A 225,653-nucleotide genomic window follows, 5' to 3' on the forward strand; every position below is an offset into this window, starting at 1 on the left:
CGCGCGCAGACCGGCCGGCGAAGACTGAAGCCGCGCGGGCAAGGACTGAAGCCGCACCGGCGAAGACTGACCCCCACGGGGCATTCACAGATCGGCAAGCGACCGCTTAGTATGCGGCCGAACCCGGTTTGACGAAGCAGTCCCGTGGAGGCTCCGCATGCAGGCATGGCAAGTGCACGAGAACGGCGAGCCGAGCGAGGTGATGCGCCTCGAAGAGGTCGAGCGTCCCGTGCCCGGCGAGGGGCAGGTTCTGCTCAAGGTGCGCGCCGCCAACATCAACTTCCCGGACGCCCTGCTCTGCAAGGGGCAGTACCAGGTCACGCCGCCGCTGCCGTTCACGCCGGGCGTGGAGATCTGCGGTGAGACCGAGGACGGGCGCCGCGTCATCGCCAACCCCGTGCTGCCGCGCGGCGGCCTCGCCGAGTACACGGTCGCCGACGCGAAGTCCCTGCTGCCCGCGCCCGATTCGCTCGACGACGCCGAGGTCGCCGCCCTGCACATCGGCTACCAGACGGGCTGGTTCGGCCTGCACCAGCGCGCCCGCCTCCAGGCGGGCGAGACGCTGCTCGTGCACGCCGCCGCGGGCGGGGTCGGCAGCGCCGCCGTACAGCTCGGCAAGGCCGCGGGCGCCCGGGTCATCGGCGTCGTCGGCGGCCCCGAGAAGGCGAAGGTCGCGGCGGAACTGGGCTGTGACGTCGTGGTCGACCGGCGCTCCGAGGACGTCATCGCCGCCGTGAAGGAGGCCACCGGAGGCCGCGGCGCCGACGTGATCTACGACCCGGTCGGCGGCGACGCCTACAAGCAGTCCACGAAGGTCGTCGCCTTCGAGGGCCGCATCCTGGTCATCGGCTTCGCGTCCGGCGTCATCCCGACCGCCGCGCTCAACCACGCGCTGGTGAAGAACTACTCCATCGTCGGGCTGCACTGGGGCCTGTACGCCACCAAGAACCCGGGGCTCATCCCGCACTGCCACCAGAAGCTCACCGAGCTGGCCGCGAGCGGCGCTATCAAGCCCCTCGTCAGCGAGCGCGTCGACCTGAGCGACGCCGCGTCCGCCGTGCAGCGCGTCGCCGACGGCATCACGACGGGCCGCGTCGTGGTGGTGCCGGGCCTGAACTCCCGTCAGCAGGAAGGAACCGTCGCATGAGTGTCGACGCCGCCCAACTGCGCACCCGTACGCAGGAGTTCCTGGCCGCGCACCCGCCCGCGACCACGCCGCGCGAGGACTTCCTCAGCGCCCGCTTCGACGCCGGGCTCGCCTGGGTGCACTACCCCGAGGGCCTCGGGGGGCTCGACGCGCCGCGCGCCCTGCAGGCCGTCGTCGAGGCCGAACTGACCGCGGCGGACGCCCCGGACAACCACCCGCGGCGCAACGGCATCGGGCTCGGCATGGCCGCCCCCACCATCCTGCGCTACGGCACCGACGAACAGAAGCGGCGCTTCCTCAAGCCGCTCTGGGTCGGCGAGGAGATCTGGTGCCAGCTGTTCAGCGAGCCCGGCGCAGGCTCCGACCTCGCCGCGCTCGGCACCCGCGCCGTCCGTGACGGCGACACCTGGGTCGTCAACGGCCAGAAGGTGTGGACGTCGGGCGCGCACAACGCCCGCTTCGCGATCCTCGTCACCCGCACCGACCCGGACGTGCCCAAGCACAAGGGCATGACGTACTTCGTCTGCGACATGACCGACCCCGGCGTCGAGGTCAGGCCGCTGCGCCAGATCACCGGCGAGGCCGAGTTCAACGAGGTGTTCCTCTCCGACGTCCGGATCCCCGACGCCCACCGGCTCGGCGAGGTCGGCGACGGCTGGCGGGTCGCCCAGACCACCCTCAACAACGAGCGCGTCTCCATCGGCGGCATGCGCGTCCCACGCGAGGGCGGCCTTGTGGGCCTCGTCGCCAAGACCTGGCGCGAGCGCCCCGAACTGCGCACCCACGACCTGCACCAGCGCCTCGTGAAGCTGTGGGTCGAGTCCGAGGTCGCCCGCCTCACGTCCGAACGCCTGCGCCAGCAGCTCGTCGCCGGGCACCCCGGTCCCGAGGGCGCGGGCATGAAGCTCGGCTTCGCCCGCCTCAACCAGGAGATCAGCGGCCTGGAGGTCGAACTCCTCGGCGAGGAGGGGCTGTTGTACGACGACTGGACGCTGCGGCGTCCCGAGATCGTCGACTTCGCGGGCCGCGAGGCCGGTTACCGGTATCTGCGCGCCAAGGGGAACAGCATCGAGGGCGGGACGAGCGAGATCCTGCTGAACATCGTCGCCGAGCGCGTCCTGGGCCTGCCGTCCGAGCCGCGCACCGACAAGGACGTCGCCTGGAAGGACCTCGCCAAGTGAGCACCCACAGCACCGAACCGGATCTCCTCTACTCCGAGGAGGAGGAAGCGCTCCGCTCGGCGGTCCGCGACCTGCTCACTGACCACTGCGACGCCACCGAGGTCCTCGCCCGCGTCGACACGGACGCGCCGCACGACCGCGCGCTGTGGAAGAACCTCGCCGAGACGATGGGCCTGGCCGGCCTCCTCGTCCCGGAGGACAAGGGCGGCCAGGGCGCCTCGCACCGCGAAGCGGCCGTCGTCCTGGAGGAGTTGGGGCGCGCCGTCGCCCCGGTGCCGTACCTGACCAGCGCCGTCATCGCCACGGAGGCGCTGCTCGCCTGCGAGGGCGACGAGGCGGCCACCGTCCTCGCCGCCCTCGCCTCCGGCCGCTCCATCGGCGTGCTCACCGTGCCGCTGTCGGCCACGGCCGGGCAGGACTTCAGGGACGTACGGGACGAGGGTGGGGCGCTGACCGGGCGTGTCACCGGCGTCGCGGACGCGGCCGCCGCCGATGTGTTCCTGGTGCCCACCGTGAGCGGCCTGTTCGCCGTCGACGCGGTCGCCGAGGGGGTCACCGTCGAGCCGCAGACCTCGCTGGACCGTACGCGCCCGCTGGCCGCCGTGACGTTCGCGGGGGCCGCCGGGCGGAAGCTGACCGGCAGTGCGGCGACGGCGGTGCGGCGCGCTCTGCGGTCCGGCGCCGGGCTGCTCGTGTCCGAGCAACTGGGGCTCGCCGACTGGCTGTTGACGGAGACCGTGCGCTACACGAAGGAGCGCAACCAGTTCAACCGGCCCGTCGGCTCCTTCCAGGCGCTCAAGCACCGGCTCGCGCAACTGTGGCTGGAGACGGTCAACACGCGGGCCGCCGCCCGTAATGCGGCCGACGCGCTGGCCGCAGGCAGTGAGGATGCAGACATCGCGGTCGCCGTCGCCCAGGCATACGCCGCGCCCGTCGCGGTGCACGCCGCCGAGGAGGCGTTGCAGCTGCACGGCGGCATCGGCATGACGTGGGAGCACCCGATCCACCTGTACCTCAAGCGCGCCAAGGCGGACTCGATCGCGCTCGGCACGGCGGGGCGGCACCGGGAGGAGCTCGCCGAACTGGTCGATCTGCGGGCTCCCTGAGCCGGACCGCGACGCCGGGGGCGCGCAACTTCACAGGCTGGGCACAGGCGAGTTTTACCTCTCCTTGACGAGATGACATTATTGCGACTCGTTCGCAATAGCATCAGATCTTGAATAGGGGTGGGTGACGTGGCCAGGCCGGCACGGAGCGCGACAGCAGGGGCAGCGGTCGCCGCATTGGCGGTGACCGCTGCGGCGTGCGCGGCGCCGAACGACGACGCCAAGGGCGGCGGCGCCGACAGCGCGGTCGTCGGCATCGCCTACGAGCCCGACAGCCTCAGCCCGCTCCTCGGCTACGGCAAGGACGGCAACTCGAAGATCTTCGACGGGCTGCTCACGCACGACGCCGACATGAAGCTCAAGCCCGCCCTCGCGGCCGAGCTGCCGAAGGTCACCGACGGCGGCCGCACCTACACGTACGAGTTGCGCGACGGCGTGAAGTTCAGCGACGGCAAGCCGTTCACCTCCAAGGACGTCGTCTTCACGTACGAGTCCATCCTCGACAAGCGGACCAACAACGCCTCCAAGACCGAACTGGACGCCGTCAAGGACGTCGAGGCGAAGGGCGACGACACGGTCGTCTTCCACCTCAAGTACCCCTACGCGCCGTTCGCCGAGCGCACCGTCCTGCCCATCGCGCCCGAGCACGTCGCGGGCCACCAGGACGTGAACAACGGCAGGTTCACCACCAAGCCCGTCGGTACAGGACCGTACAAGCTGGTGAAGTGGTCCAAGGGCGAGAAGCTCGTCTTCAAGGCCAACCCCGACTACTGGGGCGGCGCGCCGAAGATCAAGAACTTCACCATGGCGATCATCAAGGACGACGACGTGCGCGCCACCCGGCTGCGCTCCGGCGACCTCGACGGCGCCATCCTGCCGCCCAACCTCGCCAAGACGTACGCGTCGGACCCGGACATGAAGACGTACGCGGCGAAGACCTTCGACTACCGCGTCGTCACCCTGCCCACCGGCAACAAGGTCGCGGGCGACAGCGCCGTCCGCCGGGCCCTCGACATCGGCGTGGACCGCAAGGCCATGGTCGACCAGATCCTGGAGGGCGCGGGCAAGGAGGCCTACGGTCCTGTGCCCACCGACAGCCCGTGGTTCACCAAGGGCACCGAGCGGGCGCACGACCTCACCAAGGCCAAGAAGCTCCTCGACCAGGCGGGTTGGAAGACCGGCACCGACGGCATCCGTAAGAAGGACGGCGTCCGCGCCGCCTTCCCGCTCTGGTACCTGACCGGCGACAAGCTCCGCCAGGACCACGCCCTCGCCTACGCCTCCGACGCCAAGAAGCTCGGCATCGACGTCAAGGTCGAGAGCGGCACCTGGGAAGTCATCATGCCCCGCATGCCCAAGGACGCCGTCCTCGCCGGCGGCGGCGCACCCGCCGACCCCGACTTCGACCAGTACTCGCTGCTCCAGTCCTCCCTCGCGGGCGACGGCTTCAACAACATGGCGCACTACGACAACAAGAAGGTCGACGCCGCCCTGGAGGACGCCCGCCGCACGGACGACAAGGCGAAGCGGCAGGCCGCGTACGACACCGTCCAGCGCGAGCTCGTGAAGGACCCCGGCTACACCTTCCTCACTCACATCGACCACCTCTACGTGGTCGACAAGAGGTTCGGCGACCTCTCTACCCAGGTCGAGCCGCACGACCACGGGCTTGCCTCCGGGCCGTGGTGGAACGTGGAGGACTGGAAGGCATGAGCAGACGGCTCCCCTGGGGGCCGATGGCGCGCCTGACGGGCCGGCGGATCGTGTTCGCCGTGCCCGTCCTGGCCGCCGTCACCTTCGGCGTCTTCGCGATCGCCGCGGCCTCCCCCTTCGACCCGGTCAAGGCGTACGCGGGCACGGCCGGGCTCACCGCGTCACAGGAGAACCTCGACCAGCTGCGGGTCAACCTCGGCGTCGACCAGCCCCTGTTCGCCCGCTGGTGGGACTGGCTGACGTCCGCGTTCGCCGGTGACCTCGGCGACTCGGCCGTCATGCGGCAGCCCGTCGCGCAGGTGATCGGTGAACGCCTCGGCTGGTCCGTCCTGCTGGCCGCCACCGCGTTCCTCGTCGCGATCGTGCTCGGCACCCTCCTCGGCGTGCTGGCCGCGCGCAGGCAGGGTGGCTGGCTCGACCGTGCCGTCACCTCCCTCGCGTACACGCTGGAGGCCGCGCCCCCGTTCTGGCTCGGTCTGCTCGCCGTATGGCTGTTCGCGCTGAAGCTCGGTGTGCTGCCCGCGGGCGGCCTCACCGACACCGGCTCCTCGACGGTCACCGCCGGACAGGTGCTCTCACATCTCGCGCTGCCCGCAGGCGTGTTGGCGATCTCGCAGCTGCCGTGGTTCGTCCTGTACGTCCGTCAGGGCGTCGGCGACGCGCTCGATGAGGACCCCGTGCGCGGGGCCAGGGCCCGCGGACTCGCGCCGCGCAGCGTCCTGTTCGGGCACGCGCTGCGTTCCGGGACGCTGCCCGTGCTCACGCTGATCGGCTCACGGGTGCCCGAACTCATCACCGGTGCGCTGCTCGTGGAGACCGTGTTCAGCTGGCCGGGCATCGCCGCCGCGACCGTGCAGGCGGCCACGTCCGTCGACTTCCCGCTGCTCGCCGCCATCACGGTTCTGGCGACGCTCGCCGTGCTCGCCGGGAACTGGGCCGCCGATCTCCTGTACGGCATCGCCGATCCGAGGGTGGGCTTCGATGGCTGACCAAGCCGCGGGGGCCGACCGGGCCATGGCTGCCCCGGCCCCGCAATGGCGCACGCACGGGACGCGGCGCCGCTCCACGCGCGCGTGGCGGGTCCGTTCGTCCGCGGTGATCGTGGCCGTGGTGGTCCTCGCCGTGCTGCTGGTGCCGCCCCTGACACAGCTCGACCAGCAGGCCGTCGACCTCGCCGCGAAGCTCCAGCCGCCGTCCTGGGCGCACCCGTTCGGCACCGACGACGTCGGCCGCGACCTGCTGCTGCGCAGCGTGTACGGGCTGCGGGTCTCGCTGCTCGTCGGGGTGGTGGCCGCCGTCGTCGCGACCGTCATCGGCACCGCCGTCGGGGCGCTCGCGGGCGCGCTCGGCGGTTGGGTGGACCGGGGTGTGATGCGTGTCGTGGACACCTTCTCGTCGGTGCCGCACCTGCTGCTCGGCATCTTCATCGTGGCGATGTTCCGGCCGGGCGTGTGGCCCGTCGTGATCTCGGTGGGCCTGACGCACTGGCTGTCGACGGCCCGCATCGTGCGCGCCGAAGTCCTCTCGCTGCGCTCGCGCCCCTATGTGGACGCGGCGATCTCCGGCGGCGCCTCCCGGTGGCGGGTGACGGCCAGACACCTCCTGCCCGGGGTGCTGCCGCAGGCGGCGCTCGCCGCGGTGCTGATGGTGCCGCACGCCATCTGGCACGAATCCGCCCTGTCCTTCCTGGGCCTCGGCCTGCCCACCCACCAGGCCAGCCTCGGCACGCTGGTACAGACGGCGCGCGGCTCGCTGCTCGCGGGCGACTGGTGGCCGACCCTCTTCCCCGGCCTGTTCATCATCGTGCCGACGCTGGCCATCGCCGGCCTCGCGGGCGCCTGGCGCGAACGCCTGAACCCCCGCCGCCGATCGGAGCTGACCCTGTGACCACGGTGCTTTCGGTGGACGGGCTGTCCGTACGGTTCCGGATGCGCGACGGCGCGTACGTACGAGCCGTCAGCGACGCCTCCTTCGACCTCCGGGCGGGGGAGTGCCTGGCCCTCGTGGGCGAGAGCGGCTGCGGCAAATCGGTACTGGCTTCTGCACTCCTCGGCCTGCTGCCCGCGAACGCGGAGACGGCGGGCTCGGCGCGCCTCGGCGACCTGGACCTGATGGCGGCCGACGAAACGACGCTCGCGCGCACGGTACGGGGCCGCCGGATCGGACTGGTGCCGCAGAGCCCGGCCGCCCACCTCACCCCGGTCCGCACGGTGCGCTCACAACTGGTCGAGACGCTGCGGCAGTTGACGGGAGCGCCGCGCCGCGGCCAGCGGCTGGAGGAAGCCGTCCGGCAGGCCGCCGAACGCGCCGCCTTCCCGCTCGACCACCTCGACCGCTACCCTCACGAACTCTCCGGCGGCCTCGCGCAACGCGCAGCGACAGCGCTCGCGTTGGTCGGCGACGCGCCCCTCCTGCTGGCCGACGAGCCGACCACCGGCCTCGACCGCGACCTCGTCGAGCGCACCGTCGACGAACTGCGCCGCCACATCGGCACCGACCGGGCGCTGCTGCTGATCACGCACGACCTCGCGGCGGCGGAGCGGATCGCGGACCGGGTGGCGGTGATGTACGCGAGCCGCATCGTCGAACTGTCGGAGGCGGACGCCTTCTTCGGGTCGCCCGGCCCCCGCCACCCGTACGCCCGAGGCCTCCTGAACGCGCTGCCCGACCGCGAGTTCACCCCGATCCCCGGGATGCCGCCGGAACTGAGCGCACTGGGGGAGGGCTGCGCGTTCGCTCCGCGCTGCACACGCGCCGACGACCGGTGCACGACGCTGCCGCTGCTGGCGGACGGCGTGGCCTGCCACCACCCGGTACCGGCCCACCAGGAGGCCACCCGTGCTTGAACTGCTGTCCATCACGGCGGGCTACGACCGCCGCGCCCCGGTCATCCGTGACGTGACCCTGACCGTCCGCCCCGGCGAGAGCGTCGGCCTCCTCGGCCCCAGCGGCTGCGGAAAGTCGACCCTCGCCCGCGTCGCGGCGCTGCTGCACGCCCCGGACGCCGGCCGCGTGGTCATCGACGGCGAACCGGCCCACGGCTGGCGCCACCGCGCCCCACGCGCCCAGCGCACCGCGTTCGGCGTCGTCTTCCAACAACCGCGCCTGTCCGCCGACCCGCGCCTGCGCCTGGCCGACCTGATCGCCGAGCCCCTGCGCGCGAACGGCGCCGACCACGCGTCCCGCGTACGGGAATTGGCCGACACGGTGGGCCTGTCCACCGACCTCCTGACCCGCCGCCCCCACGAGGTCAGCGACGGCCAACTCCAACGCGCCTGCCTCGCCCGCGCCCTCACCCTGCGCCCCCGCTGGCTGATCTGCGACGAGATGACCGCAATGCTCGACGCGTCGACCACGGCCGCACTGGTGGCCGCGGTGGAGGCCTACCGCCGGGAGACCGGGGCGGGACTTCTGGCCGTGGGACACGACCGTGTACTGCTGGAGCGGTGGTGCGGGCGGACGGTGGAGTGGGGGGAGTTGGCGGAGGCGTAGGCGGGCCTTCCCGTCGGGTCCCCGCACACGTCGACGCTCCCGTAGGGTGCGCGGGTTGTCGTGGCGGAGTGGCGGACGCGGGAGGAACCTCTCGCGGTATTTCGTGCGAGGCGGTGGTCCTCGACCGTGCGCTGCGGGACCTCACCGAGGCGGCCTCCCGCGATCCACGGGTCGCGGGCGCCCGCGACCGGCTGGAGGAGCGGCTGCGCGGCCTGGCGGCTGCGGTGCGGCCACGTGCGGAGTACGCGGTCGTGCACGGCGAACTGGGCCCCGACCACGTCCTGGTGGACGCGGACGGGGACTTTCCCGACCGGGCGTTCATGGCCGGCATCGCCGAGCACAACCTGAACCAGGCGCTGGAACTGATCCGCGCCTGACGGGTGGCAGGATCAGGCGGCGCTGCCCGCAGGTTCGACACGGGCCAGCGCGCCGATCTCCAACGCCGTCCACACCGCCCCGTCCGGGCCCACCGCGATGCCGTGCGGTTCGGAGTTCGGGGTCGGGAGGGCGTGGACGGTGATGGTGCCGTCGGGGGTGATCGTGCCGACGCGGTTGGCGCCCCATTCGGTGAACCACGCGGTGCCTTCGGCGTCGACGGTGACGGCGTGCGGGCGGGCCGTCCGGTCGGGCAGGGGGAACTCGGTGATGTGACCGTCCGCAGTGATGCGCCCGATCTGGCCGGCGGCGATCTCGACGAACCACAGCGCCCCGTCGTGCCCTGCCGCGATCCCCACCGGGGCCGCCGCCTCCGTCGGCAGGGGATGGATCGTGACCGCGCCGTCCATGCCGATCCGGCCGATGGCGTTCGCCTGGTTGAGGGTGAACCACATCGCGTCGTCGGCGCCCGCGGTGATCGCCGAGGGGAACGCGCCGGTGAGCGGGAGCGGGAACTCGGTGATGTCGCCGTCCACCGTGATGCGGCCGATGCGGTCGGCGGCGGTCTCGGTGAACCACAGCGCCCCGTCGGGACCCGCCGCGATGCCGAACGGTCCGCAGCCGGGCGTGGGCACGTCGAATTCGTCGACGACGCCGTCGATGGTGATCCGCCCGATCCGGTCCGCCTTGTACTCGGTGAACCACAGGGCGCCGTCCGGACCCGGAGCGATGACGGTCGGCCCGCAGTCGGGGGCGTCGAGGCGGTGGCGTGCTGGATCGGAGCCGGGGACGAGCCGGCCGATCTCGCCACTGTGGACGAGGGTGAACCACAGCGCGCCGTCCGGGCCCGTGGTGAGGGCGTAGGGGCCGGAATCGCTGCCGGACACCGGGTGCTCGTGGACGGATACCTGAGGGGACAGCTGAGTCACAGGGGCTTCTCCAGGTCGTGTTCGGCGGTGATGCGGGCGACGTCGCCCGTGGGCGTACGCGTAGAGGCGGCTGAGGCCTCTCAAGACGGTTCCTCGCTGCGGGGCCTCGCCGCAAACTTACGACGGACGTGAAAGGGAAGCGATGCTCAGGTCAGACGTTCGATCTCGGCCACCAGCGCCTCCGCGTCATGCCGCAGCCGCGGCCCCAGCCGCTCCCACGAATCCTCCGCCTCACCCAGATACACCGAGCGCGCATGCACAAGCACCGCGCGATTTTCCTCCGGCAGCCGGGGGAGGGCCCAGTCCGCCGCCGCGTCCTTCGACAGGATCTCCCCGGTCACGAGGGTGGCCCAGACGCGGGCCAGCGTCAGGATCACATTGCGGGTGTCCGTCTCCAACTCCTCAAGGAGCGCCGGGACCCCGGCCACGGTCGCGCGGCGCACATCGGACTTGGGGACCGGGTGGAGCAGTTCGGTGGCCGGCGGCCCGAACAGGACGACACCGCGCTGCCGCACCATCGTGACCAGCAGCGCCAGGTCCTCGTCCACCTCCGGCTCCGGCGTCTCCCCGCGCTCGTACGCCTCCCGAAGCCACTCGCCGTACTGGAACTCCCGCACCGGCGGAAACCGCCACGGCCGCACATCGGCGAGCTGTACGAGCGTCAACTCCACCGGACGGTCCCGGCCGTGTGCCGCACCCGCCCCGGACAGGCCCAGCAGCCTGCCGACAGGCGCGCGCGTTGGTCGTGTGTCGTGGGCGCGCCGGTCACGGCGAACACGTCCACATCGCTGTGCGGACGCAGGCCGCCGGAGACCGCCGAGCCGTACAGATACACGGCCACCAGATCCGGCCCGAGCACCTCGCGCAGCGCCTCCACCACGCACTCCACCTGGCGCACGTCCGACTCCCTTCGCTTTCCGCCGATCCTCGCCCCTCCCTGCCATCATGCACGCCCGTGACCAGTGCCTTGCGATGGCCCCGCGGTGAACCGGGGGTGCCGGTCTCGCCAACTCCCGTCCCACCTCTGCCGGTTGATGACCAGCGCCCCGCATACTCACCGTGTCCCACCGGCCCACCACGGGAGGCACACATGGCCCCGACCACCCGCCGCAGAGCCATCGGCACCCTCGCCGCAGCGCTCGCCGTCGGTGTCACCACACCCAACCTGGCGCAGGCCGCCGAGCCCAAGCGCGGCCCCGTGCCCCTGCGGCGCGCGCACGCCCACAACGACTACGAGCACCCGCGTCCCCTGTTCGATGCGCTCGACCAGCGGTTCAACAGCGTCGAGGCCGACATCTACCTCGTGAACGGCGACCTCCTCGTCGCCCACGACCCCGTCGACCTCGACCCCACACGCACCCTGACCTCCCTCTACCTCGCCCCGCTCGCCGCCCGTGTGAAGGCCAACCGCGGATCGGTGTACCGGGGTTGGCGCACCCCGCTGCAACTCCTCGTCGACATCAAGACCGACGGCGCGGCGACGTACCAGGAACTCGACCGCCAACTGCGCCGCTACGGCCGTCTCTTCACCACGTACGACCGTGGGCGTGTGCACAAGGGCGCCGTCACCGTCGTCGTCTCCGGCGACCGGGCCGCCCGCCCGCCGATGGAGGCGCAGGCGCGGCGCAGCGCGTTCTACGACGGCCGCCTCACCGACCTCGGCAGCGCCGCGCCCGCCTCGTTCGTCCCGCTCATCAGCGACAACTGGGCAAACAACTTCACGTGGCTGGGGAGCGGTCCCATGCCCGCCGCCGAGCGCGACAAGCTGCGCGGCATCGTCGATGCCGCCCACGCGCGCGGCCAACGTGTCCGCTTCTGGGCGACCCCCGATGTCGCCGGTCCCGAACGCGATGCCGTCTGGGCCGAATTGATCGCCGCGGATGTCGACCACCTCAACACGGATGACCTCGCGGGCCTGCGGTCCTTCCTGGAGGCCCATGACGAGGCCCACGACAAGCGTTCTGGTCGGTGACCCCGGGTTAACACCCGTTCGGGGGACAGGTCATGCCCCGGTCGGCGCCCTCCGCTGCGTCACACTTGCGGCCGATAGCCACGGCGTTGACGTGGCGGAGGAGGTTCGGCGATGTCCCTGTCCATTTCCGTCGTGGTGTTGCTGCTCGTCGTCGCGGTGATCTTCCTGCGCAACGGGGCCATGAAGTTCTCGCACGCGCTCGTCTGCCTGCTGCTCGGTTTCCTGCTCGCGGGCACGGACGCGGCGCCGACCATCCACGACGGCATCAACTCCACTGCCACCCTGGTCAGTAACCTGAACCCGTGAGGCTTCTGTCGCGCTATTTCGTGGCTGAGAACACCCCTATCCCGTTCGCGACCGCGCGCTCCGGCGGGTCGCTGGGGTGGTTGCGGACCGAGACCGAAGGGGCGCCCGGGGCGCGTGCGACGAGGGTCGACGAACCGCCGCCGTCCAGGCTGAACGCGTCGTCCGAGCCCAAGGACCGCATCGTGGCGGCCACTTCGGTCATCGACATGCCGGTGCGGTAGGCGGGGGCGCCGTCCAGGGCCAGCAGGATCAGCTCGTGGCCGCCGTCCCCGATGCCCGCCGCCGTGCGCACCGCCGACGTCGTCGCGTCCAGGCCGGGCAGCGGCGCTCCGTCGCGCAGCACCGGATAGCCGCCGATCGCGAAGCGGTACGGGATGTGCGAGCGGGCGGCGACGAGCCGGTGGTGGACCGCGACCGGGTCACCCGTCGACAGCTTGCGCAGCCACTGCGCGCCGGCCTCCCTGCCCACCAGGACCGTGGACCCGGCCGCTATCGGCCCGCTGCCGGGGGTGTCGGCCGACGACACGACCCGACCGCGGCGCACCGTCACCTCGTACGTGTCCGTGCTGCACGGCGCCGCCCGCTGGGTGTCCGTGCCGCAGGTGGACCGCACCCGCGACACGCTGCCCCAGTCGGACGTGAACGCCCCCACCGAGCCGACCGGCAGCGCGTACTGGTTCAGCCCGCCCAGCGGCACGCGGTCGTCCGGGGTGCGTACCGAGCCGTCGAGCTCCAGGCTGTCGAGGCGGGCCCGCCGGTCGACCCCGACGCCGAGGACGTCCCGGGTGGAGGTCCCCGGCGGCAGGGCCGGGCCGAAGCGCTGACCGTTCGGCACGGCCGCCTTGAGCGTGTGCCCGCTCGCTATCGCCGGGCCGACGGAGGCGCCGGTGACCTCGACGCCCGGGTGCTGGCTCTCCGTGATGTTGAAGAAGTCCCCGTTGACCCCGCCGACGGCGCCGGCCGCGTCGGACATCGAGGAGACGGTGGCGCGTGCCCCGACCGCGCCGGGGTGCAGGAGGTCGACCCGCACGCGCGGGTCGGTCAGATCGACGGTGAGGACATGGGCATGTGCGGTGCCCTTCGCGGCGGGGACGTCGAACTCCGTGTACGTGACGCCCGGAGCGACCCGCTCGCCCGACGTGGCGCCGGCCGGCGCCGCACCCGTCAGGGCGGCACCGGCCAGCATCGAAGCGACCCCGAGGGCCGCAAGGACTCTTCTCCCTCGCTTGCCAACTCTCGTCTGCATGCGGGGAGTTCAGCAGACGCGGGGTCGCGCGTCGATGGCTAAGTGCCGACGAGTCGGGAACGGATCAGGAAACGTACGCCCTCGGGTGCCTCCAGCGAGAAGCCGCTGCCGCGCCCCTCGACGACGTCGACGATGAGCCGCGTATGGCTCCACACCTCGTACTGGCTCTTGGACATCCAGAACGAGACCGGCTCCGCCACCCCCTGCACCGCGAGATCGGCGAGGAGCACGTCGGAGGCTCCGGTGCGGAACTCGCCCGCCAGGTAGCACATCGGCGCGCTGCCGTCGCAGCAGCCGCCGGACTGGTGGAACATCAGCGGACCGTGGGCCTCGCGCAGCCGCCGCACCAGCTCGGCGGCCGCGTCCGTCAGCTCCACGCGGGGTACGTCGGTCATGACACCCAGTCAAAGGGGTGGGACGTTGCGACCACGTTGCACGCGCGACGCGGGCCCCGGCATAAGCTCCGCACATGGAACAGAGGGAGATCATTCTGCGGGCCATCGGCGTGCTCACCGAGACGCACGAGATGGTGCGCAGGCTCAGCGACGGCGAGGCACTCGACACCGACGTGACGCAACTGGGGCGGCTCGTGTCGGAAGTGTTCCCGACCATCGAGATCCCGTCGGGGGCGAGCGCGGAGGAGGCGGCCGAACTGGCCATCGCCGCGCTGATGCCGGCGAGCGTGTCGCTCGTGGAGGCGTTCGCGTTCCTCTTCACGCAGCTCGCCAAGGTCCACGACGAGGGCCGTATGGACGTCCAATCCAGCGAACTGCTTCAGGAGATCGCGCTGCGGATGTCCGACCCGGGCGCCGAGGAGGAGGCGGAGGAAGAGTGAGAGCGGCGGATCGGCGCCCGCTCGTGCGCGGGCGCCGTGACTCACAGGTCCTGAACTCCGGTAAGGCCCGCGCTTACTTGTTCGGCCCCCGGAAGCGTCCGAACGCCTTGCCGAGCGTGCCGAAGGGGGAGGCGTCCTTGCTGTCCGGATCCGCCGGCGCGTGCGCCTGGGCGTCGCCGCGCGGCGCCTCGGCGAGCGCGGCCCGCGCCGCTTCGGCCGCCTCGCGGTAGCTGTCCCGGGACCTGGTCATGGCGTCGAGCGCCTCGGCGTACTTCGTGACCATGTCCTGCGCGTGCGTCAGCTCCTCGTCGGACGTCAGCAGATGCCAGCCGTCGCGCAGCCGCGTGAGGGCCTGCGCCGCCTCGTCGATCAGCGGCCGCGGGAACGCGGTGAACTCCCGGATCCGGTCCAGCAGTTCGGTCGGCTCGCTGCCGTCGAGGAAGACGCTGCGCACGGTGAAACGGTCCGCCGCATAGTCCGGGTGCGCCGGCGTGGTCGGCAGTACGACGCCGCCGCCGCGCGGCATTCCGGCCTTGAAGTCCTTGCGCAGCCCGAAGTCCACGACCTGGGCCTGGTCGGGCGTCGCCCGGTGCTCGATCACGCGGTGCTGCAGGCTCGGCGGCAGAAACCGCGTGATGGACCGCTGCCCCTGGGCATCCGGTGTCATCGCCTCGTGGATGACCACGTGCACGTACCAGCTGGAGCGCGAGCAGTCCTTGAGGAGACGGCGCAGGGCGTCGTCGTCCTTCGGGAGGTGGTTCGGCGCCCGCAGGCGCAGCCCCGCCACCGTGTCGTGGTCCCATGGCACCCGCTCGCTGTCCGGCCAGAACATCGGCGCGGGCGACGGCCAGGCCAGTTCCCAGGCCCGCTCCGCCTCCGCGGCGAGGACCCAGGTGACGCCTTCGGATTCCTTGGCGCGGGTGTCGGGGTCGTACGTCGTCAGCTGGCCGCGCACGGTGACGTTGTCGGCCACGCGCCAGCGCGCCTCGAACACCCGGCGGGCGCCGGGTCCTGGCCCGGCCTCCTCCTCGCGCGGGTGCAGCACCGTGGAGCGCGCCGCGTCCTCGGGGTCGAGGTCGAGGAAGTCGTCGAGTACGCCCGCCGCCTTGAGGGCGATCAGGTTGCGCCGGACGTCGCGCTCGGGCTCGGGCCCGAGGTGGCGTCCGCGTCCGAGCCACACGGTGTCGGGGACGGGGGTCGGGGTTGAGTTCTTCTTCGCCATGGAGTCGTTCTGTGAGTGATCGGGGCGCGACCAGTATGGGTCCGTGGACGCGCGGGGGCCAGGGCAGGGTGGTCCGGTGTCGGGATTGTCGCGCGTACGCGCCCGATTCGCCCCTCGTGTACCCCGGCGTGGCGCGTCCGATCCCGTACGCTCGCCGAATGGCCAGGTACTACGACGTGCACCCAGCAAACCCGCAAGCGCGCCTCATCTCCGCGATCGCCGACAGCATCCGCGACAGCGCGCTCGTCGCCTACCCCACGGACTCCTGTTACGCGCTCGGCTGCCGGCTCGGCAACCGGGCGGGCGTCGACCGGATCCGCACCATCCGGCAGCTCGACGACCGGCACCACTTCACACTGGTATGCCAGGACTTCTCCCAGTTGGGGAGGTTCGTCCAGATCGACAACGACGTGTTCCGCGCCATCAAGGCGGCCACGCCCGGCAGTTACACCTTCATCCTGCCCGCGACGCGTGAGGTGCCGCGGCAGCTGCAGCACCCGAAGAAGAAGACCGTGGGCGTGCGCATCCCCGACCACGTGGTGACGCAGGCCCTGCTCGCCGAGCTCGGCGAGCCGCTGCTGTCCAGCACGCTGCTGCTGCCCGGCGAGGAGGAGCCGCTCACCCAGGGCTGGGAGATCAAGGAACTCCTCGACCACCAGGTCGACGCCGTCGTGGACTCCGGCGACTGCGGCACCGTGCCGACCACGGTCATCGACTTCTCCGACGGGGAGGCCGAGATCGTACGGGCCGGGGCGGGGGACACGGAGCGCTTCGAGTGACTCAGGGCCCTTGTGAAGGACTCAGCGCGTCGCAGTCGTACCCAGGTAGCGGATGTGCGGCCGTTCACCGGGGCGGGTGACCTCGGCGCGCACCCCGTACACGTCGGCGATCAGTTCCTCGGTGAGTACGTCGCCGGGCTCCCCGGCCGCCACGACCCGGCCCTCGCGCAGCACGACGACGCGCGCGCAGTAGCCGGCGGCGAGGTTCAGGTCGTGCAGGGCGACGACGGACGTGATGCCCAGCGTGCCGATCAGGTCGAGGAGTTCGAGCTGGTGCTGGATGTCGAGGTGGTTCGTCGGCTCGTCGAGCAGCAGCTCGCGCGGCTCCTGCGCCAGGGCGCGGGCGATCTGCACCCGCTGGCGCTCGCCGCCGGACAGTGTGTGCCACAGGCGGTGCGCCCGGTCGGCGAGACCACTGCGGTCCAGGGCGTCGCGGACCGCGGCCTCGTCCGCCGCCGACGCGGGCTGCCAGGCGCGGCGGTGCGGGACCCGGCCGAGCCGCACGACGTCGGCGACCGTCAACTCGACCTGGGCGTCGGATTGTTGCTGCACCATGGCGATGCGCCGCGCGGCCTGCCTGCGGCCCACCGAGGCGAGCGGGTCACCGTCGAGCGTGACGACGCCCGCGGACGGGGCCAGCACGCCGGACAGCAGGCGCAGCAGGGTCGACTTGCCCGAGCCGTTGGGGCCGAGCACTCCGGTGACGGTGCCGGGCTCCGGTGCCACGGACACCCCGTCGAGCACCAGCGCGCCGCCCGGCGACCACGACACGCGGTCGGCGCGCAGTCCCTGCTGGGAAAGGCTCACCGCACACCCCGCCCGCGGTACAGCACCAGCACGAACGCCGGCACACCGATCAGCGATGTCACCACACCCACCGGAACCTCCTGAGGTTCGAGCACCGTCCGCGCCGCTGTGTCCACCCACACCAGGAACACCGCCCCGGCGAGCGCCGTCACCGGCAGCAGCCGGGTGTGCCCCGGACCCACCAGGGCGCGCGCCGCGTGCGGCAGCACAAGACCGACGAAGCCGATCGCTCCCGCCGCGCTGACCAGGGCCGCCGTCAGTAGCGCCGTCACGCACAGCAGCACGATCCGGGTGCGGGCCACCCGGACGCCGAGGGTCGCCGCTGCTTCGGCGCCGAAGGCGAACGCGTCGAGGGTGCGCCCGTACGCGAGGCACACCACGAGCGTGACGGCGAGCACGGCCAGACACAGCCACACCTCGGTCCAGCCGACCCCGCTGAGCGAGCCGAGCAGCCAGAACAGCACGCCGCGCGTCGTCTCCGCGTCCGCCGAGGTCAGCACGACGAACGAGGTCAACGCCGAGAACAGCTGCATCGCCGCGACGCCGCACAGCACCACCCGGTCCGTGCTGCCGCCCAGCGTGTGACTGAGTACGAGCACCAGCGCGAACGAGCAGACGGCTCCGACGAACGCGCCGCCCGATACGGACACGGCGCCACCGCCGAGGCCGAGCACGACGACGAGCACGGCCCCGGTCGACGCGCCCGAGGAGACACCGAGCACGAACGGATCGGCGAGCGGATTGCGCAGCAGCGCCTGCAGCACCGTGCCGCACACCGCGAGCCCGGCCCCGCACACCGCCGCGAGCAGCGTCCGCGGCAGCCGCAGATTCCATACGATGCCGTCCCGGATCGGCGAGAGGTCCGAGGTCGCCAGGCCGATCCGGTCGCCCACCGCCGCCCACACGTCACCGACCCGGATCTGCGCGGGACCGAGGGTGATGGCGAAGGCCACGGAGGCGCACAGTGCGGCGATGCCGGCCGCCCAGGCGAGTGTGGCCCGAAGGGTGATCCGGGGCGCGGCCTGTGGATACGCCGCCGGGGCCGCGCGAGCGGCGACCGTACGAGCCGTCACCGCGCGAGCCCGAACTCGCGCAGCCCCGCGGCCACCCGCTCCACGCCGTCGACCGTCCGGATGGTCGGGTTCATGGCTTGCCCGCTCAGGCGCACGTACCGCTTCTTCTTCACTGCGGTCATGTGCTTGGTGACGGGATTGGACTCAAGGAACTTGATCTTCTGTGCGGCCGACTCGGCCGACTGCGAGCGGCGCGTCAGGTCGCCGATGACCAGCACGTCCGGATCGCGGTCCGCGACCGTCTCCCAGTTGACCTGCGGCCACTCCGCGCGCGTGTCGTCGAAGACGTTGCGCGCCCCGAGCTCCTTGGTGACGATGCCGGGGGCGCCGCAACAGCCCGCCATGTAGGGCGAGTCGGAGTTGGCGAACCAGTACAGGACGTCCACACCGTGCGCGTCGCCCCCGGAAGTGGCCTTGCGGACCCGGGTCTTGAGCGAGTCGATCAGCTTGTCGCCGCGCTTCTCCACGTCGAAGACACGTGCCAGATCGTGGATCTCGCCGTACACGACGTCGAGCCCCAGGGTCTTGGTCCGCACCCCGTCTCCGTCGCCGTTGTCCTTGCCCACGCAGTCGCTGGGGGAGAGGTACGTGGGCACGCCCAGCTTCTCGAACTCCGCGCGCGGCGCCACACCGCCCTTGCCGAGGGTGTACGTGAACGAGGCAGCGGCGAAGTCCGGTTCGGTGCCGAGGACCTTCTCGAACGACGGGTAGCGGTCGGCCAGCCGCGGCACCTTCGCGTTGGCCTTCGCCAGGTCCTTCGGGACCGGGTCGGTCCAGGTGCCGGTGCCGACCATCCGGTCCTCGAGGCCGAGCGAGAGCATGATCTCGGCGGAGCCCTGGTCGAGGGCGACGGCCCGGCGCGGGGTGTGCTCGACCCGCACCTTTTCTCCGCAGTTGTCGAGCGTGACACCGCCGCCACCGGCGGCACCGTCCTCGGTGGTGGCGGTCGTGCCGCACCCGGTGAGCAGCAAGGCGCCCACCAACAGCGGGGCGCATCGGCGGAGTTGACGTGCGAACAGCACGGGGGTTCCTTCACGTCCAGGGCTCATACGCGGAGCCGGCCTATGGTGAGGGCCTGCCGTTTGGATCAGGCCCCAGCCCCCACGCCACGCGGCACTGGAGACCGCCAGCAGGTCTTCGGACTCGGGGTCGTCCGCGCGAAGCGCCTTCCCAGGCCGATGTGCCGGCCCAGTGGCAGTGGCTCCGCCCGTCACCCTCACCGCTGCGCGTCAGTTCCGGTTTCCCACCGGATTCCCTGACCCGTGTGCGTAGAAAAACACACAAAGGTACGACTGGCTCGGCGAAACTATCACGCCGGGCATCCGCTAGGCGGAGGGCGGGGTGAAGACCGCCTCCAGCTGGGGACGGGTTCCGTCCCGGTGGTGGTCCATGAGCGATACGAGGCGTTCGTGGTCGCGGACGCGGAGCGCCTCGACCATCTCCGCGTGCTCGTCGACGATCCGCTTCTGTGACATCGGGTCGTGCAGGAGGTAGGCCCGATAGCCGTCGCTCAGCTGCCAGACGCGGCGCAGTTCGGCGACGACGAGGTCCAGGCCCGACGCGGTGAACATACGGAAGTGGAAATCCGAGTTGAGGCGGGCCATGGCGGTGAGGTCGCCGCGGGCCGACGCCTCCGCGATCCGCTCGTTCACGCCGGAGAGTCCTTCGAGCGCGGAGGCCGGGAGAGGCGGCAGTCGACGCAGCACCTCCGCCTCCAGGACCCGCCGCATCAGATACGTCTGCTCGAACTCGGCCGCGGTCAGCACCTTCACCCGGTACCCGACATTGCGGACGTGGTCGAGGACGCCTTCGCTCGCCAGCACCCGCAGCGCCTCACGTACCGGGGCCCGGCTCACCCCGAGACGCGTGGCCAGTGCCTCCTGCCGCACCGGGCTGCCCGGCGTCAGATCGCGCGCGAACAGCATCGCCCGCAGCTCCTCCACGACCTGGGCCACCGCTCCGGACACCGCGTCAAGACGCTCCGCTCCCGTCTGAGCCGTCACTGGTGCCTGCCTTCCCGTCGAGGGTTGTCGACTCTAACTCCCCTGAAAGTGCAGGGGCATTGACATGGTGCCGCACGGTGAGTCAGATTGCATCCAATCTTGCTCAGGTCTTGCTCAGGTCTCGCTCGGATGTATGTCCCGTTCAGTGGCGAACGCCCGGAAATTTGACCCAGCGGTGGCGTCAACAGGCGCTATCGGTGGCCGATTTCAGAGGAGGACTCGGCGATGACGCCGAAGGAACCGGCAGAATCGGTAGACAATTCTGAAGCCGCGGCGGCGGCAGCGGGTGGCGGTGGATCCCCTGCGGGCCGACCGCTGGACGGCGTCCGCGTCGTCGACATCACCTCGACGCTCATGGGCCCGTACTGCACCCTGCTGCTCGCCCAGTGGGGCGCGGACGTCATCAAGGTCGAGCCGCCGGCCGGCGACGTCGTCCGCTACATAGCCGACACTCGAGGCAACGGCATGGGCCCCGCCTTCCTCAACACCAACCGCGGAAAGCGCAGCGTCGCCCTCGACCTCAAGGCGCCCGGCGCGGCGCCCGTCCTCGCCGCCCTCGTGGACTCGGCCGACGTCCTCGTGCACAACCTCCGCCCCGCCGCCGCCCGTCGGCTCGCCCTCACGGCCGAGTCCGCGCTGGAGCGCAACCCGCGCCTCGTCCACTGCGCGTTCCGCGGCTTCGCCGCCGGTGGCCCCGACTCCGACCGGCCCGCCTACGACGACGTCATCCAGGCCGCCGGAGGCGTCGCCGCACTCCAGGGCGGCGACGGCGGAGCGGAGTACGTGCGGCAGGCCGCGGCCGACAAGACGGTCGGCATCTACGGGGCCGCGGCCGTGCTCGCCGCGCTGCACGGCCGCCAGGCCTCCGGCCGGGGGCGCGCCGTCGAGGTCCCGATGCTGGAGACGATGGCCTCGTTCACCCTGCTCGAACAGCAGGGCGGCCGCGTCTTCGACCCGCCCACGGGCCCCACCGGCTACGCCCGCACCAGTTCCCCGCACCGCCGTCCGTGCCGCACCAAGGACGGCCACCTCGCCGTCATGATCTACACCGACGCCCAGTGGCGGTCCTTCTTCGCCGCGATCGGCCGCCCCGCGCTCGCCGACGATCCGCGCTTTCGCACCATCACGGAGCGCACCGAGCACATCGACACCCTCTACTCGATGGTCAACGCCGAACTGTTGCTGCGCACCACGGCCGAGTGGCAGGCCGAGTTCGACGCCCGCGACATACCCGCCACCCGCGTCAACACCCTCGACGACCTCTTCACCGACCCGCACCTGAGCGCCACCGGTTTCTTCGAGCGCACCGAACACCCCACCGAGGGGCCGCTGTTGCTCGGCCGACCGCCGGTCCGGATGACCGAACCCGCTGTCGGCGCTTCCCCGCGCGAGGACGAGGGACCGCTCCGCCCCGCCCCGCACCTCGGCGAGCACACCCGCGAGGTCCTCGCCGAACTCGGCCTGCCCGGCGCGGAGGCCGCCGCCCTCTTCGACAACGGAACAGCGCGCGAACCGATCGACGCGACCGCCGCCGCCTGAGAACAGCCGCCCGACGGCCTTGAGAAGCGCCCCCTGAACGGAAGGATCCGCCATGCCCGCGGCCGAAGACCTCCTCTACTCCACCCGCGACCACATCGCCACCATCACCCTCAGCCGCCCGCACCGGAAGAACGCGTTCACCCTCCCGATGGCCGACGCCTGGGCCGAGGCGCTGCGCCGCGCCGACGCCGACCCGGACGTCCGCGTCATCGTCGTCACCGGCGCCGGCGACGCCTTCTGCTCCGGCGTGGACCTCGCCGACTTCAAGGGCGAACAGCGCACCCCGATCCAGGAGAAGAGGCTGCTCACCGAGCGCGTGCACCAGGTCGCCCGGGCCCTGGACGACCTGGACAAGCCGGTCCTCGCGGCCGTCGCGGGACCCGCCGTCGGCGCGGGCATGGACATGGCCCTGCTCTGCGACCTGCGCTTCGCCGGCCGCTCGGCCCGCTTCTGCGAGGGCTACATCAAGGTCGGCCTGGTCCCCGGTGACGGCGGCTGCTGGCTGCTGCCCCGCGTCGTCGGACAGGCGGCGGCGCTGCGTCTGCTGTGGACCGGCGATTTCGTCGACGCCGCCGAGGCCAAGCGGCTCGGCATCGTCGAGGACGTCTTCGAGGACGCCGACCTTCTCGACGAGGTGTACGCGTTCGCCGCCCGACTCGTCGCGAGGCCGCCCGCCGCCCTCGCCCTGATCAAGCGCGCCGTCCGCCAGGGCGCGAACCACGATCTGCGCACCGCGCTCGACCTGATCTCCTCCCACATGGCCGTGGTGACGTCGATGGACGACTCCCGCGAGGCCTACGCCGCGTTCCGCGAGAAGCGCACTGGCACGTATACGGGTTCCTGACCAGATCAAGCCCCGCCGGCGATTGAGGCGATCCAGCCCCTCCGGCGTTTGAGGAGCGGGGTCCGGGGCGGAGCCCCGAGACCGATCGCCGGGTGACCGAAACTTTCTGGAGGCAGCCCCCTTGATGTCCCCGACCGACACACACACCGACCCCCGGTCCGCCGCCCGCACCCTGACCGACGAGTGGCGGAAGGCCTCCCGCTACACCCCTCGCAGCGACGCCTGGCTCCGCTCCTTCGACCGCGACTTCAGCCGCGAACTGGCCGCCCGCGGCATGACCGCCATGACCTGGCCGGTCGAGTACGGCGGCCACGCCCTGCGCAACGTCGACCGGCTCGCCGTCACCGAGGAGCTGCTGCGGGCGGGCGCACCCGTCGCCGCGCACTGGATCGGGGACCGGCAGATCGGACCCGCCATCCTGCGGCACGGCAGCCCCGCGCTCAAGGAGGAGATCCTGCCGCGGATCGCCGCCACCGACGCCGTCTTCTGCCTCGGCATGAGCGAACCCGAGGCCGGCTCCGACCTGGCGTCGGTCCGCACCGCCGCGCGCCGCGTCGCGGGCGGCTGGCGGCTCAGCGGCCACAAGATCTGGACCAGCCACGCACACCACGCCACGCACGCCTACGTGTTGGCCCGCACCACACCGCGCGAGGACGTCGACCGCAAGCACCAGGGGCTGAGTGAGTTCGTCGTCGACATGGACGCCGACGGCGTGAGCACGGGCGCCATTCCCGACCTGGCGGGCGAACACCACTTCAACGAGGTGCGGTTCGAGGACGTGTTCGTCCCCGAAGGCCGCCTCATCGGTACCGAGGGGGAGGGGTGGCGCCAGGTCGTCGGGCAGCTCTCCTTCGAACGCGGTGGCGCCGAACGCGTCCTGTCCAGCTACCCCGTCCTCGTGGCGCTGCTCACCGAGGCGGCCCGGACCGGGCACGGCACCCGGGACACCGACGCCGCGTCCATCGGCTCCCTCACCGCCCGGCTCACCGTCCTGCGCCGCCTCTGCTGGGACGTCGCCTCCGCCATGGACCGCGGGGAGACCCCGGTCCGTGCGGCCGCCGCCCTGAAGTACCTGGGCAACGCCTTCGAGAACGACGTCGTCGAGGCGTTCCGCGAGGCCTCCGGGGGCCTGCCACCCACTGCCGACAGCGACTTCGGCCAGGCGCTGCTCGCCGCCCCGGCGTTCGGCCTGCGCGGCGGCGCCTCCGACGTCCTGCTGTCCCTGATCGCCCGCGAGGAGACCCGCGTATGACCACCCCCGCCAAGCCCCGGCGCCGCGCATCCACCATCACCAGCGAGTACGCCGACGAACTCCGCGAGGTCGTGCGCGGACTCGCGGCGGACGCGGCCGAAGAGGACCCGGCGGGGGAGGCACCTGGCCCCGCGCTGTGGGACCGCCTCGCCGAACTCGGCATGACCCGCCTGGACATCTCCGAGTCGGCAGGCGGCTCGGGCGGCACCTTCGACGACCTCCTCGCCCTGACCCACGCGCTCGCCTCGCACGCCGTGACCACCCCGGTCGCGGAGTCCGCCACCGCCGACTGGTGTCTCGCTTCGTGCGCCACCCTCTCCACGGGGGCGACCACACTCGCCCTCCTCCCCGCAGGCATCGCAGGGCCGGACCAGGACGGCACGCTCACCGCTCAACTGCCTGCCGTCCCCTGGGCGTCCGGAGCACACACCCTGCTCCTGGTTCCGGTGGCCGAATCCGAAGGAGCCACCGAAGCGGGCCCGTGGACCGTCGACCTCACGGGTCCCGGCGTCACCCGCCACCTGGCCGCCCCCGCCCTGTGCGGCACTCCGTACGAGGCGATCGAGCTGACCGCGGCGCCGGTGAACACGCTTGCGCCCGCCGCTCCGTCCCCCGCACGCATCCGCGCCCGCCTCGCCCTGCTCCGCTCGGCCGCTCTGCTCGGCGCGGCCGAGGGTGCCTACGAGCTGACCGCCGCGCACGTGACCCAGCGCGAGCAGTTCGGCGCACCGCTCCTGAAGATCCCGGCGGTCGCCGCCCACCTGGCCACGATGCGCGTCCATCTCCTGCAGGCCGAGGCCGCGTTGAACCACGCGCGCGACACCTACCGCGCGGACACCGGCGTCCCGAATGATCGGCTGACCGCCGCGGCCGCCACCGTGCGGATCACCGCAGCGACCACCGCCACCGAAGTGGCCCGCAGGGCCCACCAGTTGCACGGTGCGCTCGGCGTCACCGCCGAGTACCCGCTGCACCGGTACACCCGCCGCCTCTGGTCCTGGCGCGACACCCCCACCCCGCAGCAGACCGAGACCGCCGCACTGGGCCGCCTGGCCATCGCGGCCGGCGAGGCAACCCTCTGGGACGTCCTCACCGCGCCCGCGCCGCACTGACCTCCCGCCGCACCCTTCCCCAGAGAGGCTCGACGATGAGTCGTCCGGTCAACCCAAGAGCGGTAGCCAGCACGGCCGCACAGAAACGGAGTTGCATCCGGAACATCCTGGTCGGCTCGATCGGCAACATGATCGAGTGGTTCGACTGGTTCGTCTACGCCACCTTCGCCGTCTACTTCTCCGGCCAGTTCTTCCCGGCGGACGACCCCACCGCCTCCCTCCTGAACTCCGCGGCGGTCTTCGCCGTCGGCTTCCTCGCCCGGCCGGTCGGCGGCTGGCTGCTCGGCAGGCTCGCGGACCGCAAGGGCCGTAAGAGGGGCCTCACCGTCACCGTCGGACTGATGTCGGCGAGCGCCCTGATGATCGCCGTCGCCCCCGACCACGCGACGGCCGGCTACACGGGCGCCGTGGTCCTCGTCGTGGCCCGCCTGCTGCAAGGTCTCAGCGTCGGCGGCGAGTACGCGGCCAGCGCCTCCTACCTGACCGAGGTCTCGGCCGGCCACCGGCGGGGCCTCGGCGGCAGCTTCCAGTACGTCTCCGTGACGCTGGGGCAACTGGCCGGTCTGGTGATCCTGATCGTGCTCCAAACCCTGCTCAGTGAGGACCAGTTGACCCAGTGGGGCTGGCGCATCCCCTTCGTGATCGGCGCGCTCGGCGCCGTCGCCGTCTTCTATCTGCGCCGCGGTATGCACGAGACCGAGGCGTACGTGAAGGCGGAGGCCGGCGACGTACAGAAGCGGCGCGGCACGCTGCGCGAGGTGTGGCGGCAGCGGCGCGCGGCCGTGCTGGTGTTCGCCCTCACGCTCGGCGGCTCCGTCGCCTACTACACGTACACGACGTACCTCAACAGCTATCTGGTCAACAGCGTCGGCCTGCCCAAGGAGCAGGCGTCCTGGGTGAGTCTCGCGGCGCTCTGCGTCTTCCTCGTGCTGCTGCCGCTGGGCGGATACATATCGGACCGGGTCGGCCGCCGTCCGGTGCTGATCTTCTTCGGCATCGGCACGACGCTGGGCACCTATCCGATCCTCAGCGGCATGAAGGCGTGGCCGACCTGGGGCGCCGCCCTCGCGTTCTCGGTCCTGGCGCTGACGATCGTCGCCGGGTACTCGTCCGTGAACGCGGTGGTGAAGGCGGAGCTGTTCACCACCGAGGTGCGCACCGTGGGCGTCGCCGTCCCCTACAACCTCGCCCAGGCCCTCTTCGGCGGCACCGCCTCCTACGTCGCCCTGGCCTTCGCCGACGCGGGCCACGAGAACTGGTTCTTCCTCTACGTCTCCGGCTGCGCCCTGATCTCGCTGATCACCTACGCGCTGATGCCCGAGACGTCGAAGACGTCGCTGGTCGAGGAGCCGGAGTCGGCGAAGGAGCCGGTCAGCGGCCCTCGTTGAGCGCGTCCACGGCGCCCTGCGCGTCCCCGATCGTCGCGTAGTCCACCGCGATGAAGTTGACCGGCTTGCCGCGCTCGCGTTCGCAGCGGTGTGCCCGGTCGAGGACGTAGCGGCGGGCGTTGACCTCGCCCGCGTCGATGCGGCTGCCGCCGTTGTTGGTGATGAAGTGGTTGAGGAGGAACAGCCGTTTGTCGTCGCCGCCGCGGTGCGGGACACAGCTCATCTGGTCCGGGGAGCGGAAGGTGAACGGCGTCTCCATGCCGTAGCGGTAGAAGTTGCGGTACCAGGGGGCCGGGCCGTCCGCCTTCTCGGCGAAGACGACCAGACGCCGGCCGCTGTGGACCATCTCGCCGAGCGTCGGCCACGGCTTCGCCGGATCGGCGTCCGGCCGTCGGACCAGCTTGTCCAAACCGGCCTGCCGGAACGCCTCTTGGGTGTCCTCGGCGGAGATCGCGTCCTGGATGATCAGGGTGACCACTTCATGGGGGTGGTCCTTCATCCAGTCGCTGACCTCCCGCAACACCGGCACCAGGGGGATCGCCCCGGCCCGGCACACCGAATGACACAGCCACAGCCCCTTGCGCGGCGGATTGACCCGGTTGACCGCGGACCTCACCAGCGCCCGCTGCTCGGCCGTGAAGTCGGAGCCGTTCAGACGCCCGGCGATCTCCTCGGGCCGCTCCCAGCGGTAGGTGTCCAGTTGCAGGGCGCGCGCCCCGTGGTCCAACTGCGTGCTGATGTGCGGGTCCTGGAGCGGCCCGATGAAGTGGTCGGCGGTCGTCGACATCGCGTTGTGCATGGTCAGGTACGCGACCTCATCGTAGGGGCGGTCGCACAGCTCGGTGCTGCCCTGGCACTCGCGGGCCGCCGCCGGTGAGGCGGCCAGCGGCATCAGGATCATCCCCGCGACGGCCACGCACGCCGCCCCAAACCCAAGGCCGACCGTCCGTCGCGGCGATCCGAGCCGCTCCCGCGCGGCTTGGGGGACCCGGCCGGCGAGCCCCGTCCTCATGAGCAGGCCGACACCGGCGAGCAGCGACCCCGCAAGCACGGGGACGAGCGCGGCCCACAACGCCGTGCCGGTGAGGTGGCCGACCGCAGCGCGCTGCACGTCGTCCACGAGGCGGGTCAGGCTCGGCGGCCACGAGTCGGGAGGCGCGACGAGCCGCCCGTCGGTGACCATCCGCGTCACCCAGGCGGCGAGCGCGGCGAGCGTTCCGCCCGCCAAGAGCGGAATCCCGAGCAGGACCAGCCGGCGCCCCGGCTGCTGCGGAGCGAGCAGCCACAACACCGTGAGGGACAGCAACAGCAGCCCCGCCGCCACGATTTCGAGCACTCCGAGGCCGACCGCCGTGTACGGGCGCGCCTCGTGCAGCCCCGAGAGGTCGTTGCCCGACGCAACGAGGGTGTCGGTCAGGTCCCAGGTGCCGCCGTCGACGAGCGTGCGGAGCTGGGCCGCCGCGCCCTGGACGCGGTCCGTGACGGTGGCCGGGGCGACGGCGGCGAGCGCGGTGCCGACGTCCCCCTCCGCGAGCGCCGTCTCGACCTCCGGGCGCAGGTCCTCGCGCTCCCCGGCCGGTACGAGGGCGAGCAGGGCATCGGTGACGCGGCTCGCCTGGTCCGGTGTCAGTGGCAGTCGCGGCAGGTCTTCGGGCGCACGCCCGGCGGCGAGTTCGCGCACATCGTCGGCGAGCGTCGCCCGGAACCGGTCGAAATCGGGCTCGGAGCGGTTCTGGACGCCCGCGACGAGATCACCGAAGTAGGTGTGCGCCAGGTCGCCGAGGTTGGCGAGGACCGGGCGCAGGTCGACGACGAGCCGCAGGTCCGCACGGTCGCCGTTCAGGTAGCCGACCACCGCGTCGATCTGCTGCCGGGTCAGGTCGCGCAGCGTGTCGGGCGGCACCACCAGCTTGAGGTTGGAGGTGATCTGGGCCTCCGGCACCGCGAGCCCGGCCAGCAGATCACGGGTGACCGGGGAGGCCTTCGGGTCGACCAGGACCTCGTTGTAGAGCCGGTCGTACGCGTGCTGCTCGTCGAGGACGGCGGCGTGGAAGCCGGGGTCGAGCAGCGTGCCGCGGACGGTGGCCGTGACGCACACGGTCAGTGTGGCGACGGCGGCCACGACGAGGGCCACCGCTCGGAGCAGCGGATGGAGCGTGACCTTCTCCATGCCCTCGACGGTACCGGTCCAGGGGCCGCCTCAATAGTCGAGCGGGTCCCTGCTGATGGGGCAGGTCATGCAGTGGCCGCCACCGCGCCCGCGGCCGAGTTCGGCGCCGACGATGGTGATGACCTCGACGCCCGCCTTGCGCAGCAGCGTGTTCGTCTGGGTGTTGCGGTCGTAGGTGAAGACCACGCCGGGCTCCAGGGCGACCGCGTTGTTGCCGCTGTCCCACTGCTGGCGTTCGGACGCGTACACGTCGCCGCCTGTCTCGATCACCTGGAGGTCGCCGAGGCCGAGGGCCTTCGCGACGACGTCGGTGAACGCGGCCGAGCCCTCGTCGGTGATCTCCAGGCCCGGCGCCTTGTCGCTGGGGCGCAGCGAGAACGTGTGCACCGCGTCCATGATCTTCGGGTAGAGCGTCACGATGTCGCGGTCGGCGAAGGTGAAGACGGTGTCCAGGTGCATCGCGGAGCGCAGCTTCGGCATCCCGGCGACGATGACGCGCTCGGCGGCGCCGCGCTCGAAGAGGGAGGCCGCGACCTGGGTGATGGCCTGCCGCGAGGTGCGCTCGCTCATGCCCATGAGGACGACGCCCTTGCCGACCGGCATGATGTCGCCGCCCTCGAAGCTCGCCTGCCCCCAGTCCTTTTCGGGATCGCCCCACCACACGGTCGAGCCCGCGAAGTCCGGGTGGAACCGGTAGACCGCCTTCATCAGCAGCGTCTCGTCGTGCCGCGCGGGCCAGTACAGCGGGTTGAGGGTGAGGCCGCCGTAGAGCCAGCACGTGGTGTCGCGGGTGTAGAGGGTGTTGGGCAGCGGGGGCATCAAGTACTCGCGCACGCCCGTGGATTCGCGCGCCAGGTTCACGTACGGGGAGCGGTAGTCGTCGGGCAGGTCGGTGGTGGCGAGCCCGCCGATGAGGTACTCGGCGAGCTGCCGGTGATCGAGGCCCTCCAGGAACGCACGGGTGTCGTCGATCAGGCCGAGCCCGACCTGATTGGCGACGATCTTCCGGTCCAGGAGCCAGGACTTCGCCTCCGGGATCGCCATCGTCTCGCCGAGCAGCTCATGCAGCTCGACGACGTCCACGCCGCGCCCGCGCAGCTTGTTGACGAAGTCGGCGTGGTCGCGCTGGGCGTTCTCCACCCACATCACGTCGTCGAAGAGCAGGTCGTCCGCGTTGGTCGGGGTCAGCCTGCGGTGCGCGAGCCCCGGCGCGCAGACGAGGACCTTGCGCAGCCGGCCCACCTCGGAGTGGACGCCGTAGGGGGCGGGAGCGGAGCTGTCGGGGTCGGTCACGGGGTGCCTCCCGGGAAGAGGATGGGACGGTGCGGTCACAGGCTGATCCAGCCGGCGGCCAGGGCGACGATGCCGGTCACGGCGCCGATGACGGAGACGGCGAGGATGACGAGTTCACGCGGCGAGAACAGGCGGCGGCCCTGCTCACGGCGGGCCATCACGAAGAGGATGGTGGCCGGGGCGTAGAAGATCAGCGAGACGAGGACGAACTTCAGCCCCGCCGCGTACAGCAGGAACGCCGTGTAGATGACGGCCACCCACGCGATGGTCAGTTCACGGTTCGAGGCACGGCCGCCCGCGGTGAGCGGATCGGCGCGCATGCCGATCTTCGCGGCGAACCCGGCCGCGAGCAGATACGGGATCAGTGAGAGGGCGCTGGTCAGGTCGAGCGCGAAGTTGAAGGCGTCGTCGGAGAACGCGGTGACCACGAGCACGACCTGGGTCAGGATCGTGGTCATCAGCAGGGCCGGCACCGGCACGTCCGCGGGGTTGGCGCGGCGAAGGAAGCGCGGCATGTCGTCGTCCTTCGCGGCGACGAACAGCACCTCGGCGGCCATCAGCGTCCACGCCAGATAGGCGCCGAGCACGGACACGATGAGGCCGACGCTGATGAAGACCTTGCCCCAGGTGCCGACGGACTCCTCAAGGACCCCCGCCATGGACGGCTGGCGCAGCTCGGCGATCTCGCCCATCGGCATGATCCCGTACGAGACGATCACGACGGAGGCGAAGATGGCGAAGACGCTGAGGAAACCGAGGATCGTGGCCCTGCCGACGTCCTCGCGGCGCTTGGCGTGCCGCGAGTAGACGCTGGCGCCCTCCACACCGAGGAAGACGAAGACGGTGACCAGCATCGTGCCCTTGACCTGGCTGAACAGGGAGCCCGCGTAGTCGGCGCCGCCCCAGTTCTCGGCGAACACGCTCGGATCGAAGAAGACGAGCGCCAGGATCACGAAGATGACGATCGGCACGACCTTCGCCACCGTGACGATCCTGTTGATGGCCGCGGCCTCCTTCACGCCGCGGCGGATCATCAGGAAGAACGCCCACAGGCCCACGGAGGAGAGGATCACGGCGAGCGCGGTGTCGCCCTCGCCGAGGCTGGACCAGATCGTGCCGACCGTCGACATGATCAGCACCCAGTACGTCACGTTGCCGACGCACGAGCTGGCCCAGTAGCCGAAGGCGGAGAAGAAGCCCACGTACTCGCCGAAGCCCGCCTTGGCGTAGGCGTAGACGCCCGCGTCCAGGTCGGGCCTGCGCACGGCGAGGGACTGGAAGACGAAGGCGAGCATGAGCATGCCCGTACCGGCGATCGCCCAGGAGATGAGCGCTCCCGCCACCCCCGTCTGCTCCGCGAAGCGTGCCGGGAGGGAGAACACGCCGGCGCCGACCATGGAGCCGATGACCATGGTGGTGAGGGTGAACAGGGCGAGTTTCGCGGGCGGTGGGGAGGTCGTGGACTCCGTAGAGGCCTGCTGCTCCATCACGTCCCCTTCGGTTTGCGGTGCGGGAGAGCCGGGACACTCGGAGAACAGTTTTCTACCATTACGTTGAGAACTGCACCTTTTCTCCCGTTCCAGGTGTCACAACCTGTCCATCCCAAATGGCCGATTGTGGGAGTTGTGGGCAGCATTGGTGCGAGCCGTCTCAGGAGAAGGACAAGCAGCCATGCATTCCTCATTGACCCCGGTGATCCTTCGGGAGCTGCGCGAGCCGCGCTCCTATCCCGCCGTGTCCCTGGCGATGCCCACCCATCGGCGACGACCGGAGAACAGCCAGGACCCGGTCCGGCTCGGCAACCTCGTCAGCGAGGCGGAGCGCCAGCTGTCGGCGGATCCCGCGGTGACGAAGGAACGCCAGGACGATGTCGTCGCGCAGCTGCGGGAGGCGGTCCAGGAGGTCGACCCCGCCCAGGCGCGCGACGGCCTCATCGTCTTCGCGGCGCCCGGTGAGCACCAGGCATGGGCCGTCGACCGCGGCGTCCCCGAGCGGGTCGTGGTCGCCGACACCTTCCTGACCCGGAACCTGGTCGCCGCCGACGCCGCGCGGCGCCCCTACTGGGTGCTGGCCCTGTCCGCCGACCGGATCACGCTGTGGGACGGTCGCGGCGACCGCGTCACCGAGAACACCGAGCACGGCTTTCCGCTGACGCGCAGCCTCGAGGACCCGGACGCCGAACGCAAGGAGCGCATCGGCGACGTGCCCAGCACGTTCCGCGACGAGCAGACCCGGCAGTTCTTCCGGGACGCCGACACCGAGCTGAGCGATGTGCTCGGCGAGGAGCCGAGGCCGCTCTACGTCACCGGGGAGCCGGCCGCACTGACTCTTCTGACGGAGGTCGGCAGTGCCGCGAAGGGCGCGATCGAGGTGGCGGTCGGCGGGCTCGCACAGGGCACCCCGGAGGAGGTCGCGCAGGCGGTGGCCCCGGCCCGGGACGAAGCGGCGCGGCTGGCCGTCGCCGAGGCGCTGGACCAACTGGAGCAGGCGCGCGGCGAGAAGAAGTACGCGGCGGGCGTGGACGAGGTGTGGCAGGAGGCCCAGGACGGGCGGATCCGCCGCCTCGTCGTCGAGGAGAACTACCGGATCACCGTGCGGGCCGGAGACGGCCATCTGGAACCGGCCGCCGACGACGATCTCGACGCCGTGCACGACATCGTCGACGAGGTCGTCGAGTCCGCCCTGGAGACCGGCGCGGAGGTGGTGTTCGTCCCCGACGACACCCTCGCGGACGCCGGGCGCGTCGCCGCGGTGTTGAGGTTCTGATGCGCGGGCGGACGACGGTCGCGCCGATCGCCTGCGCGCTGGCCGGTGTGCTGGCGCTCGCGGCGTGCGGCTCAGGGAACGAGAACGACACGGGCGCGAGTGCCAGCGCTTCAGCCAGCTCACCGGACGCGTCGAGGTTCTCCGGTACGCCGCCATCGGCGCTGGCGTCGAAGAAGGCGTCGATCAAGGCATCCACGTCCGCGGCCGCCAAGTCGGCCTCGGCGCGGGCCAGTTCGTTCGAGGCGTCCGTCTCGGCCGACGTGGAGCGCAAGCGGCAGGAGTTCACCAAGCAGCTGGACAAGGTCGACGGGCAGGGCAACGCGGTGCGTGACGTCGAGCTGACCGGCAAGCGCCTCGCGGACACGAAGGGCGTGCGCGCCGTCGTCGTCCACATCACCAACACCACCGACAAGACCGCCTCGTACGCGGTGCAGGTCGACTTCAGCGACTCCGACGGCAAGGTGGTCGAGACCAAGGTCGTCGGAGCGAAGGACCTGAAGGCGGGGGACAGGGCGCAGCCGCTGGCGATCAGCACCAAGCCCCCCGAGCCGCACCTCAAGGCGAGTGTGGCGAAGGCACAGCGTTACTAGGGCCTGACCCAAACGGCAGGCCCTAGGCCGGCACCGTCTCCTTGGTCGCGGCCGTGGACTCGGCCGCGACCCGGCGCTCGAAGTGCACCCGCAGCCGTAGCGTGCTCCAGATGCCGATCACGGAGATCACCATCAGCGCGGCGGCCGGCGGCCAGTACGCGCCGCCGGCCAGGGACGACAGCCAGACCGCGGCGACCGGGGCGAAGCCCGCGAAGATCATGTTGCAGACCTGGTAGGAGAGCGAGATGCCGGTGTAGCGGACGTGCGGAGCGAAGCCGTCGGCCAGGATCGCGGCCATCGGCCCGTACAGCGCCGACATCACCAAGCGCATCGCCAGCATCATCAGGTAGATCAGCACGACGCTGCCGCCGCCGAGCACCAGGAACTGCGGGATCGAGAGCAGCACGACACCGGCGAGGCCCGCGACGACGACCTTGTGCGCGCCCACCTTGTCGCCGAGCAGCGCGAGCAGCGGTGTGACCACGAGCTCCAGGAACGCGGCCAGCGAGAGGCCGTTGAGCAGCATCGACTCCGACAGGTGCAGCGATTCGGTGCCGTACGAGAGCAGGTAGCTGGTCACCACGTAGTAGCCGCCGGTCGCGGTGGCCAGTGCGAAGACGCCGGTCAGGACCGTCTTCCAGTCCTTGTGCAGCACCTCGGCGACGGGCAGCCGGCTCGGCGCCTCCTTCTCGGCCTCGGCGGCGTGGATGTCGTCCATCACCGGCGAGTCCTCCAGCTTGGTGCGCACCACCAGGCCGATGCCGACGAGGACCGCGGAGGCGAGGAACGGCACGCGCCAGCCCCAGCTGTTGAAGGCGTCGTCGCCGAAGAGGTTCATGAGGCTGAACATGCCGGTCGACAGCAACGCGCCGACGGATGAGCCGAGTTGGGCGAACGAGCCGAAGAAGGTGGCCTTGCCCTTGGGCGCGTTCTCGACGGCGATGAGCACCGCGCCGCCCCACTCGCCGCCGATCGCGATGCCCTGGATCAGGCGCAGCGTGATCAGCAGGATCGGGGACAGGACGCCGACCTGGTCGTACGTCGGCAGCAGACCGATCGCGAACGAGGCGATGCCCATCATCAGGAGCGTGATGACGAGCGTCTTCTTGCGGCCGACGCGGTCGCCGATGTGCCCGAAGACGATGCCGCCGAGCGGCCGCAGCAGGAAGCCGACGGCGAAGGTCGCGAAGGACGAGATCGTCTTCAGGGCCGTCGGCATGTCGGCGGGGAAGAAGACGTCGTTGAACACGATCGCCGCGGCGGTGGCGAAGGCGTAGAAGTCGTACCACTCGATGGAGGTACCGGACAGGGCGGCGAGCGCCGACCGGTAGGGACTCTGTGGCTTGGGCGGGGTGATGCGGTCCGTCACGGGTGACCTCCGGCGGAAGAGTGCGTTCGGGGACGGTGCGGCTCTAAGGGGCGCGGGGAACTGCGCAACCGCAGCTACGGTGCGGCGTGTCATGGGGACGAGCGGGGCGACGGTGCGGCATTCAGGGGCGCGGGGAACTGCGCAAGCCCAGCCACGGCGGGGCGCGCCATCGGGTTCAGGCCGCACCACGGCGCAGCCTGAACCGCACACCGCCTACCCGCGGAGCGACCACGCGCGGGCGCCGCCCACCCAGGTCTCGCGTACGCGAATGCTCGGCAGCTCGTCCGCGGACACCGTGAGCGGATCGCGGTCCAGCACGACGAAATCCGCCAGCATGCCGGAGGCCAGCGCGCCGACCGCGTCCTCGCGATGCAGCGCGCTCGCCGCCGCCGCGGTGTGCGCGTGCAGACCCGCCTCGACCGGCAAGCGCAGCGATTCGTCGCCGAGGACCGTGCCGAGGACCGTACGCCGGGTGGCCGCCGCGGACACCGCCTCCAGCGGCGCGGGCGGCGCGACCGGCGCGTCCGAGGAGAACACGACCGGCACACCGGCCTCCGGGCAGTGGCCCGCCGGGTTGTAGCGGTGCCCCATCTCGCCGATCGCGGTCAACGTGCCGTCACCGGTACGCAGATGGTGCTGCGGCTGCATGACGGGGACGACGCCGAGCGCGCCCATCCGCTCGATCTGCTCATCCGTCGGCAGACCCGAGTGCTCGACGCGGTGGCGCATGTCGGGCCGCTCCCTGTCGGTCTGCGCCTTCTCGATCGCGTCGAGCACCATGCCGATGGCGTACGGCGACTGCGCGTGCGTCGCGGTCTGCAGCCCGGCCGCGTGGGCGCGGCGCACGATCTCCGCGTACTCCTCGACCGAGTGGTACAGCTGCCCGTGGTGGCAGCAGTCGGCGGCGTACCCCTCGGGGAAGTACGCGGTCCAGCCGCCGAGCGTGCCGTCGGCGTAGAACTTCACGCCCTGGATGCGGAACAGGTCGTCGCCGAAGCCCCGCACCGCACCGAGTTCGAGCGCGGTGTCGAGCAGCGCCGAGGTCAGGTAGGCGGATACACGCATGCGCAGCGAACCGTCCGCCCGCGCCCGCAGGTACGTCTCCATCTCGCGGCGCGACACCTGCGCGTCGCCGATCGTGGTGACACCCGCGGCGAGGAACACCTCCTGGGCGCGCAGCAGATGGTCGGCCATGATCTCGTCGGGCTCGGAGAGGTGGAAGTTCGGGCCGTGGTTGCCGATCTTCACGCCGGCCGGGCCGGTCAGCAGGTCGCAGGCGCCGTCCCACAGCTGCCCGTCGGGCTCGCCGTCGGCGAAGTGGCCGATGGTGCCGCCCTCGGGCGAGGGGGTGGTCGCGTCGATGCCGCAGGTGCGCAGCGTGTGGGAGTTGACGACGCCGCCGTGCCCGGAGGCGTTCATGACGTAGACCTCGCGGTCGTCGGCGACGCGGTCCAGGTCGTGGCAGCTGGGGTGGCGGCCCTCGGCGAGGCGCCGGTGCTCGTAGCCGAAGCCGCGCACCGGGACGCCCGCGGGCAGCTCGCGGGCGGCCTCGCGCAGCACCTCCACCATCGTGTCGATGTCCGGCACGCGCTCGGGCCGCAGGTCGACCCAGGCGAGCGCCTGCCCGTACATCACCGGGTGGCAGTGGGCATCGACGAAGCCGGGGTGGACGAGGCCGCCGTCGAGGCGCAGCTCCTCGTCGACCCGGCCGCCGAGCGCGGCGCGGGCCTCCTCGACGGTGCCGACGTGCACGATGCGCTCGCCGCGCACGGCGAGGGCCTCGGCGCGGACGGTGGTGCCGGCGGCCGCGACGGCGGCACCGGTGACGAGGAGCGTGTGCTCGGGGGAGCGGGGCATGGCAGGACTGCTTTCGACCGGGAACGTACAGGGGTGCGCCGACAGACGATTCGGCTCGCTGAACCATAGATAGCGAACGACTGATTGACCAGAGGGTCGGTCTAAGAATGTTTGTAAAGATGAATCGCCGGTCTGATTCCGTATCGACTGTGCACCCCGGTGTTGCCCGAGCGGTCAGTCCGTACGCGGCCCCAGGTCGTAGCGCTCCTTGATCAGTTCGAGGTGGAGCCAGCTCTCCACCTCACGTACGGCGGGCAGCGCGCGCATCTCCTCGAGTGTGGTGCGCACCGCCGCGAACGACTCGGCGGTGATCGTGCCGACCAGTTCGGCGCCGCCCAGGCACGTCGACAGGAACGTCACGCGATCGAACGCGGCGACCCGTTCGGCGACGTCCGTCGCCGCGCCGTCGACCCGCAGGCTGAACCCGCACAGGTAGCCCATCCCGAGCACGTCGGGGCGGACCAGGGCCACCACCTTGGCGACCCCGCCCTCCAGCAGGCGCAGGGTGCGCGCGCGGGTCGCGCCCGCCGACAGGCCGACGCGCGCGGCGAGTTCCGCGAAGGCCAGGCGGCCGTCGTCCTCGAGTTCGGCGAGGATCCGCTCGTCCACCGCGTCGAGCGTGCTCACGGTCGGCTCCCGCGTGAGGAGGTAGGGGTCCTTCACGTGGCGGGTCGCGACGAGCGCGTCCACCGCGCGTACCCCCGGCAGCGCCCGGATCTGCTCGATGGTGCGGTCGAGCGCGCCGAAACCCGCGGTGCGCAGCTCCGTCATGATGGCGCGCCGCCCGCTGGTCAGCGTCACGAACGGCGCCTCGGGCAGCGCGGCGATCGCGCGGGCCGCGGGGCCCGCGGGGCCGTCGGTGTCGATCGCCAGGTGTGCGGAGGCCGACAGCTCGCGGACCGCCGGATGCACGATCGCCACGACGCGTACGGCGCCCGACTCCTGGAGCCGCTGCGCGCGCATCCGTGCCGCGGGCCGGGACAGGCCCACGCGCTGCGCGAGCGTCTCGTACGTGAGGCGGCCGTCGCTCTGCAGCTCGCGCACGATGCCCAGGTCGGTCTCGTCGAGATCCACGTGCTGTTCCCCTCGGCGGTTCGGTTTCGGCCCGGCCGTGGACCGGTCGGCGCCCGATCATTGTCGGTCACCGTTCAGGCGACCGTCTCGTTCGGTCTGGACAATAGTGGCAGTCGAAACGTAAGTTCGTTTCCCGTTAGTCGACCGAATCATTTCTGAGGATCCTGGAGGATGGTGTGCAGCGACCCGTCGTCGTGATCACCGACACCGAGGAGCTGGACCCCGAGCCCGGTGTCCGTCTGCTCGCCGACGCCGGCTGGGAGGTGCGGGTCGTCGGCAGCCGGGACCCGGAGGTGATCGGCGCCGCGGCGCACGACGCCGACGCGCTGATCGTCGGGTACGCGCGCGTGGACGCCGATCTCCTCGACCGTCTGCCCGCCGTGCGGATGGTCGCCACCATGTCCGCCGGCTACGACATGGTCGACACCGCCGAGGCGGAGCGGCGCGGCCTGTGGGTGGCGAACCTGCCGCACTCGGCCACCGAGGACGTCGCCGTGCACGCGCTCGCCCAGGCACTCAGCCTGACCCGGCGCCTGCCGCAGGCCGACGCCGTGGTCCGGGGCGGCGGCTGGAACACCGACTTCGCCGAAGTGCCGCGCCGTGCAAGCGAGTTGACGCTCGGCCTGGTCGGCATGGGTCGCATCGCCCGCACCCTCGTCCGGCTCGCCGCGCCTCTCTTCGGCCGGATCGCCGCCCACGACCCGCGCGCCATGGACTGGCCCGAGGGCGTCGAACGGCTTGACCTTGACACGCTCGTGGAGCGCGCCGACGTCCTGTCGCTGCACATCCCCTCCACCCCGCAGACCAGGGGCATGGTCGACGCCGACCTCCTGGCCCGTATGCGCCCCGGCAGCGTCCTCGTCAACGTCTCCCGAGGCGACCTCGTCGACCCGGACGCGCTGCTCGCCGCCCTCGACAGCGGTCACCTCGCGGGCGCCGCCCTCGACGTCTTCCCCGTCGAACCGCCCGCGGCGGACGACCGGTTGCGCAGCCACCCGCGCCTGCTGCTCTCCCCGCACAGCGCCTTCCTCTCCGACGCCTCGCTGCGCGCCTACGTCACCGAGCCCGCGCGCAACGTCATCGCCTGGTGGACCACCGGGCGCCCGCACACCCCCGTGGTCGACCCCACCTCTTCCGACGCCTCTCGTACGCAAGGAGCCCTCGCGTGACCGACACCCTCAGCGCCCCCGTCACGGCCGAAGACGCCGCCCAGGAAGAGCTGCGCCTGCGCCGCGAACTGGCCGCCGTCTACCGCCTGGTCGCCCACTTCCGCATGACCGACCTGATCTTCACGCACATCTCGCAGCGCCTCCCGGGTCCGGACAACCACTTCCTGATCAACCCCTACGGCCTGCTCTTCGAGGAGATCACCGCCTCGAACCTGGTCAAGATCGACCTGGACGGCAACGCGGTCGAGCCCAGCCCGCACCCCGTCAACCCGGCCGGCTTCATGATCCACAGCGCGATCCACAAGGCCCGCACCGACGCCCACTGCGTGCTGCACACCCACACCAAGGCCGGCTGCGCCGTCGCCGCGCAGCAGGGCGGGCTGCTCCCCGTCAACCAGATGTCGATGGAGTTCCACAACCGCGTCGGCTACCACGACTACGAAGGCGTCGCCCTCAACTTCGACGAGCAGGAGCGTCTCGTCGAAGACCTCGGCACGCACCCGGCGCTGATCCTGCGCAACCACGGGCTGCTGACCGTGGGTGAGAGCGCCAAGCAGGCGTTCCTGCGCATGTACTACCTGGAGAAGGCCTGCGAGATCCAGGTCACCGCGCAGGCGGGCGGACAGCTGATCATCCCCTCCGAGAAGGTCTGCGAGTACACCGCCCAGCAGCTCACCGGCGAGGGCGAGGCGTCCTCGGACGTCGAGGACGACATCGCGTACGACCTGGCCTGGGGCGCCCTGCTCCGGCTCGTGGAGCGGATCGCGCCGGACTACAAGGACTGAGTGCGGTCGTGCGGTGAGCGGGCGCGGGAGCCGTCCCCTTGATCCACTGAGGGGGACGCCTCCGTCGAAGGGCCCCCTCCGTGACCCGCGCAACCGACCCCGTCCTCAAGGGACTTGAGGCGATCCGCCCCTGGGCGGAGGACCTCTAGAAGGACCTCCACGCCCATCCCGAACCGGGTCTTCAGGAGCACCGCACCGCCGCCAAGGCCGCCGAGGCCCTGCGCGCCGAGGGATACGAGGTGACCGAAGGCATCGGCGGCACCGGCCTGATCGGCGTGCTGCGCGTCGGCGAGGGCCCCACCGTGATGCTCCGCGCCGACACGGGCGTACGGGCACTCACGGCGGCGGCCCTCGCCTGGCTCGCACCGGCCGGCGAATAACCACTGGACACGCGAGCACGCAGGACGCGAGCGTGGGCCGCATGAAGCAGGAGGAGATCTGGGACGACGACGTCGCCCGGCGCTACGACACGGACAGCGCCGACCACTTCGCGACGGAGGTCCTGGCGCCGACCGTGGACCGGCTCGCCGAGCTCGCGGACGGCGGCGCGGCGCTCGAATTCGCCATCGGGACCGGCCGCGTGGCCGTCCCGCTCGCCGAACGGGGCGTGCCCGTCACAGGGATCGAGCTGTCGCCGCCCATGCTGGAACAACTGCGCGCCAAGGCGGACGAGGCATCCATCCCGGTGGTCGTCGGTGACATGGCGAGCGCCACCGCTCCCGGCGAATACACCCTCGTCTACCTCGTCTACAACACCATTTCCAACCTGCTCACCCAGGCCGAGCAGGTCGAGTGCTTCCGCAACGCGGCCCGTCATCTCGCGCCCGGCGGACGCTTCGTCATCGAGCTGTGGGTGCCCGAGCTGCGCAAGCTCACGCCGGGCCAGAAGGCCACTGTCGGAGAGGCCGATCCCGGCTACATCCTGCTGGACACCTACGACGTCCTGCGCCAGCACGTCGTGTCACACCACTTCTGGTTCGAGGACGGGGCCAAGCAGGCCCGTCTGCAGCGCAGCCCGCACCGCTACATCTGGCCCGCCGAGCTCGACCTCATGGCCCAACTGGCCGGATTCGAGCTGGAGTCCCGGCACGCGGACTGGGACGGCGCCGCGTTCACGGCCGATTCCCCCTCGCACGTGTCGGTCTATCGCATCGCGCCGGCACGGAGCGCGTGAGGCACGTAAGCCGCCCAGGAAGTCCATGAGCTCGGCCAGGAGAGCGGTCCACAGGCACCCAGGTGTCGTCCTCGCCGGCCGGCTCGGGCCCGAGCCGACTCCAGAGCACAGTGCCGGGCCTGCTGCGGGAAGTGCGGTCCAACTGCCAGTCGTTCATGTGAGGGCCCGGGTCCGCGCGTCGGTTCGATGCGCGGACCCGGTACCCGGTCACGGGTGGGGCACACCCGCTCCACTCACCTGCTGGAGTACGGCAGCAGTGCCATCTCCCGGGCGTTCTTGACGGCGGCCGTCACCTGGCGTTGCTGACGGACCGTCAGGCGGGTCACGCGGCGGCTGCGGATCTTGCCGCGGTCGGAGATGAACTGGCGCAGCAAGTCGGTGTCCTTGTAGTCGACGTAGGTGATGCCGGCCGCGTCGAGCGGGTTCGGGCGCGGCTTGGCGGGCTTGCGCGGGGTGCGGGGACGGGGCATGTCGGTGTCGGGTCCTTTCGGCGGGTCAGCGTGCGGGGTCGAGGAGCGGGTCGAAGGCGGCGGGGAGCCGGCTCCAGCCGGCCGGGCCCGCGCGGTACTCGGCGTCGGTGAGCAGGCAGGAGTCGAGGAGCGCGGTCAGGCCGTCGCGGTCGAGGGCGGGGGAGGTGAACACGAGATGCTGGCAGCGGTCGCCGTGCTCCGGGTGCCAGTCCATGGCCGCCGCCGCGCGCCGCTCGGGCGGCATCAACTCCCAGGCGGCGTCGGGCAGTGAGTGCAGCCAGGGCCCGCAGTCGTCGACGCCCAGGGCGCCGCCCGCCGCGTCCCAGGACAGCAGGGTGTCGGGCCGGTCGGCGAGCCAGAAGCGCCCCCGGCTGCGGGCCGCGGCGCAGCACAGATCCTCCAGGGCGTCGAACAGCCGCTGCGGATGGAACGGCCGGTGCCGGTGCCACACGAGGGTGCCGACCCCGGCCTCCTCCGCCTCCTGCGGCAGCCGGGCGCTGGCCGGGTGCTGGGCGCTGCGCGCCGCCTCGACGTCGAACCCGGCCAGGGCGAGCCGGGCCAGTTCGGCCGACCGGGCCGGCACCTGCCGTCCCGTCGGGTGCAGCTGGGCGAGCAGGGCCCGGTCCTCCTCGTCCGCCTCAGGGCTCTCGGTGACGGCGACGACGGAGGCGTATTCCAGCTGCCGTGCCCAGGTGTCCGCGACCGTACGCTGATCACTGGCGGCCGCCGCGAGTCCGGCCTCGGCGAGGTCGTCCCCGTTGCCCAGGTAGGGGAGGACGAGCGCGGGGTCGACGGCCGTGACGACACCGGTCAGTTGCAGCGCGGGCGCACCGTGCGCGGCGACGACGTCCGCCATGGCCTGTGGTTCGACGGAGTCCCACAGCTCCACGACGGCGAGGCGGGTCAGCCCGTCGTCCGCGAGGCGTTCGAGCTCCGGCACAAGGTCCTCGCGCAGGGCGCAGCAGGCGCAGTCGTTGACCAAGGGCGCCTCGCCACGGGCGAGTTCACCGGTCGCGTCCCGGATGGTGCGGGTCACGGTCCCCGACGGGGCGGTGCCGAGGTCGTGGTGCAGGGCCACGCTGGACGGCACCGTGTCGAGCAGCCCCCGCACCACCTCCCGGCGCGCTTCGCTGTGCAGGCCGCCGACGATCACGACGGGCAGCCGGTCGCGGCCCCCCATTACCGGGCCCCTCGGCGGCCGAAGCGACGTTCGAAGCGCTCGACGCGTCCCGCCGTGTCCATGACGCGGGCGGTGCCGGTGTAGAAGGGGTGGCTCGCCGAGGAGACCTCGACGTCGTACACGGGGTAGGTGTGGCCGTCCTCCCACTCGACGGTGCGGTCGGTGGAGAGCGTGGAACGGGTCAGGAAGGCGAATCCGGCGGCCTTGTCGCGGAAGACAACGGGCCGGTAGGCCGGGTGGATGCCGGGCTTCATGGCGGACTCCAGGTGGTTCGGGCGGGTCGGGTGGTGGTGCGGGGCGTAGAGGGTGTTCAGCGTTCTTCGCGGAAGTCGACGTGGCGGCCGGCCACGGGGTCGTACTTGCGCAGCACCAGGCGGTCCGGGTTGTTCGTGCGGTTCTTGCGGGTGACGTAGGTGTGGCCCGTGCCGGCCGTGGAGCGGAGTTTGACGATCGGGCGCAGTTCGTTGCGTGCCATGCCGCTAGTATATGGCAATGGTTTCCATGTTCAATAACGGGGCCATGGTCGCGTACGACACAGGACGACACACAGGACGACGGAGAGGGACCGCATGTCCGCCCACTGCCAACTGACAGGCGCCGCACCGCGCTTCGGCAACCGCATCTCCCACTCGCACCGGCGCACCTCGCGCCGTTTCGACCCGAACATCCAGCGCAAGCGTTACTGGCTGCCCAGCGAGGGCCGCACCGTGCGCCTGACCCTGAGCGCCCGGGGGGTCAAGACGGTCGACGTCATCGGAGTCGAGGCCGCGGTCGCGCGGATCCGCGCGCGAGGGGAGAAGGTCTGATGGCGAAGAAGAGCAAGATCGCGAAGAACGAGAAGCGGAAGGCGGTCGTTGAGCGGTACGCCGCCCGGCGCGCGGCGCTGAAGGGGGTCGTCCGCCGCCCCGACACCCCGGAGGCCGAGCGCGCTGCGGCCCTGGCGGAACTGCGCCGCCAGCCGCGCGACGCCAGTGCGACGCGGGTCCGCAACCGCGACAGCGTGGACGGCAGGCCGCGCGGGCATCTGCGCAAGTTCGGCCTCTCCCGCGTGCGGCTGCGGGAGGAGGCCCACGCGGGACACCTGCCGGGGGTCACCAAGTCCTCCTGGTGAAACCGCAGCGTCCGGGCGTCCGGCCGGGCTCCGCCCTGGCCGGGCGCCCGGTGTGGTCGCCCGCATGGCGTGCGAGAGCAGGCGCGGCACGGCTGAGCGTCGGACGATGGAGGGGAACCGGAGTGCGTCGAGCCGAGGGGAGTGCCGCAGGTGGGTGGCGGGCGCGAGCACGAGATCCCCGAAGAGGAGCCCGAGGGGCCCGAGGACCGCGAGGGCCATGAGGACCCCGAGAGCCGCGAGGGTCACGAGAACCGCGGAGGCCACGAGAGCCCCGAGGTGTACGACGCCGAGGTTCGCCAGGTCGACGTGCTCAACCGGCTGGCGGGACCGGCCTCCGGGGGGCCGGGCGCGGGCTCGGACCGGCCTGCGCGGCGTGCGGGCCATCGCGACGCCGACCTGCTCGTCACCGGACACGCGCTGGCCCGTGTCACATCGCTGGGGGAGGCGCTCACCCTGATCTCCCAGCTGGCCGACGCCGCGCTGCCGCTGCGCGGACAGGCGGTCTTCCGGGCGGACCGGGAAGTGCTGCACTGCGTCGGCCAGTTCGGCCTGAGCGACGGCGAGGCCGACGCGTTCCGGCTGCCGCTGCGCACCGCCCACCCCGCCGCGCAGGTGGCGAGAACCGGGCGGCCCGTGGTGCTGACCTCGCCGCAGGACTACCGGGAGCGGTTCCCCTCCGCCAGTGGGTACGCGGAGGCGGCGCGGTACGAGACATGGGCGTTCCTGCCGCTCACCACGTACGGCCAGCTCACCGGCGTGTGGATGGCGGCCTTCGGCGCCCCGGTGGACATGGCGGACGGCATCGGCGCCTTCCTGGTCACCCTCGCCCGCCTCCTCGGTCAGTGCATCGAGCAGACCTACGACGGCCAGGCGGACCGCGCCCTCTCGCAGAGCCTGCGCAGCAGCATGGGCCGTATCGGCCCCGGCCCCGAGGGGCTCACCGTCACCGCCCGTTACGTACCCACCGGCGGTGGGCTGATGGTCGGCGGCGACTGGTTCGACAGCATCACCCTGCCGAACGGGCGTCTCGGCGTCGTGATCGGCGACGTCCAGGGCCACGACGTGCACGCCGCCGGGCTGATGTCGCAACTGCGCACCGCCATCCACGCCTACGCGGCCGAGGGGCACGGACCCGACGCCGTTCTCGTGCGCGCCTCCCGCTTCCTGGCGTCGCTCCAGGAGGACCGCTTCGCCACCTGCATCTACCTGGAGGCCGACCCCGGTACCGGCACGCTGCGCATCGCCCGCGCCGGGCACCCGCACCCGGTCCTGCGGCTGCCGGACGGCACCTGCCTGCTCAAGCACGTGCGCGGCGGGCTGCCCCTGGGGCTCGACCTCGGCGAGGACGACTACCCGGTCAGCGTCGTCACGCTGCGTGAGAACGAGATCCTCATGCTGTGCACGGACGGCCTGATCGAGTCCGGCGGCCACGACATGTACTCCGGCTGGCTCCGGGTGCGGGGAGCGCTGACGCCCGGCGGCCCCGACGACATCGAGGGCATGGCCGACCGGCTCCTGAACGCGGTCGTGGCCCCGCAGACCACGCAGCCGGGCGACCGCCCCGTCACGTCCTTCACCGAGGACGACATCGCCCTGCTGCTCCTGCGCCGCGACCCGCTCGCCGACCACGCGGACCGCCCCGGTCGCCACCTGCGGTTCACCCTCGAACAGGACCAGGCCCAGGGACTCGCCGACGCCCGCATCGAATTCCAGGGCCTGCTCCACGACTGGGCCAGGCCCGAACAGGTCGACACCGTTCTCCTGCTCGTCTCGGAACTCCTCGGCAACGTACTCATCCACACCGAGCAGGCCGCCGTCCTGCGCGCCGACATCAGCGGCTCCGAGGGCCACCGCCGGCTGCGCGTGGAGGTCTCGGACCGCAGCGACGAGGTGCCCGCCCGCCGCGCCCCCGGCGAGCTCTCCTCCTCGGGCCGCGGGCTCGTCCTCCTCGACCTCCTGGCCCACCGCTGGAACCTCCGCCCGGAGCCGGAGGGGAAAACGGTGTGGTTCGAAGTGGACGAGGACGGGCCGGAGGAGCCCTGACGGTCAACTCCTTCTCGGTCGCGGGATCTTGACACCGCCTTGGATGGGTGGTGGTTTAGACCACGCTCCCTCGTCTGAAGATGAGGGTCCGCTTCCGTGGAGGTGCAGTGTCCCGTATGCCTGAGCATCACTCGCCCCGTCTTCCCCGTGTTTCCCGCCCCGTGCTCGCCGGTGCCGCGCTCCTGCTGACCCTGGGCACGGTCGCCGTGCCCGCCCAGGCGCTCGACGGTGCGCCGGCCGCGGTCGGTGCCGGTCCGGCGGCGAAGTCGCCCGTCGTCACGCCCACCCCGCAGGACATGAGATCGGCGGGCGCCGATCTGCGGGTGCCCGGCCGGGTGCGCCTCGTCCTCGGTGACGGCGTCGACGCGTCTAGCGTCGAGGTCATCAAGCGGGCCCTTGGCGCGGCCGGGGCCCGATCCGTCGACACCATCAAGGCCGGTGACGCGGCCAAGAAGGCACCGGGGCCCGGTGTGTTGACCGTTGTGGCCGGGTCCATCAAGGACACGGCGGTGGCCGTCGCTCTCAAGGCCGCCGGCGGTACCGTTCCCGACACCCTGAAGCCGGAGGGCTACTCCCTCGCATCCCGAGGCGGCGGCGCTTCTGACATCGTTGTCCTCGCGGGCAACGACGGTGACGGTGTCTACTACGCCGCCCAGACGCTGCGTCAGCTGGTGACCGGGGCGCACGGCATCGCGGCCGTCTCGATCACCGACTACCCGAGCATGCCGCTGCGCGGCAGCATCGAGGGCTTCTACGGCGCGCCCTGGTCGCACAGCGACCGCGTCGACCAACTCGCGTTCTACGGCGACGTCAAGGCGAACACGTACATCTACACGCCGAAGGACGACACGTACCTGCGGGAGAAGTGGCGGACCCCCTACCCCGCCGACAAGCTCGCGGACCTGCGCGAGCTGATCGAGAAGGCCGCCAGTCACCATGTGGACTTCACGTACGCGCTCTCCCCGGGTCTGTCCGTCTGTTACAGCGACCCCGACGACGTGAAGGCCCTGAAGGAGAAGCTGGGTTCGCTGTACGACCAGGGCGCCCGCAGCTTCTACGTGGCCCTCGACGACATCAGCTACACCAAGTGGAACTGCGACGCCGACCAGGCGAAGTACGGGGCGCCGGGCCGGGCCGCCGCAGGGCAGGCGCAGACCGATCTGCTCAACGCGGTGCAGCAGGACTTCATCGACACCCACGAGGGCGCCAAGCCGCTCCAGTTCGTGCCCACCGAGTACTCCGACACGGCGGACTCCGCGTACAAGTCGGTGCTGCGCGAGAAGTTGGACCCGAAGGTCGTCGTGCAGTGGACCGGCACCGACGTCGTGCCGCCCGCCGTCAGCCTCGCGGACGCCAAGGCCGCGTCCACGGTGTGGGGACGCAAGGTGTTCCTCTGGGACAACTATCCGGTCAACGACTACGGGCAGACCGCGGGACGGCTCCTGATGGCCCCCTACGACAAGCGGGAAGCCGGTCTGCACAAGGAGTTGAGCGGCATCGTGCTCAACCCGATGAACCAGGCGGCACCGAGCAAGGTCGCGCTCTTCGGCGGCGCGTCGTTCGCCTGGAACGACGAGGACTACGATCCCGACCGCACCTGGCGCGCGTCCGCCGACTACCTGGCGGGCGGCGACCGGGTGACCGCGCGGGCCCTGCTGGCCTTCTTCGACACCCAGCACCTCGCTCCGACCTTCGGCGACACGAACTGGCAGCCGCAGGCGCCCGAACTCGCCTCGCGGATCGCGGAGTTCCGTACGGCATGGGACGGCGGATCGAGGGCCGAGCGGCAGGCCGCCCTGCGCAAGCTTTCGGCCTACGCCGACGTGCTCGCCGGGGCGCCGGAGCGGATTCGCGCCGGAATGCGGGACCAGGCCTTCCTGGCGCAGACGAAGCCGTGGCTCGACGCCCTCGACCTGTGGGGCGGATCCCTGAACGCCACCCTGGACGGGCTGCGTGCCCAGCTCAACTCCGGTGACGGGGAAGCCGACTTCGCGAAGGCGGCGGACCTGGCGAAGCAGGCCTCAGCCATCACCACCATCCCCGGCACCACCCGCCCGCAGGGCCCGATCAAGGTGGCCGACGGGGTGCTGGACACCTTCATTGAGCAGGCGCCCCAGATGTAACGACCCCGCTGACGCCCGCCCCGGTACCTGACCGGGGCGGGCGTTGTCGTGTCCGGGTGCCGTTCCAGGGCGGAGGGGCGGCATCCGGCCGAAATTGGCTGATCGTGTAGGCAACTTCAAACCTTGACCACAAATTCCACACATGACTCTCTATGGGAGGCCTCAATGGTCTAGATTGACCGTGCTTCACATGCCGGGACACTGGGCGAAAAATGACGATCTATGGGGGCCGGTGTGGCACGCGACCGACCGCGGCCGCACCAAAATCGAACGGGGGGTGATCGTTTCGTGGTGTCCGACAGGGGGCCTGGGGTGCGGGGAGCGCCCGAGGAGTCGAGGGAAACCGGGGCGCATCGGCCTTCGGACCCCGGCCTGCGCGTTCAAGTCCGCCACCGACTGAGCGGATTGCCCGCGCGGCGCTGAATCAACCGGCACGTCATGCACGGGAGGCGGGGGCCTCCCGAGGGGGAGGAGCAGTGCGGTACGGGGGGCGGGGGGCCTCCCGGGGAGGGGAAACAGCACGGGGGGCGGCGGCCTCCCGAGGGGGGAGTAACCGTGTTGGGCGAGCACGTCGAACCCGCTGGCGACTCGGACGGGGTTGTACAACAGGGGGAATGGGACAGCCCGTTCCCGCCGGTCCGCGGACAACCGGTGAACGGGGCGCTTCGTAGGCCCGCGAGCGACTGGGAGCAGCGCTACCGCCGCATCGTGATCATCAGCGATACGGTGGCCACCGCCGTCGTCGTGGCCGCTTTCGGCGGCTTCTTCGGAGTCAGGGACGCGGCGAACTGGCACGAGAAGTGGAAGATCCTCGCCTTCGGCACCGAGTTACTGGTGCTGGGAGCGCTGGCGGTGAGCCGCTCGTGGTCTCCGGCCGTGCTCGGTCAGGGCGCCGAGGAATTCCGCCGGCTGGGACGATCGCTGTTCGCGGCGACCGTCGTCCTGGCGCTCGGCGGGATCGCCCTCACCTCGCGCAACATCAAGCTCTGGATATTCGTCGCGATCCCCGCGATCGCGCTCGTCACCATGACCGCGCGCTATCTGCTGCGCCTGTGGCTGCACAGACAGCGCAAGGAGGGACGTTGTCTGCGTCCGGTGCTGGCCGCGGGGAGCCCGGCCACCGTGCGCGACCTGATCAGCAGAACCCGCAAATTTCCGCACATCGGCTGGCAGGTCGAGGCGGTCTGCACGGCGGACGGGCACGGTCTCGAAGGCGACCAGATGGACGGGGTGCCGGTCGTCGGGCCCCTGACGGACGTCGCGAGCCACGTCACGCGCGACGGCTACCGGGTCGTCGCGGTCACCCCGGATCCGCACTGGACACCGGACCGGTTGCAGCGCCTCGCCTGGAACCTCGAGGGCAGCGACGCCGAAATGGTCGTGGCTCCCGTGCTGATGGAGGTCGCGGGACCGCGACTGCACGTGGACGCGGTGCTGGGGATACCGCTGCTGCGGGTCAGCATGCCGGCGTTCACCGGGGGGCGCCGGGCGATAAAGGAGATCGTCGACCGGCTGGGCGCGCTGTTCCTGATCCTGCTGTTCGCGCCGCTGATGGTGCTCGTCGGCCTGTTCGTCCTGGCGGACACGCGTGGCGGGGTGTTCTACCGGCAGCGCAGGGTGGGCAAGGACGGCCGCGAGTTCACCATCGTCAAGTTCCGCACGATGGTCTCGGGAGCCCATGGGAAGCGGGCCGGTCTCGCCGACCGGAACGAGGGCGCGGGGCTGCTGTTCAAGCTCCGGCGGGATCCGCGGGTGACCCGGGTGGGGCACGTGTTGCGCCGCTACTCGCTCGACGAACTCCCGCAGCTTTTCAACGTGTTGACCGGATCGATGTCGCTCGTCGGCCCGCGGCCTCCGCTGCCGGAGGAGTCCGCGGCGTACGGCCCGGACATCCGGCGGCGGCTGCTGGTCAAGCCCGGCCTGACCGGGCTGTGGCAGATCAGCGGGCGCAGCGACCTGCCGTGGGAGGAGGCGGTCCGCCTCGACCTGCGCTACGTCGAGGACTGGTCGCTCGCCCTGGACACGGTGATCTTGTGGAAGACGCTGCGGGCCGTGCTCCACGGACAAGGGGCGTACTGAAGCGGGGGCGCCGATCCGTCGGCGTAGGAACGGCAGGCCACAAGGGTCTGCTCTGGGGGGAGGAACGGTCATGAGGATCAGCGTCTTAGGGCTCGGCTACGTCGGCTGCGTGTCGGCGGCCTGCCTGGCAGGACAGGGCCACGAGGTCATCGGCGTGGACGTGAACCAGGCGAAGGTGGACCTGGTCAACAGCGGCAGGGCTCCCGTGGTCGAGGAGCGGATCGGCGAGCTCACAGCCGAGGTCGTGCGGACCGGGGCCCTGCGCGCCACCCGCGACGTCCGTGAGGCGAACATGGACAGCGAGGTGTCGCTGATCTGCGTCGGTACGCCGTCGGAGCCCAACGGCGGCCTGTGCACGACGTACTTGGAGCGGGTCACCGAGCAGATCGGCGCCGCGCTTGCCGAACGCGGGGACAAGGGCGGCCGGCACACGGTCGTCTTCCGCAGCACCATGCTCCCGGGCACCTGCCTGAACCTGCTGGTGCCGATCCTGGAGAAGAGCCTCGGCGGCACGGCGGGCGTCGACTTCGGCGTCGCGGTCAACCCGGAGTTCCTGCGCGAGGGCACGAGCGTGCGGGACTTCTTCGACCCGCCCAAGACCGTCATCGGCCAGCTCGACCAGGCCAGCGGCGACATCGTGGCCCAGCTGTACGAGGGGCTGCCCGGTGAGGTGTTCCGGGTGCCGGTGCCGGTCGCCGAGGCGATCAAGTACGCGGACAACTCGTTCCACGGTCTCAAGATCGGCTTCGCGAACGAACTGGGCGCCGTCTGCCAGGCGTTGGGCGTGGACTCGCACCAGGTGATGGACGTCTTCCTGGCCGACCGCAAGCTCAACATCAGCCCCGCCTACCTGCGGCCCGGCTTCGCCTTCGGCGGCTCCTGCCTGCCCAAGGACCTGCGCAGCCTCGTGCACGCGGCGCGGCGGGCCGACGTCTCCGTGCCGATCCTGTCCCACATACTGGCGTCCAACGCCGACCATCTGCAGCGCGCGGTGGAGCTCGTCGAGCGCACCGGCAAGCGCAAGGTCGGCCTGTTCGGCCTGTCCTTCAAGCCCGGCACCGACGACCTGCGTGAGAGCCCGCTCGTCGAACTGGCCGAGCGGCTGTACGGCAAGGGATACGACCTCAAGATCTACGACGCCAACGTGAGCCTGTCCCGGCTGATGGGCGCGAACCGCGAGTACATCGAGGGCCGGCTCCCGCACCTCGCGCAGCTGCTCGCGGACTCCGTCGACGAGGTGCTCGACCACGCGGACGTGTGCGTCGTCGGCACCAGAGACCAGACCGTCCTGTCGGCGCTGCCGCTCAGAGGTGGCCCGGCGATCGTCGATCTCGTCCGCCTTCCCGACGCCGAAGCGCGCCGGGCCGAACCGGGGTACATGGGCCTTGCTTGGTGACGCGATGAACGAAGAGACAACCCGCGGTGGCGGGCCGGACCGGCGCGCGCTGGTTCTGGTGGAGAACCTGTCGGTGCCCTTCGACCGGCGGGTGTGGCAGGAGTGCACGACCCTGCGCGACGCGGGCTGGACGGTGCACGTCATCTGCCCGCAGGGCACGAAGCGGGACACCGAACCCGAGACGGTGATCGACGGGGTGCGGATCCACCGCTACCCGCTGCGCGCCGCCACCGGGGGACCGGCCGGCTACCTGCGGGAGTACGGGTCGGCGCTGTGGCACACGGCCCGGCTCGCCCGCAAGGTGGGACCGGTCCACGTCGTCCACGCCTGCAACCCGCCGGACCTGCTGTTCCTGGCGGCCCGTTGGCTGCGGCGGCGCGGCGCGCAGTTCGTCTTCGACCAGCACGACCTGGTGCCCGAGCTGTACCTCTCGCGGTTCGACCGCGGCGAGGACCTGCTCCACCGTGCCGTGTGCGCGCTCGAACGCAGCACCTACCGGGCCGCGGACGTCGTACTCGCCACGAACGAGAGCTACCGGGACGTCGCACTCGGCCGCGGCGGCAAGCGGCCGGAGGACGTCTTCGTGGTGCGCAGCGCGCCCCAGGTCGACCGCTTCCAACCCGTGCCGCCCGAGCCGGAGTTGAAGCGCGGCAAGCCCCATCTGCTGTGCTACCTCGGCGTGATGGGACCCCAGGACGGCGTCGACTACGCGCTGCGGTCCCTCGCCAAGCTGCGCGACGGGCTGGGGCGGAGCGACTGGCACGCGGTGTTCGTCGGCTCCGGCGACGCCTTCGACGCGATGGTTGAGCTGTCCCAGGAGCTCGGGCTCGGCGACCAGGTGGAGTTCACCGGGCGCATTCCGGACGCCGATCTGGTGCGCTACCTGTCCACCGCGGACGTCTGCCTCTCGCCCGACCCGCGCAACCCGCTCAACGACGTGTCGACCATGAACAAGGTCCTGGAGTACATGGCCATGGGCCGGCCCATCGTCTCGTTCGACCTGAGAGAGGCTCGCGTCTCCGCAGGTGAAGCGGCTGTCTACGCGCGTGCCAACGACGAGGCCGAATTCGCCGGTCTCATCGCTCGGCTGCTTGACGACCCGGAGCAGCGGGCCCGGATGGGCAAGCTCGGCCAGGAGCGGATCGGCGGCCCGCTGTCCTGGCGGAACTCGCAGGAGTCGCTGCTCGCCGCCTACGCCGCCGCGGTGGCCAAGCGCGCACCCGCCCAGGCGAGGAGGAGGCGGCGTCGTTGAGCGAGGACACGATCCGCCTGGTCACGATCGGCCGGATTCTCCGTAGAAGGTGGCGGCTGCTCGCCGCCCTCACCGTGGTGGGCGCACTCGTCGGCTACGGCATCTCCGTGGTGTTCCCACCGAAGTACACGGCGTCGGCATCGGTGCTGCTGCCGGGCCAGTGGGAGGAGCGCGAGCTGCTCACCCAGGTGGACATCGCCACGAGTTCGTCGGTGGTCGACCGCGCGGCCGCCAAGCTCGACTGGGCGGGCGTCAACGGCAGCGACCTGCGCGGCCGGGTGGCCGCCAAGGCCGCCGACGGCAACATCATCACGATCTCGGGCACGGCCGAGAGCCCGGAGCGTGCGCAGCGGCTCACCGACCGGGTGGCCCAGCAGTTCGTCGCGTTCTCCACGCGGATCGCGGGCGGCGCCACCGACGCCGGCGCGGCCGCGGGACCCGAGGCGCTGCGCAAGAAGGTGCAGGAGACCAACCGCCGGATCACCGAGCTGGCGAAGGGGGCCGACCGGGGCCGGACGGTCGAAGGCGTACAGGCCCGCACCGCGCTGGAGAACCTGCGCAACTCGCTGGAGGCGGCCATGAAGAAGCTGGAGGAGGCCGACCCGGCGACCGACAAGGCGAGCATGGTCGTCATGGGCCCGGCCGCCCGGCCGGTCGGCCAGTCGCCGCCGACGAGGACGCAACTCATCGTCGCCGGGGCGCTGCTGTTCTTCCTGCTCTCGGTCATCGGCCATCTCACCGCCGCCCGGATCAACCGCCGGCTGCGCACCGAGCAGGAGATCGCTTCCGCGCTCGGCTCGACGCTCCTCGGGGCCGTCGACGTGCCCGGGGAGCAGCGGGCGCAGGGGGCCCGAGGAAGCGGCGGCCCGCGGGCCGGACTGCACCGGCTCCTCGGCACCGACACCCGCTGGGACGTGCCGGCCCCGCAGCGGTCCGGCGACGAGGCCGCGCGGCGCACCCGCTACCGGCGGGTGTGCGCTCGCATCCGCACCCAACTCCCGGCGCCCCGGCGCCTGTTGGTCGTCGTCCCGGACGGTGACGAACTCGCCCTGCGGGCCGCGGGGCAGCTCGTCGCCGAGGCCAAGGGCGACCCGGTGCTGCGCGTGGTCGTGGTCCCGGTGGACCGGCCGATCGTGCCGGACCGCGGCACCGAGGCGGGCGCCGTGGTCGTCCTCAGTGCCGGGAGCTGGACCGCCGAAGAGCTCGCCGGCATCGCCGAGGCGTGCGCGGACGGCAGGCACGAGATCGTCGGCATCGTCGTGGCGGGACCGGTCAGGGCCCGCCCGGCCGGCTCCGCCGACCCGCCGCCGGACCATGCCACTCCCGCGCTCGCGGTGCGCGGCCACGCGACGGGAGGCTCGGCGTGACGACGAACAGGAACTCGGATTCGGCGGCGGGCACCCCGCTGCTCGACCTGCACTCGCTGGTCGTCGCGGTGCGCAGGCGCCGCCGCCTGTGGGGCGCCCTGGCGCTGCTCGGGCTGATCGTCGGCGCGGCGGTGGCGGTCCTGATGCCGCCGCCGCCGGGCGCGGTCACCAAGGTGTTGGTGGCGCACGCGGAGGACCAGCCGAACGACACAGGAACACTGATGCGCACCGACATCGAGGTGCTGGGGACCACACGCATCGCCAAGGACGCCCTGCAGACCCTCAAGTCACAGGAGCATCCCGAGGACTTCATGCGGGACTACCGGGGCACCGGCCTGACCAACAACGTGCTGCAGATCGATGTGACGGCCGCCAGCGAGGCGCTGGCGGTGGACCGCGCCAAGGCGCTCGCCGACGCGTTCATCGCCGACCATGTACGCCGGATGCGGGCGGCGGCGAAGGCCGAGTCCCAGGCCCTGCTCGACCAGCGCGACCGGATGCGCGAGGAGCTCGCCCGGGTCAACAAGGAGATCGGCGACCAGTCGCCCGGCAGCAACCCGCAGTCGTCGGCCACCACCGAGTCGCTCTTCTCCCGAAGGGCCGAACTCAACTCACGGATCGCCGACTTCGACCAGCGCGCCGCGGAGGCACGCACCGGCACACCCAAGGTCGTCGCCGGTACGCAGATCGTCGACGCCCCGCGCGCGGTGCGGCACTCGCTGCCCAAGGCGGCCGCGACCAACGCCGGGATCGGCCTCGCCCTCGGCCTGGTCCTCGGACTCGCCCTGTCCGCGGTCGGCGCGGTGGTCGCCGACCGCCCCGTACTGCGCCGCGACATCTCGGCGAACCTGGGCGCCTCCGTCATCGCGGAGCTGCCCCGGCGCTCCGGCAGGCCCTGGCGGCGCAGGGCGACACGGGCGACCCGCGAACGCCTCACCGCGACCCTGGCCCGCACGCTGCACGGCTCCCCGGAACCGCTGTCGCTGCTCGAACTGGGCTGCGCGCAGAGCACGAGCGGGATCGCCCTGGACCTCGCGGGGGCCCTGACGGCGGAGGGCCCGGTGGCCGTCATCGACGGACTGCCGGGACCGCAGCTCGCCGACCACCGACCGCAGCCGGGCGGGCCCAAGGTCGTCGGCGCCGAGCACGCCGCGGCCCTGTCGCCCCAGGACCGCCGGATCGGCGTCGGCTCCGTGGCGCCCGGTACGGCGTGGACCGACCTCCAGCACCTCGGCACCCAGACCGTGCTCGTCGTACGGGCCGGGTACGGGAGCGCCGCATGGCTGCACACCGTGGCGCGCCAACTCGCCGAGCAGCGCATCCCGGTGATCGGTGTGGTGCTGATCGACCCCGACCCGCGCGACCGCACCGACGGCACGCTCTGGGACGGCCTGCACACCGCGCTGCGCGGCCGCGGCGAACGCTCGGCCCGGCAGAACGGGTCGGCGCCGCGGCGCACGGAGCGCAAGCCCGCGTGGGCCGCACGGGGCGCGGACAACGACCAGGAGGCTCGGTAAGCACATGTGTGGCATCGCAGGCACCTATCGGTGGCCGGACGGGAAGGTCGTGACCGACCGGCTCACCGACACCCTGGCCCACCGCGGACCCGACGGGGCCGGCCGTTACGGCCACCCCGTCGGTGACGGCGAAGTGCAGCTCGGGCACCGCCGTCTTTCCATCATCGACCTGTCCGAGACCGGCGCCCAGCCGATGGTCTCGGACGGCCTCGCCCTGACCTACAACGGCGAGCTGTACAACGCACCCGAACTGCGCGCCGAACTGGAGGCCGGCGGGGCGCGCTTCCGCGGCACCTCCGACACCGAGGTGCTCCTTGAGGCCTGGCGGCGCTGGGGCACGGACTGCCTGCCCCGGCTTCGCGGCATGTTCGCGTTCGGGATCTTCGACGAGCGCACCGGCGAACTGGTGCTCGCCCGGGACCAGTTGGGCATCAAACCGCTGTTCCTGCTGCGGCGCGGCGGGGGCCTGGTGTTCGCCTCGGAGCTCAAGGCGCTCGCCACCGCCACCGGCGGAAAGCTGGAAGTGGACAACGCGGCGCTGGTGGCCTCGCTGCTCTACTACTGGGTGCCGGACTCGCGCTGCGCATACCGGGAGGCGGAGAAGCTCCCGCCGGGCAGCTGGATCAGATTCCGGCCCGACGGAGGGGTGGAGCGGGGCCGGTACTGGAACCTGAAGGACGTCGCCGCCGAGGGCCGCGAGCGGGCCCGCAGCGGCGAACAGCCGGACCTGGCCGCCATTGTCGAGGAGTCGACCAAGCGACACCTCATGTCCGACGTGCCCGTGGCGACCTTCCTCTCCGGCGGCCTCGACTCCAGCTACCTGACCGCCATCGCGGCCCGCCAACAGCCGGGGATCTCCGCCTACACCATCGGATTCCGCGCCGAGGACGCCAAGTTCGAGGCGATGCCGGACGATCTGCGCTACGCCCGGCAGGTCGCCCAGCGCTACGGCGTCGACCTGCACGAGATCGAGATCGCGCCGAACGTCCTTGACCTGCTGCCGCAGATGACGTACTCCCTGGACGAGCCGATCGGTGACCCCGCCGCGATCAACACGTACCTGATCTGCCAGGCCGCCCGCGAGGCCGGCGTCAAGGTGATGCTCTCGGGGATGGGCGCCGACGAACTGTTCGCCGGATACCGCAAGCACCTGGCCAACCTGATCGCACTGCGCTACCAGCGCGTGCCCCGGCCGCTGCGCCGCGGCGTGTCCGCGGCCGTGGACCGGCTCCCGGTCGCCACGTCCCGGCGCGGGTTGCGCTCGGTGCGCTTCGCCAAACGGTTCCTGTCCTTCGCCGAGCTGCCGGAGGAGACCGCGTTCCGGCGCAGCTACACCATGTACGACCAGGAGGAGCTGCTCGCGCTGCTCAACCCGGACCTGGCCCCGGCGGTCGACGACGTGCTGACCGAGCACGCGGACATCTACGAGGACAACGACCTCGACGACTTCGTCAACCGTATGTGCCTGGCCGACGCCCGGATGTTCCTGCCGGGTCTCAACCTCGCGTACACCGACCGGTCGAGCATGGCCGCGTCGACCGAGGTGCGTGTCCCCTACGTCGACGTCGAGGTGGTCAAGGCGGCGTTCGCCTTCCCCGGCGACCGCAAGATCGTCGGACGGCAGAGCAAGGCCGTGCTCAAGGAGGCGGCCACCTCGATCCTGCCGAAGGAGATCGTCCACCGGCCCAAGGGCCTGTTCAGCGCCCCACTGCGGGCCTGGATGAGCCGGGACCTGGCACCGCTCGTGCGCGAGGTGATCAACGACGGGGAGCTGGTCAGGTCCGGGTTCCTGCGCCGGGACGCGTTGCGGCGGCTTGCCGCCGAGGACGCCGCCGGGCACAGCGACCACTCCAAGCATCTGTGGCACGTACTGACTCTCGAGTACTGGTATCGAGACGCGACCTCTGGGTCCGACAAGAGCACTTCGGTCAACGGATGAGGAATTCAGAGGAGTTCGCGTGAAGCAAGTTGTTCAGAACTACAAGAGCGGCGAGTTGGCGGTGCTCGACGTGCCGGTGCCCGGGTGCAAGCCCGGCGGCGTGCTCGTGCGCACCGGCTACTCGCTGATCTCCACCGGGACCGAGCTGATGAAGGTGTCAGAGGCCGGCATGTCGATGCTGGGCAAGGCCCGCTCACGGCCCGACCAGGTCGGCAAGGTCATGCAGAGCGTGGCCACCAATGGCCTGCCCGCCACCTACCGCAAGGTGATGGGCAAGCTCGACTCCTACACGCCGCTCGGCTACTCGCTGTGCGGGACCGTTGAGCAGGTCGGCGCGGGCGTCGACGATGTGAAGGTCGGCGACCTCGTGGCGTGCGCCGGCAACGAGCACGCGCTGCACGCCGAGCTGAACTGGGTGCCGAAGAACCTCTACGCGCGTGTGCCGGACGGCCTCGCACCCCGGCACGCCGCCTTCGGTACCGTCGGCTCGATCGCCCTGCAGGGCGTCCGCCAGGGCGAGCCGCAGCTGGGCGAGTCGGCCCTCGTCATCGGCCTCGGCCTGATCGGCCAGCTGGTCGTGCAGCTCCTCGCCGCCGCGGGCGTCCGCGTCGTCGGCGTCGACCCCGACCCGGCGCGCTGCGAACTCGCCGAGGGGAGCGGCGCCGAGACCTGCGGCCACCCGGAGTCCGCGGCCGTGGTGGCGGCCGTCGCGGAACTGACCGACGGCCACGGCGTGGACCAGGTGTATCTGGCGGCAGGCGGCTCCAGCAACGGGCCCGTCGAGCTGGCCGCCAAGCTGTGCCGGGACCGCGGCCGCGTCGTCGACATCGGCAAGTGCCGCCTCGATCTGCCCTGGAACGCGTATTACGAGAAGGAACTCGACGTCCGCTTCTCCCGCTCCTACGGCCCCGGACGCTACGACCCCTCGTACGAGCTGGAGGGGCGCGACTACCCGATCGGCTACGTGCGCTGGACCGAGCGCCGCAACCTGGCGTGCTTCCTCGATCTGCTCGCGCGCGGCAGCGTCGACGTGGAGCCGCTGATCACCCACGTCGCCGACTTCGACGACGCCGTCGAGACGTACCAGCGCCTGAAGGACGGCGAACTCAAGGCCATCACCGCACTGTTCCGCTACCCGGAGCCGACGGTGGAGACCGAGGCGCCCGCGGTGACCGTGCCCGCTGTGAGCGCCAGGACGGGTCCTGTGCGGGCCGCCAGGACGCCGGTGCGCCTCGCGTTCGTCGGCGCGGGCAACTACGCGACGTCGATGCTCCTGCCGCACCTGACGGGACGCGAGGGCGTCGAGCTGGCGACCGTCGTCACCACGACGGCCCTGTCCGCGGCCAACGCGCAGCGCAAGTTCGGCTTCGCCGATGCGACCACCGACCTCGACGCCGTGCTCGGCGACAAGTCCATCGACGCGGTCTTCGTGGTCACCCGGCACAGCTCGCACGCCGACCTGACCCGGCAGGCCCTGCTCGCGGGCAAGTCCGTGTTCGTGGAGAAGCCGCTCGCGCTCAGCGAGGACGAGCTGGCGGGCGTCCTCGCGACGGTGGAGGAATCCGGCAACGACCGCCTCCAGGTGGGCTTCAACCGCCGCTTCTCACCACTGCTGCGCGAGGCCAAGCAGCGCTTCGGAGCCCGCTCAGGACCGGCGCACCTGCGCTACCTGGTCAACGCGGGCCGGCTCGACCACGGCAGCTGGTACCTCCGGCAGGGCACCGAGGGCTCCCGGTTCGCCGGCGAGGGCGGCCACTTCATCGACACGGCCAGCTGGCTGCTCGACGCCGACCCGGTCTCGGTGTACGCGACCGCCACGTCAGGCAACGAGGACCTCCAGGTGGTGCTGCGCTACCCGGACGGCTCCACCGCCACCATCGCCTACGTCACCACAGGGCCCGCTGCCTTCCCGAAGGAGACGCTCGACCTGGTCGCGGACGGCAGGGCCCTGCGGCTCGACGACTTCGTGCGCGCGTCGGTGTTCGGGAGCAAGCGATGGGTCAGCTCGCGGCTCCCCAAAGCCCGCGACAAGGGGCAGAACGCCGAACTGGCCTCGTTCATCCGGGCCGTGCGGACCGGCGGCCCGATGCCCGTACCGCTGGAGTCGCTCGTCGCCACGACGGCGGCCACCCTCGCCGTGCAGGCGGGCCTGGCCGGCGGCGCGCCCGTCACCCTGGCGGGGCCGCGATGACGATGAGCGCGGGCTGGTACCTGCGGCGCCTGTCCCGGATGGGGCCGCAGGAGGTCGCGGGCCGGGCGGTCGACGCGGCGCGCAGGCGGCGCTGGCGCTCCGCGCGGCCCACCTCCCCGCGCGTGACCGGCGCCCGGTTCACCTCGGTGCTGCCCTCAGGGGCGCTCGCCGCCGTGCCGCCGGACGCCGCGAAGCGCCTCGTCGCGGAGGCGGACCGGCTGATGTACGGGCACGCCGAGTTCTTCGGCGTGGTCCGCGACGACATGGTCGACCCGGACTGGTGGTACGACCCGAAGACCGGCCGCCGGGCCCCCTTCGGCTACGCCTTCGGCGTGCCGTACCGCGACGAGGACGTGGTCGGCGACATCAAGCAGATCTGGGAGCCGTCCCGCCACCAGTACCTCACGCGGCTCGCCGCCGCCTACGCGCTCACCGGCGACGACCGGTACGCCGAGCGCGTGGCCGAGCACCTGCGCTCGTGGTGGGCGGCCAACCCGCCGCTGCGCGGCGTGCACTGGATCAGCGGCATCGAGCTGGGCATCCGGCTGCTCTCCTGGGTGTGGATCCGCCGGCTGCTCGACGGCTGGCCGGGCGTCCTCGACCTGTTCGAGGACAACCCGGTGGCGGTGCACCAGATCTGGCACCACCAGCGCTGGCTCGCCGCCTTCCCCAGCCGGGGTTCCTCGGCGAACAACCACGTCATCGCCGAGGCCGCCGGGCAGTTCGCGGCGTCCTGCGCGTTCAACTGGTTCCCGTCGTCGGAGCGTTGGCGGTCGGGCGCACTCAAGTCGCTGGAGCGGCACCTGCGCAGCAACACCTTCCACTCCGGTCTCAACCGCGAACTGGCCACCGAATACCACGGCCTCGTACTGGAGTTGGGCCTGGCGGCGCTCGCCGAGGCGGACGCGGCCGGAGTGCCGCTGCCCCCGACCGTACGGATCGTGCTGCTGCGGATGACCGACGCGCTCGCGGCCGTCGTCGACAAGCGGCTGCGACCGCCCCGGCAGGGGGACGCGGACGACGGACACGGCCTGATGGTGGACGGCGCGGGCACCGACCGCTGGGGCTCCCTCCTCGCCACCGGGGACGCCGTGTTCGGCCGCCTCGACTGGTGGCCGCAGGTACCCTCCACCGATGTACGGACTCCGCTGCTCGCCGCGCTGATCAAGCCCGCCGCACCCGCGGTACGGCGCCCGGCGGGCCGGCCGACGCACTTCGCGGACGCGGGGCTCACCATCCTGCGCGGTCAAGGAGAGACGGGCGAGATCTGGTGCCGCTGCGACGGCGGACCGCACGGCTTCCTGTCCATCGCCGCGCACGCCCACGCGGACGCGCTGTCCGTCGAGGTCCGGCACGACGGGGTCGACGTGCTGGCCGACCCGGGGACGTACTGCTACCACGGCCAGCCCGAGTGGCGGCGCTACTTCCGGTCGACCATCGGCCACAACACCCTGGAACTGGACGGCGCCGACCAGTCCGAATCCGGCGGCCCGTTCCTGTGGGTCCGCCGCGCGCGCACCCAGGTCCTGGAGGCGGGCCCGGACCGCTGGCGCGCCGAACACGACGGCTACCGGCCCTCCGCGCACCGCCGCCGGGTCGAACTGGACACAGTGAGCGAGGCGTTGACGGTCGTCGACGAGGTGACCGGTCCGCGCCGCGACCTGCGCCTGGCGTTCCACCTCGGACCGGAGGTCACCGCCGAACTGTCGGGCAACCGGGCCCTGCTGACCTGGACGCGCGACGGCGAGGACCGCTCGGCCGAACTCGCCCTGCCCGAGCGGCTGTCCTGGCAGGCACACCGCGGCGAGACCGCGCCGCCACTGGGTTGGTACTCCGCCGGATTCGGCCGCAAGGAACCCACCACCACGCTGATCGGCAGCGGATCCGCCGATGGCGCGGGGGAGTTCACCAGCGTGCTCAGGTTCCTGGGCTGAGGGGGGAGGGGAGACGTGGGTATCAAGTGGCGGCACTGGGCATGGCCGGCGGCACCGCTGGCGCTCGTCCTGTTGGCGGCGACGGGCTGTACGAGTTCGACGGACGCCGGGGCCAAGGCGACCGCATCGCCATCGAAGTCGGGGTCCAAGGCCGCCGTGGCCCGCGTCTGCGACAAACCGTCGGGCGGCCCGAAGAAGGCACCGAAGGGCGCGGTCACCGTCGACCCCAAGAAGGTCAACGACCTGACCGAGCAGACCAAGAGCCATCCGGCGGGCACCACGTTCTGGCTGCGCCCCGGCAAACACCGGCTCGAGTCGGCGCGCTACGCCCAGGTCATCCCCAAGAAGGGGAACCGCTACATCGGCGCGCCCGGTGCGGTGCTGGACGGCCGGAAGGTCAACCAGTACGCGTTCGGCGGCCATGCCGGCGGCGTCGTCATCCGCTCTCTGACGGTGGAGCGCTTCGTCCCGCAGCAGAACGAGGGCGTCGTCAACCCCGGCTCGGCCGACGGCTGGGTGATCGAGCACGCGACGATCCAGCGCAACGCGGGCGCCGGGATGATGACCGGCGACCGCCAGAAGATCCGCTCCAACTGCCTGCGCGACAACGGGCAGTACGGGGTGAACGGCTACAAGGACGGTGACACGGCCCGCGGCCTCGTGATCGAGGACAACGAGGTCGTCGGCAACAACACCGACGACTGGGAGAAGAAGCAGCCTGGCTGCGGCTGCACCGCGGGCATGAAGTTCTGGGCCGTCAAGGGCGCCGACATCCGCGGCAACTGGGTGCACGACAACCGCGGAGTCGGCGTGTGGGCCGACAACAACAACAACGACTTCCTCATCGAGAACAACCTGATCGAGGAGAACGACGGCGCCGCGGTGATGTACGAGACCAGCTACAACGCGGTCATCCGGAACAACACGATCCGGCGCAACAACTGGATCAGCGGCGGCAAGCCGGCCGAGCGCGGCGACAGCTTCCCGTACGGGACCATCTACGTCTCCGAGGCGGGCGGCGAACCACGGGTCAAGGCCCGCACCGACAAGCTCGAGATCTACGGGAACCTGATGGAGAACAACTGGAACGGCATCACCCTGTGGGAGAACGCCAACCGGTTCTGCAACAGCCCGGCCAACACCTCGACCGGTGAGTGCACGCTGCTGGTGAAGGACGTCAAGCGCTGCGCCCGGCCGGCGATCGCGAAGGCACCGCTCTATGACGACTGCCGGTGGAAGACCCAGCGGGTCGACATCCACGACAACCGTTTCGTCCTCGACACCTCCGTCGTCAAGTGCACGGAGGACAGGTGCGGCCGCATGGGGATCCTGTCCCTCTACGGCACGTATCCGAAGTGGTCGCCCTACAAGGGCACGCGGGTCGCGAAGGCGATCGCCCAAAAGCAGGACAACCGCTGGCACGACAACGTCTACCGCGGACCGTGGAGCTTCGTCGTCGAGGACATGAGCCGTGTCGTCGACCGCGGGGACTGGCAGGAGGCGCCGTACAAGCAGGACGCGGGCAGCACCTTCGGCCGGAAGGCGGGCGGTTGAGATGGCGGAACGGGACAGGCTCACCACACGGGACAGGCTCGCCACACCGAAGGCCGTCGGTATCGTCTGGCTGCTGCTCGGCATCAACACGATGGGCTCCGCCGGAGCGAAGACCATCATCCCGCTGCCGCGCTCCGTCATCCAGCTGGTCACCATGGGCTCGCTGGTAGCCGCCTTCGCACTGGCGCTCGCGCTCAACACGCGACTGCGGATCCGGCCCAGCGCCTTCGTGCTCCTGCTGACCCTGCTGCTCGTGCCCAGCGTGATCTCCAGCCTGGGGATCGGCCCCGGCGGCCTGTTCCGCTGCTGCCGCCTCGCGCTGTTCATCGGCACTCTGTGGCTGCTGAGCTGCTGGTGGGACGGCAGCCTGACCTTCGTCCGCTACCACATCCGGATGTACTTCGGGATCCTGGTGACGGTGGTCGCGGGCCTGGCCATCTCCCCGGGCGCCGCCATGCCCGAGCTGTACGGCGGACGGCTCGTCGGCGCGCTGTGGCCGCTGACCCCGCCGCAGATCGGCCAGTACACGGCGGTGATCATCGGGCTCACCGTGCTGCTGCTCGTCGGCCGCCGGATCGACAGGACGAGCGCGGCGGTGGTCATCGTCCCGTGCCTCGTGCTGCTCGCGCTCACCCACACCCGGACGGCCACGGTCGGACTGCTCGCCGGGCTCGCGGTCGCGATCTGCTCGCTGCTGCTGACCAGCGCCGCCGCCCGCCGCTTCTTCGGCTGGTCGGTGCTGGTGGTGACGGTGGCCGGGGTGGGCTTCGCCGGCGCGGTCCAGGCGTGGTTCCTGCGCGGCCAGAACAAGGAGTACTTCACCAGCCTCACCGGCCGGGCCAAGGTCTGGGATGCGCTCCTGGCGGCGCCCCGGACGGGCGCCGAGCAGCTCTTCGGCACGGGCCTCGGTGACAAGTCGTTCGGCGGGCTGCCGATCGACAACAGCTGGCTGGCCGTCTACAACGAACAGGGCCTGATCGGTGTCACCCTCGTCGCGTCCGTCCTCCTCGTCCTCCTGGCCGTCGCACTGCTGCGGCCACCGTCGCTGCAGCGGGCCTGCGCGATCTTCCTGATCAGCTACGTCGTGCTCTCGTCGTACACCGAGGCGGGCCTGGGCGACGCCTCGCCGTATCTGCTGCATCTCGCCCTGGCAGCCACGCTGTTGGCCGCGCCCGCCGATTCCGCACCGCTCCCGACGCCCACGGAGCCCCGACGACGTATCCCGCGCTGGGCCCGGGAACGGGAGGTGAGCTGACCATGCACATTTTGGTGGTGCACAACTACTACTCCTCGGGTCAGCCGAGTGGCGAGAACCGGGTCGTCGACGAGGAGGTGGGTCTGCTGCGCGCGGCAGGCCACCGCGTCGAGGTGTTCGAGCGGCGCAGCGACGACATCGCCGGCCGGTCGCTGCTCGGCAAGGTCGCGGTGCCGCTGCTCGTGCCGTGGAACCCGGCGGCACGCAAGGAGTTGGCCGCCAGGCTACGCGCGGAGCGCCCCGACGTGGTGCACGTCCACAACGTCTTCCCGCTGTTGTCGCCCGCGGTCCTCGCCGCCTGCGCCGACGCCGGGGTGCCCGTCGTCGCCACGCTGCACAACTACTACCAGGTGTGCCCGCCGGGCACGCTGCAGCGGGACGGCCGGCTGTGCACCGACTGCGTCGGCTCGAAGCTGCCGCTGCCCGCGGTTCGGCACGGCTGCTACCGGAACTCCCGCCTCGCGACGGTGCCGCTCGCGGTCAACCTGTCCGTCAACCGGCAGCGGTGGTGGTCGGGCGTCGACCGGTTCTTCTGCATCTCCGCGGCGCAGCGCGACGTCCTGGTGCGCTCCGGCATGCCGGCCGGGCTGCTGACCGTGAAGCACAACTTCGTACCCGATCCGGGTGTCGGCAGGGACGGGGACGGTGAGCAGCTGCTCTACCTCGGCCGCCTCGCGGAGGCCAAGGGCGTGCGGGTGCTCATGGCCGCCTGGGACATCATCGCCGCGGAGGGCGGGGTCGGCGTGCCGCTCGTGCTGGCCGGCGCGGGACCGCTGGAGCGGGAGGTGTCCGCCTGGGCGCAGGGCCGGGACGACGTGCGCTACGTCGGCCTGCTCGACCCGGACGAGGTCCGCAAGGCCATCGCCCGGTCGGTCGCCGTGGTGGCGCCCTCGCTGGCCCCGGAGACGTTCGGCCTGGTGGTCGCGGAGGCGATGGCGGCGGGGGTCCCGGCCGTCGCCGCCGGTCACGGGGCCTTCGTTGAACTCGTCGAGGACGGGGAGACGGGGCTGCTGCACCGGCCGGGCGAGCGCACCTCGCTCGCGTCCTGTCTGCGCAGGATCACGGCCGAACCGGCCGCCAACCGGGAGATGGGCCGCGCGGCCCGGCGCCGCTACGAGCAGGGCTTCAGCCCGGCCGTCGGGCTCGCGCGCCTGGAAGAGGAGTACCGCTCCGCGATCGCGGGCCGGTCTGAACAAGGCAACACATGGGGGACGGAATCAATGGGGGGCAGCAAATGACACAGTGCCGACTCTGTGGCTCGGCGACGCTGGCGAGCGTCGTCGATCTGGGGGCGACACCGCCGTGCGAGAGCTTTCTCGCCGCGGACCAACTGGACGCGCCCGAGCCGGCGTTCCCGCTGCACCTGCGGGTCTGCACGGACTGCTGGCTGGCACAGATACCGCCGCTGATCACGCCGGAGGAGACGTTCAAGGAGTACGCGTACTTCTCGTCGTTCTCGACGTCCTGGGTGGAGCACGCGCGCACGTACGTCGCCGACGCGGTGAAGCGTGCGGGCCTCGGCCCCGACGCCTTCGTGGTCGAGGTCGCGAGCAACGACGGCTACCTGCTCAAGCACGTGGTGGACCGGGGGATCCGCTGCCTGGGCATCGAGCCGTCGTTGAACGTCGGCGCGGTGGCGCGGGACGGGGGCGTGCCCACGCTCACGGAGTTCCTCTCGCCCGAGACCGGCGCGGCGGTCCGCGCCGAGCACGGCCCGGCGAACCTGGTCGCGGCGAACAACGTGTACGCGCACATCCCCGACGTCGTCGGCTTCACCCAGGGGCTGCGCGCCCTGGTCGCCGACGACGGCTGGGTCTCCATCGAGGTGCAGCACCTGCTGACCCTGATCGAGGAGAACCAGTACGACACGATCTACCACGAGCACTTCCAGTACTACACGGTCGCCTCCGCGATCCGCGCGCTCGCCAGTGGCGGACTCGCCCTCGTGGACGTCGAGTTGCTGCCCACCCACGGCGGCTCGATCCGGCTGTGGGCGCGCCCCGCCGAGGTGGCGGGCGAGCCCTCGCAGCGCGTCGCCGACGTGCTGGCCCGCGAGAAGGCGGCCGGGCTCCAGGAGCTGTCCGGGTACACGGAGTTCTCCGCCCGGGTCGCCAAGGTCCGCCGCGACCTCTTGAAGTTCCTCATCACGGCGGCCGAGCAGGGTAAGTCGGTCGTCGGCTACGGCGCTCCGGGCAAGGGCAACACGCTGCTCAACCACTGCGGCATCCGCCCCGACCTGCTCGCCTACACGGTCGACCGCAACCCGTACAAGCACGGCCGGTTCACCCCGGGCACCCGCATCCCGATCCTGCCGCCCGAGCGGATCGCCGAGGACAAGCCGGACTACGTCCTGGTCCTCCCGTGGAACCTGCGGGCCGAGCTGACCGAGCAGCTGTCGTTCGTGGGGGACTGGGGCGGCCGTCTCGTCTTTCCCATTCCGGAACTGAGCATTGTCGAGGTGCGGTCATGAAGGTCGTTCTGTTCTGCGGCGGCTACGGGATGCGGATGCGCAGCGGCGCCACCGACGACGTGCCCAAGCCCATGGCGATGGTCGGCCCCAGGCCCCTGATCTGGCACGTCATGCGCTACTACGCGCACTACGGGCACAAGGAGTTCATCCTGTGCCTCGGCTACGGGGCGCACCACATCAAGGACTTCTTCCTCAACTACGAGGAGACGACGTCCAACGACTTCGTGCTGCGCAAGGGGCGGACGGAGCTGCTGTCGAACGACATCTCCGACTGGACGATCACGTTCGCGCAGACCGGCATCGAGTCACCGATCGGCGAGCGGCTCCGCCGGGTGCGTCACCACCTGGACGGCGACGAGATGTTCCTCGCCAACTATGCCGACGTGCTCACCGACGCCCCGCTCGACGAGATGGTCGACCGGTTCGCGGTGCGCGACGCCGGTGCTTCGATGATGGTGGTCCCGCCGCAGTCCTCGTTCCACTGCGTGGACCTCGGCGAGGACGGCCTGGTCGGCGGCATCACCGCGGTCAGCGACATGCCGCTGTGGGAGAACGGCGGGTACTTCGTGCTCCGCCAGGAGGTCTTCGACCACATACCGGAGGGCGGGGACCTGGTCGCCGACGGCTGCGCCCAACTCGCCAAGCAGGGACGCCTCGTGGCACACCAGCACCGCGGCTTCTGGAAGCCCACCGACACCGTCAAGGAACGGGCCGCGCTCGACGCCGGCTACGCGCGCGGTGACCGCCCGTGGGCCGTATGGGAGCGCGACGAGGCCGGGGTGGGCGCGTGATCCGGCTCGGAGCCGGCCGCCCGGAGCGGATCGTCGCGGTGGGCGCCCACTGCGACGACATCGCCATCGGAGCCGGCGGCACCCTCCTCGCGCTGTGCCGGGCCCGGCCGGGCCTGCGCGTCGACGCGCTGGTCCTGACCGGCGGCGGCACCGACCGCGAGCAGGAGGAGCGGGCCGCGCTCGCCGCCTTCTGCCCGGACGCCGACCTGCGCCTGACCGTGCACAAGCTGCCCGACGGGCGGCTGCCCGCGCACTGGGAGGAGGCCAAGTCCGCCGTCGAGGAACTGCGCCTGCAGTCCGACCCGGACCTCGTCCTCGCCCCGCGCGCGGACGACGCGCACCAGGACCACCGCGGCCTCGCCCAGCTGATCCCCACCGCCTTCCGCGACCACCTCGTGCTCGGCTACGAGATCGTCAAGTGGGACGGCGACCTCGGCCGGATGTCCGCCTACCAGCCGCTGGCACCGGAGATCGCCGAGGAGAAGGTACGGCTGCTGCAGGAGCACTACGCCTCGCAGCGGCACCGTCCCTGGTACGACCGCGAGGCCTTCCTCGGCCTCGCCCGGATCCGCGGCATCGAATGCCACGAGCGCTACGCCGAAGCGTTCGCCGTCACCAAACTCACGCTCGACCTGGGCGCTCCCGCACCGGGCGCTCTCACTCTGGGGGATTGAACCTTGCGCGTACTACTGACCGGACACCAGGGCTACCTGGGCACCGTGATGGCCCCGGTCCTGCGGGCCGCCGGACACGACGTCGTCGGCCTCGACTCCGGCCTGTTCGCCGACTGCGTCCTCGGCCCGGCACCCGACGACCCGCAGGGGCACCGCGTCGACCTGCGCGACGTCACCGCCGAGCACGTGGCAGGGGTGGACGCCGTGATCCACCTCGCGGCGCTCTCCAACGACCCGCTCGGCTCCCTCGCACCGGAACTCACCTACGACATCAACCACCACGCCTCCGTCAAACTGGCCCGTCTCGCCCGCGAGGCCGGGGTCAAGCGCTTCCTGTACGCCTCCACGTGCTCGGTGTACGGCGCGGCCGGCGGCGGCGAACTCGTCGGCGAGGACGCCCCGTTGCGGCCCGTCACGCCCTACGCCGAGTCCAAGGTGCGCGTCGAGGACGACCTGCACGCGCTCGCCGACGACGACTTCACCCCGGTGTACATGCGCAACGCCACCGCCTTCGGCTACTCGCCCCGGCTGCGCGCCGACATCGTGCTGAACAACCTCGTGGGCCACGCGTTGCTCTCCGGCGAGGTACTCGTCCTCTCCGACGGCACGCCGTGGCGCCCGCTGGTGCACGCCGTCGACATCACCCGCGCCTTCACGGCGGCGCTGACCGCGCCCCGCGAGGCGGTGCACGACCGGGCGTTCAACATCGGCAGCGAGACCAACAACGTCACCGTCGCCGAGATCGCCGAACAGGTCGCCGAGGCGGTGACCGGCGCCAAGGTGCGCATCACCGGGGAGAACGGCGCCGACCCGCGCTCCTACCGGGTGGACTTCGCCCGCTTCCGCGGTGCGATACCCGGCTTCGACTGCGAGTGGACGGTTCTGCGCGGCGCACTCGAACTCGCAGAGGCCTACCGGAAGTTCGGCCTCACCAAGGACGAGTTCGACAACCGCTTCACCCGCCTCGCTGTACTGCGCGCGGCGTCCGAGGCCGGCGCCGTCGACGACACCCTGCGGTGGCGTCCGTGACCACGCAGTCGAAAAGAGGAGTGGGCGAGGAGATGCACGAGCTGGTGGAGCGGATGTACCCGCTCTGCCGGAGCATCACCGGCGACGGTGTGCGCGCCACCCTGGACATCGTCGGCGAGTACATTCCCCTCGACGTGCACGAGGTGCCCACCGGAACCCAGGTCCTCGACTGGACGGTGCCGCAGGAGTGGAACATCCGCGACGCGTATATCGCCGACGCGTCCGGACGGCGCGTCGTCGACTTCGCCGAGTCCAGCCTGCACGTACTCGGCTACAGCGTCCCGGTGTCGGCGACGCTGCCGCTGTCCGAGCTGCGCGCCCACCTGCACACGCTGCCGGACCAGCCGAACCTGGTGCCCTACCGCACCAGTTACTACAAGCCGGACTGGGGGTTCTGCCTCGCCCAGGAGACCCTGGACGCCCTGCCGGACGGCGAGTACGAGGTGTGCGTCGACTCCACGCTGGAGGACGGCCACCTCACCTACGCCGAGCACGTCGTACCGGGCCGGGTTCCCGACGAGGTGATCGTCTCCTGTCACGTGTGCCACCCATCGCTCGCCAATGACAACCTGGCGGGCATCGCCGTGGCCACATACCTGGCCCGCGCGCTGGCGGAACACCAGCCGTACTACACCTACCGGTTCATCTTCGCGCCCGGCACCATCGGCGCGATCACCTGGCTCGCCCGCAACAAGGAGCGGATCGGCCGGGTCAAGCACGGGCTCGTGCTGGCCTGTGCGGGAGACCGGGGGGCATTGACGTACAAGCGGAGCAGGCGCGGCGACGCCGAGATCGACCGCGTGCTGACGCACACGCTGTCGACATCCCAACGCCCGCACGAGACAAAGGAGTTCACGCCCTACGGGTACGACGAGCGGCAGTACTGCTCGCCCGGATTCGACCTCGGCGTGGGCTCGCTGACCCGTACCCCGTACGCCGGCTATCCCGAGTACCACACCTCCGCGGACGACCTGGACTTCGTCTCCCCGGAGGCGATGGCGGACACCCTCGCCGTGTGCCGCGAGGCGTTCGCCGTCCTGGACCGCAACCGGCGCTATCTCAACCAAAGCCCTTACGGGGAGCCCCAGTTGGGGCGGCGTGGGTTGTACGACGCGCTCGGCGGGCGCAGTGACACCAAGCAGGCCCAGATGGCGATGCTCTGGGTGCTGAACCTCTCCGACGGCGAGCACAGTCTGCTCGACATCGCCGAGCGGTCCGGGCTGGCGTTCAGCGCAGTCGCCGACGCGGCCGACGCCCTGGGCGCCGCGGGGCTGATCAAGGCGTGACGTCGATGACCACGGAGGAGGAGCAGACGAAGACTTCCGCCAGGCGCGCCCTCGCCGGCCGGCTGTCCTGGGGCCTCGCCGACCAGGCGGCCTCCAGCGTGTCCAACTTCGCGGTGGGCATCTACGTGGCGCGCTCGCTGGGCGTGACCGCGTTCGGCGTGTTCAGCCTGGCCTGGGTGACGTACGGCGTGGTGCTCAACGTCTCCCGCGGCCTGGGCACCGACCCGCTCATGGTGCGCTTCAGCGCGGTGCCGGAGGCGGCCTGGCGCGGGGCGGTGGCCCGGTGCTCGGGCACCGCGCTCGGCGTCGGGATCGCCCTCGGAGGGGCGTCCGTGGTGTTCGGCCTCGCCCTCGGCGGCCGGTTGGGTTCCGCCTTCGCCTGCCTCGGCGTCGTCCTGCCCGGACTGCTGCTCCAGGACTCCTGGCGGTTCGCCTTCTTCGCGGCGGGCGCCGGGCGCAAGGCATTCGTCAACGACATCGTGTGGTGCGTCGCGCTGATCCCCGCCCTGGTGGTGGCGGCCCGCGTGGGCGGCGTGCCCGGCTTCGTGCTCGCCTGGGGCGGATCCGCCGCGGTCGCCGCCGCGTACGGCTGCTTCCAGTCCGGCATCCTGCCCCGGCTCACCGGAGCGCGCGCGTGGCTGCGCGAGCACCGCGACCTCGGCACCCGCTACCTCGTCGAGAACGTCAGCAACAGCGGCGGCAGTCAACTGCGGGCCTACGGGCTCGGCGTGATCGTCGGCGTCGGCGCGGTCGGCGTCGTCCGCGGCGCCGAACTGCTGCTCGGCCCGTTCATGGCCGTCCTGATGGGGCTCTCGCTGGTCACTGTCGCGGAAGCGGCGAGGGTATTGCGGCGGGCACCGCACCGCCTCGGCACGTTCTGCCTGCTGCTCGGCGGCGGGCAGGCCGTCGCGGCGCTGCTGTGGGGCGGCGCACTGCTCCTGGTGCCCGACCGGGCCGGCGAGTTGCTGCTCGGCGACGTATGGAGCGCCGCCTCGCAGCTCATCGTGCCGGTCACCCTCGGCGTCGCGGGCGCGGGCCTCGGCACCGGCGCCGCCGCCGGGCTGCGCGCGCTCGGCGCGGCCCGGCTCAGCCTGCGCTCCCAACTGTTCGCCTCCGCCTGCTACGTCGGCGGCGGACTCGGCGGCGCGGCCGCGGGCGGCACGGTCGGCTCCGCCTGGGGTGTCGCCGCGGCGACCGTCACCGGCTCCGCCGTGTGGTGGCTGCACCTGCGGTACGCCCTGCGCGAGCACCACCACAACCCCACCCCCGAAGCGAGGACCACATGAGCGCCCACCCCCGACTGAGTATCGGCCTGCCCGTCTACAACGGCGAGGAGTACCTGGCCGAGTCCCTCGACGCGCTGCTCGGCCAGACCTACGAGGACTTCGAGCTGGTCATCACCGACAACGCCTCGACCGACGGGACCGAGGACATCTGCCGCCGGTACGCGGAGCAGGACGCGCGCATCCGCTACATCCGGCTGCCCCGCAACATCGGCGCCGCCCCGAACCACAACTACGTGTTCACCCAGTGCCACGGCGAGCTCTTCAAGTGGGCATCGCACGACGACCTCTACGCCCGTGACCTGCTGCGCCGCTGCGTACTGGCCCTCGACGAGCACCCCGACGTCATCCTCGCCCATGCCGATCAGGCCGTCATCGACGAGGGCGGCAAGGTCAAGGTCCCCTACGCGTACACGCTCAACACGGACTCGCCGCGTGCGCCCGAACGCTTCCGCAGCATGCTGTTCGAGCCCGGCGGCGACGACTTCTACGGCGTGATCCGGGCCGACGTACTGCGCAAGGTGAAGCCGCACGACAGCTACCACCACGCCGACCGCACCTTCGTCGCCGAGATCGGTCTGCACGGGCCCTTCCACCAAGTCCCCGAACTGCTGTACTTCCGCCGCGACCACCCCACCCGCGCCGAGCGGGCCAACCCGTCCAAGCGCTCCCGCTGCGTCAACCTCGACCCGCGCAGGGCCGGACCGCTGCACCCGACACCCCGGCTGCTCGCCGAGTACGTCCTGGGCTTCGTCTCTGCGATCCGGCGGGCCCCGCTGTCCTCGGCCGAACGGGCGGAGTGCTACCGGCACTTGGCCGCCTGGGCCACCAGCCGCGCCCGGCCCGGCGCCGGTGAGCGGGTCGAGGACCGGGCGCCGGTCGACCCCGCCCAGCTCGACTTCTCCCTGGACGAGCTCGTCGCGGGCCGCGCGGAGCGGCGCCCATGAAGACCGGACCACGCGTCGGAGTGTTCGGCCTGCTCGGCTCCGGCAACCTCGGCAACGACGGCTCGCTCGAAGCCGTCCTCGGCTACCTGCGCGCCGAGCACCCGGACGCGCCCGTGGACGCGCTGTGCGGCGGACCCGACGTGGTCACCGCCCGGTACGGGATCCCCGCGACGCGGCTGCACTGGAACCGCGGCGAGTACCGGACCGCGTCGCGCGCAGGCGCGGCGGCGACCAAGGGGCTCGGCAAACTCGTCGACATCGTCCGCACCGCCGCCTGGGTGCGCCGGCACGACGTGGTGATCGTGCCGGGCATGGGCGTCCTGGAGGCCACGCTGCCGCTGCGGCCGTGGGGCTTCCCGTACTCGCTGTTCCTGCTCTGCGCGAGCGGCCGGCTGTTCGGTACGAAGGTCGCGCTGGTCAGCGTCGGCGCCGCCGAGATCCGGGTGCGGCCGACCCGGGTCCTGGTCCGCTGGTCGGCCCGGCTCGCCGCCTACCGCTCGTACCGCGACACCCAGTCCCGCGACGCGATGCGGGCGATGGGAGTCGACACCGGGCGCGACGCGGTCTACCCGGACCTGGCGTTCGCCCTCCCGGTACCCGCGGCCACGGCGGCCGAGGGCACCGTCTGCGTCGGCGTCATGGACTTCCACGGCGGCAACGACGACCGGGCGCGGGCCGAGGAGATCCACCGGCGCTACCTCGAAGGGACGACCCGGGTCGTCCGGGCGCTCGTCGAGGACGGCAGGCGGGTCCGGCTGCTCACCGGTGACGACTGCGACGCGTCGGTGGTCGAAGCGATCCTCGACGCGGTCGACTCGCCACTGGTCACCGCCGCCGAGACGGCCTCCCTCGCCGACCTGATGAAGGAGACGGCGGCCGCCGACACCGTCATCGCCACCCGTTACCACAACCTGATCTGCGCCCTGAAGTCCGGCACACCCACCCTCGCCCTCACCTACGCGGCGAAGAGCGACGCGCTCATGGAGCGGATGGGCCTCGGGGCCTACTGCCACCCGGCGCGCGAGGTCGACGCCGACCGACTCATGGAACGGTTCCGGGAGTTGGAGAAGCACTCGGCGGAACTGCGCCAGACTCTCGCGGAGCGGAACGAGGCCGCCGCACAACAACTCACTCACCAGTTCAACGCGTTGACCGACACCCTGTTCCCGGCCACCGGCCGGGATCGCGCACCTCGGGGGAAACGATGAAACTGACCGAAGTCCCGGAAATCGCCGGGGCGTTCCTGCTCGAACCCACGCCGCACGCCGACGAACGCGGTTTCTTCTGCCGCACCTTCGACGCCGACGTGCTGCGCTCGGTCGGCCTCGACCCGGGCGCCTTCATCCAGGACAGCGTCTCCCGCTCGGTCCGCGGCGTGCTGCGCGGCATGCACCTGCGCGCCGGTGACGGCGAGGCCAAGCTGGTGCGGTGCTCGTACGGGAAGATCTTCGACGTCGTCGTGGACCTGCGGCCGGACTCGTCGACGTACCGCAACCGCGCCACGTTCGAGCTGTCCGGTGACACGCAGGTCACCCTCTACATCCCGGCGGGGTGCGCGCACGGTTTCCAGGCGCTGACCGAGACCGCCGACACCTCGTACCGCATCGACCGCGAGCACGACCCGTCCGAGGACGTGACGATCGCCTTCGACGACCCGGAGCTCGCCATTCCGTGGCCGCTGCCGGTCACCTCGATGTCCAAGCGGGACCGGGAGGCGCCGAGCCTTGCCGAAGTCCTGAAGCAGAAGGGAAGTTGAGGCCGGCGTGCCCATCGAGAACAACGCAACCATGTCCAACACGTCAGACACCGAAGAGTTCCAGCTGCCCCGGTCGCGGTCGGCCAACGAGCGGCTGCACGCCATGATCCCCGGCGGCGCGCACACCTACGCCAAGGGCGACGACCAGTACCCCGAACACCTCGCCCCGGTCATCAGCCACGGGCGCGGCGCCCATGTGTGGGACATCGACGGCAACCGCTACATCGAATACGGTTCCGGACTTCGCTCGGTGAGTCTCGGTCACGCCCACCCGCGCGTGACCGAGGCGGTGCGGCGGGAGATCGACCGCGGCGCCAACTTCGTCCGGCCGTCCATCGTGGAGGTCCAGGCCGCCGAACGTTTTCTGGCCACCGTGCCGACTGCCGACATGGTGAAGTTCGCGAAGAACGGCTCGGACGTCACCACCGCCGCGGTGCGCCTGGCGCGTGCCGTCACGGGGCGCCGCAGGGTCGCGATCTGCGCCGACCATCCGTTCTTCTCCACGGACGACTGGTTCATCGGCACCACGCCCATGGCGGCGGGCATCCCGACGGCGACCACTGACCTCACCGTGTCCTTCCCGTACGGGGATCTCGCCGCCACGGAGGCGCTCCTCACCCGCTACGCGGACGACGTCGCCTGCCTGATCCTCGAACCCGCCGCCCACAGCGAACCCCCGCCCGGCTACCTCGAAGGGCTGCGGGCCCTCGCCGACCGGCATGGCTGCGTACTGATCTTCGACGAGATGATCACCGGTATGCGCTGGTCGGAGGCGGGCGCCCAGGGCCTGTACGGCGTCGTGCCCGACCTCTCCACGTTCGGCAAGGCGCTGGGCAACGGGTTCGCCGTCTCCGCGCTGGCCGGGCGCCGGGAGCTGATGGAGTACGGCGGGCTGCGGCACTCCGGAGAACGGGTCTTCCTGCTCTCCACGACACACGGCGCGGAGACCCACTGCCTGGCGGCGGCGATGGCCGTCCAGAGCACCTACGTGGAAGAGGGCATCACCGCGCGCCTGCACACCCTGGGCGAGCGCCTGGCCGCAGGGGTGCGCGAGGCGGCGTCGAGCATGGGCGTCGGCGAACACGTCCTCGTCCGCGGCCGGGCCAGCAACCTGGTGTTCGCCACGCTCGACGAGAACGGGCAGCCCTCGCAGGAGTACCGGACCCTGTTCCTGCGCCGACTGCTGATGGGCGGCGTCCTCGCTCCGTCGTTCGTGGTGAGCAGCGCGCTCGGCGACGGCGACATCGACCGCACCGTCGACGTGGTGGCCGAGGCGTGCGCCGTGTACCGGAAGGCGGTCGACGCCGGTGACCCCACGCCGTGGCTGGCCGGACGGCCGGTGAAGCCGGTGTTCCGCCCCTTGGCGTGACGTCGGTGTTCCGCCGCTCGGTGTGATGTCAGCGGCGAGCTGGTCGACCGGCGTCCGCCACCCGGTCGACCAGCCACGCGGTCGCGGGCACCACCGCGAGCGCGGTGCACCAGCCGCCGACCGCGTCCGTCGGATAGTGCGCGCTCAGGGCGACCTCCGCCCACCCCATGACGGCGCCCGCGGCCAGCGCCGCGCCGAACACGAGCGCCGCACCGGCCGCTCTGCCGAGCCCGAGCCGCCCGACCGCGACCAGCGCCACCACCAGGGCGAGCGCGGTGAGGAAGGCCGTGTGCCCGCTCGGATAGGACAGGTTCCCCGGACCGTGGATGGTGCGCCCCACCACCGACTTGACGACCGTCCCCGTCCCCACGGTCAGCGCGACCGCGGCCACCACCAGCACCGCCGCGCGCGGACGGCGCAGCAGCAGACACCACGCCACGGCGGCGGCGACCAGCACCGCCGCGCCCATGGGTTCCCCCAGGAAGTCGACGGCCAGGGCGACGCCGCGCCACGGCGGCCGCACACTGTCGTCCGTCGGCAGGACGAACCACCGGTCCACCCGGGCGGACTCGCTGTGCCCGGCGTACATGACCCCGATCGCGACGACCACGAGCGCCGAGAGCGCCGCGACCAGCCCGAGCCAGACGCGCAGCGGGCCGGGCAGCACCACAGGAGGCTCGGGAGCGGTCTCGCCGCCATGGCCACGCCCCGGCCCCGCTTCAGTCAGGTGATCCAACGCGATCCCCCCGTCGTGTCCCACCCACCTTTCGGCGACCCTATCCGCCCGGTGCACGAGGCACCTCTTCAACTCGGCAAGTAGGTACCGGAGTTGAATCGGGGGAGTGCGGGGGCGTCGGTGTGCGGGATGAAGCGTGACCGGCGGTCCGTGCTAGCGTTGAGCGTTTGCAGCGCAGCTGTGCCGGTGTCCCGATGGGGTGTCCGCTCGGCCGTCGCGTCCCCGCCGCGCCTTCCTCGGTACGGTCCCCCCTTCGCCAGGAAGGCTCTCTGTGAGCGAATCAGCACGTGCCGACGACGCCCGGCAGCAGGACGCAGCGTCGGGCACCGCCCCCGTGACGTCCTTCGCGGACCTCGATCTGCCGGCCGCGGTGCTGCGCACGCTCGACGAGCACGGTGTGACGAAGCCCTTCCCCATCCAGGCGGCGGCGCTGCCGAACGCGCTCGCGGGACGGGACGTCCTCGGCCGGGGCCGCACCGGCTCCGGCAAGACCCTCGCCTTCGGCCTCGGGCTGCTCGCACGCACGGCCGGGCGGCGCGCGCAGCCCAAGGAACCCCTCGCCCTCGTGCTGGTGCCCACCCGGGAGCTGGCGCAGCAGGTCAGCGAGGCGCTCACGCCGTACGCCGAGGCGCTGCGACTGCGGCTCACGACCGTGGTGGGCGGCGTGTCCATCAGCCGGCAGTCCGCCGCGCTGCGGGACGGCGCCGAGGTCGTCGTGGCCACGCCCGGCCGACTGCACGACCTGATCGAGCGCAAGGGCTGCCGCCTCGGCCGGGTCGGCATCACGGTCCTGGACGAGGCCGACCAGATGTGCGACATGGGCTTCCTGCCGCAGGTCACCGAGATCCTGGACCAGGTGCGGACCGGCGGGCAGCGGATGCTGTTCTCCGCCACCCTCGACGGTGACGTCGACCAGCTGGTGCAGCGCTACCTGCGCGACCCGGCCGAGCACTCCGTGGACCCCTCGTCGAGCGCGGTCACCACGATCGAGCACCACGTCCTCGTCGTGCACGGCCCGGACCGGTGGTCCGTCGCCACCGAGATCGCCGCCCGCGACGGCCGCGTCCTGCTCTTCCTCGACACCAAGCACGGCGTCGACCAGCTCACCAAGCACCTGCGGGCCAGCGGCGTGGCCGCCGCCGCGCTGCACAGCGGCAAGGCCCAGCCGCAGCGCACCCGGACCCTGGCCCAGTTCAAGAAGGGCGAGATCACCGCGCTGGTGGCGACGAACGTCGCCGCACGCGGCCTGGACATCGACGACCTCGACCTCGTGGTCAACGTCGACCCGGCGACCGACCCCAAGGACTACCTCCACCGCGCGGGACGCACCGCCCGCGCCGGCCGCTCCGGCACCGTCGTGTCGCTCGTCCTGTCGGGCCAGCGCCGCGAGACGAGCCAGGTCATGGCGGACGCCGACGTCCGCGCGAAGGTCACCAAGGTGCGGTCCGGCGAGGCGGAACTGAGCCGTATCACCGGCGCCAGGGCCCCCTCAGGCAAGCCGCTGGACGGTGGTCCCGCACAGCGCCCCAAGAACCAGAACGCCCCGTTCCGCGGCCTGGGCAGCACCAAGGATCCGAAGAGCGGCGCCACCACCGGCGCGGGCTCGGGCTCCGGCTCGGGCGGCCGGGGCTCCCGCAAGACCAACGAGGCCCGCAAGCTCGCGGAGGCACGGAAGGCGGCGCGGGTCCGGCGCGGAGGCTGAACCCCGGCGCCGCGCCCACGGCCACTCACCCTCGCGCGGGCAGCGTGATGCCGTAGGCCCGCATCTTCCGGTAGATCGTCGTACGGGAGATGCCGAGCCGCTGCGCCGCCAGCAACTTGTTGCCGTCCGCCGCCAGCAGGGCCTGGACCAGGGTGTCGCGCTCGGAGGCCTCCCAGGCGCTGAGCGAGCGGCCGCCCGCGCTGTGCAGGGACGGCGGAAGGTCGCGGAGTTCGATCCGGTAGGTGCGGCGGCCCGCGGCGGCCTCGCGCAGGGCGGCGTCCAGTTGGCGGATGTTGCCGGGCCAGTCGTGCCGGCGCAGCAGAGGCAGCACTTCCGGTGCGCACTCGACATCCGCGCCCACGCGCCGCAGCAGACAGTCGACCAGGGCGGGGAGATCCGCGAGGCGGTGCCGCAGGGCGGGAACGGCCGCCGCTTCGAGGAAACAGCGCCTCAGCGGCTCGGGTACGCCATGTGCCTGGCGTAGCGTGCCCACGATCCAGGTGCCCTGGGCCACCGCGGCCTCCAAGGCCTGGGCGACGGCGGCGCCTTGCTCGGGCGCCACGGCGTCGACGTTCCGCAGGACCAGGGCGCGGCCCGCCCCCGCGGGTGCCTCGCGCAGTGCGGTCGCCAGGTCGCCCCCGGCTGCCTCGGCGTCCACCACGACGGGGGCCGAGGCCGCCCCGGTCAGCGCGTGCGCGGCACCGACCAGCGCCGACTTGCCCGTTCCGGCCGCGCCGTGGAGCAGGAGCGGCGTCCGCTCGCGGGCGCAGCGGCTCGCCGTGCGGGAGACGGCGTTCCACGCCGGGTCCGTCCCCGCCAGGCCCGGCAGCGGCCACGGCCTGCTCGCGTCCTGCTCCGCCCGCGTACGAGAACCGGAACGCGGCCGGTGCCCGCCGGAAGGGAGCTCCGCGAAGGCCAGCTCCAGCAGGTACCCGGCCGCGCCCGCCGAGCTGTCGACCTGGCGGCAGCGCATCAGGACGGTCTCCCCGCCGGTGAGTTGCACCTGCGTACGGGCGCGCGGCGCGTGCCCCAGTTCGGCGGCGGCCTCGTGCAGCAGCCGGTGGTCGTCGCCCGTGAGGCGGGCGGAGGCCGCGGAGTTGGCGAGTACGAGATCCTGGCCGAGACAGAGCACCGGCCGGTCACCGTAGTGGCTCACCTGCTGGAACGCCTCGAGCAGAGCGCGCTGGTGCGAGCTGCTGAACTCGTACATCACGCGCTCGATGTCACCGGCCGCCTCCTGCACCAGGGCTGCCATCAGCATGCGGGCCGGACCGTTCCAGCACGTCAGGTTCATGGCTCCCTCGACCCGACCGGTGACCGAGTTGCGGATCGGGGCGGCGGCGCAGGAGACACCCTGGAGACGTTCGTTGAAGTGCTCGGTGCCGAGGACCACGTTGGGACGGCGCTCCTCCAGGGCGACCCCGATGCCGTTCGTACCGACGAACTGTTCGGCGTAGTTGAAGCCGGGGGCCAGATGCACCCGGTCCAGATGCGTCGAGAGCCGCTTCTCCCCGACGCGGCGGTCGCGCACCCACCCCTTGCGGTCCGTCACGATCACCGAGGCGTCCGAACCCGCCAGCGCCTGCTCCAGCCGGTCCAGGACGGGCGCGGCGGCGCGGACCAGGCGGCTCTCCCGGTCGTAGTCCGGCTGGTAGGGGACGACCACCTCGTCCGTGCCGACCCCCAGGTACTTGGAACGCTGCCAGGAGTTGCGGATGCCCTCGGGCACGATCTGCGCAGGCGGTTCCGCATGCGTGAGGAACTGCAGGCGCGCTCGCGCGATGGTCCGGTCCCGCTCCGTGCTGTCACTGAGCATGGCGTCTCCGATGGGCCTGTTTCCGCCATATTACGAACGTGTTTGTACCCGACAACAGGCTGTTCGCCAAGACTCCCAGTGCGTTTTCCGCGCACTGGTACGGGAGTGGCCCCCGGTGTGTTCCACATTGAAAAACTCGACGGACCCCAGGGCCCCCACGCTGATGGTCGGCGCCGCACAACGGGTGCGGCGCCCACCGTCGAGCACAGGAGCCCGCTATGACTTCCGCCGACAACGCACCCCGCACCGCGATCGTCACCGGCGCTGCCCGCGGCATCGGCCGCGGCATCGCGGAGCGGCTCGCCGCGGACGGACTCGATGTCGCCGTCGCCGACCTCCCTGGCATGAGCGAGGAGTTGGGCGAAGTGGCGGCCGGCATCGAGAAGACCGGCCGCCGGTCCCTCGCCGTGCACGCCGACGTGTCCAGCAAGGAACAGACCGACGCCCTCGTCGAAGAGGTCGCAGGGCGCTTCGGCAGGGTCGACGTCTACGTCGCCAACGCCGGGATCGCCAGGGTCACTCCGCTGCTCGACACCGGCCTCGACGAGTTCGAGCAGATCATGGCCGTGAACCTGCGCGGCGTCTTCCTCTCCTACCAGGCAGCCGCCCGGCAGATGATCGCCCAGGGCGGCGGCGGAAAGATCATCGGTGCCGCGTCCATCGTCGCGTACCGCCCGTTCGCGCTGCTCGGCACCTACTCGGCGTCCAAGTGGGGTGTACGCGGTCTGACCCAGGCCGCCGCCATGGAGTGGGCGCAGCACGGCATCACCGTCAACGCGTACTGCCCGGGCATCGTCGGCACCGACATGTGGGACCTCATCGATGAGCGCCTCGCCCAGGAGGAGGGGCTGCAGAAGGGCCGGGCCATCAAGAAGTACGCGGAGGCGATCGCGCTCGGCCGCGTCGAGGAGCCCACGGACGTCGCGTCCTTCGTCTCCTACCTGGCCTCGCGCGACTCGGACTACATGACAGGACAGTCCGTCATGATCGACGGCGGCATCCAGTTCTCCTGACGCACACCGAGAAACCGAGGACCTGAGGACCTGAGGAGACAGATGTATTCCAAGGACGGCGAGAACTACTTCATCGTCGACGCGCACATCGCGCTCTGGGACGCACGCCCCGAGAACCAACTCAACATCCACGGCAAGCAGTTCATCGACTGCTTCTACGACTACCACCGCAACCTCAGCCCGGAATCGGAGCTGTGGCCGTACGAGGAGTACCTCTACTACGGCGGCGAACGCCTGATGAAGGACCTCTTCGTCGACGGGTACGTCGACCACGCCATCTTCCAGCCCGCACGCCTCGGAGCGTTCTACCGGAACGGCTTCGGGCAGACGGAGGAAGCCTTCGCGCTCGCCCAGAAGCACCCCGACAAGCTGACGTACAACCACTCCTGGGACCCCCGGTACGAGCAGCATGGGCTCGACCAACTGCGGCGCGACGCCGAGCGGTTCCAGCTCAAGGGCGTCAAGCTGTACACCGCCGAGTGGAAGGGCGACAGCCGCGGCTACAAGCTCGACGACCCGTGGACGTACCGCTATCTCGAGGTGTGTCAGGAACTCGGGATCAACAACGTGCACGTCCACAAGGGGCCGACGATCCGTCCGCTCGACCGGGACGCCTTCGACGTGGCGGACGTCGACAAGGTGGCCACGCAGTTCCCCGAGATGAACTTCGTCGTCGAGCACTGCGGACTGCCCCGCCTCGAGGACTTCTGCTGGATCGCCACGCAGGAGCCCAACGTGCACGCGGGCCTCGCCGTCGCGATCCCCTTCATCCACACCCGGCCGCGGTACTTCGCGCAGATCATCGGCGAACTGCTCTACTGGCTGGACGAGGACCGCATCCAGTTCTCCAGCGACTACGCGCTGTGGACACCCCGCTGGCTGATCGAGCGGTTCGTCGACTTCCAGATTCCCGAGGACATGACACCCGAGTACGCGCCGATCACCCTGGCGCAGAAGAAGAAGATCCTCGGGCTGAACGCGGCGGCCATGTACGACATCGAGGTCCCGGCCGGCCTCGGTGTCGGCGCACCGGCGGTGGCCTGACATGCGCGCCGACGAACGGGAACGGTCCGCCCGCGCCGCCCTCGACACCGTCCTCGACCCGGAACTGGACGAGCCGATCACCGACCTGGGCTTCGTACGCTCCGTGACGGTGACCCCCGACGGGGCGCTCACCGTCCGCCTCAGGCTCCCCACCTCGTTCTGCTCGCCCAACTTCGCGTACCTCATGGCCTCGGACTCCAAGGACGCGCTGACGGCACTGCCCTGGACGCGCGACGTCGTGGTGCTGCTCGACGACCACCACGACTCGGACCTCATCAACCAGGGTCTCGCCGCGGACGCGGGCTACCGCGGCACGTTCGGTGCCGAGGCCGAGAAGGACCTCGAAGCGCTGCGGCTGACGTTCCGCCGCAAGGCCCATTCCGCGGCGATGGAGCGGGCGTTGACCCACCTGCTCCGCGAGAACCCCGACCTCACCGGGGAGGACCTCCACGGCGTGGTCCTCGGGGACCTCCCCGACGCGGCGACCTCCGGTGCGCTGCTGCGGCGGCGCGAGGCGCTCGGCCTCGGCGTGGCCTCGTCCGACCCGGTCCTCGTGGACGAGGAAGGGCGGCGCTTCCCGCCGGGCGAGATCCCGCTCCGGCTGCGCTTCGCCCGCGCGGTCCGGGTGTCGATCGACGGCAACGCGCACTTCTGCCGGGGGCTGCTGCGCACCCGCTATCCGCAGTCCGCGGCCGATCAATCGAAGGAGAAGGTCTCATGAAGGCAGTCCAGGTCGTGGGCTACGGCAAGAACCTCGAGATGGCCGAGGTCCAAACCCCCGAGATCACCGGACCGTTCGACGTCATCGTCAGGATCGGCGGCGCCGGCGTGTGCCGCACCGACATCCACATCCTCGAGGGGCAGTGGGCGCAGAAGTCCGGCGTGACACTGCCCTACACGATCGGCCACGAGAACGCCGGCTGGGTGCACGCCGTCGGCAGCGCCGTCACCAACGTCGCCGAGGGCGACAAGGTCATCGTGCACCCGCTGATCACCTGCGGTCTTTGCCGGGCCTGCCGGGCGGGCGACGACGTGCACTGCGAGAACAACCGGTTCCCGGGCATCGACACGGCCGGGGGCTACGCCGAGTACCTGAAGACCTCCGCGCGCAGCGTGGTACGGATCGACGACTCCCTCGAACCGGCCGACGTGGCGGCGCTCGCCGACGCGGGCCTTACGGCGTATCACGCCGCGGCCAAGGCGGCCCGCAAACTGCGGCCGGGGGACGGCTGCGTCGTGATCGGCGCGGGCGGCCTCGGCCACATCGGCGTACAGGTCCTCAAGGCCCTCACCGCGGCCGAACTCGTCGTCGTCGACCGCAACCCCGACGCCGTGGCCCTGGCCACGTCCATCGGGGCCGACCACGGTGTCGTCGCCGACGGCGGGCACGTCGACCGGGTGCGCGAACTGACCGGCGGACAAGGGGCGGAGGCGGTCATCGACTTCGTCGGCGAGGGCGGCTCCACCAAGGACGGCGTCGCCATGCTGCGCCCGGCCGGTGACTACCACGTGGTCGGCTACGGCGAGAACATCGACGTCCCGACCATCGACATCATCTCCGCCGAGATCAACTTCATCGGCAACCTGGTCGGCTCCTATAACGACCTGTGCGAACTGATGGTCCTTGCCGCACAGGGACGCGTCCGCCTGCACACCGCGAAGTACCCCCTCGACCGCTTCCAGGACGCGCTGGACGACCTGGAGAGCGGGCGGATCCGAGGCAGGGCGATCCTCACGCCGTGACGGCAGGCACCCTTTCCAGCGCCGGCCGCTCGATCTCCGTCAGAAAGTCGAGGGTGTCGATCGGCTGGTCGGTGAAGTAGTCGGCGACGAGCCGGGAGAACTCCTTGCCCCGTTCGAGGTTGGGCAGATGGTCCGCCTCGCGGATGAGGGAGAACTGCCCCTGCTGAATCGTTGCGGCGACTTCGCGCACACGGTCCGGAGTGGAGAACTCGTCGAACTCACCCGTGAAGCACAGGGTCGGCACGTCGGGGATGCCACCGGGAGGAAGACCCGGCGTGGCGAGGACGCGCTCCAGGATGGCGACGTGCCGGGGCACATCGGCCTCGGTGATGGCGCTCATCGTGCAGGCCAGCAGCCGGGCCGTCACGGCGCGCTTGCGGACGGGCCGGTCCGGGTGGGCCATGAGCGCATCGACCGTCACCCGGCCGTACGCGCTCGAAATGTCGCCGGAGGCGAGGCTGTCGACCATGGCCCGCAGCGCTGTCCGGCACTCCGCGGGGTACTCCATGGAAGCCCCGGCCAGCATCAGCCGCTCGACACGCTCGGGACGCTGTTGGACCAGCCGGTACGCGATGGGAACGCCGTAGGAGGCGGCGAACAGATTGACGGAGCCCAACTCCAACTGCGCCAGCAGATCGCCCAGCACCTCGGCGAGGAAATCGAAGCCGTACTCCGCCGGCAGGTCATCGGCCTTGCCCGACCCGGGGAGGTCGACGGTGATGACCGTCGCGATCTCCGTCCACGGTTTCTCCAGGCGCCGGAAGGCGTACATGTCCTGGAAGGAGCCGCCCAGCAGAACGATGGGCTCTGTCCGAGGAGCGGGGTTCTCGACGATGCGGCAGTCATAGTCGAACCCTCTGAAATGCAGCCGACGCACGATTTCCTCAGGCATGAGCAGGTGACTCCTTGTAGCAGCGGGCAATGGTCACCAAGCCCAACGAACATCGGCTGATGGGGTAATGGATCAGGCGCCGCTCCACCCGGCCGTGCTGGCATACGAGTCGAGGAGGTCCACCACGAAGACGAGGGTCGAGCCCGCCGGGATCAACGGTGACGGCGACTGCTTGCCGTAGCCGAGACGAGGGGGAACGACGATCTCGCGTCGACCGCCGACCTTCATCCCCTTCACCCCTCGGTCCCAACCCTTGATGACCCTGCCACTGCCCAGAGCGAACTTGAACGGCTGCCCCCGGTCCCAGGAGGCGTCGAACTCCTTCCCGGACTCGAAGACCACCCCGACGTAGTGGACTCTGACCACCATGCCCGGCTTCACCTCGCGGCCGTCCCCGACGACCAGGTCCCGGATGGTCAACTCGGTAGGCGTGTCACCCTCCGGAACGTCGACCTCGGGCTTCGTCAGTTCACTCATTGCACCCTCTTCACTTTCCGCGACATACCCTTCGTGCACATCGTGGCAGGGTCCCAACAGAAACCGCGGGTAACGGCCCGGCGCCGGGGGCCTCCCGCTCGCGCCCGCCGTGCTGGCAGACTGGGGCGGGTGAGCAGCAACGACACCAGCGCCCGGGTGGGCGACCCCGATGGCGCCGCAGCGGTGAGCTCCGCGAAGGAGGACGGGCGGGTCGAGCGGGGCAACCGCACCCGGCGCCTCGTGCTGCGCCGGACCGTCGACATCGCCTCTGTCGAGGGACTCGAAGCCCTGTCGGTGGGACGGCTCGCGACCGAGCTCGGGCTGAGCAAGAGCGGGGTGTTCGCGCTGTTCGGCTCCAAGGAGGAGTTGCAACTGGCCACGGTGCGGGCCGCGTCGAAGATTTTCGTCGACGAGGTGCTCGAGCCGGTGGACGGCGTCCCCGCCGGAGTGACCCGCCTCGCGCGCCTCTGCGAGAGCTGGCTCGGCTATTCGCAGCGCCGGGTGTTTCCCGGGGGCTGCTTCTTCTCTGCGGTGATGGCCGAGTTCGACGCCCGGCAGGGCCCGGTGCACGACGCGCTCGTGCAGTCGCTGGCGACGTGGATGGCGTACGTGGAGGGGTGCGCGGTGGACGCGCGGGCAGGCGGTGAACTCCGCGACGACACCGATACGGCGCAGCTGGCCTTCGAGTTGGTGGCGTTGATGGACACGGCCAACGCGCACTCGCTCCTGACCGCGGAGACACTGCCGTACGACCGGGCGCGGACGGGCATCACCTCCAGGCTGCGTGCGACGGCAACGGATTCCGCGCTGGTGCCCCAAATCCCCTGAGGTGCAAGGCCGTTCATCTTCGCTCACGCGGCAAAAGTAGTAGCACGACCGGTCGTTTAGTTTTATGCTCGGCGTCATGACAACTCGACCCGTGACCTCCCGGCTGCTGCGCACCCGCTGGCGCTCCGGCCCCGTACCCTTGACCCTGTGCCCCGTCGTCGTGAGCGTCACCGACTTCACCGCGACGAGCCATCCGCAGGCGGGCGCGATCGCCCTCGCGGGCCTGCGTCTGCGCCGCACCTGGCCCCGGACCCCGGGCGCGCTCGGCATGTGGCTGTGGGCCGAGGTGGCGAGCCGACGCTCGGGCTCGGTGAGCGTGTGGCGCGACGAGGGCGCGCTCGGGGAGTTCGTCGGCCGCCCCGACCACATCGCGGTCGTCAGGGCCCACCGGGGGCGCGGCACGATGCGGGCCGCCGCCTGGGAGGCCGAGGACTTCGATCCGTATGCCGTGTGGAGCCGGGCGCGCGCCCTGCTCACCGGCACGACTTCCTGGCCGCAGGGCTTCGTTCGCCTGGAGGACGCGTGACGAACTTCGTGGAGCTGGACCGCATCGCCGCGCTGGAGACCTTACGACTCGTGCGCGGCGCGGCAGCCGCCGCCGACGACGGAAAGGAGATCTGGGACCGGCCGACCCCCTGCGCCGGCTGGACCCTGCTCGATCTCCTCGGCCACATGACGGCGCAGAACCACGGCTTCGCGGCGGCCGCACGGGGAGAGGGCGGGCTGCCCGCACTCTGGCGGGTGCCGGACATCGCCGCCGACCCGGCGCGCGCGTATGGGGAGTCCGTGGCCGCGCTCATCGTGCCGTTCGCCGAAGCGGGCGGCGGCGAGCGGGAGTTCGTACTGCCCGAACTGGGCCGCGCGCTTCCCGGCCGGGTGGCCGTGTCGTTCCACTTCCTGGACCTTGCGGTGCATGCCTGGGACCTCGCCCGTACCCTCGCGCTGGAGGTTCAACTCCCGTACAGCATCTGGGAGTCGGCCCTGCGATTGGCGCGCCGCGTGCCGACCGACGAGCAGACACGCGGGCCCGACGCCTTCTTCGCCCCGGCCCGGCCGACGTCCGCGCAGTCGACACCCCTGACGGAGACCTTGACCCTTCTCGGCCGGAGCCCCCACTGGGCCCGCGAACCGTCCGACAACTAGCTGGGCTCAGAGATGGCCGTCCAGGAGCTTCCGTACCTCGGCGGTGGTCATGGGACCCGTGCCGTGCGCCACCGCCTCGCCCTCCTTCAGCAGGACGCAGGACGGGGCTCCGGTGATCCCGTATCGCTCGGTCGCGGCCGGACAGCGCGTGATGTCGGCGCGGACGGCCGTCAGGCGACCCGTGAACTCGTCGGCGATGCCACCCACGACGAGGTCCATCACCCGGCAGGGCTCGATCGCCTTGGGCCAAGTCCCGGTGAAGTACGCGAGGACCGGCACTCCGCTCATCCCGAGGATGAAATCGAACTCCGCGTCCTCACGGGGCCGGTGAACCCGCTGCGCCATGAAAGCTCCTGACCTTACGTTCCGTCGTTCCGGCCCATCATCCCTCGTGGCGCGTCAGCCGCCCCGAAGGCCGACCGCCAGCGTCAGTTCGAGGACCCGGTTCGGCGATCCGAGATCCGGAAACAGATCCCGCAGCTGCGACATCCGGTACCGGACCGTCTGGGGATGGATGAACAAGGCCGCCGCCACCTCGTCCCGCCTGCCCTGGTGCAGCAGCCACGCCCGCAACGTCTCCTCAAGCCGCCGTGCGGTCGCGACAGGCAAGGTCCCGAGCGGTGCGAGGGCTCGGGCCCGCAGGTCCGCGAACGCGTCCACGTCGGCGCTCAGCACCAGCTCGGGCAGGTGGTCCTCGGTGTCGCGAATATCAGAGGAGAGGGAACGCGCACGTACGACTCGTGCGTACGAGGCGGACGCACGAGCCCATGGCCGGGCCGGGCCGACCACGGCGCCGCGGTCGGTCAGCTGCCGCAAGAGACGTGATCGGTCGGCATCGGGGACGAGCAGCACACCGGTGGCGTCCGGCAGATCGTCGAGGACGAGGGTGCTCGGGTCGAGCGTGCGGTAGGTGGGCCGGGCCTGTGCGGCGGGGAGCAGGACCGCGGTCAGTGAATCCGGAGGCTGCCACCCGGCCCGTTGTGCGGAGGCGAGGAGCACGTCCGGGCCCGCGCCGGCGAGCAGGTCGCGGGCCAGGTGTTCGAGGTGCAGCTCGTGGGCCCTGCCCCGGGCGGCCAGCTCGTCGGCGTGGCCCGCGGCGCTCGCGGCGGAGAGCTCGTCGATGTAGGCGAAGGTCAGCTCGGCGAACTTGGCGACCTCGGCGGCGGGCAGCCCCGCGGGTACGGCACCCGCTGCCAGGCATCGCCAGGCCACGCGGGCGCCGACCCGGTAGGCGCCGAGCAGGGCGTCCATCGAACGGCCGTCGCGCACCTCGCCGCGGCCCAACTCGTAGGCCGCTTCACCGGCGTCGCCGCCCGTGGCCTTCCCGCTCGCGAGGTCCAGGTAGTGCCCCAGGGCGGTGCGGACGGCTCTGCGGATGGTGGCGCCCATGTGGCCCGTAAGGGCGTTGGCGTAGGAAGGGACCTCGTCGATGATCGCCTGGACGACCTCGTCGGCGGTGGTCTTCAGTGTGGCCCGCAGCGCGGTGACCGTCGTCTCGTCCAGGGCCAGTTCGCTGGCCCTCTGGATTGCATGGCTCACGTTTTTGTTCCCTGCGAACAATTCGGTCGACTCGATTTACGTCCTGTGGTCAGGACTTTACGCCTTGAGGCACAGCAAGCTGGTGCCATGACGAGTACAGCCCTCCGCAGCAGGGCGTGGAAACTGCTGGAGATGGTCACGACGCCGCTGTTGCCGTCGGACTACCTCGACCTGGCCAGCCCGCTGCGTGCGGGCGCCGACCTGCGTGGGCGCATCGAGGCCGTGCACCCCGAGACGGGTGACGCCGCGACCATCGTGATCAGGCCCGGCCGGGGCTGGCGCGGCCACACGGCCGGTCAGTACGTGCGGATCGGGGTCGACGTCGACGGGGTGCGCCTGTGGCGTGCCTACTCCCTCACCTCACCGACGCACCGCCAGGACGGCCGCATCACGATCACCGTGAAGGCGATCCCGGACGGCAAGGTCAGCAACCATCTGGTCCGCAGGGCGAAGCCGGGCACGCTGATCCAGCTCGACCAGCCGACCGGTGATTTCGTGCTGCCGAGGGCCAAGCCCGCCAAGGTGCTCTACCTGACGGCCGGCAGCGGCATCACACCTGTGATGGGCATGCTGCGCGACACCCGGTTCGACGACGTCGCCATGATCCACTGCGCGCCACGGCCGCAGGACGTGATCTTCCGCGACGAACTGCACGGCCTGGTCGCGGACAAGAACGTGCGGCTCACCGAGGTGCACACCGACACGGACGGCAAGCTCGACATCGCCCGTCTCGACGAACTCGTGCCCGACTGGACCGAGCGCGAGACCTGGGCCTGCGGTCCCGCGGGTCTGCTCGACGCCGCCGAAGAGCACTGGACCGAGCACGGTCTCCAAGAGCGCCTGCACACCGAACGTTTCCGCCCCAGCATCGTCGTCGCCGGCGACGGCGGCGAGGTCACGTTCAGCACCACCGGCAAGACCGTCCAGGCAGACGGTGCCACGCCGCTGCTCGACGCCGGCGAGGAAGCCGGCGTCCTCATGCCCTCCGGATGCCGCATGGGCATCTGCTTCGGCTGCGTCACGCCGCTCAAGGCGGGCGCCGTCCGCGACCTGCGCACCGGCGAGATCACCGAGGCCGAGCCGGGCGTCCTCATCCAGACCTGCGTGTCCGCCGCGGCGGGCCCCTGCGACATCGAACGGTAGGAGCACCGTGACCGCCATCGACCCCACCGCCCACCTGACCGCGGAGCAGATCGAGGATCTCGGCCGCGAACTGGACGCGATCCGCGACGAGGTGATCGCAGGACGCGGAGAGAAGGACGCCGCCTACATCCGGAAGGTCATCTCGGCGCAGCGCACGCTCGAACTGGTCAGCAGGGGAGTCCTGCTGTTCTCGATCTTCCCGCCCGCGTGGCTGCTCGGCACCGCCGGTCTGTCCGTGGCGAAAATCATGGACAACATGGAGATCGGCCACAACATCCTGCACGGCCAGTGGGACTGGATGCGGGACCCGAAGATCCACTCCACCACCTGGGAGTGGGACCACGTCTCGCCGTCCGATCAGTGGAAGCACTCGCACAACGAGCTGCACCACACGTACACGAACGTGATCGGCAAGGACAACGACCTCGGCTACGGCATCATGCGCGTCGACGAGGACCAGAAGTGGCACCCGTTCCACCTCGGCCAGCCGGTGTGGAACTTCCTCAACGCCTGCTTCTTCGAGTACGGCATCGCGGCCTACGACCTGGAGCTCGGCAAGAACCTGAACAAGCGCCGCCGCAAGAACCCGGAGTTCCGCGAGCGGGCCAAGGCCGTGGGCCGCAAGATCCGTAAGCAGGTGCTCAAGGACTACGTGATCCACCCGCTGCTCTCGGGCCCGTCGTTCCTGCCCACGCTCGGTGCCACGTTCACCGCGAACCTGGTCCGCAACATCTGGTCCCACTCGGTGATCATGTGTGGGCACTTCCCGGAGGGCGTGCAGGTCTTCGAGCGCCGCTCGATCAAGGGCGAGACGCGCGGCCAGTGGTACCTGCGCCAGATGATGGGCTCGGCGAACATCAGCGGCAGCAAGGCCATGCACTTCATGAGCGGCAACCTGTCGCACCAGATCGAGCACCACCTGTTCCCGGACCTGCCGAGCAACCGGTACGCCGAGGTCGCGGTGAAGGTGCGCGCGCTGTTCGAGAAGTACGAACTGGACTACGTCACCGGGCCGCTGCCCAAGCAGGTGTTCTCCGCTTGGCACAAGGTCTTCCGGCTCTCGCTGCCGAACCAGAAGCCCAAGCCCAAGCCCAAGGCCGAGGCCGAGGTCGAGGCGCCGGAGCGTGAGCGGCAGCTCGTCGCGGTCTGACTCCCGGTATGGGTAAGCCAAGATCGGGATAAGTTGGCGTGAATTGGACGCACGTTACCTATCGGTATGCATCGACTTGATTGGCGATCAACAGTAGAACTCGTTCCCATTCCGTTGAGAGTGAGGAACGTGCAATGACCGACTCAACCCGTCCTGAAATGGTCCGTAACGGGATCTCCCGCCGAGGCTTCCTCGCAGGAACAAGTTCTCTTCTCGGCGCCGTGGCCCTCAGCGGTCACGCCGCCGCGGCGGCCGTCGCTCCCGTCGCCGACGGGGCACACCTGCCCGCCCTCGTCATCGGCACCGGGTACGGCGGCTCCGTGGCCGCACTCCGGCTCGCCGAGGCCGGCATCGCCGTGCGGATGGTGGAGATGGGCATGGCCTGGGACACCCCGGGATCCGACGGCAAGATATTCGCCAACACCACCACACCCGACAAGAGATCCTTCTGGCTGAGATCCAGAACGAAGCAGCCCCTGAGCAACTTCCTCGGCTTCCCGATCGACAAGGACATCCCGAAGTACACCGGGATCCTGGACGCCGAGGACTTCGCCGGTATCACCGTGTACCAGGGCCGCGGCGTCGGCGGCGGCCCTGGTACACGGCGGCATGGCGGTGACGCCCAAGCAGGAGAACTTCGCGGCGATCCTGCCGTCCGTGGACCCGGGCGAGATGTACGGCACCTACTACCCCCGCGCCAACGCGGGGCTCGGCGTCACCACCATCGACCCGAACTGGTTCGAGACCGCCGAGTGCTACCAGTACGCGCGCGTCGGCCGCAAGCACGCCCAGCGTTCGGGCTTCCCGTTCGTGTTCGTCCCTGACGTGTACGACTGGGACTACATGAAGCAGGAGGCCGCGGGGACGGTGCCGAAGTCGGCGCTCGCGGGGGAGATCCTCTACGGCAACAACTACGGCAAGAAGTCACTGCAGAAGACCTACCTCGCGCGGGCCACGGCCACCGGCAAGGTCACCATCTCCCCGCTGCACAAGGTGACGTCGGTCGCCCCGGCCGCCGGCGGCGGCTACACCGTGCGCATGGACCAGCTCGACACCAATGGCGCCGTCACCGCCACCAAGGAGGTCACCGCGGACCGGGTCTTCTTCGCCGCGGGCAGCGTCGGCACCAGCAAGCTCCTCACCAGGCTCAAGGCGACCGGCGTCCTTCCCGCGCTCAACGGTGAGATCGGCAAGGGCTGGGGCGACAACGGCAACGTCATGTGCGGGCGCGCCAACCACCTGTGGGACCCGACCGGTTCGCTCCAGGCGTCGATCCCCACCGGCGGTATCGACAACTGGGCCGCGGGCGGTGCCTTCGCCGAAGTGGCGCCGCTGCCGACCGGCATCGAGACGTACGCGTCGTTCTATCTGTCCATCACGAAGAACCCGCACCGGGCCGAGTTCACGTACAACCCGACGTCGGGCGGCGTGGACCTGAACTGGCAGACGGCGTGGAAGCAGTCGGGCATCGACGCGGCCAAGACCATCTTCGACAAGATCAACGCGAAGGAGGGCACGATCTACCGCACCGACCTGTTCGGCACGTACAAGATCTGGGGCGACCACCTCACGTACCACCCGCTGGGTGGTGCCGTGCTGAACAAGGCGACCGACAACTACGGTCGTCTGCACGGTTATTCGGGCCTCTACGTGATCGACGGCGCACTGATCCCGGGCAATACGAGCGTCAACCCGTTCGTGACGATCACGGCGCTCGCCGAGCGCAATATCGCCAAGATCGTCGCCACTGACCTCTGACGGCCACGACCTGCCCAAGTCGCGGCCGCCCGGAGGCGGTTCACGGCTTGGGCAGGGCGCACACCGCGTCAAGGCCAAGCACGTGGTTGAGCCGTCCGAAGGCCAGCCAGGAGCCGATGGCCATGCTCAGCTCGACGATCTCGGCCTGGCTGTAGTGAGCGGTCATCCGCTTCCAGAACTCCTCGTCCAGGCCGCGGTGGTCGACGGCGTAGCGCTCCGCGTACTCGGCCGCGAGCCGGGTCCGCTCGTCGAACGCGTCGGTCTCGCGCCAGCCCTCGACGGCGTCGATGAACGACTCCTCGACCTTCTCGCCGTCCCGCTCGGTGCGCCAGTCCAGGCAGAACAGGCAGCCGTTGAGCTGTGCGATCCGCAGTCGCGCGGCCTCGAACTCCCTCAGCCCCAGGGTCGAGTGGTCGTACACGGCCATGGAGAACTGCGCCGCCGCGGGCCCGATGCCGGGCACCATCTCGCCCCACACGTACGCGATGGGTTCCTGGCCGTCAGGTATGTCGATCCTCATGGCTGCTTCCTTCCGAGCCTGCCGACGGCGGGGGTCACGGGCACGTCGAGTGCGTCGTAGAGTCCGGGCGGCGCGGCGACGAGCCAGTCGATCGCGCCGACGAGGCGCCCGACGGCGGTCGCGTTGCCGCCCGCCGCATGGTTGCCGCCCTCGTCGGTGGCCTGGACGGTGACCTCGATGCGTGGGCTGCCCTCGACGATCACCCGGTGCGCACCGGCCCCGCCGCCGGGCGGCACCGGCCAGTCGGGTGCGCAGGACGGATGGATCCGCGTCACGTGTTCGACGACGATGCGCACCTCGCCGTCCACGACGCCCTGCACCTCGAAGCGGACCGCGCCCTGAGTGCCCGCGGTGAAGTCGCCCATGGTCGCCGTCGTCACGTCGCTGTCCAGGGCCCGGCGCTCCAACGTCTCTCGAATTTCGTCGAGTTCGACCCCGAGCGCCCGTCCCATCAGTCTCAGCTGTCCGCCCCACACCATCGTCGGTATGGATTCCGCCAGCATCAGGGGCTCGTACTCCATGGGGTGTCCCATGCCGACGAGGTGGCGTACCGAGTCCTCCTGGTCGTACGTCGAGTAGTCGAAGATCTCCTGGCAGCGCAGCACGTCGACGCGCGTGCCCAACCCGCTGACCAGCAGGGGCAGTACGTCGTTGGCCCAGCCGGGGTCGACGCCGGACACGAACAGCGAGCCGCCGCCCTCCTCGATGGCCGCGCGCACCGGATCGGTGAAGTCGGGCGGCGCGCCGCGGTGGTCGTAGAGCGGATAGAGGGCCGGGGAGACGACGACGGCACCGGCGCGCAGGGCGCGGCAGATGTCGTCGAGGGCCTCGTCGGGCCGCAGCTCGCCGGAGGCCGCGTAGAAGACGGCGCCGGGTCGGGCTGCGAGCACCGCGTCGACGTCCGTCGTCGCGGTGAGGCCGAGGGCGTGGTCGCAACCGGCCAGGTCGCCCGCGTCGCGGCCGTCCTTGGCGGGGTCGTGCACGAGCACGCCGCAGAGTTCGAGCCCGGGGTGGGCGTCGACGGCTCGGATCGCCGCGCGTCCCACGTTCCCGGTGCCCCAGACCACCGTGGAAGTCATGCGCCGGAGCGTAACCTGACGTGTCGTCAGTTCATAGTCCCAACGCGTGAGTTGCCGCTTCGCCGCGACCAGGTCTTGGTCGGCGTAGTCGCGCCCGAACAGCACGGCGTGCACCAGGGGCGGGAACAACTGGTGCAGCGCGACCCGGACCTGCCGGCCCACCGCGAGCGGCGCCGGTTCGGGTGTTGCTCCGGCTGCCATGGGTGCGAGCGGGCGCCTGACCTGAAAAAGCCAGGTCAGGCGCCGTTTCGCGGCTCTTAGAAGAATCCGAGCTTCTGCGCCGAGTACGAGACGAGAAGGTTCTTCGTCTGCTGGTAGTGGTCCAGCATCATCTTGTGGTTCTCGCGGCCGATGCCCGACTGCTTGTAGCCGCCGAACGCCGCGTGCGCCGGGTACGCGTGGTAGCAGTTGGTCCAGACGCGGCCCGCCTGGATCGAACGGCCCGCCCGGTACGCCGTGTTGATGTCGCGGGTCCACACCCCGGCCCCGAGGCCGTACAGCGTGTCGTTGGCGATCTTGATGGCGTCGTCGTAGTCGGCGAAGGAGGCGACCGAGACGACCGGGCCGAAGATCTCCTCCTGGAAGATCCGCATGCGGTTCTGGCCCTCGAAGATGGTGGGCTGGACGTAGTAACCGCCCGCCAACTCGCCGTCGTACTCGATGCGCTGGCCGCCCGTGAGGACCTTCGCGCCCTCCTGCTGGCCGATGTCCAGGTACGAGAGGATCTTCTGGAGCTGGTCGTTGGAGGCCTGGGCGCCGATCATCGTGTCGGTGTCCAGGGGGTGGCCGGGCTTGATGGCCTCGGTGCGGGCGATGGCCGCCTCGATGAACTCGCTGTAGTGGCCCTGCTGGATGAGCGCGCGGGACGGGCAGGTGCAGACCTCGCCCTGGTTGAGGGCGAACATGGTGAAGCCCTCGAGGGCCTTGTCGCGGAAGTCGTCGTCCTTCGCCCAGACGTCGTCGAAGAAGATGTTCGGGGACTTGCCGCCGAGTTCGAGGGTGACCGGCTTGATGTTCTCCGAGGCGTACTGCATGATCAGGCGCCCCGTCGTGGTCTCGCCCGTGAACGCGACCTTCGCCACGCGGGAGGACGACGCCAGCGGCTTGCCCGCCTCCACGCCGAAGCCGTTGACGATGTTCACCACACCCGGCGGCAGCAGGTCCTTGACCAGGTCAAGCCAGACGTGGATCGACGCCGGGGTCTGCTCGGCGGGCTTGATGATGACCGCGTTGCCGGCCGCGAGGGCCGGGGCCAGCTTCCACGTCGCCATCAGGATGGGGAAGTTCCACGGGATGATCTGTGCGACGACACCGAGCGGCTCGTGGAAGTGGTAGGCGACCGTGTCGTCGTCGATTTCGGAGAGGCTGCCCTCCTGCGCGCGGATCGCGCCCGCGAAGTAGCGGAAGTGGTCGATCGCCAGGGGGATGTCGGCGGCGAGGGTCTCGCGGACCGGCTTGCCGTTCTCCCAGCTCTCCGCGACCGCGAGGAGTTCGAGATTCTGCTCCATGCGGTCGGCGATCTTGAGGAGGATGTCGCCCCGGGCGCCGGGCGCCGTGCGGCCCCAGGAGGGGGCGGCCGCGTGCGCGGCGTCGAGGGCGCGTTCCACGTCCTCGGCCGTGCCGCGGGCGATCTCGGTGAACGGCTGACCGTTGACGGGACTCGGGTTCTCGAAGTACTGACCGCGGGCGGGCGGCGCGTACTCGCCGCCGATGAAGTGGTCGTAGCGGGCCTGGTAGGAGACGACGGAGCCCTGAGTGCCGGGCGCTGCGTAGCGGGTCATGGTGCTGGCCTCCTCTGCGGCTGCCCGCCTTTGGGCAGCGTTCGCAGGGGAGGCTAGAAGTCCGGACGTTGCAGTGACGTTGCGTGCGTGTGGGCGTCCACGGATGGGGGCGCCTGCGGATACGGGTGCCTGCGGACGCGGACGCGGATACGGGTGCCTGCGGATGCGGTGTCCGTCTACGTGGCCGGGGAGCGCAGTTCGTCGTCGAGCGCGGTGAGGCGGGCCAGGACCGGCGGCGTCGGTCGGATCGCCGCGAGTGCGCGCCAGACGCCCAGGTCGTCCTCGCCCCACGGGGCGTGCACCCAGTCGGCGAGCAGGTCGGGGTCGCCGCGGGCGACGAGTGCGGCCCGGAGTTCGTCGGCGAGGCGGTGCCGGATGCGGGCCACGGCGGGCGCCTGCGACGAGGGGAGGAGCGGTCCGCTGTAGGCGGCCGCCGCCGCGGTGACCGCACCCGAGGCCAGGCGGCGCTCGACGGTGCTGAGGTCCGAGTCGACCGGGGGTGACAGCCGGTAGGGGCGCGAGCGCAGCACATCGGGCCCCAGCACCCGGCGCAGCCTGGCCAGTTCGGCCCGCAGCGTCACCGGCGTCACGGACTCGTCCTCGTACAGGAAGCACATCAGCTCGTCGCCGGTCAGGCCCTCCGGGTGCCGGGCGAGGAGGACCAGGAGCTCGCTGTGGCGGCGGCTGAGGCGGAGCTTGTGGCCGTCCGGGGTGAGGAGCAGGGCCTCGTCGCGGCCGAGCACGGTCAGGCGCAGGGCCGGCGCGGCCGCCGGTGGCGGGGCCAGGAGGGCGAGTTGGGACTCCGCCGCGCTCGCCACCGCCTGGACGAACGCCAGGCTGTGCGGGTGCGCGAGGCGGTCGCCGCCCGTGATGTCGATGGCGCCGAGCAGGCGTCCGGTGTGCGGGTCGTGCACGGGAGCCGCCGCACAGGTCCACGGCTGCACCTTGCGGATGAAGTGCTCGGCCGCGAAGACCTGCACCGGGCGGTCGACCGCCACGGCCGTCCCCGGCGCGTTCGTGCCCATCGCCGACTCCGACCAGCGGGCGCCCGGCACGAAGTTCATCCGGTCCGCCGCCTGCCGCGTACGCGTGTGCCCCTCCACCCACAGCAGCCTGCCGTGCGCGTCGCACACCGCGAGCAGATGCTCGCCGTCGGCCGCGAACGTGCCCATCAGCTCGCGGAACAGCGGCATCACGCGGGCCAGCGGATGCTCCGCCCGGTAGCTGCCGAGATCGCCCTCCGGCATCTCCACCGACGCCGAGGCGTCCGGGCTGACGTGCGCGCCGGCCGAGCGGCGCCAGGACGCGGCGACGACGGGCCGAACCGGACGGGCCACGGTGCCCGCCGCGGTGAACCGGTCGTGCGCGCGGCGCAGCGCCCGGACCCGCTCGGACGGATCCATGCCCGGCTCCAGGGCGACCCACTGTTCGGTCAACGCGGCCTCCAGGCGGGATCCTTCGCGACGGTGCGGTGTCGCGACCATCGTCACCCCGGGGGCGCGGACCGACAAGGAGCGGAACACGGATCGGGCGATTCGGCACATGCCGCTCACGGGTGTGGAGGCGGCCGCGCCCGCCGGGATCAGGCAGCGGCGACCAGCCGCATGTACCGGTCCCAGTCCCAGTACGGCCCCGGATCCGTGTGGTCCGCGCCGGGCACCTCCACGTGGCCGATGATCCGCTCGCGGGTCTTCGGGATACCGTAACGGGTACAGATCGACGCGGTCAGCGCCGCCGACTTCCGGTACATCGCGTCGGTGAAGTACTCCGGTTTGTCGACCCACCCTTCGTGTTCGATGCCGATGCTGCGCGTGTTGTAGTCCCAGTTCCCCGCGTGCCAGGCGACGTTCTTCTCCCGCACCATCTGGGCGATGTGCCCGTCGGAGGAGCGCACGACGTAGTGCGCGGAGACCTGCTTGTCCGGGTTCTTGAAGATGCCGAGCGTTGTCGCGTAGTCCTCCTGAGTGACGTGCACGATCACGAACTCGACCGGGTACGACAACGGCCGCCCGGATTGCGTGTAGTTGGACTTGCTCGCCGGTACGGACTCGGCCTTCGGGTAGTCCACCGTCGCCAGTGGCAGGGCGTCGGCCCGGCCCGTGGCCAGTAGTGCGGTGGGCGCCGCGGCGAGTGCGCCGAGTTGGAGCAGCCGGCGGCGGCTCGGGAACGATCCATTTGCTCGGTCCATGTCAATCCTGCCTCTCAGGTCACCGGTGGGGCGGGGCTCAGTGGGGCGGGTGGTACTCAGAGTTCGGGGCGCGGCAGGGCTGCCGCCCAGTCGCGCGCGGGCTCCACCGATACGAAGTGCAGCATCCGCAGATCGCTCATGAGGAGTGCGCTCCGCTCTGTGGGCAGTGGGTGAAGGACGAAGGGAAGCCGGAGGCGACGTCGAGCACCAGCCATATGCCCCCGAAGGAACACGCGTAGACCTGGCCCGGCCCCGATGACGGCCCGATGCGCTCCGTGGCATCCCCGGACGTGACATCCCCGGACATGACATTCGTCGACATGACATCCCCCGACACAGGAATCCCCCTCCCGTGCGCACGCCGCCACCCGTCGGACGGACGGTGGTACGGCGCCTCGCGTGAATCACGGTACGGGGCCCGCAGGTTGGGGCGGAAGAGGGCACGGAAGATCTGTGGACAACCGGTGCATTGTGAACAACCGCACGTCAGAGGTGCGAACCAGTGGCACGTGGGGGAGCGGTGCCCCGGCGGTGGACCCCGCCCCGTTCTCGTGCCGTGGGCCCGCGCTCAGACGGCCACCGCCCCCATCGGGTCGTCCAGCACCGCCCGCACCACCGAATGCGCCGCCCCCAGCAGAGGCCCGTCCGAACCGAGGCCCGAGGCGATGACCCCGTCCTCCGGGGACGCCGTGCGACGGGTCAACTCCCCTTCCAGGGAAGGCAGAAGCCACGGAGCGAGGCGGGACAGCGCGCCGCCGAGGACCACCGCACGCGGATCCACGAGGTTGACCGCGCCGGTCAACGCGATGCCGAGCGCGGTGCCCGCCGAACGCAGCGCCCCGCGCGTCGCGGTGTCACCGCCGGCGGCCCGCTCGGCGAGCAGCGACACCCGGTCGGGGCCCGGCTCGATGCCGGCGGCGCGCAGCACCGCCTCCTCACCCGCGTACTGCTCAAGGCAACCGCGCCCGCCGCACGGGCACGCGGGGCCCTCCGGGCGCACCGGCACATGGCCCAGCTCACCCGCGAACCCCCGTGTCCCACGCAGAAGGTGACCGTCCACGACGAGCGCCGCGCCGATGCCGATCTCCGCCGACACGTGGAGGAAGTCGGCGGGGGAGTCCTCGGCGAGCCACAGTTCGGCGAGGGCGCCGAAGTTCGCCTCGTTCTCGACGGTGACCGGCACGCCGTCCGGGAGCAGGGACGCGACATCCGTGTCGTGCCAGTCGAGGTTGGGGGCGCGCACGACGGTCGTGGTGCCGCGCGCCACCAGGCCCGGCACGGCGATCGCGAGCCCGGCCGGCCGCAGCCCGGCCGTCCGCGCCTCGCCGGTCACCTCCCTTACCAGTTCGGCGAGTTCGTCCAATACGGGCTTCGGTGCGCGCCCCCGGTTGCTCACCCGGCGCCGTGCCCGCGCCCGGACTTCGCCCCGCAGGTCCACCGCGCACACCGCGAGATGGTCGACACCCACCTCCGCGCCAAGACCGGCAGGGCCCTGACCGCTGACGGCGAGCGCGTTGCCGGGCCGCCCGACGCCGCCCGGACGCTGCGGCCCCAGCTCCTCCAGCAGCCCCGCCCGGATCAACTCGTCGACGAGCGTGGACACGGCCGCCCGGGTCAGGCCGATGTGCTGCGCCACCGCGGCCCGCGAGAGCGGCCCCTCGGCGGCGACCGCGTGCATGGCGCGGGACAGGTTGCGGCGACGCATCGCCTGCTGGGTGTCGGACGTGCCCGGTCGTGGCCGGTGCAGTGGTGCGGTCATGCGCTCATGCTCCCAGGGGCGGTGAGGCGGGGGCTTCCGGAGGTGGGCCCACCTGTACGTTGGTGAGCCCGCAGTGTTGACCGGGTGGCCCTCACCCGTCCCCGAGCAGCGGCCCCGCCTGGGCCAGCACGCCCGAAATCCGCTCCAGCGTCGCCTCGTCCCGACGTTCCACCGGATCGAGCAGCGGGCCGCGCGCCGTGTTCCAGCGGCGGGCCACCGCCCCCGGGTCCTCGCCGGTCAGTACGCCCGCGGCCTGCGCCGCCGCTCCCAGGGCCACCAGTTCGCCGGCCTCTGGCACCTGCACCGCCCGACCTGAAAGCCGTCGCACGGTCTCCTGCCAGGCCGTGCCGCGCGCCCCGCCGCCGATGAGGAGCAGGGGAGCCGTGGGGTCGGCGTCCGCGTCGAGCACCTGGTCGAGGGCGCCGAGCAGCGCGTGCACCGCCCCGTCGTACGCCGCTTGCAGCAGCTGGCCGCCGGTGGTGTCGTGCCGCAGACCCGTCAACAGGCCGGAGGCATCCGGGAGGTTGGGCGTCCGCTCGCCGTCCAGGTACGGGAGGATCGTCGCCGTGCCGCCCGCCTCGACCGCCTCCCGGTCGAGGCCGAGCAGCGCCGCGATCCGGTCCACCGCGAGCGTGCAGTTCAGCGTGCAGGCCAGTGGCAACCAGTCCCCGCGCGCGTCCGCGAAACCGGCGACCGTGCCGGAGGGGTCGGTGGGCCGGTTCCGGGACACCGCGTACACCGTGCCCGATGTGCCGAGGCTCAGTACGGGAGTCCCCGGCAGCAGGCCGAGACCGAGCGCGGCGGCGGCATTGTCACCGGTACCGGCCGCCACCAACGTGCCCTCGGCGAAGGGCAGTTCCCCAGCCCTCGCGCGCACCGTGCCCGCGACCTGGCCCGGCGCCACCACCCGCGGCAGCAGCGCCGGGTCGAGCCCCACCCGGCCGAGCACCTCCTCGTCGTACGCCTCGGTCGCCGATGCCCACCACCCCGTACCGGACGCGTCGCCCCGGTCCGTAGTGCCCTCACCCGTCAGCCGGCCGGTGAGGTAGTCGTGCGGCAGCCGGACCGCGGCCGTGGCGCGCGCCGCCTCCGGTTCGTGCTCGGCCAGCCACGCCCACTTCGACACGGTGAAGGAGGCCGCCGGTACGACGCCGAACCGCTCCGCCCACGCTTTCGCCCCGCCCAGCTCGTCCACCAGGCGGCGGGCCTGCGGCGCGGAGCGCACGTCGTTCCACAGCAGCGCGGGCCGCACCGGGCGCCCCCGCGCGTCCAGCGTCACCAGGCCGTGCTGCTGCCCGCCGACCGATACCGCCGAGGCGCGCCGGGCCGCGTCGCCGCACTGGGCCAGTGCCTCGAGCAACGCCCGGTACCACTCCTCGGGGTCGCTCTCGCGGCCCGCGCCGGACGTCACCGTGTGCGGCGCCTGACCGCTCGCCACGGTCGCGCCCGTCGCGACATCGACGACCAGGACCTTCGTGGACTGCGTGGAACTGTCGACTCCTACGACGAGGGGTCCATCGGCAGCTGACATGCGGCTCTCCTGAAATCTCGGGAAATCTGGGCCTGTGAGGCCGTCGGCTCTTCCCAGCGGCGTTCCCGCATACTAATTTGTAAAGCGCCATGACGAAATAGTCGGCGAGGGAACCGCAGGATTCGGCGAGGGAGCCGCAAGATGACGTACCAGCCCACCCCCGAGGACAAGTTCACCTTCGGTCTGTGGACCGTCGGCTGGCAGGGCCGCGACCCGTTCGGCGACGCCACCCGTCCGGCGCTCGACCCGGTCGAGTCCGTGCAGCGCCTGTCCGAACTCGGCGCCCACGGTGTGACCTTCCACGACGACGACCTGATCCCGTTCGGCGCCTCCGAGGCCGAGCGCGAGTCGCACATCAAGCGCTTCCGGCAGGCCCTCGACGCCACCGGCATGGTCGTTCCGATGGCCACCACGAACCTGTTCACGCACCCGGTCTTCAAGGACGGCGGCTTCACCGCCAACGACCGCGACGTGCGCCGCTTCGCCCTGCGCAAGGTCATCCGCAACATCGACCTCGCCGCCGAGCTCGGCGCCAAGACCTACGTCGCGTGGGGCGGCCGTGAGGGCGCCGAGTCCGGCGGCGCCAAGGACGTCCGTGACGCGCTCGACCGCATGAAGGAGGCCTTCGACCTCCTCGGCGAGTACGTGATCCAGCAGGGCTACGACATGAAGTTCGCCATCGAGCCCAAGCCGAACGAGCCGCGCGGCGACATCCTGCTGCCGACCGTCGGCCACGCCCTCGCGTTCATCGAGCGCCTGGAGCGGCCCGAGATGTACGGCGTGAACCCCGAGGTCGGCCACGAGCAGATGGCGGGCCTCAACTTCCCGCACGGCATCGCCCAGGCCCTGTGGGCGGGCAAGCTCTTCCACATCGACCTCAACGGCCAGTCCGGCATCAAGTACGACCAGGACCTGCGCTTCGGCGCCGGCGACCTGCGCGCCGCGTTCTGGCTCGTCGACCTGCTGGAGCAGGCCGGCTACGAGGGCCCGCGGCACTTCGACTTCAAGCCGCCGCGGACCGAGGACTTCGACGGTGTGTGGGCCTCGGCCGCCGGCTGCATGCGCAACTACCTGATCCTCAAGGACCGGGCCGCCGCCTTCCGCGACGACCCGGAGGTCCAGGCGGCCCTGGCCGCTTCCCGCTTGGACGAGCTCGCGAAGCCGACCGCCGCCGACGGCCTGTCCGCGCTGCTCGCCGACCGGAGCGCCTTCGAGGAGTTCGACGTGAACGCCGCCGCCGAGCGCGGCATGGCGTTCGAGCGCCTCGACCAGCTGGCGATGGACCACCTGCTGGGCGTGCACGCCTGATGTCGGCCTCGTAGGAGAGACCGGACCGACCGGACGTGCCGCGTCCGGTCGGTCAACTCCGCCGAGGGGCTCGCGCGTTGGGCCCGAGGGGGCAATTCTGGAGGGGTGTCCTTACCTCCGATGCCGCCGCAACCGCCCCCGCCGCCGAACGACGCTCCACCGCCCGGCGGCTTCGGTGCGCCGCCGCCCGACGGGCCGCGGCGCACCGACCGGCGTATGTTCCTGGTGATCGCGACGCTCGTCGCCCTCGTGGTGATCGTGGGTGCCGTCGTCCTCGTGACCACCCGCGACAGCTCGCCCGGCGGCGACGAGAAGTCGCCGGACAAGAGCAGCGAACAGGCCACGCGCTCATCGTCGCCCCGCATCCCGACCAAGCTGCCGTCCTCGCTGCCCAGCAACCTGCCGAGCGAACTCCCCAGTGGGCTGCCGAGCGAACTGCCCTCGGAGCTCCCCAGCGAGCTGCCCAGCGGGCTGGGCGGCTGAGCCCACCGCGGAGGCACGCGCCTACAGGGCGCCCTTCGGCAGCTTCACGTGCGTCACCTTCGTCTCGACGCCGCTGTCCACGAGTCGGCCGTCCGCGTCGAACGCGCCCGCGCCGTCGGTCATTCCGAAGTCGTTGTCGTTGATCAGGGCGAGGGTGTCGCGGCCCGCGAGCGCGATGCCCTCGATCTTGTCGGGGACGTCGTCGACCTTGTTCAGGTCCACCACGAGGCGCTTGTCGAGGACCGGGACGCCCTGCGCCGCAGGGTCCTTCAGCTGCTCCAGGGACGGGAAGGTCGCGTCGTCGTCCCAGCGTCCGCCCAGGATGTCCGACCCGCGCGTGAGCCGCACCTCCTGGAGGCGGGCCGCCTTGTCGGTGCGCTCCTCGACGAGCAGCCGGTCTCCGCCGACCGCGACGACGGACGAGATCTTCAGCTCGGAAGGGTCGTCCTCGCCGGGGTCCACCACGTCCACCGGGTCGAAGCGGTACGCGTACTCCGCCGTGACCGCCTGGCTCTTCGGAGAGAAGCGCAGCAGGCGCGTCGTCCGCGAGGCCTCGCCCGCGTCCTCGTCCGGCAGCGACAGCGGGCTCTGCACGGCCAGCACCAGGTCCCCGCCCGGCAGTTGGGCGAGCCCCTCGAAGCCCCGGTTGACCTTGCGGTGCAGCAGCACGGACGGCAGCGACTCCACGACCGGGTAGTCGGCGCCCTTCAGGTTCAGCCCCTTCGGCACGTGCCGGGCGAGGACTTGGCCGTCCGCGGAGACGTGCACGAGCGAGGGGCCGTACTCGTCGACGAGCCAGAAGCTGCCGTCCGCCGCGCGCACGATGCCCTCGGTGTCGAGACCGTTCGGGTTGTACGAGAGGGCGGTCCCGGCGTCGTACGAGTACGGCTTCTCGTCGCGGGCCTCCTGGTTCGACAGGCCGGTGACGGGCTTGCCGGACTTGGTGGTGAGCGGGATCGCGTCGAGGACCTTCACCTGCTTCCCGGTGACGCGGATCCTCACGATCGCCGGGTCGAAGCCGGGCACGGGGAACGTGCGCCGCTTCGTCCCGTCGACCTTGATCTGGCCGTTGGGGCCGCGGTCGGTCACCGTCCAGAACTCGCCTTTGCGGCCCACCGGGTAGAGGTCCGAGCCGATGCCGCCGAGGTCCACGCCCCGGTCGTTGTCGACCGTGCCGGGCAGCAGGGCGTTGCTGAAACCGCCCAGCGGCAGGTCGCCGAGCGCCGCGCTCCCGGTGACCTCGGCCGCACCCGACCCGGTGGGCGCGCCCGTCGCGACCGGCGCCATACCGAGCGCCACGAGTGCGGCGAGCGGCACACCCGCGGCGACGGAACGGCCGAGGACGCGGCGCTTACCGGGGACGAGCGGGGACATGGGGCCTCCTGAGGCACGGATGACGTGTACAGCGCACACGCTCGGCCCCCGTCCCGAACACGGAGTGACGCCACGGTGAACGGGGCGGCTCAGGAAGGCGACTTGATCTCCACCGGGAAGGTCAGCCGCATCGACAGCCACGCGTACACCGGGCCGAGGGCGTTCATGGCGACCACGCACACCCAGGCCGCCCACGGGTTGCCCGCCTCGAAGCCGAACCCGCCGAAGAACGTCGCGAAGTAGCTGGCGAAGCCGAAGAACATGCCGGGAATGAGGGAGAAGAACCGGACCCGGCCGGTGTACATCAGCGCGCTGTTCAGGACGAGGATGCACAGCGCCCCGAACGTGTTTCGGGCCAGCTGGCTCTCGCCGAAGGCCGTGCCCGCATGGGTCTCCAGGAGCACGATGAGCAGCGCGTACGTGGAGCCCACCGGCATCGCGCACCACAGCTTGCGTGCGCCGGCGAGACTCGGGCCGCCCATCAGGAACATGCCCGCCCACGAAATGAAGATCGCCCAAGGCGGCAGATGCAGCGCCGTCCCGCCCACGAACGCGGTCGTCGCGGCGAGCACCGACGCCACGATCTCGTGCGGAATCCGCTCCCGCGTCACGGGTGTCACCGGAGCGGCCGTGCTCGTCCCTGTCGTCGCCTCGGCCATGTCAGACCACCCCGCCCGCGACGAGGGAACCGTCGAGGTCCGCGGAGGCCGTCGAACGGGCCACCACCCGCCCCGACTTGACCACCGCGGTGCGCGCGGGCCGGTCCAGGAGCAGAGTGTCGTAATCGCGGGTGTCCAGGACGACCAGGTCGGCCACCGCGCCCTCGCGCACCCCGTAGTCCGCTTCCGGAATGCCGAGCACGCGCGCGGCGTCGTACGTCACCATGCGCAGCACCCGGCGCAGGTCCGCGGGGCCCGACAGATGCGCGATCCGGGCGAGCAACAGCGCGGTCTCCAGGACGTCGCCGGTGCCGTACGGGGTGAACGCGTTGCGGATGTTGTTGGTGGCGCAGGCGGTGAGGACGCCGGCGTCCCAGAGTTCACGCACGGGAGCCAGGCCCCGGCGCGGCGCCGTGTCGTCGCCGCGACCGCCCAGGAAGAGATCCGTGGCGGGCAGCGGAACGACCGCGACCCCGGCGGCCGCGAGCGCGGCGAGGACCGCGCGCCGCTCGGCCGGCGGGCGCCCGGCGAGCGAAGTGGCGTGGCCGAGAGTGACCCGCCCCTGGAGCCCGCGTTCGGCGGTGCGGGCGGCGATGAACTCGGCGAGGGCGAAACGGGCGTCGCCGTGGTCGTCGCCGAAGTCCGCGTGCAGATCGGCCGGGACGCCGTACTCGGCGGCGAGGTCGAGGACCAGCTCCACGTGCCGGTGGCAGTCGGCGAGGGACGCCTCGTTGTAGGTGCAGCCGCCGACGGCATCGGCGCCCGAGTCGAGCGCCTCACGGAGCAGCTTCTCCGTGCCGGGTGCCTGGAGGATGCCCTCCTGGGGGAACGCGACGACCTGGAGGGAGACCAGGGCCGCCCACTTCTCGCGCAGTTCCAGCAGGACGTTGAGCCCGGTCAGGCCCGCCACCGGGTCGACGTCGGGGTGGGCGCGGATCGCGGTGGTGCCGTTCAGGACGCACATCCGGAGCACCTGCTCGGCACGCGCGCGTACCTCGTCGTACGTGAATCCCGCCTTGAGCTGAGCGGTGATCCTGATGGCGTCCGCCAGCGAACCGGTGCCCTCCGGGGTCAGCCCGTCGAGCAGTGCCTTGTCCGGGTGCAGATGTGCCTCGATCAGGCCGGGCACGACGACGCGGCCCGCGCAGTCGAGGACTTCGGCGCCGATGTCCTGCGGCGGAGCGAGTGCGGGGCCGATGGCCTCGATCCGTCCGCCGCGGATGCGGATGTCGGTCGGGTCGAGCGAGTCCTCCACACGCGCGTGGCGCAACAGCAGAGCGGTCACGATGGTTCTCCTTCGGTCGAGAGATGCGTGACGGGCAAGTGCGGGTGCGGGTGCGGGTGCGGTGCGTGCGGGCGCGACCTGGGGTGGATCGGGGGTGGATCTGGATCGGTGGTTACGTCTCGGCGGGGAAGTCCGCCTTGCGGATCAGGCAGTGGACGCCCTTGACCTGGTCGACCACCTGCGAGACCTCGAAGTCGGCGGCCGCGCTGAGATACGCGTACGCGGTGGCCCGGTCCATGCCGGTGCGCGCCGTGAGGAAGCCGAGCGCGGAGCGCACGCACTGACGCATCGCCTCGTCGAGGTCGGCATCGAGTCCGAGCGCGATCCAGTGCGTACGGGTCTCGGCGAACGGCTCAGCGAGCAGCCCGGTCACCCGGCGTGCCGCCGCACCGCGCACCACGGACAGCTGGAACGTCGCGCGCAGCGGCGCCTCCAGCGCGGTGAGCGCCACCTCCCCGTTGCCCTGCGCGAAGTGCGGGTCGCCGGCGTAGAAGCCCGCGCCGTCGGTACGTATGGGCAGGTACAGGTTCGAGCCGCAGGTCAGGTGCTTGATGTCGAGGTTGCCGCCGAAGGGGCCAGGGGGCACCGAACTGAGCGTGTCCGCGCTGTCGTCCGTCACGCCCATGATCCCGACGAACGGGCCGAGCGGGAACCGCGCGCTCAGCGTCGGCGTGCAGCGCAGCACGCCGAACTCGGCGCCGTCGCCGTCGCGCTCGACGGTGCAGAACGAGGAGACCGTGCCCTGCGCGGCGCGCTTGGTGTCCGGGCTCGTGAACTCGGCGTCCCGGGCCGGGAGTTCGCCGGGCAGCGAGCCGCGGGTGTGCCGGTTGGAGACGATGCCGTAGTGGGTACGCCGGTGCAGGCTCAGGGTGCGAACGCACAGCAGGTCACCGGGGCGTGCGCCGCGCACCGTGACGGGGCCGGTGACGATGTGCGGGCCGATCAGGCTCTCCGGCCCGCGCCCGAGGTCGGACGCCGCGATCTCCTGTGCGTCGCGCGGCACTTGGTGGGCCGGCACTCCGTAACCGCCGAAGAACTCCACCGGGTCGCGGCCCTGGTCCGGCAGGATCCCCTCGTGGGAGACGAGGTCGAGCGTGACCGTGTCACCGTCGTCGACCTTCAGCACCGGGGCGCTGTCCGCGCGGGGGAGCACGCCCCAGCGGGCGGTGTCGGGCGTGGTGGCGAGGTGGTGGCGGCCGTCGACGGGCGTGGCATCGGGGGAGGGGGCGGCGGAGGTCAGCGTCATATGGGGGTCCTTCGGCCGTGAGGGGGCGGTGAGCGGGGTGCGGGGGAGTCGGCGGCACCGACGATCTTGCTGTCGTCGTGTTACGGCTCCGAAGCCGTCGTGTTGCCATTGCCGCTGCTGGCGGCCTTGCTGTCGCGGTCGCGGTCGCGGTCGCTGTCGTGGTCGCCGTTGACCGACCGGGTGGCCCCGGCCGTCGGGACGATGCGCGTGCCCGTCGTGCCGTGCAGCGCCTCGCTCAGCGCGCCCGGCGACGTGATCAGCACACGGTGGCCGCCGGACGCGAGGAAGTCCAGGGCCGAGCGCACCTTCGGCCCCATGCTTCCCTCGGGGAACTGCCCCGCCGCCAGGTGCTCGCGGGCCTGCGCCGCGTCCATGCGGTCGAGGTCGCGGTGGCGCGGGGTGCCCCAGTCGAGGGCGATCCGCTCCACTCCGGTCGTCACGATCAGCTCGTCCGCGCCGAGCGCGGAGGCGAGCAGCGCGGAGGTCGCGTCCTTGTCGACGACCGCCTCGACGCCGCACAGCGCCCCGTCGGGGCCGCGCGTGACGGGGATGCCGCCGCCCCCGCCCGCCACCACGACGTGGCCGGCGTCCAACAGGGCGGCGACGGCGTCGAGTTCGACGACGGCCTGTGGCGCCGGTGAGGGCACCACGCGACGCCACCCGCGCCCCGCGTCGTCGGCGACGGCCCACCCGTACCGGGCGGCGAGCCGCTCCGCCTCCGCGCGCTCGTAGTGGGTGCCGATGGGCTTGGTGGGCCGGGCGAACGCCGGGTCGTCCGGGTCGACGACGGTGTGCGTGAGCAGCGCGACGGGCAGCGACCCCGCCGGCAGGGCGTCCGAGAGACCGCGTACGAGGATGTAGCCGATGCTGCCCTGCGAATCGGCGACGCACATGTCGAGGTCGAGCAGCGGGAGTTCGGGGGCCAGCTCGGCCGCGAGGTCGGCGCGCCGTTTGATGAAGCCGACCTGTGGGCCGTTGCCGTGCGTGACGACCACACGGTGCCCCGCACGGACGAGCTCGGCCACCGGACGCCCCAACTGGCGGGCGGCGGCGAACTGTTCCGCGATCGTGGCACGCGGGCCGCCGCTGAGGAGTGCGTTGCCGCCGATGGCGAGGACGGTGACAGGGGCGGCAGGGTGCGTCACGACCGGCGTCCGCACGGGGGAAGCGGCTGGTGGGGGCGCGATTCCTGGAGGCATGTCAGGACGATAGGAACGCCGGGCGCGGCGGTCATGGGCAGCCGGTGCCAGCGTGTGCGCAGGGGTGTTGACGCTCGCTGACAGTGCTTCAGGGGCGAGCGGATGGGGGTGGACCGTGGCGCCGTCACCGCATCGAAGAATCGTATACAACCTCGTGTCACGAGCGTTTACAGCCCCCGTGAGGGCGCCCATAGTGAGCTGCGTGACCCCTGTTCCGCGCACTGTGACGGCACCTCGCCCCGCCGGCGCCACGGCCCTGACCGTGGCCCAGGCGCTGGAGCTGCCCGCGCTCGCGGGCGCCCGCCTGGCGGCCGGGGAGGCGGGCGCGCGCCGCGGCATCAGGGTCGCCAACATCATGGAAGTGCCGGACATCATCCGCTGGATGCGCGGCGGAGAGTTCCTCCTCACCACCGCCTACGCCGTGCGCGACGACGAGCAGGCGCTCACCGGTCTCGTGCCCGAGCTCGCCGACCGCGGACTCGCGGCCCTCGGCGTGAAGGTCGGCCCCTACCTGCCGCGGCTGCCCGCCCCGATGCTGCGCCGCGCCGACGAACTGGGCTTCCCCATCGTCGAATTGCCCGGCGACGTCATGCTCAACGACATCCTCTCCGAGGTCATCGGCACCGTACTCAACCGGCAGGCGCTGAGCCTGGAGCGCTCGCAGGCGCTGCGCGACCGGCTCTCGCAGGCCGTCCTCGGGGGCGGCTCCTACGGCGAACTCGTCGTCCTGCTGGCGGCGGAGACCGGCTGCCCCGCCGCGATCCGCGGCCCGGACGGCGCCCTCCTCGCCGCCGCGGGTGACGTGCCCGAGGGCACCCCCGCGTCCGTGACCCGGCCGATCGCCGTCGGGCACCGCAGCGCCGGCGAGGTCGCCCTGTGGGCCGGGCCGGGCTGCACGCTCGACGAGGAGTGGGGCACCGCCGCCGATCATGTGGCCAGCCTCGCCGGGATGCTCGCCGTGCAGGAACGCGTACTGGCCGAGCGCGAACGCCGGTACCGCACCCTGCTGTTGACCGAACTCGTCTCCCATCCGCCGCGCGACCGCGTGGAGTCGGCGCGCCGTGCCGCGGCGCTCGGCTGGGACCTGGAGCGGCCGCGCGCCGCCGTGGTCGTCGAGGCCGCGGCGCCCCCGGACGGCGGCGGCGCCCGCCTCACCGAGGAACGCCTGCTCGCCGCCGCCCGCACCGCACTGGGCGCCCACACACCCGCCTGGGGCACCCCCGGAGGCCTCACCGCCCTCGTGGCACCCGACGGCGCCGAACTCCGCCGCCGCTGCGAGGCGTTGTGCCGCGCGGTCGCCGCCGCCTGCCCGGGGCGCACCGTGGCCGTCGCGGCGGGCACGATCCGCGCCGACTTCACCGAACTCCACCTCAGCCACAGCGAGGCACTCAGCGCGCTCGCACTCGGCCGTGAACTGGAGGGCCCCGCCCGCTCGTTCGTCCGGCTCCACGAGGAGAGCGGCGTGTACCGGCTGCTCGACCAGCTGCCCGCGGGCGAACTCCACGCACTGGTCGACGACGCCCTCGGCCCCCTGCTGAGCTACGACACCGGGCACGACGGCAGCCTCGTGCACAGCCTCACCGTGTATCTGCGGCACGACCGCAACGGCGTCGAGGCGGCGGAGGAACTCCACATCCACTACAACACGCTGCGCTACCGCCTCAAGCAGATCGAACGGCTCACCGGTGCACCCGACAAGGACCCGATGCGCCGCCTCCAGACGGAACTGGCCGTCCACGCCCACCGGTTGCTCAGCGCACGCGCTCGCTGACTGTGGCCGGGACCGCTCCGGCGGTCGTGGCGGCGTCGGTGAGCGGCGGGGCATGGCTGCGGGTGTCCCGCACATGCTGGTGCGCGGCCGGCGGGCCGGTCACTGTCAGCCGGTGCCGGTGATCCACACCCGCGCGCTGGCACCGCTCGCCGAAGACCGCGACCGGGTGACGGCCGTAGCGTCGCTGACATGGAGCCCACCCCGCCCGCCACCGACGGCCGCACATCCTCGGAGACCCTGGACACCCTGACGTCGAACTCCGTGCGGTGCGACGCCTACGCCGACTCCGTCGCCCTGATGCGCGCGGCCCAGCACCTCACCGGGGTGCCCGGCATCACGGCCGCCAGCCTCGTCATGGCGACCGAACCCAACCTGCGGCTGCTCGACGACGCCCAACTCCTCACCGACGAGGGGCGTACCGCACGCCCCGCCGACCTGATCGTGGCGCTGCGCGGCACCGCCGACGCGATCGAGCACGCCCTGGGCGAGGTGCCCGCGCTGCTCGAACAGCCCGCCGCCTCCGAGAGCGCCGAGCCCGACGCCTGGGTGCCGCGCGCCCTCGGCGAGGCGGACCCGGCGACGGCGCTCGCACTGATCTCCACCCCCGGCCCGTACGCGGCGGCCGAAGCGCTCAAGGCGCTGCGCCGCGGCATGCACGCCTTCGTCTTCAGCGACAACGTCTCCGTCGAGCAGGAGATCCGTATCAAGGACGAGGCGCACCGCCGTGGCCTGCTCGCCATGGGACCCGACTGCGGGACCGGCGTCCTGGACGGTGTCCCGCTCGGCTTCGCCAACGTCCTGCGCCCCGGCCGTGTCGGCCTGATCGGCGCCTCCGGAACGGGACTTCAGCAGGTGTCGTGCCTGCTGGACGCCGCCGGCGAAGGGGTCCGGCAGCTGATCGGGACCGGCGGACGCGACCTCAGCGCGGAGGTCGGCGCGCGCACCACGCTCGACGCGCTCGACCTGCTCGCCGCCGACCCCGGCTGCGAGCTGATCGTGCTGGTGTCGAAGCCGCCCGCGCCCGAGGCGGCCGAGCGGGTCATCGCCCGTGCGGGACGTACGGGCAAGCCGGTCGTCGTCGCGTTCCTCGGTACCGAAAGGCCCGCGGCGCTCGGCGATCCCGCAAGCACCGAGCGGCCCGGGGCGCCGGGGGCCGTCACCGTCGTCGGCACGCTGCGCGACGCGGCCCGCGCGGTGGTGCGCACCCTCGGCGGCGTACCGGCCCCGCAGTGGGCGCCGCCCGCAGTGGACACGGGACCGGGACGGTACCTCCGCGCCCTGTACGCGGGCGGCACCTTCGCGTACGAGGCGCGGCAGCTGCTGCCGGGGGCTGTCACGGCCGTCGACCCCTACGTTCCCGGTCGTGACATCGCCCTGCCGGAGCGGCACCTGGTACTCGACCTCGGCGACGACGCCTACACCGCGGGCCGCCCCCACCCGATGATCGACCCCACGGTGCGCGCCGCCCATCTGCGCGCCGCACTGTCCGACCCCGACACCGCGGCCGTGGTCCTGGACGTCGTCCTCGGACACGGCGCGGGCACCGACCCGGCCGGGCCGCTCGCCACCGAGCTGGAACGGGCGGGGGAGCGGGGGCGAGCACCGGTCATCGCCTTCGTCGTCGGCACGGACGGCGACCCGCAGGACATCGATGCGGTGCGGGCGCGCCTGGGGAAGGCGGGAGCGTTGCTGGCGCCGACCAGTACGGATGCGGCGGAGTGGGCGGTGTCGTTGGCGACGGTGGGCGGCCAACCTCACGGGAGCGCCGGTGAGTTGATGCCTACGGGGAGGGGCGCGCGGTGATGGTGGCCTGACGCGGCCGATGCCGCTGATTCGCCGACGCGGCTGACAGCCGCTTCGCACACCGAGGGCGCCGGTGCCGGTCGGGGCGCGCGGCATCCTGCCGACCGCCCTCGCCGATCATCGCGGGCCGTGCGCCGCCCTCAGTGCCCGCCCGCCCCACTGCACACCAACCACTGCTCGGGAGGCCGCACATGACCCCTCACCTCGTGTCCGATCTGCTCAACTCGGGCGGCGCCCCGCCGCGTATCGCCGCCGTCGGAGTGGCCGACTTCGCCGATGTGCCCCGCACCGGCGGCGCCCACGTCAGCACCCTCGACTGGCGACCGCCCGCGGGCGGCGACCCCGACCTCGCCTGGAAGCTGGCCGAACTCACCGGCCATGAAGCAGTCGAGGCGGCCAACCGCACGGCCGTCGACCGCCTGCTCGCCGTGCGACCTGTGTGGCGCGACGTCCGCACCGCCCGCGACGTCCTGCCGGTGCTCGATGACCGGGCCACCGGCGAACGCGTCCTGCTGCACGCCGGACCGCCCGTCGACTGGGCCGACATGTGCGGCCCGATGCGCGCGGGTGTCATCGGCGCCGCGCTGCTCGAAGGCTGGGCCGACACCCCGGAACAGGCCGAACTCCTCGCCGACTCGGGGGCGTTGCGCTTCGAGCCGTGCCACCACCACGAGGCCGTCGGCCCCATGGGCGGTATCACCTCCCCGTCCATGCCCGTCCTCGTCGTCGAGGACCCGGCCACCGGGCGGCGCGCCTACGCCAACCTCAACGAGGGCGCCGGGCGCTGCCTGCGCTACGGGGCGCTCGGCGACGACGTGATGGACCGGCTGCGCTGGATGGCCGACGTACTCGCCCCCGCGCTGCGCGCCGCCCTCGCCGACCGGCCCGACGGCGTGGACCTGCGCTCCGTCGTCGCCCAGGCGCTCCAGATGGGCGACGAGTGCCACAGCCGCAACACCGCCGCCTCCGCGCTGCTGCTGCGGGACATCGCCGCGCCGCTCGCCCGCGTTCCGCACGGCCCCGAGGTCCTGGAGTTCCTCGCCGAGAACCACTACTGGTTCCTCAACTTCTCGATGGCGGCCGCCAAACTCGCCACCTCCGCCGCCCACGGCGTCGCCCACTCCACACTCGTCACGGCGTTCGCCCGCAACGGCGTCGAGGTCGGCATCCGCGTCAGCGGCCTCGGCGACGCCTGGTTCACGGCGCCCGCCGCCGAGGTGCGCGGCCTGTACTTCGCCGGATACGGGCCCGAGGACGCCAACCCCGACATCGGCGACAGCGCCATCACCGAGACCAACGGCCTCGGCGGCTTCGCCCTCGCAGCCGCGCCCGCCATCACCGGCTTCGTCGGCGGCACCGTGGGGGAGGCGCTGCGCATCAGCCGGGACATGGCCCGCATCACGCTGGCCCGCCATGAGGCCTACCGGCTGCCGGCCCTCGGCGGCATCGGCTCACCGGTCGGCATCGACGTGCGGGCCGTCCTCGACACCGGCATCGAACCGGTCGTCACCACGGGCATCGCACACCGCCAACCGGGCATCGGCCAGATCGGCGCGGGCCTGGCGCACGCACCGCTGGAGTGCTTCCGCAAGGCGCTGGAGGCGTTCGTGATTCCGGACGCGTTCGCGGTCCCGGAGGAGTTCGTCGTTCCGGAGGCGGCCGACGACATGACTGCTCCCCGGGCATGAGCCCCGTCCACCTGCCCTGCGCCGTCAGCACCCTGGCCCGCGCCCTGCTGGCCGGGCCGCCACGTCCCGCCCGCGTCATGGCCGTCGCCCGGCAGGCCCTGTACCTGCTGCCGTACGACGGTGACACCCCGCTCGCCGTGATCGTGCCGCAGGCCGTGCGCGTGCCGGCCGCCGTGGTGCTGCCGCGGGCGGCGGGGGAGCGGCCGTTCGACGGCGTGCCGGTCGGGGGCGCGGGCCGGGTCGGGGACGGGCGCGTCGCGGTCGGGCACCTGCGCCTCGCCGTTGGGGAGTTCTGGGCGCCGCCCCGCGTCCAGGACACCCCGCGCGGCCCGGCACTCGACCGGCTCGCGCGGCTGCGTCCGCCCCGCCCTCTGGCCGCCGACGCCCGGCCCGCCGCGACCGCGCTCGTGCGCGCCCTCGCGCACGGAACCCCCAGCGCAGGGAGGCGCGCCGCGGACGCCCTGGTGGGCCTGGGCCCCGGAGCCACTCCGTCCGGCGACGACTTCCTGTGCGGACTGCTGCTCGCCGCCCGCCTGTCCCCGCTGCCACCCGCCTGGCTGCCCGTCCTCGTAGCGACCGCCGAACAGGCCGGAACACGTACGCCTCCGGTCTCGGCCGCGCTCCTGCGGCACGCCGCCGAGGGGCACTGCGTTCCACAGGTGGCGGCGCTGCTCCGCGCGGCGGCGACCGGCGCGGATCTGGCCGCACCGGTCACCGACCTGCTCGCCGTCGGCCACAGCTCCGGGAGCGACCTGCTGCACGGGTTGTGCGCGGGGGCGCGGCTCGCCGGGGTGGGGCGTTCCTGTGTCGGCGGCTCGCAGGGGTGAGCCGCCGACGTGTCGCTGTCAGGCCCCGATCCACACCGTGGTGATGTTGCAGAACTCCTTGATGCCGTGGTCCGACAGCTCGCGTCCGTAGCCCGAGCGCTTCGCGCCGCCGAAGGGGAGGGCCGGGTGCGACGCCGTCATGCCGTTGACGAAGACGCCGCCGGCCTGGCTGTCGCGGACGAAGCGCTCGATCTCCTCCTCGTCACGGGTCCACAGATTGGAACTCAGCCCGAAGGGTGTGTCGTTGGCGACGGCGATCGCCTCGTCCAGGTCCGCGACCCGGTACAGGGTCGCCACCGGACCGAACGTCTCCTCCAGGTGGATACGCATCTCCGGGGTCACATCGGCGATGACGGTCGGCTCGTAGAACCAGCCGCGGTCGGCGAAGTCCTTGGGCCGCTGCCCGCCGCACAGCACGGTCGCCCCGCTCTCGACGGCGTCGTCGACCAGCTCCTCCAGATCTCTGCGCCCCTGCTCGCTGGAGAGCGGGCCGACGTCCGTGTCCTCGTCGAGTGGATCGCCCACCCGCAGCTCCCGCATGCCGGACACGAACGCGTCCCGGAACTCCTCGAACACCGACTCGTGCACGATGAACCGCTTGGCCGCGATGCACGACTGACCGTTGTTCTGGACGCGCGCCGTCACGGCGTTCTGCGCCGCCTTCGCCACGTCCGCCGACGGCAGCACCACGTACGGGTCGCTGCCGCCCAGCTCCAGGACCGTCTTCTTCACCTCGTCGCCCGCGATCGAGGCCACGGAACGGCCGGCCGGTTCGCTGCCGGTGAGGGTCGCCGCGACCACCCGCTCGTCGCGCAGAATGCCCTCGACCGCGCCCGAACCGATGAGCAGCGTCTGGAAACAGCCCTCTGGGTAACCGGCCCGGCTGAAGAGATCCTCCAGGTAGAGGGCGGTCCCCGGCACGTTCGACGCATGCTTGAGCAGGCCCACGTTCCCGGCCATGAGGGCGGGCGCCGCGAACCGTACGACCTGCCACAGCGGGAAGTTCCACGGCATCACCGCGAGCACCGGGCCGAGCGGCCGGTAGCGCACGTGCGCCCGTACCGCGCCCGAGTCCTTCACGTCCGACTCCGCCGGATGCTCGTCCGCGAGCAGCTCCGACGCGTGCTCCGCGTACCAGCGCATCGTCTTCACGCACTTCAACGCCTCGGCCCGCGCCGCCGCCACCGGCTTGCCCATCTCGGTCGTCATCGTGCGGGCGACGTCGGGCGCGTCCGCCTCCAGCAGGTCCGCGGCCCGCTGCAGCAGCCTCGCCCGGTCGAAGAACGTCGTCGTCCGGTACGAGTCGAAGGTGCGCGCCGCCAGGGCGAGCCTGCGCTCGATCTCCTCCGGGGACAGGGCCTCGTACGTCTTGAGGGTCTCGCCGTTCGCCGGGTTGACCGTCGCGATGGGCATGCTGCCGACCTCCTCTGCGCGGTTCCTACGACCTTCCCGCGCGCCACGGACGCGCGCAACGCGGGCCGCGGGACGACCCCGGGTACCCACGGGCAGGCCTGCCAGACGTCCGCCCCTTGGATCACCTGTCTCAGGACACCTGAGCCGCGAGCCGGTCGAGGAAGACCGCCTGTGCCTTCACGATCCGGGCCCGCGCCGGATCAAGGCCGAACCAGGCCACCCGGTCCAGCTCTGGAAACTCCGCCATGCGACCGGAACCGCGCGGCCACTCCATCGTGAACGTCCCCGGCACCATCTGCGCCGGATCCAGATCCGCCTCCACCGCCCACACGGTCACGTGCTTGCCGCCGGACTGCACCGTCTCGCCCAGCGGCAGCGCGGCTCCCTCCGGCGGCGGCAGTCCCAGCTCCTCCTGAAACTCGCGCCGCGCCGCCTCCCACGGTGTCTCGCCCGGCTCGTACTCACCCTTCGGCACGCCCCACGCGCCCGCGTCCCTGCGCGCCCAGAACGGGCCGCCCATGTGCCCGAGCAGCACCTCGACCCCTTCCGCCGCGTGCCGGAAGAGAAGCAGGCCCGCGCTGCGCTTTCCTCGCCTCGTCCCGTCAGCCATGCGCCAAGTCTCGGTGCAGGAACCGGATGACCGCGAGTACACGGCGATTGTGATCCTCCGACACCGGCAGCCCCAGCTTCCCGAACACCGCCGCGACGTGCTTCTCCACCGTGCCCGCCGACACATGCAGCGACTCGGCGATCGCCGCGTTCGACCGGCCCTCCGCCATCAGCTCCAGCACATCCCGCTCCCGCTCCGTGAGCGAACTCAGCTCCTCGGCCGCCCGGCCCGCGCCGGCGAGCTGAGTCACCACCTCCGGGTCGAGCGCGGTGCCGCCCGCAGCGACCCGGGTGAGCGCGTCCGTGAACTCCGCGACGTTCGCCACCCGTTCCTTGAGCAGATATCCGACGCCCGCCGAGCCCTCGGCGAGCAGTCGCGTGGCGTACTTCGTCTCCACGTACTGCGAGAACAGCAGCACACCGGTCCCCGGATGCTCGCGCCGGATGTCGATCGCCGCGCGCAGCCCGTCGTCGGTGTGCGTCGGCGGCATACGGATGTCGACGACCGTCACGTCGGGCCGGTGCTCCGCCACGGCGGCCCGCAGCGCATCCGCGTCACTCACCGCCGCCACGACCTCGTGCCCCCGCATGGACAGCATCTGGGCCAGCAACTCCCGCAGCACGGCGGCGTCCTCGGCGATGACTACGCGCATGGCCGGGATCGTCTCACGCGTCCTGTCGGTAGTCCTGGCCGTAGTCCTCTCCGTGTTCACTTCGCTCCCTCGCCTCCTGCCCGCTCTCGCTGCCGCTGCGTCTACGTGTGCAGCGGCAGCGACACCGTCACCGCTGTCGGGCCGCCCGGCGGACTCGTCACCTCCAGCGACCCGTCGACCGTCCGGGCCCGCTGCACCAGGCCCGCGAGACCGCCGCCCGGCTCCAGGCGTGCGCCACCCTTCCCGTCGTCCGTCACCCGCAGCCGCAACGTGCCGTCACCCGCGGCCAACTCCACCCCGCAGTGCCGCGCCCCGCTGTGCTTTATCGCGTTGGCCAGCAGCTCCGCCGCGCAGAAGTAGGCCAGGCTCTCCATCGCGGGCGCCGGCCGCTCCGGCAGATCCACGCTGACGTCCACCGGTAGCGTGCTGCGCGCCGCGAGCGTGCTCAGCGCGTCACCGAGCCCGCCGTCGAGCGCGGGCGGATGCAGGCCACGCGAGAGGTCGCGCAGCTCCGTGAGGACCTCCGTCGCGTTGTCCCGCGCCGCCTCCACCATGCTGTGCAGCTCCGGCCGGTCCCGGTCGTCCAACTGCTCGCGCACCATGTCCAGACTCATCGCAAGCGCCACCAGGCGAACCTGCGCCCCGTCGTGCAGATCCCGCTCGAGCCGACGCAGCCGTTCATTGGCCTCTTCCACCGCCAGCGCCCGCTTCTCCTCCAGGTCGCGCACGCGGTCGGCCAGTTCACCAGGGCCGAGCAGCGCCGGCATCAGCGTGCGGTCCGCCTTGACGACGACCCGTATCAGCCACGGCGCGATCACCACGATCAGCACACCCCGCAGCGCGACACCGAACGCCCCGGCCAGCGAGTGCACCTGCGGCTGCCCGCCCCACGGCAACGGCGTCACCAGCGTCAGATCCTCGGGCGTGAACGCCCACCGCACCGGCGCCGCGATGTTCACCGCGCCGATCACCCACCACGTCACCCCGTACAGGCCCACCGTCGCCAGCGGCAGCTTCACCAGCACGTACGCGACCGCCCGCCACGCGGTCCCGTCCCGCAGCCGAGCCTCCACGCGCGCGAACATCCCGCCCTCGACCGGCGGCGGGCCCGGCGCCGCCACCCGCTCGCCGAGCAGCGCGCCGGCAAGGAGCCGGTGCAGTGCGCCGAGGCCGCGGGCCAGGTAGAGCCCGGCCAGCAGGAACACCGCGCCGAGGACCGCCCCGACCACCGTCAGCGTCAGCGCGGACCCCAGGGCCAGCGCCACCACGACGAGGAGGAAACCCACGAGCGCGGGGACGTAGCACAGGAGGCAGTACGCCGCCTCCGCCCACGCCCGCCGCGTGACGCAGGCCGTCAGTGCCGCGCGCACGCTCGGCAGGCCGTCGAAGGGGAAGTCAGGCATCGCGGCGCGCCAGCAGCCGGTCGCCCACGGCGAGGAACGCCGCCGTGTACAGGCACAGCACGCTGAACCCGGCCCACGGCGACAGCATCCCGTCGACCGGCACCGTCACCGCAAGCGAATTGCCCGCGATCATCGTCGGGAAGAACTTCGCGACCGCCGTCCCCGTGGTCCCGGCCAGAAGCGCGGGCAGCACATATGTGATGCCGACCAGGACGCCTATCGCGCTCGCCGTGTGCCGGGTGATCGCGCCGATCCCGAGGCCCATCAGGCCGACCATCGCCAGATACGCGCCCGACATGAGCACGGCGCGCAGCACAGCGGGATCGCCGAGCGAGGGGTGCGGCACACCGGGGGAGAGCGCCGCGGTCCCCGCGAGGAACGTCACGAACGTCACCACCTCGCCGACGACCAGCGCGAGCCCGCCGAACACCGCGGCCTTCGCCGCCAGCGCCAGCCGCCGGTCGGGCACCGCCGCCAGCGTCGAGCGGATCGTCCCCGACGAGAACTCGCCGGACATCACGAGGACGCCCAGCACGCCGATGATGAGCTGGCCGAGGGCCACGCCCGCCAGGACGTTGTTCGTCGGGTCGAAGGACGCCACCCGCGAAGCGCCCTGCGGCGCCTTCGTGTTGGCCATCGTCACGACCCCCATGGCGATCATGCCGACCACGGTGAGGAGCAGCGCGTACATCGTCGAGCGCAGGCTCCGCAGTTTGATCCACTCCATCCGGGCGGCCTGCCGGAAACCGTAGTGCCCCGCCAGGGCGGGCGCGTACGTCGCGGTGCTCATCGGGCTCCTCCTGCCTGGTACATGGCCGCGCCCCCGGTGAGCGCGAAGAACGACTCCTCCAACGACCGCCCGTGCGCCGTGAGGTCGGCGACCGAGGTGTCCGCGAGCAGCCTGCCCTGGCCGATCACCAGAAGATGGTCGGCCGTGAGGGCCATCTCGCTGATCAGATGGCTCGACAGCAGGACCGTACGTCCCTCGGCGGCCAGCGAGCGCAGCAACTCCCGTATCCAGCGGACGCCTTCGGGGTCAAGCCCGTTCACCGGCTCGTCGAACAGCAGCACCGCCGGGTCTCCCAGGAGCGCCGACGCGATGCCGAGGCGCTGCGCCATGCCGAGCGAGAACGAACCCGCCCGCTTGTGCGCGACCGAGGCCAGACCGACGGTCTCCAGGACCGCGTCCACCCGCGCCGGGTCGATGCCGCCGCCCGCGGCCAGCGCCGCGAGATGGCCGCGCGCGCTGCGGCCCGGATGGAACGTGCGGGCTTCGAGCAGCGCGCCGACCCGGCGCAGCGGCCAGTCCAACTCGGCGTACGGGCGGCCGTGGATCGTGACGTGCCCGGCGTCCGGCCGGTCGAGACCCATGATCATGCGCATGGTCGTGGACTTCCCCGACCCGTTCGGCCCGAGGAATCCCGTGACGCTCCCGGGGCGCACCCGAAAGCTCAGGTCCTCCACGGCGACCGTCTCGCCGTACCGCTTGGTGAGACCCTTGGCCTCGATCATCACGACTCCCTCTGCCCACGCGCTCCGACGTCGCGCCCTTCGTGTGACATCCACGCTAGGTACCGGGACGATCCACCGGAACGAGGTTGTCCTCCGACCCTGCTGGGGGAAAACCCCCAGGCCGCGGACGCCGGGCAGGAGTTTCAGCCCGGAGCGGCCCGGAGCGAAGCCCAGGCCGAAGCGAAGCCGAAGCCAGTCCGAGGCGGGCGCTCGATCAGGCCCGCCCCCGCGGCACGACACCCAGCGCCGTCGCGTCCGCGAGATGCTGCCCCAGACGCAATCGCAGCGGCCCGATCGGCCCCGGCCGCTCCGACAGCAGACTCAGCGATCCCACCGCCCGGCCCGAGGCCCGCAGCGGCACCGCCAACCACACACGCGAAGCCCAGGCTGCGCGCCATCGCCGTGTACGAAGGCCAGTTGGCGCGCGCGTACGGATGCGCCAGCGGAACGCCGCTGATGGCCGTGGCGGAGCTGCGGCAGTCCAGGCCGGGACCCTCGCCCCAGGTCAGCGCGGCCCGCTCCAGGCGCAGGCCGCGTGGGTCGGACGCCGCGACCTCGACCCGGGCCGCGGGCGGGTTCAGCACCGCCACCGCCGACGCCACCCCGAGCAGCGACACACAACTGCCGACGAGCGCGCCGAGGGCCTGGGTACCACCCCGTACGGCGGCGTCGGCCACTTCCACGAACGCCGTCGCCAGCCGCTCGCTGTCCACCTGGTACGCCTCGTACGGCACGCCACGCATGACGGCCCCCTTGCCCCTGTCCCGTCCGCCCCGCACGACGCAGCGACCCGCCCTGCCACTTACCCGTCGGGCGGACTGTGCTCAGGGGGTATGCCCCTTGGATGGGCCGCACGAACCGACGGCGTACGACCCGCCTCACATGTGCACGGCCGACTCCTCGCCGGACATCACCTTCGGCGGCCCCGGCCGGTACAGGAGCAGTGTCACGACGAAGCCGACGCCGAAGAACGCGGCCGACCACCAGTAGGCGGTCGAATAGCTCTCGATCGCGGCCTGTGCCCGCACCAGCGGTGTGGGCCGCTTGCCGACGAGGTAGCTGGTCGCGGCGGTCGTGGCCAGCGTGTTCAGCAGCGCCGTACCGATCGAACCACCCACCTGCTGACTGGTGTTGACCATCGCGGAGGCGACCCCCGCGTCGTGCGTCGCGACACCGGAGGTGGCCAGGTTCATGGCCGTCGCGAAGATCATGCCCATGCCGAGGCCCATCACCATCGTCGGCGGCAGCACGTGGCCGGCGTACGTGCTGTCGATGTCGAGGAAGGTCAGCCAGATCATCGCCCCCACCGCCAGGGCCATGCCCAGCGGAACGATCGGCTTGGGCCCGAACCTCGGCGCGAGGGAGTTCTGCGTGATCATCGACGAGAAGATCATGCAGGCGACCATCGGCAGGAACGCCACACCGGTCTGCACCGGCGAGAACTCCAGGATCTGCTGCAGGTAGTACGTCAGGAACAGGAACACGCCGAACATGCCCGCACCGGCGATGAACATCGCCAGGTACGACGCGCCGCGGTCCCGGTCGAGCGGCACACGCAGCGGCAGCAGCGGATGCGCGGCCCGCGTCTCGAACCAGGCGAACGCGGCCAGCAGCACCGCGCCGATCACCAGGAAGCCCCACGTCGCGAACTCGCCCCAGTCATGGGTCTCGGCGTTGGAGAACCCGTACACGATGCAGAACAGGCCCGCCGACACCAGGATCGTGCCGGGCACGTCCAGCTTCGGACGGTCCGCGGGACGCCCGCCGTGCAGCAGCCGCAGGCCGCCCAGGAACGCGAAGGCGGCGAAGGCCAGGTTCACGAACAGGCACCAGCGCCAGTCCAGATACTCGGTCAGCACACCGCCCAGCAGCAGGCCGACCGCGCCGCCCGCACCGGCGATGGCGCCATAGATGCCGAAGGCCTTGGCCCGCTCCTTGGGATCGGTGAACGTCGTCGTCAGCAGGGAGAGCGCGGCCGGCGCGAGCAGCGCGCCGAACGCGCCTTGCAGGGCGCGCGCCGCGACGAGCATTTCGAAGCTGCTCGCGGCACCACCCAGCGCGGAGGCCACCGCGAACCCGACCAGGCCCACGAGGAACACGGCCTTGCGGCCGACGAGGTCGGCGATCCGCCCACCGAGCAGCAGCAGACTGCCGAACGCCAGGGAGTAGGCGGTGACGATCCACTGCCGGTTCCCGTCGGAGAACCCGAGGTCCTTCTGGGCCGAGGGCAGCGCGATGTTCACGATGGTGGCGTCGAGGACGACCATCAGCTGTGCCAGGCCGATCACGGCGAGGATCAGCCACCGGTGCTCGTGCCTGCCCCCGCCCGCGTACGGCACGGAGCCGCCGCCGGGAGGGGAGTGCTGTATGCCGGGTTCGGCGTCTGCCTGAGAGGTGTCGGGCGAGCGATCCATCGTGGCCTCCAAACCACCGGACCCCCCGATCGACTTCGCCCACCACGCTAAGCGCCCTGGTCATGGTGGGCGACTGGAGAGAGAACGGGGCCGTTCCCCAGGTGTGGAGAACGGCCCCGTCGGGTGCCGGGTTCGGCGGCCTCCGCCGAGGATCGGCGGAGGTTCGTCAGCGGCTGTGCTCGTCCAGGGCGGCCGACTTCTCGTCGGGCTTCCCGTCCGGCTCCGTGCCGGGCTTCGTGTCCGGCTTCGCGTCACCCTGTGCGGACTGCTCGGCCGCACGCGGCTCGGGAACCGCGCCCGCGGCCACGGCCACCGCCGCGCGCTGCGGGAACAGCCGCTGCGCGAGGGGCTGCACGAACCGCGCGGTCAGCGGGCCCACGATCACCAGGATCAGCACGTACGCGGTGGCCAGCGGGCCGAGCCGGGGCTCGATACCGGAGGTGACGGCGAGGCCCGCGATCACGATGGAGAACTCGCCGCGCGCCACCAGCGCGCCACCGGCCCGCCAGCGTCCCTTGACGGAGATCCCTGCGCGGCGCGCCGCCCAGTACCCCGTCGCGATCTTCGTGCAGGCCGTGACCACGGCGAGCAGCAGCGCGGGCAGCAGCACCGGAGGGATGCTCGCCGGGTCGGTGTGCAGGCCGAAGAAGACGAAGAAGACGGCCGCGAACAGGTCGCGCAGCGGGGACAGCAGCGTATGCGTGTTCTCGGCGACCTCACCGGACAGCGCGATGCCCACGAGGAACGCGCCTACGGCCGCGGACACCTGGAGCTGCTGTGCGAGACCCGCGACCAGAATGGTCAGACCGAGCACCACGAGGAGCAGCTTCTCCGGGTCGTCGCTGGAGACGAACTTCGAGATGTGCCGCCCGAACCGCACCGCGATGAACAGCACCAGACCCGCGGCGCCGAGCGCGATGGCGAGCGTCAGCCCGCCGGCCGCCCAGCCGACACCGGCGAGCAGCGCCGTGATGATGGGCAGATACACCGCCATCGCCAGGTCCTCGAGCACCAGAATGCTGAGGATCACCGGCGTCTCGCGATTGCCGAGCCGGCCCAGGTCCCCGAGCACCTTGGCGATCACGCCCGAGGACGAGATCCAGGTGACACCGGCGAGCACCACGGCCGCCACCGGCCCCCACCCCATGAGCAGTGCGGCGATGGCACCGGGCAGGGCGTTGAACGTCATGTCGACGAGGCCGGCGGGATACTGCGTCTTCAAATTGGTGACGAGATCGCTGGCCGTGTACTCGAGACCGAGCATCAACAGCAGCAGGATCACGCCTATTTCGGAGCCGATGGCGACGAACTCCTCGCTGGCGCCGAGCGGCAGCAGACCGCCCTCACCGAACGCGAGTCCTGCCAGCAGATACAGCGGGATCGGTGAGAACCGCAGCCGCCCCGCGAGCCGTCCGAGCAGCCCGAGTGCCAAGGTGATGGCACCGAATTCGATCAGAAAGACAGCACCGTGCATGCGGTCACTCCCGCCCCAGAATCGTGGCCGCCGCGTCGACGCCCTCGCGGGTACCGATGACGATGACCGTATCGCCGCCCGCGAGCCGGAAGTCCGGCGTAGGCGACGGAATCGCGTCGGCGCGGCGCAGTACGGCCACGATCGACGCGCCGGTATCGGTCCGCATCTTCGTCTCGCCGAGCAGCCGCCCGTTCCAGATCGAGGCGCCCGGAATCTCGATGCGCTCGGCGACGAGCCCCAGATCGGTGGTGTGCAGCAGGTTCGGGCTGTGGTGCGAGGGCATCAGCGCGTCGATGAGATACGTCGCTTCCCCCGACGTCAGCTTCAGTGACAGGTCGCAGGCGTCCGGGTCGTCCGCCCGGTACGCGCTGAGGGTGCGGCCCCCGTCCCGGTGGGCGACGACCGAGAGCTGGCGCTGCTCGCGGGTCGTGAGGTCGTAGCGGTAGCCGATCCCCGGCAATGGTGTCCTGCTCAGGCGTGAAGCGGGCACGTCTCTCCCCTTGTCCGTGCGTGGCCGCTGTCCCGGCGACCAATAGATGGCAGATGCAACTTTAGATGGATGTCCGTCACCCTATACGCGCCAAGCTTTGGCAAAAAAACGGTCAGGCGTAGAAAGGGTCATACGGGGCGTACGAGGTCATGCGCACAAGCAGTCGGGCACCGACACGGTCACGCGTCGAGCGAGGCATGCGCGGCGAGCACAGCCTCCACCGTGTCCGCCTGCTCGGCGGACTTGTCCTCCCGGTACCGCACCACGCGCGCGAAGCGGAGCGTCACACCTGCCGGGTAGCGCGTCGAGCGCTGCAAACCGTCATAGGCGATCTCCACGACCAACTCGGGCCGCACGGTCACGACATGGCCGTCGTCACTGACCGCCAGGGCGCGCAGTCGCTCCGTCTGCCAGGTCAGCAGCGCGTCGGTGAGTCCCTTGAACGTCTTGCCGAGCATCGCGTACGTACCGTCGGGACGGCGTGCGCCCAGGTGCAGGTTGGACAGCTTTCCGGTACGCCGCCCGTGCCCCCACTCGGCGGCGAGCACGACGAGGTCCAGCGTGTGCACGGGCTTGACCTTCACCCAGGACGCGCCGCGGCGCCCCGCGCTGTACGGGGCCTCAAGGCCCTTGAGCACCACGCCCTCGTGGCCACGCGCGAGGGTGTCGGCGAAGAACGCCTCGGCGGCGGCCCGCTGTTCGGTGCCGTCCGCCTCCTCGCCCTCGTCCGCGACCACGAGGCGCCGTACCCGCATCGCCTCCGGGGCGAGCCGGGCCAGCTGCTCGTGCCGCCTGGCGAACGGCAGGTCCAGCAGATCCCGTCCGTCGACGTACAGCACATCGAAGAACACGGGGGAGACCGGCAGCGCCTTCGCGGCACGCGCGACGTCGACCCGCGACCCGACCCGGCCCGCGACGTCCTGGAACGCCCGCGGCCGACCGTCCTCGCCGAGCGCGATGACCTCCCCGTCGAGGATGAACCGCTCGCCGTGGAACTCCCGTACGGCGTCGGTGACTTCGGGAAGCCGATCCGTGATGTCGTCGAGCGTGCGCGTGTAGACGCGTACGTCAGCGCCGTCCCGATGAACCTGCACGCGAATGCCGTCGAGCTTCTCCTCCACAGCGCAGGCGCCCAGCTTGTCGAGCGCCTCGCCGACGCCACCGGCGCTGTGCGCGAGCATCGGCAGCACGGGCCGGCCGACGGTGAGCCGGAACTCGTCGAGCGCCTCGGGTCCGCGGGCGAGGAGCGCCTGCGCGACGTCCTGCAGCCCGCCTGCCAGCATCACGGCACGCCGTACGTCGGCGGGGGCCGCGCCCGTCGCCTGCGCAAGCCCCTCGGTCGCGACGGCGTCCAGGGCGCCCTGGCGCACCTCGCCGGTCACGAGCCCGAACAGGAACCGCTGCTCGCCCTCGGTGGCGGCGCCCATCAGCTGCCCGACGAGTCGCTTCCGCTCGGCCTGCGAACCGGTGCCGGACACATCCCCGAGCTCGGTCATCAGCGCGTCGACGTCCTGCACGCTCAGCCGCGGCTCCGGCGCCGCCTCGACCGGCTCGCTCAGCACCCGCCACCCGACCCCGAGTCGTCCCTGGGGCAGCCGACCCGCCAGGTACGGGATGACGATCGGTACGTCGTCCGGGTCGGCGTCCCGGAACAGCTCGGCGAGCAGCGCGATCTTGCGCGACCGCGCGGAGGCGGCGGCGACGTCCTGGGACACCTGAGCGAGCCGGGCGAACAGCATGTAGCCATGGTGCTACGGGGGAGGTGGAGGCGCAGCGGAGCCGCTGCCGGCACCTCCTGCCGCTCCCGGTCGTTCAGCTGCCCGTCGAGAGCTCCCGCTCGATGGCCGCCACGACCTCCGGAGCGTCCGGCGTCGTCTGGGGCGAGAAGCGGGCGACGACGTCACCGGAGCGCCCGACGAGGAACTTCTCGAAGTTCCAGCGGATGTCGCCGGTGTGCCCCTCGGCGTCCGCCGTGTCGACGAGGTTCGCGTACAGGGCGTGCCGCTCCTCGCCGTTGACGTCGACCTTCTCCGTCATGGGGAACGTGACCCCATATGTGGCGGAGCAGAACTCGGAGATCTCGTCGGCAGTACCGGGCTCCTGCCCCATGAACTGGTTGCAGGGCACGCCCAGCACCGTGAACCCACGGTCCGCGTACTGCTTCTGGAGCTCCTCGAGGGCGGTGTACTGCGGCGTGAGCCCGCACTTCGAGGCAACGTTGACGATCAGGACGGCCTTGCCCTGGTACTGGGAGAGGTCGGCGGCGCCGCCCTGAAGGTTGTCGATCTGCACTGCGTCGTAAATGGTCATGCTGCGGAGCGTACGCCGAGACTCTGACAGCGACGTGACCGCGCCCCGGCTCTGGTCCCAGCCGAGGTTCGGGCCCGGCTCAGAAGATCAAGACGCTTCGTCCCCCAGGGACCATGACGACGACGCCATCCACAGCCGCGCCGTCACGCAGGGGCGCCGAGTGGCGGGTGCTCGAGCACGCGGGGCTTGTACTCGACCAGCTGGATGCCGCTGTCGAAGGTCTGGTGCTCGGTCATCTCGAGAGCGACGTCCGGATAGCCGTCGTAGATGCGTTCTTCACCCGTGGCCCCGGTGATCACCGGGAACATCACGACCCGGAAGCGGTCCACGAGTCCGGCGCGCAGCAGGGACCGGCACAGGCTGAGGCTGCCGATCGTACTGAGGAGTTCCGAGCCACTGGACTTCATGGCGCGGACCGCCTCGACGGCGTCGTCGCGGACGAGCGAGCAGTTGGCCCATTTCAGTGGGTCCTCGAGGGAGGAGGAGAACACCACCTTGGTCGCTTGCGTGAGCTCGTCGACGGACGCCTCTTCTTCGGGCCTGAACTCGTCTTGGCCGGTCGGGATCTCGCCTGCGGCGAAGCCCGACATGAGGCGGTACGTGTTCGCCCCCATCAAGTAGGTGACCTCGGGCTGTTTGCCGAGCCAGGCGAGGTACTCCGGGCCTTCGAGGCCCCAGAACCCGGGCCATCCCTCTCCCGAGGCGTAGCCGTCGAGGGAGGTGATGAAGTCCACGAGAAGCTCCGACATGGCGGTGTCCCTTCATAGGTGTCACGAACTTGGACCGACAGCGAGCCGCAAACTCATCGGCCGCGCTTCGGAGCGCTCGGGTCGACCGTCGTGCTCAGCGGGTGCCGTGCGTGTCGGCTTGCGCAGAAAATCGAACACGCGATCTAATCTGGCCTATGCGGAACACGATCACTGAGGACCTGGTGCAGACACAGCGGGAGTGGGACGCGACCTACCGGCAGCTTGCCGATCGGCCAGGGCGTACCGCTCTGCGGCGGCGTCTGCTGTATCTGTCCCGGGTGTTGGTGGGCGAGAAACTCACTCCGGCGCAGAAAGCGGAGTTGCGTCGGCGGGCGCGGGGGCGGGCGTGACGTTGGAGATAGTCGTGCATCGGCCGTCGGTGTCGGGCGGAGGGCGAAGGGTCACGGTCGGCGGTGTGGACTTCGGACTGGCCCGGGGCGACGGCGACCTGGTCGAGTTTCTGCGCCGGGCCGGGCTCGATGACGCCGATCAACTGGTGTCCGGGGATTCGCCGATCATCCAGTGGCGCGGCGGGCGCGCGCACGAGTACGGGGCTGCCGGGGGATAACCCCACCTCGATCCGGATGGCTGCCCCAGTGCGCGGCGTGTCCTGTGCGGGCATTGTGGTGACCTGGACCGGCTCTCGGGTGTTGGTCCTCTCGGTCGTGGAGCCGGACTCCGCACCCCTTAGGGGTGGCTCCCAGAGGTTTCCCCGAGATACGTCACCACCTCTCGTTTTATTAACTTTCGTACCGTTACCTGTAGTTATGCCCGACTATCTGGTTTACGGCCTCCTTGTTCTGTGCGTCATGCCCCCGCTGGTGCCCAATTCGTGGCTGCTCGTCAGCGCGGGGGCCATGGCGGCCGACGGCCGTCTCCAACTCGCCCTGGTGCTGCTGGTGGTGTCGGGCGCCGCCATCCTCGGGGACCTGCTGGTGTACCGGTCGACGCGGCGTTTCGGAGGGCCGGTGCTGCGCCGGCTGCGACGCAAGCGGCGACGTGCCGCGCTGCTCGACTGGGCTGCTGTACGGGTCCGTCGGCACGGGATCCCGTTCATCATCGGCATCCGGTTTCTGCCGACCGGGCGGTTCGTCGGCGCGGTGTCGGCGGGGCTCGTCGACGTCCGGTTGGGCCGGTTCCTCGTGGCCTCAGGTGTCGCCGAGGTGGTCTGGGCCTCGTACTCGACAGGTGTGGGTCTGCTGGGCGGGATCGCCGCCGGTGGGCCGTTCACCGGCGCGCTGCTCGGGTTGGCCGTCTCGGGAGTCGTGGCGACCCTGGCCGGCGTCGTCACATGTCGCGCAAGAACTCCGCGAGCGCCTGGTTGAAGGCCTCCGGATCGTCCATGTTCGGGTAGTGGGCGGCGTTGGGGATCGAGACCGCCCGGCCGTCGGCGACGCTGCTCGTCAGGCGCTCCGCCATGCCGATGTGGTCGGGGGAGTCGAGTGCGCCGTTGATGGCGCGGACCGGGATCGGGATCGCGGCGGCGCGGGTCCAGGTGTCCTTGAGGGGGACGCTCCAGTCGGGTTCTTCCGCGGTGTGTTTGGACATCGTGTTCCACGTCATCGTGCGCAGGCGATCCACGAGGTGGGGGTCGAGGTTGTCCAGGGCGCGGTGCGGGCCCGACCCGAAGGCGGTGAACGCCTCCACCGCGGCGCTCACGTCACCCGCGGCCATCGCCGACTGCCAGGTGGTCCAGAGCTCGGTCGTCCACGGGTCCGTGAAGTACGGCTCGCTGGTGCCGGCGCCGCTGATCACCACGCCGTCGACCAGTTCCGGGTGCTCCAGGGCGGTGTCGATCGCGATACTGGCTCCCATCGAGACGCCCACCAGGATCGCCGGGCCGACGTCCAAGTGGCGCAGCAGCGCGGCGAGGTCGTCCGTGTGCCGGAACGGTCCTGTGGCGTTGGGGGAACGGCCGTGGCCGCGGGCGTCGGGCGCGATGACACGGTGGTCCGATGCCAGGTGCGGGATCTGGTCGTCCCACATGTGGTGGTCGAGGAAGCCGCCGTGCAGCAGGACCAGAGGGCGGCCAGTGCCTTGGTCGATCCGGAAGAGGTCGGAGAGATCAGACATGACAACCAGGTTGCCATCCCCGCCGTTCGCGTGGGCGCAGTCCGGTGTCCGCAGAGGTGGCGGCTCGGCTCTTCGAGGTGTTCGGCCTCGTGGGGCCGCTGTACCGGCGCACGTACGCCAGAGTCGAGCGGGAGGTCGCGGTGGACGGGCTGTCGGTGGGCGTGCGGGCCGTGCTCGGCATGCTGCACGGGCGGGGCCCCATGACGGTTTCTCAGATGGGGGCGGTTCCAGGCGCTGAGCCGTCAGTTCGTGCAGCGGATGGTGAATGACGCCGCCGCCCGCGGACTCGTCCGAGGAAGAGCGCACCGTCATCGCCGTCATGGACGACTGAGCCGCCCCCGCGCCACCAGCTCCACCGTCGTCGCCACCGAGATCGCCTGTACGGCCATCAGCGCCACCAGGACGAAGAGTTGCACCGCCCCGGCGGTCACCGTTGACGCCCCGCCCAGGAGCATGCCCACGAAGGCGCCCGGGAGCGTCACCAGGCCCACCGTCCGCGTCTGGTCGAGGCCGGGGAGGAGGGCGTCGGAGGCGGCGGGCCGGGCGATCTCGAGGCGGGCCTCGTGGGGGAGCAGGCCGAGGGCCAGGCACGCCTCCACCTCGCCCTTGCGCGCGGTCAGCTCGTCGAGGGCGCGGCGCCCCGCCAGCACGGTCGCCGTGAGCGCGCCGCCGATCAGGATGCCGGTCACCGGGATCACGGCGATCCCACGGAGGGGGAGAAGACCGCAGACGATGAGCGCGGCCACGAGCGGGGTCACCGGCGCCGCGATCGGCAGGGCCGCCCAGATCCACGTCCGGTTCGGGGTGAGGCGGCGGCCCGCCGTGCGCGTGGCCACCGCCAGCATGAGCAGGAGGAAGGCCAGCAGCGCCGCTCCGTGGCGCACCACCCAGCCGATCAGGAGCGACACCACGGCGAGCTGGACCGTTGCCCGAACCCCGGCGATCGCGATGTCGCGGGCCCGGCGGCGCGACCCGTCCGCGGAGAGGCGGTAGACCGCGGTCACCGCCGCCGCGATCACGAGGAGAACGAAGAGCACCGCCGCGAGAGTTCCGTTGACGGGGAGGAGGGTGGCCGCTGCCTGGGTTCGAACGCGCACGGGAACACAGTAGAGCGCCCCGACCTGGGCACCGGTGCTGTTCACCGCTTGGCCGGTGAGCGAGGATGGGCGGGTAACAAAGCGTGAAGTTGCCGCGATTGAGAAAGAGGGCTGACCGTCATGGCACAGCAGGTGCAGGGCGTGATCGCGCGGGCCAAGGGGGCCCCCGTGGAGATCGCGACGATCACGGTGCCGGACCCGGGTCCGGGCGAGGCCGTCGTGAAGATCCAGGCGTGCGGGGTCTGCCACACCGATCTGCACTACCGGGAGGGCGGGATCAACGACGAGTTCCCGTTCCTGCTCGGTCACGAGGCGGCGGGTGTCGTCGAATCGGTGGGTGCCGGGGTGAACGAGGTCGCCCCCGGCGACTTCGTGATCCTCAACTGGCGTGCGGTGTGCGGGCAGTGTCGTGCCTGTAAGCGCGGGCAGGCCCAGTACTGCTTCAACACCCACAACGCGAAGCAGAAGATGACCCTGGCCGACGGCACCGAGCTGTCGCCCGCGCTGGGCATCGGGGCGTTCGCCGAGAAGACCCTCGTGGCCGCCGGACAGTGCACGAAGGTGGACCCGGCCGCGTCCCCGGCCGCCGCGGGCCTCCTCGGCTGCGGGGTCATGGCCGGGATCGGCGCGGCGATCAACACCGGGAACGTGGGCCGTGGCGACTCCGTCGCCGTGATCGGCTGCGGCGGCGTGGGCAATGCCTCCGTCGTCGGTGCCCGGCTGGCCGGCGCCGCGAAGATCATCGCCGTCGACATCGACGACGCGAAGCTCGCCACCGCGCGGGAGCTGGGCGCCACCCACACCGTCAACTCCCGCTCCACCGACCCGATCGAGGCCGTGCGCCAGCTGACCGGCGGCTTCGGCGCCGACGTCGTCATCGAGGCCGTCGGCCGCCCGGAGACGTACGAGCAGGCCTTCTACGCGCGCGATCTGGCGGGCACGGTCGTTCTCGTCGGCGCACCGACGCCGGAGATGAAGCTCGAGCTTCCGCTGCTCGACGTGTTCGGGCGCGGCGGCGCGCTCAAGTCGTCCTGGTACGGCGACTGTCTGCCCTCGCGCGACTTCCCGATGCTCATCGACCTGTATCTGCAGGGACGCCTGGACCTCGACGCGTTCGTGACCGAGACGATCGCCCTGGACGACGTGGAGAAGGCGTTCGAGCGGATGCACCACGGCGACGTGCTGCGTTCGGTGGTGGTGTTCTGATGAGCGAGAACACGGCACGCGTGGACCATCTCGTGACATCCGGCACGTTCTCCCTCGACGGGGGCACGTGGGACGTCGACAACAACGTGTGGATCGTCGGCGACGACCGTGAGGCGATCGTCATCGACGCCGCCCACGACGCCGACGCCATCGCCGAGGCCGTCGGCGAGCGGCGGCTCGTCGCGATCGTGTGCACCCATGCCCACGACGACCACATCGACGCCGCGCCCGCGCTCGCCGCGCGCACCGGCGCGCCGATTCTGCTGCACCCGGCGGACACCGAGCTGTGGAAGCGCACGCACCCGGACCGCGCGCCGGACGGCGAACTGGCCGACGGGCAGAAGATCGGCGTCGCGGGCGTGGAGCTGACCGTGCTGCACACGCCGGGGCACTGCCACGGCGCGGTCAGCCTGTACGCTCCCGCGCTCGGCGCCGTGTTCACCGGGGACACCCTCTTCCAGGGCGGTCCCGGCGCCACCGGGCGGACCTTCAGCGACTTCCCGACCATCGTGGAGTCCATCAAGGACCGGCTCCTTACGCTGCCGGCCGAGACCGTCGTACGCACCGGACACGGTGACAGCACGACGATCGGCGCGGAGGCGCCGCATCTCGACGAGTGGATCGCACGCGGGCACTGATCCCGGGTTCCGGCCGGGGCGGCTCGACCGTCGCCCTGGCCGGAACGTGGCTCAGCAGGGTGTCAGCACCGCCAGCACCGTCTTGCCGCCCCTCGGATCGGCCCGCACGCTCCAGCGGCGGGCGAGCGCCTGGACCAGCGCGATGCCCCGGCCCGACTCGGCCGTCCACGACTGCGGCACGGCGCGGGGGAGTCCGGGCGCGTCGTCGTGCACGGCCACGGTCAGCTCACCCGAGTGCAGGCACAGGCTCATCCGGCAGCTGCCGCTCTGTGCCTCGGTGGCGTTGGCGACCAGGTCCGACACCACCAGCTCGGCGTCCGCCACCCCCTCGCCCGTACGTCCGGCGAGGAACCTTCGGGTCAGCCGCCGGGCCAACCGGGCGGCACCCGAACCCTGCGGCATCAGGAATTCCACGCGCGCGGCACGCCGCTCGGCGTCCCTCGACGCACGCATGACGACCACTTCCTCTCCTGGTGGATGGTGCGCGGCTCGCGCCTCGGTGACGGTGCCCATTCCCGCCGCACCGTGGCGATACACCCCTGCTCCTGCACACCGAGTGCCCCGCACCGGCCGGTTCACGCCGTGTCAGGTGCTCTCCGTGGGGTGCGGGTGGGCCAGGGTGTCCAGGAACCGGTCGATGGCGGGCGAGGAGGTCCCGTCGACGCAGTGGGAGCGCTCCACCTGTGGTATTGGCGACTTGCCCAGATGTGGTGCACGGGCTTCCAGGGCCCGCGTCAAATGGAGCCGCTCCAGGGCCCGTTCGGCGGCTGAGGAGCGTACGTACTCGACGAGTGTCACGCCCAGATGGTCCGCATGACTGCGTACCGCGGCGTACTCATCCGGCGTGAAGAGCTCCCGTAGGAGCGCAGTACTACCGTCCATGTTGGCATGATGCCGCTCTGCGTCGCGCCGCGTGGGCGGTTGGCATATTCACCCCCCGTTCGCGTGGAGTTGGTGTTGTTCGATGGCGCACGCGGGGGAGGGCGGCACTCAGAAGCGGTCGGGGTCCGCGGCCGCCCAGTCCGCCGCCCAAGCCGCGGGCGGCTGCCCGATCAACTGGCCCGGTTCCAGCCAGTCGTGGAGGTGCGCGTAGGAGACCGGCAGGTCCGCCGTGTTGCGCCGCATGAGCTGGTCAGGGCGCAGCTCGCGCGGATCCCGCACGCCCATCGCCGCCATGATCTGTGCCGCGCCGCGCACGGTCGCCTCCTGGTAGTGGCGTACGCGCTCGGCCTTGTCGGCGACGTCCAGGGCGCGCACGCGGCGCGGATCCTGCGTCGTGACCCCGACCGGGCAGGTGTTCGTGTGGCAGCGCTGGGCCTGGATGCAGCCGACCGCGAACATCATGGCGCGCGCCGCGTTCGTGAAGTCGGCGCCCTGGACGAGCCGCTTGACGATGTCCGCGCCGGTGGCGACCTTGCCGCTCGCCCCGACCCGGACGGTGTCGCGCAGCCGCGTGCCGACGAGCGCGTTGTGGACCGTGATCAGCCCCTCGGTGAGCGGGGTGCCGAGGTGGTCGGCGAACTCCAGCGGCGCCGCGCCCGTGCCGCCCTCCGAGCCGTCCACGATCACGAAGTCCGGCGTCACACCCTCGGCGACCATCGCCTTGCACACGGCGAGGAACTGCGTACGCGAGCCCAGACACAGCTTGAACCCGACCGGCTTGCCGCCCGCGAGCTGTCGCAACTCGGCGAGGAAAAGCACCAGTTGGCGCGGCGTCTCGAACTCCTGGTGGTACGGCGGCGACACCACCGTCTGCCCCTGCGGCACGTCCCGTACGCGCGCGATCTCCGCGTTGACCTTGCCGCCCGGCAGTACGCCGCCGATGCCCGGCTTCGCCCCCTGCGACAGTTTCAGGGAGACGCACTTGACGTGCTCGTGCGCCGCCTTGCCGGCGAACTCGGCGCGGTCGAAACGGCCCTCGCGTGTGCGGCAGCCGAAGTAGCCGGTGCCGATCTCCCACACCAGGTCGCCGCCGTGCGCCAGATGGTGGTCGGACAGGCCGCCCTCTCCGGTGTCGTGCGCGAAGCCGCCGAGGGCCGCGCCCTTGTTGAGCGCGCGGATCGCGTTGCTGGACAGGGCACCGAAGCTCATCGCCGATACGTTGAGCAGCGCCATGTCGTAGGGCCTGGTGCAGTCGGGGCCGCCGATGCGGACCGTGGCGGGCTGCTCGGGAGGGTCGACCGGGCGCAGCGACGGCACCAGGAACTCGTGCCCCGAGGCGTACACGTCGCGCTCGGTGCCGAACGGCTCCTCGGCCTCCTGCTGCTTGGCCCGCTCGTAAACGATGCTGCGCACGTCCCGGTCGTAGGGCCGGCCGTCGTAATTGCGCTCGACGAAGTACTGCTGCATTTCGGGGCGCAGGGACTCCATCAGGAAGCGCAGATGCCCGAGGACCGGATAGTTGCGCAGCACCGAGTGGCGCGACTGGGCCAGATCCCACACGCCCAGCGCGGTCAGGGCGAGGAGCGGGGCGGCGCCGAAACACCACCACGGGGAGAGCAGCAGCGACAGGGCCAGGGTGGCGGCCGCTCCGGCGACGGCGACGAGGAACACGAGGAATCTGCGCACCTGTCGAGTCAATCGCACCGGGACGCTCACGCCGGCGGGCGACACAGCAAGACGGAACGGACGCGGGGTGGACCGTCATCGATCATCTCGGATAAGTTAGGCAAGGCTTACCTAATGGAGGTTCGGGATGGGTGTCCGACAGATCGCTGCCGCCGTGCCCAGCACGGCGGCCCACGCACGCTCCGTGCTCGCCGCCGCATGGACCTGCGGCGTCACCACCGATGTGGGGCAGGACGACCTCGTCGGCGCGCACCGCGTCGATGACGACGGGGCGGTGCGCATCACGCCGCCGCCCGACAGCGTGCTGGCCGCCGCCGTGCTCTGCTCACCGCACGGACGGCCCACCACGCTCCTGGAGTTCGCCGACGCGGCGCCCGTGCCCGTGCGCGACCGGGTGCGGGCGCGGGTGTGGCTGTCGGGCGAGCTGGTGCCGAGCGGTGAGGAGTTGGTGCTGCGGCCCGAACGGGTGGTTCTGCAGACCCGCTTGGGCCGCACCGGCGTCGACCTCGACGAACTCGCCGCCACCGCGCCCGACCCGCTCGCGCTCGCCGAGCCCCGCCTGCTCACCCATCTCGCCGACTCCCACCCCGAGGCCGTCGAACAGCTCACCCGGCTCATCGCGCCGGACAGCCTGCACGGCGTCGTCCGGGTCCAGCCGCTCGCCGTCGACCGGCACGGCCTGACGCTGCGTCTGGAGCGGATGCGCGGCCAGGCCGACGTGCGGCTCGCCTTCCACCGGCCCGCCGACGACCTGGGTTCGCTCACCGAGCGCATGCACCAGCTGCTCGCCTCCGCGCAGACCGTCAGCCGCCGCCGGAGGTGACCTTCTCGCGGGCAGTCGCCTGTTCGGGCAGGGACCGTTGCTCCGTCGGCCGCCCGAACGCCCAGTCCATCCGGGGCTCGACGACGTAACGGAACACCCGCCGCACCGGTTCCGTGCACAACACGGTGATGAGCGCGACCGCCGCCGCCGTCACGGTCAGCTCACCGAGCGGGCCGTGCAGCCACGGGTGGTCGTACCAGTCCCAGAACCGGGAGGACTTGATGACGAAACCGTGCAGCAGATACGCGTAGATCGTCCCGGTGCCCAGGGCCGTGAACCACAGTCTGCGGCCCGGCACCCACGCCAGGAAGCACGCGCTGAGCGCGAGCGCGAGCACGAACAGGGCCGGCGTCGCGAACAGGCCCGCCCACCCGGGCACACCCCGCCCCTGCACGGCGCCGCGATGGTAGAACCAGCCCGCGTCGAACCACGGCGCCACCCAGTACGCGGCGACCAGAGCCGCGCCCGCGACCCCGAGTGCCACCCACCGCACGCGCCACGTCCGCAGCCGCGCGAAGTGCTCGGGCCGCAGCACCAGGCCCGCCACGAAGAACGGCAGGAACTGCAGCACACGCTGGAGCGCCAGGTCACCGCCCGCGCCCGGCCACATCGACACGGCCGTGCCCACCGCCAGCGACACGAGCACGGGATGGCGCAACTGCAGCCACAGCGGCGTCGAAAGCCGCCAGATGAACAGGGCCACCAGGAACCACATCAGATACCAGGGGTCCAGCAGGCTGATCGGATATCCCGGATCGTCCTGCGCCCACCGGTAGAACAGCGTGTACGCCACCTCGAAGACGAGGTACGGCACGACGACCCCGGACACCAGGCGCCTGAGGCGGTGCGGCGCCATGTCGAAACTGCGCGAGAAGTAGCCCGACACCAGTGCGAACGCCGGCATGTGGAAGGCGTAGACGGTGAGGTACACCGCCGTCACCGCGCGGGAGCCGTAGGTCAGCGGCTCCCACGCGTGCCCGCAGGCCACGAGGACGATCGTCAGGAATTTGACGTTGTCGAAGTACGACTCGCGTGCCTGTCCTGCCATGTGTGTTCGCTGCACCCTCCACATCGGGACGGTCCGGGTCCCCTGCCCGTACCCCTCGCAGACCGTTCCATGAGTGGAGGCGTGACACAAGTGGCGTATGCGGCGTGGCGGGTCAGACCGCCGTGTATGCGCCATCCACGAGGTGGTAGCTGCCCGCGATGAACGAGGCGCGGTCCGAGAGCAGGAACACGATCAGCTCGGCGACCTCCTCGGACGTGCCCAGGCGGCCCGCCGGGTGCAGCCCGACGAGAGCGTCGTGGGCCGCCTTGTCCATCTCCTTGAGGAGCGGGGTCTCGATGAAGCCCGGGCCGACCGCGTTGACGCGGATGCCCTTCGCGGCGTACTCGGCGGCGGCCGTCTTCGTCAGACCGACCACGCCGTGCTTCGCCGCGACGTACGCGGGTGAGCCAGCGAAGCCGACCGAGCCGAGGATCGACGCGACGTTCACGATGGCGCCGCCGTTGCCCGCGGCCTCGATGGCGGGGATCTCGTAGCGCATCGAGGAGAAGACGCCGTCGAGGTTCGTGCGGACCACGCGGTTGTACACGTCGATGTCGTACTCGCCCGTGGGGGCGCTCGCGCCGCCGATGCCGGCGTTGTTCACGGCCAGGTCGAGCCCGCCGAAGGTGTCGACGGCAAACCGGACGGCTGCCTCGACCGAGGCCGGGTCGGTCACGTCGACGGCGACCGCGGCGGCCTTCAGGCCCTCCGCCTTCAGCGTTTCGGCGGCCTCCTGGGCCCCCTTCTCGTTGTAGTCCGCGATGACGACGTTCGCGCCGCCGAGGCCCAGGCGGCGGGCGGTGGCCAGACCGATGCCGGAGGCGGAGCCGGTGACAAGGGCGGTCTTCCCGGCGAACTCGGCCGCGTAGTCCGTCACGTTGCCGGTGGTGGGGGTGGTGCTCATGGTGCGATTCACTTTCTGGTAGCGACGTCGGGGGCCGCCGCGTCGGCGGCCTCCTCGATGAGGGCGTCGTAGGCCCGCGCCACCAGTTCGGCGAGGTCTTCGGCGTCCGTGCCCGCGCCGCGCGCCCAGGTGCGCAGCGCGGCGGTCAGCACTCCGGCGGCGGCCCCGACGACGACCTCGGGACGTGGGTCCCGGGCCGGGTCGGTGCCGAGCCGGTCGGCGATGATGCGTACGGACTCGTCCTGGGCGTCGACCCGGATCCGTTCGTACGCGGCGAAGAGGGCGGGCTCCGTGTCCAGGGCGGCGTACAGCTCGCGCAGCCGCGGACGGTGGTGCCAGGCGGAGGTCGCCCGGTCGGTGAGCCAGTCCGCGACCGCTTCGCGGTAGGCGAGCAGTGGTGGCTCGCCCACCGGGCGCTCGCGCAGTGCCGCGTTGATCCCCGCGCCGTCGGCACGGGTGAAGTCAAGGGCCGCGTCCTCCTTGCCGGTGAAGTACCGGCTGAAGGTGCGGCGGGTGACGTCCGCGCGCTCGGCGATGGCCTCCACGGTCACCTCGCCGAGCCCGAGATCGAGCACCAGCTCGACGGCGGCCTCCGCGAGCGCTTCACGCGTCCGGCGGGCCTTGACCTGCCGGCGGTCGCCGGCGGGCCGGGAGCTGGTGGCCTCGTTCGCCTTCATGTCTTCGACAGTACACCCGAATGTCCCAATGGGACACATGTCCCGTAGGGACATCTTTGCAGGAGTGAGGCCGGACCCGTCAGGCGTGCCAGTGCCCGTGCAGCGCGGCTGTCGCGAAGCCCGGGCCGTAGGCGACCATCGTTCCGCGGGTGCCCGCGGGCGGCGGCTCCTGGTGGGTGCGCTCCAGGACGCGGAGCACGCTCACACCGCCCAGATTCCCCTCGTCGGTGAGCGTGGCCGTGGAGTGGCGGGTGTCGTGCGCGGACAGGCCCAGGGCGGTTGCCGTGTCCGCGATGATCCGCGGGCTGCCCGGGTGGATCACGGCGAAGTCGGTGGGGCGCGCGCCGAGCCAGCCGGTGACACTCGGCAGGCTCACGCCGAAGGCGGCGCGGCCCTGCTTCGTGGCGTCGAAGTGCAGGCCGTCGGCGGTGATCCGGCCGCCCAACTGCCCGGCGGTGTCCGCGAGGACGTGCTCGAAGCTGTCCTCGCACGCGAAGCCGGGGCCGAGCGGCTCGTCGCTGACGACGGCCGCTCCCGCCGAGTCGCCGAACAGCGCCTTGTAGATCATCGCGTCGATACCGGTGTCGCTGTGGTGGTAGACGGCGGAGATCACCTCCGCGGCGACCACGAGCACCCTGCTCCCGGGCCGGGCCGCCACCATGTCCGCCGCCCTGATCAGCGACTTGGTACCGCCCGTGCAGGCCAGCGTCGTCTGGGCGAGGGAGCGGGCGGTGGGGCGCAGCCCGAGCCGGGTCATGAGGTGGACGTCCAGGTTCGGCGCCGCCCACCCGGTGGAGTGCGTGGTGACCAGGCCGTCCAGATCCTTCGGTCTCAGGCCTGCCGCCGCGATGGCGGAGGCGGCCGCCTGTTCGGCGAGGTCGAGCGCGTCCGCGAACGCCGTGGGGGCGCGCTCGGCGATGCCGGCAGCGCCCGCGACGGTGGGGGAGTCGAGCGGCCGGGCGAAGTAGCGGGTCCGTACGCCGCATCCCTGTACGGCGCGCACCGCGGCGGCGATCCGCGGATGGCCCGGATGACGGGCGCGTATGTCGTCCGCGATCTCGTCGGTGGTCACCTTGTGGGCGCCGAGGACGGTGTGCGGCATCGAGACGTAAGCGGGCATGGGTGTCTCCCACGGGGCTCAAGGGGGCTGTGGGGGGCCCGCTCAACCTACGTCGTTCCGACGCGTCTGCCACGGGTGGATGTGACGTGAGGGGCGGAAATCAGCCTGCGCGCAGAGCGGGGTTCCTGGGGTGCGCACGGTGCACGCCCGGGTGAAAGACCAGGATCATCAGCCGCGCACCCGGCGTGGTGAGCGGCTGGGCCGCGCACATCGTCGCCCAGCCGGGCCCCAGGCGCGCGTGCAGCAACGGTCGTTCGTCGCCGTCGGGATGCATGGCTGAGCCGCCCGACTCATAGATCGGGGCGGCGTCCGGGTCGGCCAGTACCTCCTTCTCGATCTGGGCGAGCGTGTCGTCGTCGGGGCGCGCGGCGAGGGCGGCGCGCAGCTGCGGCAGGAGCAGTGGCGCCCACGCGTTCTGCCAGTCCACCAGCATGTGGCGGGCGTGCTGGTCAAGCAGCATCCAGCGCATGGTGTTCGTCGGGGGCCGGTGGTCGGGGAACAGCTCCGTGAACGCCCGGTTGCACGCCAGTAGATCCCAGGACGCGTCCGAGACGTACGCGATGTGGTCCATGCCGTCGACCGCTTCCTGCCACACGCCGGGGATCTCCTTGCCCGACGTCGGATACAGCGGTCCCGGCGGGTCCTGCAGCAGTGCGTAGCGGCACAGCAGTACCCACTCCTGCTCGTTGAGCCCGAACAGCCGTGCCACGTCACGCAGCAGTTCCGACGGGGCGTTCGGATACGTCCCCGACTCCAGCCGGTGGTACGTGCCGAGCGTGCGGTGCAGCAACTGGTCGACCTGGTGCTGGGAGAGTCCGGGGGCGCGGCGCCCTTGCCCCGTCGGCCTGCTGAAGCCGTGGGATTCGGGGGCTATGAGGGCGCGCCGTTCACGGAGCAGGGCCCGAAGCGCCGTCTTGTTCATGGTGGGTAATCCCTCGTTGTTCACGCCGAGTTGAGCGTCAGCAGTCTAAATAGTCCCAAGGTCTTTGGTAATAAACATTGCCCGAAGAAAACGATCAGACGACAGGGCATGATGGCGGGAGTTGGGTTCTCCACCTGCTGGTTTCCTCGTTCGCGCACATGTGGGCGCGGCGTTGCGGCACCTGTGCCGGGCCACTCGAAAATGGCTGAAATTTCCCGCTGCGGGTAACCCACAAGCCTCTGCGACCGTTCACGCAAGTGCGAGTGGGGCCGGGCCACCAATGGCGTTCCATGTGGCCGGAAAATGCGTTGCGAGACGCGAACGCCCACACTCGTCCGGGCGGCCGGTGGAGGTCACTGGCTGCGGTCGGTGCCGTCACTCGCCATCACGTAGCGGCCACGGCACCGACCGCGCCCGGTCCCTGGCCGCGTCACCGGCCGGCCTTGTGCACACTCTGTACGTAGTCGTCGGCCGCCGCGTCGAGGCCGATGTCGTGCTGGGCGCGCTCGGACAAGTACCAGCGGTGCTCCAGGAGTTGGTGGTACAGCTCGGCCGGATCCATCGGCGTGGACACCCGGTCGCGGACGGCACGGACCGTGGGACGGAACACGTCACGCACCCAGCGGTGGGCGAGGACTTCGGGGCGGGCGTCGGCCGCGTCCTCCTGCGTCGCCATCCAGCTCTCCAGGTCGGCGAGGAGCCGGCGCGCCTGGTTCTCCTCGGCGTCCATGCCGGTCAGGCGCAGGAGTTGACGCTGGTGGTGGCCCGCGTCGACGACCTTCGGGACGAACGTGACGGTGTCGCCGTGCGGCGATCGGGAGATCTGCATCTCGGCCACGTCGAAGCCCAGATCGTTGAGGCGGCGGATGCGGCGGTCCATGTAGTGGTGCTTACCGGCCGGGTACACCGACGTACGGGTCAGCTCGGTCCACAGGTTCGTGTACCGCTGCACGATCTCGGTGCCGAACTCGATCGGATCGATCGACGGGTGCAGCGCGCCCGACGCCTCCAGGTCGAGCATCTCGCCCGCGATGTTCACCCGCGCCAGATCGATGTCGTACTCCCGCTGCCCGTCGCTCAACCGCGGGTGCAGCTCGCCGGTCTCGGCGTCCACCAGGTAGGCGGCGTACGCGCCCGCGTCCCGGCGGAAGAGGGTGTTGGACAGTGAACAGTCGCCCCAGGCGAAGCCGGTGAGGTGCAGGCGCACCAGGAGTACGGCGAGCGCGTCCATCAGCCGGTGCACGGTCGTCGGCCGCAGCGTCGTCTCGAACATCGAGCGGTACGGCAGCGAACCGCCCAGGTGGCGCGTGATGAGCACGGGCTCCAGGGGAGTCCCGTCGGGCTGCTCGCGGCCCGTGACCACGGCGAGCGGATCCACCGCTGGGATCCCCAACCGGTCGAGCGTGCGCAGCAGTTCGTACTCGCGCAGGGCCGGGCGCTCGGCCAGCTCCTTCACGGCGACGACCTCGTCCCCGGCGCGCGCGTAGCGCACCACGTGCCGCGAGATGCCGCGGGGAAGCGGCACCAGGTACTCCTCCGGCCACTCCTCCAGCGGAATGTGCCAGGGCAGGGCGAGCAGAAGCACCGGGTGCTCGGGGTTGGTGGCGCTGATCTCGAGCGGCATGACCACCAGGGTAAAGGGGGCCAGGACCGCGCCTCGTCGGCCTACTGACCGGGGACCGGTTCGGCGCGGCCCGAGGCCAGGGAGCGCTCGGCCGCCGCGAGGGCCTCCGTGAGCCGCAGGCCGAACCGGGCGTCGCACGGGTGCGCGGTGCCGCCGCGCGCCGCTTCCAGGAGCGCGTCGACGGCGGCGGACAGCGCCTCCTGGGCCGTGCCGGTGCCCGTCGGCATCGCCGACACGCCCTGCGTGCCGCGCAGTTCGACCGTGGTGCCGGCCGCCGCCCGAGGCGTGGTCAGGCTGAGCGTCGACGTGCTGGAGACGCCGCCCGCGTGTTGGAGCACGAGATGTACCGTGTCGCCGGGGCCGCCGTGCGCCGCCACCGTCCGCAGATCGCCCAGGATCGGCAGCAGTACGGAGAGGGCGTGCGGACCGACGTCCCACAGGGCGCCCTTTTCGGCCCGCCAGGGTGTCGTGGCCCGCACGTGCGCGTCGTCGCCGGGTGTGTACAGCGCGGCGTTCCAGTCGGCGCGGCCCGTGAACCAGCCGTCCGTTCCGGCCTGTTCGGCGATCCACGCCGCGGTGACCGGCGCATGCCGCAGCGTGCAGAAGACGGTCGACGCGACGCCCGCGGCATCGGCCGCCTCCACGACGGCGCGGGCCGCGTCGGGACGGGTGGCCAAAGGCTTGTCGAGGAGCAGATGGCAGCCCGCCGCGGCGGCCCGCGCGGCGAGCGGGGCCTGCACATCCGGCGGTACCGCGAACGCCACGACGTCGCTCGCCGCGAACAGGGCGTCCACATCGTCGTACGCCGTCGTGCCGTGCCCCGCCGCGAGCTCGGCCGCCGCCTGTGGTCTGCGCCCCCAGATCCCGACGAGGTCGACGGCCTTGTGCGCGTCGAGCGTGGGAGCGTACGTCCGCCCGGCCCAGGAGCCGGTGCCGACGAGGCCGAAGCGGGCGGGGCGGGAATCGGTGAGCGGGGTGGAAGAGGTCATGGCCAGCAGTATCGGCCCGTTGGGTACCGCGGGCACAGGGGGCGTGGCCCGGCCGGCCGGGCCACTGGGTGAAGACAGGACGTGGAGTTCGGTGAATACTGCACCTAACTGGTGAACCGGAGACTCATGGATCGTGACCCGATATCGGCGACACCCCCGACACCCGGGCGTGCACGCCCGCGCGAGCGGTTCGCCGTGCCCGTGCTCGCCTTCGGCGGCATCCTCATGGCGGTCATGCAGACCGTCGTCGTCCCGCTGCTGCCCGATCTGCCGCGGCTGACCGGCGCCTCGCCCGGCGCCGTGTCCTGGATGGTGACCGCGACCCTGCTCGCCGGGGCCGTCCTCACCCCGGTGCTCGGCCGGGCCGGCGACATGTACGGCAAGCGGCGCGTGCTGCTGGGCGCGCTCGCCCTGATGACCGCCGGCTCGGTGCTGTGCGCGCTCACCTCCGACATCCGCCTGCTCATCGCCGCCCGCGCGCTCCAGGGCGCCGCGGCCGCCGTCGTACCGCTGTCCATCAGCATCCTGCGCGACGAACTCCCCCCGCACCGCACCGGATCCGCCGTCGCCCTGATGAGTTCGACGGTCGGGATCGGCGCGGGCCTCGGCCTGCCGCTGGCCGCGCTCATCGTCCAGTACGCCAACTGGCACGTCATGTTCTGGGCGACCAGCGCCCTCGGCGCGCTCGGCCTCGGTCTGGCCTGGTGGGCGGTGCGCGAGTCGCCGGTCCGCTCCCCGGGCCGCTTCGACGCGCTCGGCACGCTGGGACTCGCGGCGGGCCTCGTCTGCCTGCTGCTCGGTGTCTCGCAGGGCGGCCAGTGGGGGTGGGGGAGCCCCGTCGTCCTCGGCCTGTTCGCGGGCGCCGTCGTGATCCTCGGCCTGTGGGCGTGGCAGCAACTGCGCACGGCGCGGCCCCTGGTGGACCTGCGTCTGGCCGTCGGTCGCCGGGTCGGGCTTCCGCACCTCGCGGCGCTGTTCACCGGCTTCGCCTTCTACGCCAACTCGCTCGTCACGGCGCAGCTCGTGCAGGCCCCCGTCGCCACCGGCTACGGGCTCGGCCTCTCCATCGTCGCGACCGGCCTGTGCATGCTGCCCAGCGGCATCATCATGCTGCTGTTCTCGCCGGTCTCGGCCCGAATCTCCGCCGTGCGGGGCCCCAGGATCACGCTCGCCATCGGTGGCGCGGTGCTCGCCCTCGGCTACGCGGTCCGCGTCGTCGACAGCACCGACCTGTGGGTGATCCTCGTCGGCGCCGCCGTCGTCTCGACCGGCACCACCCTCGCGTACTCGGCGCTGCCCACGCTGATCCTGCGCGCCGTCCCGGCCGACGCGACGGCCTCAGCGAACGGCGTCAACGTCCTCATGCGCACCATCGGGCAGGCCGTCTCCAGCGCCGCCGTCGCCGCCGTGCTCGTGCATCACACGACGCGGGTCGGCGGCGCCGAAGTCCCGTCCCTGCACGGCTATCAGCTGGCCTTCGTCATGGCGGGCGCGGTCGCCCTGGTGGCGGCGGCGGTCGCCCTGGCCGTCCCCTCCGACGGCCCGGCGGGCCGCGCCGTCACGGGCGCCGCGGCACCGGTTCCCACTGCGAAGAGGGCGTAAGGAGACGACCGCCGATGTCTCTCAGCCGTGCTGAACGTGCGGCGGCTCGAACCCGACGACAGTGCGCGCGCCGTCGGCCCAGCGAACCGTCAACTCCCCGTCCAGGAAGGCCACATCGGACACGGCGTCCGCGAGGGGGGTGTGCGGCGGCTCCGCGCCGAGCGAGGCCAGCGCCGCCAACACCGTGGTCCCCTCCACGTCCGCCGCGAGGCGCGGCACCCGTACCCACGGCTCGTACGCCGTGCCCTGCGGCGCGCGTACATCGTCGCGCCCGTCCCAGCCGTGCAGGCCGACCAGTTCCGAGTGCAGCGCATCCGTTGCCCAGCCGGTGAGCGTCACCCGCGCGCCGTGCGGAGCGCCGACGACCCGGTGCACCCGCAGCTCGTGGGCGCCGCGTGCCACGGTCACGCTCTCGACGCGAAGGCCCGGCACCATCGGGGGACCCGACGTGAACACCGGCCGGTGCCAGGACGCCGCCCAGCCCCAGCCGTCGCCCTGGCCGGCACCGAGCGGATGGATGCGGCGCCGCGTGCTCGCGATGCCGCCGTACTCCACCGACAGATGGTTGTCCGCCGGATTGGCCGCGGACGTGGGCCCGGTGTGCGTGGAGTAGGCCTGGCGGCTGTAGAGCACGTCGACGGCGGCCGCGTCCTCGCCCTCGAACGGGCGGACGTGGTCGCTGCCGTGGTTGTGCAGCCGCACGATCCCGTCCCCTTGCGTGGACTGCACCAGCAGGCCGGGCGCGGGCAGCGCGAGCACCCGGTCGGGACCCTCGCTCGGCGCCTCCTCCTCGGGCGCCGTCCACAGCGGATCGTCCTCGCCCGCCAGCAGCGAGACGAAGCCCTTCGACGCCCAGTAAGGGGACGCGGGGCCCGAGTAGTTCTGCAGCGTCGCGTCGTGCGGGCCGTGCCAGCCGAGGCTGAGCAGACCCTCGTCCGTGACGCCGCCACGGTCCAGGAAGTAGCGCAGGTTCCCGCTGATCAGACGGCGTGACGCGCCCGGGGACAGCGGCGTGTGCCCGGTGACGGAGCCGATGCCGACGGCCGCCGACGCCGCGAACCGGTAGGTGAGCGAACGCCCGAAGTGGATCGGCGCCCCGTCACCGCCGAAGAGCAGCGAGAAGCCGTCGAGGTGCTCGCGCAGTCGCGGACCCATCCGCTCCAACAGGGCGGAGTCGCCCCGCAGATGGGCGTGCAGCATCGGGTACAGGTGCAGCGCCCACCCGTTGTAGTGGTCGAAGGCCCGCCCGTCGCCGTCGCGGTACCAGCCGTCGCCCTCGTACCAGGTCTCCATCAGGTCGAGCGCCCGCTGAATGGCGCGCGCCGTCGCCGCGTCGGACCGGCCGACGGACTCCAGGAACGAGGCCACCATGAACGGGAAGAGGTACCAGTTGTTCGGCGCGGGCGTGTGCGTGATCGCGCCGCGCAGCCACTTCTCCGCCCGGTCCTGTACGTCGCCGTCGAGCCGGTCCCACAGCCACGGCCGGGTCAGCGACAGGCCGAGCGCCACCGAGGCGGACTCCACCATCGGCTGGCCCTGTATGTGGTGGTCGAGGATCAGCGGCCACGACTCGGCGTCGTCACGGCCCGGCGTGCGGGTGCCCGCCGCGAGGCCGCTCGCGTACCGGTCGAGCCAGCTGTGCGGGTCCTTGCCCTGCGCGCCCGCGACCCGGAAGCCGGCCGCCAGGAACGTACGGGCGTAACCCTCCAGTCCGTCCGAGCGGACACCGGACCCCGAGGGCCGGCCCGGCAGGTCGAGCAGCGCGCCCTCGGGCGTCGCCCACCGCCAGGCCGCCCCGAGCAGCCCGTCGGCGACAGCCTCCCAGTGCGCACGGGTGAAGCCGGTGTGGGGGCTCAGCTCACGGTCTTGTGAGGGGAGTTCGAACGGGAGCGTGTTCATGCGAGGTACGCCAGCCTTTCGCGTCGTACGGGATGGGCGAAGCCGTCGCCCCTGGACCAGCGCGTCAGTTCGCCGACCGCGGTGTCGGCGAGACGCTGCCACTCGCTGCCCTGGGCGCCGGCCAGATGGGGGGTGATCAGCGCGTTCGGGCAGTCCCACAGCGGATGGTCCGCGGGCAGCACCTCAGGGTCCGTGACGTCGAGGACCGCGCGGATACGGCCCGCGCGGACCACGTCGGTCAGGGCGTTCTGGTCGACGACGGCGCCGCGCGCGGTGTTGATGAGCGTGGCACCCGGCCGCATCGAACTCAGCAGGTCCCTGCTGACCAGCCCGGTCGTGGCGGGCAGCAGTGGCGTGTGGACGCTCAACAGGTCGCTGCGCGTGAAGAGTTCGGGCAGCCCGACCAGTTCCACGCCGAGTTCCTTCGCGTCCTCCTCGGAGACGTACGGGTCGTGCAGCAGCACCTCGAAGTCGAAGGGGCGCAGCAGTTCGATCACCCGGCGGCCGATGAGCGAGGCGGACAGGAGGCCCACCGTGCGGCGGTAGTTGCCCACCTCGGGTGAGGTGAGCAGCCAGTCGCCGCGCTCGCGCTCGCGGTGGAAGTCGCGGGCCCGCTCCAGGACGTGCTTGCCGTGCAGCAGGATCATCGCGAGGGTGTACTCGGCGACCGGCAGCGCGTTCGCCGCGGCGGCCGAGGACACCGCGATGCCACGCTGCCAGCAGGCATCGGTGACGTGTCCGCGCACCGAACCGGCCGAGTGCACCACGGCCTTGAGCGCGGGCGCCGCCGCCAGCACGTCGGCGTCGAGCGGCGGGCAGCCCCAGCCGGTGACGAGTACCTCGACGTCGGCGAGCACCTCCTTCGCACGGGCCGTCGTCAGATCGTCGAGCACGGGAAGCGGAGCGAGGTCGCAGACCTCGGTCAGCGCGGCCATGGACCGCGGCGGGAAGACGGCCGCCGCGGCCTGGGGGGACATGGCCAACGCCGTGCGGGGCTTGCTCACTTGACCGACCCCGCAGTAAGGCCGGACTTCCAGAAGCGTTGGAGGAAGACGAACGCGAGGACGAGAGGAAGGACCGCGAGGAGCGAACCCATGATCACCACCGGGTAGTACTCGGGCGAGACGGTCGCCTGGCTGTTCCATTGGAACAGGCCGAGGCTGACGGGATACAGATCTTGGTCGGACAGCATGACCATCGGCAGGAAGAAGTTGTTCCAGATCGTGGTGAGCTGGAAGAGGAAGACGGTGACCAGGCCGGGGCCCAGCATCCGCAGCGCGACCTTGAAGTACGTCGCGAGTTCGCTCGCGCCGTCGACGCGCGCGGCCTCCAGGACCTCGTTGGGTACGTAGCCCTGCGCGAAGATGCGGCCGAGGTACACGCCGAACGGGTTGAACAGGACCGGGATGAACACGGACCAGAAGGTGTTCACGACGCCGGTCGCCGACGCGATCAGGTACAGCGGCAGCGCGAGCACCGTCTGCGGCACCATGACCGCCGCGAGGACCAGGCCGAACAGCTTCTCCTTGTGCCGGAAGTGGTACTTGTCGAAGGCGTAGCCGGCGGCGACGCTGATCAACGCGCCGATGGCCGCGCCCAGGACCGCGTACAGCAGGCTGTTGCCGTACCAGCGGCTGTAGAGGCCGCCGTCCATCGCGAACAGATCCTTGAGGTTCTGCACGAACGAGAAGTCGCTGAAGGACAGGATGCTGCTGCTGAACAGCGCGTCGCGGGACTTGGCCGACGCGAGGACCAGCCACAGCACCGGAAGCAGCGTGTAGAGGACGGAGATCGCGACGACGACGTTGACCGTCGCGCGCCCCAGTGTCCGGGGGCGAAGGAGGGTGGAATCGGTGGCGCTCATCGGGCGTCCTCCTCGGCCGAGTTGATGCGGTTGGTCCAGCGGGTGACCCCGTAGGAGACGGCGATGGTGATGATCAGCAGGATCACCGAGGCGGCGGCCGCGAGCGAGTAGTTGTTGCGGCTGAAGGCGGCGTCGTAGATGTACATGCTCGGCGAGAACCGGGTGTCGACCATCTGCGAGGACTGGTGCAGCAGCATCGGCTCGGTGAACAGCTGCAGCGCCCAGATCAGCGTGAACATCGAGACCATGACCACGGAGGAGCGCACCAGCGGCGTCTTCACCTGAAGCGCGGTGCGCACAGGACCCGCGCCGTCGACGACGGACGCCTCCAGGACCTCGCGGGGGACCGCCTGCAGGGCCGCGTAGAAGATGACCATGTTGTAGCCGAGGTTCGACCACAGGGCGATGTTCACGATCGACGGCAGCGTGGTGTGCAGGCCGAGGAAGTCGACCTGGATGTCCGCCGACCCGAGCGCCTCCACGACCGGGCTGATGCCCGGCGTGTAGAGGTACAGCCAGATCAGGGCGGCGATGATGCCGGGCACCGCGTGCGGCAGGAACAGGCCCAACTGGGCCCAGGACCGCAGCCGTACGACACCGGAGTCGAGCAGCAGCGCCAGCGTGAGCGAGCCGATCACCATCAGCGGGATGTAGATCACGCAGTACAGCGCGACCGTGCCGAGCCCGGACAGGAACGTCGGGTCGGTGATCACGGCGGCGTACGAGCGCAGGCCCACGAAGACGCTGCGTTCGGGGCCGAAGCCGAGGCCCGGCTGGTCGTCGCTGAAGAAGCTCATCCACACCGCGGTGCCGACCGGGATGAGGAAGACGAGCGTGAGGAGGACGAAGAACGGCGCCATCAGGACGCCGGCCGCACCGCCGCGGCGGCGTTTGGCCGCCCGCTGTGCCTTGCGCGCGTCATCCCTCGCCTCCTGCGGGGCGGGCGGGGCCGTGCGGGCCTGGGCTGTTGTCGCGGTCATGGGTCACCTGCCTTTCGGGGTGCGGGCGTTCACGTGGAACGGGTGGTGGTCTTGAGGCCGAGCGCCTTCAGGTCGGGCATCGTGCCCTCCTGCGCGGCGCGCACGGCGGACAGCAGCGACCCGGAGCCGGCGCCCGCGCGGGCGAAGGCGTCCTGCATGACATAGCCGGTCGCGGTCATGCGCGGGCCCCACACCCAGCCGTCGCGGATCTTGTGGGCCTCGTCCTCGAAGAGCCGGTAGATGTCCTGGCCGCCGTAGTAGGCCTCGTCGAACGCCTTGCTGCCGACCGGGACCAGATCGCTCACGGTCGGGTACTGGCTGCTGGCACCGCTGGACAGGCGGGCCTTGAGGGCGTCGGGGTGCGAGACCTGCCACTCGATGAACTCCATGGCGGCCTCGGGGTTTTTGCTGTCCTTCGTGACGGCGAACGTGGAGCCGCCATGGGTGCCGAGGGACGGCTTGTCCGGTGTCCACTGGGGCAGCGGCGCGATGCGCCACTGGCCCTTCTGCTCGGGGCGCGCGTTCATCTGCGCGCCCGCGTCCCAGGCCCCGCTGAGCCGGGTCAGCACCAGACCCGTCCCGATCTGGGCGTCGGCGATGCGGGCGCTGGAGGCGTTGGTGTACACGAGTTTCTCGTCGATGAGGCGCTGCCAGTACGCGGCGACCTTCCGGGTCGGGGCGTCCGCCATGGAGACGTTCCATGCGCCGTGCGAGGTGTCGAACCACTGGGCGCCCGCCTGGCAGGACCAGGCGGCGAACTGCGTCATCCCGTCGGTGGGGAACAGCGTGAGCCTGCGCCCGCCGCCCGTACGCCGCACCTTGCGAGCCAGGTCCGTGAACTCGTCCCAGGTGGCAGGGATGTCGAAGCCGTACTTGTCGAAGAGGTCCTTGCGGTAGTGCATCACCATCGGCTCGATGTCCAGCGGCACGCTGTGGGTGTGCCCCTCGAACGTGGTCAGGCCGAGCGCCTGCGGAAGCAGCTTGCGGCGCAGCTTGTCGCTGATGAGCCCGGTGATGTCGCGCGTGACACCGTCGATGGCGAAGCCCGGCAGCTGGGGGTACTCGATGGTGGCGACATCAGGGGCGTTGCCCGCGCGCGCCGCGTTGCTCAGTTTCAGATAGCCGCCCTGCGTGCCGGACGGCACCTGCTGGTAGTCGACCTGGATGTGGTCGTGCGTCTTGTTGAACTCGTCCACCACTTCCTGGCTGCCGCGAAGGGCGGACCAGAAGGTGATGGTCGTCTTGCCTGTCCTGCTTGAGCTAGAGCTTGCCGACGACGCGCTGTCGTTCCCGCTGCAGGCGCCAAGGGCGCCCGTCAGGGGCAGCGCGGTGATCGCGGCGAGCACCGATCGACGGCTCTGTCGACCAGGCATGGGCGCCTCCCGCGGCTCCTGCGTGTTCGAGTCACGGGAATCCTGATCGGTTCACGGGATGCGGTCAATAGATCGATCAGAAGAAAATGAAACGATCAAACGCTCAGTGTGCGGCGGGAGTTGAGGGCAGGGGTTCGCGATACGGGGCGGAACGGGTGGAACCGCGCACCTTCAGCGTCGGCAACAGCTCGGCCCGGTGTGCGGGGCCGCCGGCTCCCGCACCCCGGCTCAGGCGCCGCAGCAGTAGGTCGGCCGCCGCCCGGCCGACCTCCGCCTTCGGCGGGGACACGGCCGTCAGGGGAGTGCTGCCGAGCCCGGCGACCACGTCGTCGTACGCGATCGCGGAGCAGTCCTCCGGGACGCGCACGCCCGCGTCGCGCAGCGACTGGACGAGCATCAGCGCGTCGACGTCGCCGTGCAGCAGGGCGCCCGTGGCCCCCAACTCGTCCAGCAGAGAGGGGAGGTGGAGAGGGGACGCGGCCTCCGTCTCCGGCTCGGGGACGGCCCCGGGGGAGCTGAGGGCCACTGCCCACTTGTCGACCTGCGGATGGGCCGCCGCGATCTCGCTGAACGCGGCCCGCACCGCGCGCGCCGTCGGACTGTCGTCGCGCGCCGCGAGCACGATACGGCGGTGGCCGAGGCCGGTGAGGTGCTCGACGGCGAGGTGCACGCCGTACCAGTGGTCGGTGCACACGGTGTCCACGGCATGCAGCGCGCTGCCCCTGCGCGGCCTGCGCTCCATCACCACCGTGGGTACGTCCACCCGCGCGAGCCAGGCGTAGTCGGCCTCCTCGGTGGCGAGGCTGCGCCAGCGCGGGGCGATGAGCAGCCCGCGGACCCCGTCCGCGAGCGCCCGCTCCACGAGGGGCTGTTCAGCGCCCGGCGCCGCGGGGGCGATGTGCAGGGCGATCCGGACCCCGGCCTCCTCGAACGCGGTGCGGGCGCCGTGCAACATCTCGTACAGATACGCGTGTCGTTCGGGGACGACGACGGCGACGGGGCCGCCGTCCTGGCCGAGGTCGGGGGCCGGCGCCCGGCTTGCGCCCTGGTCCTGCCGCTGGTCGTGGCCCTCGTCCTGCTCCGGCAGGATTGGGCGGGCGATGCCGTGGCCGCGGCGCAACTTGCCGGCGCGCGCGAGTTCCTCCACGTCGCGGCGGAGCGTCACCACCGACACCGCGAGCTCCGTGGCCAGATCGCTGACCCGCGTCGCGCCGCGCGCCTGCACGGCGGCGAGGATTCGCTGCCGCCTGAGATCGACCGGTTCGCGCATGCTGGTGGCCCCCTCGTGTCCCGCTGGTCCCGCTGTTCGTTTGAGCGTTTTGCTGAACGCTTCGGCCGAGCATAACCAGCGGGCGGCGTCGGACGTCAGCCCTCCGCGAGATTCGGCTCCGGCGGTACGTGATCGAGGACGATGCCGAAGTGCTGGTCGTAGGCCTCGAGGACGGAGGCGTCGGTGGGCAGCTCGGTGAGCGTGCGCTCGCCGTCGACGGTGGCCGTGAGCGTATGACCGCTGAGGGTGATCCGGCCGTCCTCGGTGAGCAGTGAACAGACAAGGGACTGGGTGAAGTGGGAGGCGGGGGAGGTGCGGTGGTACCAGGCGCCCGCCTCGAAGTCCCGCAGTGCGCGCGGGCGTTGCTCGAGCAGATACTGCGAGTCGACGCCCCGCAGGACAAGGAGGTCGCCCTCCGCCGCGCCCTCGACCGCATCCGCGTCGGCGTCCTCGATCCGGAACACCCCGCCCGGATCGGGCTGTTCGCCCCGCTCGTCGAAGGCCAGTGGATAGTGGGTGTGCGTGCCGAATCCGACGTCCGCGAGCCACGTCGTCCCCTCGGCCGTTCCTACGCGCAGCGCCATGTGGTCGTACGGGATGCCGAGCCGGCCGTCCTTGCCCGCGACCCGCGCCTGGAGCGGCGTCACCTCGAAACCGAGGCCGGAGAGCAGGGCGCCGAACGCGCCGTTGAGCTCGTAGCAGAAGCCCCCGCGGCCGCGGTCCACCACCTTGGCGACCAGCGCGTCGGCGTCGAGGACGATCTCCTCGCGAAGGTGCACGGAGAGGTTCTCGAACGGTACGGCGCGCAGGTGCGCCAGGTGCAGTGTGCGCAACGCGTCCGCGGACGGCGCCGAGGGGCGGTCGGCGCGGATGCGGTTCAGGTAGGCGTCGATGAGGTGGTGGTCCATGACGCCAGTGTCACCGACGCACAACGCACGGCCCGGGTCACCCGTTCTTCCGCGCCGGTGACCGGATCACGGGCGCGACGGGCAACTCCAGCACGCTGTTGCCGACGAACCCGGTCGGCTGGCGCAGTTCCTCTTCCGGGGTGGCGAGCGCGAGGTCGGGGAAGCGCCCGAACAGGCGCTCCAGGGCGATGGTCGACTCCAGGCGGGCCAGCGGGGCGCCCACGCAGTAGTGGGCGCCGTGACCGAGCGAGAGGTGACGGTTCTTCGCCGCGCGCCGGACGTCGAACCGGTCGGCGTCCGGGCCGTGGGCCGACGGGTCGCGGCCCGCGCCCGAGTAGCCCGCGAGCACCGGGGTGCCCTTGGGTATCACCGTGCCGTCGACGACGAGGTCCCGCTTCGGGTACCGGAACGGGAAGTAGCTGACCGGGGTGTCCCAGCGCAGCGTCTCCTCCACGACGTCGGACCAGGTGGCCTCCCCGGCCCGTACGAGGGCCAGTTGCTCGGGGTGGGAGCACAGCGCGCGCACGGCGTTCGTGATCAGGTTCAGCGTCGTCTCGTGCCCCGCGACGACGAACAGCATCAGCGTGCCGATCAGCTCTTCCTCGGCGAGCCGGTCGCCGTCGGCCTCGCGGGCCGCGAGCAGCGCGCTGGTGAGATCGTCGCCCGGCGCCTCGGTCCGGGCAGCGGCGATCCGCGTGAGGATGCCGACCATCTCCCGGTTGGCGGCGAGGGCCGCCTCGGGCGTGATGTGCGTCGACACGATCTGGCTCGACAGATGGTGCAGGCGCCCCCGGAACTCCTCGTCCACGCCGAACAGTTCACAGATGACGCCCATGGGCAGCGGCATGGCGAAGTGCGCGCGCAGATCGGCCGTGCCGCCGCCCGCCGCGGCGGCAGCGGCGAGGTCGTCGAGCAGTTGCCCGGTCAGCTCCTCGATGCGCGGGCGCAGTTCCTCGACCCGCCGCGCCGTGAACGCCCGGCTCACCAGGGACCGCAGCCGCCGGTGGTCCGCGCCGTCGACGGTGGTCATGCCGCGCACCGTCGCGAACGTGCGCAGCGGCCAGCCCTCGGGTATCCGGCCCTCGGCGAGCTCCGTGAAGTGCCGGGGGTCCTTGCCGACGTCGGGGTGCGCCAGGAACTCCCGCAGCGCGTCGTGGCCCAGGATGAGCATCCCCGGCACCTCCCCGGGCAGCACCACGGGGGTGACGGCGCCCCGGGCGCGCAGCCGCAGGTTCCGCGCGTGCGGACAGCCGCCCGCCGGGTCGATGCGGTGCGGCTGGTCCGAGGAGACATTCGAGGAGACAGCGGTCATGTCGAGCTCCTTGCAAGCCGGAGAAGTGGCGATGCACCGGAACACGCCCGACACACCCGATGCGGATCACGCCCGATGCTAGGGCGACTCGGCCTCCAGGCCCAGACCGTAGATCCGCTCCAGCAGCCACGCCTCATTGCCCGCTAGACCCGCCCTGCTCAGTGCCTCGTCGGCCTCGGCGATCGGCACGGTGAGCACCGCCGCCGTGGTGGGTGGCTCGGATGCGGAGAGCGCCGCGCGTGCCGTGTGCATGAGCCGCAGGCAGGCCTGCGCCGCGGCCAACTCGGGGTTCATGGTCAGCTGTCCGTGGTTCCTGGTCCCGTTCATGACTCCACTCTTGCGCATGGGTCTGACAATCCCGCCGAGCCGGCGCGGGACTACCCTCGGGAAGATCAACCCGTTGGAGAGGAGGGTCCCGCTCTTGTCGTCCCCACTCGCGTTCTCCCTGTTCGACCCGGACGCCGGGCAAGGCCTGCGCCAGCTCGCCGAGTTGGGCCTCGCCCTGGTGCTCTCCACGCTGATCGGGGCGGAGCGCGCCGTTCAGCAGAAGAGCGCGGGGCTGCGCACGCACACCCTCGTCGGCGTGGGGAGCGCGCTGTTCATGGAGGTGTCGCAGCACGGGTTCAACTCCGTGCTCGGCATGGACAGCGTGTCGTTCGACCCGTCCCGCGTCGCCGCGCAGATCGTCTCCGGCATCGGCTTCATCGGCGGCGGCCTCATCTTCGTGCGGCGCGACGCGGTGCGCGGACTGACCACCGCGGCGACCGTCTGGCTGACCTGCGCCATAGGGATGGCCTGCGGTGGCGGTCTGCCGCTGCTCGCGTTCGCCGCGACCGCCTGTCACTTCCTGGTCGTCCGCGGCTACCCCTGGCTGACGCGGCGCGTGCCGGCCCTGGCCACGGAGCGGCGCTCGGGCCTGCACCTCGCCTACCGGGTCGGTTCCAGCGTCCTCACCCGCGTCCTGGAGGAGTGCACGAGCCGCGGGTTCCGGGTCGTCGAGCTGCGCAACGACAGCGCCGACTGGGAGCCGGGCCGCGGCCGGAGCGGGACGATGGCCGTACGCATGGAGATCGAGGGTGCGTCCGACGTGCCGCAACTCGTGGCCGTGCTCGCGGAGTTGGATGGCGTGCTGGACGTGGCGTCGCTGGCGGCGGCGCCGGACGAGTAGCCCTCCCTCCGGGAGGCAGGCGCGCCGTCCTACGTGTCCGCCCCGTGCCACGACCGCCACAGCGCCGCGTACGCACCGTCCGCCGCCACCAGTTCCGCGTGCGGGCCGAGTTCGGTCAGCCGACCGTCCTCCATGACAGCCACCCGGTCCGCGTCGTGCGCCGTGTGCAGGCGGTGGGCGACGGCGATGACCGTGCGGCCGTGCAGCACCGCCGCGAGGGCCCGTTCGGTGTGGCGGGCCGTGGTCGGGTCGAGCAGGGCGGTCGCCTCGTCGAGGACCACGGTGTGCGGGTCCGCGAGCACCACGCGGGCCAGCGCCAGCTGCTGCGCCCGCGGACCTTCGAGGCGCAGGCCGCCGGCGCCGAGTTCGGTGTCCAGACCTTGGGGGAGTGCGTCCGCCCAGTCGGCGCCGACCGCCGCGAGCGCCGCGCTCAGGTCCGCGTCGTCCGCCTCGGGCGCCGCGATGCGGAGGTTGTCGCGGACCGAGCCGAGGAACACATGGTGCTCCTGCGTGACCAGGACGATGTGACGGCGCAGCTGTTCGGGCGCCAGCGCAGTGACCGGGACGCCGCCGACGCCGACCGTCCCGGTGCGCGGCGCGTCGATCGCCGCGATGAGCTTGCTCAGCGTGGTCTTGCCCGCCCCGGACGGGCCGACCACGGCGAGCCGCTCGCCCGCCCGCACGGTCAGGTCCACCCCGTGGACGACATCGCCGCCGCCCTCGTACGCGTAGTGGACCGAGCGCAGTTGGATGGTGTCGCCGGACGGGCCGACCGCCTCGTGCGCGGGCGCGCGTGATGCCGCACCGCCGATGCCCTCGACGCGGGCGAACGAGGCGCCGCTGCTCTGCAGTTGCTCCACCCAGAACAGGATCGCGTCCAGCGGCCCCGACAACTGGCGCAGATACAGGGCGCACGTGACGATCGCACCGAGGCTCGGGCCGCCGTGCGCGTGCAGGGTGCCGCCGACGAGGAGGACGGCGGCGACCGGCAGGGCGTACGAGAAGTCGACCGAGGGAAACAGCACGCTACGTAGGGACAGGGTGCGCATGCGCGTGCGGTAGCTGTGCCGGATGCCACGCTCGCACGCCTGGATGCGCTGCTCCTGGAGACGGAAGGCCTCGACGGTGCGGGCCCCCGACGCCGTCGCCGCGAGCTGCTCGGCGAGGTGCGAGTCCGCCTCGCCCTGGGCGAGATATGCGGTGCGGGCCCGGCGCAGATACCAGCGCACCGCCACCGGGATGCCCGCCAGGCAGCACAGGGACACCAGGCCGAGCACGGGCTCGACCACGATGACGGCGCCCGCGAGGAACATCACCTGCGCGGCCGACACGAACACGTCGGGACCCGCGTCGCGCAGCGCGCTCGCGACGGCCGCCACGTCGTTCGTTCCCCGGTTCGTGAGGTCGCCGGGTCCCGCCCGGTCGACCACGGAGGCGGGCAGCCCGAGTGCCCGGTCCACGAACCGGTCCCGCACCCGCGCCGCGGTCCGCTCCCCGAACCGGTGCCCCACCAGGCGCGCCCAGCGCAGGAGCAGGAGTTGGGCCACCGCGCAGCACAGGATCACCAGAGCCGCCCGGTCGACGTGCGCCACACTCGTGCCGCCCCGCACATCGTCGACGATCCGGCCGAGCAGCCAGGGCCCGACGATCCCGGCGCACGCCGCGAGGCAGTTCAGAACCAGCGTCGAGGCGAAGGCCCGCCGGTCGGCACGGACGAGTTCGAGCGCGGCGCGGCGCACGGCGGCCCGGCCGGCGACGGGGAGCGAGGCGTGGGGAGTGCTCATGACTCGGCTCCTGCCGGGAGGAGGTGGCCGGATGGGGCCATCGGCGTCCGCCCCAGGCCGACGGCCTCGGCGCGCCTGGGCTTTGGAGGCGCGCAGGGGATCGCTCTGTGGCCGGCGACGGGTCGTGTTCCGTGCACCGCACTCATGACTCGGCTCCCGCCGCGGGCACGGCACCCGGTTCCGGGACGGCTTCCGTGCCCCGACCCACCAGGCGCCGGTACTCCTCGTCGCGGGCCAGCAGTTCGCGGTGGCCGCCTGTGGAGCGGACCGCCCCGTCGTGCAGGAAGCACACCTCGTCCGCACGGTCGAGCAGGAGCGGGGACGTGCCCGTGACGACCGTGGTGCGGCCGCTTCGCGCCGCCCGTAGCCGGTCCGCGGCGCGCGCCTCCGTGTGGGCGTCGAGGGCCGATGTCGGTTCGACGGCGAGGAGGATCTCGGGCTCCGCGTGCAACGCCCGTGCCAGCCGGAGCCGTTGACGCTGGCCGCCCGACAGGTTGCGCCCCTGGGCAAGGAGCGCGCCGTCCGGCAGATCGTCCGCCGCGGCCGCGTGCAGCGCGGCCGTCACTGCCCCGTCGTCCGGGGTGTCCCGGCCCGCGACCGCCTCCCGCACCGTCCCCGCGAACAGGTCCGCATCGGGCGCCACGAGCAGGATCCGGCGCCGCACCTCTGCCAGGTCGACCGCCTCCAACGCGGCATCACCCCAGGTGGCCGGCGTCGGTGCGAAGCGGCCCAGCCGGTCGACCACGGCCTCGGCCTCGCCGGCCCGCGCCGACACCAGCGCCGTGAGCCGCCCCGGTGCCGCCGTCACCCCGGACACCGGATCGTGCAGCGCCGCGCCCTCCGGCGGACCCGGAACGGGGGAGCGGCATTCGCCCGACTCCGGCTCGAGGGACAGGAACCGCAGCACCCGCCGCGCCGCGACGAGCCCGCGCCCCAAGTCGTAGCCACCCTCGATGAACGCCTCGACGGGCACGACCAGCATCGCCACATACCCGTACACGGCCACCAACTCGCCGATGGAGAGCTCCCCCTGGGCCGCCAACCGGGCACCGAGCCACGTCACCACGGCGAGGAAGACCGCGGGAAGGCCGACGGCGAGCGCCTGGATCCAGCTGATCACGCGCGCCACCCGGTAGCCCTCCGCGCGCAGCCCGGCCGAGTCCCGCCACAGCCGGTCCGCGTACACGTCCTTTCCGCCGAGCCCGGCGAGCACCCCGAGACCGCCGACGAGGTCGGCGAGCCGCGACGCCAGCACCCCCTGCCGTTCCCGGTAGCCGGACTCGGTGCCCTGGAGCCGCGTGAGCAGCGGCCCGAGCGCGCCGGCGAGCAGCGGCACGCCCAGCAGGATCACCGCCGCGAGCAGCCCCGAGATCGACAGGAGCAGCCCGGCCACCACCGCGTACGCGACGACCGCGCCGACGCCGGGGCCCGCGATCGTCAGCGTCTGGCTGATGCGCTGGACGTCGCCGACGCCGATGGTGACGACCTCACCCGCCGCGACGCGCCGCGGCAGCGCGGCCCCGAGCGCGGTGGCGTGCCGTGTGACGAGCCGCGTCGTACGGAACGTGGCGTCAAGGCGCACCCGCGTCATCGTGCGGTGCCGCATGATCGCGAGCCACGCGTTGACCGCGCCGAGGACGACGAGGGCGCCGCACCACCCGTACAGGGCACGGGAGTCGCCGGGCCGCAGCCCGTCGTCGACGGCGCGCGACAGGATGTAGGGCGGGAGTGCGAGCCCCACCATCCACAGGCTGCCGAACAGCGCGCCCGCGGCGACGCGGCCGCGTTGGCGCGCGATCAGCCATCCCAAGTAGCGGGCCGGTCCGCGCAGTTCCGGGACACCGGGATCGACGACCGAGGGCCCCTCGCCGGGCAGGTCCGTGGTGGTGTCACTCATTGACGCACTCTATGTGGCGCGTCGGAGCCCCCGGTGGCTCACCTGCGGGTCAGCTGCAGCCGCAGGCCGCGCGGCATCAGCGTCAGCCGCTCCGTGATCGCGAGCCGGTAGTCGGGCTCGGGCCGCAGATCGTAGCGGCGCAGCAGCAGGCCGAGCACCAGCGTGGCCTCGTGCAGCGCGAACTGGCGGCCGATGCAGGCGCGGGCGCCGGTGCCGAACGGCTTGAAGACGTGGCCGGGCCGGGCGCGGACCGCCTGCGGCGTGAACCGCTCCGGGTCGAAGGCTTCCGGGTTCTCGCCCCACGCGGCCGTGTCACGGTGCAGCATCGTCGTCAGGACCAGCGCCCACGCGCCGCGCCGCATCGGATGCGTGCCCCCGAGCGTCGTGTCCGCGAGCGCCTCGCGCGCGAACGCCGGCGCCGTCGGCCACAGCCGCAGCGACTCGTCCAACACCCGCCGCAGATAACGCAACTTGGCGACCTGCTCGTACGCGGGCACATCGACGTCGCCCCAGACACGGTCGACCTCGTCGCGCGCCTTGGCGAGGATCTCGGGGTTCTGGGCGAGGTAGTGCAGCGCGAAGGAGAGCGCGCCCGACGTCGTCTCGTGCCCGGCCACCAGGAACGTGATGACCTGGCGGCGGATGTTCTCCGGTGACAGCCGCTCGCCGGTCTCCGGATGTGTCACCTCCAGCATCCGGTCGAGGAGGTCGCCGGGCCCGCCGTCGGAGGCGCGGCGCGCCGCGATCACCTCGTCGACCGTGCTGTTGAGATACGCGCGGTCCGCCGCGTTGCGCTGCTCGGCGCCGCGCAGCAGCACGGACGACAGGAGCGGAGGCACCACGTTGCGGCGCTGTGCGAAGGTCAGGGCGCCGACCATGGCTGTGACGAACGGATGCGGGCGCTCGCGCTCGAACGATCCGAAGTCGTGCCCGAACCCGGTCCGGGAGATCGTCTCCAGGGTCAGCTTGGTCATGTCGGCGGGCACGTCCACCGTGCGGCCCGCGGCCTCGCTCGCGTCCCAGGAGGCCATCAGCTGCCCCGCCACGTCCAGCATCAGCGGGTGGTAGCCCGCCATCGCGTCGCGGCTGAAGCCCGGGGCCAGGATGTCGTGCGCGAGCTGCCAGTTGGGCTCGTGGTTGTACGCGGTGAACAGGCCGTCGCCTGCCATCGGACGCAGATTCGCGACGCCGAGCCCGACGTGCTTGGCGAACCGCGACTCGTCGGCCAGCTCCGCCGCGAGGTCCGCGCCCGCGACGAACACGATCTCCTTGCCGAACCCCTTGCGCCGGAAGATCGGCCCGAGTTCGGCGGCGAGCTTCATCGAATCCTGCAACGGGGAGCGGACGTTCGCGCCGACCACATCGCCGATGAACGGGACCCGGCGGGACGGACGCGGGATGCGGTCCAGGCGCGGCCAGCCCTGCTCGGCACTGCGAAATCCTCGCGGCAGCGGGGGTCCCGCGGCCTGTGTCACCTGCGCCATCGTGCCCATCTCCCTTGCGTCGATGCCCCGTTGGAGCACCTCGCGCACACTGTTAGACGTGGATTCAATAACGCGGCACAGTCTGATCCTGTTATTGAACTCACGTCAAGTAAGCGGCGGTGTGTCCAGTAGGGTGCGCCCCATGAACAGGGAGCGAGGGGGAGTGTCGGCGCCGGCGGAACGCACCCGGCGCAGACTCAGCACGCACGAACGCCGCGAGCAGCTGCTCGCCGTGGGCGCCAGGCTGTTCGCTCAGGCCCCCTACGGTGACGTATGGATCGAAGAGGTCGCGGAGATCGCCGGCGTCTCGCGCGGGCTGCTGTACCACTACTTCCCGAACAAACGGGACTTCTTCGCCGCCGTCGTGCAGCGCGAGAGCCAGCGCATGCTGCGCCTGACGGCCGCCGTGCCCGGCATCCCCGTCCGCGACCAGCTCGGCACGGGCCTCGACACCTTCCTCGAGTACGTCGCCACGCACGCGCACGGCTTCCGCGCCTTCCATCGTGCGGAGGCGGCGGGCGACCCGGCCGTGCGGGCCGCGTACCAGGAGGGGCTCGCCGCGCACGAGGAGCAGATCATGGCCGCCCTCGCGGCGGACCCGCGCATCGCCGACAACCTCCCCGCTCCGGACGTGCTGCGGCTCGCGGTGCGCGGCTGGCTCGCGTTCCTCGTCGCGGTCTGCCTCGACTGGCTCGACGCCTCCGAACTCACGCGGGAACAGGTGCGGGACCTGTGCGCGCGGGCGCTGGTGGGGGCGATCGGCCTGTGACGGGTGCGGGGCCCGTACCTGCTCCCACGCGGGCCGGCCCCGCGGATGCGCACCCTCGGGGGTCATAAGGGTAACTTGCAAGGCTTCCTGTCTACCTCGTACGGTGGCGGCATGTCAGGAACGCAGTCAGCCGCAGGGGACGAGCCGCCCACCGAGCAGGTCGCCACCGACCTCGCCACCGTCGTCGGCCGGCTCTCGCGCCGACTGCGCACCGCGTCGCCGGACAGCCTGCTCACCCCTACCCAGCGCACCGTCCTCGCCCGCCTGGAGTCCGAGGGGCCCGACACGACCGCGGCGCTCGCGCGCGGCGAGTACGTACGGCCGCAGTCCATGCGGCTCACGCTCGGCGCCCTGGAGGATCAGGGCTTCGTGGCCCGCGAGCCGGACCCGAACGACGGTCGGCAGTCCGTCGTGTCGATCACCGACAGCGGCCGCGCCACCCTGGACGCCGTCCGGGCCGCCAAGCACGGCTGGCTCACCCAGGCGCTCACCGAAGAACTCGACGCCGACGAGCGACGCACCCTCGCCGAGGCCACCGCGCTCCTCGAACGGCTGGTGCGCAAGTGACACAAGGCGTGGGAGATCAAGCCGTCGTCACCGGCGGAGGCGCGGCTCCCGCGCTGCAGGAGGGGTTCAGGGCCCGGCTCACCGCGCCCCTGCTCCTCGGTTCGCTGCTCAACCCGCTCAACACCACGATGATCTCCACCGCTCTGGTGGCCATCGGGCACGACTTCGGGATCGGCGCCGCCGACACGGCCTGGCTGATCTCCGTCCTCTACCTGGCGAGCGCCGTCGCCCAGCCCGTGCTCGGCAAGCTCGCCGACACCCTCGGGCCGCGCCGCGTGTTCCTCGCGGGACTCGTCGTCGTGTGCGTCTCCGGGATCGTCGGCGCGCTCGCCCCCGCCTTCAGCTGGCTCATCGTCTCCCGGCTGCTCCTCGGCATCGGCACCTCCGCCGCCTACCCGGCCGCGATGGCCGTGCTGCGTGACGAGGGCCGCCGGGTGGGCCGCCGCCCGCCGCGCCCCGTCATGGCCCGTCTCTCCTTCGCGGCGCTCGGCAGCGCCGCGGTCGGGCCGACGCTGGGCGGGGTGCTCGTCATGGTCGTCGGCTGGCGCGGCATCTTCGCAGTCAACGTGCCGGTGGCGGCCATCGCGTTCGCCGCCGCCCTGCTGTGGATCCCGCGCGACCCTGCACGCAACACGGACGGTGAACCGGCACCGCGCGCGGCCCTCGACCCTCTCGGGATCGGTCTGTTCACCACGGCCCTGACGGTTCTCGTGTTCTTCCTGCTCGATCTGTCCGACCCCATGTGGTGGCTGCTCGCGCCCTTCGCCGCGCTCAGCGGTGTGCTGGTGTGGTGGCAGCTGCGCAGCAGGGCGCCGTTCATCGACATGCGCATGCTCGCCGAGAACGGCCCGCTGGCCCGCACCTACCTCCGGCACGGCCTGAGCTATCTGCTCATCTACTGCGTGATGTACGGCTTCACCCAGTGGCTGGAGGAGGGGCGCGGCTTCTCCTCCGGTTACACCGGCCTCCTGATGCTGCCGATGTCGCTCACGGCGATGGCGTGCTCCCTGCTCGGTGCCCGCACCAAGGGCATCCGCGCCCCGCTCATCACCGCGTGCGTCCTGCTCACCGCGGGCGCGGGGCTGCTCGTGTTCCTCGACGGCGACACCCCGCTGGCGCTGCTGCTGCTCGCGGGCGCGTGCTTCGGCATCCCGCAGGGGTTCGTCGGCACCTGCAACCAGGCCGCCGTACAGGAGCACGCCCCCGCCGCCGACATCGGCTCCGCCGCGGGGCTCCAGCGCACTGCCCAGTACATCGGCGCCATCACCGCGTCGAGCCTGATCGCCCTCGCGTACGGGCAGCGCGCCAGCGACGGCGGCCTGCACCTGATGGCCGGCGTCTCCGTCGTCCTCGGTGTCCTCCTGGCGGTCCTCACCGTGACGGACCGGGCGCTGCGCAGGAGTTGAGCACGCAATAATGCGCTCCTGAGCTGGTTCAGGAAGCGGGTGGCTGTGGGGTCTGCTGCGGTTGCGCGCGTTCCAGGAAGCGCAGCAGCTCGACCGGGAAGGGCAGCACCAGCGTGGAGTTCTTCTCGGCCGCGACCGCCACCACGGTCTGCAACAGCCGCAGTTGCAGGGCGGCCGGCTGCGTGGACATCTCCTTGGCCGCCTCGGCGAGTTTCTTCGAGGCCTGCAGCTCGGCGTCGGCGTTGATGACACGGGCCCTGCGCTCACGGTCGGCCTCGGCCTGCCGGGCCATCGAGCGCTTCATCGACTCGGGCAGCGACACGTCCTTGATCTCGACCCGGTCGATCTGCACGCCCCAGCCCACGGCCGGGCTGTCGATCATCAACTCCAGGCCCTGGTTGAGCTTCTCGCGGTTGGAGAGCAGATCGTCGAGGTCGCTCTTGCCGATGATGGAGCGCAGCGACGTCTGCGCCATCTGGGAGACGGCGAACTGGTAGTCCTCGACCTGGACCAGCGCGTTCGCCGCGTCGACGACCTTGAAATAGATGACGGCGTCCACCCGCACCGTCACGTTGTCCCGCGTGATGCCGTCCTGTGCGGGCACCGGCATCGTCACGATCTGCATGTTGACCTTACGGAGCCGGTCCACGAACGGCACGACCATCGTGAACCCCGGCTCACGCACGCTCCCGGCCAGCCGCCCGAGACGGAACACGACGCCGCGCTCGTACTGCTTCACCACGCGGGCCGCGGCCGCCGCGTACACCAGCAGGACGCAGAGCAGCGCCACGCCCGCGATCGTGAGTTCCTGGACCATGACGACACCCCCAGGTGTCCGAGTCCTCCGCATAGTCAACGATATGCCCGGTGTGCTGGTGCAGTCGAGGGGTACGTACGGTCCACGGGACCACGGCTCATTCCGCGTCGTGGAAGACGAGCCCCAGCGTGTGGCGCCGCCCCGAGCGGACCGTGCTCACGCCGTGCCGCATCGGGCCCTTCGACCAGCCGCGTACCGAGCGCACCGGCCGGTCACGCGTCGTGAACACCAGGACGTGCCCCTGGAGCAACGTGGTCGAGTAGCCGCGGGACTGGGCGCGCGCCCGCTGCTCCGTCATCAGGAACTCGCCGCCGGTGAAGTCGCCGCCCGGCTCGTCCAGGCCGATCACGACCTGCAGCGGGAGCCTCGGATAGAACGCCGCGCGCAGCTCCTGTACGAGCGCGGGCAGCGGGTGATCGAAGTATCGGTACTGGCCACGGCCGAACCGGTAGCGCTCCATGTCGATCGTCGACCGGAACCGGTGCACGTCGTCGTAGAGCGCGGCGACGGACCGGCACTCCTCGGCGGTGAGCACCGGTCGAGGGGTGAGGGCATGGCCGAACGCGTCGAGCTCGGTACTCAATGCGGCCCAGTCGAGGGCCTCCACGCGGGCCTGCGGGGCGGTGGTGGTGCGGGTCATCGCTGTGCATCTCCCCAGGTGGGCGGTAGCGGCCAGAACCCCAGCCTCGTCCGCTCCGGCACGGCATACTGGCGGCAATCGGACGCGGTGTTCGGTGCGGTAATGTGTCCGCTCCGTGCAGCACCGCGAGGGAACGAGGAGGTGAGTCCGATCACCGTTGTGTCAGGTCGGGAGCTCCCTTCTCGCGCCGTACGCGCCGCCCGCTCGCGCTGAGCGAATCCGCGGCCGTCCGGTGACCGGGAGCCCCCTCGGCATCCCGAGAGGCCACCCCTAAATGCCGCTTTCCCCGTCGACCGACTCACCCCTTCCGCTCGATTCCACGTCCGTGGTCGAGTCCCTGCGCGCCGCCGGCTGCGTCTTCGCCGAGGACGAGGCGCGCATCCTGCTGTCCACCGCCCGCGACGCCGCCGAACTGGCCGCCCTGGTCGAGCGCCGCGCGAGCGGTCTGCCCCTGGAACACGTCGTCGGCTGGGCCGAATTCTGCGGGCTGCGGGTCGCCGTCGACCCGAACGTCTTCGTGCCGCGCCGCCGCACCGAGTTCCTGGCCCGGCAAGCCCGCACCCACACGCCGCCCGGCGCCGTCGTCGTCGACCTGTGCTGCGGCACGGGCGCCGTGGCCGCCGTCCTGGCCGCCCGCCGCCCGGCCCGGCTGCACGCGGCCGACCTCGACCCCGCGGCCGTGCGCTGCGCCCGCCGCAATCTCGCCCCGCTCGGCGGCGACGTCCACGAAGGCGACCTGTACGCACCGCTGCCCGCCGACCTCAGGGGCCGCGTCGACACCCTGGTGGCGAACGGGCCCTACGTCCCCACCGGCGACGTCCCGCTGCTGCCGCCCGAGGCGCGCGACCACGAGCGGCGCCTCGCCCTCGACGGCGGGCACGACGGCCTCGATGTGCTGCGCAGGGTCGCGGGCGAGGCCCCGGACTGGCTCGCGCCCGGTGGGCACCTCTTCGTCGAGACGAGCGAGCGCCAGGCCGCCGCGGCACAGGCCGCCGTCCGCTCGGCGGGCCTGCACGCACGCGTGGTCACGAACGAGGACCTGTACGCCACGATCGTCGTCGGTACACGCATCTCCTGACCTCGGGGTTTGACCCGACGCGTCGCCGGTACCCGCAAGATCCGGACACCGGCGACGCAGAGGGAGCAGCCACCATGACCGACACGACTCCCGTCCACGGCTACGCCCCCACAGTGGTGGGCGTCGCCCTCAGCGACTGCACGCCACAGGACGCCGACACGGTCCTGCGCGTGCTGTCCACGGCCTTCCCCTCGGACCGCGCGCCATCCGAGCGCCCCGACGGCGACGCGACGGTCTGGCTCGCCACGGTGGACGCCGCGTCCGATCACGCGCCCGGCGAGGCGGGGTCCTTGTCCGAGACGGTCTCCGCGGATCTCCAGGGGGGCCACGAAGCGCTGGACCGCGTGTGCGCGGCGCTGACATCCGCGTTCACCGTCACCGAGGAGACCGCCGCCTCCGGCGACCAGGAACAGGAGCTGCATCTGCGCCTGACGACACGGCACTGACCGGGGGACGACCACGCGGCACCGACCGGGAATTCGGCGTGGGGCAGCGGGCGTTCGGCTGGAAGACCCTGCCCAGGACCGCACCGCCCGCGTGAAAGACTCTGCCTCCATGACGAACACCGCGCCGACCCCGGCCTCCGCAGTGCTGCACTACACCGCGTTCTCGACGAGCCCGGACGGCGGCAACGGCGCCGGCGTCGTGCTCGACGCGGCCGGGCTCGGCGACCACGAGATGGTGGGGATCGCCGCAGACCTCGGCTACTCGGAGTCCGCGTTCCTGACGCCGGGACGCGACCCGCAGGACAAGCGGTCCTTCACGCTGCGGTACTTCAGCCCCAAGGCCGAGGTCGACTTCTGCGGCCACGCCACCGTCGCCGCCGCGGTGGCACTCGGCGAGCAATTCGGCACGGGGGACTTCGAGTTCCACACCGCCGCGGGCCGCGTGCCGGTCGCCGTCCACCGCGAGGACGGCGTCCTCAAGGCCACCCTCACCAGCGTGGAACCACGCGTGCACGAGGTGGCCCGGGAGGACGTGGAGCAGGCGCTCGCCGCGCTGGGCTGGCAGGCCGGCGAACTGGACCCCGGCCTGCCGCCGAGGATCGCCTTCGCGGGCGTGCGCCACCTGGTCCTCGCGGCCGCCACCCGTGACCGGCTGGCCGATCTCGACTACGACTTCGACGCCCTGCTGACCCTCATGCGCCGGCTCGACCTGACGACCGTGCAACTGGTGTGGCGCGAGAACGCGAGCACCTTCCATGTGCGCGATCCGTTCCCGGTCGGCGGCGTCGTGGAGGACGCCGCCACGGGCGCGGCGGCCGCCGCCTTCGGCGCGTACGCCCGCGAACTGGGCCTCGTCCCCGACGACGCGCACCTGACGCTGCACCAGGGCCACGACATGGGCCGCCCGTCGCTGCTGGAGGTCGACCTGCGGGCGGGGGACCGGCGGGTACGGGTGTCCGGGGCCGCCGTCCGCCTCCAGTGCTAATCTTTCGCAGGCCGTGCGAGAGAACGAGGAGGTGGTACCCGTGAACGAATCGACATGGGTGCTCCCCTTCGGGGTCACGGTCGGGCGATAGGTCGTCGTCCGGGAGCGCCGTATCCGAGCTCTCCCGAAAGGCACGACCGTGCACTTCACTTCTGAAAGACACCTCACCGCTGAACAAGGCCTCGACGACGGTGTCCTCGAGCGCGAATTCACCCTCGGTGACATCCCCGGCCTCCTGTGGACGCCCGCATCCGCGTCGGCGTCCACACCGGTCCCGCTGATCCTGCTGGGCCACCCCGCGCTCGGGCTGCACAAGATGTACCCCCGGCTCGTGGGCCGGGCCCGGAGCGCGGCGGCGCAGGGTTTCGCCGCCGCGACCATCGAGCTCCCCGGGAGCGGTGACCGGCCCCGGCTTCCCGCCCTCGACCAGGCACGCGCCGACCTGCGCCGGACCTTGCAGGCCGGCGAGCCGGTCGGCGACGAGATCATCGACGCCGTCGTCCTCCCGCTCGTCGAGCGGGCGGTTCCGGAATGGCGGGCCGCGCTGGACGCTCTGCTCGCGCTGCCCGAGATCGGCGGCCCGGTCGCGTACTCGGGCGGAGTGATCTCCATCGGCGTCCGCCTCGCGGTGGCCGAGCCGCGCATCGTGGCCGCAGGCCTCTTCGCCGGGAGCTTCGTGCCCCGCGCCATCCTCGAAGAGGCCCGCCAGGTCACCATTCCGCTGCACGTCCTGCTGCAGTGGGACGACGAGGGCAACGACCGGCAGGCGGCCCTGGACCTGTTCGACGCCTTCGGCTCCAAGGAGAAGACGCTGCTTGCCAACATGGGCGGGCACACAGGCGTCCCGCAGTCCGCGGGGGAGGACGCGGCCCGGTTCTACGCCCGGCATCTGAGCTAGGGCCTGTCCGCGAGCGACAGGGCCTCGTCACGTCCCGTAGGAGACGTGCACGTCTCGGAAGCCCAAGGACCGCAGCAGTCCGCGCAGCATGTCCGTCGTGTTGCGCTCGGCGCGGCCCGTGAGGTTGCTGTCCCGTGCGGCCTCCCCGATGTGCCGGGCGGCGAGTTGGCGTACTGCCCGCTCGTCGCCCGGGTTGTCGGAGAAGAGGTCGCCGAGCCGGTCGAGCAGACCGCGCTGCTTCGCCACGGCGTACGAGCGGTCCGTGTCGAGCGTGGGCGAGGCGAGCCGGGCGTGCGGCAGGCGCAGCGTCGCGGACGTGCGCTTGTCGTTCACCCGCACATCGCCTGGGCCGAGCTTGCCCAGGTTCACGTACGCGTTGACCGTGCCCGCGCCGATGTACAGCGTGCGCGTGCCCTGGATGGCGTCCGGCAGGTACTTGGAGTCCTTGTCCAGGTCGACCACCACCTGGTAGTTCCCGGCCGCGGCGTCGTAACGGCTCATGTCCCGCACGGACTTGAGCAGTGCGGGTCCCGAGCGGTCGTGCGTCTCGGTGCCGAACACGTCGGAGAGCCGGTGCACCATGCTCAGCCCGGCGAGCACGACCGCGAGCAAGACGAACAGCACGAGTGCGGCCTTCGTCCACAGGGGGAGTCGCGCGGCCCGCGCCCACCGGGGCAGTGCGGTCCTCGGCGTCATGGGGGACCTCCTTCCCATGACTACCAAATGCCACGGGGAGCGCTGATCATGCCCTTTTCAGGAATCCGCGAACCGCCGTACGTACCGCTTCTGCCACGGCGTCTCAACCGCCCCACGCGCGTAGTGCTCGCGTACGTAGCTGACGGCCCCGCCCGCCGGTACTCCGTCCAGCACCGCTAGACACGCGAGCGCCGTCCCCGTACGACCGCGGCCGCCTGCGCACGCCACTTCCACCCGCTCGTGTGCGCACCGCCGCCACGCCTCGGCGAGTACGGCACGCGCGCGTGCACGGTCGGCGGGCAGGCGGAAGTCGGGCCAGCGCAGCCACGTCGACTCCCAGTCCGTGGGCGGGGGTTCAGCGCCCAGGAGGTAGATGCCGTACGTGGGCGGGGGACCGGCGGGCAGCGGATCGCGCAGCCCCCTGCCGCGTACGAGCAGCCCCGATGGCAGCCGCAGCACGCCAGGCGCCCCGGCCTCCCACGTCTCGGCCGTCACCGCGCGTCCTTCGCCGACGACAGCAGGAACGCCGCCATCCTGCGCGCCCGTCCGAAGGCGTCCGGGAACACATCCAGGCCGTCCGAGACCAGGGCGCCCTCGTGCAGCAGCATCAGGGAACGCCCCAACTCCCTTGCGGAGTCCGGCGCCACGTCCGACGCGAGCCGGGTGAAAAGCTCCAGCATCCACCGCTTCTGACCGGTGATCACCGCGTACGCGGGGTGCGCGGGGTCGCTGATCTCCGCGTGCGCGTTGACCATGCTGCAGCCCTTGCCGCTGTTGTCGCGCATCCACTCCTCGGAGGCGTCGAAGACGGCCAGCACCCGGTCGGTGGGCGAGAGTTCGGCGTCCTCGTGGTGATGGGCGAGGTAGGCGCGCCAGCGGGCGTCGCGGGTCGCCAGGTAGTCGACGACGATCTGCTCCTTGGAGCCGAAGCGATCGTAGAGCGTCTTCTTCGTGACGCCCGACTCCGCCGCGATCAGGTCGACGCCGACGGCGTGGATGCCGCGCTCGTAGAACAGCCGCGAGGCGGTCTCCAGGACCTTGCGCGCGGCCGGTGTGAGGTCGGGCCGGTCCGGGTCGACGGCCGGCGGGGCGGGGTTCGTCGTCGTATGCATGCCTCAAGGGTATACCGATCTGTATAGTGGTGTCAGGTATACCGATCTGTATACCTCTGCCGTTGAAGTCGATCATGTGAGGCGGTGGCCGCGCCATGAACGTCCTTTTGTCCATCGGATTCGTCCTGACCTGGAGCTCCGGCTTCATCGGAGCCAAGCTCGGCGCCGACGACGCGAGCGCCGTGACCACGCTGATGTGGCGGTTCCTGCCGCTGGCGCCGGCCCTGGGCGCCGTCGCGCTGGTGGCGGGCAGGAAGCGGTGGCGCGGGCTCGGCGGGCGCACGATCGGGCGGCAGGTCGTCGTCGGCGCCCTCTCGCAGAGCGGCTACCTCCTGACCGTCTACTACGCCATCCAGCTCGGCGTCTCCAGCGGCACGACCGCCCTCATCGACGGCACCCAGCCCCTGGTTGCAGGCGCCCTGGCCGGGCCCCTGCTGCGGCAGTACGTCACCGCGCGGCAGTGGCTCGGTCTGTGCCTGGGCCTTGCCGGGGTCGTCGTCGTCACCACGGCCGACGCGGGCGCCGTCTCCGGTGTCCCGTGGTGGGCCTACGGCGTCCCGTTCCTCGGCATGCTGTCGCTGGTCGCGGCCACCTTTGTGGAGAGCCGCTCGCGCACCCGGGTCGAGCCGCTGGTCGCGCTCACCGTGCACTGCGCCACGAGCGCCGTCGTCTTCACGGGCCTCGCCGTCGCGCTCGGCAGGGCCGCGCCGCCCGCCGCGCCGTCCTTCTGGCTGTCGATCGCCTGGCTCGTCGGCCTGTCGACGTTCGGCGGCTACGGCCTCTACTGGATCGTGCTGCGCCGTGGCGGCCTCACCCAGGTCAATACGCTGATGTTCCTCATGGCACCCGTCACCGCCGTGTGGGGCGCGCTGATGTTCGGCGAGCCCTTCGGGGTGCGCACCGCGCTGGGGCTCGTCCTCGGTCTCGCGGCCGTCGTGGTCGTGCGGCTCGGCACGCGCGCGTACCCGCTACGAAGTGGTGCTGACAAGGTGGCGGTTGGGGAGCACCGCCGCGTCGGCCAGCTCCGGGACCTCCACCACGGTGACGCCCGCTGACGCGAGCACTCCGATCCCGTCGGCGCCGGGCACGAACGTGTCCGGCTCCCGCCACGCCGTCACCACGCGGCGCACCCCCGCGTCGACGATGAGCCGGGCGCACGGCTTCGGCCGCGAGGCCCGGTGGGCGCACGGCTCCAGGCTGCTGTAGACGGTGGCCGTGGCGAGGCGCGGGTCGTCGGCGGCTAGCTTTCCGAGCGCGGACTCCTCGGCGTGCACCACCGGGTCCTCGCCCTCGCGCGAGTAGCCGCGCGCCAGCTCCGTTCCGTCGTCCGCGACGACCACGGCGCCGACGCTGAACGCGGTCCGCGACGGCGGGCACTCGGCGGCCAGTTCGCAGGCCAGCCGCAGCCAGTGCCGGTCCGCCGCGGTGGCCGCTTCCGCGGCGCCGGGGACGGTCGGCGCGTACCGGGTGACGATCACGTCCCCGACCCGCTCCGAGCCGAGCACCCGCATCCGGCTGCGCGGCCCGCCGGGATAGGAGCCGGGCCCGAACAGGCGCGGCGCGCCCGGCTCACCCACCACCAACGGGGCGATGGCGAGCCGTAGTTCGTCCGCGAGCCCCAGTTGCAGCAGCTGCGTGTGCACGCGCGCGCCGCCCTCGACGAGCAGCCGCCGCACACCCCGCGTGGCGAGGTCGTCGAGGAGCGCCGCCCAGTCGAGATGCAGGCCCAGCTCCACGACGTCCGCCGCGCCGCCCACGCGCGTGCGCGCGAGCCGGGAGCCGGACTCGGTCGTGTAGACGAGGCGTTCGCCACCCGTCGTCCAGAACGGGTCACCCGGATCCAGGTCCCCCGACGCGGTGACCGCCACCTTCAACGGGTAGGCGGGCCGCCCGTCCTCGACCCGCTTCGCGCGCCGCCGCGGGGAGTTGACCAGCAGCCGGGGCCGGTCCGCGCGCAGCGTCCCCGCCCCGACGAGGATCGCGTCGCTGGCCGCCCGCACCGCGTCCACCCGCTCGAAGTCCTCCGCGCCGGACAGCAGCAGCCGCTCGGGACCGGAGTCGTCGAGGCACCCGTCGAGCGAGACCGCGGCGGACAGCAACACGTGGGGGCGGGACATGGCGACTCCGTGACCGGGCGGAACGTACGCGCAGAGCCTATCGAGGCTCCGGCGGTGTGCCGTCCCCGAAGGGGCGCCCGCCCAGCTTCTCGCGGCCGTGCGGGGTCGGCCAGCCGGACGGGTCGGGGCCGAGCGGCACGATCCGCGTGGGGTTGATGCCGGTGTGCACCTGGTAGTAGTGCCGCTTGATGTGGTCGAAGTCGACCGTGTCCCCGAAGCCGGGCGTCTGGAACAGATCCCGCGCGTACGCCCACAGGACCGGGTCCTCGGCCAGCTTGTTGCGGTTGCACTTGAAGTGGCCGTGGTAGACGGCGTCGAAGCGGACCAGCGTCGTGAACAGCCGGACGTCCGCCTCCGTGATCGTGTCGCCGACGAGGTAACGCTGCCCGGAAAGCCGCTGCGCCACCGTGTCGAGCCGCGCGAACACGTCCCGGTACGCCTCCTCGTACGCGTCCTGCTCGCTCGCGAACCCGGCCCGGTACACGCCGTTGTTCACGTCCCGGTAGACGCCCTCCATGACCTCGTCGATCTCGTCGCGCAGCGGCTCCGGATACAGATCCGGCGCGCCGGACCTGTGCAGCGCCGTCCACTCGGTCTCCAGGTCCAGGGTCAGCTGCTGGTAGTCGTTGGTGACGAGCTTCCCGGACGGTACGTCGACGATCGCCGGCACGCTGACGCCGCCCGGATATCCGGTCTCCCGCGCGTCGTAGGCCTCACTGAGGTAGCGGATCCCGAGCACCGGGTCGCGGTCGTCCGGGTCGAGGGTGAAGCGCCAACTGCGGTCGTCCTGGATCGGGTCGGTGACCGCGAGCGACAGGGCGTCCTCCAGGCCCAGGAGGCGCCGCACCACCAGGGCGCGGCTCGCCCAGGGGCAGGCCCTGCTTACGACGAGCCGGTAACGGCCCGCCTCCACGGGCCAGCCGTCGCGGCCGTCGGCGGTGATCCGGTCGGTGAAATGACTGCGGGAGCGCTTGAAGGCCTTCTTGCCGTACGAGGCGTTGCCGGGCACGTGGGTCTCCCTCCGGGGTCGGACACGATCGTGCGCCCCGAGCCTGCCCGAGGAACGGCCCGCGTACCACCGCGGCGGAGGCGGCTGTCAGTGGCCGATGAGAGGCTCGGGGTGGGCATTGACCGCCATGGCAAGGAAGGCGCAGGCATGACGACCACGACCGGTAGCTACCTCACCCTGGACGACGGCCGTCCCGGCGTCCGGTTCACCCGCACGTACGAGAAGCCGATCGACCGCGTCTGGCGCTATGTCACCGACCCGGCCGACCTCACGCACTGGTTCCCCTCGAAGTTCGAGGCCGGGGAACTGAGCCCCGGCGAGACGATCCGCTTCTTCGACGACCCGAACATGCCGGAGTCCGTGGGCACGATCGTCGCCGCGGAGCCGCCACGCCACTTCTCCTTCACGTGGGGAGGTGACGAGCTCCAGTACGACCTGGAGGAGCGCGGTGACGGAGGCACGCACCTGACGCTCACGAACGTACTGCTGAGCGCGGACGCGGCGGCACGAAATGCGGCGGGCTGGGAGGTCTGCCTGCTGGCCCTCGACGCGGCAGACCGCGGCGAGCCCCTGTCGGAGGACCACACGGGAGCGACGCCGCCGTGGAAGGAGCTGTACGACGCCTACGTGGCCGCGGGCTTCCCGTCCGGCGCGCCCGTGCCCGGCTTGGACGAGGGCTCCTGAGGTGCGCGCACCGCGTGTGCGCGCGGTCACCGTCTGAATAGCGGGATCCCACGAACGGGCGCAAAATCGGACACATGTCCTTTATGTCCGCGAGTGTGACGTGGCTCGGACTCGGCCTCACGGTCGGTACCGCGGGACTGGTGACCTACGGTCTTGCGGTGCTCCCGTGCGGGGCTTCTGTCCGACAGCAGGATGCCGAGGCGGTCTGCCGCCCGGCCAGGCGGACGGCGCTCGTCCTCGGTGCCCTCGGCATCGCGGCGTTCGCCGTCGGAACGGTGTTCCTGTTCCTGGGCGTGACGAGATCCGGCTGAGCGCGGCCGGGGAACGCTTCCAGAACTTCTTCCCGGAAGCCGTCACACATCCGTCGTGGCGCGTGTCGTAGCAGCGAGAGTCACGTAACGAGTGAAGGAGTACTCCATGACCAGCGGTCAGCACACGATCATCGCCCCCGTCCGGGACCTCGCCGCCGCCAAGGCCGTCTACACCAAACTGCTCGGCGTGGAGCCGTCCTCGGACGAGGCGTACTACGTGGGCTACGACGTGGCGGGACAGCACTTCGGCCTGAACCCGGGCGGACACCAACAGGGCATGACCGGTCCCGTGGGTTACTGGACCGTCGACGACATCCAGGGGATGGTCAAGTCCCTCGTCGAGTCCGGCGCCGAGATCGTCCAGGACGTCACGGAGGTCGGGCCGGGACGACGGATCGCGTCGCTGAAGGACGCGGACGGCAATGTCTTCGGCGTGCTCCAGGACAGCTGACCGGGGCGACTGACGGGGTCGAGGGGCCGGGTCGACCACGAGCGGTGGGGCCGCGGCCCGAAGGCCACGGCCCCACCCGATCCCGCTTTTACTGGTCACCGCCGCCGTAGGGGCGCGTGATCACTTCCATGCCGTGGTGCGCGGGGTCCATGAAGTACACGCCACGGCCTCCGTCGTTGTGATTGATCTCGCCCGGCTGCGCGCGGTGCGGATCCGCGTAGTACGTCAGCCCCGCATCCTTGATCCGCCGGAAGACCCCGTCGAACTCCTCCTCGGTGGCGAGGAAGGCGTAGTGCTGCGTGACGATGGACCCGGCGGGGACCGTCGCGAAGTCCAGGGTGACACCGTTGCTGAGGTCGAGCGGGATGAACGGGCCCCATTCGTCGCCCACTTCGAGTCCCAGGATGTGCGCGAGGAACTCGGCGGACTCCCGGTTGTCCCGGGAGTGGACGATGGTGTGATTGAGCTGAACCGCCATGGTGGATTGCCTCCAGAAGGCAACTCCGGCACCTCCATGCCTCACCCGGTCGGTGACCGGCACGCGATGCTGCCGGGGATCTTAGACACGGTGCCGCGCTCGGGGCCAGTCCATTTCCCGTCCCGGCGTCAGTCCAGGACCAGTTCCGGGTCGTACATGTCGAGCCAGAGCGCCAGGTCCAGCGTGCGCTCCAGGCCACGCCGCGAGGCCTGCGTGATCTGCGGGGTCTCGCGGTGGGCGGCGACACTGAGCCGGTCCCTGTCGACGATCTCGAAGACCCGGTGCGAGGGCTTCGCGAGCAGGTCCTTGGCGTGCTCCTGCAGCGCGAGCGCGTACTTCGGGTCCTGCGTCGACGGGTAGGGGCTCTTGACCCGGTCGTACACCGACGTCGGCAGCACGTCCGCCGTCGCCTCGCGCAGCAGGCTCTTCTCGCGCCCGTCGAACGACTTCAGCGCCCACGGTGTGTTGTAGACGTACTCGACGAGCCGGTGGTCGCAGAACGGGACCCGCACCTCGAGGCCCACCGCCATGCTCGCCCGGTCCTTGCGGTCGAGCAGGACCCGCACGAAGCGGGTCAGGTGCAGATAGCAGATGCGGCGCATCCGGTACTCGAAGTCGCTCTCGCCCTCCAGGCGCTTGATGTCGCGCACCGCCTCGGTGTAGCTGTCGGCGGTGTACCCCTCCAGGTCGAGCCGCTTGGTGAGCTCGGGCCTGATCACGTCCGAGTCGTCACCGATGTGCTTGCCCATGCTCACCAGCCACGGGAACGCCTCCGCGCTTCGGGCCTCCTCGTCGAAGAACTGGAGGTAGCCGCCGAAGACCTCGTCCGCGGACTCGCCGGACAGGGCGAGCGTCGAGTGCTCGCGGATCGCCTTGAACAGCAGGTACAGGGAGGCGTCCATGTCGCCGAACCCCGCCGGAATGTCGCGCGCCCGGATGACGCGGGCGCGCACCTCGGGGTCGGCGAGCGCGTTCGAGTCGAGCACGATGTCCTGGTGGTCGGTCTCCGACGCCCGCGCCACGTCGTGCACGAAGGGGGTGTCGGGCGTGCCGCGCAGCTCGTCCGCGATGAAGTTCTCGGCCTGGCCGAGGAAGTCGACGGCGAAACTGCGCACGGTCTCCTGCCCGGCCAGCTGCTTCGCGGCGATCGCCGTCATCGCGGAGGAGTCGAGGCCGCCCGACAGGAGCGTGCAGCGCGGCACGTCCGAGACGAGCTGGCGGCGCACGATGTCGTCCAGCAGCTCGCGCACGTGGGCGATGGTCGTTTCCTGGTCGTCGGTGTGCGCCTTCGTCTCCAGCGTCCAGTACGCGCGCTGCCGCAGCCCGGAGCGGTCGACGGTGACGACGGTGCCCGGCACCACCTCGTTCATCCCGTCCCAGACGGCATGCCCCGGAGTCTTCACGAACGTGAACAACTCACGCAGGCCGTCGAGGGTGACACGGCGCGCGGCGAGCGGGTTGGCGAGGATCGCCTTGGGCTCCGAGCCGAACAGCACGCCGTCCGGGGTCTCGTAGAAGTAGAAGGGCTTGATGCCCATCCGGTCGCGGATCATGACGAGCTTGTCGGTGCGGCCGTCCCAGATGGCGAACGCGTACATGCCGTTGAGCCGCTCGGGCAGGTCCTCGCCCCACTCGAGGTAGCCGTGCAGCACCACCTCGGTGTCGGAGTCCGTGCGGAACTCATGGCCGAGAGCCGCCAGTTCGGCGCGGAGCTCCGTGTAGTTGTACGTCTCGCCCGAGTACACCAGGGCGACGTTCCCGTCCGGTGTCTCGACGGTCATGGGCTGCCGGCCGCCCGGCAGGTCGATGATGGCGAGCCTGCGGTGACCGAGCGCCGCCGGGCCCTCGATCCAGGTGCCGCGGTCGTCGGGACCGCGGCACTCCATGGTCTGGGTCATCGCATCCACTGTCTCGGCCGAGGCCCGCAGGTCACGGTCGAAGGAGACCCAACCGGTGATGCCACACATAACGCTTCCTCCCGCAAACAAGATGTACGCAGCAGTTATGTTTCGAGCGTGTGTCATCGCGGCGGGGTCGGTCAATGCACCTGTAACGCAAGAGGAATGGCGAACCGAGCGATTCAAGCCGCCGTCGGGCCGAAAAGCGGAACGATCCCCTTCGCAAACCCCTTGCGGCGTGGGCCTCGTGAATAAAGTTGCCTTGGGCGACCAGAATGATCCGGCCATCGGCAAAGACTTGATCAATCCTCGAACGTCGCCGCCGCGAGCCCGAAGGACAGGGTCATGCCGATCCCCGACGTCACCGAGATCGCCCGCACACCCGGCGCCACGTCGCGCACGAGCAGCGGACCTTGGGGGCTGCTGGCGTACACGCCCTGCCAGCGTTCGGTGACCCGCACCGACGGCACGCCCAGGACGCGGGAGGCCTCGCGCAGCAGCAGCTCCGTCGTCGCCTCGTCCTGGAACGGGATCTCCGTCGCGTCGTACGCGTGCGAGTCGCCGACCAGGACCGTGCCGTCGGGCAGCCGCGTGAACATCACGTTGGCGACCACGTCCAGCAGTTCGGGGCTGTGCGCGGTGACCTCGTCCCGAAGGCGGTCGGACGAGGGCATCGCCGTGAAGCCGTCGTAGCGCAGCATCGACGTCGCGGTCAGGACGGCCGAGTCCGTGCGGAAGGCGTCGGGCGCCGCGACCCGGGTCATGGACAGGCGGCACCGCTCGATGCCGTGCGCCTCCGCCTCGGCCGGATACAGGCGGTCCAGGTCATGGCCGACGCAGAGCAGGATCCGGTCCCCGTGCACAGGCCCGCGGCTGGTGTGCACCGTGCCGGACTCGACGCCGACCACGTTCGTTCCCCAGGTGACCGTCACACCGGGCTGCTCGGCCAGCCAGTCCGCGAGCCGCGGCGCCGCCTCGCGCGGGTCGACCCGGAGGTCCGCGGGCAGCAGCGCGCCGCCGACCAGGTCCTCGCGCCCCTCGGCGGAGCGGCCGAGCGCCTCGCCCACCTCCTCGCGCGTCCGCAGCCGCACCGCGTCCGCGCCACGCTCGTCGCGCAGCTCCTCCAGGACCGCCAGCTCGGTCGCCGACCGGGCTACCACCAGCGCGCCGGCCTCGGGCGCCCACAGCCCGGCCGACTTGGCGGCGTCCAGCCAGCCGGAGCGCGAGCGCAGCGCGAGGTCGAGGAGTTCGCCGCGCTGCGCCGTGACACAGCAGTGGCCGAAGTTGCGCACGGACGCGCCCACCGGCCGCCGGTCCCGCTCGACCACCGTGACGCTGAGCCCCCGGCGCACCGCCTCGAAGGCGTGGGCGAGGCCGACGATGCCGGCGCCGACCACGACGAGGTCGCTGCGGCCGGAGGGAAGGGTGGTGGAGGGCGCTGATGCGTTGTTCATGACACCAAGCCTGCGGACCGCCCGCCACCACTCGCAAGGGTTGTCTATACAAGTTTCCTCGTTGTTTACCAGCTGTGCGCCGAGACTGCCCTTGCTCAGCTCGTCATCATGCTGAGAAACTCAACTTGTGAAGACAAGTAGTGAGGACGGGCCGCTGCACCAGCGGCTCGGCGCCGAGTTCCGGCGGCGCATCGAGTCGGGGGAGTGGCCCGAAGGGGCGCCCGTGCCGAGCGAGGCGCAGCTGTGCGAGGAGTTCGGGACCTCGCGCGGCCCCGTGCGGCAGGCGCTCGCGCAGCTGCGGGCCGACGGTCATCTGGCCGGCGGGCGCGGCAAGCCGCCCGTCGCCCGCAGGGTCACGCCCTCGCAGCCGTTCGCCTCCCTGATGTCGTTCACGCAGTGGGCCGAGTCGATCGGGCGGACCCCCGGCCAGCACACCGTCGAGGTGGCCCGGCGCCGCGCGAGCCCCGAGGCGGCCGCGCGCCTGGGCCTCGACGAGGGCGCGCCGGGCGTCGACCTCGTCCGGCTGCGCCATCTCGACGGGGTGCCGGCGATGGTCGAGCGGTCCACGTTCGTCCTCGACGTCGGCCTGCACCTGTTCGCGTTCGACCCGGACGAGGGCTCGGTCTACGACGCCCTCACCTCGTGCGGCGTCGACCTGCACCGCGCGCGGCACACCATCGACGCCGTCGCGGCGGATCCCGAGGACGCCGAGATTCTCGGCGTCGCGCCCGGTCAACCCCTGCTCCGCGTACGGAGGTTGGCGTACACCGGCGACGGCAGGCCCGTCGAGTACGCGGACGACCGCTATCTGCCGTCCATGGCCACGTTCACCATCGAGAACACCATGGACGGCCGCACCGTCGCCGCCCGCGGCGGCACCGCAGACACCCGCACCACACGTGAGGAAGCCCAGTGATCGAACTCGCCGTCTTCGACATGGCAGGCACCACCATCGACGAGCACGGGGCCGTATACGACGCGCTGCGACACGCCGTCGAGTCCACCGGCGTCCGCGTCGACCCGGTCGACCTTCAGACCTGGATGGGCACCGACAAGCGCGAGGCCATCGCCGCGCTCGTCCGCATCGGCGGCGGCGCCCCCGACGCGGAGCTCGTCGAGCGACAGTACGGGGTGTTCCGAGCCACCCTGCACGAGAGCTACGCGAAGCAGCCGCCGGAGCCGATAGCCCACGCGGACAAGGCACTTGAAGAGTTGCGCGCCCGCGGCATCAAGGTCGCCCTCACCACCGGCTTCAGCGCGGACGTGGCGTTGCCGCTGCTCGAATCGCTCGGCTGGTCCACCGGCGAGGGCGGCAACCTCGACGCGGTCGTCACCTCCGACGAGGTGCCCAGGGGCCGCCCCGCCCCGTACATGGTCCAGCGTGCGATGGAGAAGACCGGGACCGTCGATGTGCGGGGCGTCCTCGTGGCAGGCGACACGGTCGTGGACATGGAGGCCGGGTTCAACGCGGGCGCGGGTGTCGTGGTCGGCGTGCTCACGGGACAGCTCTCCCGCGAGCAGCTCGAAGCCCATCCGCACAGCTACGTACTGGACGGCGTCGCCGACCTCCCGGGGATCGCGGAGACCCGGAAGGCCGGCTGAGGACGTACGTCAGCTGAGCGCCGCGTCCACGATCGCCTGCGCCTCGCTCTGCACTTGGGCGAGGTGCTCGGCGCCGTGGAACGACTCGGCGTAGATCTTGTAGACGTCCTCCGTGCCGCTGGGCCGGGCCGCGAACCACGCGTTCTCGGTCGTGACCTTGAGGCCGCCGATGGCCGCGCCATTGCCCGGCGCCTCCGAGAGACGGGCCGTGATCGGCTCGCCCGCGAGGGTGTCGGCGGTGATCGCGTCGCCGGTCAGCTTCGCGAGGCGGGCCTTCTGCTCCTTCGTCGCCTTGGCGTCGACGCGCGCGTAGGCGGCGCCCGACGCCCCGTGCTCGGCGGCGAGTTCGGCGTAGTACGCGGACGGCGTCTTTCCGGTGACGGCGGTGATCTCGGCGGCCAGCAGGGCGAGCAGGATGCCGTCCTTGTCGGTGGTCCACACGCCGCCGTCCTTGCGGACGAAGCTCGCCCCGGCGCTCTCCTCGCCGCCGAACGCCACCGAGCCGTCGACCAGGCCCGGCACGAACCACTTGAACCCGACGGGGACCTCGACGAGTTCGCGACCGAGGGTGGCGGCGATCCGGTCGATGACGGCGGACGACACGAGTGTCTTGCCGACGGCCGCGGACGCCGGCCACTGGGGCCGGTGGCCGAACAGGTAGTGGATGGCGACGGCCAGATAGTGGTTCGGGTTCATCAGGCCCGCGTCCGGGGTGACGATGCCGTGCCGGTCGGCGTCCGCGTCGTTGCCGGTCAGCAGGTCGAAGTCATGGCGCCGGGCAAGGACCGAGGCCATCGCGGGCGCCGACGACGGGTCCATCCGGATCTTGCCGTCCCAGTCGAGCGTCATGAAACGCCACGTCGGGTCGGTCTCCGGGTTCACCACCGTCAGGTCGAGGTCGTACGTCTCGGCGATCCGCGACCAGTAGTGCACGCTCGCGCCGCCCAGCGGGTCGGCGCCGACCCGGACACCGGAGGCGCGGATGGCGTCGATGTCGATGATGTCCCTGAGGTCCTCGACGTAGCGCTCACGGAAGTCGTACGGCTCCCAGGCCGTCTCGTCGACCGTACGCGGAGCGGCCCAACTGCTGTCCTCCAGCAGCTCGTTGGCGCGATCGGCGATCCACGAGGTGGTGGCGGAGTCGGCGGGGCCGCCGTGCGGAGGGTTGTACTTGAAGCCGCCGTCGCGGGGCGGATTGTGGCTCGGCGTGATCACGATGCCGTCGGCGCGGTCGGCTGTCTCGTCCCGGTTCCAGCGCAGGATCGCGTGGCTGAGCGCGGGCGTCGGCACGAAGTCCCCGTGTGCGTCGGCCAGCACCCGCACGTCGTGCGCCGCGAGGACGCCGAGGGCGGTCCTCAGGGCGGGCTGCGACAGGGCGTGCGTGTCCGGGCCGATGAAGAGGGGGCCCGTGATGCCCTCGGCCGTGCGGTGTTCGACGATCGCCTGGGTGATCGCGGCGATGTGCTTCTCGTTGAAGGCTCCGTCGAGGCTGGAGCCGCGATGGCCACTCGTGCCGAAGACGACGCGCTGCTCGGGGCGCGTGACGTCGGGCTCCCGCGTGTAGTACGCGTCGATCAGCTCGTCGACGTCGACGAGATCGCCCGGCAGGGCGGGGGTTCCTGAGCGCTCAGCAGTCATGGGAGCAGTCTCCCACCTGCGCCTATGAAGAAAAGCGGGCGGCACAGGTGGGAGACGGGTTCCGGACTTTCGTGTCCCGGGCGGCGCTCAGTCCTCCCCGGACTCCTGCTGGTTCTTGACGATCTCCGAGAGCACCGCGAGGACCTGCGACTCGGCCTGGTCCTTCTCGATTCCGAGACCGTTGAGCAGCCCCGAGCCGTTCTCGTGCTCCAGGAGCGCGAGCAGGATGTGCTCGGTGCCGACGTAGTTGTGGCCCAGGCGCAGTGCCTCACGGAACGTCAGCTCCAGCGCCTTCTTGGCGTCGGCGTCGAACGGCACCAGGGCCGGCATGTCGTCGGACTTGGCGGGCAGTTCGGCCGTGGCGGCCTGCCGCACCGTGTCCAGGAGCACGTCCTGCGCGACGATCGCCCGGGCCGCCAGGCCCTCCGGCTCGTGCAGCAGCCCGAGTACCAGGTGCGCGGGGGCGATGGTGGCGTTGCTCGCGGCGCGGGCCTCGTTCTGCGCGGAGACGATCACGTTGCGGGCGCGGTCGGTGTAGCGGTTGAAGCCCTGGCTGGGGTCGAGGTCGGACTCGGAGCCCTTGGCCACGAAGCGCTTCTGCGCGGCCTGTCGGGTGACTCCCATGCTCTTGCCGATGTCCGTCCAGGAGGCGCCGGAGCGGCGGGCCTGGTCGACGAAGTGGCCGATCAGATGGTCGGCGATGTCGCCGAGGTGGTCCGCCGCGATGACGGCGTTCTGGAGCTGGTCGAGTGCGTCGGTGTTCGACTTCTTGATGGCGTCGATCAGGTCGTCGAGGCGGATGGAAGGCGTGTTGCCGCCGGAATCGGTCATGATGCAACCGTAGGTTGACAGTATCGAGGTGTCAACCCGACGTTGACACTCTTCTGGTTCGGTTCACACCGCCGGCGGATTCAGCTGCCGGAACCCGTCCTGGGTCCGGTACGGGTAGTAGGGATACGGCGCCTTCGTCTCGCTCGCCGCGTCCAGCTTCGCCACCTGTTCGGGGGTGAGCTCCCAGCCGATGGCGCCCAGGTTCTGCGTCAGTTGCTCCTCGTTGCGGGCCCCGATCAGCACCGTGGACACGGTGGGCCGGCGCAGCAGCCAGTTGATGGCGATCTGCGGGACGGCCTTCCCGGTCTCCTCGGCGATCTCGTCCAGCGCGTCCACCACCCGGTACAGGTGCTCGTCCTCGATCGGCGGTCCGAACCGCGCGGTCTCGTGCAGCCTGCTGTCGGCGGGCAACGGCTGCCCGCGCCGGATCTTGCCCGTGAGTCGACCCCAGCCGAGCGGGCTCCACACCACGGCGCCGACGCCCTCCTCCTTGGCGAGCGGCATCAACTCCCACTCGTAGTCCCGGCCGGCGAGCGAGTAGTACACCTGGTGTGCGGCGAACCGCGGTCGCCCGTGCTTCTCCGCCTCGGCGAGCCCCTTCATCAGCTGCCAGCCCGCGTAGTTGGAGACGCCGGTGTAACGGACCTTTCCGGCGCGCACCAGGTCGTCGAGCGTGGCGAGCACCTCCTCGACCGGTGTGCTCGCGTCGTACGCGTGCAACTGGAACAGGTCGATGTGGTCGGTGTCGAGGCGCCGCAGCGCGGTGTCAACGGACGCGATCAGGCGCGAGCGCGACACTCCGGCGTCGTACGGCCCGTCGCCGGTCGGCAGTGCCGCCTTGGTCGAGATGAGTGCCTGGTCGCGGCGGCCCTTGAGCGCGGCGCCGAGTACTTCCTCGGAGGCTCCGTCCGAGTACACGTCGGCGGTGTCGAACAGGGTGACCCCGGCCTCCAGGCTGAGGTCGACCATCCGTCGCGCCTCGTCGATCCCGTTCGTCCCCCACGCCGAGAACAGGGGGCCACGCCCGCCGAAGGTTCCGGCCCCGAAACTCAACGCCGGAACCTTCAGTCCGGACGTCCCCAGCTGTCGGTACTCCATGTCGGTCCCCTTGGTGGTCGCGTGTGTCGACGAGTCCATCACCTAACGGGAAGGAAATCCCATTAGGTGATGACGCAACCGTAGCAGGGGGTCGCCCAATAATGGAACCGTGGTGCCGATTGGTCGGTAGGGCTACGGCAGAGGGAGTTGCGGTGAGGGAGAATCGAACACGTCACGAACCGCCGCTCCACGTCAGGGGAACCAGTCCGATGCCCGCAGCCCACGTCACCCTCGCCGACGTCCTGAGCGCCGCCGCACCGGAGGCGACCGGCGCCCTCTGGCGACTCGACGGCGCGGCCCGCCAGCTCGACGCCAACGTGGTCCGCCTGCGACCGGGCGGGGGCGGCGACGCGTATGTGGAGGCCGAACTCGACGTGCTCCTCGTCGTCGTGGAGGGGCACGGCACACTGCACCGCGCGGGCGTGGACGAGGAGGTGGCGCCCGGCACGCTCGTGTTCGTGCCGCGCGGCGAGCGGCGCTCGGTCAGCGCCGGTACGGACGGGCTCGTCTACCTCACGGCACACCGCAGGCGGCCCGGCATGACCATCCGCCGCGCCGAACCGCAGGTCACGGCCGAGGGCGGCGAGGCACCTTGTCTGCTGCCCCGGGTGTGCGCGTCCTGCGGCAGGGCCGCCGACGGCGCCGGCGCGCGGTACTGCGCCCGGTGCGGGGAGCGCCTGGAGGGACAGGGAGAGGCACCTTGATCCGGCCTTACTTGAGCCGCAGGGATCACGCCAGACGGCGCGTTCCGTCGTTCAAGTACCGCTCTGAGTACGGGATGTGGCGCCACACCCCGTCACTTCACGCCACTGATTCAATACGTGAAGTTACCGAAATCCGGGGGTGCGGGATGAAGTCCGCGGCCGCCTTCGGCAGACTCTGGGGCACGGCGGCCGCACACTCGGGCAGTGGCCGCCAGGGGAGGGAGCACCATCGGGGAGTCCGTGGGCGTGGGGCACGCGGACTCCCCGACCCGCCGCCCCGACACTCCGCAGGCGCTGCGCGGCACGGAGCCCGCCGCTGATTACGGTTCCGGCATGGCCGACTACCGCATTGAGACCGTCCGCAACGGCGACCGTGACTGGACCGCCCGCAACGACCGGGGAGCCGAGGTCCGCATCGCCCCCGCCGACAGCGAGGGCGCCCAGCCGTCCTTCACCCCGGTCGAACTCCTCCTCGCCGCGCTCGGCGGCTGCGGCGGCCTCGTCGTCGACCGCACGGCCCGCACCGTGCCGCACGACGAACTGCGCATCACCGTCGAGTCCGTGTCACGGCCGGAGGACGACGGGCGCGTGGGAGCCGTCCGTGTGTCGTACAAGGTCGAGCTGCCGGGGGGCGACACGGGCGCCGCCGAGGCGCTCGAACGCGGCATCCGGCTGACCCACGAGAAGTACTGCACGGTCAGCCGCACCGTCGAACACGGCGCGCGCGTCGCGGCGTTGGGCCCCGACGGCACGATGCTCTTCATGGGTGGCTGAGTCGGCGACCGGGTCGCGTCGGGCGGGCCGGCGGCGGTGCGCCACCGGCCCCGTGCTGCCCTACGGCAGCGCGTGTACCTTCGGACCCACCGCGTTCGACCAGGCGTTGCCCGCCGTCGCGTCCCAGTTCGTGGACCAGGTCATCGCCCCGCGCAGCCCCGGATAGGTCTTCGCGGGCTTGAACGTGCCGCAGCCGGTGCCGCGCGCCAGACAGTCCAGCGCGTTGTTCACGACGGACGGGGCCACGTAGCCGCTGCCCGCGCCCCGCGTCGACGCGGGCACGCCGAGCCCGACCTGTGAGGCGTCGAGGCCGCCCTCCAGCTGGATGCAGGCGAGCGCCGTAAGGAAGTCGACGGAGCCCTGGCTGTAGACCTTGCCGTCGCAGCCCAGCATCGAACCGCTGTTGTAGTACTGCATGTTGACGACCGTGAGGATGTCCTTCACGTTCAGCGCCGTCTTGAAGTACTCACCCGACGTCGACTGCATGTCGATGGTCTGCGGCGCCATCGTCAGGACCAGCTTGCCGCCCGCCTTCGCCGACAGCTGGCGCAGCGCCTTCGACATGTACGTCGAGTTGAGGCCGTTCTCCAGGTCGATGTCGACACCGTCGAAGCCGTACTCCCGCATCAGCGCGTACGCGCTGTCCGCGAACGCCGTGGCCGAGGCGTCGCTGTTCACCGAGACGGAGCCCTTCTCGCCGCCGACCGACAGGATCACGGACTTGCCCGCCGCCTGCTTGGCGGCGATGTCGGCCTTGAAGTCGCTGGTCGACGCGTAGCCGACGGCCGGGTCCAGGTTGAAGGCGAGCTGGCCCGGTGTGCTCGTGGCGTCGGCGAAGGACACCGCGATGATGTCGTACTGCGCCTGCACGTCACGCAGCTTCTGGACGGTCGCCCCGTTGTCGAAGTTCTGCCAGTACCCGGTCAGCGCGTGCTTGGGCACCGTTCCACCGCCGGGGTTGCCGCCGGACGTGCCGGTCCGCGCGGTCACCGCCGCCGACTTCCCGGACTCGCCCGCCGCGTTCGTCGCGGTGACCTGGAAGCTGTACGAGGTGTCGGCCGCGAGCCCGGTGACGGACGCCGAGGCACCCGTGACGGCGGCGACCTTCGTGCCGTCCCGGTACACGTTGTAGCCGGTGGCGTTCGAGACGGGGGTCCAGGAGAGGCCGACCGAGGACGAGGTGGTCGCGCCCGCCGCGAGCCCGGTCGGTGCGGCCGGGACCACGACCGGGTCCGTGCCGCCGCCCCCGTCGGGGCCCAGGACGTTCACATCGTCGACGTAGTACGCGCTCTGCCCGTACCAGCCGTGCGTGTAGATCGTCACCGAGCTCGTGTTCGCGCCGGTCTTGAAGCTGGTGGTGAGCTGCTGCCAGGAGGAGCTGCCCGGTGTCCACGTGGACACGTCGGTGGTGCCGGTGCCGCTCGCGCCGAGATAGGCGTAGCCACCCTGCACCCAACTGCTCAGGCTGTACGTCGAGTTGGGCTTTACCTGGACGGTCTGGCTGCACTTGGCGTTGTCCTGGCCCGACGGAGCGCCCTTGAGGGCCTTCGTGCCGCCGTGCACGGGCGAGGTCACGGCGGACCCGCTGCCCGCCGTGCACGTCCAGTTGCTCAGGTCCGACTCGAAACCGGCGTTCTTGGCGACGTTGACGTCAGCGGCCTGCGCGGGCGCGGCGAGCGCGGTGACGCCGAGTGAGGCGGCCGCCAGGACGGCGAGAGCGAGGCCGGGTCTGCGTCTGCGAGGGCGTGCACGGTCCACGGTGAGCCTCCTGGGAAGAGGTGGGGATGCTGCGGATGTGAACGGTGGCCACCGCTGTGTGCGCCAAAGTTGGTTCAGACCAATGGAGTTGTCAAGACCTCCGGCGCGCGCGAGAACGGCGCCGGACGAGAGGTCCGGCGCCGCTGGCGAAGGCGGAAGAGTGGCGGGTTCAGCTCAGTCCGCGCAGGTAGGCGGCCTGTCCCACGTGTTGCAGGTCGTCCGCGAGCACGCTGATGAGCCGGACTCCCAGCGTCACCGGCGGATCCCAGCCCTCGTCGACGACGCGGTCGAGATCGGCGTCCTTCAGGCCGCCGAGGAACCCGAGCGTCTGCTCGTGCACCGCGTCGTAGTAGCCCACGAGGAGCTCGCTCGAGGCGACCCGCACCTGGCCCACCTGCTTCGGCGTGTGTCCGAACCCGGTGTCCGACTCGGCGAGCGGCAGATCGAACCGCTCCGCCCAGCCGTCCGCGAGCCACACCTGGTCGAGTCCCGCGGCATCGGCGACATGGTCGTCCTGAACGCGAGTGAGATGCCAGATCAGCCAGGCAATGGAATTCGCCGTGTCTTCGGGACGCTCGTGCAGCGCGTCGACGGAAAGTCCCTCGACCGCCGCGTGCACCTCTTCCTGAATACGGTTGTAACCGTCCATGAGTACGTCATGTGAGCGCATGCGTGCAGTGTCTCCGACGCGCGGGATTTCGGCCAACGGGTGCCGTGAATATGCCCGGAGACTGGCGTGAAAGCCATGGTGACACCGCCCCCCAGGTGCCGATACTTGACGAGGGAACGGTTGAACGTTGTTCCTGGGCGGCGTCCCGCGGGCCGATTTCCGGGGCAATTCTCGCCGTTGCGGTGGAGCACTGATCGTTTGGCACAACAGTCAATGCAGTCGGACGCCGGACAATGGGGGAGACCGTGCACGACGAATTCCTGTGCCATGTCACCGCGTACGGAATCTTCGGTGGCCGGCGCGTGGGTGTTCCGCTCGGCACATATCGCGCCCCCACGCTCGCGCTGGCCCTGTGGTGGCTGCGCGACCGGGCCATGTGGATGGCCGAGCGCCTCGACCCGCGCCCCGGCCTGAGCCACTTACCCGAGGGTGCGCTGACGCCCATGGCCGAGGACGCACCCGATGTGCCGGAACAGCTGCGGGCCTGGTGCGCGGACCCGGAGGAACAGGAGAACGTCGCGGAGGAGTTGGCCTCCGGGCGGCTCGTCCGGATCGCGACCCGTGACGACACCACCGAGTACGAACTCCTCGCCGAATCCGTCGACGCGGTCCGCATGGCCCGCACCCAGCCGCGCTGCCGCGGCCCACGGCGTCGCGTGACGATCAGCAATAGTCACTGACAAGAGTGACACGGCGCTTGAGCGCGCCGACTCCGGGGCAGTCTGATCACGCTCAGTAACATCGATCACTCCGGGGTACCGAAATGAAGCCCTTCATGAAGCACAGATCCGTGCTGCTCGCCCTCGCGCTCCCCCTCCTCGGCGGCGCCACGACCGCCCTCGCACCCGCCTCGTCCGCCGCGCCCGGCGCCGTACCGCCCGGCCAGGTCTGCTTCTGGACCGAGATCGGCATGCACGGCCAGGCCTGGTGCTACGGACCGCCCGGCTACGCCGACGCGGAGAACGGGACGGCACGCCATGCCGCCTCCTTCGACTCCCGCGTCGCGGGGACCGTCTACGCCATCAGCTACACCGCGACCGGCTGCGTCTACCGGGAGATCAGGCGCGACGACTACTCCGAGAACTGGGAGTGGGCCGGAAAACTCGACGGTGTCTCCGACACCACCATGGGGTGCGAGCAGGGCTGAGCCCGCCATGAACCGCCGCACCCGCGCCCTCACCGTCCTGGCCTGCTCCCTGCTGCTCCCGCTCGCGGGCTGCACCACGGAGCACACCGACCGGACCGCCCGCACACCCGACGACACCATCAGGGCCGCCACCCAAACCCTCACCGACCGCTGCCTCACCCGCCAGGGCCTCACACCGCCCCGGCCGGGAGGGCGCCCGGCGAACCGGGCGGAGGAACAGCGCGTCGCCGCCGCCCTCTTCGGCCGCCCGCCCGCCGAACTCTCCCTGACCCTCGCGAACGGCATCCCCGTGCGCGCCCACACCGACGGCTGCCTGGCCGCCGCCCAACGCACCCTCTACGGCGACCAGAAACGCTGGTTCCAGGTGTCGACCGTCGTCAACAACCTCAAGCCCGAGGCCGCCCACCGCGACCTCAGCCTCGCCTCCGTACGCGCACGACACCGCGCCGAACTCACCGACTGGCAGCGCCTGCGGGCCCGCGCGCTCGACGAGTCCACCCGCGTGCTGCACACCTCCACCCACTGACCCAGCAAGGAGAACAGATCTCATGAAGCACCCGATCGCCCTGGTCACCGCCGCGGTCCTCGCCCTCGGCGGCGCCGCGCTCCCCGCCACCGCCTTCGCGGCCCAGTGCCCCAGCGGCGAGTTCTGCGCCTGGACCGACGCCGACTACACCGGCATGCGCTGGAACTGGTCCGGCGACGACCACGACTGGGAGGACGGCATCCAGGACGAGGACTCCTCCTGGGCCAACCACGGAATCTCAGGGCCAGGCGTCAAGGACCACGTCCAGGTCTATGAGAACCCAGGCCTCGTCGGGTTCGGCACCGTCTGTCTCTCGCCCGGCCAGGAGATCCCTTCCAACGGCTGGGCCAACGACAGCGGCGACTCCCACACGTGGAAGATGGAGTGCTGAACTCCCCAACTCCCTCAGTGGTGACGTGAGTTCAGAACGTGTCGCCGGTGTGCGGCACTAGCTCCGTGCGCAGCGCGGCGTCGAGCATCGACGCCGCGCCCTGCGTGTGCTCCGTCACCAGACCCGAGCGGACCAGCGCCGCGACCGGCGTCGCCGCCATGTACGCGGTCGCCAGGTCGCGGGCCTCCACGGTCAGGTCGGGTGCGTCGCCCGTGGGCGCGTACGAGAAGCCGTCCGGCGAGGCGATCAGCCGGAACGTCCCCGCGTTCGCGGGCAGTCGCGTGTCACGGACCTCGAGCACCAGATCCACGGGCGCCGCCCAGGCGCGGGCGGCGAGCGCCGCGCGCACGTCCACCAGCCGTACCCACAGCGCCGGTTCGACGCTCTTGACGCTCACCTGATCGCGGTCCGCCGCGAACAGCAACAGGGGATCGTCGAGGGGCCTGCCGTGCGCGCGCACCGTGCCCGTCAGGTCGATGTCCGCGAGATACCGCCACAGCGCCGCCGCGCTCGCCGGGGTATCGGCCTCCAGCTCCTCGACGCTCACCAGGCCCGGCACGCCCCGGGAGCAGTCGCCCGACTTGGTGCGGTAGATCGCGTAACCGGCGAGCGGGTCCCCGATGGCCACCACGCGTGGCGGCGACAGGTCCTCGTCCTCCTCGTCCTTGCGCGCCAGCCACTGCTCGCGCCACCACGTGTCCGTACGTGCGTGCCGGCCCGCCCGCGGCCCGCGCGTCGTCTCGAAGTACGGCGCGAGCACGCCGGACGCCGAGTCGGCGTCGAGCAGTCGCAACGGGCGCTCGTCGGGAGCGATGCGCAGCGCCAGCGCGCGCCGCGAGTCGATCTCCACGGTCGCCCCGTACGTGCCGGGTCCGAAGCCGAACCGGCCGTAGATCGACGCCTCCGACGCCCACAGCGCGGCCAGCGGCGCGCCCTGCTCGGCGCAGCGGACGAACAGCTCGGCCATCATGGCGGACAGCACGCCGCGCCTGCGGTGCGTGGGCGCCACCGACACGTACGACAGACCGGGGCAGGGGAGGTCGCCGCCGCCCGGCACGGAGGCGGTGAAGGGATGCGCCGCGGCGAAGCCGACCAGTTCTTCGCCGTCGTACGCGCCGATCCGCAGGCAGCCGGACAGCATCTGGTGCTGTTGCTTGCGGTGTTCGCCGTCGGGTGACTCGTGGAAGACGAGATGGGCGAGCGCCAGGGCTCGGTCGATGTGGGGCTCGGGTACGTCGTGGAGGCGGACGGAACCAATGTTCATGATCATCGACTGTAGTGGCGCCCCGCCCGTGCCCATCTCAGCGGCGCCGACTCCGCTGAGATGGGCGGGCGGCGGGGTCTGGGCCACCCGCGTGCGTACGGCCGCGCTCGTGCGCCGTCGCACACCGGAACTTCCGTCCGGTGGGGCCGTACGGATGCATCCGAGTCCGGCGAATCTCACCCGCGTTCGCCCCGGCCGCGCATGCGGTCGCCGAGGCGCCGCATGCCGCGCCGGGCATGACTCTTGACCGTTCCCAGCGGCCAGCCGGTGCGCTCGGCGATCTGGGGTTGCGTCAGGTCCTCGTAGAACGTGAGACGCAGCACCGTGCGCTGCGTGCTCGGCAGGCGTGCCAACTCCTGGGACAGCACCAGCCGTTCTACGACCGCGTCCATGCCGGAGTCGCTCGCGGGTTCGCGGTCGACCGAGACCGCGTGCCGCCGGACCGAGGCTTCGAACAGCGCCGCGCGACGGCTCCTGGCGGCGAGCGCGTCCGCGACCCGGTGCCGTGCGATGCCGGTCAACCAGGCGGACGGTGGGCCGAGTTCGGGCCGGTATCCGGACCGCCCGCGCCAGGCGGCGAGGAAAACCTGCTGCATCACGTCCTCCGCCTCGCAGCGGTCGCCGAGTGCCCGCTGTGCCAGGCCCCGCACCAGCGGTGCCCACCGCCGGTACACCTCGGCGAGGCAGGCGACGTCCCCCGCGGCGAGGCCGTCCGCCAAGGCGGCCTCCGACACCTCGCGCGGGTCGGCGTCCGGCGCCGGCAACCCTGGGATCCTCAACGCGCCGTCAACTCCTCGAAACGATCCTGAACTCGACCGGTCATGGCCGGGACCGGACGCGCGCGGCGCTCGCCGGGTCACGGCCCGGTCATCCTGGAAACGACTTCCGCCGCGGGACAACCCGCATCGGTTGTGCGTCGTATCGTGAGCCGATGGACGAGGGGCGGCACGATCGCGACGCGGCACGAGCGCAGGCGGTACCACCGGAGGCGGGCGTCACCACCGGCGCCCTGGCCCGGCGGCTCGGGGTCTCCCCGACGACGCTGCGCAGTTGGGACCGCCGCTACGGGCTCGGGCCCGCGCAGCGCTCGGCGGGACACCATCGGCGCTGGAGCGCCGAGGACATCGCGGTCGTCGAGGAGATGTGCCGGCTGACCACCACGGGCCTGCCGCCCGCCGAGGCCGCGCTCCTCGCGGGCAAACGGCTGGCGACCGAGCCCGCCGCCCTCCCGCTCCAGCGCACCGCACCGGCCGCCCCCGCCCCGCGGGCCACGCTGGAGCGCCAGTGCCGCGGCATCTCCCGCGCCGCGACCCGCCTGGACGCGCCGACCGTGCAGAACCTGCTGACCGACGCCGTGGCGCAGCACGGCCTGGTCACCGCCTGGCAGGACGTGATGGCGCCGGTGCTGCACGCGGTGGGCCGCAAGTGGGAGGAGGCGGGCGACAAGTACGTCGAGGTCGAGCACCTGTTGTCCTGGCATGTCTCGCGGACCCTGCACCGCGCCGCCGACCCCGTGGAGTCCACCCTCGAACTGCCGCCGCTGGTCCTCGCCTGCGTCCCCGCCGAGCAGCACGTGCTCGCTCTGGAGGCGCTCAGTACCGGGCTGAGTCAACTGGGCGTACCACAGCGGATGTTCGGAGCGGCCGTGCCCGTGGAGGCGGTGTCGGCCGCGGTGCGCAGGACCGGGCCGCGTGTCGTCGTGCTGTGGGCGCAGGCCCGGTCCACCGCGAGCCTGCCGCTGGCCCGGCACCTCGCCGAGACCCGCTGGGGCGTGCGCGGCGCCCGCGGCAAACCCTCGGTGATGCTGGCAGGGCCCGGCTGGGCGGGCCGTGGCGTACGCGGCGCGCTGCACCCCGCGACCCTGCCGCAGGCCCTCGACCTGATCGAGCGCCACTACCCGGAGGTCAGTCGAGCCCCCGGGCCCGCTTGAACCGGGTAAGCCCGTCGGGCAGCTCGACGATCGGGTCGGGATAGTCGCCGAGGGCGGCCCGGTCGAGGCCCGTCACCTTCCACGGCGTGTGCACCACCGAACCCTCGACGTCCGCCAACTCCGGTACCCAGCGCCGTACGTAGGCGCCGTCCGGGTCGTACCGCTTGGCCTGGGTCACCGGATTGAGCACCCGGTTCGGGCGGCTGTCCGTGCCGGTGCCCGCCATCCACTGCCAGTTCATCTGGTTGTTCGCGACGTCGCCGTCCACCAAAAGGCTCAGGAAATGGCGCGCGCCCACCCGCCAGTCCACGTACAGCGTCTTGACGAGGAACGACGCGGTGAGCAGGCGTCCCCGGTTGTGCATCCAGCCCTCGTGGCGCAGCTGCCGCATCGCCGCGTCCACCACCGGGTATCCCGTACGCCCCTCCTGCCACGCCTCGACGTCCCGGGGCGCCCTGCGCCAACGGTCGTGGTGCGTGCGGTAGTCGGTGTGCGCGGCCTCGGGCCGCGCCGCGAGCACCTGGTGGTGGAAGTCCCGCCAGGCCATCTGGCGCACGAACGCCTCCGCACCCGGGCCGCCCACCGTGTTCGCCCGGTGCACGGCCTCGACGGGGCCGACCGTGCCGAAGTGCAGGTGCGGGGAGAGCCGCGACGTGGCGTCGCCCGCCATGTCGTCGTGCACGTCCTCGTACGCGGCGATCCCCGAACGCAGCCAGGAGGTCAAAAGCGCGCGGCCCGCCTGTTCACCGCCCTCGGCGAGACCGGGTGACACCCCCGCCACATCGGCCCGCTCGGGCAGTGCTTCGCCACCGACGCCGTCCGGCACCCGGACGGCGCGCGGCGCCCGCACGACCGCCCGCAGTCCGTGCCGGGCCCAGTGCCGGTGGTAGGGCGTGAACACCGCGAAGTGGTCCCGGGCGTCGGGCGTGACGGCGCCGGGCGGCACGCAGGTGACGACCCCGTCGTGCGCCACCAGATCGCAGCCGAGGCGGTGCAGCGTGTCCCGCAGCCGGTCCTCCCTGTGGTGCGCGTACGCGGAGACCCCGCCCGCCACGTGCACGGCGCACGCGTCCGTCTCGGTCACCACCTTCGCCACCTCGTCGAGCACGGCGCCCGAGCGCACCACGAGCCGTCCGCCCCGGTCCCGTAGGCCCGCGTCCAGGTCCCGCAGACAGTCGGCGAGGAATGCCTCCCGGTTCGGGGCGAGGAACCCGGCGACCCCCGTGTCCCGGACGAACAGCGGCACCACGGCGTCCGCCGCGGTCAGCGCCGCCCGCAGCGGCGGGTGATCGTGCACGCGGAGATCGGAGGTGAACAGAACGACGTGGACACGCACGGAAAGGCTCCTGGTGGGGAGGGGGCAAGCGGGCTACGTCAGGCCTTCCCGGCCGACGGCGCACATGGATGCACGATCACCCGCTCGGGGCGTCCCTGTCGGGGCCGTGCTCGGCCGTGGCCGCGATCTTGCGCGCCATCCCGCCGAACACCACGGAGTGGAACGGCGCCACGCTCCACCAGTACGCCTGGCCCGCGAGACCGTGCGGATGGAACAGCGCCCGCTGCCGGTAGCGGGAGCGCCCGCCGTCCGCCGCCTCCACGGACAGCTCCAGCCAGGCAAGGCCCGGCAGCCGCATCTCGGCGCGCAGCCGCAGCAGCCGGCCCGGCTCGATCTCCTCCACACGCCAGAAGTCCAGCGAGTCGCCGACCCGCAGCCTGGCCGCGTCCCGCCGTCCGCGCCGCAGGCCCACACCGCCCACCAGCCGGTCGAGCCACCCGCGCACCGCCCACGCCAGGGGGAACGAGTACCAGCCGTGCTCCCCGCCGATGCCCTCGACCACGTCCCACAGCCGCTGCGGCGAGGCCTCGACGAGCCGCTCCCGCTCGTCCGTGTAGAGGCTGCCGCCCGCCCAGTCCGGGTCGGTGGGCAGCGGATCGCTGGGCGCGCCCGGCAGCGCGGCGGACGACCAGCGCGTGGCGACCTGCGCCTCCTGCACACGGCGCAGCGCAAGGCGCACCGCCTCGTCGAACCCGACCGGTGAACCCGGCGGATACGCCACCCACTCCTCGATGTCGCGCTCGTGGCAGACGACCTCGTGGCGCAGCGACTCGGTGAGCGGCCGGGCGATGGAGGCGGGCACGGGCGTCACCAGGCCCACCCAGTGGCTCGAAAGGCCGGGGCTGAGCATCGGCACCCCGACGACGACGCGCCGCGGCAGCCGCGCCACCGCCGCGTACCGAAGCATCATGTCGCGGTAGGTCAGGACGTCGGGCCCGCCGACATCGAAGGCGCGGGACACCTCCGACGGCATCGCCGCGCTGTCCACGAGGCAGCGCAGCACGTCGCGGACCGCGATGGGCTGGATCCGGGTGTGCACCCAGCTCGGCGTCACCATCACCGGCAGCCGTTCGGTCAGGTAGCGCAGCATCTCGAACGACGCTGAGCCCGAACCGATGATCACGGCCGCGCGCAGCACCGTCGTCGGCACGCCGGAATCCAGCAGGATGTGCCCGACCTCCGCCCGCGAGCGCAGATGCGGCGACAGCTCCCGCTCGGGCACACCCGCGGGTGTGAGGCCGCCCAGATAGACGATCCGCCGCACACCCGCCCGGCGGGCCTCCTCGGCGAAGGCCGTCGCCATCTCGCGGTCGGTGCGCTCGAAGTCCTTGCCGGTGCCGAGCGCGTGCACCAGGTAGTACGCGACGTCGATGCCGTGCAGCGCTGCGCCGAGCGAGTCGCGATCCGTGAGGTCGCCCCGCGCGATCTCGACGTCGCCGGCCCACGGGTGGTCCCGGAGCTTGCCGGGGGAGCGGGCCAGGCAGCGGACGTGCTGCCCCGAGGCGAGCAGTTCCGGCACCAGTCGGCCGCCGATGTAGCCGCTCGCTCCGGTGACCAGGCACCGCTGTCCGGAACGTTCCGCGTCCATGGATCTCCTTCGCTGGCCCCCTGTCCACTACCGTCCGCCCCATCAACGACTTCCGCATCAACAGCGCGGGTGGATGCGGCAGGATCGAACGGTCAGGGCTGCCCGGGTGTCACCTCCTTCAGCAGCTCCCCGGTGTCGAGGCGGGCCGCCACCCGGACCGTGCCGTGCTCGGGCGCGCGGACGGCCAGGGTGCGGCCCTTTCGGGACGCGGTCGCCGCCCCGGTTGCCTCGATCCGGGTGACCGCGCGGCTGCCCGCCGCCAGCAGGTACCAGTGGCCGTCCGGCGACTTCCACCGGGTGCCGGTCACCACGTGCTGGCCGAACCGGCTGCAGGCGGCCGTGGCCCGGGCCCGTCCGACAAGCCGCGCCGGTTCGGCGGCCGCGCCGGGTGTGCGCAGCAGGAGAGCGACATCGCCAGGACCCCGCCAAGTGGAGGCCCGTACGCAGGACCACACCGCCCGGCCCGCGTCCTTCGGCAACCGTTGCTCGGCGAAGTCCCACGCGTTCACGGCGCGCACGGCGCCGCCCTGCCACGGCTGGAGACGGCAGGCGGTGCGCGCCCACGCCACCAGCGCCTGGCTGCCCGTCGCCTCGCGCGGCTGCCTGGGCGGAGGCGTGCCGTGACCGGGCAGCGGCGTGTACGTGAGGTGCACCGGCGACATCCCGCCGAGGTCGGCGAGCAGGAACGAGTGGTCCTCCACGAGGCGTGGCGAGGACCGCAGTTGAAGCACGGGGCGGCGCGCGCAGCCGTCCGCCGGCGTGACGGCCACGGGGTCGCTCACCCCGTCCTTCGACACGTTCAGTGGCCGCCCCGGGGTGTCGGGCCGCAGGAGATCCCGGGTGGCCGCCTCGGCGATCCACGGCGCCGTGAGATAGCGGGCGGAGCCATCGCCGCGGGTGAGGACGACGGCCGCCGCCGTGGTCACGTCGGCGTCGTCGACCCGGGCCAGGGCGAGGTCGGCGCGGCCGTCGCCGTCCGGTGCGGTGTAGCGGGCCAGCCGTTCGCCGTCGTTGAGGAGCACCACGGTGCGGCCGTCGACGTCGCCCGCGAACAGCAGTTGCGGGGCACGCGGCGCCGGGTCGGCGGGCGTGTCCGGGGTCCTGCTGACACGCACGGCGCCGGAGGGGTCGGCCCACGCGTCGAGCGCCCGGTCCAGCAGGGCGGTGTCGTCGGTCCGGTCGCCGCGCGCGGGCCAGGCCGTGAAGTCGACCCGCGACGTGTCGGCCCAGGTGTCCCGCCCGGCCCGGGTGAGGTCAGCGGCGACGGACGGCGCCCGGACCGGGGCGCTTCCACCCGTCGCCTCCTGGCGCGGGGCGGAGTCGGGGGCGAGCAGGGTCGCCGAGGCGACGACGGCCACGGCCCCCACCGCGAGAGCGGCACGGGTCCGCCGCGCACGTCGCAGCAGGTCCGTGGGGCGTGTCTGCACCGAGCAGGCGTCGAACTCCTGGGAGCACAGCAACGCCGCGGCCGCGGTCCCGGCCTCGGCGTCGAGTTCGAGGGACTCCCGCACGGCCGCTCCGGCCTCCGCCACTCCGGCCGCGGTCAGCAGCGCCGTTGCCCGGCCCGCGTCCATGGAGTCGATGTGCCGGAGCACGAACGCGGCGCGCGCGGGAGGCGACGCGTCCGCGAGGGCACGGACCAGCGCGACCTCCTGGGCGCCACCGGCCCGCGGAAACAGGCGAAGTCCCCAGACCACGGGGAGCCGGGGGAGCAGTGCACGGGGTGGCGGCAAGGCGGCGGGCCAGCCGGCCGGCCGGTGTCCGACGGCCAGGGCGGCTCGCAGAATCCGTACGCGCAGCGCGTCGGTGGCGGTGTCGGTGCCGTCGTCGGGGACGCGGGGCCCGAGCGCGAAGCGGGCGCTGCGTCCCGGCAGGGCGCGCTGGACGGCGGTGTGGGCCAGCAGCACCCGGCGGTGGCGCGTGAAGACGGCGGGGAGCGTGAGATAGGCCAGCCGTACGAGGCCGGTGTACTCATCGAGCAGGGCCGTCTCCGCATGGTCGGCGGCTATCCGTGAGCGGGGGACAATGTTGTCGCGGCGGAGCTGGGGCATGGCAGGCCTCTCCCGGAAGTCCGAAGGGTCACGGTGTCGTCCTTCAAACGACGCGCCGGGGCGCGGGTCACCCCGTTGAATCCGGCAGGACTGCGCGGCCTCAAGCGGGGTATCAGCAGGCTGCGGGTGTCCATCGCGGAGTTCCGCAGGCGTGAAAGAGACACGAATGACCGAGTACATGGACGGGGCACTGATCCCCACCGGCTTCGACGAGGCAGTCGGACCACTGCTGCAGGCGACCCACTACGCGGGCGAGGAGGGTTGCCTGGCCGACGCGCGCAGGTTCGCCGACGTGTTCCTCACGCGGCTTCGCCAGGAGTGGTGCGTCGAGCTCGACCCGCGCACGGCCGGGGACGTCCTGCTCGTCGTCAGTGAGCTGATCACGAACGCGGACCGGCACAGCGCGGGCCCGTACGTCCTGGAACTCGAGGGCACCTCGAGGCATGTCGCCGTCACCGTCTACGACAGCAGCGCCGCCGTGCCGGTGCGCTTCCCGCGGGACCCGGCGCGAGTCGGCGGGCACGGCCTGGAGATCGTGGACGCGCTCGCCGTGGTCTCCGTGGAGCAGGTGCCGGTCGGCAAGCGCGTGCGCGCCGTGCTGACCCTCGCCTCCTGAGCGACCCGCGCCGTGGCGGCGCGACGCGGTGTTCCATGATGGTGTCCCTGACCCGTGAACGCGCCGGTCGGGGCCATCTGTTCAGGAGGACGACATCGACACCGCAGACACGAGGGGCACGGTGGGCGAACTCGCCGCCGCGCTCCCGGACAGCACCCTCGTCACCGACCCGGACGTGCTCGCGTCCCTCGGACACGACGACGCCGAGTGGGCGCCGATGGGCCGGCCGCTCGCCGCGGTGCGCGCCGCGTCCGCGGAGGAGGTCGAGGCCGTGGTGCGGGTCTGCGCGGACCGGCGGATACCCGTCGTCACGCGGGGCGCGGGGACCGGCCTGTCCGGCGGGGCCAACGCCGTCGACGGCTGCCTCGTGCTCGACGTGTCGAAGATGAACCGCATCCTCGAGATCGACACCGAGAACCTGATCGCCGTCGTCCAGCCCGGTGTCGTCAACAATGACCTCAAGGCCGCCGTCGCCGAACACGGCCTGTGGTACCCGCCGGACCCGGCCAGCGCCCCCTGGTCGACCATCGGCGGCAACGTCTCCACGAACGCGGGCGGCCTGTGCTGCCTCAAGTACGGCGTCACCCGCGACTACGTCCTCGGCATGGAAGTCGTCATGGGCGGGCCCGCGGGGGAGTACGGCAGCCGGGTCCGGCTGGGCCGGCGCACCACGAAGGGCGTCGCGGGCTACGACCTGACGAGCCTGTTCGTGGGCTCCGAGGGCACCTTCGGTGTCATCACGGAGATCACGCTGAAGCTGCGGCCCGCGCCCGCGGCCGAGCCGCGCACCGTCGTGGGCAATTTCGACAGCCTCGTCGCGGCCGGCGCCGCCGTCGCCCTCGTCACGAGCCGGGGACTCGCGCCCGCCGCCCTCGAACTCCTCGACCGCGCCTGCATGGAGGCCGTGGAGAACTGGAAGCACCTGGGCATCGAGCCGGGCGCGGAGGCGATGCTGCTCGCCCGGATCGACGCCCCGGGTGACGCGGGCGAGGCCGAGGCCAGCGCGGTGGCGGACGCCTTCCGGGAGGCGGGGGCGCTCTGGGCCGAGCAGTCCACCGACGCCGTCGAGGCCGAGGCCCTGTTCGACGTACGGCGCCTCGCGTATCCCGCCCTTGAGCGCCTCGGGCCCGTGCTCACCGAGGACCTGTGCGTGCCGCGGTCCGCCGTGCCGCAGATGCTCGCCACCATCGAGAAGATCGGGCGCGGACACGGCGTGCGCATCGCGACCATCGCGCACGCGGGCGACGGCAATCTGCACCCGCTCCTGATCACCGAGCCCGGTGACGAGGCGGAACGCGTCGCCGCGCAGGCCGCCTTCGAGGAACTCCTGGAGGCCGCGATCGCCGCGGGCGGCACGGTCACCGGCGAGCACGGCGTCGGCCTGCTCAAGCGTGCCGGCATGCGCAACGAACTCGGGCCCGCCGTCTGCGCGTTGCAGCGGGCCGTGAAGGAGACGCTGGACCCGCTGGACCTGTTCAATCCCGGCAAGGTCGTCGGCGAGGACTGAGAGTCCGAACTCCTGGCAGCCCACTGTGTGGCAGCCCTTTCCGCGGCACGCCGTCCTAAATGAGGCAATTGTCCGTTTATCCGCTCTACGGTGCGGAGGTCGGTGTCCGTGCGGGGGGACGCACAACGCCCCCGCCCGGGGCGCGGATTGGGTTGCCCATGGAGTTCGAAGAATCCGGTCGGTCCAGTGGAATCACTCGCAGACGCGTCGCGCGCCTGGGTCTCGGCGTCGGCCTCGGCGCCGCGGCCGGGGCACTCGCCGGCTGCGGGACGAGCGGCGGCGAGAAGGCGGATCCGCCCCCGGCAGGCCCCGCCCGCCATCCCGAGCGCCCCGCCAAGAAGAAGGCGCTGCCCCGGCTGATCGGCGACGGCTCGACCTCGTACACAGGCCGCCAGCCGAAGCAGCCGCCCGCGCCCACCGCCCTGGAACCCGGCCAGACGCCGCCGCAGTTCGTCGTCTTCTCCTGGGACGGCGCGGGCGAGGTCGGCAACGGCCTGTTCCCCCGCTTCCTCGAACTGGCCCGGCAGCACGACGCCCGCATGACCTTCTTCCTGTCCGGGCTCTACCTGCTGCCCGAGGCACAGAAGCGGCGCTACCAGCCGCCGGGCAACCCCGTCGGCGCCTCCGACATCGGCTACCTCAGCGACCCGCACGTCAAGGAGACGCTGCGCTCCGTCCACCAGGCGTGGCTCGACGGGCACGAGATCGGCACCCACTTCAACGGGCACTTCTGCGGCGGGGCGGGCTCCGTCGGCAACTGGAGCCCCAAGCAGTGGCGCAGCGAGATCGAACAGGCCCGCACCTTCGTCAAGTCCTGGCGCACCCACACCGGCTGGCACGACCAGCCGGCCCTGCCCTTCGACTACGACAAGGAACTCGTCGGCGGCCGCACCCCCTGCCTGCTCGGCCAGGAGAACCTGCTGCCCGTGGCCCGCGAACTCGGCTGGCGCTACGACGCCTCCTCGCCCGGCGGACTGCAGCGCTGGCCCGGGAAGCGGCACGGCATCTGGGACCTCCCGCTGCAGGGAATCCCGTTCCCCGGCCACAGATTCGAAGTCCTCTCGATGGACTACAACATCCTCGCCAACCAGTCGAAGAACTCCACCCGTGCCCCCGCCCACAACTATCCGGGCTGGCGCACCCAGGCCACCCAGGCGTATCTCACCGGATTCCAGCGCGCGTACGAGAGCAACCGGGCGCCGTTCTTCATCGGCAACCACTTCGAGGAGTGGAACGGCGGCATCTACATGGACGCCGTCGAGGAGGCGCTCAAGCGGATCGCCGACAAGGCGGGCGGCGGTGACGTCCGGCTCGTGTCCTTCCGGCAGTTCGTCGACTGGCTCGACGCGCAGGATCCTGCCGTCCTGGAGCGGCTGCGTTCGCTCCAGGTGGGCGAGCGTCCGGCAGGCGGCTGGAACCGGTATCTGCGACCGTCGAAGAGCCCGGCGACGCCCGCCACGCCGAGCAGTACCGGTACGACGAGTAGAACGGGCGCTCCCGGACACACAGCTCACTAACGACAGCTCACCGACACACAGCTCGCCAGACGAGACCGGACAGACGAGGAGGCGGTGCGATGACCCGGCCCATCACCGCGGGAGTGGACGGATCCCCCGAGAGCGCGGCGGCGGCAGCCTGGGCGGCGCGTGAGGCGGTGCGGCGCGGACTGCCGTTGCGCCTGGTGCACGTCGGCGAGCCGGCCCCCGACAGCATGGCGCTCGCCGCGGACGAGTCCGCGCTCACGCAGTGGGCGGGCGATCTGCTCGCCGACATCGAGCACGAGATCGCCGAGGCCCACCCAGGGCTCGCGGTCACCACCGACGTCCTCGACGGGGACGGCGCCGCCGAGTCCCTGTTGGCGGCCGCGCGCGACGGTGAGTCCCTGGTGCTCGGCTCGCGCGGGCACGGAGTGATCGTCGGCTTCATCGTCGGCTCGGTCGGCCAGCAGGTGATCGCCAAGGCTGAGCGGCCCGTCGTCCTCGTCCGTGCGGACGACGTCGCGCCGGCCGAGGCGAGCGGGCGCGACGTGATCGTCGGGCAGGAGGGCGAACCGGAGGACAGCGCCGCCGCGATGGAGTTCGCGTTCACCACCGCGCAGGCCCGCGGTGTCGCCGTGCGGGCCGTGCGCGCATGGAGCCTGCCGCCGGTGTTCTCCTACGGCCCCAGTTCGTTCGCCCTGCTCGACGACGCCGGCGGGATGGAACCGTACGAGCGGAAGGCTCTCGGTGCCGCGCTCGCACCCTGGCGCGAGCGCTTCCCGGACGTGCCGGTCCGTGAGCACGTCGAGATCGGCAGCGCGGGCCAGGTGCTGCTCTCGGTCGCGCCCGAGGCCCAGCTGCTCGTCGTCGGCCGCCGCGCGCGCCGCACCGCGATCGGCTCCCGCATCGGCTCGGTCGCCCACGCGGTGCTGCACCACGCGCCGTGTCCGGTGGCGGTGATCCCGCACACCGGCTGACCGCGGCGCGAATATCCGGATGCATGATCGGCGAGCGGCTTTGTAAGGTCCACGATGTGGAACCACTCAGCGACAAACAGATCCGCTCGTCCTTCGTGAACTGCACCAAGGGCGAGGCGACCCGTATGCGGCTGCCGCTCGACTTCGCCGAGCTGCCCTGGCACGACCTGGACTTCCTCGGCTGGGTGGACCCGGGCGCGCCGCTGCGCGCGCACCTCGTGCGTCCCACGGTGGACGGGCCGGTCGGCATCAGCCTGCGCGTGCCGCAGAGCGGGCGCACCAGCGCGATGAAGTCGAGCCTGTGCCAGATCTGTCTCACCGGACACGCCTCGTCGGGCGTGTCCCTGTTCGCCGCGCCGCTCGCCGGGGCCCGCGGCCGGGACGGGAACACGGTCGGCCTGTACGTCTGCGCGGACCTCGCCTGCTCCCTGTACCTGCGCGGCAAGAAGCAGCCGAAGCTGCGCGCGGGCCGCTACGAGGAGTCGCTCACGCTGAACGAGCGCGTGGACCGCGCCCTCGGCAACCTGGACGCGTTCATCGCCAGGGTCCAGGGCTGAGGGCTCACGCCTTGAGCGCGACCACGGCCTCGTCCGTATAGGGCAGGAACGTCAGGGTCTGGTGGAAGTACAGCTCGACGCCGTGCGCGTCGTGCCCGCTGTAGCCGATCGCCAGATCCTGGCCGAGCCGCAGCTCGAAGTCGCCGCCGCGCTTGGACAGGACGAACGCCCCGTTCAGTGCCGGCGCCCAGATCAGCTCGCCGTCGAGGATCCGGCCCAGGTGGTTGGCGACCGGATAGCCGTGGTCCGAGGTCTCGCTGACCGCCGTGTACGCGTCGGCACCCAGCAGCAGCGCGTACGGGCCCGCCACGCCGGCGAGACGCAGCGCGGTGAGCGCCCGGCTGATCGTGTCCGGGTAGTCGCGGGCCTCGGCCGGCAGGCTCAGGACCGGGTTCGAGGTCCGCTCGCGCAGCCCCTCGATGCCTGCCGCCGCGTACCCGTCGAAGATCGCCTGGTCCTCCGCGTACGCCATGGAGCGCGCCGCGTCCTTCACCGGCTGCCAGTCGGAGTCCTTGGAGCCGCGCTCCACGTCGTCCACCGCCTCCCGGCTCACCGTGAACGGCACCCGCAGCTCGACCAGCGGTTGCACGCCGCGCAGGCGCGCCGTCACGCCCGGCGCGGGCGGCGCGATCTCGGAGAGGTGCCCGGTGCCGACGGCCGAGAGGTCGGCGCCGTCCGGGCCCGTGACGTCCACGACGCGGCGGCCCGCGACATGGCGCTGGAAGGTGCGGGTCGCCTCCTCCTCGATCTCGGCCCAGGCGGCGGGCGTGATCGGGGCTAGCTCGCGGTGCAGATTGTTGCTCGGGGTGGGGTTCGGGGCGGTACTCATGTGTTCAGGCTCCTTTGAGGCTGCCGATACCGAGGGAACCGGCCGCGGGGTCGGCGGTGGCGGCGCCGGCCGGCGGCTCGGGCAGATCGTCGAGGAAGTCGGCGCTCGGCACGTGGAACAGGCATCCGGTGACGGCGGTCGAGAAGTCGAGGATCCGGTCGTGGGTGCCGGGCGGGTCGCCGAGGAACATGTTGCGCAGCATCCGCTCGGTGACGTCCGGGGTGCGCGCGTAGCCGATGAAGTACGTGCCGAACTCGCCCTGGCCGACGCTGCCGAATGGCATGTTCTCGCGCAGGATCTGCCGCTCCGTGCCGTCCTCGTCGACGATGGTGTTCAGCGCGACGTGCGAGTCGGCGGGCTGCGCGTCCTCGTCCAGCTCGATGTTCGCGGTCTTCGTGCGGCCGATGACCTTCTCCTGCTCGGTCGCGGGCAGCGCCTCCCAGGCGGCCATGTCGTGCACGTACTTCTGGACGATGACGTAGGAGCCCGCACCGAAGTCGGGGTCCTCGTCGCCCACGAACACGGACTCCGCCGCGGCCCGACCGGTGGGGTTCTCGCTGCCGTCCACGAAGCCGAGCAGATCGCGGTCGTCGAAGTACTTGAAGCCGTGCACCTCGTCGACGACGGTGACGGCGGAGCCGAGCCTGCCGATGATCACGCGGGCCAGCTCGAAGCAGAGGTCCATGCGCCGCGAGCGCAGGTGGAAGAGGAGGTCGCCGGGGGTCGCGGGGGCCAGGTGCCGGGGGCCCGCGAGGGCCTGGAACGGGTGCAGCTCGCGCGGTCTGGGGCCGCTGAACAGGCGGTCCCAGGCGGTGGAGCCGATGCCCGCGATGCAGCTGAGGGCGGCGTCACGGTCGCGGAAGCCGACGGAGCGGCTCAGCGCCGACAGCTCCTCGAGCGTGTCGCGGACGGCGGCCTCGCCGCCCGGCGCGATGGTGACGACCAGGAAGACGGCGGACTTCGCGGGCGGGGCGAGAAGGACGGGCTGGGGTTCGGCCACGAGTGCTCCGATGGCGGGGGAGGGCGTCGGTCGGCTGTTGTCACCCTATGGGCTGTGGCGGCGCGTGGCAGCTCGCGCCCGAAAAGAGCCTTATAAAGCCCAGATGAACTGATGTGTCCGACCTCACGTCCGGGGTCCCGTCGAACCGGCGTGGGGCACCGGCTCAATGCTGTTAAACTTTGAACCAGGCCCCGACCGTTCTCCCCCGTACGGTCGGGGTCCTTTTTTTGTCGTGACGCGTGTCCCATTGGGACACATGTCTCATTGGGACGTAAGAGAGTTATCGTGGAGGGGCGGGGGCTGGAAGAGCGACGAAGGAGTCGAGCCATGAAGGCACTTCAGTACCGGACCATCGGGGCAGCACCCGAGGTCGTCACCGTCCCCGACCCCGAGCCCGGTCCCGGGCAGGTTCTGCTGAAGGTCACCGCCGCAGGCGTGTGTCACTCGGACATCGCCGTGATGAGCTGGCCGGCCGAGGGCTTCCCCTATGAACTTCCGCTGACCCTCGGGCACGAGGGCGTCGGCACCATCGCCGCGCTCGGAGCGGGGGTCACCGGCTTCGCGGAGGGTGACTCGGTCGCCGTGTACGGGCCGTGGGGCTGCGGCGCCTGCGCCAAGTGCGCGGAGGGCAAGGAGAACTACTGCCTGCGCGCCGCCGAACTCGGTATCAACCCGCCCGGACTCGGCGCCCCCGGATCGATGGCCGAGTACATGATCGTCGACGACGCGCGGCACCTCGTGCCGATCGATGGGCTCGACCCGGTCGCGACCGTGCCGCTCACCGACGCGGGCCTCACCCCGTACCACGCGATCAAGCGCTCGCTGCCCAAGCTGGTGCCCGGTTCGACGGCCGTCGTCATCGGTACCGGCGGCCTCGGCCACGTGGCCATCCAGCTGCTGCGCGCCATGACCGCCGCCCGCGTCATCGCGCTCGATGTGTCCGAGGAGAAGCTCTCGCTCGCCCGGACCGTCGGCGCCCATGAGGCGGTCCTGTCAGACGCCGCGGCCGCGGGCAAGGTCAAGGAGCTGACCGGAGGGCGCGGCGCCGAGGCGGTCTTCGACTTCGTCGGAGTCCAGCCCACCGTCGATACCGCGGGCGCCATCGCGGCCGTCGAGGGCGACGTCACGATCGTCGGGATCGGCGGCGGCACCCTGCCTGTCGGTTTCGGTGCCACGAACTTCGAGGTCAACGTCACCGCCCCGTACTGGGGCAGCCGCGCCGAACTCGTCGAGGTCCTCGACCTCGCGCGGGCCGGCGCCGTCTCCGTGCACACGGAGACGTTCTCGCTCGACGACGCCCCCAAGGCGTACGAGCTGCTGCACGACGGCAAGATCAACGGCCGTGCGGTGATCCTTCCCAACGGCTGACACGGGACGGGGTGCACGTGGTGACGGGCAGTCAATAGGCTTGGCGGCACTGCCCGTTACACCACCACAGGGAGCCCCATGTCCACCGCGCAGGTCCCCGACATCCTCTCGCCCGAGTTCGCCGCGAACCCGTATCCCGCCTACCGCGTGATGCGCGAGTCCGCCCCGCTCCTCTGGCACGAGGCCACGCAGAGCTGGATCGTCTCGCGGTACGCCGACGTGGGGCGCGTCTTCAAGGACAAAGAGGCGACGTTCACCACCGACAATTACGACTGGCAGCTCGAACCCGTGCACGGCAGGACCATCCTGCAGATGAGCGGCCGCGAGCACGCGGTGCGCCGCGCGCTCGTCGCGCCCGCCTTCCGCGGCAGCGAACTGCAGGGCAAGTTCCTGCCCGTCATCGAGCGCAACTCCCGTGAATTGATAGACAAGTTCAGGGACACCGGCTCCGCGGATCTCGTCGCCGACTACGCCACCCGCCTGCCTGTCAACGTCATCGCCGACATGCTCGGCCTCGACAAGGCCGACCACGCCCGCTTCCACGGCTGGTACACCGCCGTCATCAACTTCCTCGGCAACCTGGCGGGCGACCCGGACGTCGCCGCGGCGGGGGAGCGGACCCGCGTCGAGTTCGCCCAGTACATGATCCCCGTTATCCAGAAGCGCCGCGAGAACCCGGGCGACGACCTGCTCTCGGCGCTGTGCGCCGCCGAGGTCGACGGTGTGCGGATGAGCGACGAGGACATCAAGGCGTTCTGCTCCCTGCTGCTCGCGGCCGGCGGTGAGACCACCGACAAGGCGATCGCCGGCATCTTCGCCAACCTGCTCGCGAATCCCGACCAGTTGGCGGCCGTGCGCGCGGACCGGTCCCTGATCCCGCGGGCGTTCGCCGAGACCCTGCGCGTCACGCCGCCCGTCCACATGATCATGCGTCAGTCCGCCGTCGACGTGCGGCTCACCGGCGGCACCGTCCCGGCCGGTGCCACCGTCACCTGCCTCATCGGCGCGGCCAACCGTGACGAGAACCGGTACAAGGACCCGGACCGCTTCGACCTGTTCCGCGAGGACCTGACCACCACGACCGCGTTCTCGGCCGCCGCGGACCACCTCGCCTTCGCGCTGGGCCGGCACTTCTGCGTCGGCGCGCTGCTCGCCAAGGCGGAGGTGGAGACCGGGGTGAACCAGCTCCTCGACGCGATGCCCGACCTGCGGCTCGCCGACGGCTTCGAGCCGGTCGAGCGGGGGGTCTTCACTCGCGGGCCGCAGGCGCTGCCGGTGCGGTTCACGCCCGTGGGCGCCTGACCCGCACGGCCCGTCAGGTGTACGGTTGAGTCATGCATCGATCTACGTGTCTGAACTGGTGGCGCCTCACTTAGAGGCGGCCGCACAGACAAGCACGTAACCGGGCCGTCCACGGACGGCCCTTTTTCATGCCCTCCCACCGGAGGCCACGCCGTCCCGAGGACGCCCGTGACCCAAGGGGAGACAGAGACCATGAGCAGCACCGACGCCCTCGGCACCTCGGCCGCGCAGGAACGCAGCGCGGAACTGGAACAGCTGATCCGAAAAGACCCCGGACAGTTCCGCATCCTCACCGGGGACCGGCCCACCGGGCGCCTGCACCTCGGACACTACTTCGGCACCCTGCACAACCGCGTCCGGCTCCAGGACCTCGGCGTCGAGACCTTCGTCCTGGTCGCCGACTACCAGGTCCTCACCGACCGCGACATCGCGGAGAACCTCACCGAACACGTCGAGGAACTGGTCCTCGACCACCTCGCCATCGGCATCGACCCCGAGCGCTCCACGATCTTCACGCACAGCGCCCTGCCGGCCCTGAACCAGCTGCTGCTGCCGTTCCTCAGCCTCGTCTCCGTCGCCGAGCTCCAGCGCAACCCCACCGTCAAGGACGAGATCGCCCACTCCCGGCAGTCCGCGGTGAGCGGCCTGATGTTCACCTATCCCGTGCACCAGGCCGCCGACATCCTCTTCTGCAAGGCGAACCTCGTCCCCGTCGGCCAGGACCAGCTGCCGCATCTGGAGGTCACCCGCACCGTCGCCCGCCGCTTCAACGACCGCTACGGCAACGGCGCTCCGGTCTTCCCGCAGCCCGAGGCCCTGCTGTCCACGGCGCCGCTGCTGCTCGGCACCGACGGCACCAAGATGAGCAAGTCCCGCGGCAACGCCATCGCCCTGTCCGCGACCCCCGACGAGACCGCGCGCCTGATCCGCGGCGCCAAGACCGACGCCGAACGCCACATCACGTACGACCCGCGGGCGCGCCCCGAGGTCTCCTCGCTGGTCCTGCTCGCCGCCCTGTGCGAGGGCGCCGACCCGAACACGGTGGCGCAGCAGATCGGGGGCGGGGGAGGCGCCGCGCTCAAGCGGCGCGTCACCGAGTCCGTGAACGAGTACCTCGCACCGATCCGGGCCCGCCGCGAGCACTACGCGCAGGACCGCGGCCAGGTCAGGGACGTGCTGCGGGCCGGTAACGAGCGGGCGGGAGCGGTCGCCGACGCGACGCTCCGGGAGGTGCGGGCCGCCATGAACGCCGACTACTGACGAGCGCGCGGAAAGCCGCCGGGACGATTCTTCCTACGGCATGCATGCCCGGCCCGATCCCGGGCAGCAGGAGAACAGACGCTCAAGCAGCCCACCCCCCCCGGGCGCTCGAGCCTGCGGCCCTGTCGCCCCCTCTCCCCCCCCTGGGAGGCGGCAGGGCCGCCCTTTTGTCGGCGGGCTCGGCGGGCTCGACGGGGCCGTCGGGGCGGCCGGGACCCGGTGAACTAACCCTGGTGGTTCTGCTGTTGCTGCTGCGGCGTCCCGGCCTGTGGCCCGGCGGCCTGCGCGAGCATCCCGTCCACGTGATCCTTGGGCACCTGGTGCGCGGCGCCACAGAACGTGCACTGCGCCTGGTACTTCGTCGAGATCGGGAACAGCGGGACGAAGAACAGCGTGAACTTCGTGACGAACTTCCGCAGCGTGTGCGCCGCGGGATTGCCGCAGCTCCCGCAGACGTAGGTGAGGATCGCGAGCTGGTACGCGTAGCCGCGCGTGCCGAAGATGATCATTGGGTCCCTCCCGTGGTCCGGCCGCCGCGGAACGTCCGGCGTCCGGCCGTCATCGTATGTGGCCCTCCCCTGAGCCTCACAAGCCGTAGCGGCGGGTGGAGTGCTCCTCCTGGGCGAGCCGGCGCAGCGCGAGCAGCAGGGGTTCGTACAGGACCGCCGACGCGACCGCCAGCTCGACCTTCTCGGAGTCGTCCTCGTAGGCGTCGAGTTGGTCCAGGTCCAGCTGGGCCACCTCCTCCATGAGGTGCGCGTACTGCGCGAGGACCTCGGTCCCGCGCGAGAAGCCGAGGCGGGTCAGCGTGACGATGGTGGTGACCAGAGTGCGGTAGGTGGGGGAGAGGGCGCCGATCTTGCGTGCGTTGTGCCAGCCCATGTCGCCGAGGAACCGGTCGACCGCCTCGGTCACCTGCACCGTCAGCGGGTCGTCCGCGGGCGCCTCGGGCGGCTGCGGCATCGCCCACAGCGCGGCGCCGAGGCGGAAGGTCGTCCCCAGGGACTCGTCGTCCACATGTCCGAGCACTTCCCGCACGGTGGCCACCGGGATCCGGCCGATCTGGATCATCGCCCTGATCAGGCCGAGCCGCCGCAGATGCGCCTCTCCGTACGCGGCCTGAGTGGCGCTGATCCGCTCGCCCTGCGGCAGCAGGCCCTCGCGCAGGTAGTACTTGATCGTGCCGGCCGGCACCCCGCTGCGCTCGCTCAACTCTGCCAGTCGCATCCCTTGTGCCCCTCCTTGGAAAGTGTCACTATCCAATCACGGGTCAGGGGATCGGGGGACCCCTGACCCCCTGCCAATGACCGACGGAACTGGGGGAGTTGTGTTCGCGAAACCGCATCTTGGACGGACCACGGCAGCCGCCGAGGGCGACGTCGTCGTCTTCCTCATCGGCATGCGGATCAATCACTTCTGGGCGGTGCACCGCTGGCTCCCGGTGATGTACGCGATGCCCATGATGCTCAGGGAGCTGAGCAGGAACCGAACCGCGGGCCTACTCAATCACGTCCTGCTCACGGCGAATCCGCGCACCTACTACGTCGTCCAGTACTGGGAGTCGAAGGACAAGCTGCTCACCTACGCGGCCGCCCCTGACCGGTCGCACCGCTCCTGGTGGACCCGTATCAACGGCTATCTGCGCAAGAGCAAGGGGCACGTCGGCCTCTGGCACGAGACCTATGTGGTGCCCGCGGGCGCGTACGAGTCGATCTACGGTGACATGCCCGCGTACGGGCTCGGCAAGGCCTACGGGGTGCGACCGCTGGGTGAGGGCGTGCAGGCGCGGGACCGGCTCGCGGCCTGAATGCTCGCGCCCCGGAAGCACAGCGTCACGCAGCGTACGAATGGCGTACGAAAACGGCCATCCCGACGGGCCGAATCGGCAATCCGGGGTTCGTGATGAAAGGATTGCGTCCATGGCAATCAAGACCTACTTCGACATCACGATCAACGACGAGCCCGCCGGGCGGATCACGTTCAACCTCTACGAGGACATCGTCCCGAAGACCGCGGAGAACTTCCGTGCCCTGTGCACGGGCGAGAAGGGCTTCGGCTACGCCGGCTCGTCCTTCCACCGCGTCATCCCGCAGTTCATGCTGCAGGGCGGCGACTTCACCGCCGGAAACGGCACGGGCGGCAAGAGCATCTACGGTGAGAAGTTCGCCGACGAGAACTTCCAGCTCAAGCACACCAAGCCGGGCCAGCTCTCCATGGCCAACGCGGGCCCGAACACCAACGGCTCGCAGTTCTTCATCACCACCATCGTCACCGACTGGCTGGACGGCAAGCACGTCGTCTTCGGCGAGGTCGAGGACGGCATGGACCTCGTGAAGAAGATCGAGTCCCTCGGCTCGCGCAGCGGCTCCACCTCCGCCAAGATCACGATCTCGGAGTCCGGCCAGCTCTGATCCAGGCCGATCATCCGGCGCGAGAGGCCGGGACCCCGCCCAGGGGTCCCGGCCTCTCGCGTTTCCGGTACGAGCCCAACTCCCCTGCGCGCGGCACGGGTTAAGGTCTCGGTCGGTGGATCACTGATCCACCGACCGTTTCCTCGACCCAGGGAGGCACCCGTGCGCCTGCGCACCATACCCACGCTGCTGCTGTCCGCCGCCCTCACGGCGGGCGCCCTCGCCGCCACCGCGGCGCCGGCGACCGCCGCGCCCGCCTCGTTCGAAGACCAGCTGCGAGCCCTGCCGGGCGTGACCGTCACCGGCGTCACCGACAAGGAGGGCTTCCCGCTCTACTCCTTGTCGATCACGCAGCCCGTCGACCACGCCAGACCCGGCGCGGGTACGTTCCGGCAGCGCTTCACGCTCTGGCACAAGTCGACGGCCAAGCCCGTCGTCTTCTACACCGGCGGCTACGGCCTGTCGTCCTCGACCCGCGAGCCCACCACCCTCCTCGACGCCAACCAACTCAGCGTCGAGCACCGCTTTTTCGAGGAGTCCGTGCCGGCCGGCGGTACCCCCTGGAACAAGATGACCGTCCAGCAGGAGGCCGCCGACGAGCACGGCATCGTCCAGGCCGTGCGCCCGCTGTACGAGAAGTCGTCGAAGTGGCTGGCGACCGGCGGTTCCAAGGGCGGGATGACGGCCACATACCACTACCGCTTCCATCCCAAGGACTACGACGGAGTCGTCGCCTACGTCGCCCCGAACGATGCCGACAACAACGACGACAGCGGCTACGAGGACTTCTTCAAGAGGGTCGGCACCCAGCAGTGCCGCGACGCGCTCGCGGCTGTGCAGCGCGAGATGCTGGCGCGCCGCGACACCCTGCTGCCCAAGTTCGAGAAGACGGCGAAGGACGAGGGCTACACCTTCACCAACACCCTCGGAACGACCGACAGGGCCTACGAGTTCGCGGTCCTCGACCAGGTGTGGAACTTCTGGCAGTCCGGCTCCGTCGACAACTGCCCCACCGTGCCCGACGCCAAGAAGGTCTCCGACGACGACCTCTACAAGTGGTCCCTCGACCACGGCCTGTCCATCTACGAGGACTCCACGCTCGGCGCCAACAGCTCGGGCCCCTACTACCGGCAGGCCGCCGCCCAACTCGGCTGGGCCGACCTGAAGTTCAAGAACCTCAAGGGCGTGCGTCACTACCCGGACATCTACCAGCCGAACTCCGTGCTGCCCGCCGACATGCGCACCACGTACGACGGTACAGTCATCAAGGGCGTCGACAAGTGGGTGCGTACGAAGTCGGAGCGCATGTTGTTCGTCTACGGACAGAACGACCCGTGGAGCGCCGAGCAGTTCACGCCCAGCAGATACGACTCCTACAAATACGTCGTGCCGAAGTCCAACCACGGCGCCCGGATCTCCGCGCTGCCCGCGAACGAGCGGGACGCGGCCACGGCGACGATCAAGCGGTGGGCCGGAATCCGGTAGGCGTCACCCGAAGCGCTCGATGCGGATCCGGTCCACCGGCTGACCGAGGTCGACCAGGAGCTGGGAGGCGTGCTCGGCAAAGGAGTTGGAGCCGCACACGTACGCCTCCCACTCCGGCGCGCCTTCGGTGAAGCACGGCGCCAGATGGTCAGCCGCCAGGCGTCGGCGCTCGCCCTCACGGGTGAGCACCGGCGTCGTCTCGGCCCCGTACTCGTCGGCGTAGATCAGGTCGGCACGCGTGCGTGCCGACACGAACAGCCGGAGCGGGACAGCGAGCTGGTGCCGCCTGTGGTGGCGGATCATCGACATCAGGGGCACGACACCCGAACCCGCGCCGAGCAGCAGCGCCGGCCGGTCGCCCGGCCACGCGAAGAAGCCGCTGAGCGGGCCGCGCATCTCCACCTCGTCGCCGACCCGCGCCTCGGTGTGCAGGAACCCTGACACCTCGCCGTCCACGACGTGGTCGAGGGTCAGTTCGATGTGCCCCGAGTCGTCGGGGGCCGACGCGAGCGAATAGTGGCGCTGGGCGGCGTACCCGTCCTCGGCGGTCAGCCGCAGCATCAGGTGCTGACCGGGCAGGTGCCCCTGCCAGCCGGGCACCGCGAAGCGGAACGTCGACGCGTTCGCCGTCTCCCGGCGGATCTCGGCGATCACGGCGCGCTGCCACAGGGCGGCGCCCTGCCCGGCGGCGATGCGGCCCGGCACGGCGAAGCGGGTCGGCGGTGTGAAGGTGGTGGTCTGCGGCACGGTCTGCTCGCTCTGCACGGTCTCAGTCACCTGCGTATCGCTGTTCTTCCCAGGGGTTGCCCCGCCCGTGGTACCCGTTCTGCTCCCAGAAACCGGGCTCGTCGTGATCGAGGAGCCGAAGGCCGGCGACCCACTTCACGCTCTTCCAGAAGTAGAGGTGCGGCACCAACAGGCGGGCGGGGCCGCCGTGTTCGGTCGGCAGCGGCTCGTCCTCGTAGGTGAAGGCGAGCCACGCCCTGCCGCCCGTCACATCGGCGAGCGGCAGGTTCGCCGAATATCCGGTGTGCGAGTACGCCATGACGTGCGTCGCCTCGGGGGAGGGGCGCACGGCGTCGAGGAGCGTGTCGAGCGAGACACCACCGAAGCGCACCCCGAACTTCGACCACGTCGTCACGCAGTGAATGTCTCCGCTGTACGAGGCCGGGGGCAGCGCCTGCGCCTCGTCCCACGTCCAGGTGCGGTCCTCGGCGACCAGGCCGTCGATCGTGAACGACCAGTCCTCGCGGTCCAGTTGGGGCGTCACCTCGGCGGACAGTACGGGCCAGTCGTCGCCCGCGTCGTACTGGCCCGGCGGCAGGCCGGGGTTGTGGACGCGGGGGCGGCCGACGAAGCCTCGGGTCGCGTGGCCGGTCATGCGAGGGCCTCCAGATCGGCGAGGACCGCGCCCTCGTCGAGGGTCGTGAGCGTACGGTCGCGCATAAGGACCCTGCCATCGACGACGGTGTCCCGCACGTCGGAGGCCTGCGCGGCGTAGGCGAGCATCGCGTACGGGTCGTGGCGCGGTGTGAGGTGCGGCCGGTTCAGGTCGAGTACGGCCAGATCGGCGCGCTTGCCGACCTCCAGGGAACCCAGCTCGTCGCCGAGGCCCAGGGCGCGGGCGCCCTCGATGGTCGCCATGCGCACGGCCTGCTCGGCGCCGACCGCCGTCGGATCGCCGTCCGCTTTGTGCACCAGTGCGGCCTGCCGCACCGCGCCCAGTACGTCGAGTGTGTTCGAGCTGACGGCGCCGTCCGTGCCGAGGCCGACGGTGACACCTGCGCTGAGCAGCCGAGGCACCGGCGCGATGCCGCAGCCCAGCTTCAGGTTCGACACCGGGCAGTGGGCGACCGAGGCGCCCGCGCGGGCGATCGCCGCTATCTCGCCGCCGGTCAGGTCGACGGCGTGCGCGAGCACCACGTCGGGGCCCAACAGGCCGAGGGATTCGAGGAGTTCCACGGGCCGCTTGCCGTGTGCCACCTCGACGCCCGCGACCTCCGCGGCGTTCTCCGCCGCGTGCAGGTGGATGAGCGCACCGAACTCACGGGCCAGCGCGAAGCACTCGACGAGCTGCTCGGGCGAGAGGGTGTACGTCGAGTGCGCGAACAGGACGGGGCGGGTGCCCGCGGGGCGCCCGGCCAGGTACCGGCGCGCCCACTCCAGGCGCTCCTGGTACGGACGCCCGTCCGGCGGCTCGGGGACGTCCATGAACAGCGGTCCGGTGTGCAGCCGCCAGCCCGCCGCGCGTGCGGTCTCCTCGGCGGCCTCGTGGAACCAGTACATGTCGAGCGCGGAGGTGACACCGGCGCGCAGGCTCTCCGCGACGGCCACGCGGACGGCGGAGGCGACGGCGCCGGGATTGAGGAGGCGTGCCTCGGCGGGGACGACACGGGCCAGGAACTCCTGGAGCGTCACGTCGTCGGCGGTGCCGCGCAGCAGCGTCATCGCGAGGTGCGTGTGTGTGTTGATCAGGCCCGGCAGGACGAGCGCGCCGGATGCGTCGATGGTGTCGGTGGCCGTGTGGCGGGCGCGCAGCTCGTCGGAGGGGCCGACCGCCACGATCGCGCCGTCGCGTACGGCGACCGCGCCGTCGTCGAGCACCGTCGACGCGTCGTCGACGGTGAGGACGGTGCCGCCGTGCACCAGCAGATCGACGGACTCGGTCACAGTTGCTCCTCCGTAAGTATGCGCAGCGCTTCCAGGGCCACGACGCTGCCGCGCGCGACGCCCTCCGCGACGACCTCGCGGTGCGGGTCGTAGCCGCCGGTGCTCTCTTGGTCCACCAGGTCGTCCGCGTTCACGCCGTCTACGACGAGCACAGCACCCGCGACGAGCCCGCGCAGCGACGCCGTGACGAACAGCGCGGACACCTCCATCTCGATCGCGGCGAGGCCCGCGCCGTCGTACTGGTTCAGCGGGATCAGTCCTGGTTGGAACGCCGCGCGCGTCCACACGATTCCCCTGTGGTGCGGGGCGCCCGCCTCACGTGCCGCCCGTGTGAGGGCGAGCACGGCCTCCGGAGCGGACACCGCCGGGTACTCGGCGGGCACCAGCTGGCCGGTCACACCGTCGTCGCGCACCGCGGCCTCCGCGACGACCAGGTCGCCGTCGCCGATCCCCGGCCGCATCGCACCCGCCGTACCGAAGCGCACGAACGTCTTCACGCCCGCGTCGGCCAGCTCCTGGAACAGCAGGATGGCTCCGGGCCCGCCGATGCCGTGCGAGGCGACGACGACCGGCATCCCGCGCCACGTCCCGCTGAACGTCCGGTACTCCCGGTTGTACGACACCTCCACGGCGTCGTCGAGCAGCGCGGCAACGGCCGCGGCACGCTCCGGGTCGCCCACGACGACGGCGCGCGGCGGCAGCCCCGTACGCGGTATGCGGCTCAGCGGAAGCAAGGAGTGGGGATCGGGTGCGGGGGCACTCACGAGGTGGCTCCAGTCAGGCGTCGGCGCGGCATCGGGTTCGCAGGGGATCCGGGGATCGTATCCCCAGGTCGGAGGGGGTTTGAAGCGGGGGCGTGACTATGTGCGCGGTCCCACAGGGACGCCGAGCGGCCGGGCCAGACCGGAGATCCCCTCGTCGAGCCGCTGAAGGTGACGCAGCACACGGAACGTCACGGTGTTCGCGGCCGGCACCCCCAGGCCGTCCGTCTCCAGCATCGCCGCGATACTCGCGCCGGACTCGACGGTCCCCGTCAGGTCAGCGTCGTCGGTGGCGGTCACCTGCGCCAGCAGCACATCGATGTTGTGCGCGATGCGCCGTGCCGCCCGGCCGAGCCGCGGATCGGCGGCCACATGCTTGCTGTACGGCACGAGCTCGGCGGTCGCAGCGAGGGAACGCGCGTGGTACGCGGACGTCTCCAGGAGCGCCACCAGATAGCGCACGGTCTGCCGCCGCTCGCGCTGCGGGGCGATCGCGTGGGTCAGCGGCTTGGTGGACGCGCGCAGATCGTCCAGGGCGGTGTCCAGGTCCCGCGCCCGGTCGAGCAGGTCCGCGGCCGGGCCGCCGCTGAGCTGCTCCACCGCGCCCGCCACGACATCGCCGAGGCGCTCGAGGACGGTGGCGAGCAGCTCGTCGGTCCGGTGGTCGGTGCGGACCGGAAGCACCAGCATCGCCGCGATGATGCCGCACGCCGCACCGAGCGCGGTCTCCTCGATGCGCAGCACCAGCACGTCGAAGCTGTAGGTGTTCAAGAGCGTGTACAGCAGGCCCAGCATCGCCGTCACGAAGAACGACATCAGCGCGTACGACAAAGGGGCCGTGAAGAACGCGGCGAACACGCACAGCAGCACGAGGACGAACGCCGACCACGTGTGATTGCCGACCGCTCCCGCGAGCAGTACTCCGGCGAGCACACCGAGCACCGTCCCGAGGACACGGCGGTAGCCCTTGATGACGATCTCGCCCGTGGACGCGGTGTTGAGGAAGACGACCCAGCAGGTCAGGACGGCCCAGTACCAGCGCTGGCTGGACAGGAACTCGCCGCCGACGATCGCGAGGCCGGAGCCGACGGCGACCTGGAAGGCGGCGCGGGTGGTGGGCCGGTCGAGGCCCGAGCGGTCGTCCTCCTCCTCGTCGGCCTCCTGCTCAGTGGCCATGGCGACGGTGCCGGTGATGGACATGTCCTCCGCCTCCAGCTCCTCGCGCGAACGCGTCGTGGCGGGGGAGTCGTCCGACTCGTCCTGCGGGCCGTCGAGGGCGATCCGCAGGCCCATCACCGCGCGGGCCGCCTCACCGATGCCGCGGAACACGTCCTGCACGGCGAGCGTGCCGCCCGGGGGCATGCGTTCCTCGTCGCGGTAGCCGAGCAGACGGTTGCGGATCTGGGCGACGGCCGCGCCCCGGTTGGCATCCGCGGGTCGCGTCACCATCAGGTGCAGGGCGCCCAGATCGCGCCGGAGGGTGGCCGTCGACTCGTCCTCGTGGTGCAGCAGCTTGCCCGCCGCGGGCGCGGGCGCGTGCGGGAGGTGCAGGGTGAGCGTGTCGGCGCGCTCGGCGCTGCGCGCGTTGAGCAGCAGCATGCCGAGGCGCTCGGCGGAGATCTCCGCGTCGGCGATACGGCGCTGGATCAGCGAGGCGGTCGCCGTGTCCCGGGCGCCGTCCTCCAGGCGCCCCTGGATCATGAGCGCCGTCTCGTGCAGCCGCGAGGTGTGGTGCCGCAGGTCGTCCAGCACGTCGTCGACGTCCTCCGGTGCGGCGTCGAGCAGCCTCGTCTGCGCGGTCACCAGTTGCGCGAGCCGCGCCCTGAACGCCCCGCGCAGCCGTCCGAGCACGCGCTGCGGAGTCTCCGGTACCAGTGCGAACCGGGCCGCCGCGCTGCAGGCGAACGCGACCGCCAACGTGCCCGCGAGGATCGGCAGTTGATCGGGGGTCGCGTTCACGAACAGCGACACGAAGTAGACCTGGAACCCCATGAGGCCGAGGGCCGTGCCCCGGTCGCCGAACCGGCGGCAGTAGACCGCGCCGAAGATCAGCGCGATGAAGAAGAGATCACCGGCGACGACCCTGCTGTGCAGCAGCGCGCCGAGGCTCACGGCGGCGAGCGCCACCGGGAATCCCCATGCGATGGTGATCGCCTGCCCGCGCAGGTTCTTCTCACGGATCGCGAACGTGCTCACCATCGCGGCCATCGCGCCCGCGACCATGTGCGTCACATCCGTGCCGAGCAGCGCGAGCACGGCGAGCGTCAGCCCGATGGCCGCGACGATCCGCAGCCCGGCCATCAGGCGCAGCAGCCCCGGATCGGATGCAATGAAGCGGTCCCAGGTGTCCCTCGGCCGTCGCGCCACCAGTGCTCACTCCAAGATCGGTCCGTCGGCGTCCCCCCGAGCATACGAGGAGGTGGGCGCGCCCTTGACACGAGTATCGACAGGTGGACGGTCCCCCACCTGGTCACCCTGGCCACATGGCGACTTCTGGGGGATTGCCCCCAACGAGAAGTGGGGGCGGGCCGGATGGTGTGTCGGGCGTCGGCCCGCGAATCTTGAGCCATGGACAATCTCGGCACGATGTCGATGGGAAGGCCGGCCCGGCGGGGCGTACTCGCGGCCGGCGCCGCGCTGTTGGCCCTGGGCGCGGCGCCGGCGGTGGCCGCCGCGCCGCAGCGGATGCGCCTGCGGTTACCGGCTCCGAGTGGCCCGCACCCGGTGGGCAGGGTGGCGCTGCGCCTGGTGGACCGCTCTCGCCGCGACCCGTGGACGGCGGCTCCCGCACGGGAGTTGATGGTGGACGTGCGGTACCCGGCGCGCTCGGTGGCCGGTCACCGGCGGGCGCCGCAGATGACGGCACGGGAGGCGGCGGGCTTCGACCGGCTCAACAACTTCGAGGGGCTGCCCGCGGGCCGCGTCGACTGGGCGGCGACGCGCACCTTCGCCCACACCGCGGCGCCGCTCGACCGCCGTGCGGCGCACCCCGTGGTGCTGTACTCGCCGGGTGTCGTGGACCCGCGCTCCCTGGGCACGACGCTCACGGACGACCTGGCGTCCCGCGGCTACGTGGTGATCGCCATCGACCATCCCTCCGACGTGTCGGCCGTGGAGTTCCCCGGTGGACACGTGGCCGTCTCCCGGCTCCCGCAGGAGTTCGAGAAGGCGCAGCGGTCGGGACCAGACGCGGTGACCGCGCTGCTGAAGAAGACAGTGGACGTCCGCGTCGCCGACACCCGCTTCGTCCTCGATGCGGTGCAGCAGGCCTTCGACACACGCCGGCTGCGCAGAGCGCCCATCGGCATGTTCGGGCAGTCCGCGGGCGGTTTCGCCGCGCTGCAGACCCTGCACGACGACGCGCGGCTCGCCGCGGCCGCGAACCTCGACGGCGTGCTCGCGTACGTCCAGGACGACCACGACGAGGGCGGCCTGTCCACCGTCGCGGCCGAGGGCGTGGACCGGCCGGTGCTCCTGATGGGCAGTGCGGGCATCGACCGGAGAACCGTCCCCTCCTGGCGGGAGATGTGGCGGCACAGCGGCGGCTGGCGACGGGACCTGACCCTGCGCGGCTCCCGGCACGCCACATACACGGATGCGACGACGCTGCTGCCGCAGATCGCGGCCCGCCTCGATCTCCCGCGCGAGACCTTGACCACATGGGTGGGCACGGTGCCCACCGACCGGGCGGTCGCAGCTCAACGGGCGTATCTCGCGGCCTTCTTCGACCGCTGGCTGCGCGGCGGGGACGGCGCGCTCCTGGACGCGCCGTCCCCGCGGTACCCGGAGATCGCCTTCATATGAAGCGGGCTCCGCATCCGTTCCGTCAGTGCATCCCGAGCGCGCCCATCGTGGCGTCCGCCATGGCCGACTCGCCCAGCGCGTTCGGGTGCACGGGCACGAAGTTGGTGCCGAAGAGGGCCGGCTCGACCCAGCGGGTGCCCATCGGCTGACAGGCGTCGTGGCCCTCGGAGGACCGGGCGAAGTCGACGTAGGTCGCGCCGGTCTCGCTCGCCGCGCGCTGCACCGCGCTGTTGAGGTGGGACTGGATGTCGCGTACGTACGGGACGTCGCCGGACGCGATCGGCATCTTCACGAAGCAGCCCTTCTGGGCGACCGGCGGCATGATCCACGGGTAGCCGAGGATCGCGACCCGGGCGTTCGGTGCCTTGTTCTTGATCGCCGCAAGCGCGGACTTCACCGCCGGGTACGTCTTGGTGTCGATGTCGTCGCTGAACTTGTCGCCGTACTTGGACTGGCACGGGTGGCCCTGGCCCCCCGACGCGATCCCGGATGTGGCGCAGGACAGGATCGTGTTGATGAAGGTGTTGTTGTCGTTGCCGCCGATGGAGAGCGTGACCAGGTCGGTGTCCTGGCCGAGCGCGTCGAGTTGCGGCGCCACGCCGGGGTACTGGGCTCCGGCGAAGTCCTTCGTCTGCGCGGCGCCGCACGTCACGTCCTTGAGCGCGGCGCCGGTGCGCTTCGCGATGACGTGCGGGTAGTTGGCGGTGGAGCGGGCGCACAGCGGGCTGGCCTTCGGGTCGAGCGGGAGCACACCGGAGGCGGCGCTGTAACTGTCGCCCAGGGCGGCGTAGGAGAGGGGTTCGGGGGCCGCGTGTGCGGGCGCGGCGAGGGTGACGAGGGCGGCGCCGGTCGTGGCCGCAAGGGCGGTGAGTCTGCCGTGGAACGCGCGGATCGCCATCTGGTGCTCCTTCGAAGCCTTCGGAAGCCGCGAAACCGGGCCGGGACACGGCCAAGTTCCGTTTGAGGCAAGGGGGTTCAGCGCGCTGGTAGTTGAAGCTACCGACGAGTTTGAATTTGAGTCAATAGGTGTGCACGGGGTCGTGCGCAGGGGCGTGACCAGGGGAGAGTCGTGCAACGCGGGGTTGTCAGTGGTGCTCGATAGCCTCACAGACGGATTGCGGACCCGTCGGCAGGCCGCCCGGCGTGTTTACCGATTGCGGTGGCGGGGGCGGCTCGGACGGAGACAATCGAACACACTGATTCGAGACTGGCGACGCCGCGGATTCCCGTCGGCGGCCGTGGACACCCGTTGGAGACATGATGAGCAAGGTCGCGAGGACGGGGACCCCGTCGTCAACGTCGCACCCCGCCGACAGCCACGACCTGATCCGCGTGCACGGCGCGCGGGAGAACAACCTCAAGGACGTCAGCATCGAACTGCCCAAGCGGCGCCTGACGGTGTTCACCGGGGTCTCCGGGTCGGGCAAGAGCTCGCTGGTGTTCGACACGATCGCCGCCGAGTCGCAGCGGATGATCAACGAGACGTACAGCGCGTTCCTCCAGGGCTTCATGCCGACGCTCGCGCGGCCCGAGGTCGACGTGCTGGACGGCCTGACCACCGCGATCACGGTCGACCAGCAGCGGATGGGCTCCGACCCGCGCTCCACGGTGGGGACCGCCACCGATGCGAGCGCCATGCTGCGCATCCTCTACAGCCGGCTCGCCAAGCCGCACATCGGAGGGCCGGGCGCGTACTCCTTCAACGTCGCCTCGGTCTCGGCGCAGGGCGGTTTCACGGTCGACCGCGGCGCCGACAAGTCCAAGGTCGAGAAGGTGTCGTTCAGCCGCACCGGCGGCATGTGCACGCACTGCGAGGGCCGGGGCACGGTCTCCGACATGGACTTCACCCAGCTCTTCGACGACTCCAAGTCGCTCAACGAGGACCCCTTCAACATCCCCACCTATACCGGGGACGGCTGGGTGGTCCGGGTGATCAGGGACTCGGGCTTCTTCGACCCGGACAAGCCGATCCGCAAGTACACCAAGAAGGAGCGGCACGACTTCCTCTACCGGGAGCCCACCAAGGTCAAGATCAATGGAGTCAACCTCACCTACGAGGGCCTGATCCCGAAGATCCAGAAGACCTTCCTGTCGAAGGACCGGGAGTCGATGCAGCCGCACATCCGCGCCTTCGTGGACCGGGCGGTCACCTTTCAGACCTGTCCCGACTGCGAGGGCTCCCGGCTCAGCGAACTGGCCCGCTCCTCGAAGATCAAGCGCAAGAGCATCGCCGACCTGTGCGCGATGGAGATCCGGGACCTCGCGGAGTGGGTGCGCGGCCTGAAGGAGCCCTCGGTCGCCCCGCTGCTCGCCAAGCTGCGGCACACCCTGGAGTCGTTCGAGGAGATCGGCCTCGGCTATCTCTCGCTCGACCGGGCGGCGGGCACGCTGTCCGGCGGCGAGGCGCAGCGCGTCAAGATGATCCGCCACCTCGGCTCCTCGCTCACCGACGTCACCTACGTTTTCGACGAGCCCACCATCGGCCTGCATCCGCACGACATCGAGCGGATGAACAAGTTGCTCCTGCGGCTGCGAGACAAGGGCAACACCGTGCTGGTCGTGGAGCACAAGCCGGAGGCCATCGCCATCGCCGACCATGTAGTGGACCTCGGCCCCGGCGCGGGCACGGGCGGCGGTAGCGTCTGCTTCGAGGGCACCGTCGAGGAGCTGCGGGCCAGTGACACCATCACCGGGCGCCACCTCGACGACCGGGCCGCGGTCAAGGACACCGTGCGCGAGCCCACCGGCAAGCTCGCGATCCGCGGGGCGAACGCGCACAACCTGAGGGATGTAGACGTCGACATCCCGCTCGGCGTACTCACGGTCGTCACCGGCGTCGCGGGTTCGGGCAAGAGCTCGCTCGTGCACGGCTCCATCCCCGCCGACGACGGGGTGGTGGCGGTCGACCAGACCCCGATCCGCGGCTCACGGCGCAGCAACCCGGCCACGTACACCGGGCTACTTGACCCCATCCGCAAGGCGTTCGCGAAGGCCAACGACGTGAAGCCCGCGCTGTTCAGCGCCAACTCGGAGGGCGCCTGCCCCACGTGCAACGGCGCCGGGGTGATCTACACGGACCTGGGGATCATGGCCACCGCGGCCTCGACCTGCGAGGAGTGCGACGGCAAGCGGTTCGAGGCCTCGGTGCTCGACTACCACTTCGGGGGCAAGGACATCAGCGAGGTGCTCGCGATGCCGGTGACCGAGGCGGTGGAGTTCTTCGGAGCGGGGGAGGCGCGTACTCCGGCCGCGCACAAGATTCTGGAGCGGCTCGAGGACGTCGGGCTCGGCTACCTCACCCTGGGACAGCCGCTGACGACGCTCTCCGGCGGCGAGCGGCAGCGGCTCAAGCTCGCCGTGCACATGGCCGGCAAGGGGGGTGTCTACGTCCTGGACGAGCCGACCACGGGTCTGCACCTGGCGGACGTGGAGCAGCTGCTTGGGCTGCTCGACCGGCTCGTGGAGTCCGGCAAGTCGGTCATCGTCATCGAGCACCACCAGGCGGTGATGGCGCACGCCGACTGGATCATCGATCTGGGCCCCGGGGCGGGACATGAAGGCGGCAAGGTCGTCTTCGAGGGAACCCCCGCCGACCTCGTCGCCGACCGTTCCACTCTCACCGGCGAGCACCTGGCGCAGTACGTGCGCGACTGACCGGTTGCCGTCGGCCCGTGGGGGAGGGTCGCGGCGGACGAGTCGACCGGGAGGGCCGGCCGCGGTCGCGGTCAGCCCTCCTGCGTGGGGGCGGGGGGCTGCTGGGTCTGAGGGGCCTGCGGGAAGTGCGGGGCCTGCTGACCCTGCGGTACGTGCTGGCCCTGGGGTGCGCGCGGGCCCTCGGGTGCCTGCTGGCCCTGGGGGGCCTGCGGTCCCTGCTGGCCGTGCGGCGCCCGGGTCTGGTCGGGAGTGGCGGGCTGGGGAGCCTGCTGCTCCTGGAAGGATTGCGGGGCCTGCTGTCCCTGCGGCGCCTGCGCCTGCGTGGGGACGGGGGCCTGGGGAGCGTGCTCGGTCCGGGGGGCTTCCGCGTGCCCGAAGTCGAGCACGCCTTCCGCGGTGCGCTCGGCCTTGTGCGCGGCCTCACGCGCGTCGGCGAGCACATCACCGTGCTCGTCGACGAGTCGGTCGTAGATGGGCGCCGGGGCAGTGGACGGTGCGGGCACGGGAAGAGCTCCTGGTCGTCGAGGTCCTGATGCCACCCTTCGGGTGAACAAAAGGGGACCCTACGTCGATCAGGTGACGGGGGTGCATCCGGGGTGGGGTTGTAGAACCGGAAACTGTAACTACTAGTATGTACGGCAACGGTGTCGATCCCGCCGCGTTTCACGCCCGCCCATGAAGGAGTACGCCCGTGCCGCTCGTCCGCATAGACGCCCTGAACGCCGATGGCGAACGCCTCCAAGCGCTGGGCCGCGCCGTCCATGAGGCGCTCGGGGAGACGCTCGGCTTCCCGCCCGACGATCTGTTCCAGGTGCTCACCAGTCACGACGGCGTGCGCGGCACCATCCGCTACGACGACTACCTCGGGGTGCGGCGCGACGAGGGCGTGGTGTTCGTCGGGATCACCCTGCGGGCCGGGCGGCCCGACGAGCAGAAGCGGGCGCTGTACCGGCGGATCGCCGAGCTGGCGCACGCCTACGCGGGAACCGAGCCGCGCAACGTGCTTGTCACGATCACCGAGAACCGGTCGATCGACTGGTCGTTCGGGGACGGTGTCGCCCAGTACGCGCCGGCCGAGAGGGTATGAAGGTCTCAACTAGTTGTTCCAGTACGTCAGTTGGTGGAGTTGTGGCCACGGCATGAGCGTATTGACCGGGCGTATACACCCGGCGTATACCCCAAGGTATGACCGTTCCACTGGCGCTTCTCGGGCTCCTCGAACGTGAGTCGAGCCACGGCTATGACCTCAAGCGGAACTACGACACGTACTTCGGGCGTGGCAAGCCGCTGCCCTACGGCCAGGTCTACTCGACGCTGCGCCGCCTCGCCCGGGACGGGAAGGTGGCGGTCGGCGAGTCCGAGCCGGGGGAGGGGCCCGACCGCAAGCGGTACGTGATCACCGACAGCGGGGTCACACAGGTGGAGGCCTGGCTCACCGAACCGGTCGTCCCCGAACAGCATCTGCAGACCGTGCTGTTCACCAAGGTCGTCATGGCCCTGCTCCTGGAGCGGGACGCCCAGGCC

The 225,653-nt window shown here is 71.5% G+C and carries 213 protein-coding genes, 5 pseudogenes and 1 riboswitch (2 of these 219 running past the window's edge); of the genes and pseudogenes, 111 read left to right on the forward strand and 107 right to left on the reverse strand.

The window, feature by feature from the left end; translation table 11 throughout:
• The 10 genes and pseudogenes from ACIRHA_RS07755 to ACIRHA_RS07800 all read left to right on the forward strand — a co-directional run.
• Positions 1–28: the final stretch of a helix-turn-helix domain-containing protein gene (locus tag ACIRHA_RS07755; protein WP_403841153.1), read on the forward strand. Its footprint begins 614 nt before the window's first position; only the last 28 of its 642 coding nucleotides appear in the window; its start codon lies off the left edge, out of view; its stop codon occupies positions 26–28.
• 129 nt (positions 29–157) lie between these two features.
• Positions 158–1,147: an NADPH:quinone oxidoreductase family protein gene (locus ACIRHA_RS07760; RefSeq protein WP_403841155.1), complete on the forward strand. Its 990-nt coding sequence runs from the start codon at positions 158–160 to the stop codon at positions 1,145–1,147.
• The gene (locus ACIRHA_RS07765) at positions 1,144–2,328 is read left to right on the forward strand and encodes an acyl-CoA dehydrogenase family protein (RefSeq protein ID WP_403841158.1); all 1,185 of its coding nucleotides are present in this window, start codon (positions 1,144–1,146) and stop codon (positions 2,326–2,328) included. The genes ACIRHA_RS07760 and ACIRHA_RS07765 overlap by 4 nt, the downstream gene beginning before the upstream one ends.
• Positions 2,307–3,434 (forward strand): acyl-CoA dehydrogenase family protein, encoded by a 1,128-nt coding sequence (locus ACIRHA_RS07770; RefSeq protein WP_403842179.1) that lies wholly within the window; start codon positions 2,307–2,309, stop codon positions 3,432–3,434. The genes ACIRHA_RS07765 and ACIRHA_RS07770 overlap by 22 nt, the downstream gene beginning before the upstream one ends.
• Positions 3,435–3,563: 129 nt before the next feature.
• Entirely contained in the window at positions 3,564–5,147 is a 1,584-nt protein-coding gene (locus tag ACIRHA_RS07775; protein WP_403841161.1) for an ABC transporter substrate-binding protein, read from the forward strand.
• On the forward strand, positions 5,144–6,136 hold the full coding sequence (locus ACIRHA_RS07780) for an ABC transporter permease (RefSeq protein ID WP_403841164.1): 993 nt from the start codon (positions 5,144–5,146) through the stop codon (positions 6,134–6,136). Before ACIRHA_RS07775 ends, ACIRHA_RS07780 begins: the two co-directional genes overlap by 4 nt.
• Positions 6,129–7,034 carry an ABC transporter permease gene (locus ACIRHA_RS07785; protein ID WP_403841165.1) on the forward strand — a complete coding sequence of 302 codons (906 nt, stop codon included), beginning with the start codon at positions 6,129–6,131 and terminating at the stop codon, positions 7,032–7,034. Before ACIRHA_RS07780 ends, ACIRHA_RS07785 begins: the two co-directional genes overlap by 8 nt.
• Positions 7,035–7,075: 41 nt before the next feature.
• Entirely contained in the window at positions 7,076–7,993 is a 918-nt protein-coding gene (locus tag ACIRHA_RS07790; protein ID WP_403842181.1) for an ABC transporter ATP-binding protein, read from the forward strand.
• Positions 7,986–8,639, forward strand: coding sequence for an ABC transporter ATP-binding protein (locus ACIRHA_RS07795; protein WP_403841167.1), 654 nt, complete (start codon positions 7,986–7,988; stop codon positions 8,637–8,639). The genes ACIRHA_RS07790 and ACIRHA_RS07795 overlap by 8 nt, the downstream gene beginning before the upstream one ends.
• A gap of 68 nt (positions 8,640–8,707) precedes the next feature.
• A pseudogene (locus ACIRHA_RS07800) lies at positions 8,708–9,016 on the forward strand (hypothetical protein); the annotation flags it as partial.
• Positions 9,017–9,028: 12 nt separating this feature from the next.
• Here the strand turns inward: ACIRHA_RS07800 and ACIRHA_RS07805 are convergent.
• From ACIRHA_RS07805 to ACIRHA_RS07815, 3 genes are all read right to left on the reverse strand, one after another.
• On the reverse strand, positions 9,029–9,943 hold the full coding sequence (locus ACIRHA_RS07805) for a virginiamycin B lyase (RefSeq protein ID WP_403841170.1): 915 nt from the start codon (positions 9,941–9,943) through the stop codon (positions 9,029–9,031).
• Positions 9,944–10,089: 146 nt separating this feature from the next.
• Positions 10,090–10,614 (reverse strand): aminoglycoside adenylyltransferase domain-containing protein, encoded by a 525-nt coding sequence (locus tag ACIRHA_RS07810; protein WP_403841172.1) that lies wholly within the window; start codon positions 10,612–10,614, stop codon positions 10,090–10,092.
• On the reverse strand, positions 10,605–10,841 hold the full coding sequence (locus ACIRHA_RS07815; RefSeq protein ID WP_403841174.1) for a nucleotidyltransferase domain-containing protein: 237 nt from the start codon (positions 10,839–10,841) through the stop codon (positions 10,605–10,607). Before ACIRHA_RS07815 ends, ACIRHA_RS07810 begins: the two co-directional genes overlap by 10 nt.
• 192 nt (positions 10,842–11,033) lie before the next feature.
• Here ACIRHA_RS07815 and ACIRHA_RS07820 point away from each other — a divergent pair, with 192 nt between their 5' ends.
• Entirely contained in the window at positions 11,034–11,915 is an 882-nt protein-coding gene (locus tag ACIRHA_RS07820; RefSeq protein ID WP_403841177.1) for a phosphatidylinositol-specific phospholipase C/glycerophosphodiester phosphodiesterase family protein, read from the forward strand.
• A gap of 111 nt (positions 11,916–12,026) precedes the next feature.
• Entirely contained in the window at positions 12,027–12,221 is a 195-nt protein-coding gene (locus tag ACIRHA_RS07825; protein ID WP_403841180.1) for a hypothetical protein, read from the forward strand.
• 13 nt (positions 12,222–12,234) lie between these two features.
• Here ACIRHA_RS07825 and ACIRHA_RS07830 read toward each other — a convergent pair whose 3' ends face one another.
• Positions 12,235–13,407, reverse strand: a complete 1,173-nt coding sequence (locus ACIRHA_RS07830) for a phosphodiester glycosidase family protein (protein ID WP_403842184.1) — start codon at positions 13,405–13,407, stop codon at positions 12,235–12,237.
• Between the two features lie 98 nt (positions 13,408–13,505).
• Entirely contained in the window at positions 13,506–13,862 is a 357-nt protein-coding gene (locus tag ACIRHA_RS07835) for a DUF779 domain-containing protein (protein WP_403841183.1), read from the reverse strand.
• A gap of 74 nt (positions 13,863–13,936) precedes the next feature.
• Between ACIRHA_RS07835 and ACIRHA_RS07840 the strand changes: the two genes are divergently transcribed.
• A complete protein-coding gene (locus ACIRHA_RS07840) occupies positions 13,937–14,302 on the forward strand; it encodes a hypothetical protein (RefSeq protein ID WP_403841186.1) in 366 nt (121 codons plus the stop codon).
• A gap of 73 nt (positions 14,303–14,375) precedes the next feature.
• Here ACIRHA_RS07840 and ACIRHA_RS07845 read toward each other — a convergent pair whose 3' ends face one another.
• Positions 14,376–15,524, reverse strand: a complete 1,149-nt coding sequence (locus ACIRHA_RS07845) for a hypothetical protein (protein WP_403841189.1) — start codon at positions 15,522–15,524, stop codon at positions 14,376–14,378.
• 158 nt (positions 15,525–15,682) lie between these two features.
• On the opposite strand from ACIRHA_RS07845, the gene ACIRHA_RS07850 reads away from it, so the two are divergent.
• Entirely contained in the window at positions 15,683–16,303 is a 621-nt protein-coding gene (locus ACIRHA_RS07850; protein ID WP_403841191.1) for an L-threonylcarbamoyladenylate synthase, read from the forward strand.
• 21 nt (positions 16,304–16,324) lie between these two features.
• On the opposite strand, the gene ACIRHA_RS07855 is transcribed toward ACIRHA_RS07850, so the two are convergent.
• From ACIRHA_RS07855 to ACIRHA_RS07870, 4 genes are all read right to left on the reverse strand, one after another.
• Positions 16,325–17,110: an ABC transporter ATP-binding protein gene (locus tag ACIRHA_RS07855; RefSeq protein ID WP_403841194.1), complete on the reverse strand. Its 786-nt coding sequence runs from the start codon at positions 17,108–17,110 to the stop codon at positions 16,325–16,327.
• Positions 17,107–18,120 (reverse strand): FecCD family ABC transporter permease, encoded by a 1,014-nt coding sequence (locus ACIRHA_RS07860; protein ID WP_403842186.1) that lies wholly within the window; start codon positions 18,118–18,120, stop codon positions 17,107–17,109. Before ACIRHA_RS07860 ends, ACIRHA_RS07855 begins: the two co-directional genes overlap by 4 nt.
• Positions 18,121–18,179: 59 nt before the next feature.
• Entirely contained in the window at positions 18,180–19,232 is a 1,053-nt protein-coding gene (locus ACIRHA_RS07865) for an ABC transporter substrate-binding protein (RefSeq protein ID WP_403841197.1), read from the reverse strand.
• 61 nt (positions 19,233–19,293) lie between these two features.
• A riboswitch (cobalamin riboswitch) is annotated at positions 19,294–19,493 on the reverse strand.
• A 15-nt stretch (positions 19,494–19,508) separates the two neighbouring features.
• Positions 19,509–20,186: a GntR family transcriptional regulator gene (locus ACIRHA_RS07870; RefSeq protein ID WP_403841200.1), complete on the reverse strand. Its 678-nt coding sequence runs from the start codon at positions 20,184–20,186 to the stop codon at positions 19,509–19,511.
• Positions 20,187–20,411: 225 nt separating this feature from the next.
• Here ACIRHA_RS07870 and ACIRHA_RS07875 point away from each other — a divergent pair, with 225 nt between their 5' ends.
• From ACIRHA_RS07875 to ACIRHA_RS07895, 5 genes are all read left to right on the forward strand, one after another.
• Entirely contained in the window at positions 20,412–21,725 is a 1,314-nt protein-coding gene (locus tag ACIRHA_RS07875; RefSeq protein ID WP_403841202.1) for a CaiB/BaiF CoA transferase family protein, read from the forward strand.
• Positions 21,726–21,777: 52 nt separating this feature from the next.
• Positions 21,778–22,569 carry an enoyl-CoA hydratase/isomerase family protein gene (locus tag ACIRHA_RS07880; RefSeq protein WP_403841205.1) on the forward strand — a complete coding sequence of 264 codons (792 nt, stop codon included), beginning with the start codon at positions 21,778–21,780 and terminating at the stop codon, positions 22,567–22,569.
• 124 nt (positions 22,570–22,693) lie between these two features.
• Entirely contained in the window at positions 22,694–23,821 is a 1,128-nt protein-coding gene (locus ACIRHA_RS07885) for an acyl-CoA dehydrogenase family protein (protein ID WP_403841208.1), read from the forward strand.
• Positions 23,818–24,933: an acyl-CoA dehydrogenase family protein gene (locus ACIRHA_RS07890; protein WP_403841210.1), complete on the forward strand. Its 1,116-nt coding sequence runs from the start codon at positions 23,818–23,820 to the stop codon at positions 24,931–24,933. Before ACIRHA_RS07885 ends, ACIRHA_RS07890 begins: the two co-directional genes overlap by 4 nt.
• A 128-nt stretch (positions 24,934–25,061) precedes the next feature.
• Entirely contained in the window at positions 25,062–26,321 is a 1,260-nt protein-coding gene (locus tag ACIRHA_RS07895; protein ID WP_403841212.1) for an MFS transporter, read from the forward strand.
• On the opposite strand, the gene ACIRHA_RS07900 is transcribed toward ACIRHA_RS07895, so the two are convergent.
• The 3 genes from ACIRHA_RS07900 to ACIRHA_RS07910 are packed head-to-tail and all read right to left on the reverse strand — an operon-like array spanning position 26,305 to position 31,271.
• Positions 26,305–28,491, reverse strand: a complete 2,187-nt coding sequence (locus ACIRHA_RS07900) for a hypothetical protein (RefSeq protein WP_403841214.1) — start codon at positions 28,489–28,491, stop codon at positions 26,305–26,307. The genes ACIRHA_RS07895 and ACIRHA_RS07900 overlap by 17 nt on opposite strands.
• 30 nt (positions 28,492–28,521) lie before the next feature.
• Positions 28,522–29,784: an arginine deiminase gene (locus tag ACIRHA_RS07905; protein ID WP_403841217.1), complete on the reverse strand. Its 1,263-nt coding sequence runs from the start codon at positions 29,782–29,784 to the stop codon at positions 28,522–28,524.
• A 35-nt stretch (positions 29,785–29,819) separates the two neighbouring features.
• Positions 29,820–31,271, reverse strand: coding sequence for a basic amino acid/polyamine antiporter (locus tag ACIRHA_RS07910; RefSeq protein ID WP_403841219.1), 1,452 nt, complete (start codon positions 31,269–31,271; stop codon positions 29,820–29,822).
• Positions 31,272–31,455: 184 nt separating this feature from the next.
• Here ACIRHA_RS07910 and ACIRHA_RS07915 point away from each other — a divergent pair, with 184 nt between their 5' ends.
• Both ACIRHA_RS07915 and ACIRHA_RS07920 read left to right on the forward strand, forming a co-directional pair.
• Positions 31,456–32,550, forward strand: coding sequence for a chemotaxis protein (locus tag ACIRHA_RS07915; protein ID WP_403841221.1), 1,095 nt, complete (start codon positions 31,456–31,458; stop codon positions 32,548–32,550).
• A complete protein-coding gene (locus ACIRHA_RS07920) occupies positions 32,550–33,140 on the forward strand; it encodes a hypothetical protein (RefSeq protein WP_403841223.1) in 591 nt (196 codons plus the stop codon). The genes ACIRHA_RS07915 and ACIRHA_RS07920 overlap by 1 nt, the downstream gene beginning before the upstream one ends.
• A gap of 22 nt (positions 33,141–33,162) precedes the next feature.
• Here the strand turns inward: ACIRHA_RS07920 and ACIRHA_RS07925 are convergent, their stop codons facing one another.
• The 3 genes from ACIRHA_RS07925 to ACIRHA_RS07935 all read right to left on the reverse strand — a co-directional run bounded on the left by ACIRHA_RS07925 (position 33,163) and on the right by ACIRHA_RS07935 (position 37,440).
• Positions 33,163–34,509 carry an MFS transporter gene (locus ACIRHA_RS07925; RefSeq protein ID WP_403841226.1) on the reverse strand — a complete coding sequence of 449 codons (1,347 nt, stop codon included), beginning with the start codon at positions 34,507–34,509 and terminating at the stop codon, positions 33,163–33,165.
• Positions 34,510–34,722: 213 nt separating this feature from the next.
• Positions 34,723–36,366 (reverse strand): amidohydrolase, encoded by a 1,644-nt coding sequence (locus ACIRHA_RS07930; RefSeq protein WP_403841228.1) that lies wholly within the window; start codon positions 36,364–36,366, stop codon positions 34,723–34,725.
• 174 nt (positions 36,367–36,540) lie between these two features.
• Entirely contained in the window at positions 36,541–37,440 is a 900-nt protein-coding gene (locus ACIRHA_RS07935) for an Lrp/AsnC family transcriptional regulator (protein ID WP_403841230.1), read from the reverse strand.
• A 176-nt stretch (positions 37,441–37,616) separates the two neighbouring features.
• Here ACIRHA_RS07935 and ACIRHA_RS07940 point away from each other — a divergent pair, with 176 nt between their 5' ends.
• The 4 genes and pseudogenes from ACIRHA_RS07940 to ACIRHA_RS07955 all read left to right on the forward strand — a co-directional run bounded on the left by ACIRHA_RS07940 (position 37,617) and on the right by ACIRHA_RS07955 (position 40,568).
• Complete coding sequence (locus tag ACIRHA_RS07940; protein ID WP_403841232.1) at positions 37,617–38,609, forward strand: C-terminal binding protein; 993 nt, start codon at positions 37,617–37,619, stop codon at positions 38,607–38,609.
• Positions 38,606–39,394: a class II aldolase/adducin family protein gene (locus ACIRHA_RS07945; protein ID WP_403841235.1), complete on the forward strand. Its 789-nt coding sequence runs from the start codon at positions 38,606–38,608 to the stop codon at positions 39,392–39,394. Before ACIRHA_RS07940 ends, ACIRHA_RS07945 begins: the two co-directional genes overlap by 4 nt.
• A gap of 122 nt (positions 39,395–39,516) precedes the next feature.
• Positions 39,517–39,714 (forward strand): annotated as a pseudogene (locus ACIRHA_RS07950) (amidohydrolase); the annotation flags it as partial.
• A gap of 101 nt (positions 39,715–39,815) precedes the next feature.
• Positions 39,816–40,568 carry a class I SAM-dependent methyltransferase gene (locus ACIRHA_RS07955; protein WP_403841238.1) on the forward strand — a complete coding sequence of 251 codons (753 nt, stop codon included), beginning with the start codon at positions 39,816–39,818 and terminating at the stop codon, positions 40,566–40,568.
• 233 nt (positions 40,569–40,801) lie between these two features.
• Here the strand turns inward: ACIRHA_RS07955 and rpsR are convergent, their stop codons facing one another.
• From rpsR to rpmG, 4 genes are read right to left on the reverse strand one after another with little or no spacing between them, the layout of a single operon-like run.
• Positions 40,802–41,038 carry a 30S ribosomal protein S18 gene (gene rpsR / locus ACIRHA_RS07960; protein WP_403841241.1) on the reverse strand — a complete coding sequence of 79 codons (237 nt, stop codon included), beginning with the start codon at positions 41,036–41,038 and terminating at the stop codon, positions 40,802–40,804.
• Between the two features lie 25 nt (positions 41,039–41,063).
• Complete coding sequence (locus ACIRHA_RS07965; RefSeq protein WP_403841243.1) at positions 41,064–42,218, reverse strand: CobW family GTP-binding protein; 1,155 nt, start codon at positions 42,216–42,218, stop codon at positions 41,064–41,066.
• Positions 42,218–42,472: a type B 50S ribosomal protein L31 gene (locus tag ACIRHA_RS07970; protein WP_403841246.1), complete on the reverse strand. Its 255-nt coding sequence runs from the start codon at positions 42,470–42,472 to the stop codon at positions 42,218–42,220. Before ACIRHA_RS07970 ends, ACIRHA_RS07965 begins: the two co-directional genes overlap by 1 nt.
• A gap of 56 nt (positions 42,473–42,528) precedes the next feature.
• Positions 42,529–42,693, reverse strand: coding sequence for a 50S ribosomal protein L33 (gene rpmG, locus ACIRHA_RS07975; protein WP_403841248.1), 165 nt, complete (start codon positions 42,691–42,693; stop codon positions 42,529–42,531).
• A gap of 94 nt (positions 42,694–42,787) precedes the next feature.
• On the opposite strand from rpmG, the gene rpmB reads away from it, so the two are divergent.
• The 25 genes from rpmB to ACIRHA_RS08100 all read left to right on the forward strand — a co-directional run bounded on the left by rpmB (position 42,788) and on the right by ACIRHA_RS08100 (position 75,584).
• Entirely contained in the window at positions 42,788–43,024 is a 237-nt protein-coding gene (gene rpmB / locus ACIRHA_RS07980) for a 50S ribosomal protein L28 (RefSeq protein ID WP_403841250.1), read from the forward strand.
• A complete protein-coding gene (rpsN, locus tag ACIRHA_RS07985) occupies positions 43,024–43,329 on the forward strand; it encodes a 30S ribosomal protein S14 (protein ID WP_403841253.1) in 306 nt (101 codons plus the stop codon). Before rpmB ends, rpsN begins: the two co-directional genes overlap by 1 nt.
• A gap of 150 nt (positions 43,330–43,479) precedes the next feature.
• Complete coding sequence (locus ACIRHA_RS07990; protein WP_403841256.1) at positions 43,480–45,372, forward strand: SpoIIE family protein phosphatase; 1,893 nt, start codon at positions 43,480–43,482, stop codon at positions 45,370–45,372.
• A gap of 116 nt (positions 45,373–45,488) precedes the next feature.
• Entirely contained in the window at positions 45,489–47,495 is a 2,007-nt protein-coding gene (locus ACIRHA_RS07995; protein WP_403841259.1) for a beta-N-acetylglucosaminidase domain-containing protein, read from the forward strand.
• A gap of 438 nt (positions 47,496–47,933) precedes the next feature.
• Positions 47,934–49,574 carry a sugar transferase gene (locus tag ACIRHA_RS08000; RefSeq protein ID WP_403841261.1) on the forward strand — a complete coding sequence of 547 codons (1,641 nt, stop codon included), beginning with the start codon at positions 47,934–47,936 and terminating at the stop codon, positions 49,572–49,574.
• 70 nt (positions 49,575–49,644) lie between these two features.
• Positions 49,645–50,970, forward strand: a complete 1,326-nt coding sequence (locus ACIRHA_RS08005) for a nucleotide sugar dehydrogenase (protein WP_403841263.1) — start codon at positions 49,645–49,647, stop codon at positions 50,968–50,970.
• Positions 50,971–50,974: 4 nt separating this feature from the next.
• Complete coding sequence (locus ACIRHA_RS08010) at positions 50,975–52,222, forward strand: glycosyltransferase family 4 protein (RefSeq protein WP_403841265.1); 1,248 nt, start codon at positions 50,975–50,977, stop codon at positions 52,220–52,222.
• Complete coding sequence (locus tag ACIRHA_RS08015) at positions 52,219–53,589, forward strand: Wzz/FepE/Etk N-terminal domain-containing protein (protein WP_403841268.1); 1,371 nt, start codon at positions 52,219–52,221, stop codon at positions 53,587–53,589. Before ACIRHA_RS08010 ends, ACIRHA_RS08015 begins: the two co-directional genes overlap by 4 nt.
• Positions 53,586–55,106, forward strand: a complete 1,521-nt coding sequence (locus tag ACIRHA_RS08020; protein WP_403841270.1) for a Wzz/FepE/Etk N-terminal domain-containing protein — start codon at positions 53,586–53,588, stop codon at positions 55,104–55,106. Before ACIRHA_RS08015 ends, ACIRHA_RS08020 begins: the two co-directional genes overlap by 4 nt.
• 4 nt (positions 55,107–55,110) lie before the next feature.
• The gene (gene asnB / locus ACIRHA_RS08025; RefSeq protein WP_403841272.1) at positions 55,111–57,045 is read left to right on the forward strand and encodes an asparagine synthase (glutamine-hydrolyzing); all 1,935 of its coding nucleotides are present in this window, start codon (positions 55,111–55,113) and stop codon (positions 57,043–57,045) included.
• 19 nt (positions 57,046–57,064) lie between these two features.
• On the forward strand, positions 57,065–59,236 hold the full coding sequence (locus ACIRHA_RS08030) for a bi-domain-containing oxidoreductase (protein ID WP_403841274.1): 2,172 nt from the start codon (positions 57,065–57,067) through the stop codon (positions 59,234–59,236).
• The gene (locus ACIRHA_RS08035; RefSeq protein ID WP_403841276.1) at positions 59,233–61,170 is read left to right on the forward strand and encodes an alginate lyase family protein; all 1,938 of its coding nucleotides are present in this window, start codon (positions 59,233–59,235) and stop codon (positions 61,168–61,170) included. Before ACIRHA_RS08030 ends, ACIRHA_RS08035 begins: the two co-directional genes overlap by 4 nt.
• Positions 61,171–61,185: 15 nt before the next feature.
• Complete coding sequence (locus ACIRHA_RS08040; protein ID WP_403841279.1) at positions 61,186–62,724, forward strand: right-handed parallel beta-helix repeat-containing protein; 1,539 nt, start codon at positions 61,186–61,188, stop codon at positions 62,722–62,724.
• A 1-nt stretch (position 62,725) separates the two neighbouring features.
• Complete coding sequence (locus ACIRHA_RS08045; protein ID WP_403841281.1) at positions 62,726–63,979, forward strand: O-antigen ligase domain-containing protein; 1,254 nt, start codon at positions 62,726–62,728, stop codon at positions 63,977–63,979.
• A gap of 2 nt (positions 63,980–63,981) precedes the next feature.
• Entirely contained in the window at positions 63,982–65,217 is a 1,236-nt protein-coding gene (locus ACIRHA_RS08050) for a glycosyltransferase (protein WP_403841284.1), read from the forward strand.
• Complete coding sequence (locus ACIRHA_RS08055; protein ID WP_403841286.1) at positions 65,214–66,449, forward strand: class I SAM-dependent methyltransferase; 1,236 nt, start codon at positions 65,214–65,216, stop codon at positions 66,447–66,449. The genes ACIRHA_RS08050 and ACIRHA_RS08055 overlap by 4 nt, the downstream gene beginning before the upstream one ends.
• Positions 66,446–67,240 (forward strand): glucose-1-phosphate cytidylyltransferase, encoded by a 795-nt coding sequence (locus ACIRHA_RS08060; protein WP_403841288.1) that lies wholly within the window; start codon positions 66,446–66,448, stop codon positions 67,238–67,240. Before ACIRHA_RS08055 ends, ACIRHA_RS08060 begins: the two co-directional genes overlap by 4 nt.
• Entirely contained in the window at positions 67,237–67,914 is a 678-nt protein-coding gene (locus ACIRHA_RS08065) for a PIG-L deacetylase family protein (RefSeq protein ID WP_403841290.1), read from the forward strand. The genes ACIRHA_RS08060 and ACIRHA_RS08065 overlap by 4 nt, the downstream gene beginning before the upstream one ends.
• A 3-nt stretch (positions 67,915–67,917) precedes the next feature.
• The gene (locus ACIRHA_RS08070; protein WP_403841293.1) at positions 67,918–68,943 is read left to right on the forward strand and encodes an NAD-dependent epimerase/dehydratase family protein; all 1,026 of its coding nucleotides are present in this window, start codon (positions 67,918–67,920) and stop codon (positions 68,941–68,943) included.
• A gap of 32 nt (positions 68,944–68,975) precedes the next feature.
• A complete protein-coding gene (locus ACIRHA_RS08075) occupies positions 68,976–70,229 on the forward strand; it encodes a DUF4910 domain-containing protein (protein WP_403842189.1) in 1,254 nt (417 codons plus the stop codon).
• A gap of 5 nt (positions 70,230–70,234) precedes the next feature.
• Positions 70,235–71,515 (forward strand): hypothetical protein, encoded by a 1,281-nt coding sequence (locus tag ACIRHA_RS08080; RefSeq protein WP_403841295.1) that lies wholly within the window; start codon positions 70,235–70,237, stop codon positions 71,513–71,515.
• Positions 71,512–72,459, forward strand: coding sequence for a glycosyltransferase family 2 protein (locus ACIRHA_RS08085; protein WP_403841297.1), 948 nt, complete (start codon positions 71,512–71,514; stop codon positions 72,457–72,459). Before ACIRHA_RS08080 ends, ACIRHA_RS08085 begins: the two co-directional genes overlap by 4 nt.
• Positions 72,456–73,667, forward strand: coding sequence for a polysaccharide pyruvyl transferase family protein (locus tag ACIRHA_RS08090; protein ID WP_403841299.1), 1,212 nt, complete (start codon positions 72,456–72,458; stop codon positions 73,665–73,667). The genes ACIRHA_RS08085 and ACIRHA_RS08090 overlap by 4 nt, the downstream gene beginning before the upstream one ends.
• Positions 73,664–74,215, forward strand: a complete 552-nt coding sequence (rfbC, locus tag ACIRHA_RS08095) for a dTDP-4-dehydrorhamnose 3,5-epimerase (protein ID WP_403841301.1) — start codon at positions 73,664–73,666, stop codon at positions 74,213–74,215. Before ACIRHA_RS08090 ends, rfbC begins: the two co-directional genes overlap by 4 nt.
• Before the next feature lie 31 nt (positions 74,216–74,246).
• Entirely contained in the window at positions 74,247–75,584 is a 1,338-nt protein-coding gene (locus ACIRHA_RS08100; protein ID WP_403841304.1) for a glutamate-1-semialdehyde 2,1-aminomutase, read from the forward strand.
• 28 nt (positions 75,585–75,612) lie between these two features.
• Here the strand turns inward: ACIRHA_RS08100 and ACIRHA_RS08105 are convergent, their stop codons facing one another.
• The gene (locus ACIRHA_RS08105) at positions 75,613–76,311 is read right to left on the reverse strand and encodes a phosphatase PAP2 family protein (RefSeq protein WP_403842192.1); all 699 of its coding nucleotides are present in this window, start codon (positions 76,309–76,311) and stop codon (positions 75,613–75,615) included.
• A 280-nt stretch (positions 76,312–76,591) separates the two neighbouring features.
• On the opposite strand from ACIRHA_RS08105, the gene ACIRHA_RS08110 reads away from it, so the two are divergent.
• Entirely contained in the window at positions 76,592–78,022 is a 1,431-nt protein-coding gene (locus ACIRHA_RS08110) for a DEAD/DEAH box helicase (RefSeq protein WP_403841307.1), read from the forward strand.
• A 25-nt stretch (positions 78,023–78,047) separates the two neighbouring features.
• Here the strand turns inward: ACIRHA_RS08110 and ACIRHA_RS08115 are convergent, their stop codons facing one another.
• Complete coding sequence (locus ACIRHA_RS08115; RefSeq protein ID WP_403841310.1) at positions 78,048–79,838, reverse strand: sigma-54-dependent Fis family transcriptional regulator; 1,791 nt, start codon at positions 79,836–79,838, stop codon at positions 78,048–78,050.
• A gap of 218 nt (positions 79,839–80,056) precedes the next feature.
• Between ACIRHA_RS08115 and ACIRHA_RS08120 the strand changes: the two genes are divergently transcribed.
• The 4 genes from ACIRHA_RS08120 to ACIRHA_RS08135 are packed head-to-tail and all read left to right on the forward strand — an operon-like array spanning position 80,057 to position 83,638.
• A complete protein-coding gene (locus ACIRHA_RS08120; RefSeq protein WP_403841313.1) occupies positions 80,057–80,851 on the forward strand; it encodes an acetoin reductase in 795 nt (264 codons plus the stop codon).
• A gap of 42 nt (positions 80,852–80,893) precedes the next feature.
• Positions 80,894–81,895, forward strand: coding sequence for an amidohydrolase family protein (locus ACIRHA_RS08125; protein WP_403841316.1), 1,002 nt, complete (start codon positions 80,894–80,896; stop codon positions 81,893–81,895).
• Position 81,896: 1 nt separating this feature from the next.
• The gene (locus ACIRHA_RS08130) at positions 81,897–82,616 is read left to right on the forward strand and encodes a metal-sulfur cluster assembly factor (RefSeq protein ID WP_403841318.1); all 720 of its coding nucleotides are present in this window, start codon (positions 81,897–81,899) and stop codon (positions 82,614–82,616) included.
• The gene (locus ACIRHA_RS08135; RefSeq protein WP_403841321.1) at positions 82,613–83,638 is read left to right on the forward strand and encodes an NAD(P)-dependent alcohol dehydrogenase; all 1,026 of its coding nucleotides are present in this window, start codon (positions 82,613–82,615) and stop codon (positions 83,636–83,638) included. Before ACIRHA_RS08130 ends, ACIRHA_RS08135 begins: the two co-directional genes overlap by 4 nt.
• Here ACIRHA_RS08135 and ACIRHA_RS08140 read toward each other — a convergent pair.
• On the reverse strand, positions 83,628–84,530 hold the full coding sequence (locus tag ACIRHA_RS08140; RefSeq protein ID WP_403841324.1) for an alpha/beta fold hydrolase: 903 nt from the start codon (positions 84,528–84,530) through the stop codon (positions 83,628–83,630). The two genes, ACIRHA_RS08135 and ACIRHA_RS08140, sit on opposite strands and share 11 nt — an antisense overlap.
• Before the next feature lie 72 nt (positions 84,531–84,602).
• The gene (locus tag ACIRHA_RS08145; protein WP_403841326.1) at positions 84,603–85,007 is read right to left on the reverse strand and encodes an FKBP-type peptidyl-prolyl cis-trans isomerase; all 405 of its coding nucleotides are present in this window, start codon (positions 85,005–85,007) and stop codon (positions 84,603–84,605) included.
• 183 nt (positions 85,008–85,190) lie between these two features.
• On the opposite strand from ACIRHA_RS08145, the gene ACIRHA_RS08150 reads away from it, so the two are divergent.
• The 3 genes from ACIRHA_RS08150 to ACIRHA_RS08160 all read left to right on the forward strand — a co-directional run bounded on the left by ACIRHA_RS08150 (position 85,191) and on the right by ACIRHA_RS08160 (position 86,978).
• Positions 85,191–85,835 (forward strand): TetR/AcrR family transcriptional regulator, encoded by a 645-nt coding sequence (locus ACIRHA_RS08150; RefSeq protein ID WP_403842194.1) that lies wholly within the window; start codon positions 85,191–85,193, stop codon positions 85,833–85,835.
• A 76-nt stretch (positions 85,836–85,911) separates the two neighbouring features.
• A complete protein-coding gene (locus ACIRHA_RS08155) occupies positions 85,912–86,361 on the forward strand; it encodes a hypothetical protein (RefSeq protein WP_403841328.1) in 450 nt (149 codons plus the stop codon).
• Positions 86,358–86,978: a TIGR03086 family metal-binding protein gene (locus ACIRHA_RS08160; protein ID WP_403841330.1), complete on the forward strand. Its 621-nt coding sequence runs from the start codon at positions 86,358–86,360 to the stop codon at positions 86,976–86,978. The genes ACIRHA_RS08155 and ACIRHA_RS08160 overlap by 4 nt, the downstream gene beginning before the upstream one ends.
• 6 nt (positions 86,979–86,984) lie before the next feature.
• On the opposite strand, the gene ACIRHA_RS08165 is transcribed toward ACIRHA_RS08160, so the two are convergent.
• Complete coding sequence (locus ACIRHA_RS08165) at positions 86,985–87,323, reverse strand: thioredoxin family protein (RefSeq protein WP_403841332.1); 339 nt, start codon at positions 87,321–87,323, stop codon at positions 86,985–86,987.
• A gap of 54 nt (positions 87,324–87,377) precedes the next feature.
• Positions 87,378–88,517, reverse strand: a complete 1,140-nt coding sequence (locus ACIRHA_RS08170) for a PucR family transcriptional regulator (protein WP_403841334.1) — start codon at positions 88,515–88,517, stop codon at positions 87,378–87,380.
• A gap of 87 nt (positions 88,518–88,604) precedes the next feature.
• On the opposite strand from ACIRHA_RS08170, the gene ACIRHA_RS08175 reads away from it, so the two are divergent.
• Positions 88,605–89,660, forward strand: coding sequence for a ferredoxin reductase (locus tag ACIRHA_RS08175; RefSeq protein ID WP_403841337.1), 1,056 nt, complete (start codon positions 88,605–88,607; stop codon positions 89,658–89,660).
• Positions 89,661–89,667: 7 nt separating this feature from the next.
• Entirely contained in the window at positions 89,668–90,810 is a 1,143-nt protein-coding gene (locus ACIRHA_RS08180) for a fatty acid desaturase family protein (RefSeq protein WP_403841339.1), read from the forward strand.
• Positions 90,811–91,045: 235 nt separating this feature from the next.
• Here ACIRHA_RS08180 and ACIRHA_RS08185 read toward each other — a convergent pair whose 3' ends face one another.
• A complete protein-coding gene (locus tag ACIRHA_RS08185; RefSeq protein WP_403842231.1) occupies positions 91,046–91,189 on the reverse strand; it encodes a hypothetical protein in 144 nt (47 codons plus the stop codon).
• Between ACIRHA_RS08185 and ACIRHA_RS08190 the strand changes: the two are divergent.
• A pseudogene (locus tag ACIRHA_RS08190) lies at positions 91,131–92,568 on the forward strand (GMC oxidoreductase). The gene ACIRHA_RS08185 and the pseudogene ACIRHA_RS08190 sit on opposite strands and share 59 nt — an antisense overlap.
• A 40-nt stretch (positions 92,569–92,608) precedes the next feature.
• Here the strand turns inward: ACIRHA_RS08190 and ACIRHA_RS08195 are convergent.
• From ACIRHA_RS08195 to xylB, 7 genes are all read right to left on the reverse strand, one after another.
• On the reverse strand, positions 92,609–93,088 hold the full coding sequence (locus tag ACIRHA_RS08195; protein ID WP_403841342.1) for a carboxymuconolactone decarboxylase family protein: 480 nt from the start codon (positions 93,086–93,088) through the stop codon (positions 92,609–92,611).
• Positions 93,085–94,167 carry a dihydrodipicolinate reductase gene (locus ACIRHA_RS08200; RefSeq protein ID WP_403842196.1) on the reverse strand — a complete coding sequence of 361 codons (1,083 nt, stop codon included), beginning with the start codon at positions 94,165–94,167 and terminating at the stop codon, positions 93,085–93,087. The genes ACIRHA_RS08195 and ACIRHA_RS08200 overlap by 4 nt, the downstream gene beginning before the upstream one ends.
• Positions 94,168–94,424: 257 nt before the next feature.
• Positions 94,425–95,948: an aldehyde dehydrogenase family protein gene (locus ACIRHA_RS08205; RefSeq protein ID WP_403841344.1), complete on the reverse strand. Its 1,524-nt coding sequence runs from the start codon at positions 95,946–95,948 to the stop codon at positions 94,425–94,427.
• A gap of 176 nt (positions 95,949–96,124) precedes the next feature.
• Positions 96,125–97,384, reverse strand: coding sequence for a GAF domain-containing protein (locus ACIRHA_RS08210; RefSeq protein ID WP_403841347.1), 1,260 nt, complete (start codon positions 97,382–97,384; stop codon positions 96,125–96,127).
• A gap of 146 nt (positions 97,385–97,530) precedes the next feature.
• On the reverse strand, positions 97,531–98,136 hold the full coding sequence (locus ACIRHA_RS08215; RefSeq protein ID WP_403841349.1) for an N-acetylmuramoyl-L-alanine amidase: 606 nt from the start codon (positions 98,134–98,136) through the stop codon (positions 97,531–97,533).
• Between the two features lie 568 nt (positions 98,137–98,704).
• Positions 98,705–99,895: an ROK family protein gene (locus tag ACIRHA_RS08220; RefSeq protein ID WP_403841352.1), complete on the reverse strand. Its 1,191-nt coding sequence runs from the start codon at positions 99,893–99,895 to the stop codon at positions 98,705–98,707.
• Between the two features lie 91 nt (positions 99,896–99,986).
• The gene (gene xylB, locus ACIRHA_RS08225; RefSeq protein WP_403841354.1) at positions 99,987–101,426 is read right to left on the reverse strand and encodes a xylulokinase; all 1,440 of its coding nucleotides are present in this window, start codon (positions 101,424–101,426) and stop codon (positions 99,987–99,989) included.
• Positions 101,427–101,567: 141 nt separating this feature from the next.
• On the opposite strand from xylB, the gene xylA reads away from it, so the two are divergent.
• Positions 101,568–102,734, forward strand: a complete 1,167-nt coding sequence (gene xylA / locus ACIRHA_RS08230; protein ID WP_403841356.1) for a xylose isomerase — start codon at positions 101,568–101,570, stop codon at positions 102,732–102,734.
• A 120-nt stretch (positions 102,735–102,854) separates the two neighbouring features.
• Positions 102,855–103,217, forward strand: coding sequence for a hypothetical protein (locus ACIRHA_RS08235; RefSeq protein ID WP_403841359.1), 363 nt, complete (start codon positions 102,855–102,857; stop codon positions 103,215–103,217).
• A gap of 21 nt (positions 103,218–103,238) precedes the next feature.
• Here the strand turns inward: ACIRHA_RS08235 and ACIRHA_RS08240 are convergent, their stop codons facing one another.
• The 5 genes from ACIRHA_RS08240 to ACIRHA_RS08260 form a co-directional block, all read right to left on the reverse strand.
• Positions 103,239–104,591 carry an esterase-like activity of phytase family protein gene (locus tag ACIRHA_RS08240; RefSeq protein ID WP_403841361.1) on the reverse strand — a complete coding sequence of 451 codons (1,353 nt, stop codon included), beginning with the start codon at positions 104,589–104,591 and terminating at the stop codon, positions 103,239–103,241.
• Positions 104,592–104,680: 89 nt separating this feature from the next.
• Entirely contained in the window at positions 104,681–105,250 is a 570-nt protein-coding gene (locus tag ACIRHA_RS08245) for a DUF1097 domain-containing protein (RefSeq protein ID WP_403841364.1), read from the reverse strand.
• 1 nt (position 105,251) lies between these two features.
• Entirely contained in the window at positions 105,252–106,535 is a 1,284-nt protein-coding gene (locus tag ACIRHA_RS08250; protein WP_403841366.1) for an amidohydrolase family protein, read from the reverse strand.
• A gap of 112 nt (positions 106,536–106,647) precedes the next feature.
• Positions 106,648–107,781 carry an acetamidase/formamidase family protein gene (locus ACIRHA_RS08255; protein WP_403841369.1) on the reverse strand — a complete coding sequence of 378 codons (1,134 nt, stop codon included), beginning with the start codon at positions 107,779–107,781 and terminating at the stop codon, positions 106,648–106,650.
• An 80-nt stretch (positions 107,782–107,861) separates the two neighbouring features.
• Positions 107,862–108,980, reverse strand: coding sequence for a carbamate kinase (locus tag ACIRHA_RS08260; protein ID WP_403841371.1), 1,119 nt, complete (start codon positions 108,978–108,980; stop codon positions 107,862–107,864).
• Positions 108,981–109,182: 202 nt separating this feature from the next.
• On the opposite strand from ACIRHA_RS08260, the gene ACIRHA_RS08265 reads away from it, so the two are divergent.
• The 4 genes from ACIRHA_RS08265 to ACIRHA_RS08280 all read left to right on the forward strand — a co-directional run bounded on the left by ACIRHA_RS08265 (position 109,183) and on the right by ACIRHA_RS08280 (position 115,069).
• The gene (locus tag ACIRHA_RS08265) at positions 109,183–110,751 is read left to right on the forward strand and encodes a PucR family transcriptional regulator (RefSeq protein WP_403841374.1); all 1,569 of its coding nucleotides are present in this window, start codon (positions 109,183–109,185) and stop codon (positions 110,749–110,751) included.
• Between the two features lie 189 nt (positions 110,752–110,940).
• Positions 110,941–112,554 (forward strand): transcriptional regulator, encoded by a 1,614-nt coding sequence (locus ACIRHA_RS08270; protein WP_403841377.1) that lies wholly within the window; start codon positions 110,941–110,943, stop codon positions 112,552–112,554.
• Between the two features lie 191 nt (positions 112,555–112,745).
• Positions 112,746–114,242: a DUF1116 domain-containing protein gene (locus ACIRHA_RS08275; protein ID WP_403841379.1), complete on the forward strand. Its 1,497-nt coding sequence runs from the start codon at positions 112,746–112,748 to the stop codon at positions 114,240–114,242.
• Entirely contained in the window at positions 114,239–115,069 is an 831-nt protein-coding gene (locus ACIRHA_RS08280; protein ID WP_403841381.1) for a DUF2877 domain-containing protein, read from the forward strand. Before ACIRHA_RS08275 ends, ACIRHA_RS08280 begins: the two co-directional genes overlap by 4 nt.
• An 18-nt stretch (positions 115,070–115,087) precedes the next feature.
• Here ACIRHA_RS08280 and ACIRHA_RS08285 read toward each other — a convergent pair whose 3' ends face one another.
• The 13 genes and pseudogenes from ACIRHA_RS08285 to ACIRHA_RS08345 all read right to left on the reverse strand — a co-directional run bounded on the left by ACIRHA_RS08285 (position 115,088) and on the right by ACIRHA_RS08345 (position 128,096).
• Positions 115,088–116,482 carry an NADP-dependent succinic semialdehyde dehydrogenase gene (locus tag ACIRHA_RS08285; RefSeq protein ID WP_403841384.1) on the reverse strand — a complete coding sequence of 465 codons (1,395 nt, stop codon included), beginning with the start codon at positions 116,480–116,482 and terminating at the stop codon, positions 115,088–115,090.
• A gap of 130 nt (positions 116,483–116,612) precedes the next feature.
• Positions 116,613–117,092, reverse strand: coding sequence for an NUDIX domain-containing protein (locus tag ACIRHA_RS08290; RefSeq protein ID WP_403841387.1), 480 nt, complete (start codon positions 117,090–117,092; stop codon positions 116,613–116,615).
• Positions 117,085–117,744, reverse strand: coding sequence for a response regulator (locus tag ACIRHA_RS08295; protein ID WP_403841389.1), 660 nt, complete (start codon positions 117,742–117,744; stop codon positions 117,085–117,087). Before ACIRHA_RS08295 ends, ACIRHA_RS08290 begins: the two co-directional genes overlap by 8 nt.
• Before the next feature lie 101 nt (positions 117,745–117,845).
• Complete coding sequence (locus ACIRHA_RS08300) at positions 117,846–119,147, reverse strand: sensor histidine kinase (protein ID WP_403841391.1); 1,302 nt, start codon at positions 119,145–119,147, stop codon at positions 117,846–117,848.
• Positions 119,140–119,937: an ABC transporter permease gene (locus ACIRHA_RS08305; protein ID WP_403841393.1), complete on the reverse strand. Its 798-nt coding sequence runs from the start codon at positions 119,935–119,937 to the stop codon at positions 119,140–119,142. The genes ACIRHA_RS08300 and ACIRHA_RS08305 overlap by 8 nt, the downstream gene beginning before the upstream one ends.
• Before the next feature lie 83 nt (positions 119,938–120,020).
• Positions 120,021–120,659 (reverse strand): annotated as a pseudogene (locus ACIRHA_RS08310) (ATP-binding cassette domain-containing protein); the annotation flags it as partial.
• A gap of 143 nt (positions 120,660–120,802) precedes the next feature.
• Entirely contained in the window at positions 120,803–121,402 is a 600-nt protein-coding gene (locus ACIRHA_RS08315; protein WP_403841396.1) for a hypothetical protein, read from the reverse strand.
• Between the two features lie 135 nt (positions 121,403–121,537).
• Complete coding sequence (locus ACIRHA_RS08320) at positions 121,538–123,073, reverse strand: MFS transporter (RefSeq protein WP_403841399.1); 1,536 nt, start codon at positions 123,071–123,073, stop codon at positions 121,538–121,540.
• 166 nt (positions 123,074–123,239) lie between these two features.
• A complete protein-coding gene (locus ACIRHA_RS08325) occupies positions 123,240–124,547 on the reverse strand; it encodes a cation:proton antiporter (protein ID WP_403841402.1) in 1,308 nt (435 codons plus the stop codon).
• 4 nt (positions 124,548–124,551) lie between these two features.
• Positions 124,552–125,037 carry a cation:proton antiporter regulatory subunit gene (locus tag ACIRHA_RS08330; protein WP_403841405.1) on the reverse strand — a complete coding sequence of 162 codons (486 nt, stop codon included), beginning with the start codon at positions 125,035–125,037 and terminating at the stop codon, positions 124,552–124,554.
• A gap of 179 nt (positions 125,038–125,216) precedes the next feature.
• Positions 125,217–126,776 (reverse strand): ATP-dependent DNA ligase, encoded by a 1,560-nt coding sequence (locus ACIRHA_RS08335; RefSeq protein WP_403841407.1) that lies wholly within the window; start codon positions 126,774–126,776, stop codon positions 125,217–125,219.
• A 73-nt stretch (positions 126,777–126,849) separates the two neighbouring features.
• A complete protein-coding gene (locus ACIRHA_RS08340; protein ID WP_403841410.1) occupies positions 126,850–127,347 on the reverse strand; it encodes a glutathione peroxidase in 498 nt (165 codons plus the stop codon).
• Positions 127,348–127,490: 143 nt separating this feature from the next.
• Positions 127,491–128,096 carry a dihydrofolate reductase family protein gene (locus tag ACIRHA_RS08345; RefSeq protein WP_403841413.1) on the reverse strand — a complete coding sequence of 202 codons (606 nt, stop codon included), beginning with the start codon at positions 128,094–128,096 and terminating at the stop codon, positions 127,491–127,493.
• Between the two features lie 155 nt (positions 128,097–128,251).
• Between ACIRHA_RS08345 and ACIRHA_RS08350 the strand changes: the two genes are divergently transcribed.
• From ACIRHA_RS08350 to ACIRHA_RS08360, 3 genes are all read left to right on the forward strand, one after another.
• Positions 128,252–128,446, forward strand: coding sequence for a hypothetical protein (locus ACIRHA_RS08350; RefSeq protein ID WP_403841415.1), 195 nt, complete (start codon positions 128,252–128,254; stop codon positions 128,444–128,446).
• Positions 128,443–128,664 carry a hypothetical protein gene (locus ACIRHA_RS08355; protein ID WP_403841418.1) on the forward strand — a complete coding sequence of 74 codons (222 nt, stop codon included), beginning with the start codon at positions 128,443–128,445 and terminating at the stop codon, positions 128,662–128,664. Before ACIRHA_RS08350 ends, ACIRHA_RS08355 begins: the two co-directional genes overlap by 4 nt.
• Positions 128,665–128,905: 241 nt before the next feature.
• Positions 128,906–129,421, forward strand: a complete 516-nt coding sequence (locus tag ACIRHA_RS08360) for a DedA family protein (protein WP_403841421.1) — start codon at positions 128,906–128,908, stop codon at positions 129,419–129,421.
• On the opposite strand, the gene ACIRHA_RS08365 is transcribed toward ACIRHA_RS08360, so the two are convergent.
• A complete protein-coding gene (locus ACIRHA_RS08365; RefSeq protein WP_403841424.1) occupies positions 129,384–130,169 on the reverse strand; it encodes an alpha/beta fold hydrolase in 786 nt (261 codons plus the stop codon). The two genes, ACIRHA_RS08360 and ACIRHA_RS08365, sit on opposite strands and share 38 nt — an antisense overlap.
• Before the next feature lie 44 nt (positions 130,170–130,213).
• On the opposite strand from ACIRHA_RS08365, the pseudogene ACIRHA_RS08370 reads away from it, so the two are divergent.
• Positions 130,214–130,535: pseudogene (locus tag ACIRHA_RS08370) on the forward strand (MarR family transcriptional regulator); the annotation flags it as partial.
• Here the strand turns inward: ACIRHA_RS08370 and ACIRHA_RS08375 are convergent.
• On the reverse strand, positions 130,487–131,266 hold the full coding sequence (locus ACIRHA_RS08375) for an ABC transporter permease (protein WP_403841426.1): 780 nt from the start codon (positions 131,264–131,266) through the stop codon (positions 130,487–130,489). The pseudogene ACIRHA_RS08370 and the gene ACIRHA_RS08375 sit on opposite strands and share 49 nt — an antisense overlap.
• A 120-nt stretch (positions 131,267–131,386) precedes the next feature.
• Between ACIRHA_RS08375 and ACIRHA_RS08380 the strand changes: the two genes are divergently transcribed.
• A complete protein-coding gene (locus ACIRHA_RS08380) occupies positions 131,387–132,472 on the forward strand; it encodes an S-(hydroxymethyl)mycothiol dehydrogenase (protein ID WP_403841429.1) in 1,086 nt (361 codons plus the stop codon).
• The gene (locus tag ACIRHA_RS08385; RefSeq protein WP_403841431.1) at positions 132,472–133,110 is read left to right on the forward strand and encodes an MBL fold metallo-hydrolase; all 639 of its coding nucleotides are present in this window, start codon (positions 132,472–132,474) and stop codon (positions 133,108–133,110) included. The genes ACIRHA_RS08380 and ACIRHA_RS08385 overlap by 1 nt, the downstream gene beginning before the upstream one ends.
• A 51-nt stretch (positions 133,111–133,161) precedes the next feature.
• Here ACIRHA_RS08385 and ACIRHA_RS08390 read toward each other — a convergent pair whose 3' ends face one another.
• The 3 genes from ACIRHA_RS08390 to ACIRHA_RS08400 all read right to left on the reverse strand — a co-directional run bounded on the left by ACIRHA_RS08390 (position 133,162) and on the right by ACIRHA_RS08400 (position 135,678).
• Entirely contained in the window at positions 133,162–133,647 is a 486-nt protein-coding gene (locus ACIRHA_RS08390; RefSeq protein WP_403841434.1) for an ATP-binding protein, read from the reverse strand.
• 48 nt (positions 133,648–133,695) lie between these two features.
• Complete coding sequence (locus ACIRHA_RS08395) at positions 133,696–133,992, reverse strand: hypothetical protein (RefSeq protein WP_403841436.1); 297 nt, start codon at positions 133,990–133,992, stop codon at positions 133,696–133,698.
• 108 nt (positions 133,993–134,100) lie between these two features.
• On the reverse strand, positions 134,101–135,678 hold the full coding sequence (locus ACIRHA_RS08400) for an FMN-binding glutamate synthase family protein (RefSeq protein ID WP_403841438.1): 1,578 nt from the start codon (positions 135,676–135,678) through the stop codon (positions 134,101–134,103).
• 127 nt (positions 135,679–135,805) lie between these two features.
• Here ACIRHA_RS08400 and ACIRHA_RS08405 point away from each other — a divergent pair, with 127 nt between their 5' ends.
• Positions 135,806–136,501 (forward strand): DUF2470 domain-containing protein, encoded by a 696-nt coding sequence (locus ACIRHA_RS08405; protein ID WP_403841441.1) that lies wholly within the window; start codon positions 135,806–135,808, stop codon positions 136,499–136,501.
• On the opposite strand, the gene ACIRHA_RS08410 is transcribed toward ACIRHA_RS08405, so the two are convergent.
• The 7 genes from ACIRHA_RS08410 to ACIRHA_RS08440 all read right to left on the reverse strand — a co-directional run bounded on the left by ACIRHA_RS08410 (position 136,482) and on the right by ACIRHA_RS08440 (position 143,785).
• A complete protein-coding gene (locus tag ACIRHA_RS08410) occupies positions 136,482–137,549 on the reverse strand; it encodes an acyltransferase family protein (RefSeq protein ID WP_403841443.1) in 1,068 nt (355 codons plus the stop codon). The genes ACIRHA_RS08405 and ACIRHA_RS08410 overlap by 20 nt on opposite strands.
• Positions 137,550–137,661: 112 nt before the next feature.
• Entirely contained in the window at positions 137,662–138,453 is a 792-nt protein-coding gene (locus ACIRHA_RS08415; protein ID WP_403841445.1) for an SDR family NAD(P)-dependent oxidoreductase, read from the reverse strand.
• Between the two features lie 8 nt (positions 138,454–138,461).
• The gene (locus tag ACIRHA_RS08420) at positions 138,462–139,130 is read right to left on the reverse strand and encodes a TetR family transcriptional regulator (RefSeq protein ID WP_403841447.1); all 669 of its coding nucleotides are present in this window, start codon (positions 139,128–139,130) and stop codon (positions 138,462–138,464) included.
• A gap of 79 nt (positions 139,131–139,209) precedes the next feature.
• Entirely contained in the window at positions 139,210–140,250 is a 1,041-nt protein-coding gene (locus ACIRHA_RS08425; protein WP_403841449.1) for a PhlD, read from the reverse strand.
• 100 nt (positions 140,251–140,350) lie between these two features.
• Entirely contained in the window at positions 140,351–141,172 is an 822-nt protein-coding gene (locus tag ACIRHA_RS08430; RefSeq protein WP_403841451.1) for a helix-turn-helix transcriptional regulator, read from the reverse strand.
• 430 nt (positions 141,173–141,602) lie between these two features.
• Positions 141,603–142,796 carry a DUF4032 domain-containing protein gene (locus ACIRHA_RS08435; RefSeq protein WP_403841453.1) on the reverse strand — a complete coding sequence of 398 codons (1,194 nt, stop codon included), beginning with the start codon at positions 142,794–142,796 and terminating at the stop codon, positions 141,603–141,605.
• Positions 142,797–142,837: 41 nt separating this feature from the next.
• Positions 142,838–143,785, reverse strand: coding sequence for a Gfo/Idh/MocA family protein (locus ACIRHA_RS08440; RefSeq protein ID WP_403841456.1), 948 nt, complete (start codon positions 143,783–143,785; stop codon positions 142,838–142,840).
• 126 nt (positions 143,786–143,911) lie between these two features.
• Here ACIRHA_RS08440 and ACIRHA_RS08445 point away from each other — a divergent pair, with 126 nt between their 5' ends.
• Positions 143,912–145,387: an MFS transporter gene (locus ACIRHA_RS08445; RefSeq protein ID WP_403841458.1), complete on the forward strand. Its 1,476-nt coding sequence runs from the start codon at positions 143,912–143,914 to the stop codon at positions 145,385–145,387.
• Positions 145,388–145,408: 21 nt separating this feature from the next.
• Here the strand turns inward: ACIRHA_RS08445 and ACIRHA_RS08450 are convergent, their stop codons facing one another.
• From ACIRHA_RS08450 to ACIRHA_RS08490, 9 genes are all read right to left on the reverse strand, one after another.
• Positions 145,409–147,286 (reverse strand): DUF2264 domain-containing protein, encoded by a 1,878-nt coding sequence (locus ACIRHA_RS08450; RefSeq protein WP_403841461.1) that lies wholly within the window; start codon positions 147,284–147,286, stop codon positions 145,409–145,411.
• Positions 147,283–148,263: a hydroxyacid dehydrogenase gene (locus ACIRHA_RS08455; protein ID WP_403842198.1), complete on the reverse strand. Its 981-nt coding sequence runs from the start codon at positions 148,261–148,263 to the stop codon at positions 147,283–147,285. The genes ACIRHA_RS08450 and ACIRHA_RS08455 overlap by 4 nt, the downstream gene beginning before the upstream one ends.
• Before the next feature lie 23 nt (positions 148,264–148,286).
• Positions 148,287–149,150, reverse strand: a complete 864-nt coding sequence (locus ACIRHA_RS08460; RefSeq protein WP_403841463.1) for a carbohydrate ABC transporter permease — start codon at positions 149,148–149,150, stop codon at positions 148,287–148,289.
• Entirely contained in the window at positions 149,147–150,130 is a 984-nt protein-coding gene (locus ACIRHA_RS08465) for a carbohydrate ABC transporter permease (RefSeq protein ID WP_403841465.1), read from the reverse strand. Before ACIRHA_RS08465 ends, ACIRHA_RS08460 begins: the two co-directional genes overlap by 4 nt.
• 29 nt (positions 150,131–150,159) lie before the next feature.
• A complete protein-coding gene (locus ACIRHA_RS08470) occupies positions 150,160–151,503 on the reverse strand; it encodes an ABC transporter substrate-binding protein (RefSeq protein WP_403841467.1) in 1,344 nt (447 codons plus the stop codon).
• A 103-nt stretch (positions 151,504–151,606) separates the two neighbouring features.
• Positions 151,607–152,773 (reverse strand): substrate-binding domain-containing protein, encoded by a 1,167-nt coding sequence (locus tag ACIRHA_RS08475; RefSeq protein ID WP_403841470.1) that lies wholly within the window; start codon positions 152,771–152,773, stop codon positions 151,607–151,609.
• Positions 152,774–152,868: 95 nt separating this feature from the next.
• Positions 152,869–153,681, reverse strand: coding sequence for an arylamine N-acetyltransferase (locus ACIRHA_RS08480; protein WP_403841472.1), 813 nt, complete (start codon positions 153,679–153,681; stop codon positions 152,869–152,871).
• Positions 153,682–153,718: 37 nt separating this feature from the next.
• Positions 153,719–154,993, reverse strand: coding sequence for a cytochrome P450 (locus tag ACIRHA_RS08485; RefSeq protein WP_403841475.1), 1,275 nt, complete (start codon positions 154,991–154,993; stop codon positions 153,719–153,721).
• A 78-nt stretch (positions 154,994–155,071) separates the two neighbouring features.
• The gene (locus tag ACIRHA_RS08490) at positions 155,072–155,320 is read right to left on the reverse strand and encodes a hypothetical protein (RefSeq protein WP_403841478.1); all 249 of its coding nucleotides are present in this window, start codon (positions 155,318–155,320) and stop codon (positions 155,072–155,074) included.
• Positions 155,321–155,414: 94 nt separating this feature from the next.
• On the opposite strand from ACIRHA_RS08490, the gene ACIRHA_RS08495 reads away from it, so the two are divergent.
• Complete coding sequence (locus ACIRHA_RS08495) at positions 155,415–156,161, forward strand: MgtC/SapB family protein (protein ID WP_403841481.1); 747 nt, start codon at positions 155,415–155,417, stop codon at positions 156,159–156,161.
• A gap of 29 nt (positions 156,162–156,190) precedes the next feature.
• Here ACIRHA_RS08495 and ACIRHA_RS08500 read toward each other — a convergent pair whose 3' ends face one another.
• From ACIRHA_RS08500 to ACIRHA_RS08510, 3 genes are all read right to left on the reverse strand, one after another.
• Positions 156,191–157,945, reverse strand: coding sequence for an ABC transporter ATP-binding protein (locus tag ACIRHA_RS08500; protein ID WP_403841483.1), 1,755 nt, complete (start codon positions 157,943–157,945; stop codon positions 156,191–156,193).
• 142 nt (positions 157,946–158,087) lie between these two features.
• The gene (locus ACIRHA_RS08505) at positions 158,088–159,842 is read right to left on the reverse strand and encodes an ABC transporter transmembrane domain-containing protein (protein WP_403841485.1); all 1,755 of its coding nucleotides are present in this window, start codon (positions 159,840–159,842) and stop codon (positions 158,088–158,090) included.
• A 38-nt stretch (positions 159,843–159,880) separates the two neighbouring features.
• On the reverse strand, positions 159,881–161,326 hold the full coding sequence (locus tag ACIRHA_RS08510; protein WP_403841488.1) for a cytochrome P450: 1,446 nt from the start codon (positions 161,324–161,326) through the stop codon (positions 159,881–159,883).
• Positions 161,327–161,468: 142 nt separating this feature from the next.
• Between ACIRHA_RS08510 and ACIRHA_RS08515 the strand changes: the two genes are divergently transcribed.
• The 3 genes from ACIRHA_RS08515 to ACIRHA_RS08525 all read left to right on the forward strand — a co-directional run bounded on the left by ACIRHA_RS08515 (position 161,469) and on the right by ACIRHA_RS08525 (position 164,068).
• Positions 161,469–162,095, forward strand: coding sequence for a TetR/AcrR family transcriptional regulator (locus tag ACIRHA_RS08515; RefSeq protein ID WP_403841491.1), 627 nt, complete (start codon positions 161,469–161,471; stop codon positions 162,093–162,095).
• A 111-nt stretch (positions 162,096–162,206) separates the two neighbouring features.
• Positions 162,207–162,662, forward strand: a complete 456-nt coding sequence (locus ACIRHA_RS08520) for a MarR family winged helix-turn-helix transcriptional regulator (RefSeq protein ID WP_403841494.1) — start codon at positions 162,207–162,209, stop codon at positions 162,660–162,662.
• 8 nt (positions 162,663–162,670) lie between these two features.
• Positions 162,671–164,068, forward strand: a complete 1,398-nt coding sequence (locus ACIRHA_RS08525) for an MFS transporter (RefSeq protein ID WP_403841497.1) — start codon at positions 162,671–162,673, stop codon at positions 164,066–164,068.
• Between the two features lie 28 nt (positions 164,069–164,096).
• Here the strand turns inward: ACIRHA_RS08525 and ACIRHA_RS08530 are convergent, their stop codons facing one another.
• Both ACIRHA_RS08530 and ACIRHA_RS08535 read right to left on the reverse strand, forming a co-directional pair.
• The gene (locus ACIRHA_RS08530; protein ID WP_403841500.1) at positions 164,097–164,885 is read right to left on the reverse strand and encodes a slipin family protein; all 789 of its coding nucleotides are present in this window, start codon (positions 164,883–164,885) and stop codon (positions 164,097–164,099) included.
• Positions 164,886–164,982: 97 nt separating this feature from the next.
• A complete protein-coding gene (locus ACIRHA_RS08535) occupies positions 164,983–165,525 on the reverse strand; it encodes a 2OG-Fe(II) oxygenase (protein ID WP_403841502.1) in 543 nt (180 codons plus the stop codon).
• Positions 165,526–165,799: 274 nt separating this feature from the next.
• On the opposite strand from ACIRHA_RS08535, the gene ACIRHA_RS08540 reads away from it, so the two are divergent.
• The 4 genes from ACIRHA_RS08540 to ACIRHA_RS08555 all read left to right on the forward strand — a co-directional run bounded on the left by ACIRHA_RS08540 (position 165,800) and on the right by ACIRHA_RS08555 (position 168,932).
• Complete coding sequence (locus ACIRHA_RS08540; RefSeq protein WP_403841504.1) at positions 165,800–166,603, forward strand: putative protein N(5)-glutamine methyltransferase; 804 nt, start codon at positions 165,800–165,802, stop codon at positions 166,601–166,603.
• 74 nt (positions 166,604–166,677) lie between these two features.
• The gene (locus tag ACIRHA_RS08545; protein ID WP_403841507.1) at positions 166,678–167,049 is read left to right on the forward strand and encodes a hypothetical protein; all 372 of its coding nucleotides are present in this window, start codon (positions 166,678–166,680) and stop codon (positions 167,047–167,049) included.
• Positions 167,050–167,158: 109 nt separating this feature from the next.
• Positions 167,159–168,034: a PhzF family phenazine biosynthesis protein gene (locus ACIRHA_RS08550; RefSeq protein WP_403841510.1), complete on the forward strand. Its 876-nt coding sequence runs from the start codon at positions 167,159–167,161 to the stop codon at positions 168,032–168,034.
• A 139-nt stretch (positions 168,035–168,173) separates the two neighbouring features.
• Positions 168,174–168,932, forward strand: a complete 759-nt coding sequence (locus ACIRHA_RS08555) for an alpha/beta hydrolase (protein WP_403841512.1) — start codon at positions 168,174–168,176, stop codon at positions 168,930–168,932.
• A gap of 27 nt (positions 168,933–168,959) precedes the next feature.
• Here the strand turns inward: ACIRHA_RS08555 and ACIRHA_RS08560 are convergent, their stop codons facing one another.
• The 3 genes from ACIRHA_RS08560 to ACIRHA_RS08570 are packed head-to-tail and all read right to left on the reverse strand — an operon-like array spanning position 168,960 to position 170,740.
• Entirely contained in the window at positions 168,960–169,628 is a 669-nt protein-coding gene (locus tag ACIRHA_RS08560) for a DUF4230 domain-containing protein (protein WP_403841514.1), read from the reverse strand.
• Positions 169,629–169,685: 57 nt separating this feature from the next.
• On the reverse strand, positions 169,686–170,123 hold the full coding sequence (locus tag ACIRHA_RS08565; RefSeq protein ID WP_403841516.1) for a protein-tyrosine phosphatase family protein: 438 nt from the start codon (positions 170,121–170,123) through the stop codon (positions 169,686–169,688).
• Complete coding sequence (locus tag ACIRHA_RS08570) at positions 170,120–170,740, reverse strand: TetR/AcrR family transcriptional regulator (protein WP_403841518.1); 621 nt, start codon at positions 170,738–170,740, stop codon at positions 170,120–170,122. The genes ACIRHA_RS08565 and ACIRHA_RS08570 overlap by 4 nt, the downstream gene beginning before the upstream one ends.
• 95 nt (positions 170,741–170,835) lie before the next feature.
• Here ACIRHA_RS08570 and ACIRHA_RS08575 point away from each other — a divergent pair, with 95 nt between their 5' ends.
• Positions 170,836–171,795, forward strand: a complete 960-nt coding sequence (locus tag ACIRHA_RS08575; RefSeq protein ID WP_403841520.1) for a DMT family transporter — start codon at positions 170,836–170,838, stop codon at positions 171,793–171,795.
• Here ACIRHA_RS08575 and ACIRHA_RS08580 read toward each other — a convergent pair.
• Both ACIRHA_RS08580 and ACIRHA_RS08585 read right to left on the reverse strand, forming a co-directional pair.
• The gene (locus ACIRHA_RS08580) at positions 171,709–172,857 is read right to left on the reverse strand and encodes a dihydrofolate reductase family protein (RefSeq protein ID WP_403841523.1); all 1,149 of its coding nucleotides are present in this window, start codon (positions 172,855–172,857) and stop codon (positions 171,709–171,711) included. The genes ACIRHA_RS08575 and ACIRHA_RS08580 overlap by 87 nt on opposite strands.
• Before the next feature lie 37 nt (positions 172,858–172,894).
• Positions 172,895–173,866, reverse strand: a complete 972-nt coding sequence (locus ACIRHA_RS08585) for a glutathione S-transferase family protein (RefSeq protein WP_403841525.1) — start codon at positions 173,864–173,866, stop codon at positions 172,895–172,897.
• Positions 173,867–174,013: 147 nt separating this feature from the next.
• Between ACIRHA_RS08585 and ACIRHA_RS08590 the strand changes: the two genes are divergently transcribed.
• The 3 genes from ACIRHA_RS08590 (at position 174,014) to ACIRHA_RS08600 (ending at position 175,312) form a co-directional block, all read left to right on the forward strand.
• Positions 174,014–174,550: an SRPBCC domain-containing protein gene (locus ACIRHA_RS08590; RefSeq protein WP_403841527.1), complete on the forward strand. Its 537-nt coding sequence runs from the start codon at positions 174,014–174,016 to the stop codon at positions 174,548–174,550.
• A 74-nt stretch (positions 174,551–174,624) separates the two neighbouring features.
• Complete coding sequence (locus ACIRHA_RS08595; protein WP_403841529.1) at positions 174,625–174,861, forward strand: hypothetical protein; 237 nt, start codon at positions 174,625–174,627, stop codon at positions 174,859–174,861.
• 106 nt (positions 174,862–174,967) lie between these two features.
• On the forward strand, positions 174,968–175,312 hold the full coding sequence (locus tag ACIRHA_RS08600) for a VOC family protein (protein WP_403841531.1): 345 nt from the start codon (positions 174,968–174,970) through the stop codon (positions 175,310–175,312).
• Between the two features lie 88 nt (positions 175,313–175,400).
• Here the strand turns inward: ACIRHA_RS08600 and ACIRHA_RS08605 are convergent, their stop codons facing one another.
• The 3 genes from ACIRHA_RS08605 to ACIRHA_RS08615 form a co-directional block, all read right to left on the reverse strand.
• Positions 175,401–175,790 carry a VOC family protein gene (locus ACIRHA_RS08605; protein WP_403841534.1) on the reverse strand — a complete coding sequence of 130 codons (390 nt, stop codon included), beginning with the start codon at positions 175,788–175,790 and terminating at the stop codon, positions 175,401–175,403.
• A gap of 128 nt (positions 175,791–175,918) precedes the next feature.
• Entirely contained in the window at positions 175,919–177,757 is a 1,839-nt protein-coding gene (gene asnB / locus ACIRHA_RS08610; protein WP_403841537.1) for an asparagine synthase (glutamine-hydrolyzing), read from the reverse strand.
• Positions 177,758–177,990: 233 nt separating this feature from the next.
• Positions 177,991–179,142 (reverse strand): TIGR03364 family FAD-dependent oxidoreductase, encoded by a 1,152-nt coding sequence (locus ACIRHA_RS08615; RefSeq protein ID WP_403841540.1) that lies wholly within the window; start codon positions 179,140–179,142, stop codon positions 177,991–177,993.
• 127 nt (positions 179,143–179,269) lie between these two features.
• On the opposite strand from ACIRHA_RS08615, the gene ACIRHA_RS08620 reads away from it, so the two are divergent.
• Together ACIRHA_RS08620 and ACIRHA_RS08625 are read left to right on the forward strand one after the other, a co-directional pair.
• Positions 179,270–180,058 (forward strand): GntR family transcriptional regulator, encoded by a 789-nt coding sequence (locus ACIRHA_RS08620; RefSeq protein WP_403841543.1) that lies wholly within the window; start codon positions 179,270–179,272, stop codon positions 180,056–180,058.
• Complete coding sequence (locus ACIRHA_RS08625) at positions 180,055–180,744, forward strand: phosphonatase-like hydrolase (RefSeq protein WP_403841546.1); 690 nt, start codon at positions 180,055–180,057, stop codon at positions 180,742–180,744. Before ACIRHA_RS08620 ends, ACIRHA_RS08625 begins: the two co-directional genes overlap by 4 nt.
• 9 nt (positions 180,745–180,753) lie before the next feature.
• Here ACIRHA_RS08625 and pgm read toward each other — a convergent pair whose 3' ends face one another.
• From pgm to ACIRHA_RS08640, 3 genes are all read right to left on the reverse strand, one after another.
• Positions 180,754–182,382, reverse strand: a complete 1,629-nt coding sequence (gene pgm, locus ACIRHA_RS08630; RefSeq protein ID WP_403841549.1) for a phosphoglucomutase (alpha-D-glucose-1,6-bisphosphate-dependent) — start codon at positions 182,380–182,382, stop codon at positions 180,754–180,756.
• Between the two features lie 87 nt (positions 182,383–182,469).
• Positions 182,470–183,213: a Clp protease N-terminal domain-containing protein gene (locus ACIRHA_RS08635; RefSeq protein WP_403841552.1), complete on the reverse strand. Its 744-nt coding sequence runs from the start codon at positions 183,211–183,213 to the stop codon at positions 182,470–182,472.
• Positions 183,214–183,276: 63 nt separating this feature from the next.
• Entirely contained in the window at positions 183,277–184,311 is a 1,035-nt protein-coding gene (locus tag ACIRHA_RS08640) for an aldo/keto reductase (RefSeq protein ID WP_403842201.1), read from the reverse strand.
• Positions 184,312–184,520: 209 nt separating this feature from the next.
• Here ACIRHA_RS08640 and ACIRHA_RS08645 point away from each other — a divergent pair, with 209 nt between their 5' ends.
• Entirely contained in the window at positions 184,521–185,015 is a 495-nt protein-coding gene (locus tag ACIRHA_RS08645) for a cupin domain-containing protein (RefSeq protein ID WP_403841555.1), read from the forward strand.
• 204 nt (positions 185,016–185,219) lie between these two features.
• Entirely contained in the window at positions 185,220–185,789 is a 570-nt protein-coding gene (locus ACIRHA_RS08650) for an OsmC family protein (RefSeq protein WP_403841558.1), read from the forward strand.
• 60 nt (positions 185,790–185,849) lie between these two features.
• On the opposite strand, the gene ACIRHA_RS08655 is transcribed toward ACIRHA_RS08650, so the two are convergent.
• A complete protein-coding gene (locus ACIRHA_RS08655; RefSeq protein WP_403841560.1) occupies positions 185,850–187,547 on the reverse strand; it encodes a chitinase in 1,698 nt (565 codons plus the stop codon).
• Between the two features lie 169 nt (positions 187,548–187,716).
• Positions 187,717–188,217 carry a DinB family protein gene (locus ACIRHA_RS08660; protein WP_403841563.1) on the reverse strand — a complete coding sequence of 167 codons (501 nt, stop codon included), beginning with the start codon at positions 188,215–188,217 and terminating at the stop codon, positions 187,717–187,719.
• A 245-nt stretch (positions 188,218–188,462) separates the two neighbouring features.
• On the opposite strand from ACIRHA_RS08660, the gene ACIRHA_RS08665 reads away from it, so the two are divergent.
• The 4 genes from ACIRHA_RS08665 to ACIRHA_RS08680 all read left to right on the forward strand — a co-directional run bounded on the left by ACIRHA_RS08665 (position 188,463) and on the right by ACIRHA_RS08680 (position 190,281).
• Positions 188,463–188,897 carry a hypothetical protein gene (locus tag ACIRHA_RS08665; protein WP_403841565.1) on the forward strand — a complete coding sequence of 145 codons (435 nt, stop codon included), beginning with the start codon at positions 188,463–188,465 and terminating at the stop codon, positions 188,895–188,897.
• Between the two features lie 95 nt (positions 188,898–188,992).
• A complete protein-coding gene (locus ACIRHA_RS08670) occupies positions 188,993–189,364 on the forward strand; it encodes a hypothetical protein (protein WP_403841568.1) in 372 nt (123 codons plus the stop codon).
• 7 nt (positions 189,365–189,371) lie between these two features.
• Positions 189,372–189,890 (forward strand): hypothetical protein, encoded by a 519-nt coding sequence (locus ACIRHA_RS08675; protein ID WP_403841571.1) that lies wholly within the window; start codon positions 189,372–189,374, stop codon positions 189,888–189,890.
• Positions 189,891–189,912: 22 nt separating this feature from the next.
• Positions 189,913–190,281, forward strand: coding sequence for a peptidase inhibitor family I36 protein (locus tag ACIRHA_RS08680; protein ID WP_403841573.1), 369 nt, complete (start codon positions 189,913–189,915; stop codon positions 190,279–190,281).
• A gap of 31 nt (positions 190,282–190,312) precedes the next feature.
• On the opposite strand, the gene ACIRHA_RS08685 is transcribed toward ACIRHA_RS08680, so the two are convergent.
• Both ACIRHA_RS08685 and ACIRHA_RS08690 read right to left on the reverse strand, forming a co-directional pair.
• A complete protein-coding gene (locus ACIRHA_RS08685; RefSeq protein ID WP_403841576.1) occupies positions 190,313–191,545 on the reverse strand; it encodes a GNAT family N-acetyltransferase in 1,233 nt (410 codons plus the stop codon).
• 176 nt (positions 191,546–191,721) lie between these two features.
• The gene (locus ACIRHA_RS08690) at positions 191,722–192,309 is read right to left on the reverse strand and encodes an RNA polymerase sigma factor (RefSeq protein ID WP_403841578.1); all 588 of its coding nucleotides are present in this window, start codon (positions 192,307–192,309) and stop codon (positions 191,722–191,724) included.
• Positions 192,310–192,476: 167 nt separating this feature from the next.
• Here ACIRHA_RS08690 and ACIRHA_RS08695 point away from each other — a divergent pair, with 167 nt between their 5' ends.
• On the forward strand, positions 192,477–193,475 hold the full coding sequence (locus tag ACIRHA_RS08695) for a MerR family transcriptional regulator (RefSeq protein WP_403841580.1): 999 nt from the start codon (positions 192,477–192,479) through the stop codon (positions 193,473–193,475).
• On the opposite strand, the gene ACIRHA_RS08700 is transcribed toward ACIRHA_RS08695, so the two are convergent.
• The 3 genes from ACIRHA_RS08700 to ACIRHA_RS08710 form a co-directional block, all read right to left on the reverse strand.
• On the reverse strand, positions 193,450–194,811 hold the full coding sequence (locus ACIRHA_RS08700) for a cryptochrome/photolyase family protein (RefSeq protein ID WP_403841583.1): 1,362 nt from the start codon (positions 194,809–194,811) through the stop codon (positions 193,450–193,452). The two genes, ACIRHA_RS08695 and ACIRHA_RS08700, sit on opposite strands and share 26 nt — an antisense overlap.
• Before the next feature lie 76 nt (positions 194,812–194,887).
• A complete protein-coding gene (locus tag ACIRHA_RS08705) occupies positions 194,888–196,399 on the reverse strand; it encodes an SDR family oxidoreductase (RefSeq protein WP_403841585.1) in 1,512 nt (503 codons plus the stop codon).
• Between the two features lie 92 nt (positions 196,400–196,491).
• Complete coding sequence (locus ACIRHA_RS08710) at positions 196,492–198,450, reverse strand: hypothetical protein (protein WP_403841588.1); 1,959 nt, start codon at positions 198,448–198,450, stop codon at positions 196,492–196,494.
• Positions 198,451–198,616: 166 nt separating this feature from the next.
• On the opposite strand from ACIRHA_RS08710, the gene ACIRHA_RS08715 reads away from it, so the two are divergent.
• The 5 genes from ACIRHA_RS08715 (at position 198,617) to ACIRHA_RS08735 (ending at position 203,585) form a co-directional block, all read left to right on the forward strand.
• On the forward strand, positions 198,617–199,066 hold the full coding sequence (locus ACIRHA_RS08715) for an ATP-binding protein (protein WP_403841590.1): 450 nt from the start codon (positions 198,617–198,619) through the stop codon (positions 199,064–199,066).
• Between the two features lie 121 nt (positions 199,067–199,187).
• Positions 199,188–200,573, forward strand: coding sequence for an FAD-binding oxidoreductase (locus tag ACIRHA_RS08720; RefSeq protein ID WP_403841592.1), 1,386 nt, complete (start codon positions 199,188–199,190; stop codon positions 200,571–200,573).
• A gap of 158 nt (positions 200,574–200,731) precedes the next feature.
• A complete protein-coding gene (locus ACIRHA_RS08725; protein ID WP_403841595.1) occupies positions 200,732–202,090 on the forward strand; it encodes a hypothetical protein in 1,359 nt (452 codons plus the stop codon).
• Positions 202,091–202,149: 59 nt separating this feature from the next.
• Complete coding sequence (locus ACIRHA_RS08730) at positions 202,150–203,028, forward strand: universal stress protein (RefSeq protein WP_403841597.1); 879 nt, start codon at positions 202,150–202,152, stop codon at positions 203,026–203,028.
• A 56-nt stretch (positions 203,029–203,084) separates the two neighbouring features.
• Complete coding sequence (locus tag ACIRHA_RS08735; protein ID WP_403841599.1) at positions 203,085–203,585, forward strand: FBP domain-containing protein; 501 nt, start codon at positions 203,085–203,087, stop codon at positions 203,583–203,585.
• Positions 203,586–203,589: 4 nt separating this feature from the next.
• Here ACIRHA_RS08735 and ACIRHA_RS08740 read toward each other — a convergent pair whose 3' ends face one another.
• Positions 203,590–204,414: a family 1 encapsulin nanocompartment shell protein gene (locus tag ACIRHA_RS08740; protein WP_403841601.1), complete on the reverse strand. Its 825-nt coding sequence runs from the start codon at positions 204,412–204,414 to the stop codon at positions 203,590–203,592.
• Positions 204,415–204,418: 4 nt separating this feature from the next.
• Positions 204,419–205,414 (reverse strand): Dyp-type peroxidase, encoded by a 996-nt coding sequence (locus ACIRHA_RS08745; protein WP_403841604.1) that lies wholly within the window; start codon positions 205,412–205,414, stop codon positions 204,419–204,421.
• Between the two features lie 327 nt (positions 205,415–205,741).
• On the opposite strand from ACIRHA_RS08745, the gene ACIRHA_RS08750 reads away from it, so the two are divergent.
• The 3 genes from ACIRHA_RS08750 (at position 205,742) to trpS (ending at position 209,344) form a co-directional block, all read left to right on the forward strand.
• Positions 205,742–206,782, forward strand: coding sequence for an NAD(P)-dependent alcohol dehydrogenase (locus tag ACIRHA_RS08750; RefSeq protein ID WP_403841607.1), 1,041 nt, complete (start codon positions 205,742–205,744; stop codon positions 206,780–206,782).
• A 78-nt stretch (positions 206,783–206,860) separates the two neighbouring features.
• Positions 206,861–208,084 (forward strand): cytochrome P450, encoded by a 1,224-nt coding sequence (locus ACIRHA_RS08755; RefSeq protein WP_403841608.1) that lies wholly within the window; start codon positions 206,861–206,863, stop codon positions 208,082–208,084.
• 192 nt (positions 208,085–208,276) lie between these two features.
• Entirely contained in the window at positions 208,277–209,344 is a 1,068-nt protein-coding gene (gene trpS / locus ACIRHA_RS08760; RefSeq protein ID WP_403841610.1) for a tryptophan--tRNA ligase, read from the forward strand.
• A gap of 224 nt (positions 209,345–209,568) precedes the next feature.
• On the opposite strand, the gene ACIRHA_RS08765 is transcribed toward trpS, so the two are convergent.
• Complete coding sequence (locus tag ACIRHA_RS08765) at positions 209,569–209,853, reverse strand: zinc-ribbon domain-containing protein (RefSeq protein ID WP_403841613.1); 285 nt, start codon at positions 209,851–209,853, stop codon at positions 209,569–209,571.
• 76 nt (positions 209,854–209,929) lie between these two features.
• The gene (locus tag ACIRHA_RS08770; RefSeq protein WP_403841616.1) at positions 209,930–210,571 is read right to left on the reverse strand and encodes a MerR family transcriptional regulator; all 642 of its coding nucleotides are present in this window, start codon (positions 210,569–210,571) and stop codon (positions 209,930–209,932) included.
• 76 nt (positions 210,572–210,647) lie between these two features.
• Here ACIRHA_RS08770 and ACIRHA_RS08775 point away from each other — a divergent pair, with 76 nt between their 5' ends.
• From ACIRHA_RS08775 to ACIRHA_RS08785, 3 genes are all read left to right on the forward strand, one after another.
• Complete coding sequence (locus ACIRHA_RS08775; RefSeq protein ID WP_403841618.1) at positions 210,648–211,151, forward strand: DUF4188 domain-containing protein; 504 nt, start codon at positions 210,648–210,650, stop codon at positions 211,149–211,151.
• A gap of 112 nt (positions 211,152–211,263) precedes the next feature.
• Entirely contained in the window at positions 211,264–211,755 is a 492-nt protein-coding gene (locus ACIRHA_RS08780) for a peptidylprolyl isomerase (RefSeq protein WP_403841621.1), read from the forward strand.
• Between the two features lie 162 nt (positions 211,756–211,917).
• The gene (locus tag ACIRHA_RS08785; protein WP_403841624.1) at positions 211,918–213,240 is read left to right on the forward strand and encodes a S28 family serine protease; all 1,323 of its coding nucleotides are present in this window, start codon (positions 211,918–211,920) and stop codon (positions 213,238–213,240) included.
• 3 nt (positions 213,241–213,243) lie between these two features.
• On the opposite strand, the gene ACIRHA_RS08790 is transcribed toward ACIRHA_RS08785, so the two are convergent.
• The 5 genes from ACIRHA_RS08790 to ACIRHA_RS08810 all read right to left on the reverse strand — a co-directional run bounded on the left by ACIRHA_RS08790 (position 213,244) and on the right by ACIRHA_RS08810 (position 218,972).
• A complete protein-coding gene (locus tag ACIRHA_RS08790) occupies positions 213,244–214,017 on the reverse strand; it encodes a ferredoxin reductase (protein ID WP_403841627.1) in 774 nt (257 codons plus the stop codon).
• Positions 214,010–214,621, reverse strand: a complete 612-nt coding sequence (locus tag ACIRHA_RS08795; RefSeq protein ID WP_403841629.1) for a sulfite oxidase-like oxidoreductase — start codon at positions 214,619–214,621, stop codon at positions 214,010–214,012. The genes ACIRHA_RS08790 and ACIRHA_RS08795 overlap by 8 nt, the downstream gene beginning before the upstream one ends.
• Entirely contained in the window at positions 214,618–215,910 is a 1,293-nt protein-coding gene (locus ACIRHA_RS08800) for an amidohydrolase (protein WP_403841631.1), read from the reverse strand. The genes ACIRHA_RS08795 and ACIRHA_RS08800 overlap by 4 nt, the downstream gene beginning before the upstream one ends.
• Positions 215,907–216,674: a nucleoside phosphorylase gene (locus ACIRHA_RS08805; RefSeq protein ID WP_403841634.1), complete on the reverse strand. Its 768-nt coding sequence runs from the start codon at positions 216,672–216,674 to the stop codon at positions 215,907–215,909. Before ACIRHA_RS08805 ends, ACIRHA_RS08800 begins: the two co-directional genes overlap by 4 nt.
• 96 nt (positions 216,675–216,770) lie before the next feature.
• A complete protein-coding gene (locus tag ACIRHA_RS08810) occupies positions 216,771–218,972 on the reverse strand; it encodes an FUSC family protein (RefSeq protein ID WP_403842203.1) in 2,202 nt (733 codons plus the stop codon).
• A 267-nt stretch (positions 218,973–219,239) separates the two neighbouring features.
• On the opposite strand from ACIRHA_RS08810, the gene ACIRHA_RS08815 reads away from it, so the two are divergent.
• Positions 219,240–220,475, forward strand: coding sequence for an alpha/beta hydrolase family protein (locus tag ACIRHA_RS08815; protein WP_403841637.1), 1,236 nt, complete (start codon positions 219,240–219,242; stop codon positions 220,473–220,475).
• Between the two features lie 22 nt (positions 220,476–220,497).
• Here the strand turns inward: ACIRHA_RS08815 and ACIRHA_RS08820 are convergent, their stop codons facing one another.
• The gene (locus tag ACIRHA_RS08820; protein WP_403841639.1) at positions 220,498–221,373 is read right to left on the reverse strand and encodes an SGNH/GDSL hydrolase family protein; all 876 of its coding nucleotides are present in this window, start codon (positions 221,371–221,373) and stop codon (positions 220,498–220,500) included.
• Between the two features lie 362 nt (positions 221,374–221,735).
• On the opposite strand from ACIRHA_RS08820, the gene ACIRHA_RS08825 reads away from it, so the two are divergent.
• A complete protein-coding gene (locus tag ACIRHA_RS08825) occupies positions 221,736–224,129 on the forward strand; it encodes an ATP-binding cassette domain-containing protein (RefSeq protein WP_403841642.1) in 2,394 nt (797 codons plus the stop codon).
• 71 nt (positions 224,130–224,200) lie between these two features.
• Here the strand turns inward: ACIRHA_RS08825 and ACIRHA_RS08830 are convergent, their stop codons facing one another.
• The gene (locus tag ACIRHA_RS08830) at positions 224,201–224,632 is read right to left on the reverse strand and encodes a hypothetical protein (RefSeq protein ID WP_403841645.1); all 432 of its coding nucleotides are present in this window, start codon (positions 224,630–224,632) and stop codon (positions 224,201–224,203) included.
• A gap of 188 nt (positions 224,633–224,820) precedes the next feature.
• On the opposite strand from ACIRHA_RS08830, the gene ACIRHA_RS08835 reads away from it, so the two are divergent.
• Positions 224,821–225,216 carry a tautomerase family protein gene (locus ACIRHA_RS08835; protein WP_403841648.1) on the forward strand — a complete coding sequence of 132 codons (396 nt, stop codon included), beginning with the start codon at positions 224,821–224,823 and terminating at the stop codon, positions 225,214–225,216.
• A gap of 98 nt (positions 225,217–225,314) precedes the next feature.
• Positions 225,315–225,653, forward strand: the 5' portion of a protein-coding gene (locus ACIRHA_RS08840) for a PadR family transcriptional regulator (RefSeq protein WP_403841651.1). The gene runs 186 nt beyond the window's last position; the window shows 339 of its 525 coding nt (coding positions 1–339); the start codon lies at positions 225,315–225,317; the stop codon falls past the right edge of the window.

It is taken from the genome of Streptomyces sp. NPDC102360 (genome assembly GCF_044766085.1).
GTDB lineage: Bacteria > Actinomycetota > Actinomycetes > Streptomycetales > Streptomycetaceae > Streptomyces.

Coding starts and splice junctions, on each gene's coding strand:
- ACIRHA_RS08060 (WP_403841288.1), top strand. CDS start 66,446: ATGAAGGTCGTTCTGTTCTGCGGCGGCTACGGGATGCGGATGCGCAGC.
- ACIRHA_RS07830 (WP_403842184.1), bottom strand. CDS start 13,407: ATGCTGGCCGGTGCCGCCCTGACGGGTGCGGCGCCGGCCGGCGCCACG.
- ACIRHA_RS08360 (WP_403841421.1), top strand. CDS start 128,906: ATGCCCCCGCTGGTGCCCAATTCGTGGCTGCTCGTCAGCGCGGGGGCC.
- ACIRHA_RS07835 (WP_403841183.1), bottom strand. CDS start 13,862: ATGACCGACGTACCCCGCGTGGAGCTGACGGACGCGGCCGCCGAGCTG.
- ACIRHA_RS08430 (WP_403841451.1), bottom strand. CDS start 141,172: ATGAACAAGACGGCGCTTCGGGCCCTGCTCCGTGAACGGCGCGCCCTC.
- ACIRHA_RS08410 (WP_403841443.1), bottom strand. CDS start 137,549: ATGGCAGGACAGGCACGCGAGTCGTACTTCGACAACGTCAAATTCCTG.
- ACIRHA_RS08755 (WP_403841608.1), top strand. CDS start 206,861: ATGTCCACCGCGCAGGTCCCCGACATCCTCTCGCCCGAGTTCGCCGCG.
- ACIRHA_RS07760 (WP_403841155.1), top strand. CDS start 158: ATGCAGGCATGGCAAGTGCACGAGAACGGCGAGCCGAGCGAGGTGATG.
- ACIRHA_RS08475 (WP_403841470.1), bottom strand. CDS start 152,773: ATGCGCGAACCGGTCGATCTCAGGCGGCAGCGAATCCTCGCCGCCGTG.
- ACIRHA_RS07780 (WP_403841164.1), top strand. CDS start 5,144: ATGAGCAGACGGCTCCCCTGGGGGCCGATGGCGCGCCTGACGGGCCGG.
- ACIRHA_RS08420 (WP_403841447.1), bottom strand. CDS start 139,130: ATGAAGGCGAACGAGGCCACCAGCTCCCGGCCCGCCGGCGACCGCCGG.
- ACIRHA_RS07915 (WP_403841221.1), top strand. CDS start 31,456: ATGCATTCCTCATTGACCCCGGTGATCCTTCGGGAGCTGCGCGAGCCG.
- ACIRHA_RS07910 (WP_403841219.1), bottom strand. CDS start 31,271: ATGGAGCAGCAGGCCTCTACGGAGTCCACGACCTCCCCACCGCCCGCG.
- ACIRHA_RS08125 (WP_403841316.1), top strand. CDS start 80,894: ATGTATTCCAAGGACGGCGAGAACTACTTCATCGTCGACGCGCACATC.
- ACIRHA_RS08765 (WP_403841613.1), bottom strand. CDS start 209,853: ATGATCATCTTCGGCACGCGCGGCTACGCGTACCAGCTCGCGATCCTC.
- asnB (WP_403841537.1), bottom strand. CDS start 177,757: ATGTGTGGCATCACCGGTTGGGTCTCCTTCGACCGTGACCTGCGGGCC.
- ACIRHA_RS07865 (WP_403841197.1), bottom strand. CDS start 19,232: ATGAGCCCTGGACGTGAAGGAACCCCCGTGCTGTTCGCACGTCAACTC.
- ACIRHA_RS08305 (WP_403841393.1), bottom strand. CDS start 119,937: ATGAGCACCGCGACGTACGCGCCCGCCCTGGCGGGGCACTACGGTTTC.
- ACIRHA_RS08325 (WP_403841402.1), bottom strand. CDS start 124,547: ATGCACGGTGCTGTCTTTCTGATCGAATTCGGTGCCATCACCTTGGCA.
- ACIRHA_RS07765 (WP_403841158.1), top strand. CDS start 1,144: ATGAGTGTCGACGCCGCCCAACTGCGCACCCGTACGCAGGAGTTCCTG.
- ACIRHA_RS07875 (WP_403841202.1), top strand. CDS start 20,412: ATGACGCCGAAGGAACCGGCAGAATCGGTAGACAATTCTGAAGCCGCG.
- trpS (WP_403841610.1), top strand. CDS start 208,277: ATGAGCAGCACCGACGCCCTCGGCACCTCGGCCGCGCAGGAACGCAGC.
- ACIRHA_RS08435 (WP_403841453.1), bottom strand. CDS start 142,796: ATGCCGCTCGAGATCAGCGCCACCAACCCCGAGCACCCGGTGCTTCTG.
- xylB (WP_403841354.1), bottom strand. CDS start 101,426: ATGTCAGCTGCCGATGGACCCCTCGTCGTAGGAGTCGACAGTTCCACG.
- rpsN (WP_403841253.1), top strand. CDS start 43,024: ATGGCGAAGAAGAGCAAGATCGCGAAGAACGAGAAGCGGAAGGCGGTC.
- ACIRHA_RS08460 (WP_403841463.1), bottom strand. CDS start 149,150: ATGAGCGCCACCGATTCCACCCTCCTTCGCCCCCGGACACTGGGGCGC.
- ACIRHA_RS08050 (WP_403841284.1), top strand. CDS start 63,982: ATGCACATTTTGGTGGTGCACAACTACTACTCCTCGGGTCAGCCGAGT.
- ACIRHA_RS08725 (WP_403841595.1), top strand. CDS start 200,732: ATGGAGTTCGAAGAATCCGGTCGGTCCAGTGGAATCACTCGCAGACGC.
- ACIRHA_RS08045 (WP_403841281.1), top strand. CDS start 62,726: ATGGCGGAACGGGACAGGCTCACCACACGGGACAGGCTCGCCACACCG.
- ACIRHA_RS08280 (WP_403841381.1), top strand. CDS start 114,239: ATGAGCCCCGTCCACCTGCCCTGCGCCGTCAGCACCCTGGCCCGCGCC.
- ACIRHA_RS08145 (WP_403841326.1), bottom strand. CDS start 85,007: ATGAGTGAACTGACGAAGCCCGAGGTCGACGTTCCGGAGGGTGACACG.
- ACIRHA_RS08595 (WP_403841529.1), top strand. CDS start 174,625: ATGTCCTTTATGTCCGCGAGTGTGACGTGGCTCGGACTCGGCCTCACG.
- ACIRHA_RS08085 (WP_403841297.1), top strand. CDS start 71,512: ATGAGCGCCCACCCCCGACTGAGTATCGGCCTGCCCGTCTACAACGGC.
- ACIRHA_RS08515 (WP_403841491.1), top strand. CDS start 161,469: ATGAACAGGGAGCGAGGGGGAGTGTCGGCGCCGGCGGAACGCACCCGG.
- asnB (WP_403841272.1), top strand. CDS start 55,111: ATGTGTGGCATCGCAGGCACCTATCGGTGGCCGGACGGGAAGGTCGTG.
- ACIRHA_RS08510 (WP_403841488.1), bottom strand. CDS start 161,326: ATGGCGCAGGTGACACAGGCCGCGGGACCCCCGCTGCCGCGAGGATTT.
- ACIRHA_RS08195 (WP_403841342.1), bottom strand. CDS start 93,088: ATGAGGATCGACATACCTGACGGCCAGGAACCCATCGCGTACGTGTGG.
- ACIRHA_RS07845 (WP_403841189.1), bottom strand. CDS start 15,524: ATGGCGAAGAAGAACTCAACCCCGACCCCCGTCCCCGACACCGTGTGG.
- ACIRHA_RS08815 (WP_403841637.1), top strand. CDS start 219,240: ATGGACAATCTCGGCACGATGTCGATGGGAAGGCCGGCCCGGCGGGGC.
- ACIRHA_RS08455 (WP_403842198.1), bottom strand. CDS start 148,263: ATGTCCCCCCAGGCCGCGGCGGCCGTCTTCCCGCCGCGGTCCATGGCC.
- ACIRHA_RS08385 (WP_403841431.1), top strand. CDS start 132,472: ATGAGCGAGAACACGGCACGCGTGGACCATCTCGTGACATCCGGCACG.
- ACIRHA_RS08055 (WP_403841286.1), top strand. CDS start 65,214: ATGACACAGTGCCGACTCTGTGGCTCGGCGACGCTGGCGAGCGTCGTC.
- ACIRHA_RS08795 (WP_403841629.1), bottom strand. CDS start 214,621: ATGACCGGCCACGCGACCCGAGGCTTCGTCGGCCGCCCCCGCGTCCAC.
- ACIRHA_RS07970 (WP_403841246.1), bottom strand. CDS start 42,472: ATGAAGCCCGGCATCCACCCGGCCTACCGGCCCGTTGTCTTCCGCGAC.
- ACIRHA_RS08155 (WP_403841328.1), top strand. CDS start 85,912: ATGACAACTCGACCCGTGACCTCCCGGCTGCTGCGCACCCGCTGGCGC.
- ACIRHA_RS08010 (WP_403841265.1), top strand. CDS start 50,975: ATGAACGAAGAGACAACCCGCGGTGGCGGGCCGGACCGGCGCGCGCTG.
- ACIRHA_RS08750 (WP_403841607.1), top strand. CDS start 205,742: ATGAAGGCACTTCAGTACCGGACCATCGGGGCAGCACCCGAGGTCGTC.
- ACIRHA_RS07930 (WP_403841228.1), bottom strand. CDS start 36,366: ATGCCCCGCTCCCCCGAGCACACGCTCCTCGTCACCGGTGCCGCCGTC.
- ACIRHA_RS08035 (WP_403841276.1), top strand. CDS start 59,233: ATGACGATGAGCGCGGGCTGGTACCTGCGGCGCCTGTCCCGGATGGGG.
- ACIRHA_RS08615 (WP_403841540.1), bottom strand. CDS start 179,142: ATGAACAACGCATCAGCGCCCTCCACCACCCTTCCCTCCGGCCGCAGC.
- ACIRHA_RS07785 (WP_403841165.1), top strand. CDS start 6,129: ATGGCTGACCAAGCCGCGGGGGCCGACCGGGCCATGGCTGCCCCGGCC.
- ACIRHA_RS08545 (WP_403841507.1), top strand. CDS start 166,678: ATGACCGACACGACTCCCGTCCACGGCTACGCCCCCACAGTGGTGGGC.
- ACIRHA_RS07955 (WP_403841238.1), top strand. CDS start 39,816: ATGAAGCAGGAGGAGATCTGGGACGACGACGTCGCCCGGCGCTACGAC.
- xylA (WP_403841356.1), top strand. CDS start 101,568: ATGACGTACCAGCCCACCCCCGAGGACAAGTTCACCTTCGGTCTGTGG.
- ACIRHA_RS08300 (WP_403841391.1), bottom strand. CDS start 119,147: ATGCCTGACTTCCCCTTCGACGGCCTGCCGAGCGTGCGCGCGGCACTG.
- ACIRHA_RS08730 (WP_403841597.1), top strand. CDS start 202,150: ATGACCCGGCCCATCACCGCGGGAGTGGACGGATCCCCCGAGAGCGCG.
- ACIRHA_RS08200 (WP_403842196.1), bottom strand. CDS start 94,167: ATGACTTCCACGGTGGTCTGGGGCACCGGGAACGTGGGACGCGCGGCG.
- ACIRHA_RS08090 (WP_403841299.1), top strand. CDS start 72,456: ATGAAGACCGGACCACGCGTCGGAGTGTTCGGCCTGCTCGGCTCCGGC.
- ACIRHA_RS08580 (WP_403841523.1), bottom strand. CDS start 172,857: ATGTCCCGCCCCCACGTGTTGCTGTCCGCCGCGGTCTCGCTCGACGGG.
- ACIRHA_RS07825 (WP_403841180.1), top strand. CDS start 12,027: ATGTCCCTGTCCATTTCCGTCGTGGTGTTGCTGCTCGTCGTCGCGGTG.
- ACIRHA_RS08680 (WP_403841573.1), top strand. CDS start 189,913: ATGAAGCACCCGATCGCCCTGGTCACCGCCGCGGTCCTCGCCCTCGGC.
- rpmG (WP_403841248.1), bottom strand. CDS start 42,693: ATGGCACGCAACGAACTGCGCCCGATCGTCAAACTCCGCTCCACGGCC.
- ACIRHA_RS08235 (WP_403841359.1), top strand. CDS start 102,855: ATGCCGCCGCAACCGCCCCCGCCGCCGAACGACGCTCCACCGCCCGGC.
- ACIRHA_RS08340 (WP_403841410.1), bottom strand. CDS start 127,347: ATGACCATTTACGACGCAGTGCAGATCGACAACCTTCAGGGCGGCGCC.
- ACIRHA_RS08405 (WP_403841441.1), top strand. CDS start 135,806: ATGGGTGTCCGACAGATCGCTGCCGCCGTGCCCAGCACGGCGGCCCAC.
- ACIRHA_RS08705 (WP_403841585.1), bottom strand. CDS start 196,399: ATGGACGCGGAACGTTCCGGACAGCGGTGCCTGGTCACCGGAGCGAGC.
- ACIRHA_RS07920 (WP_403841223.1), top strand. CDS start 32,550: ATGCGCGGGCGGACGACGGTCGCGCCGATCGCCTGCGCGCTGGCCGGT.
- ACIRHA_RS08075 (WP_403842189.1), top strand. CDS start 68,976: ATGCACGAGCTGGTGGAGCGGATGTACCCGCTCTGCCGGAGCATCACC.
- ACIRHA_RS08485 (WP_403841475.1), bottom strand. CDS start 154,993: ATGACCGCTGTCTCCTCGAATGTCTCCTCGGACCAGCCGCACCGCATC.
- ACIRHA_RS08335 (WP_403841407.1), bottom strand. CDS start 126,776: ATGCTGTTCGCCCGGCTCGCTCAGGTGTCCCAGGACGTCGCCGCCGCC.
- ACIRHA_RS08415 (WP_403841445.1), bottom strand. CDS start 138,453: ATGAGCACCACCCCCACCACCGGCAACGTGACGGACTACGCGGCCGAG.
- rfbC (WP_403841301.1), top strand. CDS start 73,664: ATGAAACTGACCGAAGTCCCGGAAATCGCCGGGGCGTTCCTGCTCGAA.
- ACIRHA_RS08540 (WP_403841504.1), top strand. CDS start 165,800: ATGCCGCTTTCCCCGTCGACCGACTCACCCCTTCCGCTCGATTCCACG.
- ACIRHA_RS07900 (WP_403841214.1), bottom strand. CDS start 28,491: ATGGAGAAGGTCACGCTCCATCCGCTGCTCCGAGCGGTGGCCCTCGTC.
- ACIRHA_RS08465 (WP_403841465.1), bottom strand. CDS start 150,130: ATGACCGCGACAACAGCCCAGGCCCGCACGGCCCCGCCCGCCCCGCAG.
- ACIRHA_RS08130 (WP_403841318.1), top strand. CDS start 81,897: ATGCGCGCCGACGAACGGGAACGGTCCGCCCGCGCCGCCCTCGACACC.
- ACIRHA_RS08500 (WP_403841483.1), bottom strand. CDS start 157,945: ATGAGCACTCCCCACGCCTCGCTCCCCGTCGCCGGCCGGGCCGCCGTG.
- ACIRHA_RS08255 (WP_403841369.1), bottom strand. CDS start 107,781: ATGACGCTGACCTCCGCCGCCCCCTCCCCCGATGCCACGCCCGTCGAC.
- ACIRHA_RS08645 (WP_403841555.1), top strand. CDS start 184,521: ATGCCCGCAGCCCACGTCACCCTCGCCGACGTCCTGAGCGCCGCCGCA.
- ACIRHA_RS08270 (WP_403841377.1), top strand. CDS start 110,941: ATGGAGCCCACCCCGCCCGCCACCGACGGCCGCACATCCTCGGAGACC.
- ACIRHA_RS08695 (WP_403841580.1), top strand. CDS start 192,477: ATGGACGAGGGGCGGCACGATCGCGACGCGGCACGAGCGCAGGCGGTA.
- ACIRHA_RS08775 (WP_403841618.1), top strand. CDS start 210,648: ATGACCGACGGAACTGGGGGAGTTGTGTTCGCGAAACCGCATCTTGGA.
- ACIRHA_RS08600 (WP_403841531.1), top strand. CDS start 174,968: ATGACCAGCGGTCAGCACACGATCATCGCCCCCGTCCGGGACCTCGCC.
- ACIRHA_RS08640 (WP_403842201.1), bottom strand. CDS start 184,311: ATGGAGTACCGACAGCTGGGGACGTCCGGACTGAAGGTTCCGGCGTTG.
- ACIRHA_RS08675 (WP_403841571.1), top strand. CDS start 189,372: ATGAACCGCCGCACCCGCGCCCTCACCGTCCTGGCCTGCTCCCTGCTG.
- ACIRHA_RS08605 (WP_403841534.1), bottom strand. CDS start 175,790: ATGGCGGTTCAGCTCAATCACACCATCGTCCACTCCCGGGACAACCGG.
- ACIRHA_RS08530 (WP_403841500.1), bottom strand. CDS start 164,885: ATGGTCCAGGAACTCACGATCGCGGGCGTGGCGCTGCTCTGCGTCCTG.
- ACIRHA_RS08740 (WP_403841601.1), bottom strand. CDS start 204,414: ATGAGTACCGCCCCGAACCCCACCCCGAGCAACAATCTGCACCGCGAG.
- ACIRHA_RS08825 (WP_403841642.1), top strand. CDS start 221,736: ATGAGCAAGGTCGCGAGGACGGGGACCCCGTCGTCAACGTCGCACCCC.
- ACIRHA_RS08315 (WP_403841396.1), bottom strand. CDS start 121,402: ATGCGTGGCGTGCCGTACGAGGCGTACCAGGTGGACAGCGAGCGGCTG.
- ACIRHA_RS08715 (WP_403841590.1), top strand. CDS start 198,617: ATGACCGAGTACATGGACGGGGCACTGATCCCCACCGGCTTCGACGAG.
- ACIRHA_RS07840 (WP_403841186.1), top strand. CDS start 13,937: ATGGAACAGAGGGAGATCATTCTGCGGGCCATCGGCGTGCTCACCGAG.
- ACIRHA_RS08670 (WP_403841568.1), top strand. CDS start 188,993: ATGAAGCACAGATCCGTGCTGCTCGCCCTCGCGCTCCCCCTCCTCGGC.
- ACIRHA_RS08425 (WP_403841449.1), bottom strand. CDS start 140,250: ATGCCCGCTTACGTCTCGATGCCGCACACCGTCCTCGGCGCCCACAAG.
- ACIRHA_RS08205 (WP_403841344.1), bottom strand. CDS start 95,948: ATGACCCGCTACGCAGCGCCCGGCACTCAGGGCTCCGTCGTCTCCTAC.
- ACIRHA_RS08275 (WP_403841379.1), top strand. CDS start 112,746: ATGACCCCTCACCTCGTGTCCGATCTGCTCAACTCGGGCGGCGCCCCG.
- ACIRHA_RS08505 (WP_403841485.1), bottom strand. CDS start 159,842: ATGAGTGACACCACCACGGACCTGCCCGGCGAGGGGCCCTCGGTCGTC.
- ACIRHA_RS08480 (WP_403841472.1), bottom strand. CDS start 153,681: ATGGACCACCACCTCATCGACGCCTACCTGAACCGCATCCGCGCCGAC.
- ACIRHA_RS08135 (WP_403841321.1), top strand. CDS start 82,613: ATGAAGGCAGTCCAGGTCGTGGGCTACGGCAAGAACCTCGAGATGGCC.
- ACIRHA_RS08710 (WP_403841588.1), bottom strand. CDS start 198,450: ATGCCCCAGCTCCGCCGCGACAACATTGTCCCCCGCTCACGGATAGCC.
- ACIRHA_RS08295 (WP_403841389.1), bottom strand. CDS start 117,744: ATGCGCGTAGTCATCGCCGAGGACGCCGCCGTGCTGCGGGAGTTGCTG.
- ACIRHA_RS08685 (WP_403841576.1), bottom strand. CDS start 191,545: ATGAACATTGGTTCCGTCCGCCTCCACGACGTACCCGAGCCCCACATC.
- ACIRHA_RS07895 (WP_403841212.1), top strand. CDS start 25,062: ATGATCGAGTGGTTCGACTGGTTCGTCTACGCCACCTTCGCCGTCTAC.
- ACIRHA_RS08660 (WP_403841563.1), bottom strand. CDS start 188,217: ATGCGCTCACATGACGTACTCATGGACGGTTACAACCGTATTCAGGAA.
- ACIRHA_RS08185 (WP_403842231.1), bottom strand. CDS start 91,189: ATGCCCATCTCCACCATCCGCACGGCGATGCCGGCCTCGGCGAGCCGG.
- ACIRHA_RS08005 (WP_403841263.1), top strand. CDS start 49,645: ATGAGGATCAGCGTCTTAGGGCTCGGCTACGTCGGCTGCGTGTCGGCG.
- ACIRHA_RS08290 (WP_403841387.1), bottom strand. CDS start 117,092: ATGGCTGACGGGACGAGGCGAGGAAAGCGCAGCGCGGGCCTGCTTCTC.
- ACIRHA_RS08345 (WP_403841413.1), bottom strand. CDS start 128,096: ATGTCGGAGCTTCTCGTGGACTTCATCACCTCCCTCGACGGCTACGCC.
- ACIRHA_RS08560 (WP_403841514.1), bottom strand. CDS start 169,628: ATGACGCCGAGGACCGCACTGCCCCGGTGGGCGCGGGCCGCGCGACTC.
- ACIRHA_RS08140 (WP_403841324.1), bottom strand. CDS start 84,530: ATGCCTGAGGAAATCGTGCGTCGGCTGCATTTCAGAGGGTTCGACTAT.
- ACIRHA_RS08450 (WP_403841461.1), bottom strand. CDS start 147,286: ATGAACACGCTCCCGTTCGAACTCCCCTCACAAGACCGTGAGCTGAGC.
- ACIRHA_RS08260 (WP_403841371.1), bottom strand. CDS start 108,980: ATGCCTCCAGGAATCGCGCCCCCACCAGCCGCTTCCCCCGTGCGGACG.
- rpsR (WP_403841241.1), bottom strand. CDS start 41,038: ATGCCCCGTCCCCGCACCCCGCGCAAGCCCGCCAAGCCGCGCCCGAAC.
- ACIRHA_RS08165 (WP_403841332.1), bottom strand. CDS start 87,323: ATGGCGCAGCGGGTTCACCGGCCCCGTGAGGACGCGGAGTTCGATTTC.
- ACIRHA_RS08220 (WP_403841352.1), bottom strand. CDS start 99,895: ATGACCGCACCACTGCACCGGCCACGACCGGGCACGTCCGACACCCAG.
- ACIRHA_RS08820 (WP_403841639.1), bottom strand. CDS start 221,373: ATGGCGATCCGCGCGTTCCACGGCAGACTCACCGCCCTTGCGGCCACG.
- ACIRHA_RS07880 (WP_403841205.1), top strand. CDS start 21,778: ATGCCCGCGGCCGAAGACCTCCTCTACTCCACCCGCGACCACATCGCC.
- ACIRHA_RS08535 (WP_403841502.1), bottom strand. CDS start 165,525: ATGACCCGCACCACCACCGCCCCGCAGGCCCGCGTGGAGGCCCTCGAC.
- ACIRHA_RS08245 (WP_403841364.1), bottom strand. CDS start 105,250: ATGGCCGAGGCGACGACAGGGACGAGCACGGCCGCTCCGGTGACACCC.
- ACIRHA_RS08470 (WP_403841467.1), bottom strand. CDS start 151,503: ATGCCTGGTCGACAGAGCCGTCGATCGGTGCTCGCCGCGATCACCGCG.
- ACIRHA_RS08810 (WP_403842203.1), bottom strand. CDS start 218,972: ATGGCCGGGCTGCGGATCGTCGCGGCCATCGGGCTGACGCTCGCCGTG.
- ACIRHA_RS07885 (WP_403841208.1), top strand. CDS start 22,694: ATGTCCCCGACCGACACACACACCGACCCCCGGTCCGCCGCCCGCACC.
- rpmB (WP_403841250.1), top strand. CDS start 42,788: ATGTCCGCCCACTGCCAACTGACAGGCGCCGCACCGCGCTTCGGCAAC.
- ACIRHA_RS08350 (WP_403841415.1), top strand. CDS start 128,252: ATGCGGAACACGATCACTGAGGACCTGGTGCAGACACAGCGGGAGTGG.
- ACIRHA_RS08575 (WP_403841520.1), top strand. CDS start 170,836: ATGAACGTCCTTTTGTCCATCGGATTCGTCCTGACCTGGAGCTCCGGC.
- ACIRHA_RS08285 (WP_403841384.1), bottom strand. CDS start 116,482: ATGCCCATCGCGACGGTCAACCCGGCGAACGGCGAGACCCTCAAGACG.
- pgm (WP_403841549.1), bottom strand. CDS start 182,382: ATGACTGCTGAGCGCTCAGGAACCCCCGCCCTGCCGGGCGATCTCGTC.
- ACIRHA_RS08770 (WP_403841616.1), bottom strand. CDS start 210,571: ATGCGACTGGCAGAGTTGAGCGAGCGCAGCGGGGTGCCGGCCGGCACG.
- ACIRHA_RS07965 (WP_403841243.1), bottom strand. CDS start 42,218: ATGGGGGGCCGCGACCGGCTGCCCGTCGTGATCGTCGGCGGCCTGCAC.
- ACIRHA_RS08080 (WP_403841295.1), top strand. CDS start 70,235: ATGACCACGGAGGAGGAGCAGACGAAGACTTCCGCCAGGCGCGCCCTC.
- ACIRHA_RS08120 (WP_403841313.1), top strand. CDS start 80,057: ATGACTTCCGCCGACAACGCACCCCGCACCGCGATCGTCACCGGCGCT.
- ACIRHA_RS08395 (WP_403841436.1), bottom strand. CDS start 133,992: ATGGACGGTAGTACTGCGCTCCTACGGGAGCTCTTCACGCCGGATGAG.
- ACIRHA_RS08320 (WP_403841399.1), bottom strand. CDS start 123,073: ATGGATCGCTCGCCCGACACCTCTCAGGCAGACGCCGAACCCGGCATA.
- ACIRHA_RS08240 (WP_403841361.1), bottom strand. CDS start 104,591: ATGTCCCCGCTCGTCCCCGGTAAGCGCCGCGTCCTCGGCCGTTCCGTC.
- ACIRHA_RS08520 (WP_403841494.1), top strand. CDS start 162,207: ATGTCAGGAACGCAGTCAGCCGCAGGGGACGAGCCGCCCACCGAGCAG.
- ACIRHA_RS07790 (WP_403842181.1), top strand. CDS start 7,076: ATGCGCGACGGCGCGTACGTACGAGCCGTCAGCGACGCCTCCTTCGAC.
- ACIRHA_RS08100 (WP_403841304.1), top strand. CDS start 74,247: ATGTCCAACACGTCAGACACCGAAGAGTTCCAGCTGCCCCGGTCGCGG.
- ACIRHA_RS07820 (WP_403841177.1), top strand. CDS start 11,034: ATGGCCCCGACCACCCGCCGCAGAGCCATCGGCACCCTCGCCGCAGCG.
- ACIRHA_RS08570 (WP_403841518.1), bottom strand. CDS start 170,740: ATGCATACGACGACGAACCCCGCCCCGCCGGCCGTCGACCCGGACCGG.
- ACIRHA_RS08215 (WP_403841349.1), bottom strand. CDS start 98,136: ATGGACCGAGCAAATGGATCGTTCCCGAGCCGCCGCCGGCTGCTCCAA.
- ACIRHA_RS08490 (WP_403841478.1), bottom strand. CDS start 155,320: ATGAACGGGACCAGGAACCACGGACAGCTGACCATGAACCCCGAGTTG.
- ACIRHA_RS08550 (WP_403841510.1), top strand. CDS start 167,159: ATGACGAACACCGCGCCGACCCCGGCCTCCGCAGTGCTGCACTACACC.
- ACIRHA_RS08590 (WP_403841527.1), top strand. CDS start 174,014: ATGACGACCACGACCGGTAGCTACCTCACCCTGGACGACGGCCGTCCC.
- ACIRHA_RS08115 (WP_403841310.1), bottom strand. CDS start 79,838: ATGCTCAGTGACAGCACGGAGCGGGACCGGACCATCGCGCGAGCGCGC.
- ACIRHA_RS08380 (WP_403841429.1), top strand. CDS start 131,387: ATGGCACAGCAGGTGCAGGGCGTGATCGCGCGGGCCAAGGGGGCCCCC.
- ACIRHA_RS07995 (WP_403841259.1), top strand. CDS start 45,489: ATGCCTGAGCATCACTCGCCCCGTCTTCCCCGTGTTTCCCGCCCCGTG.
- ACIRHA_RS08365 (WP_403841424.1), bottom strand. CDS start 130,169: ATGTCTGATCTCTCCGACCTCTTCCGGATCGACCAAGGCACTGGCCGC.
- ACIRHA_RS08780 (WP_403841621.1), top strand. CDS start 211,264: ATGGCAATCAAGACCTACTTCGACATCACGATCAACGACGAGCCCGCC.
- ACIRHA_RS08000 (WP_403841261.1), top strand. CDS start 47,934: ATGCACGGGAGGCGGGGGCCTCCCGAGGGGGAGGAGCAGTGCGGTACG.
- ACIRHA_RS08635 (WP_403841552.1), bottom strand. CDS start 183,213: ATGACCGATTCCGGCGGCAACACGCCTTCCATCCGCCTCGACGACCTG.
- ACIRHA_RS07890 (WP_403841210.1), top strand. CDS start 23,818: ATGACCACCCCCGCCAAGCCCCGGCGCCGCGCATCCACCATCACCAGC.
- ACIRHA_RS08175 (WP_403841337.1), top strand. CDS start 88,605: ATGACGAGTACAGCCCTCCGCAGCAGGGCGTGGAAACTGCTGGAGATG.
- ACIRHA_RS08440 (WP_403841456.1), bottom strand. CDS start 143,785: ATGACCTCTTCCACCCCGCTCACCGATTCCCGCCCCGCCCGCTTCGGC.
- ACIRHA_RS08445 (WP_403841458.1), top strand. CDS start 143,912: ATGGATCGTGACCCGATATCGGCGACACCCCCGACACCCGGGCGTGCA.
- ACIRHA_RS07850 (WP_403841191.1), top strand. CDS start 15,683: ATGGCCAGGTACTACGACGTGCACCCAGCAAACCCGCAAGCGCGCCTC.